Here is a 220,690-nt window from a genome sequence, read left to right as displayed (position 1 = left end):
TCTTCTTTCTCCGGCGCAGGGTGCGTGCCGGTGTTCAGGGCGGGGTTCATCACCCACAATCACGCCCCGGGAAAGCCGGGACGTCCCGGCCACCGAGCACCACACCCAACAAGAGGAGATAGAAGAATGTTCAACTGGACTGAACGGCCTGCGTCCGCACTGGCCAACGGCGCGGTCATCGCGCCCGACGAGCGGCTGCCCTGGCTGCAGACCGGCGCCATGGGCGTGCAGCACGTCATCGCCATGTTCGGCGCCACGGTGCTGGCGCCGATCCTGATGGGCTTCAGCCCCAACATCGCGATCCTGATGAGCGGCATCGGCACGCTCATCTTCTATTTCGTGACCGGCGGCAAGGTGCCCAGCTACCTGGGGTCGAGCTTCGCCTTCATCGGCGTGGTGATCGCGGCCAGCGGCTACGCGGGCAAGGGACCCAACGCCAACATCGCGGTGGCGCTGGGGGGCATCGTGGCCTGCGGGGTGGTTTACATCCTGATCGGGGCCATCGTGCAGGCCGTGGGCACGGGCTGGATCGAGCGCTTCATGCCGCCGGTGGTCACTGGCGCGGTGGTGGCGGTGATCGGGCTCAACCTGGCGGGCGTGCCGATCAAGAACATGGCGGCCAGCAACTTCGATTCGTGGATGCAGGCCGTGACCTTCCTGTGCGTCGGGCTGGTGGCGGTGTTCACGCGCGGCATGCTGCAGCGCCTGCTGATCCTGGTCGGGCTGATCCTGGCCACGCTGGTCTACGCGGTGCTGACCAACGGCATGGGGCTGGGCAAGCCTGTCGACCTGAGCGGCATCGCCAACGCGGCCTGGGTCGGCCTGCCGACCTTCACCGCGCCGGTGTTCACGGCCAACGCGATGCTGCTGATCGCCCCGGTGGCGATCATCCTGGTGGCGGAGAACCTCGGCCACCTGAAGGCGGTGACGGCCATGACCGGGCGCAACCTGGACGCCTACATGGGCCGCGCCTTCATCGGCGACGGCATCGCCACCGTGGTGAGCGGCAGCGCCGGCGGCACGGGCGTGACCACCTACGCCGAGAACATCGGCGTGATGGCCGCCACGCGCATCTACTCCACCGCAGTGTTCGTGGTGGCGGCGCTCATTGCGCTGGTGCTGGGCTTCAGCCCGAAGTTCGGCGCGCTGATCCAGGCGATTCCGCTGCCGGTGATGGGCGGCGTGAGCATCGTGGTGTTCGGCTTGATCGCCATTGCCGGCGCCAAGATCTGGGTCGACAACAAGGTGGACTTCTCGCAGAACAAGAACCTGATCGTGGCGGCCATCACGCTGATCATCGGCACCGGCGACTTCACGCTGAAGTTCGGCGACTTCGCCCTGGGCGGCATCGGGACCGCCACCTTCGGCGCGATCATCCTGTACGCGCTGCTGGGCCGCACGAAGAACTGAGCGCACGAAGCGTGGACCGGGGGGCCTGGTGTAACGCCCGGTCACCCGGGTTTGGCTGGCGCCCGTTAGACTCCAACGCTTTTCGCACCGACGTTTTCCAATGGCCGATGTCTCCGCCGCGCGCACCAAGGCGGTTTTCGAATTCAAGAGCGCCACGCTGCCGCTGATCGCAGTGATCCTCAAGACGTCCGACCTGGACGTGCTGGCCGAGGCGCTCGACGCCCAGCTGGCGGATTCGCCCGATTTCTTCGAGCAGGAGCCGGTGGTGATCGACCTCTCGCTGCTGCAGGAAGCACAGGGCGAGAGCGGCGAGGCCGCCGGCGACATCGACTTCGCCGCCCTGCGCAGCCTGCTGGCGCGCCACCAGACCCAGCCCATCGCGGTGCGCGGCGGCAATGCCGCCCAGCACGCCGCGGCGCGCGCCGCCGGCCTGTCGGTGGCGGCCATGCCTGCCGCGCCGGCGCCGCGCGCCCCCGCCCCGCCGGCCGAACCGCCCGCGTCCGAAGCCCCGCAGATCGTGCGCGAAGTGCCGGTGCCGGCCAACGGCACGCTGCTGATCGACAAGCCGCTGCGCTCGGGCCAGCAGGTCTACGCCCGCGGCGGCGACGTGGTGGTGACGGCGGTGGTGAGCTTCGGTGCCGAGGTCATCGCCGACGGCAACGTGCACGTGTACGCGCCGCTGCGCGGCAAGGCCATTGCCGGCGCGCGCGGCAACACCGAGGCCCGGATCTTCTCGACCTGCATGGAAGCCCAGCTGGTGGCCATCGCCGGCATCTACCGGACCAACGAAGTGGCGCTGCCCGACTCGGTGCTGGGAAAATCGGCCCAGGTGCGCCTGGACGGCAAAAAAATAGCGATCGACCCCATTCCCTGAGCCCCTGCTGGCTCACGGAACGCGGCGACCCTGACAACCAACAACTGAATCGAAACAAGAAGGAATGGCCATGGCCAAAATTGTGGTGGTGACTTCGGGCAAGGGCGGCGTCGGCAAGACGACCACCAGCGCCAGCTTCGCATCCGGACTCGCGCTCGCGGGCAAGAAGACGGCGGTGATCGACTTCGACGTGGGCCTGCGCAACCTGGACCTGATCATGGGCTGCGAACGCCGCGTGGTGTACGACCTGATCAACGTCATCCAGGGCGAAGCCAACCTGAGCCAGGCCCTCATCAAGGACAAGCAGTGCGACAACCTGTTCGTGCTGGCCGCCTCGCAGACGCGCGACAAGGAAGCGCTCACGCAGGAAGGCGTCGAGAAGGTGCTCGCCGACCTCGCCGCGATGGACTTCGAGTACATCGTCTGCGACTCGCCCGCCGGCATCGAGACCGGCGCCATGATGGCGATGCACTTCGCCGACGAGGCGCTGGTGGTCACCAACCCCGAGGTGTCCTCGGTGCGCGACTCGGACCGCATCCTGGGCATGCTCAGCAGCAAGACCAAGCGCGCCAAGGACGGCGGCGACCCCATCAAGGAGCACCTGCTCATCACCCGCTACAACCCGAACCGCGTGGCGGGCGGGCAGATGCTGTCGCTGGAAGACATCCAGGACATCCTGCGCATCAAGCTGATCGGCGTGATTCCCGAGTCGGAGAGCGTGCTGCACGCTTCCAACCAGGGCGTGCCGGCGATCCACGACAAGGAAACCGACGTGGCGCAGGCCTACAGCGACGTGGTGGCGCGCTTCCTGGGCGAAGAGAAGCCGATGCGCTTCGTCGACGCCGAGAAGCCCGGCTTCTTCAAGCGGATTTTCGGAGGCAAGTAGGCCATGTCCTTTCTCTCGTTCCTGCTGGGCGAAAAGAAGAAGACTGCCAGCGTCGCGAAGGAGCGGCTGCAGATCATCCTCGCCCACGAGCGGTCCAGCCTCAGCGGCAAGAAGCGGCCCGACTACCTGCCCGAACTCCAGCGCGAGCTGGTGGCGGTGATTTCCAAGTACGTGTCGATCAACGCGGAAGACATCAAGGTGCACCTGGAGACCCAGGACAACCTCGAAGTGCTCGACATCAAGATCGAGCTGCCCGACCCTGCGCCGGCGCCCGCGCGCTGAGCGCAAAGAAGCGAAAGCGCACGGACGGGTCCTGCAGGACCCGTTCGGCCAGCGCGCGTTCCCACGCCAGGTAGTCGGCCCAGGCCGCATCGCGGCGCGGGCCGAAGACGCGCATCACCGAGCCCCAGTCGTCGTCGAAGGGGGTGAGCAGCCGGGACGGCACCAAATCGGTCGAAAGCGGCCGTCCTGAAGCCTCCCAGCCCTGCGTTCCACCCTGGAGCCAGCTGAACACCGCCCCTGAATCCTGCTGCCAGCGCTGGTGCGCGTCGCGCGCCACGCGGGCCGCGGCCATGCCGTCGGGCGAGGTGAAGACCAGCGTGCGCCCGGGAACGGCATGGGCGGCAAGCGGCGCGAGCGAGGCCGGCAGCATGTAGAGCGCGCCGGGCAGATGGCCGCGTTCGTAATCGAGGCTCGGGCCCACGTCGACCACGGTGACAGCGCCGTTGCTGCGCAGACGGGCCAATGCCTCGGGGGTGAGCGGAGCCGGGGCATCCTTGAGCGACATGGCGGGCGCGGGCGGCGCCTGATCGGGTGCCAGCTCGCCATCGAAGACGTAGACCTCGGCCTGGTTGAGCTGGGTGAGCCAGAAGCTCGTGACGGCGGCGCGCAACCGGTGGGCCTGGTCGTCGAGCAGCACGATGCGCGCGCCGCGCGTAGCGACGAGGTTCTCGAAGTGCATCAGCAGTTGCCCGCCTGGCACCTGCCGCACGCCGGTGCCTGAGAAGGCCGGATCGGCGGCGGGACGCACGTCGAATACGTAGAGGGTGCGTGCATCGTCGTCGCGCCAGCGGGCGAGCCGCGCGGCATCGGCCAGGGGCAGCCCGAAACGCTCGATCAGGTCGTCGGCGATCCGGCGCAGCACGTCGGGAGATTCGGGCGGCAGTTCGTCGTCGGGGGCGGCGTTCTGCACGGTCGGTGCGCCTTGCAGGCCCCAGGCCATGACGCCGTCTTCGACGAACACCGCGTCGGGCGCACGGCCCAGCAGCCGCAGCGTGGTGGCGCCGACGATGCCGCGCGTGCGGCTGAAGCAGTTGATGGCCCAGAGGTGGTCGGCCCCGCTCGGCTCGAAGCGCCGCAGGGCCAGTTCGGTGCCCGCATGGTTGCGCGCGCCGGGCAGCGAGAGAAACCTGAACTCGGCCTGCGGCCGCGCGTCGACGAGCGTGGTCGGCCGGCCTTCGCGCTGGCGTTCCCGCAGCGCCTCGACGGGCAGGCCCGGCGTGCCGTAGTGCAGCCGGGCGCGGTCGCCGAAGGCCTTGACCAGCGTGCCGTAGCCGTCGATGGCGGGCAGGCCCTCGGACAGCCAGCGCTGCAGGCCGCCTTCGAGGTTTCGCACGTCGGTGTAGCCCAGCCGGGCGAGCACGGCTGCGGCGGCCTGGCCCACGCCGTCGGTTGCGCCGTGGTCGTCGTAGAGCACGACGGGGGTGGTGCGGCGCGGCACCAGCACCTCGATCTGCAGCTCGAAGCCGCTGAAGGGCACGTTGCGCGCGAGGTTGGGGTGCCGCTCGACGAAGAAGCGGGTTTCGCGCACGTCGAGCAGTGCGAGTTCTGCGGCTGGCTCTGCCAGGAGCAGGGCTTGCAGTTCTGTCGGGACGATGGTCTTTGTGATGCTGCTCATTGAGGCTCTGGTTTTTTCGGGGCGCGTGCACAGGCCACCGGGTACTCCCCTCCGCGAATGTCCCCCGGGCTTCGCCCTCCTCCTTTATTTCGCTGCGGGGAGCACCCGGCGCCCTGTGCACATGGACGCAGCGCTCATGCGAGCCGATCGACAAGTGCTCTGAACGATCACGACGGCGGGGTGCTCTGCGCAGCGAAATAAAGGAGGAGGCCGCAGGCCGGGGGACATTCGCGGAGCAAGGTACCCCGTCGGCGTGAGCGCACCCCGAACAATAGATTTCAGTTCGGCTGATTACCAGCCCGCTTCACGAGTGACGCCAACGCACGCGGGAGCGCGGAGAAAGCGCTCTAGCTTAGGCCTCGCCCCTGGCCGCGCGGAACGAAGTTTCGCGACCATGCTTATGCGAAAAGCGCGCATGCAAGACGCCGCTTGCTACCTAGCATCGCAGTCCTTCCCATCATGACTTCGACCGCCGTACCGAACCCCGCCAGGACCACACCCGTGCGCCGCCACTGGTGGTGGCACTACGAAGTGCCCACCCTGCTGCTGGCCGCCGCGCTGTACGTTGCCTGGGCCGCGCTGCTGTGGTGGCACGCGGCGCTGCCGGGCTGGGCCCTGTTCGTGGCCGGGGGCTTTCTCGCGCAGCTGCATTCCTCGCTGCAGCACGAGAGCATCCACGCGATGCGCCACCTGCCCCGGTGGCTGCGCCATGCGGTGGTGTGGCCGCCGCTGAACCTGTGGCTGCCCTACCCGTTCTACAACCGCGGGCACAGCTCGCACCACGTCAACTACCACCTCACGCACCCCGAGCGCGACAACGAAAGCGCCTACCACTCGGCACCCGCGTGGGCGGCCTACGGGCCGGCGTGGCGGTGCATCTACATGGCGAACCAGACGATCGCCTTCCGCGTGGTGCTGGGGCCGTTTCTCCGGCTCTGGAAGCTGGTCGGCTTCGAAACGGGCCAGGTGCTGTCGGGCAATTTCTCGAGGCTGCCGACATGGGGCTGGCATGCACTGAGCGTGGCGCCGGTGCTGTACTGCGTGACCGCGGTCTGCGGCATGGGCCTGGGCGAGTACCTGCTGTACTTCGTGTATCCCGGCATGATGCTGGGCTCGCTGCGCACCTTCACCGAACACCGCTGGGCCGACACGCCGCACGAGCGCGTGGCCATCGTGGAGTCGAACCTCGTGTTCGGGCTGCTGTACCTCTTCAACAACCTGCACCACGTGCACCACCGCGCGCCGACCATGCCCTGGTACGAGATCCCGGTGTACTTCCGCAAGCACCGCGCGGCGGTGCTGGAGGCGAACGGCAACTTCTACTACCGGGGCTACGGGGAGATCGTGCGGCGGCACCTGTTCAGGCCGGTGTTCACGCCGGTTCACCCGGCCTGGTAGCACGCCGCCTTCAATCGGGCGCCGTCACGAAGCGAGCGACCCGCGCCAGCACCTCGGCCTCCTTGAGGATGCGGCGATGGCCCCAGCCCTGCGTTTCCATCAACTGCGCGCGGCCGATCGCATCGCGGTAGGCCTCGGCGTCGGCAAAGCGGTTCACGCGGTCGTCCCTGTCGTGCACGATCAACGTGCGCTGCGAGATGCGCGGCCCCACGGCGGCGGGCTCCAGCTGGGGCATCAGGACGCCTTCGCGCGCCTCGAACAGCCGCTGCATCGCCAGGCGCGTGGTTTCGCTGAGCCCGAAGGTGTGCGCGAAATAGCGCGTGTATTCGCGTGGCGATGCGGGCGGCGCGAGCAGCACGAGCCGCTCTGCCGGCAAGCCCCGCGACGCCGCGAGCGCAAGGCCGTTGGCACCCAGCGAATGCGCGACGGCCGCGCGCAGCGCATGGCCGTCGGCCGCGAGCCGCGCCGCGACATACGCAATGGCCCGCGCGAACTGCGGCGAGTTGCTCATCGTGCCGGCGCTGCGGCCGTGCGCCGGCAGCTCGAGCAGCACGGGCCGCAGGCCGGCATCGGCCACGGCCTGCGCGAGCGGCAGCATCTGCCCCGCATGGCCGCCCCAGCCGTGCACCAGCAGCACCACGGGCGCCGACTCGGCCCCCGAGTCCTGCGCGGCCAGGTGATAAATGCCGACGCTCGCGTCCTCGAAAGCCCAGCCCTCGCGCCGCCACTCGGCACCCGGCCCCTGCGCCCGGTACAGCCACTTGGGCGGCAGCGGCGTGCCGAACAGGCGGTAAGCGGCACGCACGCCCAGCGCGGGCCACAGCCGTTGCGACGTGGTCAGGCCGAAGCGCAGCGTGCGCATCACGCGTCCCGGCCGATAGTAGTTCGACTGCGCGGCATGGCCGGCGGCGGAGGTTGTGGAAGTGCCTGTCATGGCGGGAGCTCCTTCGGCTGCGGGGGTCAGTACCAGACCCAGTCACGGTTGCTGCGGGGCAGGCTGCACAGGGTGTCGCGCACGCAACGGGCACCGGTGACGAGCGCATAGGCGGCGAGGACGAGGGCAATGATCAGCATGATGCTTCTCCTTTTTATCGCACGGCTGTGCGAAATATTGGCAAATGAGGACATCGGGAATCCGCCTGCGTCTCGAGCAGCTCAGGCGCGATAGCTGGAAAGAATGCGCCGCCAGGAGTGCGTGGCGCGGTCGGCGGCCTGCGGGTCGCGCAGGAAGCGCGCGTCGTGCAGCTGGGTCATCATCACGCCGTTGAGCTCGCTCACGAGCTGCGCAGGGTCGGTGTCGGCCTTGAGTTCGCCGGTCTCGACAGCCTGCAGCACGGTGCGGCGCAGCGCGGCGCGCCAGCGCGTGATCTCGTCGAACAGCAGGTCGCGCAGCTCGCCTTCGCGGTCGTCGAACTCGAAGGCGCCGGCCATGTAGAGGCAGCCAGTGTGCATTTCGACGTCGCGGGTGCGGGCGATCCAGCGCGCGACGATCTCTTCGAGCCGGGGCAGGCCCTTGGGCTTCTGCATGGCGGGCACGAACACGTCGGCCAGGAAGCCGCGGCCGTATTCCTCGATGACGGCCTTCTGCAGCGCCTCGCGCGAACCCACGCGCGAGAACACGCCGCTCTTCGACAGGCCCAGCCGGCTGGCCACGGCCTGCAGCGTGATCGCTTCCAGGCCTTCGGCCAGCGCAAGGTTCATCGCAGCGCCGACGATGGCGGCGCGGGTGAGTTCGCTTTTCTGGGTCTTGGCGTCCATGCGGCAAACTTTAGCACAGCCGTGCGAAAACTCAAGCCGGGGCTCTCGAAGCAGCTCTGGGAGCCTTAAAGATGTTTTGCTCATGTGAAACCAACAAACGCATCGTTCCCCGAATAAGCAGTTCTGCCGAGAATCTCCGGTCGGCTCCAACCGGGGCCCCCGACACTCTTGCGCGCCAGATGAACTTCCAACAACTGCGCTCGGTACGCGAGGCCGTTCGTTGCGGCTTCAACCTGACCGAAGTCGCCCACACCCTTCACACTTCGCAGCCCGGCGTGAGCCGGCAGATCCGCGAGCTCGAGGAAGAGCTCGGCATCGAGCTGTTCGTGCGCGCCGGCAAGCGGCTTACCGGCCTCACCGAGCCCGGCGGGCATGTGCTGCCGATCATCGAGCGCATGCTGATGGAGAGCAGCAACCTCAAGCACGCGGGCCAGGAATTCATCGCGCAGCAAAGCGGGCTGCTGTCGGTGGCGGCCACGCACTCGCAGGCGCGCTATGCGATGCCGGTGGCGGTGCAGGAATTCCGCGCGCAGTTCCCGAACGTGAAGCTGCACCTGCACCAGGGCTCGCCCAAGCAGATCGCGCAGATGCTGCTCGACGGCGAGGCCGACGTGGGCATCGCCACCGAGGCGCTGGGCGACTATCCGCAACTGGTCGCCCTGCCCTGCTACCGCTGGACGCACTCGGTGATCGTCCCGCCGGGGCATCCGCTGCTCGACGCGCCGCTCACGCTCGATGCGCTCACGCGCTATCCGCTCATCACCTACGACACCGGCTTCACCGGCCGTTCGCGCATCGACGAGGCCTTCGAGCAGCGCGGGCTGGAGCCCAACATCGTGCTGGCCGCGATGGATGCCGACGTCATCAAGACCTACGTGCAACTGGGCCTGGGCGTGGGCATCGTGGCCGGCGTGGCCTACGAAGCCGAGCGCGACACCCAGTTGCGCGCGCTCGACGCGGGGCGGCTCTTCGGCATCAACCTCACCAAGCTCGCTGTAAGGCGGGGCACCTACCTGCGCAAGTACGTGTATGCCTTCATCGAATCGTTCGCGCCCACGCTGACGCGGGCGGTGGTCGAAAAGGCCCTGGGAGACGAGGCCAAAGCCTCGCACTACGAAATCTAGAGCCTGTCCAGTGGCGTTTGGGGGGTGTGTACCGGGGACGACAGAAAGGTTAAAAAAGAAGAATGCAGCTTCACACAGGCGGCGTACATTCGGGTTAATTCCCTGGCTTCCTGGAAACGGATCAGCAATGGCATCGACCCCGCAGCAGCAGCAACAGCAAACAAGGGCCGCCCTCAAGGCCGCCGATGCCGCGGAGCGGCGCGAACGGCTCAGACGGGCCCTGCCCGCCACGGTCGAATTGCTGCAGAGCCGCCAGGCCGACCGCATCGACGACGCCGACATCGATGCGTACGTGAGCCTCAACTGGCTCGAATGGCACGGCGGCGGGCTGCGCCTGACCATCACGGGCCGCAACGTCTGCGCCCAATCGGCACCTACCGCGCTGGTCTGAAAAAAACGCCGCAAGCCTTGCGGCCTGCGGCGTGGTTTCTGCAGTGCTGTTTCGCCCAATGGCCGAAACAGCGTCTGTTTACTGGCCTGCGATGATGTTCGCGATCACGCCGGTGGCAATGGCAGCGAGCACGAAGTCTCCGCCCACGCCCACCCACTGGTATCCACGGGGCGGCTGCTGCAGCCGGTAGGCACGCCAGTCCTGCACCACGTAGTTGCGGCCACGGTACTCGGGCGGCACGCGGCCACCACGGCGCCATTCGGCGTGCGGTTGCGGGAAGCCGCGGCGATCGAACTGGCGGCCGTCACGGAAGTCCTGGTTGCCGCGGTAGCCCGGCGGGCCGCCACGGTGATCGAAATTGGGGCCACGGTGATCGAAGTTGGGACCACGCTGTTCGAAGCGTCCGTCGCCAGGGCCGGGACGGCCGTCGAAGCGTCGATCCTGCGCGACGGCGCTGCCGGCGGCCATGCACATTGCCAGTGCCGCTGCGGCAACGGCCATGCTCTTTGACTTGATGTTCATCTGGAATCCTCCATGCGTTGATGAGACGAGTCCATTGTGTGCCCCGCATGTGTCCGCAACGACCGCTTCAGGTCGCAGTCAGGTGAAATCAGGTAAGCGCTGGTATCCGCGCGGGGCCTTGTCCTTCACGCGGTCCAGCGGCGGCAGGTCGAGTTCGATCAACGCGCCATGGGTGCGGGCAAGATCGAAGGCGCCGGTCGATTGCGGCCGGTCTGTGTGCAGCACCAGCGCATAGGGCCCTTCTCCGCGCGCGGCGATGCGCTGCGTGAGCGTGTCGCTGCCTTCACCCGCGTGTGCCGCGTTCTCGCGTGGGGACGACAGCACCAGCACGCTGCCGCCCAGCACGATGACCGCCACGCGCACGTTGCTGCCCGGCAGCGCCACGGGGTTGCCGATGTGCGTGCCAGCATCTTCAGCGTCAGTGCCCAGCAAGGCGCGGTAGCGCGCCAGCGTCGCATCGAGGTCGCGCACCGCAACGGCCAGGCTCGCCACGCCGAGCGCGCCGTTCGCATGCACGCGCACCTTGCCCTCGGGCACGCGCAACGCGCGCGGCGTGAGGTCGCCGCACAGGAAAGGCAGGTCGGCCGAGGGCGCACGCGCCGTCTGCCAGCGCAGGCGTTCGCCGTCGGGCCGCACGCGGCCGCCGTCGAGAGGACCTTCCAGCACCAGGCCGCGCTCCTTCGCGCCAGCGACCGTGGCCGCGGTGTCGCGCGGCAGCAGCGCGAAGTCGACGATGCCCTCGCCGTGCTTCTGCAGCAGCTGCCACCAGCGTTCGCCGGGAGAAGCTTCGCGCCATGCGATCAGCTCGAAGTAGCTGCCGTCGCCGAAAACCACCAGCGCGTTGTGGGTGGCGCGGCCCGGATGGTCACCGCCGCGCAGCACGTGGAAGCCGAGTGCGCCGTAGTCGGCGATGGTGCGTTCGAGGTCGTGCACCGCAATGACGATGTGGTCGAGTTTCAATGGCATGTGTGGGTTCTCTTTGGGAGCTTTCGCTGGATCAGGAGGCGGTGCGCGCCGCGCCGTCGCCGCCAAGGTAGGCATCGCGTATGCGCGCGTCGGCCAGCAGCTCTTTCGCCGGGCCCGAGAGCACGATGCGCCCGGTCTGCAGCACGTAGCCGTGGTGCGCGATCTGCAGCGCGAGGCTCGCGTTCTGTTCGACCATGAACACCGACACGCCCTGTGCGTTGATGCGCGCGATGAGCTCCAGCACCTTGTCGACGTACAGCGGCGACAGGCCCATGGTCGGCTCGTCCATGCAGATGAGCCGTGGCCGGCCCATGAGCGCGCGCGCCATCGCCACCATCTGCTGTTCGCCGCCCGACAATGTGCCGGCCTGGAACTCGATACGCTCGGCCACGCGCGGGAACAACTCGAGCATGCGTTCGAGGTCTTCGGCCACGGCCTTGCGGTCGCTGCGCGCATAGGCGCCCATCAGCAGGTTCTCGCGCACGGTCATCGCGGGGAACAGCCTGCGCGCCTCCGGCACCGAGCCGATGCCCTTGCGGATGATCTGCGGCGTGCTCAGCCCGAGCGTGGAGGCGCCGTTGAAATTGACTTCGCCCGAGCGCGGCTTGAGCAGCCCCAGCACGATCTTCATGGTGGTCGACTTGCCGCTGGCGTTGCCGCCGAGCAGGCTGACGATCTGGCCCTTGCGCACTTCGATGTCGAGGTCGAAGTGGGCCTGCACCGGGCCGTAGAAGCTGTTGATCTTCTTCAGCTGCAGCAGCGGCTTGTTCGATTCGCCTGGAGCCGGCGCGGCGGAGCGCTCCGGCAGCCCCTCGTCACCCCGGCCATCTCCCCAGAGAGGCGAAGGCGAAAGGCCCGTGCGTGCGACGGTGGCGATCATGCGGGCACCGCCTCTGCAGCACCCACATGGCGATGGCCGAGATACGCCTCGATCACCGCCGGGTCGTTGCGTACTTCATCGGGCAACCCTTCGGCGATCTTGCGGCCGTCGTCGAGCACGGCGACACGGTCGGAGAGCTGCATCACGAGGTCGAGCTTGTGCTCGATCAGCAGGATGGCCTGGCCCCGCGCCTTGAGGCTGCGAATGATCTCCAGCATCTCGGCGGTCTCGCTCTCGTTCATGCCGGCGGTGGGCTCGTCGAGCAGCAGCAGGCGCGGCCGAAGCGCGAGCGCGCGCGCAATCTCCACACGGCGGCGGTTGGCATAAGAGAGGCTGTAGGCCGGATGGTCGATGCGCGGCGCCAGCCGTTCGCCGAACAGCGCGATGATTTCGCGCGCTTCTTCGCGCAGCGCGTCTTCCTCGCGGCGCACGGCGGCGGGCTGCACCAGCGCCAGCGCAAGCTCGGCCAATGCGCCCAGGCCCGGCACGCCGCCCGCGCGCGGTTTCACGGCACGCAGCCGTGTGTGCGCACCGACCAGCACGTTGTCGAGCACAGAGAGGTTCGCGAACACACGCCCATGCTGGAAGGTGCGCGCCAGGCCGCGCTGCGCGAGCTGCTGCGCGGGCAGGCCGGTGATGTCTTCACCGTCGAACAGCACCCGGCCTTCATCGGGCCTGTCGAGGCCGGTCACCAGGTTGAACAGCGTGGTCTTGCCCGCGCCGTTGGGGCCGATCACGCTCAGCAGTTCGCCTTCGCCCACATGCAGGTCGACGGTATCGACGGCGGTGAGGCCGCCGAAGCGGCGCACCAGGCCGCGTATCTCAAGCAGCGACGGCATCGGCGGCCTTCGCCTTCGAGTTCACGAGCTTCACCTCGGCGCGGATGGCCTGCGGGTTGCGCAGCAGGTTCAGGATCGGGCAGTTGCGTTCGACCGCCTCGAACAGCGCGTCGATGTCTTCGCGGCTCGCGGGCGAATCGATGTGCACCGTGCAGCCGATCTCGTGCGGCCAGATGGGCGTCTTTTCATGGCCCGGCTTGCCGCCGCGCGGATCGATGATGCCGGTCACCTCCACCTCGAGGCTTTCGAGCGGCACCTGGCGTTCGGCCGCCTGGATCAGGAAGATGTGCGTGACGCAGGTGCCCAGCACGCCCAGCTGCAGCTCGGGCGAACTGGGGCCGAGGTTGTAGCCCGCGAAGTCGGGCGGGCTGTCGCTGATGACCTGGTGGTCGCGGATGCGCAGGCGGCGCACGCCGCTGCGGCCTTCGGCCTTCACGCTGGCCTTGAGTTGCACGGGCTGCGCCGTGCCGGCCTCGACAGCGGCATTGCGTGCGAGCACGGCGGCGCGTTTCTCGGCGAGGTAGTCGTTCAGGTGGCTCATGGTGTGGTGTTCTTTCAGACAGTGCCCAGCAGGCCTTGCGGGCGAAAACGAATCAGCAGGAGCAGCGCGACGCCGTAGATCAGCATGCGGTACTCGGCCGTCACGCGGAACAGCTCCGGCAGGCTCACGAGCGCGACCGCGCCCAGCAGCGCGCCGCTGATGTTCCCGAGGCCGCCGAGGATCACCATCGTCAGCGCGAGGATCGAGATCTGCGAGCCGAAGGTCTCGTGGTTGATGTACGAATACATGTGCGCGGTGAAGGCGCCGCTCACGCCGGCCGCGAAGCCGCCGAAGCCGAAGGCCAGCGCCTTGTAGCGGTCGGGGCTCACGCCGTAGGCGCGCGCCGCCACTTCGTCTTCGCGCACGGCGCGGAAGGTGCGGCCCAGGTGCGAACGCAACAGGCGCCACTGCAGCAGCGCAAGAAGCACCATCGCACCGAAGGAAGCCCAGTAGATGGCCTGGTTCGACGAAGCGTCGCGCCCGAACAGCGACAGCGGCGGAATGCCCGACACGCCGATGGGCCCGTGCGTGAGGCTCTCCCAGTTGAGGATGGTGAGCGCCACGATCTCGCCGATGCCCAGCGTGGCGATCGACACGTAGTGGCCGCGCAGCCTGAAGGCCGGGAAGATGAGCGCGGTGCCGATCAGCGAAGTGAGGATGCCCGCCGCCACGATGCCCGTGCCTACCGGCAGGTGCAGGTCGAGCACCAGCAGCGACGACGCATACGCGCCGATGGCCAGCAGCCCCGCATGGCCGAGCGAGATCTGCCCGATGGTGCCGGCCACCAAGGTGAGGCTCAGCGCCAGCGCACCGTAGAGCCATGCGTTGGTGAGCGTCTGCAGCAGGTACGGCGAAGGATCGAAGAGCGGCAATGCCACGGCCGCCGCGAACACCGCGGCGAGCACGCGGCGCGGTATGTGCCACGGCTTGCTCGGCGCGATGAAGGTGCCGGTCAGCGGCTCGGGCGGCAGCGCGCGCTTGCGCCCGAACAGGCCGTTCGGCTTCCACACCAGGATGACCAGCAGCAGCGCGAAGGCGAAGAGGTTGCGGTACGGCGTGCCGAGGATGGCCACGCCATAGCTTTCGATCAACCCCAGCAGCAGGCTGCCGACGATGGCCCCCGGCACGTTGCCCACGCCGCCGACCACGGTGGCGACCACGCCCTTGAGCGTGGCCTGGAAGCTCATCGCCGGGCTGATGTTGTTGTAGTACATGCCCACCAGCAGGCCCGAGAGCCCGCCCAGCGCCGCGGCGATGGCGAACACGGTCTGGTTCACGCGGTCGACGTCCACGCCCATTTGTTGCGCCGCGTCGCGGTCTTGCGCGGTGGCGCGCACGGCCCAGCCGAGTTTCGTGAAACGCAGGAAGACGAACAGCACGGCCGCGCTCGCGAGGCCGATGCCCGCAATGAGGATGTCGAGCGCGCCGATGGTGCCGGTGCCGATCTGCAGCCGCCAGTCGGGCAGCTGCGTGGGCAGCGAGCGCGGGTCGGGGCTGAACACCAGCTGCACGAGGATGTCGAGCACGAAGCTGATGCCGATGGTGGCCAGCAGCGGCGCAATGCGAGCCGCACCCTGCAGCGGCCGCAGGCCCACGCGCTCGATCAGCATGCCGAGCGCGCCGGAGCCCAGCACCACCAGCACGATGGTCACGGGCAGCGGCGTGTGCAGGTAGGTGATCGACGCCCAGCCGATGTACGCGCCCACCGTGTACACCGAGCCGTGCGCGAAGTTGATGAGGTGCGATACACCGAAGATCAACGCGAGCCCGACCGCCAGCAACGCGTAGATGTTGCCGATGATCAGGCCGTTGACCGTGTAGTCGAAGAAGGAGGTGAAGCTCATCGACTACCTGGCCGCGGCAAGCGCTGCCTTCTCGTCCAGCTGCGCCCACCTGCCGTCCTTCACGACAAGATTCACGCTCTTCACGCCGATGATCCGCCGCGTCTGCGCATCGAAGCTGGCCTTGCCGAAGATCACGCTCGGCACGTCCTTGATCTTGTAGAACGCGTCGCGCACGGCCTTGCGATCGGCATTCGCGCCGGCCTGGCGCAGCGCGGCGGCGGCGTACACCACGGCGTCGTAGGCGTAGGCATTGAACGCGTCGGGCTCCTTGCCGTACCTGGCGCGGAAGCTCTTCACGAAGTCCTGCACCTCGGTGCGCGGCTCGTCCGGATAGAAAGCGGTGTTGGTGAAGATGCCGTTCACCGCCGCGCCGCCCAGCTCGATGAACTTCGGCGAATACACCGAGCCCACCGCGGCGATGGGCTGCCTGAGCCCCACGCTGCGTACCTGGCCCGCGATGAGCGCGCCGTCGGGGTAGTAGGAGATGAGCACCAGCCCGTCGGGGTTGGCGTCGCGCACGCGCACCAGCGTCGAGCGGAAGTCCTTCTCGTCGGGCTGGTAGCCCTCGGCGATGGCGACCTGCGCGCCGCGCTCCTGGGCGGCCTTCACGAGCACGTCCTTGCTGGTGCGGCCCCAGTCGGTGTTGAGGTAGAGCACCGCGATGCGCTTGAAGCCCAGCGTCTTCACCGCGAGTTCGGCCAGCAGCGGCTGCGCGTCGGCCTGGCTGATGGAAGGACTCCAGATGTAGTCGCCGCCCTTGGTGAAGTCGGGGTGCGAGTTGGTGAAGCCCAGCTGCACCAGGCCCGCGCGCTGGTAGATGGGTGATGCCGCCATCGAGGCCGGGCTGGAGAAGTCGCCGAGCTCGATGAGCACGCGCTTGTCGTTCACCAGCTTCTGCGCGATGGCCACCGACTGGCGCGGGTCGCTCTGGCTGTCCTCGAAGTTGTAGGCCAGCGGACGTCCATGGATGCCGCCCTGCGCATTGATGTGCTCCAGCGCAAGATCGAAGCCGGCCTTCCACTGCGCGCCGTACTGCGCGTTCTGCCCGGTGAGCGGACCGCTCACGCCGAACCACACGGGATCGCCCGTGGCGGGCGCGGCCAGGGCGGCGAGCGGCGCGGCCAGCAAGGCAGCGGAAAGAACGGCCACATGGCGCAGGAAGCGGTGGCGGGAAAGCAGCGGCATGGTGTCGGGCCCCGGTCGGTGATGAAGAATGAAGATGCAGGGCCGCGATTCTTCGCCTGCCCCCTTCGCCGGGGAACGAACAAAAACGGGGAGGCTTATGCGCTTTCCGAGAAAAGGGGCAAGCGCCACGGCAGCTCGCGGCGGCGATTAAGCTGCGCGCAGCATGAAGCGAAGACACCTCCTCCACCTGCTGGCCGGCGTGCCCGCCGTGGCAGCACTGGCTGCCTGCGGCAAGCGCAAGGCATCCTCCAACGCATTGAAGCCAGGCGCCCGGGTGCTGGCGCTGGGCGACAGCCTGACCTTCGGCTACGGCGCGCCGACCGACGCGTCATGGCCCGTGAAGCTGGGCGAGATCACGGGCTGGCAGATCGACAACGAGGGCGTCAACGGGGACACCTCGGCGGGCGCGCTGCAGCGGCTGCCAGGGCTGCTGAATGGCTCGAGCTACGACGCGATCCTGATCGGCATCGGCGGCAACGACATGCTGCGCGGTGTGTCAGCTGCGGCCACGCGCGACAACCTGGCGGCGCTGATCGACTTGGCACGCGCGCACACGCCGCATGTCGCGGTGCTGGCCACGCCGGCACCCGACGCGGTGCGCGCGTTCGTCGGCTCGCTCAGCGATGCGCCGTTCTATGAAGAGGTGGCGAAGTCGGGGCAGGCGCTGCTGCTTGCCAATGTGTATTCGAGCGTGCTGTCGGATGCATCGCTGCGCTCCGACCGCATCCATGCCAATGCACGAGGCTATGAAAAGGTCGCGCAGCTGCTGGCGGACCAGTTGAAGGCCGCGGGCTGGCGCTGATCAGGCGGCGTCGTTCAGAAGATCGACGTAGGCGCCCTGCACCAGCTGGTCGGTGCCCACGCCCAGTCGCGCCATGAGCGCATGCGCCTGCGCGATGCCGGCTTCGGCGGACTCGCCCTCTTCCAGCACCACTTCGAGCTCGAGGAATTCGCCGAGGCCTTCGACGCGGTCGAGGTGCACGCGTGTGCGGCCCACGATGAACAGCCGGCGCTGCTTGCGCACGCGGCCCGCCTGCCCCCATGCGAGCGTGAGCGATTCGCGCAGCACGTCGGGCGTGGTGCAGGGCGTGATCAGGTAGAACGATTCCTTGGGGCCCGCGCTGTTGGCGCGGCGGTAGAAGATCAGCTCGGCGCGGTCGGGCTCGAAGGTGCGCAGCTTGAGGCGGTCGGCGCTGTCGTTGCAGCGGAAGAAGGTGTCGTCCTGTGCGATCTCTGTGGGGCCCTTGTCGGCCAGTGTTTCGGCGATGGCTGCCACGCGTTCGATGCTTTCGATGCGGGCCTTGTTCTCGATGTTTCTTGCCATTGGTTTTGTGCCTTCGGGTTTTGGTCCGGTGGTGCGTGCGAATGGCACCGGGTGCTCCCCTCCGCGAATGTCCCCCGGGGCTGCGCCCCTCCTCCTTTATTTCGCTGCGGGGAGCACCCGGTGCCACTCGCACTTGGGCGCGGCGTTGGTGTTGGCCGCACGAGCGCTGCGTCCATCGATCACGACGGCGGGGTGCCTTGCGCAGCGAAATAAAGGAGGAGGCCGCAGGCCGGGGGACATTCGCGGAGCAAGGTACCCCGTCGGCGTGATCGCTCCCCGAACTGGATCAGTGCTCAGCGATCAAGGCGCGCTGCCCTGAGGCCCCACAGGCGGTGGCGCGGCACGGCCACTGGAACCCGGCGAAAGCTTGCGTCCAAAGGCCTCGCCGACGTTGCGCACCGGACGGCTGGCTTTTTCAGATACGTTGTTGACGCCGCGCCTGGTGGCTGCGTCTGCACGGTCGATGCCCCGGCCCGCCGCGTTGGTGCCGCGCTGCACGCTGCCCACCACCTTGCCGCCGCGCGACGGCTGCTTGAGCGTGTGGGCGCGCTGTGCCTTGGGCGGGTTGTCGGCGCTCTGGGCCTGCGCGGCGACAGGCAGCCAGAGCGCGGCGGCCATCGCCACGGCGAACGATGCACTGACGGTGTTCGGGAATTTCATGGGGCCTCCTTGTTGTCTGCGTCTTCCGATGCTTGCGCTGCAGCAGCACGCGCCATGCGCTCGCTCTTCCAGTAGACGTCGTCGCCGCCGTTCATGCGGTTGAGCACGCGCGCGAGCACGAAGAGCAGGTCGCTGAGCCGGTTGAGGTACTGGCGCAGCGCATCGTTGAGCTCGGCCGTGGCGCCCAGCGCCACCACCGCGCGTTCGGCTCTTCGCGCCACCGTGCGGCACACATGCGCGAGCGAGGCCGCGCGGGTGCCGGCCGGCAGGATGAATTCGGCCAGCCGCGGCAGCGCGGCGTTGTGCTCCGCCAGGGCGTTGTCCAGCTGCAGCAGCGCATCGGCCTTCAGCAACGTGAAACCCGGCATCGAGAGCTCGCCGCCAAGGTTGAAGAGCTGGTGCTGCACATCGACCAGCAGCTCGCGCACGGGCTCCGGCATGGGCTCGCACAGCAGCACGCCGATGTGCGAGTTGAGTTCGTCCACGTCGCCCATCGCGTGCACGCGCAGGTGATCCTTGGGCACGCGCGTGTTGTCGCCGAGGCCGGTGGTGCCGTCGTCACCGGTGCGGGTGGCGATCTGGGAAAGTCGGTTGCCCATGGGCGCTCCTGCTGTTGTTACGCGACGCTCGATGCGTCGATCTTGCCGGTCGTGCCTGCAGAGGTAGTGAATGAGGCTGCGCATGGTGCGCATGCGCTGAGGGTTGTGGGGTTCATGTTTTTTCCGAAGCGCATTATGGTGCTCGCTCCGTAAAATGACCGATCCCCCTCACCCCTCGCAGGAGACGCCCCGATGAACGCCCCGACCCAAACCTCGCACCTGCTGCCGGAGCTTCATCTGCGCGACGTTCCCGCCAGCCTGATCGACGGGCTGAAGGCCCGCTTCGGCACCAACTGTTCCACGGCGCTGGCGGTTCGCACGCAGCACGGTCGCGACGAGTCTTCGTTCGACGCCCCGCCGCCCTCGGCCGTGGTGTTCGCCGAAAGCACGCAGGACGTGGCCGACGCGGTGAAGCTGGCCAGCGAGCACAGCGTGCCGGTCATTCCCTTCGGCGTGGGCTCCTCGCTCGAAGGCCACCTGCTCGCGGTGCAGGGCGGCATCAGCATCGACGTGTCGCGCATGAACCGCGTGCTGTCGGTCAACGCCGACGACCTCACGGTGACGGTGCAGCCGGGCGTCACGCGTAAGCAGCTCAACGAAGAGATCAAGAGCACGGGCCTGTTCTTCCCCATCGACCCCGGCGCCGACGCCTCCATCGGCGGCATGACGGCCACGCGCGCCAGCGGCACGAACGCGGTGCGCTACGGCACCATGCGCGAGAACGTGCTGGCGCTCGAAGTGGTCACCGCCGCCGGCGAAGTCATCCGCACCGGCACGCGCGCGAAGAAGTCTTCCGCCGGCTACGACCTCACGCGCCTCATGGTGGGCAGCGAAGGCACGCTGGGCGTGGTCACCGAGATCACGCTGCGCATCTATCCGCTGCCCGAGGCGGTGTCCGCCGCGATCTGCTCCTTCCCGAGCATCGAGGCCGCGGTGCGCACGACCATCGAGACCATCCAACTGGGCGTGCCGATCGCTCGCGTGGAGCTGATCGACGTCAACACCGTGCGCATGGTGAATGCCTACGCCAAGCTGAACCTGCGCGAAGAGCCGATGCTGCTGATGGAGTTCCACGGCTCGCCCGCCGGCGTGAAGGAGCAGGCCGAGACGGTGCAGGAGCTGGCCAGCGGCCACGGCGGCAATGCCTTCGAATGGGCCAGCACGCCGGAAGAACGCACGCGCCTGTGGACCGCGCGGCACAACAGCTATTTCGCGGCGGTGCAGTCGCGCCCGGGCTGCCGCGTGATCTCGACCGACACCTGCGTGCCGATCTCGCGGCTGGCCGACTGCCTGCTCGACTCGGTGGCCGAGGCCGATGCCAGCGGCATCCCCTACTTCCTGGTCGGCCACGTCGGCGACGGCAACTTCCACTTCGGCTACCTGCTCGACCCGAACATCCCCGAAGAGCGCGTGAAGGCCGAGGAGCTGAACCATGCGCTGGTGAGCCGCGCGCTGGCGCTGGAAGGCACCTGCACCGGCGAGCACGGCGTGGGGCTGCACAAGATGGACTTCCTGGTCACCGAAGCGGGCGCGGGCGCGATCGACATGATGCGCACCATCAAGCGCGCGCTCGACCCGAAGAACATCATGAATCCCGGGAAGATCTTCAGCCTCTGACACAGCCCGCGCGCCGGTTTGCGGCGTTCCACGAAAAAGCCCGGTGGCTCGCGAGAGCCCCGGGCTTTTTTTCGAATCGCGCGAGGCGAGCGAGCAAGCGATCAGTTGCTGCTGTTGCTGCGGCGGCGCGTGGGCGCCGGCTTCTCGGCCGGCACGTAGGTCTGCGACGGCGCGGCGCCGCCGTCCACGCCCAAGCGGCCACCGCCGCCGAGGCCCTGGCCGCGTACCGTCTGCGCCTTGTAGTTGCGCAGCGAGCGGACCATCTGGTTGAAGGCGTCCATGAAGGCGGCGGCAATCACCTTGCCCTGCGCCGTGTTGGTGTAGCCGCCGAGGTTGCCGCCCGCGCTGCGGCCGGCGAGCGCGCCGAAGGCGCCGAAATCGGTCTTGGAGGCGCTGCCTTCCGCAGCCGCGACCTGCACGCCGGAGCGGTTGTCGATGAGCGTCAGCAGCGCGCTGGCTTCCTTGGTCTGCATGCTGCCGCCGAGCTGCGCGAGCGCGCGGCCACGGCCGCCACCCACCAGGCCGCCAAGCGCGCCACCGATGCCGCCGGCGTCGCTGTTGCTGAACACGATCTCGGGCGACAGGCCGTAGTCGGAGGCCACCATCTGGCCGCGGCCGAAGTTGCTGCCGCCGCGCATTTCGCCCGACTGCTGCAGCGCGCGTTCACGCGTCATGGCGTTCATGCCGGCCGCGCCGCGCTCGACCACGATGAAGCAGTTCGACTGTTGCACCAGCAGGCGCAGCAGGTTGGCGGTGGGCGGCAGGCGGTACTCGCCGGTAAGGATGGTGTACCAGCCCGCGCTCTGGTTCTCGATCAGCGAGACGGTGCCCAGCGGCGATTCGCAACGCTCGAGCTGGCTGCTTTCGCCGGAGGTCGCGCCGCCGGCCGCGCTGCCGGTGGCCATGGTCTTGGCCGACTGGCTGCCCATCTGCATGTCGGTGGCTGCGCAGCCGGTCAGAAGAAGTGCGCCGACGGCCACGGCCGCGAGCGGGAACCTGGTGAACTTCATGGGGAACTCCCTCGGTTGTCAGAGATTTGGGGTTGAAAAACCAGCGATCGAGGATACGCGCAAAGGATTGCAGGAATCAATCAACCGAATGCAATCAAACGAATGCCCGACGCCAGATTCGCAATCTAGGCTGTTCGGCGGATGCGCTCGATCAGTCCGTTGAGTGCCTCGATGGACCCGAAGTGGATGGCGAGCTCGCCGCTCTCCTCGATCCGGCCGCCGCGCTTGCTGCGCTTCTTGATGCGCACCTCGACTTCGGCGGTCAGCAGGTCGGCCAGTTCTTCTTCCACGCGCTGCAGGTCGCGCGATTTCTCGCCGTCGTTGCTGCGGCGCGAAGGCGTGAGCGTGAACTCGGCAGCCAGCTTCTTCACCAGCGCCTCGGCTTCGCGCACCGACATCTTCTTGGCGGCGATCTGGTTGGCGGCGGTGATCTGCGTGCCGCGGTCGAGCGACAGCAGCGCGCGGGCATGGCCCATGTCGATGTCGCCGGCCATCAGCATCTGCTGCGCGGGCTCGGCCAGGTTCAGCAGGCGCAGCAGATTGCTGGCGGCGCTGCGCGAACGGCCCACGGCCTGCGCGGCCTGCTCGTGCGTAAGCCCGAATTCTGTAACAAGACGTTGCAGACCTTGGGCTTCTTCCAGCGGATTGAGGTCTTCGCGCTGGATGTTCTCGATGAGGGACATCGCCGCCGCGGCCTCGTTGGGCACGTCGCGCACCAGCACCGGCACGCTGTCGAGGCCCGCCAGCTTGGCGGCGCGGAAGCGGCGCTCGCCCGCGATGATTTCGTACTCGGCATTCTTGGCCGCGGCCGATTCGGGGTCGAGCCGGCGCACCAGGATCGGCTGCATGATGCCCTGCACCTTGATGCTCTCGGCCAGCTCGTACAGCGCGCCCTCGTCCATGCGCGTGCGCGGCTGGTAGACGCCTGCGACCATCTGGTCGAGCATGAGCGTGTTCGGATTCTGCGGCGCACGCCGCTCTTCCTGGCCATTGCTGCCGACGCCGTTGTCGGCGGAAGGCGCGGCCGTCGGGCCGAGCAGCGCTTCGAGGCCGCGGCCGAGGCCCTTGGGTTTCTTGGTCGCCATCAGTTTTTTTCTTTCGAGATTTCGTTCAGGAGGTCCCGGCCTTCGGGCCAGTCGCCCAGGCCGGATTCGGCGTTCAGGTGGCCGCGCGCGCCGGCGTCGACGAAGCGCGCGCCCCAGTCGCTCGCCAGTTGGCGCGAGCGCGCGGCTTCGCAGTACGGGTCGTCATTGGCGGCGATCAGCACCGCCGGAAACGGCAGCGGCTGCCGCACGATCGGCGCCCAGCCCGGAATCTGCTGGCGCAGGTCGTCGCGCTCCAGGTCGCCGGGCGCCACCAGCAGCGCGCCGCGCACCTTGTGGGTGTTGCGCGAGTGCGAGGCCCAGGCGGCGACGAGGATGCAGCCGAGGCTGTGCGCGGCAAGGACCACGGGGCCGGGCGATGCCAGCACTTCTTCCTCGAGCCGGATCGACCAGTCACCGCGCAGCGGACGCATCCATTCGTGCTGCTCGACACGATGGTCGCCGTAGACGGATTCCCATCGCGTCTGCCAATGGCCGGGGCCGCTGTTCTGCCATCCGGGCAGCAGCAGGATGCGGGGTGCAGCAGTCATGTGCCGTGCCCTTGCCTCAGGCGTTGTTTTCGCTGGTGGAACCGGACTCCGGCGCGGTGGCCGGTGCCAGCACGTCGGCCGGGATCGGCAGGTCCGGTGCGATGCGCTCCACCGGCGCGATCGGCGGCGCCACCGCGCCCGAGGCGAACGCGCTGGCGGGCGGCATCTTCTCGACCAATTCCTGGGCAAAAGCGATGAACGCCTGGCTGCCGCGCGCGGCGGGGTCGAACACCACGCCGGGCAGACCGTAGCTCGGCGCCTCGGCCAACCGTACGTTGCGGGGAATGACCGTGTCGAACACCTTGTCGCCGAAGTGGGACTTGAGCTGCTCGCTCACCTGCTGCTGCAGCGTGATGCGCGGATCGAACATCACGCGCAGCAGGCCGATGATCTGCAGGTTCTTGTTGAGGTTGGCGTGCACCTGCTTGATGGTGTTGACCAGGTCGGTCAGTCCTTCGAGCGCGAAGTACTCGCACTGCATCGGCACGATCACGCCGTGGGCCGCGCACAGGCCGTTCAGCGTCAGCAGGCTGAGGCTCGGCGGGCAGTCGATCAGCACGAAGTCGTACTCCGCGCCGACCGCGGCCAAGGCGGTACGCAGGCGCTTTTCGCGGCGGTCGAGCGCGACCATCTCGACTTCGGCACCCGCCAGCTCGCGGTTGGCGCCCAGTACGTCGTAGCTGCAACCGCCCTCCACCAGCTTGTCGGACTTGACCCGTGCTTCGGCCACCGAGGCGGATTCGAGCAGCACGTCGTACACCGTCAGCTCCAGCTGGCGCTTGTCGATGCCCGAACCCATGGTCGCATTGCCCTGCGGGTCGAGGTCGATCATCAGCACCCGCTGCCCGACCTTGGCCAAGCCGGCGGCGAGATTGACGGTGGTGGTGGTCTTGCCGACGCCGCCCTTTTGGTTGGCAATGCAGAAAATCTTGGCCATGTCTGTACGAAGGGGTCGATCAGCGGGAAATCGCGAGCTTGATGCCGAAGGCGATCAGGAAGGTGCCGGCCAGCTTCTCGAGCGTGGTGGAGATGCGTGGATTGGCGCGGATGCGCTCGGCCAGGAAGTGCGTAAGCAGCGTGGAAGTCAGGCCGTAGAGGAACGTGAGCACGGCGATGGTGATGGCCATTGCGCCGAAGGTGACCAGGCCCTGGTGACGGGCCGGATCCACGAACAGCGGAAAGAAGGCCATGTAGAACACGATCGCCTTGGGATTCAGCAAGGTGATGGTGAAGGCTTGGCGCAGGAAGTGGCGGGGCTTGATGTTGAGGATGGGTGCGGAGCCCGGCTTGGCCAGCAGCATCTTGATGCCCAGCCAGCCAAGATAGCCGGCGCCCAGCCACTGCACCGCCTTGAACGCGGCAGGATACGCGGCCAGCACCGCCGATACACCGGCGACGGCGGCCCACATCAGGCACTGGTCGCCCAGGATCACCCCGGCCGTTGCTCCCAGGCCGCCCCGGATTCCGCCCTTGCTGGTCGAAGTGATAAGCGCCAGGTTGCCCGGGCCGGGAATCAGGAGGAAAAGGATGATGGCGACGACGAATGCGCCGTAGTCAGCAATGCCGAACATGGGTTTTGCCTCGAAAAAGCGAGCCGGGGAGAGACCAGAGGGGAGGCATCGAGTCTAAGCGAGCACGATGCCGTGAAGGCCGTTCGAGCACCGGCTTTTGCCGGTGTCGGCGTTTCTTTTCGTGAACCGAAGCGCCCGCTCAGGCGGATTCTTTGCGTGCCCAGACAATGCAGCGCTCGGCATCCAGGCCGGGAACCGTCAGTTGTTCCACGTGAAACACTGCAACGCCCTTCGGCAATGCCGCGAGCTCGTCACTCGGCACCTTGCCCTTCATGGCAAGCCATACGGCGCCGGGCGCCATCAGATGCATCGAGCCATTGAAGAAATCAGGCAGCGACGCGAACGCGCGCGAGCTGATGACGTCATAGCTTCCCGCGAGCGACTCGACCCGTGCGTGCAGCCCGCGCAGGTTCGGCAGCTCGAGCTCCGCTGCCACCTGCTGGACGAAAGCGGCCTTCTTGGCCACTGCATCGAGGCAGCTGACGTCGATGTCGGGGCGCATGATCGCGATCACGACACCCGGCAACCCACCGCCCGAACCCACGTCCAGCAACTTGCCCTTCCCTGCCCACTCGCGCTGCAGCGGTGAGATGGCAGCCAGGCTGTCGAGCAGATGGTGCGTGAGTACGCTCGCCGGATCGCGCAGCGCGGTCAGGTTGTAGACCTTGTTCCACTTGAGCATCAAGCTGCCGTAGGCCAGCAGCTGCTCGCCCTGCCGCTCGGACAAGGTCACGCCCATGGCAGCCGCGCCCTTGCGCAGCGTATCGATCGGCGCCGTCATTCGGCGGCAGCTTCCGTGGTGGCTGTATCACGGGCAAAGGCTTTATGGCCGCCCTTGCGCAGATGGATCATCAAGAGCGAGATCGCAGCGGGCGTCACGCCGGAGATGCGCGAGGCCAGTCCCAGCGTCTCCGGGCGGTGCTTGTCGAGCTTCTGCCGCACTTCGAAGCTCAGCGCCTTGACCTGCCCATAGTCGAAGTCGGCCGGCAACTTGAGATTTTCGAAATGCGCGGCACGCTCCACTTCGTCGTGCTGGCGCTCGATGTAGCCGGAGTACTTGGCCGAAATTTCGATCTGCTCGATCTCGGTTTCGCTCAGCGCCACCGGGGCGGCGTACTTGCTACCGTCCAGCGACATCAGCGTCTCGTAGTTCACATCAGGGCGGCGCAGCAGATCGGCCAGGTTGTATTCATGGTCGATGGCCTTGCCCAGCACGCGCTCCGACTCGGAGGCAGGCAGGTTTCGCGGATTCACCCAGATCGACTTGAGCCGCTCTGTTTCACGTGAAACAGCATCGCGCTTGCGGCTGAAAGCATCCCAGCGTGCATCGTCCACCAAGCCCAACTTGCGGCCGGTTTCGGTCAGGCGCATGTCGGCGTTGTCTTCGCGAAGCTGCAGCCGGAACTCGGCACGGCTGGTGAACATGCGGTAGGGCTCGGTCACGCCCTTCGTGATCAGGTCATCGACCAGCACGCCCAAATAGGCTTCATCACGGCGCGGCAGCCAGGCATCTTCGCCCCGGCATTGCAGCGCAGCGTTGATGCCGGCAAACAGGCCCTGGGCCGCCGCCTCTTCGTAGCCGGTCGTGCCGTTGATCTGCCCTGCAAAGAACAGGCCCTTGACCGAACGGGTCTCGAAGCTGCTCTTGAGCTCGCGCGGATCGAAGTAGTCGTACTCGATGGCGTAGCCCGGCCGCAGGATGTGCGCGTTTTCCAGGCCGGGCATCGAGCGCACCAGCTGGTACTGGATGTCGAAAGGCAGGCTGGTCGAGATCCCGTTCGGGTAGTACTCGTTGGTCGTCAGGCCTTCGGGCTCCAGGAAGATCTGGTGGCTTTCCTTGTCGGCGAAGCGATTGATCTTGTCTTCCACGCTCGGGCAATAGCGCGGGCCCACGCCGTCGATCTTGCCGGTGAACATCGGGCTGCGGTCGAAGCCAGAGCGGATGATGTCGTGCGTGCGCGCGTTGGTATGGGTGATCCAGCAAGGCATCTGCCGCGGATGCATGTCCGTACGGCCCATGAAGCTGAACACCGGCATCGGCCCTGCCCCACCCGGCATGCCGTCGCCCGGCTGCTCGGTGCACTTCGAGAAATCGATGCTGCGGCCGTCGAGCCGCGGCGGCGTGCCCGTCTTGAGGCGGCCCTGCGGCAGCTTCAGTTCCTTGAGCCGCGCCGACAAGCTCACCGCCGGCGGATCGCCCGCGCGACCGGCCTGATAGTTGTCGAGGCCGACGTGAATGCGGCCGTCGAGGAAAGTCCCAGCAGTGAGCACCACCGTGCGCGCACGGAAAGCAATGCCCACCTGGGTGACGGCGCCCACCACGCGATCGCCCTCCACCATCAGGTCGTCGACCGCCTGCTGGAACAGGCTCAGGTTTGGCTGGTTCTCCAGGCGATGGCGAATGGCCGCCTTGTAGAGCACGCGGTCGGCCTGCGCACGCGTCGCACGCACGGCCGGGCCCTTGCTCGAATTGAGAATGCGGAACTGGATGCCGGCTTCGTCGGTGGCAATCGCCATCGCGCCGCCGAGCGCATCGACCTCTTTCACCAGGTGGCCCTTCCCGATGCCGCCGATCGACGGGTTGCAGCTCATCTGCCCAAGCGTCTCGATGTTGTGGGAGAGCAGCAGCGTCTTGGCGCCCATGCGCGCGGCGGCGAGCGCGGCTTCGGTGCCGGCGTGGCCACCGCCGACGACGATCACGTCGAATTCTTCGGGGTACAGCATTTGGAATGGGGGCGCACAACTGACGCGTGCGCGGCGCAAAAGGGGCACCGATTTTAATCGCCGGTGCCGTCTCGCGCCCGCTGTGTGGACAAGCTAGAGGGCCATGCCAAATCGGCCCAGATTACCCGCAATAGCTAGATAGTTTGCTATATATTTTATAGCAAACAAGCCCCGTCAGCCGGTGACTTCTTCCACCTGGACCACCGGCACGGGCTTCTCTATGCCCACCAGCTCACCCGAGGGCGGCGGCGGCTTCGGCGGCTCGAGGCTTTCGTCCTGCAGTTCGCGGATCACAAGCTTCTTGTCGGTCATGCGCACGTTGCCGAAGATCGTGCAGAACGCCACGTCCTTCGCGTCGCGTCCCGTGCCCACGCGCACCAGCCGGTCGACAGGTGCCATGCGGGTGGGGTCGAACAGCACCCACTGCCCGCCCAGCCAGGCCTCGAACACGGCGTGGAAATCCTGGGGCGGCTCGTCGAACCACACATAGCCCACCACCAGCCGCGCCGGAATGTTGAGCGCCCGGCAGAAGGTGATGCCCAGGTGCGCGAAGTCGCGGCACACGCCGGCGCGTTCCACGAACACCTCGCGCGCGGTGGTGGTCGAGTCGCTGCTGCCCGGCTCGTAGGCGATGCTTTCGTGGATCCAGTCGACGATCGCCTGCACCCGGCCGATGCCAGGGGGCAGGTCGCCGAAGAGCTGCTGCGCGCAGCGCGACATCAGGTCCGATTCGCAGTAGCGCGTGGGCATCATGTAGTGCAGGACTTCGTCCGGCACCTCGTTCACCGGCACTTCGCGAAGATCGGGCGGCACCACCACATGTGCGCGCTGCACCGTGGCCTTGTAGCTGATCTTCAGCGGGCCGGGCTTCGCATCGAATCGGATGAAGCGATTGCCGCTGCCTTCGTCGCAGAACACCTGCATCTCGGTCGGCGGCTCGATGGTCAGTTCCTCGCTGACCAACGCCTGCGCGCCCGCACGGGCCGCCTCGATGTTGAGGAGCATGTGCGCCGGCGCGACGACCTCGTAGTCGAGCTGCGCGTCGATGTGGGAGATGTGCATGGGTTTCTCTTCAGGTGCGTCGTCGACGCGAACGGTGTTCGGGCAATTGCCAATGAGCCTGCGTCACGAGCAGCACACGCAGCACGCGATGCGCCGGACTCTGCAGAAGCCAGCCCAGCGACCGCGCCTGCGGCCACCGGGGTTTGTTGCGCAGCATGGGTCAGTCCAGCGCTTTCTTCACGGCACCCACCCCCAGGGCGGCAAGCACCACGAACAGCACCGCCAGCACCAGGAACAGGCCGAACAGCAGCTTGGCAATGCCGGCAGCGCCAGCGGCCACGCCACCGAAGCCCAACAGGCCGGCCACCAGGGAGATGACGGCAAAAATGATCGCGTACTTCAACATTCAAGACTCCTTCAGCGGTGCCTTGCCCGCCGTGCGCAGGAGCTTAGAAACCGCCGTGGCGGCGCCCGATAGTCGCCTCGCGCAAGCCGCCGTAGGACAAAAACGCGACGCCGCCAAACCCGCTAGCATCCGCCGTGGTCTCCCAGAACAATCACACCTCGCCAATCCATTGGAGTTATTTCGAATGAAGCTGTATTACTCGCCGGGCGCCTGCTCGCTGTCTCCCCACATCGCCATGCACGAAGCCGGTCTCGCCTTCGAGCCCGTGCTGGCAAGCACCAAGAGCCACAAGCTGCAAGACGGCACCGACTACTACGGCATCAACCCGCTGGGCTACGTGCCGATGCTCGAACTCGACGACGGCACGCGCCTGCGCGAAGGCCCGGCCATCCTGCAGTACATCGCCGACCTGGCCCCCACCAAGAACCTCGCGCCGGCCGCCGGCACCATGCAGCGCTACCGCCTGCAGGAATGGCTGACCTTCATCGGCACCGAGATCCACAAGGGCTTCAGCCCGCTGTTCAACCCGGCCATGCCGGAAGAAGCCAAGAACATCGCCAAGGAAAAGCTGGCCTCGCGCTTCAAGTGGCTCGAAAGCGAGCTGGCCGGCAAGCAATACCTGATGGGCGATACCTTCAGCGTGGCCGACGGCTACCTGTTCACCGTCACCAACTGGTCCAAGCCCACCGGCGTGGATATCTCCGGCTACCCCAACCTGCAGGCCTGGCACGCGCGTGTCGGCGCCCGCCCCGCGGTGCAGGAAGCAATGAAGGCTGAAGGCCTTCTGAAGTAAGCCGAAGAACGCAGAAGAAGCAACACGGCCGGGCGACTCCCAGGGAAAACCCGGCCTGCTTTCAGCCACAAGCCGCATGCCGCGGCTTTTTTTTCGGGCCACTCTCGGGGCATCGCTTCAGAAGAAGACAGAAGCCCCGAAGAAGGAACCGCGCCATGCCCGAAGCCCCTCCCCCCGTCGAACTGCGCGAAGAGATGCGCGGGCCCGTCATGTGGCTCACCATCGAGCGCGAAGAGCGCCGCAACGCCATCAGCGGCGCCGTGCTCGCCGGTCTGGGCGATGCGCTTCGCCGCGCCAACGACGACAGCGCGGTGCGCGCCGTGGTCATCACCGGTGCCGGCACGCGCGCCTTCTGCGCGGGCGCCGACCTGCAGAGCGGCTCTTCCTTCAAGTTCGACTACGCCGCGCCCTACCAGGGCTTCGCCAACCTGTTCCGCCAGGCCCGCCAATCCACCGTGCCGCTGATCGCGCGCGTCAACGGCGCCTGCATGGCCGGCGGCATGGGGCTCATGGCGATGTGCGACATGGCCGTGGCCGGCAGCCATGCCGTATTCGGCCTGCCAGAGGTGAAGGTCGGCCTCTTCCCCGCGCAGGTGCTCAGCGTGCTCGGCGGCCTGCTGCCGCGCCGCGTGCTGGCCGAGATGTGCATCACCGGCGAGCCCATCACCGCCGCGCAGGCGCTCGACCTCGGGCTCGTCAACCGCGTGAGCGACGACGTCGACGAGAGCGTCGACTGGCTGCTCGGCCGCATGCTCGACAAATCGCCCGCCGCCATCCGGCGCGGCCTCTACACCATGAAGAAGATCGAGACCATGGCCTTCGAGGAATCGATGGCCTTCACCGAAAGCCAGATCGGCCTGTTCGCCCTGACCGAGGACGCGGCCGAAGGGCAACTCGCCTTCCGCGAGAAACGCAAGCCACGGTGGAGCGGCCGATGAACGACAACCAACGCATCGTCCGCATCGGCGGCGCCTCGGGCTTCTGGGGCGACAGCAGCGTCGGCGCGCCGCAGCTCGTGCGCAGCGGGCAGATCGACTACCTCGTGTTCGACTACCTGGCCGAACTCACGATGTCGATCCTCGCGGGCGCGCGGCTCAAGAAACCCGAGCTGGGCTACGCGACCGACTTCGTCTCGGTGGCAATGAAAGCGGTGCTGAAGGACGTCGTGAAACAGGGCATCCGCGTGGTGAGCAACGCAGGCGGCGTGAACCCCCAAGGCTGCGCCGACGCATTGGCGGCACTCGCCGCCGAACAAGGCATTGCGCTGAAGATCGCGGTGGTGCGCGGCGACGACGTGTCGCCCCTGCTGCCGCAGCTGCGCCAGCAGCAACCGCCTGTGAGTGAACTGCAGAGCGGCGCCGCGCTGCCGGAACGCGTGCTCACCGCCAACGCCTACCTGGGCGCACGGCCGATACAGGCCGCGCTCGATGCCGGCGCGCAGGTGGTCATCACCGGCCGCTGCGTCGATTCGGCCGTCACGCTGGGCGTGCTCATGCATGAATTCAAATGGCAGCCGGGCGACTTCGACCTGCTCGCCGCCGGCAGCCTCGCCGGCCACATCATCGAATGCGGCTGCCAGGCCACCGGCGGCCTGCACACCGACTGGGACACCGTGCCCGACTGGCCGAACATCGGCTATCCCATCGTGGAATGCAGCGCCGACGGCAGCTTCGTCGTGACCAAGCCCGCGGGCACCGGCGGCAAGCTCACGCCCGCGGTGGTGGGCGAGCAGATGCTCTACGAAATCGGCGACCCCGCCGCCTACCTGCTGCCCGACGTGGTGGCCGATTTCACGCAGGTGCGCATCGCGCAGGCCGGCGAGCACCGGGTGCGCGTGCACGGCGCGCGCGGCCATGCGCCGACCGCGAGCTACAAGGTCAGCGCCACCTACGTCGACGGCTTCAAGACGTCGGCGCAACTCACCATCGTGGGCTTCGACGCGGTGGCCAAGGCCCGGCGCACCGGCGAGGCGATCCTCGCGCGCACGGGCGCGCTGTTCGCGCAGAGCGGCTTCGGTCCCTACAGCGCGACGCATCTCGAGGTGCTGGGCGCGGAGTCGTGCTACGGCCCGCATGCCCAGGCCCTGCAGACACGCGAGGCGGTGCTGCGGCTCGCGGTGACGCATCCGCGCAAGGACGCGCTGGAGCTGTTCGCGCGCGAAGTGGCGCCCGCCGGCACCTCGTGGGCACCGGGCACCACGGGCGCGGGCGGCGGGCGAGCGTCGGTGTCGCCGTCGATACGGCAGTACGCGTTCCTGCTCGACAAATCGATGGTCGAGGCAGGCGTGACCATCGACGGCGAACGCATCGACCTGCCCCGCACCGAAACACCCCCGTCGCCCGCCGCACCCGTCCGACAGCCTGCCAGAGCCGCACAAACGCCGACGACGCGAGCGGAAGACACCGTCGAAGTCCCCCTGATCCGCCTGGCCTGGGCCCGCAGCGGCGACAAGGGCGACACCTCGAACATCGGCGTCATCGCGCGCCACCCCGCACTGCTCGAACTGCTGCGCGAACAGCTGAGCGAGGCGCGCGTCGCCGAGTGGCTTTCCCACCTCGTCAAGGGCCGCGTCACGCGCTACGACGTGCCGGGCATCGGCGCCTTCAACTTCGTCTGCGAACAGGCGCTGGGCGGCGGCGGCATGGCCTCGCTGCGCAACGACCCGCTCGGCAAGGGCATGGGGCAGATCCTGCTCGCCATGCCCCTGCGCGCGAGCCCGGCGTTGCTGGCGCTGCTTGCATAGCATCAATCCGGACAACCGTACGGCAGCAGGGTTGAGGCCGGGCGCTTAGCCTTGCGCCTGTTTCAACTTTGCCTCCAACTACACGATGTCCACCCTCTTCGACCCCGTCCAGGCCGGCGACCTCAAGCTCGCCAACCGTATCGTGATGGCGCCGCTGACGCGCAATCGCTCGCCCAACGCCATTCCGCCCGACATCGCCGCCACCTACTACGCCCAGCGCGCCACCGCCGGCCTGCTCATCACCGAGGCGACCGCCATCAGCCACCAGGGCCAGGGCTACTCCGACGTGCCCGGCCTCTACGGCACCGAGCAGCTCGACGCCTGGAAGCGCGTGACCGACGCCGTGCACGCCAAGGGCGGCAAGATCGTCGTGCAGCTGTGGCACGTGGGCCGCGTCTCGCACACCGAACTGCAACCCGGTGGCGGCAAGCCCGTGGCGCCCTCGGCCATCACCGCCAAGACCAAGACCGTGCTCATCAAGGACGGCGTGCCGACCTTCGTCGAGACCTCCGAGCCGCGCGCGCTCGACGCCGGCGAACTGCCGGGCATCGTGCACGCCTATGCGGTGGCCGCACGCAGCGCGGTCGAGACGGCCGGTTTCGACGGCGTCGAAATCCACGGCGCCAACGGCTACCTGCTCGACCAGTTCCTGAAGGACGGCAGCAACAAGCGCACCGACGACTACGGCGGCAGCATCGAGAACCGCGCCCGCCTGCTGCTGGAGACCACCCGCGCCGTGGTCGACGCGGTCGGCGGCGGCAAGACCGGCATCCGCCTGTCGCCCGTCACGCCCGCCAACGACGCGCACGACAGCGACCCGCAGCCGCTGTTCACCTATGTGGTGAAGCAACTCGCGCAGCTGAACCTGGCCTACATCCACATCATCGAAGGCGCCACCGGCGGCCCGCGCGAAATCGAAGACCGCCCCTTCGACTACGAAGCCCTCAAGGCCGCCTACCGCGAAGCCGGCGGCAAGGGCGCGTGGATGGTCAACAACGGCTACGACCGCCCGCTGGCCGAAGAAGCGGTGAAGGAAGGCGACGACCTCGTGGCCTTCGGCAAGCCCTTCATCTCGAACCCCGACCTGGTGCGCCGCCTGCGCGAGAACGCACCGCTGAACGAACTCGACAAGGCCACCATGTACGGCGGCGGCGCCAAGGGCTACACGGACTACCCGGCGCTGGCCTGAGTCCCGCGGGTCGGTCCTTCCACGGCCCGTGCACTCCGTTGGCGTGCACGGGCCGATTTGCATGTGCGCCCGCCAGCCCGTACGCTTGGCGCTCGCGCCGCGGGCCTTTCGCCTTCTCTCTCTCCCCGCGGCGCGCACATCCATGGCCCACATCGAACACAAACTCGCCGCGCTCGGCCTCGTGCTGCCGCCCACCATCACGCCGCCACCGGGTGTGGTGCTGCCCTTTGCCTTCGTGCGCGTGCTGGGCCGGCGCGCCTTCATCTCGGGCCACGGGCCGCTCAATGCCGACGGCACCATCGCCACGCCGCTCGGCAAGCTGGGCCGCGAGCTCACGGTCGAACAGGGCTATGCGGCCGCGCGGCTCACCGCGCTTGCGATGCTCGGCAGCCTGCAGCGTGCCATCGGCGATCTCGACCGCATCACCGCATGGACGCGGGTGTTCGGCATGGTGGCCTCGGCACCTGGCTTCGACAGGCAGCCGGCCGTGATCAACGGCTTCTCCGACCTGATCCTCGAACTCTTCGGCCCCGAGATCGGCATGCATGCGCGCAGCGCCGTGGGCATGGCGGAACTGCCGTTCAACATCCCTGTGGAGATCGAGGGCGAGGTGGAGTTCGAGCCGTGAATGACGCAAGCTGGACCCTTCGGCGCGCCGATGCGGCCGATGCCGCTTCCATCACCGAATGCGCTGTGGAAGCCTTTCGCCACTACATTCCGCGCCTTGGCCTCACGCCGTTGCCCATGACCAGGGACTACGGACCTGCCATCGAAAATGCGCAGGTCTGGGTCGCGACACAAGACGCACGGACCGTCGCCGCGCTGGTGCTAGACGTCACCGAAGAGGGCTTCCTGATCGACGTGATCGCGGTGCGCCCGCGGCACCAGGGCACGGGCGTCGGCCGCGCGCTGCTGGAGCTGGCGGAACGCGAAGCGCTGCGGCAGGGCCATGATTCGATCCACCTCTTCACCAACGAGAAGATGACCGAGAACCGCGCGCTCTACGAGCGCATCGGGTACGTCGAGTACAAGCGCCTCGCGCTCGAACAACGCACCCGCGTGTTCCTGCGCAAGCCGTTGAGATGAGCATTGCCATGCAGCTCGAACGCATCCATCACGCCGCCATCATCTGCGCCGACTACGCGGTGTCCAGGCACTTCTACACCGAGGTGCTGGGCCTGCGCGTGGTCGCCGAAAACCATCGCGCCGCACGCGATTCATACAAGCTCGACCTGGCCCTGCCCGATGGCTCGCAGATCGAACTCTTCTCCTTTCCCGGCGCGCCGGCGCGCCTCACGCGGCCAGAGGCGCAGGGCCTGCGGCATCTGTCTTTCGAAGTGCACGACGTGCAGGCCGCCGCCGATGAACTCTCGGCGCAGGGCATTGCCGTGGAACCGCTGCGCACCGACGAGTACACCGGCCGTCGCTTCACCTTCTTCGCCGATCCCGACGGCCTGCCGCTGGAGCTCTACGAAGCCGCACCCGCCGAAGCGCTCGATGCGCTGCTGCTGAAACTCGAAGGCGCATTGCACCTGCGCGAGGTGCGCGCAAACGCCGCGCAGCTGGAGGAACTGCTCGACGACGGCTTCCATGAACTCGGCGTGTCTGGCGAAACATGGACGCGGCCCGCCATCATCGAAGCGCTGCGCGACGAGACTTTTTCGCGGCGCACGATGACGGACTTTCGCGTGCTGCGCATGGCGCCCGACGTGGCGCTGGTCACCTACCGCGTGCACCGCGAAGCCATTCCCGAAAGGCCCGCCGCGGATTCACTGCGCAGCTCGCTGTGGCGACGGCGGCATGGCCGCTGGCGCATGGCGTTCCACCAGGGCACGCCGCTCTCGCGCTGAGCGAACGCGCGGCGGAGCGGGTCGGTTCAGGCCACTTCGCCGAACGCCACGCTCACGCGCAGGCCGGTCGGCTCGGCGACTTCGAGCCGCAGCTCGGCGCCCAGCAGCTCCGCGTAGCGCGACACGATCGACAGCCCCAGCCCCGAGCCCTGCCCCAGCTTCTCGCCGGCCGGGCCCTGCGCCCACCGCTGCATCAGGTCGCGCTGCGCTTCGATCGGAATGCCCGGTCCGTCGTCGATCACGCTCAGCGTGCGGCCCGCCAGCTCGACCGTGATGGTGCTCCCGCCATAGCGCAGCGCGTTGTCGATCAGGTTGTCGAGGATGCCCTCCACCAGCGCCTCGTTGGCATACACCACCACGCCGTCGTCGAGGCCGCGCGCGCCGAGGTCCACGCCGCGCGCATCGGCGCGCGCGAGGTGGCGCAGCACCGTCTGCTCGGCCAGCACATCGAGCCGCACCGGTACGCGCTTGAGTTCGGTGCGCGCTTCTTCGGCCAGCGCCAGCGCGAGCAGCTGGTCGATCAGGTGGCTCGCCCGCGCCTGCCGCTCGGACACACGCTCGAGCTGCTCGCGCCACACGTTGGTGTCGTGCTGCGCAAGGCCGTATTCGGCCAGCGCGCGAATGCCCGCCAGCGGCGTGCGCAGCTCGTGCGCCACGTTGCCCACGAACTCGCGCTGCGCCTGCACGCTCTGGCCCAGGCGTTCGAACAGCGAGTTGACCGCATTGCCCAGGCGCTGGAGCTCGCGCGAGGTCTGCGCCACCTGCACCGGCGACAGGTCGTGCACGTCGCGACGGTCGAGCGCGCGCTGCAGGTCGCCCAAAGGCCGCAGGTCACTGCGGATGCCGTACCAGAGCCAGATCGCGAGCAGCACCAGCAGCAGGATCTGCGGTGCCAGCGCATAGCCGAGCAGCTGCCGCACCAGCGCGGTCCGGCTCAGCGTGGTCTGCGCAATGATCACGCGGTAGGGCATGCTGAGGTCGGGCTCGGCGTCATGCTCGAGTACCACCGCGCGCAACGCGCTGCCTTCGTAGTCGATGTCGGAGAAGCGGTAGCGCGAGCCGTCCATAGGCAGCGGCGCGCTCAGGCCGGACTGGCCCGAGATCAGCGTGCCGTCGAGCCGCTGCACCGCGAAGTACACCTTGTCGACCTGGTCGAACAGCACCGTGGCCACTTCGCGCGGGGTCAGCAGCAGCTCGATGCCGCGTTCGCCGGCTTGCACGTTGGCCGACAGCGCATATGCGTCGTCGAGCATGCCGCGGTCGAAGGCCTGCTCCGAAAAATAGTTGGCGATGACCAGCGCGATGACGGCACCCACCATCCACGTGAGCGCCAGCGGCACCAGCACGTTGCGCAGCACGCGCCGCGTGAGCGAAGGCGCGCGCTGCGTGGCCTGCTGCTGTTCTGCGGTCTCGCCGGTCACGCTCGGATCACGCCTCGGCTTCGAGCAGGTAGCCGATGCCGCGCAGCGTGCGGATGCTCGCGCCGGTGCCCTGCAGCTTCTTGCGCAGGCGCGAGATGAAGGCCTCGAGCGCGTTGTCGCCGAGCGATTCGTCGAAGCTCGAGAGCTTGTCGGACAGCGCACGCTTGCTCACGGTGCGGCCGGGCGGGCTCATGAGCTCCCACAGCACTTCGAACTCGCGCGCCGGCAGGTCGAGCGGACCGCTGTTGGTGGAGAAGCGGCGTGCCTTGCGGTCGAGCTTGAGCTGGCCCAGCAGCACGATGTCTTCGGTGCCCTTGGCGCGGCGCACCAGCGCGCGCAGGCGGGCTTCGACTTCGGCCAGGTCGAAGGGCTTGCCGAGGTAGTCGTCGGCGCCGGCGTCGAGGCCGGCAATGCGCTCTTCGGTCCGGCCGCGCGCGGTCAGCACCAGCACCGGCGTGCGGTCGCCGCGCGCGCGTGCCTGGCGCAGCGCGGTGAGGCCGCTGGCCAGCCCGCTGGTGGGGCTGGCAGTGGCCGGCAGGTTGAGGTCGAGCAGCACCGCATCGAAGGGCTGCACGCGCCAGAGATGGTCGGCATCTTCGACGTTGGTCGAAACGTCGACCCGGTGGCCCGCGTCCGCAAGGCTGCGGACCATGACATCGCGCAGAACGGCGTCATCTTCGACAAGCAGAATTCGCATGGTGTTTGAATGGTTGGGGGTAATCTGCCCTTGCGAATGACGGGTCAGCAGCCGGTCAGTCGCTCCAGCGATAAACGCAACATGAGCATACGACAGCAATATGAACCACGGGCCATTTTCATGGCCGGCGCAACACGATGAGTGCGCGCGAACCCTCCGATCAGCTGAGCGTGGTGCCTCCCGAGGTGCAACGCACCGCCGTGGTCCTGCTGCATGGCCTGTGCAGCACGCCTGACGAGTTGCTGACCGTGCAATCGGCACTGCGCAGCCGCGGCTACCCGGTGCATCCGCTGTCGATAGAGGGTTACTCGTTCGATGCCGCCGCGCCGCTGCAGCATGCCGCGCCGTTCGAACGCTGGATCGATGCCATACAGGCCGAGGTCAAGGCGCTGCGCGCGCAGCACGACCGCGTGATGCTCATCGGCATTTCCGCCGGCTCATCACTCGCGCTGGGCGCGGCCATCCGCTGCGGCGCGGACGTCGACGCGCTGGTGCTCATGTCGACCACGCTGCGCTTCGACGGCTGGGCCATTCCGCGCACGCAGTTCCTGCTGCCGCTGGCCTTCTACACGCCGCTGGGTCGGCTGTGGCAATACCGCGAGCGCCCGCCCTACGGCGTGAAGAACGAACGCGTGCGCGCCTGGATCGAGCGCGAGCTGCGCCACCGCAAGGTCTCGCGCGCGGGCAGCTCGGTCATCGGCGTGGGCCACCTGCGCGAGCACGACCGGCTCATCCGCCACGTGCGCCGCAACCTCAACAGCGTGCAATGCGACAACGTGCTCGCACTGCATGCCCAGCAGGACGAAGTGGCCAGCGTGGCCAACCTCGACATCCTCGCGCGCGGCCTGCGGTGCCGCGCATTCCGCACGGTGGTGGTCGCGAACAGCTACCACATGATCACAATCGACAACGACCGTCAACAGGTGGTACGTGAAACAGTGTCGTTTGCCGACGCCGTGGCCCATGGCACGATGCCCGAGCATCCCCTGTACGCCTGATCTGCCTGCCCACGCCTGAAAGGAAAGCATCCCCATGTCTTATTCCGACGCCTCTTCGCCCACCTTCAACAGCATCGCGACGATCCTCGAGACCGACTTCAAGGTCGAGCGCTCGGCCATCTCGCCCGCCACCGCGCTGTCCGACCTCGGCCTCGATTCGCTCGCGCTGATGGAGTTCGTCTTCGCGGTCGAAGACGCCTTCCACCTGCGCATTCCCGAAGACCGCCTCGACCCGCGCGAAGCCGGCATCACGCTGCAGCGCCTGTGCGAAGTGATCGACACGGAAAGCAGCGGCACCGCCACCGCCAGGCCCGCGCAACCGGCCGAAGTCCCGGCATGAGCAGCGGAGCCGCCCACGCCGTGCTCGCCGCTTCGGCAGCGCGCGCCGCATCCGCGCCCGTGCGCGTGAGCGGCCTCGGTTTCATCACGCCCATCGGCCGCACCGTCGAGGACTTCGACGACGCCCTGTTCGCCGGCCGCTCGGCGGTGCGCGCGCAGAAGCTCGAGATCAAGGGCATGGACACGATGGAGCTTGCCGTCGCCGCCTGCGATTTCGAATCGAACGGCGTGCGCAGCACCTCGCGCCTGCCGCTGGACCGCGGCACGGCCATGGCCCTGGCCGCCGCGCAGGACGCCGCCGCCGAAGCCAGGCTCGACCTGGAGACCATCGACCGCGACCGCCTCGGCATCTTCTGGGGCAGCGGCCTGGCCGGCGCCGGCACATTCGACAGCACCACCAGCGCGCTCTACGGCGAACAGCGCCGCATGCGCCCGACGACCGTGCTCACCGTGATGCCCAACGCCGCCGTGGCGGAGCTTGCGCTGCACTTCGGCGCTCGCGGATCGGCCATCGCCTACGCCTGTGCCTGCGCCTCGTCGGCCGTGGCCATCGGCGAAGCCATGCGCGCCATCCGCGGCGGCTGGATCGACGTCGCCATCGTCGGCGGCCATGACGCCATGCTCACGCCCGGCGTGATGGCCAGCTGGCACGCGATGCGCGTGATGGCGCCGCCGCCGGCCGACGCGCCCTCCTCCGCCTGCCGCCCGTTCTCCGGCGACCGCGCGGGCTTTGCCATCGGCGAAGGCGCGGCCGCGCTGGTGCTCGAATCCGAAGCGCACGCCGCCGCCCGCGGCGCCGGTGCCTCGCCCTTCGTGCTCGCCGGCTACGCCACCAACTGCGACGGCACGCACATCACCAACCCCGACACCGCCGGCCAGGTGCGCGCCATGCGCGCCGCGCTGCGCGACGCCGGCATCGAAGCCTGCGACGTGGGCCACATCAACGCCCACGGCACCGCCACATCGGCCGGCGACGCCGCCGAGGCGGCATCGATCCGCGAAGTGTTCGGCAAGGCCACGCCGGTGAGCGCCACCAAGGCCATCCACGGCCACGTGCTCGGCGGCGGCGGCGCCATCGAACTCATCGCGGCGCTGCGCGCGCTGGCCCGGGAGGCACTGCCGCCCATCGCCAACCTGCAGACACCGGACGCCGCCTTCGACCTGGATTTCGTCCAGGGCGAGGCGCGCGAGGCCAAGGGAATCCGCTACGCGCTGTCCAATTCCTTCGCTTTCGGCGGCACGAATGCGGTCATCGTGGCCGGCCGCGCGTCCGAACGCTGAAGATTCGCTGAGCACTTCCTGAAAAATCGAACGCGGTGCATCGGCTGGTCGTCTTCGTCGTGCCCGTGTTCGCGCTGCTCATGGCGTGCGAGTTCGCCTGGGGCTGGCTCAAGCGGCGCAACACCTACCGTTTCAGCGACACGCTCGGCAGCCTGAGCCAGGGCCTGCTTAGCCAGGCGCTCGCGGTCTGCACCCAGCTTTTCCAGATCGGCCTGTACGCGATGGTCTATCCGTTCGTCGCGATCTGGACCCGGCCGGACTTCTGGGACAGCGCCATCGGCTGGATCCTGGCCGTGGTGCTGTTCGACTTCTTCGACTACTGGCTGCACCGCGCGGGCCATGAGTCGGCCGTGTTCTGGGCCGCGCACTCGGTGCACCACCAGAGCCAGCAGTTCAACTTCTCCACCGCGCTGCGGCAGGAAAGCACCGTGGCCTTCCTGGGCTGGGCCTTCTACCTGCCGATGGCGGTGGTCGGCGTGCCGCCCGAGCAGTTCGGCCTTGCGGGGCTGATCGTGCTGGTCTACCAGTTCTGGATCCACACCGAGCACATCGGCAAGCTCGGCTGGTTCGACCGGGTGTTCTCGTCGCCGTCCAACCACCGCGTGCACCACGCGGTGAACGACGGCTACGTCGACCGCAACTACGGCGGCATGCTGGTGATATGGGACCGCATGTTCGGCACCTTCGCCGAAGAAACCGAACGCTGCGTGTACGGCACGCGCAAGGCGCTCGCGAGCTTCGATCCGCTGCGCGCCATCGTCGGCCCCTATGCGCCGCTGCTGCGCGACGCCTGGCACACGCGGCGCTGGCAGGACAAGATCGCCGTGTGGTTCAAGCCGCCGGGCTGGCGGCCGGCCGACGTGGCGGCACGCTTTCCGGAGGCACCGTTTTCCCTGGAAGAAGCCATGCGCATCCACGACCCCCGACTGACGCGTGCGCAGGTCGCTTCGGCCGCGCTCCACTTCTCATGCTGGGTCGGCGTGACGCTGGCATTCCTGTGGCGCGCCGACGACCTGGCCTTCCAGACCGCACTGGCGCTGCTCGCGCTGGCAGTCGGCGGCTTCTGGTCCATCGGCGCGGTGCTCGATTCGAAACTGCGCCTGCGCTGGGCCTGGTGCGCGCAGGCCGCGTTGCTGGCGGTCTCGGCGGTACTGCTCGCCAGCTGAAGGGCGCACCGCGCCCACTGGCTATGCTCGGCGCTTCCATCGCTCCGAAGCAGGCAAGAAAACACCATGCGCAGGCTCGCCACTCCTGAAGACATCGACACCGTCTTCGCCCTCTACATGCACGAGAAGGTCGTGCCCTACCTGGGCTACGACCCGATGCCGCTGGAAGACTTCCGCGACATCTACCGGCAACTGCTCGATGGCCGCGACTTCTTCGTCTACGAGCGCGGCGGACGCATCGCGGGCTTCTATCGCGCCGCGCGCTACCCCGGTCGAGTGCGGCACGTCGCCAGCCTCGGCACGCTCGCGGTCGATCCCGCGTTGCACGGCCAGGGCATTGCGCTGGCCATGGTGACCGACGCCATCGACCGGCTGAAGTCGGCCGGCGTCAAGCGCATCGAGCTCATCGTCGAAAGCGACAACGCGCCGGCGCTGCGCTTCTACGAAAAGCTCGGCTTCGAGCGCGAAGGCACGCTGCGCAAGTTCTACAAGCGCGCCGGCGACGCGCAGGCCATCGACGACCACGTCATGGCGCTGCTCATCGATTGAAAAGGCTGCGTCAGGGCTTCCAGCGCCGCAGCAGCAGCGCATTGGCCATCACGCTCACGCTCGACAGCGCCATCGCCGCGCCGGCCACCACCGGGCTCAGCAGGCCGAAGGCCGCGAGCGGAATGCCGGCCACGTTGTAGGCGAAGGCCCAGAACAGGTTCTGCCGGATCTTCGAGACCGTGCGGCCCGAGAGTTCGAAGGCCTGCGCCACCAGCGCAAGGTCGCCGCGCATCAGCGTGATGCCGGCGGCTTCCATGGCCACGTCGGTGCCGCCACCCGAAGGCGCCATCGCGATGCCGACATCGGCCGCCGCCAGCGCGGGCGCGTCGTTGGCGCCGTCGCCGACCATGGCCACCACGTGTCCGTTCTTTCTCAGGGCGGCGACCTGCGCGGCCTTGTCGGCCGGCAGCACGTCGGCGCGGACATCTCCCGCGGCAATACCCAGCCGCGCCGCCATCGCTTGCGCGGCGCGCAGGTTGTCGCCCGAGATCATCACCACGCGCAGGCCGCGCGCACGCAGGGTGCGAATGGCTTCGGCGGCCTGCGGCTTGGGTTCGTCGGCAAATGCCAGCAGCGCCTGCACATGCGCCGCGCCGGCCTCGTCGAAACGCAGCAGCGCGGAGACCGTTGCGCCCTTGGCCTGCAGGCGATCGACATCCGCCGCTTCGGGCATGGCGTCGAGTTCGCGGCACCAGCGCAGGCTGGCAATGGCCCAGGTGGCGCCGTCCACATCGCCACGCACGCCGCGGCCCGGCATGGCTTGCATCGCGCTCAACGCCGGAGCCTGCAGATTGCGCTGCGCGGCAGCGGCCAGCACCGCCTTCGCGAGCGGATGCTCGCTGCCGCCTTGCAGGCTGGCAGCGACCGCCAGCAACTCGTCTTCTGCCTCGATGGCACCGGCCACCGGCAGCAATTCAGTCAATACGGGACGGCCCAGCGTCAGCGTGCCTGTCTTGTCGAAGGCGACCGTGTCGACGCGGTGGGCGATTTCAAGCGCACGCGCATCCTTGATGAGGATGCCGTGCTTTGCCGCCACCCCGGTGCCGGCCATCACCGCCACCGGCGTCGCGAGACCGAGGGCACACGGGCAAGCGATGACCAGCACCGCCACCGCATGGATGAGTGCCGTCTCGATGCCCGCGCCCGCGAGCAGCCAGCCGGCCAGCGTGACGAGCGCGATCACCAGCACCACCGGCACGAACACGGCCGCGACCTTGTCCACCAGCCGCTGGATCGGCGCCTTCGCGGCCTGCGCGTCTTCGACCAGCCGGATGATGCGCGCGAGCACGCTCTCGGCACCCACCGCGCTCACCTCGATCACCATGCGGCCGTCGCCGTTCACGGCGCCGCCCGTCAATGCATCGCCGGGGCCCTTCGGCACGGGCAGCGGCTCGCCGGTGAGCATCGACTCGTCGACTTCGGACTGCCCCTCGATCACGCGCGCATCGGCCGGCACGCGTTCGCCGGGACGCACCACCAGGTGGTCGCCGACCATCACCTCGGCCAGCGGCACATCGCTTTCCTTTCCACGCGCGCCGACCAGGTGGGCGACCTCGGGGCGCAGCTGCTGCAGCGCACGGATGGCCGACGTGGCCTGGCGCTTGGCGCGCGCCTCGAGCCACTTGCCGAGCAGCACCAGCGTGATCACCACGGCCGAGGCCTCGAAATACAGATGCGGCATTTCTCCGTGGCCGGCATGCTCGCCGGCGGCCGCGCGCCACCACAGCCACAGCGACAACCCGAAGGCCGCGCTGGTGCCCAGCGCCACCAGAAGATCCATGTTGCCGGTGCGCGCCTTCGCGGCATGCCAGCCCGCGCGGTAGAAGCGCGCGCCGAGCCAGAACTGCACCGGCGCAGCAAGCAGCAGCTGCACCCAGGGCGGCAGCATCCAGTCTTGCCCGAACGGGCTGCCGACCATCGGCGCCATCAGCGGAATCGACAGCAGCAGGCCGACTGCAACCGGGCCGAAGCCGTGCCAGGGCGACAGCGCCGCGGCTTCGTCGGCAGCGCTTGCCGCCGCGCGCGGTTCGTAGCCCGCGGCACGCACCGCGCGGCGCACGCGCAGGTCGATGTCGTCGCCCGGCGCCGCCACGATCCGCGCCGATTCGGTCGCGAGGTTCACGCTCACGTCCTGCACGCCGGGTACGTTCTTGAGCGCGCGCTCGACACGCATCACGCATGAAGCGCAGGTCATGCCGCCGACCGAGAGGTCCAGCGTGGTCCGGGGTTGCTGCAGTGAATTTTCCATGTGCCAAGGCTAAAGCCTCACACCGTGGCAAGGTCAAGCGGATATTTTCAGAACCCCTTCGCTGGACATTGACATCGTGAGAGGGTTCAGACTTGCATCCTCTTCCCGATCATTTCAACAGGAGCAAAGACGATGAGCCAGAAATTCCAGGTCACGGGCATGAGCTGCGGCCACTGCGTGAACGCGGTGCAGAACGCCGTGCAGACAGTCGACCCCGAAGCGCAGGTGACGGTGGATCTCCCCACCGGCCACGTCGACGTGCTGAGCGACCAGCCGCGCAAGGACATCGTGGCCGCGATCGAGAACGCGGGCTACGCCGTCCAGCAATGACAGGCCACGTCGCCATCGGCGAAGCGGCGCAGCGCTCCGGCGTGTCAGCCCGCATGGTCCGGCACTACGAAGGCCTGGGCCTGCTGCCGGCGGTGGCACGCACCGAGAGCGGCTACCGCCAGTACGACGACGCCGACATCCACACGCTGCGCTTCATCAAGCGCTCGCGCGACCTCGGCTTCTCGATGGAGGAAATCTCGGAGCTGGTGGGGCTGTGGCACAACCGCCGGCGCGCCAGCGCGAGCGTGAAGCGCATCGCCGAAAGGCACCTCGGCGAACTCGAACAGCGCATTGCCGACATGCAGTCGATGCGAAACACGCTGGCCCACCTGGTCCATTGCTGCCACGGGGACGCGAGGCCCGACTGCCCGATCCTAGACGACCTGGGCAAGGTCTAGAAATCGCTCTCTTCCAGAAACACCGCGGAACCGGCTTTGCCGGGCCGCCGGTGTTGCCCCCGGCGAGGGGGTAGGAGAAGCGACACGAAGTGCGCGAAGCCTGGGGGAGCGCCCCAGTCAAGCGCCCCGCACCAGCGACAGCACCTTGCCCGCATCCAGCGTGCGGGCCTTCTCCTGGATGGCCGGCAGGTACTGCGTCTGCAGGCTCTGCCCTTCCTTCACCACGCCGGAGAACGCGTCCTTCAGCATCTGGGCCGACAGCGTGCGGCCGCCGGCGTAGTAGCGCTTGGCCACATGCCCCAGCGCATAGGTCGAGGCGAAGCTCATCCCCGAACTCACGGCCTGGTTGCCCAGCCCGCGCAACAGCCCGCCGCCCACCTTGCCGAGCAAGCCGCCGAGCAGCTTGCGCCCGGCCTGTTCCAGGTACTGCGAAGTCAGGCCCACGCCGACCGTGGCCAGGAAATCCTTGACGTGGCCGCTGTCCAGCTGGTAGCCGTGCGCCTGGCCGATGCGGTAGACCAGCTTCATCTGCAGCGGAATGATCGCCATCGTCGACAGCGTCTCGGGCAGCAACTCGAGCGCGCCGTTGAGGATGGCGGCGTTCAGGATGGTCTTGTCGAGTTCGGCGCCGTCGGGTGAATTCGCGGCGGTGGCCACCGCCGTTGCCGTCACCGGCACCGCCGCGATTTCTTCCGCCTGCTGCGAGAAACCGGCGGCCGAGGCACCCAGCCCCAGCGAGGTGCGCACGTCCGCCAGGAACATGCGCTCGGAGTCCGACTGCGCGCCGTCGGCATCGCACACGCACACCGCCATCTCGTAGGCGAGCTGCCGCGACTCGGTGCTCTTCAGCTCACCCGCCACCGATGCCAGCGACACCCGCTTCATCAGCACGTCCTGGTAGAGCGTCGGCAGGTTCACGCCGTCGGCCTGGGACAGGCCCTCCGCGATCCGCTTGATCTCGGCGCGTTCGCGTTCGTGCTTTTCGCCGTCGACGAAGGCCGCCAGCAGGCTGAGGGTCACGATGGCCTTTGTTTCAGAAGGTGTCATTTTTGATATTTCGTAATTTGCAATGTGAAGAAGGGCTGTGTTTTTCTTGCCGGCAACGGCGCGGCCTGCTCGGGCACGTTCTCCCCACAAAACTTGAGCAACTCTGTGGATAACGTTGGAGCTTCTGTGTAGGGACGTTGCAAGTTGTTGATTTTCAAAAGGAATCTACAGACTGCCTTATTTTTGCGCAATGGATTACCCTGCCCGAAAAACGTCTTTCGCAGATTTCCGAAGGGGTGTCAAAGGACAACTCTGGGGACAGTTCTGGCACAAGCCATCGGTTATCCACAGCGCTGCCGGGTTACCCAAAGTTGTTCATTTGCCGGGTACAGCCCAAAAGCGCGGCTGCGCACAGTGACACGGGCATGACAAGTCGTTGTCGCATAAAGAGAAAAGCGGCATGTCCACAGAGGTGGGCAACCCTTATCTACTACTACTAATTTGAATAAGAAGAATAAGAAGATGGGAAAGGGACAGGCCTCGCCCGAAAAAAAGGCCGCGAAAGGCCGCGCCGGCCCCGGCGCCTCGGTCGAAAACCGGTCCTCCCGGCGCGCTCCCCCGTCGGTAACATCCGCGGGATGAGCTTCAAACCCCGGATCCTGATCGCCGAAGACGAATCGGGCATCGCCGACACGCTGCAGTACGTCCTGAAAAGCGACGGTTTCACGCCCATCTGGTGCGCCACGGCCGAGGAAGCGATCGCGCAGTTCGCCCGGGAACCACCGGCGCTGGCCATCCTGGACATCGGATTGCCCGATCTCAACGGCTTCGAACTCTTCAAGCGCCTCCAGGCGCTGAATCAGTCGATGGGCGGACCGGAGGTGCCGATGGTCTTCCTGACCGCCCGCAGCGACGAAATAGACCGCGTGGTGGGCCTCGAACTGGGTGCCGACGACTACATCGCCAAGCCGTTCTCCCCGCGTGAACTGGTCGCTCGCGTACGGACGATCCTGCGGCGCAGCGCGCGAAACGCGCCAGGAAGCCCGGGAACGGCTCCGGTGCCGAACCATGGGGTACCCCATCAAATCGGCGCCCACGCGCCTCATGCGGCCGCTCAACCCCCTTCCATGCCGTTTTCGCTGGATGTCGAGCGGATGCAGATCCGGTACTACGGGCGCCTGCTCGAACTCTCGCGCTACGAATACGGCCTGCTGAAATTGCTGGTGCAGCGCCCGGGGCGCGTCTTCACGCGAGACGAACTGCTCGAACTGGTCTGGGACGACTCGAGCGACAGCTTCGACCGCACGGTCGACGCGCACATCAAGACCCTGCGCGCCAAGCTCAAGGCGATTGCGCCGGACGTCGAGCCGATCCGCACCTTGCGCGGCACCGGCTACGCACTGAACGAAGAATTGCCCTCGAAGGCATGAATCCGAGCTTGGGATGCCTTTTCGCGGAATACCGCGGAACCGGCTTTGCCGGGCCGCTGGTATTGCCCCCGGCGAGGGGGTTGGCGGCCACACGAAGTGGGCAAGCCAGGGGGAGTGCCAAGTCGTGACAAGGCGCACGCGGATATTCATCGGCATCCTGCTGATCTACACGGCGGGCATCGCCTTCCTGCTGTACCGCGTGGTCTCGGACATCGACCCGCGCTACCGCGAGTCGGCCGAGGAATCGCTGGTCGAGACCTCGCAGCTGCTGGCCAGCCTGGTCGAGCAGGACGTGATCGCCGGCGCCATCAACACCGCGCGCCTCGAGCCGTTGTTCCGCACCGCCTATGCGCGCGAGTTCTCGGCGCAGATCTACAACCTGCACAAGAGCCAGGTCGAGCTGCGCGTGTACGTGACCGACCGCAACGGCCGCGTGATGTTCGATTCGCTCGGCAGGCATCTCGGCGCCGACTATTCGCAATGGATGGACGTGAGCCGCACGCTGGCCGGCCTGTACGGCGCGCGCACTTCGCGCGACGTCGACGGCGATCCGCGCACCTCGGTCATGTACGTGGGCGCGCCGATCCGCTGGAACAACGAGATCGTCGGCATGGTGAGCGTCGGCAAGCCGGTGCAGAGCTTCGGCCAGTTCGTGGAAGACGCGCGGGCGCGCACGCTGTGGGTGGGCGTGGGCTCGGGGCTCGCGCTGCTGCTGCTGGCGCTGATCGTGTCGGTATGGCTGGTGCGGCCCTTCGGGCTGATCCGCGACTACTGGACCTGGGTGCGCGCGCAGCGCACCCTGAGCCTGTCGCGCATGGTGCGCCGCGCCATCGACGGCGTGCGCAGCGGCTTCAGCGAAATGCGCGACGCATTGACGGGACGCAGCTACGTGGCCGACTACGTGCAGACATTCACGCATGAAGTGAAGAGCCCGCTCTCGGCCATTCGCGGTGCGGCCGAGCTGCTGCAGGAACCGTCGATGCCGCATGCCGAGCGCGAACGCTTCCTGGTGAACATCGAGCGCGAGACACAACGCATCCAGGAAATCGTCGACCGCATGATGGAGCTCACCGCCCTCGAGACACGGCGCGTGCTGGACCGCACCGAGCCGGTCGCGCTGGCTTCGCTGATCGACGACATCGCCATCAGCGCGCAGCCCGCGGCGGCCAAGCGGAACATCAGGCTGCTGGTGAACATCCGCAACGAAGCCAGCACGGAAGGCGACCCGTTCTTGCTGCGCCGCGCGATCAGCAACCTGCTGGACAACGCAATCGATTTTTCACCGCGCGACAGCGAGGTGCTGCTCACGCTGGAGACCACCTCCAGGCTCGCGCGCGTGAGCGTGCGCGACCACGGACCGGGCATTCCGGAGTACGCGCAGGAAAAAGTCTTCCAGAAGTTCTATTCGCTGGCCAGGCCGCACAGCAAGAAGAAAAGCACCGGGCTCGGGCTGGCGTTCGTGAAGGAAATCGCGACCTTGCACCGCGGGCGCATCGAGCTGGGCAACGCGTCGCGCGGCGGTGCGGTGGCGACGCTCACGCTGCCGTTGCTGTCACATCCGGGGCGGAGTCATTGAGCGGTCATAGGCCGGTCAATGCGCGGTAGGCACTGCGCGTCTCCGGACTCACCGCATCGAGCAGTTGCTCATACGAGGTCTGGTGCCGCGCCAGCATGCGCGCCGAAGCCACGGTCTTCGACTTGCAGTACCAGTGGCAGGTGTGCTGCATCAGGAACAGCTCGGCCGACATGGTGAAGGCCTTGGACTTGGGCGTGCGGTTCGACTCGTTGCGCATCACGCCGGCAATGCCGCGCGCGTGGATCAGCAGGGCCTGGCGGAAGTCGAAGCTCGCGGCCGGGAAGATGGTGGTGGCCATCGGGATTCCCACTGGCAGCTTGCTCATGCGCGTGAGTGGTTCGGGCAGGCGCGAAAACTCGGCGGCGAAGCTGTCGAACTGGCCCGCGAGCTTTTCCTCGGTGGAGTCGAGCAGGCTCCAGATCTGCTGGCGGCGTTCGGCGTCGTCCTCGCCGAGGCAGCGCAGGTAGCCCGACGTGAGGCTCTCCATCAGCTTTTCGATCTGGTAGCGGCCGAGGTGGCTGCCCAGCAGTGCGATGCGCTGTCGCTGGTCTCTGGACTTGAGGATGTAGAAGCCGGCGGCAATGAGTGCCACCAGAGTAAGAATTTCCATGGATGCGGGGGAATAAGGGAAAAAGGCGGGAAGCAGCACCGAGTGTAGGCACCGCCATCCCGCCTTTGTTTCTTGCGGCAACGCGCTAGCGGAAGAAATCGAGGATCTTGTTGCGTTCTTCTGGCGGCGGCGGTGCGCCGATGGGCGCGCTCGTGAGTTCCTCCACCGGCGGCGGCGCCTCGGTGCTGTCCAGGCCCAGGCTGGCGACGTTGTGGCCCGGCGTGAAGTCGTCGAAATACAGCTCGCCGTCGATGCGCACCACGCCCGGCGGTTCGGCCGGCTGCGTCACTGGCACGCCCTGCAGCGCCGTCTGCATGTAGCCGGTCCAGATCGGCAGGCTCAGGCTGCCGCCGGTTTCGCCGCGCACGCCGAGCTGCCGCGGCGTGTCGTAGCCGACCCAGGCCACGCCGACCATGGTCGGCTGGAAGCCCGCGAACCAGGTGTCGAAGGAGTCGTTGGTGGTGCCGGTCTTGCCGTAGAGGTCGTCGCGCTTGAGCGTCTGGTAGGCCTTGAAGCCGGTGCCGTTGCGCACCACGCTCTGCAGCAGCGAACTCATGATGAAGGCGTTGCGCTGCGGAATGGCACGGCGCGATTCGTCGAGCACCGGCGGCTCGGTCTCCATCAGGACCTTGCCCTTCATGTCGGTCACCTTGGTCACGAGGTACGGGTTGACGCGGTAGCCGCCGTTGGCGAACACCGAGTAGCCCACCGCCATCTGCATCGGCGTGACCGAGCCTGCGCCCAGGCCCATGGGCAGGTTGGCGGGCTGCTTGTCCTTGTCGAAGCCGAACTTGGTGACCCAGTCTTGCGCGTAGGGTGCGCCGATGGACTGCAGCACGCGCAGCGTCACCAGGTTCTTCGACTTCATGAGCGCGGTGCGCAGCGGCATCGGGCCGTCGTAGGTGCCTTCGAAGTTCTTCGGCTCCCACGGCTGGCCGCCGTTGGCGCTGGCGTCGAAGTACAGCGGCGCGTCGTTCACCACGGTGGCGGGCGTGAAGCCTTTCTCGAGCGCGGCCGAATAGATGAAGGGCTTGAAGCTCGAGCCCGGCTGGCGCCAGGCCTGGGTCACGTGGTTGAACTTGTTCTTGCCGAAATCGAAGCCGCCGACCAGTGCCTTGATGGCGCCCGAGCGCGGGTCCATGCCGATGAAGGCCGCCTCGACCTCGGGCAGCTGCGTGATCTCCCAGGTGTTCTTCGGCGTCTTCGCGACGCGGATCACCGCGCCGCGGCGGATCTTGATGTTCGGCGGCGCCTTGGCCGCGAGGCCCGACTGCGCGGGCTTCAGGCCCTCACCGGTGATCTGGATGGTTTCGCCGTTGGCGCGCACGGCGCTGATTTCCTTCGGACTGGCATCGAGCACCACGGCCGCGATCACGTCGCCGTTGTCGGGGTGTTCGGCCAGCGCGTCGTCCACGGCCTCGTCGATTTCCTTCTGATCGGTTGGCAGATCGACGAACTTCTCGGGACCGCGATAGGCCTGGCGGCGCTCGTAGTCCATGACGCCCTTGCGCAGCGACTTGTAGGCTGCGGCCTGGTCGGCCGCGACCAGCGAGGTGTAGACCTTCAGGCCGCTGGTGTAGATGCTGTCGCCGTACTGCGCGTACATCATCTGCCGCACGGTCTCGGCCACGTACTCCGCATGCAGCCGGTTCGGGTCGGCGGCATCGCGCAGGTGCAGTTCTTCCTTCTTCGCGGCGGCCGCCTGCTCGGCGGTGATGAAGCCGGTTTCCTGCATGCGGTCGATCACATACAGCTGGCGCGCCCGCGCGCGGCGCGGGTTGGCCACGGGGTTGTTGGCGCCGGGCGCCTTCGGCAGGCCGGCCAGCATGGCGGCCTCGGCGATGGTCACGTCCTGCAGCGGCTTGCCGAAGTAGGTCTCGGCGGCGGCGGCGAAACCGTAGGCGCGGTTGCCCAGGTAAATCTGGTTCAGGTAGATCTCGAGGATCTGGTCCTTGGTGAGCTGCTGCTCGAGCCGCAGCGCCAGCAATATCTCGTAGGTCTTGCGGCTCATGGTCCGCTCGGAGCTCAGGTACACGTTGCGCGCGACCTGCATCGTGATGGTGGAGGCGCCCTGCTTGCGCCCGCCCTTCAGGCTGGCGACCGCCGCGCGCACGAAGCCCTTGTAGTCGACGCCGCCGTGGTCGTAGAAGCGCGCGTCTTCCACGGCGAGCACCGCGTCTTTCATGACCTTGGGAATGTCGGCGAACGGCGTGAGGTTGCGGCGCTCTTCACCGAACTCGCCGATCAGCTGGCCTTCGGTCGAGTACACGCGCAGCGGCAGCTTGGGGCGGTAGTCGGACAGTTCGGAGACATCTGGCAGCTTCGGATAGATGGCCACCACGGCCACGATGGCGGCGACCAGCACCACCAGCGCGCCGGAACCCACCACCACCGCGCCCCACTTGGCGATGCGTTTCCAGCGGCGGTTCGGATCGGCCGGCGCGGAACCGTCGTCGGGAGGGGTGGAGCTTGAGCGTTTGGACATAGAAAGGAATTACTGGCTGGCTAGCGAGAAGGTTGGAGCCGCCGCGCGTCGGCGCGTTCCGGCAAAAGGAGATCGGGTGCGCCGCGCTGCGCGGCCTGCAGCGCGCAGTGCATGGCGTCGAAGTACTTGTCGTGGTCGTAGGCGATCAGCAGCAGATCCACCCCGGCGCCGAGGGCGCGGACGGTGGCGTCGCACAGACCGCGGTTGTAGGCCGCGCCCATCGTGAGGTCGTCTGTGACGAGCAGGCCCTGGTAGCCCCACTCGCCCCGAATCACCTGCCGCACGATTCTGCGCGAGAAAGAGACCGGATGTTCCGCGTCGAGTTCCGGAAGGATCACATGGCCCAGCATGATCGCTGCGTCAGATTGTTTCGATACTTCTTGAAATGGTTTCCAGTCATGTGTTGCAAGCCGGGCCGCCGGCGTGTGCAGCACCGCGGCGAAATGGTGCGTGTCCTCGGTCACTCCGGCCAGGCCGGGGAAGTGCTTGAGCGTGCCGCGAATGCCAGCAGATTCAAGGCCTTGCTCGTAAGCGAGCGCCACCTGCGCGGTGATGGCAGGGTCGGCCGAAATGGCACGTTCGTCGATGCGGGTGTGAAGGTCCCATCGGCCCGGCGCGCGGCCCGGGCGCAGGTCGACCACCGGGCTGAAATTGAGTGTGATGCCTAAAGCAGCGAGCGCCCTGCCCTGCCGTGCGCCGTAAGCATGGGCGCGCTGCTTGAGTTCTTCATCGGACACGTCGGCGTCGAGCAGCGTGGCCAGCGCGGGTTGCGGTTCGACCAGCGGGGAGAGCCGAGAGACGGCGCCGCCCTCCTGGTCGGTCGCGACCACCAGCGGCGGCAGCCCGGCTTCGCGGCGCAGCGCCTGCAGGCCGGCGATTTCGTCGCGCAGGTCGGCGGCGTTGCGGCCCTTCACATTACGGCCGGTCACGAAAATGCCGCCGATCAGGCCCTTGCGGACGCGTTCGCGCAACTGCGCCGCATCGTCATAGCCGACGATGAAGCGCGCACCGAGCGCCTGCGCCACGGGGCCCGATGCGGCTTCGACCTCGGCCCGGTGCCGGCGCGACGCGGCTTCGTTGCCCAGGGCAGTGAGCAAGGCCGCGAAGGCCAGGCCCAGCGCCACGGGACGCAGCCTGCCCCGCGCGAACCGCCAAGCGACGGCGATACCCAAGGCGAGCGCGCCCAGCAGCAAACCCAGCTCCCACGCACGCATGAAACGCAGATGCGGATCCTTCAGGTGCCAAGCCCAGAACCACAGCACGGCCAGGAAAACCCAGCCCAGCGCGCCGGCGATGACCCGCAGCGCTCTCATGGCGTGTCGTCGGCACGGCGCGAAAGCGCATACCAGTCGACCTTGCGCGTGACCAGCATCAGCGCGGCCAGCATGCCGAAGATCAGCAATGCGCCGAGCAGCAGTGCATTGCTTTCCGATGCGAGCAGACCGTAGAGCGCACCGTACAGCAGCGCCACGAAAGCGCCGAACGACAACCCGCGCCGCCAGCCCGCCAGCACAGCGCTGAAATACACCGCCAGCAGCACGACGCTGGCTGCGGCGGCACCGGCGTAGGCCATCCAGAACGCGAACTTCTCCGACAGCGCGAGCAGCAGCAGGAAGAACAGCGCGATCGACAGGCCCACCAGGCCGTACTGGACCGGGTGCAGCCGCAGCTTGCGGAACAGCTCGAACATGAAAGCCGCCATCAGCACCATGCCGATGAAGAGCGCGCCGTACTTGCCCGCGCGCGTGCTCATCGAATAGACGTTGATCGGCTGCGCGAGCGAGACGTCGAAGGTCTGCAGCGGACTGATATTGCGGCGCGGCATGTTCATGCCGGCGACCGTGGCGTTCGCGCCGGCCACGTCCGCCGTGTTGCCGTCGGCGGGGCCGCCACGGCCCGAAAGACCGGAACGCACCTGCTCGCGCGCCGAGGTGACGAGCGACGACACACGCCAGTGCGCGTCGAAGCCTTGCGGCGTCACGCTGCGCTCGGCCGCGAGAAAGCGGCCTCCGAAGCTCGGATGGGCCCAGGGCGAGGTGAGATGCGCGGTCGTTTCCTCGGCAATGGGCGCAATGGCCAGGGTGTCCTGCCCGACGAGGCCGATCTTCATTTCGAAGGCGACCGGCGTGCCGGCCTGCCATGCGGCAAGCGCGGCACCGGTGACGGGTGCGTGGATGCCGTCGGCAAACCAGGCGTCGTCGGCCAGGCCGGGCACGCGCTGCCTGAAGCGAAGCGCCTCGCCGGCCATCACCACCGTGGGCGAGCCGTCGAGGCCGCGCAGGTCGCTCACGTTGAAGGCGATGAACGGGGCCTTGAACTCGATCTTCGAATCGGCTTCGCTGTGCGAGATGGCCTTCGGGTCGAAGGCCGCGAAGCCGCCGCCGAGCGTGGCGTTCAGCGTGTAGAACGGGATTTTGAAGATGCCGCGGTAGCGCTCCTGCGGCGCCATCGTGCCTTCGATGTGCAGCTTGTCGGGGAACACCACGTGGGCCATTTCCTTGCTGCGTGGCTCCTGGCCGATCACCTTGCCCTGCGCGTTGCGCAGCGGCTCCATCCAGCGCTCGACATAGGGCACCAGCAGCAGGGGGCCGACCACCGTCTGGCGGCCGGCGTAGGTGGCGGCAAGCTCGCGGCCCGCTTCGCGCTGGCTCTCGCCGCGCTCGCGGTTGATCGAGTCGATCTCCGCGAGCGGAATGCACAGCAGTAACAGCAGGAAGAACAGGCCGGCCACCTTGACCAGCATCGAACTCTGCAGGGCCTTCAACAACTGAAGCATTTTTTTCTCTCCTCGTCGGTATCGGTGAAGCGGCGATGCTCTCCGCGCGACCCGAAGGCCGTGTGAAGCACCTTGCGCGCTTGCCTTCACACAGACTTCACACAGCGGGAAACCGGCTTTTTCGACTTCAAAGAGCCTTCCAACTGGCTTCTCGCGCGGTGTCGACATTCAGTCCCGTGCAAGTTCGCACGGACAAGGACACCGCCATGAACGCCCCCACCACCCCACGCCCCGGCCGCTGGCTCTGGCTCGCCACCGTGAGCCTGGCGACCGTGGGCTTCGTCGCATTGAGCGCGCGCCCGGTGTATGCGCAGGAAGCGCCCGCCGGCCCGCGCCTGAAGACAGAGAGCCCGTATTTCTTCGTCAAGAGCGACGACCCCTCGGTCGACCGCCTGCCCCTGAAGGGCACCGAGGTGGCCGTGAAGATCTCGGGCGTGATCGCCGACGTGACGGTCACGCAGACCTATCGCAACGAAGGCACGCGCGCCATCGAGGCCAAGTATGTTTTCCCCGGTTCGACCAAGGCGGCAGTGAGCGGCCTCAACGTGCGGCTGGCCGACCGGCTCGTCACCGCGCAGATCCGCGAGAAGCAGCAGGCGCAGATCGAATACGACACCGCCAAGAAAGAAGGCAAGACCGCCGCGCTGCTGGAGCAGCACCTGCCCAACGTGTTCCAGATGAACGTCGCCAACATCATGCCGGGCGACGACGTGAAGGTGGAGCTGCGCTACACCGAACTGCTGGTGCCGCAGTCGGGCAACTACGAGTTCGTGTTCCCGACCGTGGTGGGTCCGCGCTACAACAGTCCGCAGTCGGCCAGCGCGCAGGCCAAGTGGGTGGCGCAGCCCACGCTCGCGCAAGGCGCGGCGAGCGGCACCAGCTTCAAGCTCAAGGCCAGCATCGACACGCCGATGGGCCTGAAGGAAATCCGCTCGACCACGCACACCGTCGACGTGAAGAAGAGCGACGAAGACAGGCACGCCGACGTGGTGCTCACCGCCGACGGCCGCCCCGCGGACAACCGCGACTTCGTGCTCGACTACCGCCTGGCCGGCGAAAAGATCGAATCGGGCCTGATGCTCTACAAGGGCCAGGGAGAGAACGCCGAGAACTTCTTCCTCGCGATGGTGGAGCCGCCCAAGGCCGTGGCCGCCAGCGCCATTTCGCCGCGCGACTACATCTTCGTGGTCGACATCTCGGGCTCCATGCACGGCTTTCCGCTCGACACCGCGAAGACGGTGCTCGAGCGCCTGATCGGCGGCCTGCGCCCGAGCGACACCTTCAACGTGCTGCTGTTCTCGGGCAGCAACAAGATGCTCTCGCCCAAGTCGGTGCCGGCCACGCGCGCCAACATCGAGCAGGCGCTGGCCACCATCCAGAACTACGGCGGCAGCGGCAGCACCGAGCTGATTCCGGCGCTCAAGCGCGTGTATGCCGAGCCGAAGGAAGACAAGGTGTCGCGCACCGTGGTGGTCGTGACCGACGGCTACGTGACGGTCGAGCGCGAAGCCTTCGAGCTGGTGCGCAAGAACCTGTCGAAGGCCAACGTGTTCGCCTTCGGCATCGGATCGTCGGTGAACCGCAGCCTGATGGAAGGCATTGCGCGCGCCGGCATGGGCGAGCCTTTCATCATCACCGACCCGATCCAGGCACCCGAGCAGGCGGCGCGTTTTCGCCGCATGGTCGAGTCGCCGGTGCTCACGAACGTGAAGGCGACCTTCGGCGGACTCGACGTGTACGACGTGGAGCCGCAGGCCCTGCCCGACGTGCTCGGCGAACGCCCGGTGATCGTGTTCGGCAAGTGGCGCGCGGATTCGAGCGGGCAGGCAAAAGGCCGCGTGATCATCGAAGGCCAGGGCGCCAGCGGCCCCTATCGGCAGGAAGTGCGCATCGACGAGCGCACCCGCCAGGACACGGCGGCGCTGCGCACGCTGTGGGCGCGCCACCGCATCCAGAGCCTGAGCGACCAGGAAACGCTGGAAGGCGGCACGGCCTTCAAGGACCGCATCACCGAACTGGGCCTGAAGTACAGCCTGCTCACCCAGTACACGAGCTTCATTGCCGTCGACAAGGTGGTGCGCAATGTGGCGCCGCAGAACAGCGTGGACGTGAACCAGCCCTTGCCCCTTCCGCAAGGCGTGAGCGAACTGGCGCTCGGCGCCGAGGTGCCGAGCACGCCCGAACCCGAGACGCTGGGCGCCATCGCGGTCGTGCTGTCGATGCTCGCCATGCTGCGCCGCCGGGCCCGCCGCAACGACGCGCGCCGCTTCACCGCCTGAACGCGCTGGACGCCTGAACCACCAAGAAAGAAAAGAATGTCTCTGGCAGCACTTGCCCATCGCCACCCGCGCATCGTCGACTGGGGCATCCTCATCGACCGCGCACCGGCCGCCGGCTGGCTCGGCCTTCAATGTCTGGCGCTGATGCCGACGTGGGCCTGGATGGTCCAGCGGATGCGCGACGGCTCCGACGATCCGCTGGGCCTGCTGGCGCTGGTCGCACTGGCCGCGCTGACCTGGAACAGCCGGCGCGAGCTGCGCGCCTCGCCGCGGCTGGGCTGGCTCGTGCTTGCCGGCGCGGGCACGGTGCTCGCGACCCTGCTGCGCACCGGGATAGGTGCGCTGCCCGCGCTGCCGCCGCTGGCGGCGGGTCTCGTAGCCGTGCTGGCGCTGGCCTGCGGGCTGCTGGCGTTCCTGCCGCGCAACGTGGGCAGGTTGCCGGTGGCGGGGCTCGCGGTGCTGGCGCTGCCGCTGCTGTCGTCGCTCCAGTTCTATGCGGGCTATCCGCTGCGGGTGGTCACGGCCGAGGCGAGCCGCTGGCTGCTCGCGCCCGGCTTCGAGGTGATGCGCGAAGGCACCAGCCTGATGGTCGACGGCCGCCTCGTGATCGTCGATGCGCCCTGCTCGGGCGTTCAGATGGTCTGGCTCGGCTACTTCACGGCCTGTGCCGTCGCACTTTGGGCGCGCCGCGGCGACCAGGCCTTCCTGCGCCGCCTGCCGATGGTCGGGCTGCTGGTGCTGGCCGGGAACATCGCGCGCAACAGCGTGCTGATCGCCTTCGAAGGCGCCGGCCATCCGCTGGCGGGCTGGGCGCACAACGCGCTGGGCCTGGCGGTGCTCGCCGTCGTGTGCGCCGCCATCGCCCGCCTGATGGTGCCGGAGCGCCACGTGGCCGAACCTGCCGGACAACCCATCCCGGGCCTGATCACCACCCAAGGAGGCCGCCGTGTCGACACCGTTCTTTGAGCGCTGGCTCGCCAACCATTTCATCAACCGCATCGGCCACAAGTCGGCCTTCGCGCTGGCGATGCTGCTGTGCATGCTGTGGTCGGCCGGCGCGGCATTGCGTGCGCCGGCCGAGCCGGCGGCCCTGGCCGCGTCGCACGAATGGCCCCGCCAGTGGGACGGCGTGCCGCTGCGCCCGCTGGCGCTGAGCGACGTGGAGCAGCGCTTCGCGGACAGCTTTCCGGGCGCCATCGGCCGCATGACCGACGGCACGCAGACCCTGGTGATGCGCGAGGTGAAGCAGCCCACGCGCATGCTGCATCCGGCGGCCGACTGTTACCGCGCGCTGGGCTACCGCATCGAGCAGGCCCGGCTGGAACGCGATGCGCAGGAGCGCCTGTGGCGCTGTTTTGTTGCGCAACGGCACGGCGCGCAAAAAATCCGTGTTTGCGAGCGCATCGTCGACGCCCGGGGCACGGCTTTCACAGACACTTCAAGCTGGTACTGGGCAGCGGCCAGCGGCCAATCGCATGGACCGTGGCAAGCTGTCACCGTGACCAGACCGATCTGAGAAACGAGCCTGTGAAGAAGACCCTGCGAATTGTGCTTTTCAGCCTGATGGCCCTTGTCATCACGGCGTGTGTTGCTATCTTTTTGATAGTCAAGCTGGCGCTTGCGCCGGCTGCCGGCGAATGGAGCACCACGGTGAAGGCCGGTCCGCTGAATTTCGAGATCGGCGTGCCCACCGCATTGCGCGTGGCCACCTCGCCGTGGTTTGCGCCCTACCTGGACGGGCGTTCGTTCGACACCCGCGCCGGCGCCGTGCGCTTTGCCTGGAAGCCGGCCGGGGAACTGCTCGAGATGCAATGCACGCCCTGCAGCGCCGAGGTGCCGGCGCTCGGCACCCAGCCGATCAGGGTCGAGCGGCTGGTGGCCACCGTCAAGCGCGACGGCAACACCCTCAGCGGCACCTTCGAAGCCACGCCCGAGAGCACCGACACGACCCGGTTGCACGGCCGCTGGGAAGGCAAGCTCTCGCCAAGGAATCTGCAGCTCAGCGCCAAAGTCGAAGACGCGCCCATCGCCCGCTGGTATGCGGTGCTGGTGCCCACGCTGCCCGAATTGCGCAGCGCGCGCATCGGCGGCACGCTGGCGCTGCACGGGCAACTGCAGCTGCCCGAGGCCACGTTCGCGGTGCAGCCGACCATCAGCCAGTTCACCGTCGAGGGACTCGGCACCGAGGCCATGCTCAATGCGCGCACCAGCTGCGGCCCGTCGGCCAGGCTGACCAACGACAGCTGGCTGGCGCGCGCGGTGGTAGCCGCCGAAGACCAGCGCTTCTTCACCCATGCCGGCTACGACCTGACCGAGATCCTCGCGTCGATCGACAACAACCAGAAGCCGGGCCAGACCAAGCGCGGCGGCAGCACCCTCACGCAGCAGCTGGCCAAGCTGCTGGTGACGGGCAGCGACCGCACCGCCGAACGCAAGCTGCGCGAGATGCTCTACGCGGTCGAGATGGAGCAGACGCTGGGCAAGGCCCGCATCCTGCAGCTCTACCTCGACAACGCGCCCTGGGGCGGCAGCATCTGCGGCGCCGAAGCCGCGGCGCGGCGCTACTTCAAGCGCAGCGCGCGCACGCTGGAGCCGGCGCAGGCCGTGTGGCTCGCGGCCATGCTGCACAAGCCGCAGGCCGTGCTCGAGCAGTGGCGGCGCGACGGCCACATCGACGCCGACCGCACCAAGTGGGTTGCCGAAAGCATCCGCGGCATCAGCCGGAACCAGCGCGAGGCACTGCTCAAGAGCGTGGCCGCGGCGAAGTTCACGGCGCCCGAGGCCGTCACGCAATGAACCTCATGAACCCGATTCCAGACACCGACATCGAAGCCATCGAACGCGCCACCGTATCGGCGGTGGCGCCCGACCTGACCGAAGAGCTCGACGGCTGGCTGCTGCCCTTTGCCGAGGGCACGGTCAATCGCGCCAGGTCCGCCGTGCCGCTGCACCGGGGCGCGGTCGATGCGGCCACCCTCGACCGCATAGAAGACCGCTACGAAAGCCGTCAGGCCGTGCCGCTGCTGCGCCTGGCCGACGCGGATTGCTTCGACGGCCTGCGCGCCGAGCTGGAGCGGCGCCACTACGCCAGCGACAACCCGACGCTGGTGCAGCTCGGCTCGACGCCGCGAATGCTGCAGGTGGCCGAGGGCCGCGGCGCGCCGGCCGATGTCGACACGGCGCCCGACGACGCCTGGGCGGCGCTGTTCCTCGGCGAGGGCTTCGATCCGGTGGACGGCGCGCATCGCGTGCGCACCCTCTCGCGCGCCAAGGGCACGCTGTATGCCAGCGTGCGTGAAGGCGGCCGCACCCTGGCCGCCGGCGCGATGGCGTTCGGCCACGGCTGGTGCAGCGTGCACGGCATGCGCACCGACCAGGCGCAGCGCGGCCGGGGACTGGCAGGGCGCGTGCTGGCCGGCCTGGCGCAGGCGGCCATGTCGCGCGGTTTCGAGCGGGTGTTCCTGCAGGTCGATGCGGCGAACCCGCCGGCACTGGCCCTGTACAGGCGCGCGGGGTTCGAAACCCGCTGGCAGTACCGCTACTGGCGGCCGCGGCAATGGGATCGGGCTCCGGGGGGCTGACAGCGCCCCGGGTGGCGCCGGGCGCGCGTTAGTGCCAACATGGGCGCATGACCAACGCCAACCACCACGCCAACCACCCCACCGATCCCGTCGCCACGCCGCGCGGCATCGACCACATCGTGGCCGGTGTTTCCACCAGCGATGGCGACGGCGTGAAGCTCACCCGCGTGCTGCAGCAGCCGCTGCAGAAGCGGCTCGACCCCTACCTCATGCTCGACGCCTTCGGCAGCGACAACCCGGGCGACTACATCGGCGGCTTTCCCAACCATCCGCACCGCGGCTTCGAGACCGTGACCTACATGATCGCGGGCCGCATGCGCCACCGCGACAGCGCCGGCCATGAAGGCCTGCTCGAGAACGGCGGCGTGCAATGGATGACCGCCGGCCGCGGCCTCGTGCACAGCGAACTGCCCGAGCAGGAAGAAGGCCTGATGGAAGGCTTCCAGTTGTGGCTCAACCTGCCCGCCAAGGACAAGATGCGCGAGCCCTGGTATCGCGACATCCAGAGCGAAGAGATCCCCGAATTCACAACCACCGGCGGCGCGCACGTGCGGGTGATCGCGGGTGCGAGCCACGGCATCGAGGGCGCGGTGCGCCGCGAGCACACAGAGCCGCTGTACCTGGACATCACCCTGCCGCCCGGCGCCGAGTTCGCGCAGCCGCTGCCTGACGACCACAACGCGCTGGTCTACGTCTTCCGCGAATCGCTGTGGATCGCCGGCAGCGAGATACCGACGCGCCGCATGGCCATCCTGGCGAACGACGCGGGCAGCGACGGCGTGGTGCTGCGCGCGGGCGCGACCAACCACAGCCCCGCGCGCGCACTGCTGATCGCAGGGAAGCCGCTGCACGAGCCCATCGCGCAGTACGGCCCCTTCGTGATGAACACGCAGGAGCAGGTCAAGCAGGCGGTGCACGACTTCCAGAACGGCAAGCTCGGCTGACGGGCGCCGGGCTGTAGTCGCCCACCTACCGAAAAACGGCATCAGGCGCGGATGCGGCTTGCCGCGCTCGCCGCCTAGATTGCGCCCATGCCCACCAAGACACCCACGATCAGGAAGGGACAGGCGCCCGACAAGCTGCAGCGCGCCCAGTTCCACGACCGCTTCATGCAGCCGTTCCAGGACCCGGCCTTCCAGGCCGAGGCCGCCTCGCTCCAGCGCATCGAGCTGATCGCCTGGGAAGCTTACGAGGAAGGCCGCAAGGCGCCGGTCACGCGCAAGGCCGGGCCCGGCTACGCAGACCCCGACTACGACCTGTCCGTCGACTGGCTCGAAGCCAAGGCCCGCATCGACGCTGCGCAGGCCGCATGGAGCTCGCCGCAGACGCGATCGCGCGTGCTGCTCATCAACGGCTCGCCGCGCAACGACGGCACCTGCCCCGGCGAGGTGTCGAAGACATGGCGCCTCGCGCAGCTCGCACAGGAGGTGCTCGAAGGCAGCGGCATCGAGACCGACATGCTCGACCTGAGCCTCGTCACTTCCGAATACGGGCGGCAGATCCACCCGTGCAAGGCCTGCGCGTCGACCGCCATGCCGCTGTGCCACTGGCCCTGCAGCTGCTACCCCAACCACTCGCTGCGCCAGACCGGCGACTGGATGAACGAGATCTACGAACGCTGGGTGGCCGCGCATGGCGTGGTGCTGCTCACGCCCACGCACTGGTACCAGGCCAGCAGCCCGCTGAAGCTCATGATCGACCGCCTGGTGTGCGCCGACGGCGGCAACCCCGACCCCACCAGCACCCACGGCAAGAAGCCGGAGGAAGCCAAGGCGCTGGAACTCGAGGGCTGGGGCTTTCCCAAGCACCTGGACGGCCGGGCGTATGGCGTAGTGGTGCACGGCGACGTGGCCGGCATCGAAAGCCTGCGCCGCAACCTCTGCGACTGGCTCGACTGGATGGGCCTGATCGACGCCGGCGCGCAGGCGCGGCTGGACCGCTACATCGGCTACTACGAGCCCTACGCCACCAGCCACGACACGCTCGACGCCGACGCCGACATGCAGGAAGAAGTGCGCAACGTGGCGCGTGCCGTCGCACGGGCGGTGGGCGAACTGCGCGCGGGCAAGCTGGAGGCGCCGGACCGGGGCCTGAAGCGTCCGAGGCCCAAGTAGGCCGCGTGCCCCTGGGCGCCACTGGGGCCGGTTCACCATTCTTTACGCAAGCTCACGCCGGACTAACGGTCGCGATACAGAGGTCTTCCACACTTCATCTCACCTGCTGCCCATCGGCGGCGGGCTTCTTGAAAGGAAGCACTTCTCATGATTTCTCTTCGCCAACGCATCGTCTGGGCCAGCCTGCTGGGTTCGGCAGCCCTCGCCTCTTCGGGCGCCTTCGCTCAAGCGCCGGCCGCCCCCACCGCACCCAGCGCCGCGGTGGCCCAGGCCGACACCGCCGCAGCGCCCAAGGCGCAGCACAAGCGCATGGATCCCGCACAGCGCATGGAGCGCATGAAGGAGCACCGTGCCAAGCGCCTCGCTGCCCTGAAGGAAAAGCTCAAGCTGAGCTCGGCCCAGGAAGGCGCATGGAGCGCGTACACCACCGCGACGCAGCCGCCCGCCGGCCCGCGTCCGCACATGGACCGCGCCGAGTTCGCCAAGCTGACCACGCCGCAGCGCCTGGAGCGCATGCAGGCCCGCCAGGCCGAACGCAGCGCCATGTTCGCCAAGCGCGCCGACGCCACGAAGACCTTCTACGCCACGCTCTCGCCTGAGCAGCAGAAGACCTTCGACACCGAGACCGCGCACATGGGCGGCCATCGCTGGCACCGTGGCGGCCCGGACGGCCATCACGGCCAGGCGCCCGCCAAGAGCTGATCGCCGTCGACAAAAAAAAGCCCGCAGCGTGAAAGCGCTGCGGGCTTTTTTTCGTTCTTGAAGCCGCGAGGCTGCGGCCAGGAGGAAATTACTTCGGCGTGCCGGTCTTGTCCGTCGGGTTGGTCACGACGTCCGGGCGCTCGCCCTTCTGGCCGAACTGCGGCTTGACCTTGCGGCCGGTCTGGCTGACTTCGGCGCGCGACATCTCGCCGGTCGGCTGCGGCATGGCGTTGGGCTGGTGGTTGACCGTGGTGGTCGCCTCGCCCTTGGGCACCATGCTGTTGGCGTTGTTGCGGTTCTGCACGCGGGCTTCGGCCTTCACCGATTCGCGCGACGCAGGCATCGTGTTGTCCGGCCGCTGGGGCGGATTGGCGACGCCCGCGGGCGTCATCGTGCTGGCCTGGCCGCCGACCGATGGGTCCGGCTGCGCGGGGATGGACGTGGCCTGGGCCTGGGCGATGCCCGCGGCGCCCAGCAGGGCGGCGAGAACGGTGGCGTGGAAGATGGCTTGCTTCATGGTGTTTGCTCCTTGTGGCTTGTCTGTCTCTGTATCGGTGGATGAAAACGAAGGGCCGTTGCCTCAAGCCCTGGAACCCACCGTAGGAGCCACCAGATTGGTGCGTTGTGGGGGTGTGGCAGGCGTGGCTGTAGGAGCCCGCCGCCCGCGCGCGAAGGGTTCGGAAGAAGGTGGCGCGTTCCTACAGTCGGCGCGCGCCGGGCAACGTACAACCCGGTCAACGATGTCTTCCTCTTCCCCCGGCTCCGCGCCCGTCTCGCTGAAGGTCATGACCGTGAACACCCACAAGGGCTTCACGGCGCTCAACCGCAAGTTCATCCTGCCCGAGCTGCGCGACGCGGTCCGCACCGTGGGCGCGGACGTGGTGTTCCTGCAGGAAGTGCTGGGCACGCATTCGCGCCACTCGCGCAAGGTGAGCAACTGGCCCGAGGCGCCGCACTACGAATTCCTGGCCGACAGCATGTGGCCGCAGTTCGCCTACGGGCGCAACGCGGTGTACCCCAAGGGGCACCACGGCAACGCGGTGCTCTCCAAGTTTCCCATCGTGCATTTCCGCAACCACGACGTATCGGTGAGCGGGCCCGAGAAGCGCGGCCTGCTGCATTGCGTGCTGCGCCTGCCGGCACGGGTGGTCGACGTGCACGTGATCTGCGCGCACCTCGGCCTGGCCGAGGCGCACCGCCAGCAGCAGCTCGAGCTGCTTTGCCACATCGTGCGCGACGAAGTGCCCGCCGACGCGCCGCTGATCGTGGCCGGCGACTTCAACGACTGGCGCGGCCGCGCGCACGCCGTGCTCGAAAAAGGCGCGTCGCTGCGCGAGGTGTTCGTGCATGCCCACGGCCGCGCGGCGCGTACCTTTCCGGCACGTTTTCCGATGCTGCCGCTGGACCGCATCTACGTGCGCAACGCGGGCGTGCATGCGCCCGTGGTGCTGCCGCGCCGGCCCTGGTCGCACCTGTCGGACCACGCCCCGCTGGTGGCGGACATCGATCTTTGAGCACTACTGCCATGAACAACAACAACCATTGGACCGGCGGCAACCGCGTGGAGCTGCTCGAGAACGGCGAGGAGTTCTTCCCGCGCGTGTTCGAGGCCATCCGGCAGGCGAAGCGCGAAGCCATCGTCGAGACCTTCATCCTGTTCGAGGACAAGGTCGGCCTGCAGCTGCACGCCGCCATGCGCGAGGCCGCGCTGCGCGGCGTGAAGGTCGACCTGATGATCGACGGCTTCGGTTCGCCCGACCTGTCGCGCGAGTTCATCGAAGGCCTCACGTCGGCCGGCGTGAAGGTGCGCGTGTTCGACCCCGGCCAGCGGTTTCTGGGCAAGCGGCTCAACGTGTTCCGCCGCATGCACCGCAAGATCGTGGTGATCGACGGGGAGCGCGCCTTCGTCGGCGGCATCAACTATTCGGCGGACCACCTGCTCGACTTCGGCCCCAAGGCCAAGCAGGACTACGCGGTCGAGCTGCACGGGCCGATCGTGGCCGAGATCCACCAGTTCGTGCTGCGCGCCATCGCGCTCGGCGGCAAGGGCGCGGGCTGGTTCCGCCGCCGGCTGCGGCAGGCACCGGCTGTCGAGCACGCGGCGGCCGGCCAGGCCGACGCGATGTTCGTCACGCGCGACAACCGCCGCCACACCAACGACATCGAGCGGCAGTACCGCGCCGCCATCCGTGCGGCGCGCGAGCGCATCGTGATCGCCAACGCATACTTCTTTCCGGGCTACCGGCTCATCAAGGAGCTGCGGCGCGCGGCGCGGCGCGGCGTGGATGTGCGGCTGATACTGCAGGGCGAGCCCGACATGCCGATCGTCAAGACGGCGGCGAGCATGCTCTACCACCACCTGCTGCACGCGGGCGTGCGCATCTACGAGTACTGCGACCGCCCGCTGCACGGCAAGGTCGCGCTCATGGACGACAAGTGGAGCACCGTGGGTTCGAGCAACCTCGATCCGCTGAGCCTTTCGCTCAACCTCGAGTCGAACGTGATCGTGCGCGACCGGGCCTTCAACGGCGTGCTGTGGGAACGGCTGGACCATCTCATGCAGCACAGCTGCAAGAAGATCGACGCGGCCGACCTGGCGAGCGAATGGAGCGGCTGGCGGTTGGTGCGCAGCTTCTTCGTCTTCCACATCCTGCGCTGGTATCCGGCGCTGCTGGGCCGGCTGCCGCGCCACGTGCCGCGCCTGACGCCGGCCGAAGCCATCGAGCTGGCCAGCCGCCGGGACACCGGCACCAGCCAGCCGACCGGCGGCGCAACGCAGACGGAAGCCGCCTGAGCCGCGGCCGGATGCACGCATGAGCACGATGGCCCTGTCCCGGCAGTCCTGGTGGCCCTGGGTACGCCGTGCCGCGGCGTGGGGCTTCTTCGCGCTGATCGCGTGGCTGCTGGTGCGGCAGGCGCGCACCATCGACTGGGACGACGTCCTCGACGCGATCCGCGCGCTGCCCGCCACCACGCTGCTCGCGGCCGGCGCAATCGCGGCCTGCAGCTTCGTGCTCTACAGCACATACGACCTGCTGGGGCGGCACCTCACGCGGCACCGGCTGGGCACCGGCACGGTGATGGGCGTGACCTTCATCAGCTACGCCTTCAATCTCAACCTGGGTTCGCTGGTGGGCGGCGTGGCGTTCCGCTACCGGCTCTATTCGAGGCTGGGGCTGGGCAACGAGACCATCACGCGCGTGCTGGGCTTCAGCATGCTGACCAACTGGATCGGCTACCTGCTCGTGGCGGGCGTCGCCTTCTGCTTCTGGCCGCTGTCATTGCCGCCCGGCTGGAAGATCGGCAACGACGGCCTGCGCATCCTGGGCGCGGCGCTTCTGGTGCTGGCCGCGGCCTATGTGCTGGTGTGCGCCTTTGCAAGGGGCCGCGTGTGGCGCATACGCGGCCATGCGTTCAGGACGCCGGGGCTCGCCATGGCGCTGCTGCAGCTGGCGATGTCGTGCGCCAACTGGTCGCTGATCGGTGGCGTTATCTGGTTCCTGCTGCAGGGCGCGGTCGGCTATCCGCACGTGCTGGCGGTGCTGCTGGTGGCGGCGGTGGCGGGCGTGGTCACGCACGTGCCGGCGGGGCTCGGTGTGCTCGAGGCGGTGTTCGTGGCGCTGCTGGCCCACCAGGTGCCGGAGGCCACGTTGCTCGGCGCCTTGCTGGCCTATCGGGGCCTCTATTACCTGCTGCCGCTGACGGTGGCGACGCTCGGCTATCTCGTGACGGAAGTGCGCGCGCGGCGGCGGCTTCAGAAGCGGTAGGCGTAGCGCAGGCGCAGGAAGGTCTCGCCGGGGTTTGGTTTCTTGATGCCCGCGTTGGAGAAGTGCTGCACGCGCAGCGACACCTCGTGCGCACCTTTCTCGCCGAAGCTGCGGCCGATGCCCAGCACTTCGGTGAACTGGAAAGCGGTGCTGAAGCTGCGGTCGGGCGTGCGGTAGATCCGGTCCATCAGCGTCGCGCCGACGCCGCCTTCGGCGAACCAGGGCGATCCGCCGTCGCCGAAGCGGTAGCGCAGCGTGTAGATGGCGCCGATCTGCGTGTAGCTGCGGCGCCCGTCGTTGTTCAGCCCCGGCGCGCTCCACTGGCTCAGGAAAACATCCCAGTAGCGCGTGAGCGGCCCCTGCTGCACCGCCTGGCCCGGTGCCCACGGCAGCACCATGCCCACCGTGGCCGCGTCGGCATCGCCTTTCTGGCCATGCGCGGCATGGCCGAGGTCGAAGTAGATGCCGCGCGTGTTGTCGTCGAATGCATGGGCCGCCGAGCCCAGCAGCCCGAATGAAGCTGCGAACACGGCGGCCCGGAGGGGCGTGGATGCGTGCAATCTCATGATGTGGTTTTCTTGCGCGGAGAGTGGGATATGACAGCCGGATGATCAATTTCCCGGCGCCTCTGCATCCGTCCAGCGCGTAATTTCCACGTCCGAAAGTAGGACTTGGTCAACAAAACGGACTTCGTCATGTTGCACTGCAGCAATTTCGGCTCGCGAGGCCTATAGTGGTTCGACTTCCTCCAAGCGTTCGCGCGCACAACCCCACCATGTCGTCGTCTCTCACAACCACTCCCGGCCTGGTCCATCCGCTCATGCAGTGGTTCGACCTGGCACTCAAGACCAACGAGATGCTGCTGTCCTCCGGCTCCGTGATCCGCATGCGCACTGAACGCATCGCCAAGGCGGGGCTCGCGCCCAGCCCGGCCGACCTGGCGGAATTCCAGCTCATGGGCCGCGAAAAGCTCGCCGCCGCGAGCGAGTCGGGCATCGCGATGGCGAAGCAGTGGCACAGCAGCCACCTCTCGCTGGCCAGCCGCGTGCTGCAGCAGTGGGTGCAGAGCACCACGGCGTTCTTCTCGCTGGCAGGCAGCGTCACGCCGGCACAGGCGGCGGTGCACGGAGATGCGCTGGTGCAGTCGGCCGCCGGCACGGTGAGCGCGGCGAGCGAACTGTCCGACATGGCGGTGCACATCGCTCGCGAAGGCCTGGAGCCGATTCGCGCGGCCGCCACGTCGAACGCGCGACGCCTGGCAGAGCTCGAATCCAGCCCCGACTGATCGATCGAAGCCGCTCAGGCGGCCGCGGGCACCAGCGTCAGCAGCGTGATCTCGGAGGGCGCGCCAAAGCGCTTCGGCGGGCCCCAGTAGCCGGTGCCCCGGCTCACGTAGACCCACATGTCGTGCAGGCGATGCAGGCCCGCCGTGAAAGGCTGTTGCATCGGCACGAAGAGATTCCACGGAAAGAACTGGCCGCCGTGCGTGTGGCCCGACAGCTGGAGCTGGTAGCCGGCCGCGGCCGCCAGCGGCGCGCTGCGCGGCTGGTGCGCCAGCAGCACGCGGGTGTGCACCAACGGGGGCGCATCGTGCAACGCCAGGTGCGGGTCGCTGGCATGGGCCGCGTCGAAATGCCCGGCGGTGAAGTCGGTCACGCCCGCCAGCACCAGCGCGCTTTCGAACAGCTCTTCATCGGTCTGGGCACCGCGCACATTGCGCGTCTGCAGCACCACATGCTCGTTGAGCAGCACCTTCAGGCCCAGGCGGCGCAACTCGTCGATCCAGGCATGCGCGCCCGCGTAGTACTCGTGGTTGCCGGTGACCACGAAGGTGCCGTGCCGCGCACGGAGCCCGGCCAGCGGCGCGATGTGCTCGCGCAGTTCCGGCACGCTGCCGTCCACCAGGTCGCCGGTGATGGCGATGGTGTCGGCGCCCAGCCGGTTGACCGCCTCCACGATGCGCTGGATGTACCCGCTCCTGATCGTCGGCCCGACATGGATGTCGCTGAGCTGCGCGATCGTGAAGCCCTCGAGCGCCTGCGGCAGGCCGCGGATCGGCACGTCGACACGCTTCACGCTGGCCGTGCGCCGCGCATTCAGAAAACCGATCGCCGACGTGGCCGTGGCCACGGCCAGCACCGCCAGCGCGGTCCATGGGCGCAGCGTGTTCCATTGCACCTGCACGCCGCCCAATGCGCCGGCCAGCCAGGTGAGCAGCAGGCCCGCGTCGCGCACCAGCGTCAGCACGAACATGGAGGAGAACCAGCCCATGCTGATCAGCCCGATCCACTTGACCGCCTCGCCCATCGACGCGTTGCGCTCGATGCGGCGCGACAGGAAAGGCAGCGGAATCGTCACCGCCGAGACCACCAGCGCAAGCAGCGCCAGCGGCCATGCGGGCGTGAGCACGGCGAGCGCGGGCAGCAGGCGCAGCGCAATGTAGACATGGAGCAACGCGGTCAGCGCGCTCAGGGGACGGATCGGCATCGGGGCAATGGGGTCGGGCATCGCCCGGGATACACCATCTGCAAGGCGCATGCCGCGCATTCAAGACGCCCAAGGGCGCCACCACCGCTATTTTTTCTATAGCGAGAGGCGCCCGGATAGCGGGCGTTGTGGCTCACATGGAGCTTGCCAACGCGCGCCGGCGGCATGCGCTGCCGGCGCCCGTTTTCACGCCTTACTGCACCGTGCGCGTGCCGGCCAAAGCCATGTCGGTGCCCGCCGGCCAGACGAAGGTGGCCTTGGCGGAGGCACCCTGCGGCACGCGCAGCTGCTGCTTCAGCACCTGGTTGCCGAGGCGGGCCTCGACCTCGTAGTTGCCCGGGTCGAGCCGGGCCACCATGAACGGGCCGCCCGACACCACGTTGTCGAGCAGCGCCACGCCGCTGCTGTCGCGCACGGTAACGTGCACATTGGCGGCGAAATCGGCGCCCTTGTGGTCCTTGATCGCGAACTCGAAGCTGGCGGGCCAGCGCGGCAGCACAGTTTCCATCAGCTGCGCTTCGTCACTGCCGATGCCGCCGCTCATGTACTCGACGCCGTGCGTCATGTAGATCGGCGGGTTCATCGCGGCCTGCGCCGGCGAGAACGCGCCGAGCAGAACGGCGCCGCAAAGCATCGCGGCCGCCACGGGCCGCATGCGCGATGAAAAGCGGGAGGTCATGGTCTGGGTCCTTTCCTGTTCGTAGTGGCGAGAAACCACAGCGCCACTGTGCGGCGCGCGACTTAGGAAAGGCTGACCGAGGACGCAACGGCCACAGCCGTGCGCCGGTTTTTCAACGGGTGGCCGAGGCGGTCTGCGCCAGCGCCTGCGGCAGCGGCGGCGCGACCGAGGCCATGTCGAAGTTCGACGGCCACACGAACGAAGCGCGCGCCGGCACGCCGGCAATCACCACCAGCGACTGCGTCAGCGTCAGCCCGCCCAGCGTCACGTTCACGTCATAGGCGCCGGGATTCAGGCGCGCGAGCATGTACGGCGCCTGGGAGTCCACGGTCATCACGGCCTGGCCGGTGTACTTCTGGCGCACTTCGACGTGTGCCTTGGCGGGAAAGCCGGGTTGCTGCGCACCCTTGCCGTCGCTCACACCCAGCGCGATGGTCGCGGCCCAGCGGGGCGACACCATTTCCATGAACGCGGCTTCGTCCCGTGTGGTGCCGCCGCTCATGAATTCGATGCCCTGCGCCACCTGGATGGGTGGGTTCGAGAACGCATGGGCCGAAGTGAAGGCCCCGAGGAATGCTGCTGTGCCGCCCAAAACCAGCGCGGCCAGCGGCCGGCGGAGACGCGAAGGGTTCATTGCTGTGTGGTCCTCGATCTTGCGTGACGTGAAATCCGACGAGGATTTTGCTTAGCAAGAGTCGGGCTAGATATAGCGTTTACGAGGAACGATCCTCGGATTGAATGTGAATGCTATTGTTTTCATAGCTGGTGACGCCCGTGTGACGGCCGTGCAAGCCACATTTGCTGACAGACCTCACGCAAACCCTGATGCGACTGTTTCCGGGAGGCCTTGCCGCCGAAGTCCGCCGGGGTGCACGGCAGGTCTATGGCGGTGCATCGCGGCCGGAGATACTGCGGTCCCATGAAGCCCGACGACGACTACGACCCGATGCGCGAACGCCGCGAGGCGATGACCGCGTGGGAGCAGGGCCTGCGGCCGAAGCCGGATCGCCATTGGGCGCTGTGGCTGGCGTTGGCCGTGCTGGCCGTGTACCTGTTCTATATGGGTGCGGAGTGGCTGCTGGCGCAGCAAAGGGCGCAGAAGCAATCCGCCGGGCCGACGATGGCGGTACCACCCGGCATCGCGCCGCCCCCTCAGGATGCCCGCCCCGCGCCCTCCCCGCCCGTGGCCTCCCCTGGCGCGACCGGCCCCGACACCTTCGAGGTGACCAAGTGCCTGACCCCGTCAGGCAAGGCCGCCTACTCCGACGGCCCGTGCCCCGAAGGCTCGCGCGCCACGACGGTCCGGCTGCGGCGCGACGTGAACATCGCCGACGGCATGAGCCCGCAAGCGCGCGAAGCCTCGATCCGCGACAACGCGGCCGTCGCCGCGCAACAGCACCAGTACGAAAGGCAGGTCGCGCAGAACGTGGCGAACGAAATGGGCGAATGCAGCGGCCTTGCCGAACACATCAACTGGATCGACGCGATCGGGCGGCAGCCGCAAGGCGCGTATTCGCAGGATTGGCTGCGGGACGAGCGCAAGCGCACGCGGGACCGGCAGTTCAGGCTGGGGTGTCCTCAGCAGCGGTGAGGTTCAGTTGAATGCGGCGCGATAGCTCACCGGATCGAGCTGGCAGTGTTGTGCCAGATTGCCGACCAAATCGAACATCTTCGGCGCCTTGCGGAACTCGAAGAGCCGATAGAGGTGGAACTGGGTGCTCTCGTGCCTGGAGAGCGCCAACTCGCGCTGGGACACGAAAAACGGCGTATCGCTGCCGAAGCTCGTTGTCTTGACCTCGATATACCGTTCGCGGCCGTCGGTGTCGAAAGACAGCACGTCGTACCCCAGGCCGTCGCCCTTGGAGCTGGAGACGCGATCGATACGTTCCGCAAGTTGCTTTTGTCCGAATTGCGAAAGACGCCAGTGCTCGAAATGCATGACGAACTCTTCGCCGGCGGCACCCAGGGATCGATTGCGCGCCTCGCGCTCCAGGTAGTCGCGCTTGACGCCGACAAAGGCGCTCGGATGCAGCGGCTCGGCTACGCCGTGCTCGCGCCGCGGCGCCTCGGATTTCACCTTGGCGAAGTCGATCGTCGGGGGCTCGATCGCGGGCCGTTCGACGGCCGCCAATGCTGCTTCGTCCAACACCGATTGCCGATCGAGTTGACTCACGACCACGTCGAACAAGAGCGCCTGGTAGTTGGCGCGGCGCTTGTACCCTGACAAAGGCGGCATGCCGAGATCCTGCAACACCGCAGTGATGTTGCAGTGCTTGAACTCGATGGAAGCTTCGCTGCGCTCACTGAGCCTGGACTGCAAAGCGCGGCGATGCTCGGACTTGTTGAAGCGCTGGTCGGCCAACTCCAGCGTCAGCATCTGGAGATGGTCGGCGACGATCGCTTCGACCTCTTCCCTCGACCACTCCATGCTTCAACTATTGGCGGCGACCGGCGTTCTCAGCCGGCTTACACGTCGATATTCGCCGCCCTCAGCGCGTTCTGCTCGATGAACTCCCGGCGCGGCTCCACTTCGTCGCCCATCAGCATCGTGAACACGCGGTCGGCTTCGATCGCGTCGTCGATCTGCACGCGCAGCAGGCGGCGCACGGCGGGGTCCATGGTGGTTTCCCACAGCTGCTCGGGGTTCATCTCGCCCAGGCCCTTGTAGCGCTGGCGCGAGGTGGCGCGTTCGGCTTCGCTGATCAGCCACTTCATGGCCTGGCGGAAGTCGTCGACCTTTTCTTCCTTGGCGCGCTCGCCCTCGCCGCGCTTCACCAGCGCGCCTTCCGGGCTCAGCAGGCCGCGGAAGGTGTTGGCGGCTTCGGCCAGCGCGGCGTAGTCGGCGCCGTGCACGAAGTCCTGCGTGATCACGCTGCTCTTGATGTTGCCGTGATGGCGGCGGCTGATGCGCAGCAGCGGCTTGTCGGTGCGGGCGTCGAACTCGTTGCTCACCTCGGCCGGCACGCCGGTCGTGTTGAGTTCGCGCAGCTTGGCCTGCAGCGCCACGGCCGAAGCCTCGGCGGCGGGCGTGGTGTCGAGGTCGAGCGCCACGCCGTCGGCGATGGCGCGCAGCGCCTCGGCGTCCATGAAGTTGCGCAGGCGTGCGATGACGGCCTCGGCCACCTGGTGCTTGCGCGCCAGTTCGCCCAGGGTGTCGCCGCTGAGCGTGGTCGAGCTGGCACCGCCGGTCTCGATGCGCGCGTCTTTCAGCGCCACCTTGAGCAGGAAGGCGTCGAGCGCGGGGCCGTCCTTCAGGTACTGCTCTTCCTTGCCGACCTTGACCTTGTACAGCGGCGGCTGCGCGATGTAGATGTGGCCGCGCTCCACCAATTCGGGCATCTGGCGGTAGAAGAAGGTGAGCAGCAGCGTGCGGATGTGGGCGCCGTCGACGTCGGCGTCGGTCATGATGATGATGCGGTGGTAGCGCAGCTTGGCGACGTTGAAGTCGTCCGCGCCGCCGCCCGCCGTGGTCGCGCCGGCGCGGCCGATGCCGGTGCCCAGCGCGGTGATCATCGTGAGGATTTCGTTGCTGGTGAGCAGCTTCTCGTAGCGTGCCTTCTCGACGTTCAGGATCTTGCCGCGCAGCGGCAGGATGGCCTGGAACTTCCGGTCGCGGCCCTGCTTGGCGGAACCGCCGGCGGAGTCACCCTCCACCAGGTAGACCTCGCACAGCGCCGGATCCTTTTCCTGGCAGTCGGCCAGCTTGCCGGGCAGGCCCATGCCGTCGAGCACGCCCTTGCGGCGCGTCATTTCGCGGGCCTTGCGGGCGGCTTCGCGGGCACGCGCGGCCTCTACGATCTTGCCGCAGATGATCTTGGCGTCGTTCGGGCGTTCCTGCAGGTAGTCGGTCAGCAGCTTGCCGACGATGTCTTCCACTGGCGCGCGCACTTCGCTGGACACCAGCTTGTCCTTGGTCTGGCTCGAGAACTTGGGCTCGGGCACCTTCACGCTCAGCACGCAGCACAGGCCTTCGCGCATGTCGTCGCCGGTGACTTCGACCTTCGCCTTCTTGGCGAACTCGTTCTCTTCGATGTACTTGTTGATGACGCGGGTCATCGCGGCGCGCAGGCCCGTGAGGTGGGTGCCGCCGTCACGCTGCGGGATGTTGTTGGTGAAGCAGAGGACCTGCTCGTTGTAGCCGCTGTTCCACTGCATCGCCACTTCGACGCCGATGTGCGTGCCGGGAATGCCGCCGTAGGTGTCGGCCGGGCGCTCGCCTTCGGCGTAGAACGAGTTCGGGTGCAGGACGGTCTTGCCCTTGTTGATGAACTCCACGAAGCCGCGCACGCCGCCGGCGCCGGAGAAGTCGTCTTCCTTGCCGGTGCGCTCGTCCTTCAGGCGGATGCGCACGCCGTTGTTCAGGAAGCTCAGCTCGCGCAGGCGCTTGGAGAGGATTTCATAGTGGAAATCGTTGTTCTCCTTGAAGATCTGCGTGTCGGGCAGGAAGTGCACCTCGGTGCCGCGCTTGTCGGTGTCGCCGATGATCTTCATGGGCGAGACTTCGACGCCGTTCACCGTCTCCAGCAGGCGGTTCTGCACGAAGCCGCGGCTGAACTCGAGCTCGTGGATCTTGCCTTCGCGGCGCACCACCAGCCGCAGCATCACGCTGAGCGCGTTCACGCAGCTCACGCCCACGCCGTGCAGGCCGCCCGACACCTTGTAGCTGTTCTGGTTAAATTTGCCGCCGGCGTGCAGTTCGGTCAGCGCGATTTCTGCGGCCGAGCGCTTGGGCTCGTGCTTGTCGTCCATCTTCACGCCGGTCGGGATGCCGCGGCCGTTGTCGGTGACGGAGATCGAGTTGTCGGAGTGGATGGTCACGACGATGTCGTCGCAGTGGCCCGCCAGCGCTTCGTCGATGGAGTTGTCCACCACTTCGAACACCAGGTGGTGCAGGCCGGTGCCGTCGGAGGTGTCGCCGATGTACATGCCGGGGCGCTTGCGCACGGCCTCGAGCCCTTCGAGGATCGTGATCGAGCCTTCGCCGTAGCTGGTGTCGGCTGGGATGTCCTCCGGCGGCACGACCTGGACTTCAGGGGTGTAGACGGGCTCGGTGTGCGGCACTTCGGGCTTGTTTTCTTCAGCACTCATTCGGATATTCCTCTGTCTCTCACGGCATTCACGTGATTTTTCGGGCTCTCAAAAGCTCAATTCGCCGCCTCTTGAAAGCGCAAACCCGCGGGGGGCCGCGGGCTGTGTGCGCAAGGCGCTTCGGTGTCTGTCTGCTAGATACGCATCGGCATCACGACGTACTTGAAGGATGCGTTCTCGGGGATGGTCAACAGCGCCGAACTGTTCGAGTCGGCCAGGTCCAGCTTGACCATGTCCTGGTCCATGTTCGACAGCGCGTCGATCAGGTAGGTCACGTTGAAGCCGATCTCGATGGTGTCGCCACCGTAGTCGATGTCGAGTTCGTCCTGTGCTTCTTCCTGCTCGGCATTGTTCGATGCGATGCGCAGCGTGCCGGGCTCGATGTTCAGGCGCACGCCCTTGAACTTCTCGCTGGTCAGGATGGCGGTGCGCTGCAGGCTGGCCAGGAGCGGCGCGCGGCCCAGGGTGACGGTGTTCTTGTGGTTCTTGGGAATCACGCGGTTGTAGTCGGGGAACTTGCCCTCGACCAGCTTGGTGACGAACTCCATGCCGCCGAAGCTGAACTTGGCCTGGTTGTTCGCGAACTGCATCTCGATGGCGCCTTCGGCGTCGGACAGCAGGCGCTGCATTTCCAGCACGGTCTTGCGCGGAAGAATGACTTCCTGGCGCGGCACTTCGACGTCGAGCGTGGCCGACGAGAACGCCAGGCGGTGGCCGTCGGTGGCCACCAGGCTCAGCTGCTTGCCTTCGGCGACGAACAGGATGCCGTTCAGGTAGTAGCGGATGTCGTGCACGGCCATCGCGAACGAGACCTGCGAGAGCAGGTCCTTCAGCGTCTTCTGCGGCACGCTGAACACGGGGCCGAAATTGGCGGCTTCCTGCACCAGCGGGAAGTCTTCGGCCGGCAAGGATTGCAGCGTGAAACGGCTCTTGCCGCCCTTGAGCACCAGCTTGCTCGCGCTCGATTCGAGGCTCACGGTCTGGTCGGCCGGCATGGTGCGCAGGATGTCGATCAGCTTGCGCGCGCCGATGGTGGTGGTGAAGTTGCCTTCGTCGCCGCCGAGCTCGGCGGTGGTGCGGATCTGGATTTCGAGGTCGCTGGTGGTCAGCTGCAGCTGGCCGCCGGTCTTGCGGATCAGCACGTTCGCCAGGATCGGCAAGGTGTGACGCCGTTCGACGATGCCCGCCACCGACTGCAGCGCGGCGAGGACTTTGTCTTGGTTTGCCTTCAAAACGATCATGTCTTCTTCCTCTTCTCTATCTCTTTGAATCAGCTTGTAAGACGCCATTCTCCGCTGTCGCGATGGGCATCCTGGGTGACATCCGGCTTCAGCCCTTGAGCGTCTGCTCGAGCACGTGGAGCTGCTGGTTGAGTTCGGTGAGCTGCTGGCGCTCGCCCGAAATCTTGCGCACCGCGTGCAGCACCGTCGTGTGATCGCGCCCGCCGAACAGCTCGCCGATTTCCGGCAGGCTCTTCTGCGTGAGCTCCTTGGCCAGGTACATCGCGATCTGCCGTGGCCGCGCGATGCTGGCCGGGCGCTTCTTGCTGTACATGTCGGCGACCTTGATCTTGTAGTAGTCGGCCACCGTCTTCTGGATATTCTCGACGGAGATCTGCCGATTCTGGATCGACAGCAAGTCACGCAGCGCCTCGCGCGCCAGGGCGATCGAGATCTCCTTCTGGTTGAAGCGCGAATAGGCCAGGATCTTGCGCAGCGCGCCTTCGAGCTCGCGCACGTTGGAGCGCACGTTCTTGGCGACGAAGAAGGCCACTTCTTCCGGCATTTCGGCCGATTCGGCGCGCGCCTTGTTGATCAGGATGGCCACGCGCATTTCGAGCTCGGGCGGCTCGATGGCCACCGTGAGGCCCGAATCGAAGCGCGAAACCAGGCGCTCGTGGATGTCGGCCAGCCCCTTCGGGTAGGTGTCGCTGGTCATCACGATGTGCGACTTCTTGGCGAGCAGGGCTTCGAACGCGTTGAAGAATTCTTCCTGCGTGCGGTCCTTGTTGGCGAAGAACTGCACATCGTCGATCAGCAGCAGGTCGAGCGAGTGGTAGCGCTCCTTGAACTCATCGAAAGTCTTGCGCTGATAGGCTTTGACCACATCCGAGACGAATTGCTCGGCGTGGATGTAGAGAACTTTGGAATCCGGCCGGTCTGCCAGCAGCCGGTTACCCACAGCGTGCATCAGGTGGGTCTTGCCCAGGCCGACGCCGCCGTAGATGAAGAGCGGGTTATAGAGATGGCCAGGCATGCCCGCCACGTGCATGGCCGCGGCGCGCGCCATGCGGTTGGCCGTGCCTTCAACGAGGGTGTCGAAAGTGAGGCCCGAATTGAGGCGGTTCTTGAAGCCGGCTGCGGCGGGCTCCTCGCCCGGGCCGGCCACGTCGCGCGGCACGTCGGTTTCGGTCATGACAGCCACGGGCGCCGAGCGCACGGGCGTTTCGCGAGGAGCAAGCGCTAACTCGATGGCAACCGGCTGGCCGTACATCTTCTCGGCCATGGCCGCGATCTTGCCGGCGTACTGGGCCCGGATCCAGTCGAGCTTGAACCGGTTGGCGACGAACACGGTCATGCGCGACAGGTCGTCGGCGACCTGTGCCGTCAGGGGCTTGATCCAGGTGTTGAACTGCTGCTCGGACAGCTCCTGCGCGAGCTGGTCGACGCAGGCCTGCCAGAGGCTTTCGCCGATGCCGTCAGTCGACATGGGCGGGGGAAAAAGTGATGGAACCCTCGGGCATTTCTTGGTATAGGTATTGTGGATATTCTCTGCTGGAAGGCGCCTGGCATTCTAACTTGTCAAAACCTTATCCACACGCTGACCCGGATGCCGAAAGGCCCGCAAATCCAGTCGAAGATTGTTCGGGCGGCCAATGTTTGCGATAATTGCGGGTTTCCCTGAAAACCTCTTTGCGTTCTTCACCGGCGCCAGGAGTAGGAGTTCAGGGGTATCCCTGGGTCATCCCAATACGCTCCCCCGGCGCCCCGCTGGCTTCTCGTGCTTTTTCAGGCAGAGAGTCCGCGCGAACAGGGAATTAGGAAATCATCATGAAACGCACTTATCAAGCTTCCAAAGTCCGCCGCGCCCGTACCCACGGCTTCCTGGTCCGCATGAAGACCCGCGGCGGCCGTGCCGTCATCAACGCACGCCGCGCCAAGGGCCGCAAGCGCCTGGCCGTCTGACGGCAGCACACCTGCCGTTGCCAGCAGCCGACACGTCAGCGCCAGCTCCCGCGGCCGGTGCGTCCGGCCAGACCGGTAACGACGTGCGCGGCCAGGCTTCCATGCAGCGGCTCAAGACCCGCGCGCAATTCCAGGCCGTCCTCGCAGGTGCCACCGTGGCGCGCACTGCTCATTTCGCATTGCATCGCTGTGCGCTCGATTCCGCATCGGGCGCACAGCCGTTGTTCGCGTCCGACGACGTCTGGCTGGGCGCCATGGTGCCCAAGCGCTGGGCGCGCCGCGCGGTCACGCGCAACGCCATCAAGCGCCAGATCTACGCCGTGAGCACCGCTCAGGGCGTCGCCTTGCCACGTGCCGCGCACGTGGTGCGGCTGCGCGCGGGCTTCGACCGCAAGGAATTCGTGAGCGCCACTTCGGACAAGCTCAAGGCCGCCGTTCGCGCCGAGCTCCAGCAGCTGCTGGCGCGCGCCGCGCGCGCGCCTTCGCCTTCATCGCCAGCCCCATCCGCATCATGAAACGCCTGCTGATCGGCTTCGTGAAGGCCTACCGACTGCTGCTGAGCCCCTGGCTCGGCCAGTCGTGCCGCTTCACGCCGAGCTGCTCGGTGTATTCGATCGAGGCGCTCGAGGTGCACGGCGCGCTCAAGGGCAGCTACCTGACTCTGCACCGCATCGCGCGATGCCAGCCCTGGTGCCAGGGCGGGCACGATCCGGTTCCACCGAAATCACAGCGTCGCACTGACAAGTCAGGATCGCTGTTTTCGTCTCTTCTCTCCTCCGACAAGAAGTCTTCGTCATGAACGATATCCGCCGCACGATACTGTGGGTGATTTTTGGGTTCTCGCTGGTGCTGCTGTGGGACCAATGGCAGGTCTTCAACGGCAACAAGCCGACCTTCCTGCCGTCCAGCAAGCCGGCCGCCACCGCCCCGGCCGCCGGCACGACGCCCGCCGCCACCAATGGCGTGCCCTCCGCGTCCGCCGCCCCTGGCAGCGCAGGTGCCGTGCCGACGTCGGCCACGCCGGCCGCGCCGCGCGAGAAGGTCAACGTCACCACCGACCTGTTCAAGGCCACGATCGACAGCGAAGGCGCCACGGTCAACTACCTCGAGCTGCTGAAGTACGACGAGGCCGACCGCACCAAGCATGTCGTGCTGTTCGAAGACGGCTCGCCCGCCACGCGCTACGTCGCGCAGACCGGCCTGGTGAACCCAGTGGCCGGCGACGCCTTCCCCAACCACCTGACGCAGATGACGCCGAAGGCCGGCCCGCGCGAGATGGCCGACGGCCAGAACACGCTCGAGGTGAGCTTCGAAAGCGCCCCCGTCGGCGGCCTGAAGTACGTCAAGACCTACGTGTTCCACCGCGGCGACTACGCCATCGGCGTGCGCCACGAAGTGGTCAACGTGAGCGACCAGCCGCGCGACGCACTGCTCTACATGCAGCTGCTGCGCCACGGCACCGTGGCCGCCGGCACCATGTTCGGCACCAACACCTTCACCGGTCCGGCCGCGTACACCAACGAGAAGAAGTTCCACAAGCTCGACTTCAAGGACATCGCCAAGGGCAAGATCGAACCGCCGCCGCCGGCCAACGACGGCTGGATCGCGATGGTGCAGCACTACTTCGCGTCGGCCTGGCTGCTCAAGGGCGACCCGGCCAGCGAACAACTGCGCCGCGAATTCCGCGTGAGGGACCTGGGCGACAACCTGTTCACCGTGTCGATGGTGGCCACGCTGCCGAAGATCGCCCCGGGCGCCACGCAGCTCGTGAACAGCGTGCTGTTCGCCGGCCCCGAAGAAGAAAAGAAGCTCGAAAGCATCGCCCCCGGCCTGGACCTGGTGAAGGACTACGGCATCTTCGCGATCATCTCGAAGCCCCTGTACTGGCTGCTCACCCAGCTGCACGGCATCCTGGGCAACTGGGGCTGGTCGATCGTGGCGCTGGTGGTGCTGCTGAAGGCGGCCTTCTACTGGCTCAACGCCAAGGCCTACGCCAGCATGGCCAAGATGAAGGCCATCAACCCCAAGATCATGGAAATGCGCGAGCGGCTGAAGGACAAGCCGCAAGAGATGCAGCAGGAGATGATGCGGATCTACAAGACCGAGAAGGTCAATCCGATGGGCGGCTGCTTCCCCATCGTGATCCAGATCCCGGTGTTCATCGCGCTCTACTGGGTGCTGCTGTCGTCGGTCGAAATGCGCCATGCGCCCTGGATCGGCTGGATCACCGACCTGTCGGCACCGGACCCTTGGTACATCCTGCCGATCGTCATGACGGCCACCTCGCTGTTCCAGACCTGGCTCAACCCGACGCCGCCCGATCCGATGCAGGCCAAGCTGATGTGGATCATGCCGCTCGCGTTCAGCGTGATGTTCATCTTCTTCCCGGCCGGCCTGGTGCTGTACTGGATCACGAACAACGTGCTGTCGATCGCGCAGCAGTGGTTCATCAACAAGCGCCTGGGCGTGCTCGGCACCAAGTAACGGCAGCCGCACGGCAACCAAGCCATCCCACGAAGGGCCGCGTAAGCGGCCCTTTTTGCTGAAAGAATCCGCACCATGCTCGCCCGTACCACCGATCCCATCGTCGCCATCGCCACCGCCTCGGGGCGCGGGGCGGTCGGCATCGTGCGGGTGTCGGGCGCCAGGCTGGCGCCGCTGATCGATGCCATCTGCGGGCGTGCGCTCAAGCCGCGCGAGGCCACCTACCTGCCGTTTCGCGATGCCGACGGCGAGCCGGTCGACCACGGCCTGGCCATCCACTTTCCCTCGCCGAATTCCTTCACCGGCGAAGACGTGCTCGAGCTGCAGGCGCACGGCGGCGCAGTCGTGCTGCAGCTGCTGCTGGCGCGCTGCCTGGAAGCGGCGGCCGAGCCCGACCCGGTCACCGGCCGCCCGCGCCTGCCCGGCCTGCGCGTGGCCGAGCCGGGCGAGTTCAGCCAGCGAGCCTTCCTCAACGGCAAGATCGACCTGGCGCAGGCCGAGGCCATTGCCGACCTGATCGACGCCAGCACCGAAGCGGCCGCGCGCAGTGCCGGGCGTTCGCTGTCGGGTGAGTTCTCGCGCGAGATCCACACGCTGCGCGATGCGCTGATCCACCTGCGCATGCTGGTCGAGGCCACGCTCGACTTTCCGGAGGAAGAGATCGATTTCCTGCAGAAGGCGGATGCGGCCGGGCAGCTGGCGAAGCTGCAGTCGCAACTGGCCGCCGTGCAGCAGCGCGCGCGCCAAGGCGCCTTGCTGCGCGAAGGCATCAAGGTCGTGATCGCGGGGCAGCCCAACGCGGGCAAGAGCTCATTGCTCAACGCACTGGCCGGCGCCGAGCTGGCCATCGTGAGCGCGGTGGCGGGCACCACGCGCGACGTGGTCTCGCAGACCATCCAGATCCACGGCGTGCCGCTGCACGTGGCGGATACGGCCGGCCTGCGCGAGAGCAGCGACGAGGTCGAGCAGATCGGCGTCGCGCGTGCCTGGGGCCAGATCGAAAGCGCGGATGCCGTGCTGTTCCTGCACGACCTGACCCGGGCCGCGTTGCCGGACTACGCGGCCGCCGACGCCGAGATCCTGGCGGGCCTGCGGCGCAAGCTGCCGGCGAGCGTGCCGGTGCTGGATGTCTGGAACAAGCAGGACGCGGCGCCTTCGGCACGGCCCGCAGAAGGCATCGCGCTGTCCGCCAAGACCGGCCTGGGCATCGAGGCCCTGCGCGAACAGCTGCTGGCCATGGCCGGCTGGCAGGCCGTGCCCGAGGGCGTGTACCTGGCGCGCGCACGCCACGTGCAGGCGCTGGCGCAGGTCGAGGCGCACCTGGCACTGGCAGCCAGCCACCTGGCTGCGCAGGCCCAGCTGCTCGATCTGCTGGCCGAGGAACTGCGGCTGGCGCAGAACGCGCTGAACGAGATCACGGGGGAGTTCGGTGCCGATGACCTGCTGGGGGTCATCTTTTCGCGCTTCTGCATTGGCAAATAGCGACAGGCGCCGCAAAAACGTAATCACTTGTAGCCGAATCTGGCGGCCATCGCGGATACTTCGGGACCGATGCGGGGGTTGAGAAAAGCATGTCCATCCAGAATCTGAGCCGCGCCATCGCGGAGAACATGAGCACCGACGCTTTTGCGTTGACGTTCAGCGTCCAGCAATGGGAAACGCTGGCCGGCTACCTGCAGCCCATCGAGACCGCCGTCGGCGACGTGCTGATCGAGCAGGGAACGCCGGACCGCTCGGTGTTCTTCATCGAGAGCGGCGCCATCAGCGTGCACCGCGTCAGCAGCAAGGAGCAGATGCGGCTCGCCGTGCTCACGCCGGGGTCCGTGGTGGGCGAAGGCTCGTTCTTCTCGCGCCTGCCGCACTCCGCCAACGTGGTGGTCACCGGCGCGGGCCGCGTTTGGCGGCTCAACGCGATCCGCTTCGCCGAGATGTCGAACCGCCAGCCCAACCTGGCGCTGGAAATCGCGATGGCGCTGGGCGCGGTGATCGCCAAGCGCATGGCGCACCGCTCCAAGCGCGTCGCCGTGACCTGAGGCCCCGGCGGCCTCTTCGCCAGACTTCCCTTCCAGATGCGGGCGTGCCCGCCAACAGCCCTTTTCGTTCCGGTTCCCGAGAGTAGTCAGTAGTACGCCATGGCCTTGATCTGTCCGGTCTGCAGCACGGAAAACCGTGACGGCGCGAATTTCTGCCGGAGCTGCGGTGCCACGCTGTCCGGCAAGGCCGCGAGGATTCCCCCGCCGCCGAGCCCGGAGCGCGAGTGGGCGACCACCGCTCCGGCCCAGCTGCGCGCACCGACCATACCCGCGCCGCTCTCCGATCCGCGCGAGGCCGAGCCCGGGCGTTCGTTCTTCGGAGGATCGCCCACCCCGCCACCGTCGGACGACCAGGAGACGGTGGTCATGGTCTACGACGACCCCCCACCGCCGCCGCCCGCGCCATCGTCGGGCTTCGAGACGGCGCGGCCGGAAAAGGCCGAGCGCAAGCGCACCCGGGTCAAGGTCCGGCGGCCGGTCGAGCGGCCGCCCCGCAAGCGGGTCATCCTGCTGTGGCTCGGGCTGCTGGCGGTGGCGGTACTGATGATGGTCGCGGGCTGGTACGGCTACGGAACCAGCAAGGCGCCCGCGGCGGTCACCGATCCCGGACCGGCGGCATCGGCACCGCCCGTCGAGCCCGCGACGCCTCCAGCCGAGCCGGCACCACCCACGGCGCAGGCGCCGGCCGCGCCGCAGCCTTCGGCGGCCGAGGCACCTCCCGTCGCCGAAGCCGCACCGCCTGCGGCAAGCACCAGGCCCGCCGCCCGGCCACGAAAGCAGGCGACCGTTGCGGCGCCCGCGCCCGGCGCCGCCGAGACTCCGGCGCCGGCCGTCGCGGCAGCCCCGCCGCCACCGGCACCCGCCCCTCCCGCCCCCGAGCCCCTGGCCCAGTGCGGCGACCGCAACTTCATCGCGCGGGCGCAGTGCATGGCCGCGCAGTGCCTCAAGGCCGAGTACAAGGCCCATTCGCAATGCGAGGCGGTGCGCCGCCAGCAGCGCATCGACGAAGAAAAACGCAACCCGACGCTGATCAATTGAGCTGAGCGGCCCCGGCCGCCTCAGCCCTTCTGCAGCCGCTCGATCGCCACGGCCAGCGCGGTCGGCTTGCCGGACAGCACCAGCGTGTCGCCGTCGGTCAGCACCGTGTCGCCGGCCGGCGTGCGCGGCTGGCCGTCATGGCGGCGAACGCTCGCGACGCGCACGCCCAGCGTCGGCAGCGCCAGCTGCTCCAGCGTCTGGCCGACGGCGCGGGCGCCGGCGTTCAGGGTGAAGCTGTTGAGCCGTTCGTGGTCGACCTCGTCGGCCTTGTCGTCGTCGGCGCCGTGGAAGTAGCCGCGCAGCAGGTTGTAGCGCGCGTCGCGCTGGTCCTGCACCACGCGGATCACGCGCCGCATCGGCACGCCGACCAGCGCCAGCGCATGGCTCGCGAGCATCAGCGAACCCTCGATGGCTTCGGGCACCACCTCGGTGGCGCCGGCGGCCTGCAGCTTCTCGAGGTCGTGGTCGTCCTGCGTGCGCACGATCACCGGCACGTGGGCGGCGTGGGCGCGCGTGTTGGCCAGCACCTTCATGGCGCCCGGCACGTCGAGGTAGGTGACCACCACCGCGCTGGCGCGTGCCAGGCCGGCGGCCATCAGCGCCTGCAGCCGCGCCGCGTCGCCGAACACCACCGAGTCGCCGGCGGCGGCGGCCTGGCGCACGCGGTCGGGGTCGAGGTCGAGCGCCATGTACGGGATGCCTTCGCGCTCCAGGATGCGCGCCAGGTTCTGGCCGCAGCGCCCGTAGCCGCAGATGATCACGTGCTGCGCCGTGTTGATGGTCTTGCGCGCGATGCTCGTCATCTGCAGCGACTGCTGCAGCCAGTCGCTGGCCACCAGCTTCCGCACGATGGCGTTGCTGTACATGATGATGAAAGGCGTCGCCAGCATCGACAGCACCATCGACGCCAGCACCGGATTGGCCAGCCACGACGGCAGCAGGCTGCGCTCCTGCGCCAGCGTCAGCAGCACGAAGCCGAATTCGCCGGCCTGCGCGAGGTAAAGGCCGGTGCGCAGCGACACGCCCGAGGTGGCCCCGAGCACCCTTGCCAGCACCGTCACCAGCCCGAGCTTGAACCCCAGCGGCACAAGCAGCAGCACACCCACCAGCATCCAGCGCTCGACCACGATGTGCCAGTCGAGCGACATGCCCACGGTGATGAAGAACAGCCCCAGCAGCACGTCGTGGAAGGGGCGGATGTCGGTCTCGACCTGGTGCTTGTATTCGGTTTCCGACACCAGCATGCCCGCGATGAACGCGCCCAGCGCCAGGCTCAGGCCGGCCAGCTCGGTGAGCCAGGCGAGCCCCAGCGTCACCAGCAGCACGTTCAGGATGAACAGCTCCTCGCTGCGCCGCCGCGCCACCAGCGTGAGCCACCAGCGCATGACGCGCGGGCCGCCGTAGAGCAGCACGCCGATCAGGAAGGTGGCCTTCAGCAGCGCGAGGCCGAGCGCCTTGGCCAGGGCCTCGGGCGGCGCGCCCAGCGCGGGGATCAGCACCAGCAGCGGCACCACCGCCAGGTCCTGGAACAGCAGCACGCCCATCACGCGCTTGCCGTGTTCGCTCTCGAGCTCCAGCCGCTCGGCCATCAGCTTGACGACGATGGCGGTGCTGCTCATGGTGAGCGCGCCCGACAGCGCCAGCGCGGTCTGCCAGCCGAGCTGCCATGACGGCGGCAGCAGCCGCGCGATCAGCAGCGCGCCGGCCGTGGCGATGGCCATCGTCAGCAGCACCTGCAGCAGGCCGAGCCCGAACACGTGCTTTCGCATCGCGCGCAGCTTGGGCAGGCTGAATTCCAGCCCGATCACGAACATCAGGAACACGACGCCGAATTCGCCCAGGTGCCGGATGCCTTCGGAGTTCTGCGCCAGCGCGAACGCATGCGGGCCGATCAGCACGCCGGCAGACAGGTAGCCCAGCATCGGGGGCAGCTTCAGGGAGCGGCAGGCCACCACGCCGATCACCGCGGCAAGCAGGTACAACAGCGTGAGATCGAACGAAGACATAGGCGCCGATGCTAGAGCAATGTCCGTGCCCCGGGCTTCGCCGGGGCGTGCACGTATATCCCCGGATTGGCCGCCCCGTAAAATCTGCCGATGAGCTCCCGTCCCGTCCCGGCCCCCGTGGTCGACCCCGAAGCGATCCTCTCCCGGGCACGCATCACTTTCGACATCGAAGCCGAAGCCGTCTCCGGCCTGAAGGCCCGCGTCGGGCCGAGCTTCGTCGACGCCGTGCGCAAGATCCTCGAAGTGCGCGGCCGCGTGGTCGTCATGGGCATGGGCAAGAGCGGCCACGTCGGCCGCAAGATCGCCGCCACCCTCGCCTCCACCGGCACGCCCGCGATGTTCGTGCACCCGGCCGAGGCCAGCCACGGCGACCTCGGCATGATCAAGTCGGTCGACTTGGTGCTGGCCATCTCCAACAGCGGCGAAGTCGACGAGCTCACCGTCATCCTGCCGGTCGTCAAGCGCCAGGGCGTGCCCCTGATCGCCATGACCGGCCGCCCCGAGTCCACGCTTGCGCGCCATGCCGACATCGTGATCGACGCCGGCGTCTCCAAGGAAGCCTGCCCGCTCAACCTCGCCCCCACCGCGAGCACCACCGCCCAGATGGCGATGGGCGACGCGCTGGCCGTGGCGCTGCTCGACGCGCGCGGCTTCGGCTCCGAAGACTTCGCGCGCTCGCATCCGGGCGGCGCGCTCGGGCGCAAACTGCTCACCCACGTGAGCGACGTCATGCGCTCCGGCGACGAGGTGCCGCGCGTGCCGCCGTCGGCCACCATCAGCGAGCTGATGCGCGCGATGAGCATCAAGGGCTTCGGCGCCGCCGCGGTGGTCGAGCCCGACGGCCGGGCCTCGGGCATCTTCACCGACGGCGACCTGCGCCGCCTGATCGAAGCCGGCGCCGACCTGCGCAGCCCCAAGGCGGCCGAGGTGATGCACCACAACCCGCGCACCATCCGCGTCGACGCGCTGGCCGTCGAAGCCGCCGAGCTCATGGAGCAATGCGGCATCACCCGGCTGTTCGTGATCGACGGCGCGGGCGTGGTCGTGGGTGCGATCAACACCAACGACCTGATGCGCGCGAAGGTCATCTGATGGCGCTCGAGTTCCAGGCCGAGACCCTGCTCGCCGCGCAGGACGTGCGCATCGTTTTCTTCGACATCGACGGCGTCCTGACCGACGGCGGCGTGTACTTCACCGAGCACGGCGAAACGCTCAAGCGCTTCAGCATCCTCGACGGCTACGGCCTCAAGCTGCTGCGCAAGGCGGGCATCGTGCCCGCGGTGATCACCGGGCGCGATTCCAAGCCGCTGCGCGTGCGGCTCGAGGCGCTGGGCATCGAGCATGTGCGCTACGGCACCGAAGACAAGCTGCCCGCCGCGCAAGCCATGCTCGGCCAGCTGGGCTTCACGTGGGCACAGGCCGCGGCCATCGGCGACGACTGGCCCGACCTGCCGGTGCTCACGCGCGTGGGTTTCGCGGCGGCGCCGGCCAATGCGCATGCCGAGGTGCGCGGCGTTGCCCGCTACGTCACCAAGGCGCGCGGCGGCGAAGGCGCGGCGCGCGAGTTCTGCGACCTGCTTCTCACGGCCTGCGGCCAGTACCGCGCCATGCTCGACGCTGCCCGGGGCCCGAACACATGAACAACGTGAAAAGCGCATGGGGCCTGGTGCGCGGTGTCCTCGACCGCGCCACCATCTACCTGCCGATCATCCTGACGGCGGCCGTCGCGCTCGGCACCTACTGGCTGGTGCGCAATGCGCCCAAGCTGCTCGAGCCCACCGCCAAGGCCGCGCCCACGCATGAACCCGACTACTTCATGCGCGACTTCGTCATCAAGAACTTCCTGCCGAACGGCGACCTGCGCAGCGAGCTGTACGGCGCCGAAGGCCGGCACTACCCCGACACCGACACCATCGAGGTCGACAAGGTGCGCATGCGCTCCATCTCGCCCGAGGGGCTGGTGACGCGCTCCACCGCCAACCGCGGGCTGTCGAATTCGGACGGCAGCGAGCTGCAGCTGTTCGGCAACGCCATCGTCATCCGCGACCCGTCGGTGGGTCCCGACGGCAAGCCCACGCCGCGCCTGGAGTTCCGCGGCGAGTTCCTGCACGCCTTCGTCGACACCGAGCGTGTCACGTCGAACCAGCCGGTCACGCTGATCCGCGACAAGGACCAGTTCACGGGCGACACGCTCGACTACGACAACTTGAGCGGCGTCGCCAACCTCAAGGGCCGGGTGCGCGGCGTGCTGATTCCGTCGGCGGCCGCTGCCGCTCCCGCGCCTGCCAAGAAGCGCTGACAACAAGAAGACCGCGAAAGAAGATCACGCATGACCACCTCGGCCCCGCTCGTCTTCATCACCGGCGCGTCGAGCGGTATCGGCCAGGCCTTGGCCGCGAGCTTCCACGACGCGGGCTACAGGCTGGCGCTGGTGGCCCGGCGCACGGCGGAGATCGAGGCCTGGGCAAAGTCGCGCGGTCTGGGCGCGGACGGCTACCGGGTCTACAAGGCCGACGTGGCGCAGACCGACAGCATCGTGGCCGCCGGCAATGACTGCATCGCGCAGCAGGGGTTGCCCGACGTGGTGATCGCCAACGCGGGCATCAGCATCGGCATCGACACCGCGGAGCGCGCCGACCTCGACGTGCTTTCGCAGACCTTCGCCACCAACAACGTCGGGCTGGCGGCGACCTTCCATCCGTTCGTGCGGGCGATGGTGCAGCGCGGCAGCGGCCGGCTGGTCGGCATCGGCAGCGTTGCATCCATCCGCGGCCTGCCCGGCCACGGGGCCTACTGCGCAAGCAAGGCCGGCGTGGTCGCGTACTGCGAGAGCCTGCGCGGAGAGCTGCACAACAGCGGCGTGAAGGTGGTCACCCTCTGCCCCGGCTATATCGACACGCCGCTGACGCAGGGCAACCGCTACGGCATGCCCTTCCTCATGAAGGCCGAAGACTTTGCCGCCCAGGCGCTGCGTGCCATCGAGTCGGGCACGAGCTACCGCGTCATTCCGTGGCAGATGGGCGTGGTCGCCAAGATCATGCGCATGCTGCCGAATGCCGTGCTCGACCGCGCGGTACAGGGGCGCGGCCGCAAGAAGCGAAGCGGCGAGGCCTGAACCGGCGCGAGGAAAAGCGAGCGGCCAAAGAAAAAGGCTCCGGAAGGAGCCTTTTGTCTTTTCTGTGCGTCGAGGTGCAGGACTCAGTAGCCGCTGTTGCCGCCGCCGTAGCCACCGCCACCACCGCTGCGACCACCGCCGCCACCGCCACGGGGGCCGGCGCCGTAGGGGCTGCGGAAACCGCCGTCGCCACCACCGCCGCCGCCGCCGCCACTGCGGCCACCGCCGCCGTAGCCGCCGCCACCGCCGGAGCGGCCACCGCCGCCACCACCGTAGCCGCCACCACCGCCGCCGCCGTAGCCACCGCCACCACCGCCGCCATAACCACCACCGCCGCCGCCGTAGCCGCCGCCACCGCTACGGGGGGGGCGTGCTTCCATGGGACGTGCTTCGTTGACGACGACGCTGCGGCCGCCCAGGGGCTGGCCGTTCATGCCGTTGATGGCGGCCTGTGCTTCCGCGTCACTGCCCATCTCGACGAAGCCGAAGCCCTTCGAGCGGCCGGTGTCGCGCTCCATCATGACCTTGGCGCTGGTCACTGCGCCGAACTGGCCGAAGGCCTGTTCGAGATCACCGTCGCGCACCGAGTAAGGCAGGTTGCCGACGTACAGTTTGTTGCCCATCAAGGGACTCCTATAAACACATCAAGAAAAGCGATGGAGTCCCGAAAGCATCACTCAAACGAGAGCGTCGAGTCGCGCGAAACTGACCGATCACCGAACTGCCTCCCCACCAAAATGAAGTGGGAGGCTCGTGCATTATGGGTGAAATATCCGAAAAGCAAGCAGGAATTTGCTTCTTGAGGTAGCGCCTGTGAAAACAATCAAAAGCTAGCGCCCGCTTACAAGATCGGGTTAGGCCCTTGGCGCTACAGGTAGAATCTCGCCCGTCATTGGGGAGTAGCCGCCTTCCGATCTGCGAGAGGGGCCCGCGTCAACAGACTTGTCCTGCCCCACAGGACATGGCGCGTGCAGTGAGAAAACACCTGGCGAGACCTTTGACCGTGCAACTTCGGGAATATGGCCGAAGGTGTTGCACGGTCAATTGCGTCCTTCGGCCAAGAAACCCCACGTTCAAAAATGGAAGCTTTTCTCGTTGCAACCGGCGTCGTCGCGCTCGCCGAAATGGGCGACAAGACCCAACTATTGGCCCTGCTGCTCGCAGCCCGTTTCAGGAAACCCTGGCCGATCGTCCTCGGCATCTTCGCCGCCACCATCATCAATCACGCCCTGGCGGGTGCCGTGGGGAACTACATCACGCGCTGGCTCGGACCCGAGGTGCTGCGCTGGATTCTTGGTGGCTCGTTCATCGCGATGGCGGTGTGGATGCTGATTCCCGACAAGCTCGACGAAGACGATGCCCCGGGCGTGTCCAAGTTCGGCGTCTTCGGCACCACCGTGATCGCGTTCTTCCTCGCCGAGATGGGCGACAAGACCCAGATCGCCACCGTCATGCTGGCCGCCCGCTTCACGCAGGACTACTTCTGGGTGGTCGCCGGTACCACGCTGGGCATGATGCTGGCCAACGCGCCGGTGGTGTGGCTGGGCGACAAGATCGTTCGCCGCGTGCCGATCAAGCTCGTGCACGGCATCTCGGCCGCGATCTTCCTGGTGCTGGGCGTGATCATGATCATCGGCTGGTAAGAAAAAAAGAAAAAGGCGGGAGCCCTTCCAGAAACACCGCAGAACCGGCTTCGCCGGGCCGCAGGTGTTGCCCCCGAAGGGGGTTGGCGAAGCGACACGCAGTGCGCGCAGCCTGGGGGATATACTCGCGCTGCGCCGATTTGCTTCAGCTTGCGGGCGCTTTATAAATCCAGCTAAAGACAGGCGCGGCAGACCCGGCTCGTTTTTGGCGAGGCCGGGTTTTTCATTCATGTCGTCGTCACCTCCCTTGGTCGTCACTTCGCAGTCGATGCAGTTCGCGGGCCCGCTGGCCCTGCGCAGCGGCGCATCGATCAGCGACTACACGCTCGCCTACGAAACCTACGGCACCCTGAACGCCGATCGCAGCAACGCGGTGCTGGTGTGCCATGCGCTCAATGCCTCGCACCATGTGGCGGGCGTCTACCAGGGCCAGGCCCGTTCCGAAGGCTGGTGGGACAACATGGTGGGCCCGGGCAAGCCGGTGGACACCGACCGCTTCTTCGTGATCGGCGTCAACAACCTCGGCTCCTGCTTCGGCTCGACCGGCCCGATGCACGTCAACCCCGCCACCGGCCGCGTCTACGGCGCCGACTTCCCGGTGGTCACGGTCGAGGACTGGGTCGACGCGCAGGCCGCGCTGCTCGACGCGCTCGGCATCGAGACGCTCGCCGCCGTCATGGGCGGCAGCCTCGGCGGCATGCAGGCGCTGTCGTGGACCTTGCAGTACCCCGGTCGCGTGCGCCACGCCGTGGTGGTGGCCAGCGCGCCCAACCTCACGGCCGAGAACATCGCCTTCAACGAGGTTGCGCGCCGCGCCATCGTCACCGACCCCGACTTCCACGGCGGCCACTTCTACGAGCACGGCGTGGTGCCCAAGCGCGGCCTGCGCATCGCTCGGATGATCGGCCACATCACCTACCTCAGCGACGACGTGATGAACGCGAAGTTCGGCCGCATCCTGCGCAGCGCCGTCGAAGGCGAGGCCGCGGGGCTCGACTACCGCTACTCCACGCAGGACGTCGAGTTCCAGATCGAAAGCTACCTGCGCTACCAGGGCGACAAGTTCAGCGAGTACTTCGACGCCAACACCTACCTGCTCATCACCCGCGCGCTCGACTACTTCGACCCCGCGCGCAGCCACGGCGGCAAGCTCAGCACCGCGTTCGCCGACGCCACGGCCAAGTTCCTGCTCGTGAGCTTCAAGACCGACTGGCGCTTCTCGCCCGCGCGCAGCCGCGAACTCGTGAAGGCGCTGCTCGACAACCGCCGCAACGTGAGCTATGCCGAGATCGACGCGCCGCACGGCCACGACGCCTTCCTGCTCGACGACGTGCGCTACATGGGCGTGGTGCGCTCGTACTTCGAGCGCGTCGCCAAGGAGACGAGCGCCGCCGGGCCGCCCCAAGGCGCGGGCCCCCTGAAGGGGGTTGGCGCAGCACGCGAAGCGGCAAGCCTGGGGGGGAGTACCACTGCATGAGCGACCTCGAACATCAACGACTGATCGCGCAATTGGTGCCCCAGGGCTCGCGCGTGCTCGACCTCGGCTGCGGCGACGGCGCCCTGCTCGACCTGTTGCAGCGCGAGCGCGGCTGCACCGGCTACGGCGTGGAAATTGCCGACGGCAACGTGCTGCAGTGCGTGCGCCGCGGCGTCGACGTGATCCAGCTCAACCTCGACGAAGGCCTGTCGATGTTCGACGACGCCTCCTTCGACGTGGTGCTGCAGATCGACACGCTGCAGCACCTGCGCAATGCCGAGGTGATGCTGCGCGAGACCGCGCGCGTGGGGCGCATCGGCATCGTCGCCTTTCCCAACTTCGCGCACTGGCCCAACCGCCTGAGCGTGGCGCGCGGCCGCATGCCGGTGACGCGCCGCCTGCCCTACCAGTGGTACGACACGCCCAACATCCGCGTCGGCACCTTCAAGGACTTCGAGGTGCTGGCCGGCAAGAACAACCTGCGCGTGCTCGACGCCTTCGGCCTGCAGGACGGCCGCGACGTGCGCTGGCTGCCCAATGCGCGCGCCGGCACGGCGGTCTTCAAGTTCGAGCGCGGCGGCGGCTGAGCCCCTGATGCCCCTGATGCCCGTAATGGACGTGGACCGCAACGCATGAGCTTCACGCTGGCGCAGCCGGTTCACAGCGAACTGCTCATCAAGAAAAGCCGCTTCATCGGCTGCGTGCAGCCGGTGGCCGACCGCGCGGCCGCGCTGGCCGTGGTGGCGTCATTGCGCGCGGAGCATCCCGCTGCAGCGCACGTGTGCTGGGCCTTGATGGCCGGCGGCCAGTCGGCCGCGAACGACGACGGCGAGCCCGGCGGCACCGCGGGACGGCCGATGCTGGAGGTGCTGCGCCACCAGCAGGTCGAAGGCGCGCTGGCAACCGTGGTGCGCTATTTCGGCGGCGTGAAGCTCGGTGCCGGCGGCCTCGTGCGGGCCTATACCGATGCGGTGGCGCAGGCCCTGCTCGGCGCCACGCTCGTGCCGCTGCTGCGCCAGCGCAGCCTGCGGTGCATCGTGCCCTATGCGCTCGAAGGGCTGGTGCGGCGCGAACTCGCCTCGGCCGGCGCGGTGCTCGAGAGCGTGCAGCACGGCGACGACGTGCGCTTCGCCTTCGCGCTACCCGAACCCGACGCCGATGCGTTCATCGCCCGCCTCGGCGATGCTGCGCAAGGGCGCGTCGCCTGGCCGACGGAGTAACCCGCTTCGCCGGCACCGCGGGCACGGATTCCGGCGCCGTCATCGCAAGAACACCGCGCTGCGCCACGGGCACGGGCACGGCTTCGTCGTTCGGCCCGCGCCGCGCCATCTCGGCCGTCACGATGCCCGTGGGCACCGCCAGCACGCCCCAGCCCAGCAGCATCATCACCGAGGCGATCGCGCGGCCCAGGTCGGTCTTGGGCACGAGGTCGCCGAAGCCCACGGTGGCCATCGTCGAGATGGCCCAGTAGATGGCCACCGGGATGCTCGTGAACCCGTGCTGGGGCCCTTCGACCACGTACATCAGCGTGCCCATCACCAGCACCACCAGCATCACGAAGCCCACGAACACCGTGATCTTGCGCCGGCTCGACGCCACGGCCATCACCAGCGCGCGGTACTCCACCGAGTAGCGCGACAGCTTGAAGATGCGGAACACGCGCAGTAGGCGCAGGATGCGCACGTCGATCAGGTAGGCCAGCTCGGGCGCCAGGGCCACCAGGAAGGTCGGCAGCAGCGCCAGCAGGTCGATCACGCCGTAGAAGCTCAGCGCATAGCGCAGCGGCTTGTTCACGCAGCACAGCCGCGCGATGTACTCCAGCGTGAACAGGATGGTGAACACCCATTCGAGCGCGTTGAACAGCGGGCGCCAGTGCTCGCGGATCGACTGCACGCTGTCCAGGATGACCACCAGCACGCTGGTGACGATGACAGCGATCAGCGCAAGGTCGAACCACAGCCCCGCGCGCGTGTCGGCCTCGAAGATCACCGTGAACAGCGTGCGCCGCCAGCCGTGAGACGGCTTGTCGAACCGCAAGTCGGTGGCGGCGGGTGTGGAGAGGGCTTCGAGAGTCGGGCGGGTCATGAGGGCATTGTCGTGTCGCGGACGACTTATTCAGTTACGCTTCTTGCGCAATGAAGTGCCGCATGCCGTGAGTGCGTTCTTACGATAGTCCCCTTTCTTGAGGAGCTCCCCATTGGCTACACAGTCCCCCTTCTTCGGCAAGCGTGACCGAGACAACGATTCGCTGACTTCCCGCCCCGCTCCGCTCGTCGGCGCAGCCACCAACCTCTCCGGTTCCCCTGTGAATCCCTCGTCGCTGACCGCGCAGCAAGGCGGCCTCAATGCAGCGGCGGCCCCCGTCGCCAAGGAAGGCGGAAGCAAGCTCACCGTCGGCCCCAACATCAAGCTCAAGGGCGTCGAGATCACCGATTGCGACACGCTCGTGGTCGAAGGCCTGGTGGAAGCCACCATGGATTCGCGCCTGATGCAGATCGCCGAACAGGGCGAGTTCAAGGGCTCGGCCGAAATAGACATCGCCGAAATCCGCGGCGTGTTCGACGGCAACCTCACCGTGCGCGAGAAGCTCGTCATCCACTCCACCGGCAAGGTCACCGGCAAGATCCGCTACGGCAAGATCGTGATCGAAGAAGGCGGCCAGCTGTCGGGCGAGATCAGCTTCGGCGCCAAGGGCTGACGCAGTCTCTGGTTCATCCCGCGCCGCCCGGCTTCATTCAGGCCGCCGGCGGCTCCCATCCCAGGCGCTCCAGCAGGGCACCGGCCGCGGCCGGTGCCTTTTCCTTCGCGCCGTTGATGAAGTAGACGAACACGTCGCGCTTCTTCGGTGACACGGCCCAGCCCTGCGCGCGCTCGGCCCAGGTGTCCAGCGCCTTCGGCGCATAGCCGGCCTTGAGCTTGGCGTTGGCCATCATGAGCCGCGCATAGGCGAAGTCGCCCTCGGGCTCCTCGAACGACGGAAACTTCTCGGCGTCGGTGAACACCGTCGACACCTTGTGCTTCTTCGCGAGCGCCTTGTACGCGGGCACCATGAAGCTCTCGTGGCGCACGTCCATCACGTGGCGCAGCACGCGGCTGCCTTCCTTCTTCGGCAGCAGCGAGAGGAAGGCCTCGAAGTCTTCCGCGTCGAACTGCTTGGTCGGCATGAACTGCCACACGATCGGCCCGAGCTTGTCGCCCAGCTCGGCCACGCCGCTGTCGATGAAGCGCTTGATCGAGTCGCCCGCGCCGGACAGCAGCTTGCGGTTGGTCGCGAAGCGCGAGGCCTTGAGCGAGAACATGAAGTCGGCCGGCGTGTCGTCGTGCCACTTGCGGAAGGTCTCGGGCTTGAAGGTGCTGTAGTAGGTGCCGTTGATCTCGATGGAGCTGACCTTGCGGCTCGCGTAGTTCAACTCTTTCGCGTGCGCGAGCCCCTTGGGGTAGAAGTTGTCGCGCCAGGGTTCGTAGGTCCAGCCGCCAATACCCACCTTGATATCTACCTTGATCCGAGTCGATGCTGACTTGCTCACATGGCCTCCGGTTTTGAGATCGCCCGCACTCTACGCGCGCTCGCCTCAAGGCGCAAAATGCATCTTTTCGTCCACCCGCGGAGAACCCACCGATGAACGCCCCCCTGCACCGCGAAATGCCCGCCGGCACGCTCGACGCCGAACGTGCCCTGTCCGACGTCACCGCCCGATGGGACGGCGACATCGTCCGCCAACTCACCGACTACATCGCCATCCCCGCCAAGTCGCCCGGCTTCGACAAGGACTGGTCGGCCAACGGCTACCTCGAAACCGTGCTGCGCAACGCGGCCGCCTGGGTCGAGGCGCAGAAGGTCGAGGGCCTGAAGCTGGAGATCGTGCGGCTCGAGGGCCGCACCCCGGTGCTGTTCTTCGAAGTCCCTGCCACGGGCACCGACATGGACGAGACCGTGCTCATGTACGGCCACCTCGACAAGCAGCCCGAGTTCACCGGCTGGCGCAACGACCTCGGCCCCTGGACGCCCAAGTACGAGAACGGCCTGCTCTACGGCCGCGGCGGCGCCGACGACGGCTATGCGGTGTACGCCAGCATCGCCGCGCTGCAGGCGCTCAAGGCCCAGGGCGCGGCGCATCCGCGCATCGTCGGCCTGATCGAGACCTGCGAGGAAAGCGGCTCCTACGACCTGCTGCCCTACGTCGACGCGCTGCGTCCGCGCCTGGGCAACGTCGAACTGGTGATCTGCCTCGATTCGGGCGCCGGCAACTACGACCAGCTCTGGCTCACCACCTCGCTGCGCGGCATGGCCAGCGGCACGCTCAAGGTCGAGGTGCTGACCGAAGGCATCCACTCGGGCGATGCCTCGGGCCTCGTGCCCTCGAGCTTCCGCATCATGCGGCAGGTGCTCGACCGCCTCGAGGACAGCGCCACCGGCCGCCTGCTGCCCGCGAGCTTCCACTGCGAAGTGCCGCCCGACCGGCTGGCGCAGGCCAAGGCCACCGCCGCCATCCTGGGCGACGAGGTCTACAAGCGCTTCCCGTGGGCGCACTACGACTGCGGCGGCTCGACCATGTTCGCGCTGCCCACCACCACCGACCCGGTCGAGGCCCTGCTCAACCGCACCTGGAAGCCCACGCTGTCGGTCACCGGCGCCGAAGGCTTTCCGGCGCTGAAGGACGCGGGCAACGTGCTGCGCCCCTACACCGCCTTCAAGCTCTCGCTGCGCCTGCCGCCGCTGGTGGATGCGGCCGAGACGGTGCAGACGCTCAAGGCGCTGCTCGAGGACAACGCGCCCTACCAGGCCCGCGTGACCTTCGAGAGCGGCGGCGGCGCCACCGGCTGGAACGCACCGACCATCACGCCGTGGTTCGAGGATGCGCTCAACAAGGCCTCGCGCGCGCACTTCGGCGCGTCGTGCGGCTACATCGGCCAGGGCGGCACCATTCCGCTGATGAACATGCTCAGCGCCGGCTTCCCGAAGGCGCAGATGATGGTCTGCGGCGTGCTCGGCCCCAAGAGCAACGCGCACGGCCCGAACGAGTTCCTGCACGTGCCGTACGCGAAGAAGCTCACGGCCGCCGTGGCCGAGGTGATCGCGGCGCTGCCGGCTGCGCACCGCGCCGCCGCATCGGAGCCGGTGGCGGCTTGAACGACCCCGCGCTGCCTCTGCCGCAGCGCGTGTCGCTGTCCACGCCGGACGGCGAGACGCTCGCCCTGCGCCGCCTGCCGGCGCCCGGGCCGGCGCGCGCCGTGATCGTCGTGGTCCACGGGCTCGGCGAGCATGCGGGCCGCTACCACGCGCTGGCGGAATGCCTGCACGAATGGGGCTTCGCGGTGTGGGCGCACGACCACCACGGGCACGGCGAATCGACCGGTGCGCGCGGCGGCCTGCCGAGCGAACTGCGGCTGGTCGACGACCTCGCGCTGGTGGTCGACGATGCGCGCCGACTGAACCCCGGGCTGCCGCTGGTGCTGCTGGGGCACAGCCTGGGCGGGCTGGTCACGGCGAGCCTGGTGGCGCGCGGGGTGCGGCCGGTCGACGGGCTGGTGCTGTCATCGCCGGGGCTCGACCCCGGCCTGAGCGGCTTCCAGAAGGCACTGCTCGCGGTGCTGCCGCGCATTGCGCCGAACCTGCGCGTGGGCAACGGCCTGGACGACAACTATCTCTCGCACGACACGGCTGTGGTGCAGGCCTACCGCGACGATCCGCTCACGCACGACCGCATCGGCAGCCGGCTCGCGCGCTTCCTGGTGTACGAGGGCGCGACGGTGCAGCAGCGCGCCGCCAACTGGCCCGTGCCCACGTTGCTGCTCTACGCGGGCGACGACCGCCTCGTGAGGCCGTCGGCCAGCCGGGCCTTCGCCGCGGCCGCGGCGGGCGGCAAGGTCGAGGCGCATTGCTTCGACACGCTGTACCACGAGATCTTCAACGAGATCGAAGCCGAGCCGGTCTTCGCTGCCCTGCAGCGCTGGCTCAACCAGCGCTTTCCGCCGCGGGCCTGACGGCACGCTGCAGGTCGCGCTCGACCTCGCTGAAATCGACCGGCGACAAGTCGCCCAGCATGCTGCCGTCGGCGCCGTCGAGCGCCACGGACTGCACGGTCTGCAGCTCGGCGCCGTCGGGGCTGTCCTGCACGAACCAGCCGACGGCCAGCCGCAGTCGGATGCGGCGCCCGCCGGGCACGGGCTTGCCGAAGCTGCCGACCATGCCGCCTTCGCCCACCTCGCGCATCCAGCCGCGCTGTTCCAGGCCCAGCAGCGCACCGTTCGACACCTGGCGGCCGGCCCAGTGCGGGATGTCGCGGCGCGCGCGCAGCGATTCGTCGCGCGCGAAGGTCTGGCGCGCCAGTTGCTCGAAGGGCTGCGCAATGCCGTGGCCGGCCAGCACGCCGGCCCAGGCGGCGGCCAGCGCCGGGTCGAGCCCCGCGATCTCCAGCGGATGCGGGATGCCGATGCGTGCGTTGTCGGCGAGCATGACCGGAGCGCCGTGCAGATCGCTCAGCTCGCCCTCGGCGCCGACGCGGAAGGTGCCGGCCAGCCGGTTCGACGCATCGAACAGGCCCCACACCAGCGACCGGCTGAAGACGCGCAGCACCGGGTGGTTGGCGAAGAAGGGCAGGAATTCGGCGGGCGCCCATCGGCGCCGCGCGCACATGGCGGCTTCGAGGCGCCGCAGCTGCGCGGCGGCCACCGCCTTGGCGAGCTTGCGCAGGTCTTTCAGCTGATTGGCCGCGGCCTGGGCCTTGCCCGCGTCGTCGTTCGCGCCGGGCTTGGGCAGGGTCTTGAGCATCTTGCCGGCGCGGTTGTGCACCACCGGCTCGAAGTCGTGGTCCATGCGTATCTCGAAGCTGCGCGGGCCGAAGTCGAGCGTGAGCCGCGCGCGGCTGTCCAGGCCCAGGTCGGGCACGGTGCGGTCGGCCAGCTGGTCGAGGCTCAGGCCGCGCTGCTCGGCCACCTCGCCCAGCATGCGGTCGGCGCGGGTGCGCAGGTCGTCATGGCGGGTCTGGCGCGAGAGTTCGGCCAGGTGCATCAGGGCGGCGTCGCTGCCGATCTCGCCGAGCATCGCCATCGCGTCGTAGGCGCGCACGCGGTCGAGCGCGGCACGCCATTGGCGCAGCAGGCCGTAGAGCTGGCGCGCGGTCTCGCCGTCGCCCAGGCGGCCCTGCAGCGCGAACATCCAGCGCTCCTTGGCGGGCCGGCCGTTGCCGATCCACCAGGCCAGCAGCGCACGGCCGAAGCGTGCGAGCGAGTCGGGCGTGAGCGCCTCCAGCAGGCTGGCCAGCCCCGGATAGGGCATGTCGGGCTTGCCGAGCATCATCGCCATCAGCACGTCGGGGACGGCGGCCTGCGGCAGCGCCTGGCCGCCCTGTCGGAGGATCAGCCGGGGCAGCGCGGCCAGCGGCAGGGTCTTCGGCAGCACGGGCAGGCTGTCGGGCAGCAGGTCTTCGGGGGCGATGGCCAGCAGCTGCGCCACGGCGTCGGCGGCCTCGGGGCCGTAGGCGGCGGCCTGGTCGCGCACTGCGTCGGCGTGGCCGGCACCGTGCAGCCAGCGCAGCGCGGCCTGCGCGGCTTCATGCGCGGCGCCGGGCTCGCCCAGCGCGATGGGCACGAGGCCGCGAGCGGCCGCATCCGGGTAGCGGGCCAGCCACTCGCCCGCCTCCTGGCGGACCCAGCGGTTGGTGTGGAAGCCCCTGGCGATCCAGCCCGCGAGCGGGTCCCACTCGACGACGGCGGCCAGCTCGAACATCGCGCGCGAGCCCTGCTTGAGCACGCGCTGCAGCCCCGGCAGCGCGGCGGCGCCGAACGCATGCAGGATGGGGCGCACGCGCGAGACGTCGTCCATGTAGTGGGTGGGCGCCGGCCCGTGCGTGAACACCGCGACGGCCAGCGGCTGCGGCAGCAGCCAGAGGTATTCGGCGGCGCCCCAGCGCGCGTCGGGCAGCGGGCCGAAGTCTTCCGGCCCGACCGCCCTGCCGTTCACCAGGACGTCGTCGATCAGCTCCGGGCGCAGGCCCAGCATCCACAGGGCCTTGTGCGCGTTGCCGCCTTCGCGCACATGCGCCGGCGCGTCGGGCTGGTGGCGGGTGAACTCGCCTGCCCATTCGTCGGCGCGCTCGCGCGAGACGCGGACCTCGCGCGCCAGCCAGCCGGACACGTCGCCCGTGGCCTGCAGGTACTGCGGCGGCTGCAGGTTCTGCCAGTGCAGCGACGCGGCCGGCGGCAGGGGCTGCAGCGCCAGGACGGGAATGACGGGCAGCGCCTGCCGGTTCTTCCAGGGCGGGCGCTTGAGCAGCGCGGGCCAGGCGGCCGACGGCGCTTCGGCCACGCCGCCGGAGCCGTCTTCCTGCAGGCGCGCGAGCGTGTCGCGCTGGCTTTCGTCGCAGGCGGCTTCGAGCGGGGCTTGCCAGTCGGGGTTGGCTGCCAGCAGTTCCAGGATCAGCGCGGCACCGGCCTGGTGGCGCGCGGGGTTCGCCGACAGCAGCTCGCGCAGCACGAACAGCGCCCAGCGCGCCGCCTGCTTGACGAGCGCGTTCTTGCAGTCGATCTGCTTGACCTGCGCCACGAAGAAGCGGACCACGGCCTCGTCCTGGATGGCCAGCAGGTCGGCCACTTCTTCCTTGTGCGGAGACGGCTCGAAGAACAGCTCGGCCGCGCCTGCGCCGTGCATCTCCAGCATGCGCAGCCGGGCCGCGCGCGGCGGGTAGAAGCTGGAACGGTGGCGGCGGAAGAAGTCGAGGCTGTCGGCCAGGCTGCGCTCATCGGACAGCAGGCCGCCGCAATGGCCGCATGGCCGGTCGTTGAACTGCGCAAGCGCCTCGCGCATGCTCTTGGACCACCGGACGGTGCCATCGGGCCGCGCTTGCCAACCCTCTACCTTCGATTTGCCACCGCCCGCCATGCCGTCTTACCTCGAATTGATGCGAGCGGCATTGTCGGCCAAGGCCGCTGGGGCGGAAAAAGGGCGAAAAAAAGCGCCCTTGCGGGCGCCGAGTCCGGAGACGGCAGTCTCTCTTTCAGGACTGCTTGCCTTGCAACAGGCCGCTGAGCGAGCCCAGCAGGTCTTCATGGTTGCCGAGCCCTTGCTCCGGCACCTTGCCGTGCGGCGTGAGCTGGTCGATCAGGGCCGGCAGCATGGTGGCGAGCATCGGCAGCAGCGTTTGCGCATTGATGCCCAGCCTGGAAGCGATGTTCGCGATGGTGTCGCTGCCCAGCGCGTTCTGCAGCTGGTCGCCCGTCACCGGCTGGTTCTCTCCCTTGCCGATCCAGGAGCCGATGACGTTGCCGAGGCCAGCCTGCTCGAATTTCGAGACCAGCCCGCCAATGCCGCCCTGCGCTCCGTTGTTGGCGAGCAGGCCGCCCAGTGCACCGGCAAGTCCGCCGAGATCGCCCAGCCCTCCGAGGCCGCCGCCTTGTTGCGGCTGCTGCTGCGCAGCGCCCCCCAGCACTTGACCGAGTACCGAATCGAGCAATCCCATGGCCGTTTCCTTGTTGTGTGACAGAACCGGTGAGCATTGTTAAATGCCGCGGACCCTGAGCTGGAAGCTGCACTTTCACTTTCGAACTGGCAGCGTGACAAATTACTTGGTACGCACCGCCCGTTTGGGCAGCAGCGCGGGGCTGACCCCCTGAACGCCCACCAGCCCCAGCACGGTGGCGAGCGAATTCTGCGCCCCTTTCCATGCATCCGTCATGTCAATGGACTCGCTCAGCGAATGGAATCCCGACGCCTTGCCGCCCCCGCCGATGATGATGGCCGGGATGCCCAGCGAGATCGGCACGTTGGCGTCGGTGCTGCCGCCGCGCAGCGGCGTCCTGTGGCCGAAGGCCGCGTTCGAGCGCACCGCGGCCTCGACGATGACCGAGTCGGGCGGCGTGCGGCCGCCGGGGCGATCGCCGATGAGCTTGACGCTCGCGCTCAGCGTGCTCACGTTCCAGCGCTTGTTTTCCTCCGCCACGGCTTCGTCGACGGCCGCGAGGATCTTCTTCTCGGTCTCCAGCAGCGAGGCCATGTCGTCGGAGCGGATGTCGATGGCCATGCGCGCATCGGGCGCGATGGTGTTCACCGAGGTGCCGCCGCCCACCGTGCCGACCGTGAACGTGGTCTTGGGAAAGCTCGGCGTGCGCACGTCGGCGATCTTTGCGATGGCGCGGCCCATGCCGTGGATGGCGCTCGGCACCTGGCCGAACGCGCCGAAGCTGTGGCCGCCCGGGCCCTGGAACGTGACCTCCCAGCGGTGGCTCGCGGTGCCCAATATCAGCACGCTGCCCGGCGCAGAGGGCTCCAGCCCCACCATGCCGTCGATGTCGAGGTGGTCGCGGAAGATCGCCTTCATGCCGCGCAGGTTGCCCAGTTCTTCCTCGCCGACGTTGGCGACGAACATCAGGTCGCCAACGGTCTGGATCCTGTTGTCGTTCAGCACCTTGAGCCACGACAGCAGCACGGCCAGGCCGCGCGTGTCGTCCGCGATGCCGGGGGCGTGGAGCCGGCCTTCGTGCTCCTTCACCTTCACGTCGGTGCCGGCGGGGAACACGGTGTCGAGGTGGGCCGAGACCAGCAGCACCGGCCCGTTGCCCGTGCCCTTGCGCAGGCCGACCACGTTGCCCTCGGCATCGATCTTCGCGTGCGGCAGGCCCAGCGCCTTCATGCGGGCGAGGAAGGCTTCGGCGCGCTTGTGCTCCTTGAAGGGCGGGGCCTCGATTTCGGTGAGCGCCTTCAGGTCATCGATCGAGCGCTCGTGGTCGGCCTTCACCGCATCCATCAGCTTCTGGATGCGGGGCGAGGCCATCAGCTGGGCATAGGCTTTGTCGACCTCGGGGCCGACCACCACCTGCGCCTGCACGGCGGGCGGATTTTGGGCCAGGGCGCCCTGCGCCGCACAGAGGGCGGCAAGCGCTAGAAAAACGGGACGCAGCGCGCGGGACGGGCGGGGCATGGAAGCAAAAATCCTTCTTTTGTCTTAAAGAAGTAACGATTGTTCCCAAAGTGCTCGGCGTTCGCCTCGCGGAAAACACCGCCTCAATCGGATGAAAGTCCGGCGAGCGACACCAATGCGGCGAGCGCCGCCGTCTCGGCGCGCAGCACGCGCGAACCGAGGGTGATGGGCGCGAAGCCCCGGGCGATGGCTTCCTGTTCCTCGGCGCCGCTCAGGCCGCCTTCGGGGCCGCTGAGCACCAGGACGCCCCGGCCGCCGCCGGCCGGAACCGAGGCGATCCCGCGAGTGCCGTCGGCGAGGCTCAGCACGAGGCGCTCGGCGGCATCGGCGTCCGGCTGCCGTTGCGCGCCGATCCAGGCTGAGAACGCCTGCACCGGATGGATCACAGGCACCCGGTTGCGGCCGCACTGCTCGCAGGCGGCGACGGCGATCGCCTCCCAGTGCGCGCGCTTCTTCTCGGCGCGCTCGCCCGACAGGCGCAGCACGCCGTGGGCGGTGGCCAGCGGCTGGATGCTCGACACGCCCAGTTCGGTGGCCTTCTCGACCAGCCAGTCCATGCGCTCGTTGGCCGGCATGCCGACCGCGAGGTGCACAGCGCGCGATGCTTCCCGCTCCACCGGCTGGTGGGCGCCGACCGTCACCGCGACGTCGCTGCGGCCCATGCGCTCGACGGTGGCCGCGTATTCGCCGCCCGCACCGTCGAACAGCGTGAGCGCGTCGCCGGGCTGCATCCGCAGCACCTGCACATGGCGCGCGGCGCCCGGCGGCAGCGCCAGGCTGGTGCCGGCGCTCAGCGGCACGGAACAGTAAAAACGCGGCATGCTATGGAATCGATAGCTGCGAACGGCCGTTGCGCGGGCGTCACAGGATGGTGCTTTTTCAGTTTTCCTTCAGACACGGCCGTAGGCGAAGCCGGTGATGGCCGAAGTGCCCTCGATTTCGTCGATCACCCGCACCAGCGGCGTCAGTTCCATGTAGCGGCCGGCGGTGGCGCGGATGTAGGCGATGAAGCGCGGCGTGTCCGCCAGGTAGCGGGGCTTGCCGTCGCGCAGCGTGATGCGCGCGAAGATGCCGGCCACCTTCAAATGGCGCTGCAGCCCCATCCATTCGACGGCCCGATAGAAGGCGCCGAAGTCTTCGTCGACCGGCAGGCCGGCCTTGCGCGCGGCGACCCAGTAGCGGATGGTGATGTCGAGCACGAACTCCTCGTCCCAGCTGAGGAAGGCGTCGCGCATCAGGCTGGCGATGTCGTAGGTGATGGGGCCGTAGACCGCATCCTGGAAGTCGAGCACGCCGAGCCTGGGTCCCGAGCCGCCGCCGGGCCGCCCCAAGGCGGCGAGCGCCCCCTCGGGGGGCAGCGAGGACACGCCAGTGCCGAGCGTGGGGGCCACATTCACCATGAGGTTGCGCGGCATGAAGTCGCGGTGCACATAGACGCTGGGCGACGCGAGGTTGCTGTCGACGATCAGCTTGAAGCTGCGCTCCAGGCGCTCCTTGAGCTTGCCCTCGACGGCGATGCCGCGGTGGCGGCCGATGTACCACTCGGGGAACAGGGCGAGTTCGCGCTCCAGCAGCGCCCGGTCATAGGGCGGCAGCACGCCGGGTTTCGAGGCCAGCTGCCAGCGGATGAGCGCGTCGATCGCCTCGTCGTAGAGCGGGCGGCTTGCGTCGGGGCGGGCGGGGTCGAGCACGTCCAGCATGGTCTGGCGGCCCAGGTCGTCGAGCAGCAGGAAGCCGTGGGGCCGGTCCCATTCGAGCACCGTGGGGGCGAGCACGCCGGCCTCGGCCATCAGCTTCGCCACCTGCACGAAGGGGTCGCTGTTTTCCTTGTCCGGCGGTGCGTCCATCACGATGCGCGTGGGCGCGGCCGGATCGGTGGTGTCGATGCGGAAGTAGCGCCGGAAACTCGCGTCCACCGAGGCCAGCCGGACCGTGTCCGGCAACAGGCGCTGGGCGGAGGCGATGCCGTGCAGCCAGCCCTGGAACACTTCGGCCCGTTTCGGATCCGTCCAGGGAATGGGCTCGGCGGGACTTGGGGCCAATGGGGCCGGGGTCGGGGGTGCTGTCATGGATAATCGATTCTACAAATCCGCCTGGCGCGGCAACCACGCTTGGCCGGCTTCCGGCCGAAGCGGGTTGCCGCCGGCACCTGCAACCCGCCGGCCTGCCGCGCCGTCTCCCCCGACGATCCTTCGTTCCGAACCGATGCCTACGACCCAACGCCCTCACGCTTGGCACCTTGTGCGCTCGCTGCCCTCCGCCGGAGAGTCGCGGGCTTTCCTCGGAACGGCCGGGCGGGAGGCGTGATGCGCCGACGCACCACGCTGCCTCGCCCGCGGCGCGCCAGCCCGCCGCTGCCGCTGGCCGTGCTGTCCCTGGCGCTGTTCCAGGCGCAGGGCGCTTCCGCCCAGCAGGCCCCCAGCCTGGACGGGCCGCTCACGCTCAAGCGCACGCCGCTGCTGACGGAAACCATTCCCCCCAACGAGCGCGGCCAGCTGCCCAGCCTGGTCACCGGCGACCGCATTTCCGGCCGCCCCGACCTGGAAACCGTGGTCGAGGGCAACGCCACGCTGCGCCGCGGCGCGCTCGGCATCACCGCCGACCGCCTCGAGTACTACCAGCCCAACGACCTGGCCAAGGCCACCGGCAACGTGCGGGTCAACCAGGGCGGCAACGTCTACGAAGGGCCCGAGCTGCAGCTCAAGCTCGAGACCTTCGAGGGCTTCTTCAACAACGTGCGCTACCAGTTCCTCGCGAACGAGGCGCACGGCGAGGCGCAGCGCATCGACTTCGTCGACGCCAACGTGTCGGTGGCCCGCCAGGCCACCTACACCACCTGCCGCCGCGAAGACTTCCCCGGCTGGATGCCGGCCTGGCTGCTGACCGCGACCACGCTGACCACCGACACCGAGGAGAACGAGGGCGTCGCCAAGAACGCGCGCCTGAGCTTCATGGGCATCACCACGCCGCCCATTCCCAGCGTGAGCTTTCCGCTGTCCAGCGAGCGCAAGAGCGGCCTGCTGCCGCCAACCGTCGGCATCGACAACACCAACGGCATCGAGATCTCGCAGCCGTACTACTGGAACATCGCGCCCAACCGCGACGCGACGATCACGTCGACGATCATGAGCAAGCGCGGCGTCGATTTCAGCAACGAATTCCGCTACCTCGAGAAGGACTACAAGGGCACCGTCCGCCTCGACTTCATGGGCAGCGACCGGCTGGTGGGCCAGCGCTACAACGAACTGCGCAGCAGCCAGCTGCAGCAGCTCATCAGCGGGCAGATCCAGCCGCAGAACCTGGCGCTCGGCAACGGTCCGGGCAGCACCCGGCGCTGGGGCCTCTGGGCCACCCACCACCAGGACTTCGACGCCAAGGCGCTCGGCCTGGATTCGCTGTCGGCCAACATCAGCATCAACCGCGTGAGCGACAACGACTACTGGCGCGACTTCACGCGCACGCCGTCGCTTGCGCAGCGCCAGTTGCCCAACGACGCCTCGCTCAACTGGGCCAAGGGCGACTGGAGCGGCGGCATCCGCGCGCTGCAGTACCAGAACCTGCAGTACAACCTGTCGCCGATCACGCCGGCCTACGACCGGATGCCGCAGATCACCGCCAACTACAACAAGTACGACTGGCACGGCTTCGACGTATCGCTCAACCTCGACTACACGCACTTCCGGGTCAACACGATCCTGAACGGCCAGCCGGGCTACGACGCCAACCAGCAGTCGCAGCCCGATGGCGACCGTGCCATGGCCGTCGCCTCGATCAGCCGGCCCTTCATCACGCCGAGCTCCTTCGTCATTCCGAAGCTGATGCTGAACGCGGCCACCTACAACTACTACCTGCCGCAGACGGACATTCCCAAGCTCACCGTCAACGGCACGCAGTACGTGGGCGGCATCCCCTACAACCCGAACTCGCTGTATTTCTACCCGACCTCCAGCACCCGGACGGTGCCGACCTTCAGCCTCGACAGCGGCCTGATCTTCGAGCGCGACGCCAGCTACTTCGGCCGCGCCTTCCGCCAGACGCTGGAGCCGCGCGCCTACTACGTCTACACGCCGTACCGCAACCAGAACATGCTGCCGAACTACGATTCGGCAGCCAACGACTTCAGCTTCGCGACCATCTACACCGAGAACGCGTTCTCCGGCGGCGACCGGGTCTCGGACACGAATGCGCTCACGCTCGGCGTGACCTCGCGCCTGATCGATCCGTCCACCGGCGTCGAGGCGGCGCGCTTCGGCATCGCGCAGCGCCTGCGCTTCAGCAACCAGAACGTCGTGCTGCCCGGCGGCACGCCGGTGACCGACCGCGCGAGCGACCTGCTGGTCGGCGGCCAGATCAACTGGACGCCGAAGTGGAGCGTGGACACCCTCGTCCAGTACAACCCCGACACGCGCAAGTCCGAGCGCTCCGCCATCAGCGCCCGCTACAACCCCGAGCCGTATCACAACCTCAGTGCCGCCTTCCGCTACCAGGCGCCGAGCACGCCCACCGCAACCGACGGCAGCAAGTCGTTCGACGTGGGCTGGCAGTGGCCGATCAACGACCTGTGGGGCGACAAGGGCAAGAACCTGGGCCCCGGCAAGGGCCAGGGCGGCGGACGCTGGTATGCGGTCGGCCGCCTCAACTACGACCTGGACGGCAAGAAGATCACCGACGGCGTGCTCGGCTTCGAGTACGACGGCTGCTGCTGGATCGGCCGCGTGGTGCTCCAGCGCACCACGACAGGCCTGGTGACGGCGAACACCCGCATCATGTTCCAGCTCGAATTCATCGGCTTCTCCAGCATCGGCTCCAGCCCGATGCAGGCGCTGCGGCAGAACATCCAGCGCTATGAACCCTTGCGCCAACCTGGCGAAGCGCCCAGCCGCTTCACCAACTACGACTGAGACGACTGACTGAGCACGCCATGAAACACTTCCGTTCCATCATCACACTTGGCTGCCTTGCAGCGATGGCCGCAGCGGCGGGCGCGCAAGGCTTCCACTCCGGCATCACGGACATCATGCGCGCCGGCCCGCGCCTGGGCCCGCCGGCGGCCCGCCCCGCGGCGCCCGCCAACACCGCGCCGGTGCAGCGCTCCGCCGAATTCATCGTCGCGCTGGTCAACTCGGAGCCGATCACCAACACCGAGGTGCTGACGCGGGTGGACCGGCTCATCAAGGAAAACCCGGACGCCGAGCGCGTGCCGCGCAACGAACTCACGCGGCTCGTGCTCGAGCGCCTGATTTCCGAGCGCGCCCAGCTGCAGCTGGCCAAGGAAAACGGCATCAAGGTCGACGACGTGGCGATCGACCAGGCCGAGCAGACGGTCGCGCGCCAGAACGAAATCAGCCTGACCGAGCTGCGCCGCCGCGTGATCGCCGAAGGCCTCACGCAAGCGGAGTTCCGCCGCGACCTGCGCGACCAGCTGCTGCTCACGCGGCTGCGCGACCGCGAGGTCGAGTCGAAGGTCAAGATCAGCGATGCCGAGGCCGACGAATACCTGATCGACCAGCGCAACCAGGCCGTCAAGAACGCGGCGCTGCAGAACCTGAACCTGGCGCAGGTGCTCGTCGCCGTGCCCGAGAACGCCACCGACTCCCAGGTGGCCGCGGCCCAGAAGAAGGCGCAGGACATCGCCCAGCGCGCCCGCGCCGGCGAAGACTTCGCCAAACTGGTGCGCGAGAACTCCGATGCACCCGACCGCGCCAACGGCGGCGCCATCGGCATGCGCAGCGCCGACCGCTATCCGCCGCTGTTCGTCGACGCCACGCAATCGACGGCGGTGAACGGCATTGCCGGGCCGGTGCGTTCGAGCGCCGGCTTCCATGTGCTCAAGGTGCTCGCCAAGGCCCAGATCGGCTCGGGCGACGCGACCGTGACCCAGACGCAGGTGCGCCACATCCTGCTGCTCAACGATCCCAAGCGCACCACGGCGCAGGCGGTCGCGCAGCTGGCCGAATTCAAGCGCCGGGTGCAGGCCGGCACGGCCGACTTCGCCGGGCTGGCCCGCGACAACTCGCAGGACGCCAGCGCCAAGGACGGCGGCGAGCTCGGCTGGTCGCGCCCCGGGCAGTTCGTGCCCGAGTTCGAGGAAGCCATGGACCGCCTCGCGCCGGGCGAGATCAGCGATCCGGTGGTGTCGCGCTTCGGCGTGCACCTGATCCAGGTGGAAGGCCGCCGCGACGCCAAGCTCAGTCAGTCCGAGCAGCGCGAAGCCGCGCGCGCCGCGCTGCGCGAAAAGCGTGTCGAGGAAGCATTCTCCACCTGGGTGCAGGAAGTGCGCGCCCGCGCCTACGTCGAATACCGCGATCCGCCGCAGTCCTGATCTGATGGCACATATCGCCAGGAAGCGGTTCGGACAGCATTTCCTGTCCGACGGGGGAATCATCGATGCGATCGTGCGCGAGATCGCGCCGCAGCCCGGCGATGCCATGGTCGAGATCGGACCGGGGCTTGCCGCGCTGACGCAGCCGCTGGTCGAGCGGCTGGGCCGCCTGACGGTGATCGAGCTCGACCGCGACCTCGCCAAGCGGCTGCGCGAGCACGCCCAGCTCGAGGTGATCGAGTCCGATGTGCTGAAGGTCGACTTCGCGGCGCTGGCCGAACGGTTTCCCGGCAAGCCGCTGCGCGTGGTGGGCAACCTGCCCTACAACATCTCCACACCCATCCTTTTCCACCTTCTGGGCTATGCCCACCTGGTGGCCGACCAGCATTTCATGCTGCAGAAGGAAGTGATCGACCGCATGGTGGCGAAGCCCGCCACATCGGACTACAGCCGCCTGAGCGTGATGCTGCAGTGGCGCTACAAGATGGAAGACGTGCTGTTCGTGCCGCCCGAGAGCTTCGATCCGCCGCCGCGCGTGGACAGCGCCGTGGTGCGGATGGTGCCGCTGGCCACGCCGCCGGCGGTCGATGCCGCGCGGCTGGGCGAGATCGTGCAGGTGGCTTTCAGCCAGCGCCGCAAGCTGCTGCGCCATACGCTGGGCAAGTGGCTGCAGGAACACGGCTTCGAGGGCGAGTTCGATGTCCAGCGGCGGGCCGAGGAAGTGCCCGTCGACGAATACGTCGCCCTGGCCCAGGCCGTCGCCCCATGAAAAAAGCCCGCTGAGCGGGCTTTTTCAATTGGGCTGATGCGCTGCCCGTCGCTCGTATTTAAGCGGCGGCGAGCCAGTAACCCGCATTGAAGGGGCTGCTCATGCGCAGGGCAAGCGGCGAAACGTCGACCAGTTTGTCGGTCGGCATTTTTTCGCCGGCCGGCTCGGTGCTGGCGGCGGCCGCTGCGGTTGCGGAGGTGTTGTTCACGTCGATGCCATCGAGGGTTTCAGCGTTCGGCTGAGCCTCGTTCGCCCGTTCTGCTTGGCTGGTGGATGCAGAACGGGCTACAGAAAAGAATAGAAGCAGCGGAACGGGACCTTGCGGTCGCCCCAGTAGTCCGAGGCGTCGCGGAAGATGTCGAGCAGTTGCTCGCGCGCTTCCTTGTCGAACTTGGCGTTGGCCGGGATCTGCTCCAGCACAATGACGAAACCTGGCTGCGGGCCCGATTTATGCAACGGGTCGGTCATGCAGTCGTACAGCGCGTCGAAGTTCTTCCCGAAGTGGGCCGGGAACGTGAACTGCTGTGCGATCAGGTCGAGCACGTCCTGCTTGGTCTGGGCGTTGCCCAGGTTCGCATACAAGAAGTGCTGGCCGGCTGCGTTGGCAGCGTCCTGCAGGTCGTTCACGCGGAACGCGCGGATCGATTGCACGATGTTCGGGCGTACGGCACGAAGGGATAAGGTCATCTCCGCTGGTCTTTCCATAGTCATCATCATTTCTTCGGGGCGCTTTGGTGCGCCGCTCAGGTCGTTTTCATCGCTCATGGTGCAATCCGTCTGAAACTCGCATAGTGGTCCGCCGTGTACCAGCAGGCTTCGGGCGCCGTGCGCTGCTCACCGCCACAGACGATCCGCCGTGCACCACGGTTGCGCGCGCCGGGCGTCTGCACCGTGTACTCGCGGTAGTGGCCGCGGCGTGCCGCTGGCAGGAGGCGTTCGCGGTTGCCAAATACAACGCCGTCCTTCTCATAACGAAACGGGCCGCCGCTGAGGATTGCCTGATAGGTCTGCTGTCCTTGCACCGGCAATTCGGACAGTGCAATCGTTTCCTCGGCGGGCGTTTTTCCTGCGCCGAACCAACCTCGGGCCTCGGCCCCCGTCGTCAACGCCGCCAGCAACAGGCTGGTGAGCGCAAACTTTGTGACAGAGGACGTGATCGAGGCGTAAGCCGCCATGGGGCACCACAAGAAAAGAGCGGGGGGTTCGAATTGGCGATCAACCTCGGGGTTAACCCGCAAATTCAAGCCCGCGAGTGTGCACCACGCTGGCGAAAATAGCAAGCGACTGCCCAAAGTTTGAGCAGTCGCGGGGGCATCGAATGGCGTTTTAAGTTGGCGGCCACTCTCGCCAAACAGCCTATCTTTCGGCGTTTGCGTCAGCCACTGTCAAGGCTGTCATGTTCACGATGCGGCGAACGGTCGCGCTGGCCGTGAGAATGTGCACAGGTTTGGCCGCGCCGAGCAGAACCGGCCCGATCGCGATGTTGCCGCCCGCCGCCGTCTTGAGCAGGTTGTACGAAATATTCGCTGCGTCGATGTTTGGGAAAACCAACAGGTTGGCGTCTCCCGCCAGCGCGCTGTGCGGCATGACGACCGCGCGCTGCTTGCTGTCCAGCGCCACGTCGCCGTGCATTTCGCCGTCCACCTCGAGCCAGGGGGCCTGCACGCGCAGCAGTTCGAGCGTCTTGCGCATCTTGATGGCGCTGGGCTCGTTGCTGGTGCCGAAATTGGAGTGCGACAGCAGCGCCGCCTTCGGCTTCAGGCCGAAGCGCATCATTTCCTCGGCCGCCATCGTCGTGATCTCGGCCAGTTCCTCGGGCGAGGGGTCGTAGTTGACGTGCGTGTCGACCAGGAACACCTGGCGGTCGGGCAGCAGCAGGCCGTTCATGCAGGCGTACACCGGCACGTCCTGCGGGGTGCTCTGGCAGCCGCCGGGGCGCTTGCCGATCACCTGGTCGATGTAGTGCAGGTGGATCAGCGTGGTGCCCCAGGTGCCGCAGATCATGCCGTCGACCTCGTCCTTGTGCAGCAGCATCGCGCCGATCAGCGTGAGGCGGCGGCGCATCTCGATCTTGGCGGTCTGCACCGTCTGGCCCTTGCGCTCGGTCATGCGGTGGTAGGTCTGCCAGAAGTCGCGGTAGCGGTGGTCCTGCTCGACGTTGACGATGTCGTAGTCCAGCTCTTCCTTCAGCCGCAGGCCGAATTTCTCGATGCGCTGGGCGATGATGGCCGGGCGGCCGATCAGCGTCGGGCGGGCGATGCCTTCGTCGACCACGATCTGCGCGGCGCGCAGCACGCGCTCTTCCTCGCCTTCGCAGTAGGCCACGCGCTTCTTGGCGGCACGGCGGGCCGTTTCGAAGATCGGCTTCATCGTGGTGCCCGAGGCATAGACGAAGCTCTGCAGCTTGTCGCGGTAGGCGTCCATGTCCTTGATGGGACGCGTGGCCACGCCGCTTTCCTCCGCCGCCTTGGCCACGGCCGGCGCGATCTTCATCATCAGGCGCGGGTCGAAGGGCTTCGGAATCAGGTATTCGGGGCCGAACGACAGCTTTTCACCGACGTAGGCGGCAGCAACGCGCTCGCTCTGCTCGGCCTGCGCCAGGTCCGCAATGGCGTGCACCGCGGCGATTTCCATCTCGTCGGTGATCGTGGTCGCGCCCGAGTCGAGCGCGCCGCGGAAGATGTACGGGAAGCACAGGACGTTGTTGACCTGGTTCGGGTAGTCGGTGCGGCCGGTGGCCATGATCACGTCGTCGCGCACCGCATGGGCGTCTTCGGGCGAGATCTCGGGGTTCGGGTTCGCCAGCGCGAAGATCACCGGCTTGGCGGCCATCTTGGCCACCATTTCGGGCTTCAGCACGCCGCCGGCCGACAGGCCCAGGAACACGTCGGCGCCGGCAATGACCTCCGACAGCTTGCGCGCGTCGGTCTTCTGCATGTATTGGCGCTTGTCGTCGTCCATCAGCTCGGTACGGCCTTCATAGACCACGCCGGCCAGGTCGGTCACGAACACGTTCTCGCGCTTCAGGCCGACCTTGAGCAGCAGGTTCAGGCAGGCCAGCGCCGCGGCGCCCGCGCCCGAGGTCACCAGCTTCACGTCGGCGATGTTCTTGCCCGCCACTTTCAGGCCGTTGACCATGGCCGCCGCCACCGTGATGGCCGTGCCGTGCTGGTCGTCGTGGAAGACCGGGATCTTCATGCGCTTGCGCAGCTCGCGCTCCACGTAGAAGCAGTCCGGTGCCTTGATGTCTTCCAGGTTGATGGCGCCGAAGGTCGGCTCCAGCGACGCGATGATGTCCACCAGCTTGGCCGGGTCCTTCTCGTCGATTTCGATGTCGAACACGTCGACGCCCGCGAATTTCTTGAAGAGAACGCCCTTGCCTTCCATCACCGGCTTGGACGCCAGCGGGCCGATGTCGCCCAGGCCCAGCACGGCGGTGCCGTTGCTGATGACGGCCACGAGGTTGCCGCGGGAGGTGTACTTGAAGGCGTTGGCCGGGTCCTTGACGATTTCCTCGCAGGGGGCGGCCACGCCGGGCGAGTAGGCCAGCGACAGGTCGCGCTGGTTGACCATCTGCTTGGTCGCCGCGATGGCGATCTTGCCGGGGACGGGAAACTCGTGGTACTCGAGGGCGGCACGGCGCAACTCGGCGCGTTTGTCTTCGGGCGTGGGAGTCGATGAGGTCGAAGGGGTCGAATCGGACATGTGCCTGTAGCTCCTGGTGGCGCTTCTTCTGGGGGCGCCGATTGTAGACCTCGCGTCATTGGCGCCCTACGCCGGATGGCCTGTGCGGCCCATGACCAAAGACACGGCTGCGCGGTCAAATCGGTGTGGCAATATGCACAGTTCGGACAAAAACCTGAAAACACCTGAAGAGGAGCGACCATGGCCCTGATGGATTTCATCAAGAAACAGTTCATCGACATCATCCAGTGGACCGAGACCGGCGACGGCACGCTGGCCTGGCGCTTCCCGATGGCGGAGATGGAAATCCAGAACGGGGCATCGCTCACCGTTCGCGAATCCCAGGTGGCGGTTTTCGTCAACGAAGGCAAGGTGGCCGACGTGTTCGGCCCCGGCATGTACAAGCTCACGACGCAGACGCTGCCCGTGCTCACGTACCTGAAGAACTGGGACAAGCTCTTCGAATCCCCCTTCAAGAGCGACGTCTACTTTTTCAGCACCCGCCAGCAGGTCGACCAGAAGTGGGGCACGCCCCAGCCGATCACCATCCGCGACAAGGACTTCGGCGCCGTGCGCCTGCGGGCCTTCGGCAACTACAGCTTCCGCATCGGCGACGCCAAGCTGTTCCACACCGAGATCTCCGGCACGCGCGACATCTACAGCGTGGCCGACCTCGACGGCCAGCTGCGCGGGCTGGTGCTGCAGAACATCAGCAACGCCATCGCTTCCAGCGGCGTGCCCTTCCTCGACCTGGCGGCCAACCAGATCCAGTTCGCGCAGGCGCTGGCCGCGCAGCTGGTGCCCGAATTCGAGAAGATCGGCATCAAGCTCGAGAACATCACGGTCCAGAACGTCTCGCTGCCCGAAGAGCTGCAGAAGATCCTCGACCAGAAGATCGGCATGGGCATGGTCGGCAACGACATGGGCAAGTTCATGCAGTACCAGACGGCGCAGGCCATCCCCAAGTTCGCCGAGGGCGCGGCCAACGGCGGCGGCATTGCCGGCGACGCGATGGGCCTGGGCGCCGGCGTGGCGCTCGGCCAGGTGCTGGCGCAGAACCTCGCGCAGGGCCTGAGCCCCAACGCGGCCGCCCAGGCCGCGGCGACCCAGCAGCAGCCTGCCGTGGCCGTGGTGAGCCCCACCGACGTGATGACCACGCTCGAGAAGCTCGGCGAACTCAAGACCAAGGGCATCCTCACGCAGGAAGAGTTCGACGCCAAGAAGGCCGAGTTGCTCAAGAAGCTGGTCTAACCCGCAGGCTTCGCGCACTTCGTGTCGCTACTCCTTCCCCCTTGCAGGGGGCGATACCTGCGGCCCGGCATAGCCGGTTCCGCGGTATCTCCCGCCTCGTTCGCCGTGTCTTCAGCATCGCTTCATGGCTGAGGAAACCGGCAACCAACGCTACTACCGCGCGCCCTGCCCCGGCTGCGGCGCGCCGGTCGAATTCCGCTCGGCGCAATCGACGCATGCGGTCTGCCCGTACTGCCAGAGCACGGTCGTGCGCCAGGGCGACACGCTCGCGCGCACCGGCAAGATGGCCGAGCTGTTCGACGACTTCAGCCCGCTGCAGCTGTTTGCCGCCGGCCGCATCCAGGACAAGCCGTTCACGCTGATCGGCCGGCTGCAATACACCTACCCGGGCGGGCGCTGGACCGAATGGATCGCCGCGCTCGACGGCGACCGCACCGGCGTGCTCAGCGAGGACAACGGCGCCTACGTCTTCGCGCTGCCCTTCGACCTGCAGCGCGCCGCGCCGCCCTGGAACGAGCTGCGCGTGGGCGCGACCACCGCCTTCGCCGGCCAGAGCTACACCGTCACCTCGAACGAGCAGGTGGCGCTGACTTCCGCGCAGGGCGAGCTGCCGCACCTGCCCGAACTCGGCCGCTCCTTCGCGATGGTCGAGCTGCGCAACGACAAGGGGCTGGTGCTCAGCATCGACTACGGCACCGCCACGCCCACCGCCTACCTCGGCCGCTCGGTTCAGCTCGACGACCTGCAGCTCACCGGCCTGCGCGAGGAATCAGCCAAGGACGAGAAGGGCCGCAGCTTCAACTGTCCCAACTGTGGTTCGCCCGTCACCGTCAACCTGGCGGACAGCAAAAGCATCACCTGCCGTTCGTGCAACAGCATCATCGACCTGACGCAGGGCATCGGCGGTGAGCTCAAGCATGCGACGCAGGACGAGCCCGTGCGCCCGCTCATCGCGCTCGGCAGCATGGGCCAGCTGCAGGGTGCGCAGTGGCAGGTGGTCGGCTTCCAGCACCGCATGGGCACCGAGCCCGGCGACGACGAACAGTTCGGCTGGGACGAGTACCTGCTCTACAACAAGAAGCGCGGCTTCAGCTTCCTGGTCGACGCGGAAGACGGCTGGAGCATGGTCAAGCCGACCACCGGCGCCCCGGTGATGGCCGAGAACGGCAGCACCGCCACCTACCTCAACAAGCGCTACCAGCAGCAGTACGCCTACAACGCCGAGACCACCTATGTGGCGGGCGAGTTCTACTGGCAGGTCGAGCGCGGGCAGAAGACCTTCAACCGCGACTTCGCCAGCGGCCCCGCGCTGCTCTCGATGGAGCGCTCGGCCAACGAGCTCACCTGGTCTTCGGGCATCAAGCTCGACAGCGGCGTGGTGGCCACCGCCTTCAAGCTCGACGCCAAGAAGGACATGTTCAAGCGCGCCGACGCGCTGCCCGTGAGCGCGGCGGCGTCGAAGATGGGCTGCGGCACGATCATCATCATCATCGTCGTGATCATCATCCTGCTGATCATCCTGAGCACCTGCAGCAGCAGTGGCGGTTCGTCGAGCGGCTACCGCAGCTCGGGCGGCTCCTACGGCGGCTACTCGAGTGGCGGCGGGCACAAATGACGAGGAAGATGCGCATGACGCACCCGATGTATCTCATTACTACGACTGGAGGTCCCCATGGGATTTGAATGGCTGAAACCGGGCGTGGTCCTCGGATCGCTCGTGTACGCGCTGATCGGCGTCGTGATCTTCTGGCTCTGCTTCCTGATCATCGACAAGATCACGCCCTATGACCTGTGGGGCGAGATCGTCGAGAAGCAGAACGTGGCGCTGGGCCTCGTCGTGGCGGCAATGAGCCTGGGCATCAGCATCATCGTGGCTGCTGCAATCCATTGAGCGACGCGGCCTTGCCCGCGCGCACCCCGGATGCGCGGGGGCCGCAACCTGTCGAAGTCGCGCTGCTCGCCAGCGTGTTCGTGGTCGCCGCCTGCGGGCTGGTCTACGAACTGAGCGCGGCCGCGCTGAGCTCCTACCTGCTCGGCGACTCGGTGCTGCAGTTCAGCACCATCATCGGCACCTACCTGTTCGCGATGGGCGTGGGCTCCTGGCTCTCGCGCTACTTCGACCGCCAGCTGCCGGCGCACTTCCTTCGCATCGAACTGATGGTCGCGCTGATCGGCGGCGCGCTGCCGGCGATCCTGTTCCTGGCCAACGCCTACGTGCCGGGCGCCTTCCGGCTGCTGCTCTACGGCCTGGTGATGGTGGTCGGCACGCTGGTGGGCCTCGAGATCCCGCTGGTGATGCGCATCCTGAAGCGCAACATCGTGCTCAAGAACCTGGTGTCGCAGGTGCTGACCTTCGACTACCTCGGCGCGCTCGCGGTGTCGGTGGCGTTCCCGCTCATCCTGGTGCCGCAGCTCGGCATGATCCGCACCGGCCTGCTGTTCGGCTTCATGAACGCGGCGGTGGCGGTGTGGGCGCTGTGGCTGTTCCGCCATGAGCTGCGCCGCATCGGCGCGCACGCGCTCGCCTGCTTCCTGTCGCTGGCGGCGCTGCTGGCGGCCTTCGTGTGGGCCGACCACATCACCACGCTGGCGGAAGACAAGTTCTACCAGGACCGCATCGTGTTCAGCGCGACCTCGCCGTACCAGCGCATCGTCGTGACGCGCGGGCTGCTCGGGCACCGCCTGTTCCTGAACGGCAACCTGCAGTTCGCCGAGCGCGACGAGTACCGCTACCACGAGGCGCTGGTGCACCCGGTGATGGCCGCGCAGGGCGCGCCGAAGAAGGTCGCGGTGCTCGGCGGCGGCGACGGCATGGCGGTGCGCGAGATCCTCAAGTACCCCTCGGTCGAGTCGGTCACGCTGGTGGAGCTGGACCCGAACATGACCAGGCTCTTCACCGAGCACGAGACGCTGGCCGCGCTCAACGGCCACTCGCTCTCGTCGCCCAAGGTGAAGATCGTCAACACCGACGCCTTCCAGTGGCTGCAGCAGCCGGGCGGGTCGAGCGCCGCCGGGCCGTCCCAAGGCGCGAGCGCCCCCTCGGGGGGCAGCGAACCACGCGAAGCGGGGAGCGTGGGGGTCGACGACCTTTACGACGTGATCGTGGTCGACTTTCCCGATCCGACCAACTTCGCGATCGGCAAGCTCTACACCAACAGCTTCTACGCGCTGCTCGAAAAGCGCCTGTCGGCCAGCGGCTATGCGGTGATCCAGACCACCTCGCCGCTGGTGGCGCGCAAGAGCTACTGGACCGTGGCGACCACCATCGAGTCGGTCGGCCTGCGCGCCACGCCGTACCACGCGCACGTGCCCAGCTTCGGCGAGTGGGGCTACATCATCGCGAGCCGCCGGCCTTATCGCATGCCCGATGCCTTGCCTGCCGGCCTGCGCTTCCTGTCGCCGTCCACGCTGCCCCTGATGTTCGACTTTCCGCTCGACATGGCGCGCGTGCCGACCGAAGTGAACCGGCTGTCGAACCAGATCCTCGTCACCACCTATGAGCAGGAGTGGGGCAAGGTCATGGCGCACTGAATGATGAACTCCCCCAGGCTTCGCGCACTTCGTGTCGCTTCGCCTTCCCCCTCGCCGGGGGCAACACCTGCGGCCCGGCAGAGCCGGTTCCGCGGTGTTCCTGGAAGGGAGCGGTGCGAATGAAGCGCCGTGGCTTCCTGGGGGCGGCGGGTGCGGCGGGCGCCCTCGCGCTGGCCGGCTGCGAGGCGCCGCCACCGCCCATCGAAGGCGGCTTCACCGGCATCGACGTCGCGCGCGGGCATGCGATGCGCGACGGCGCGCTCAAGAGCGCCGCACCCGCTGTCGTGAAGCGCACGCGCGTAGTGATAGCCGGCGGTGGCGTGGCGGGGCTCGCGGCGGCGCGCGCGCTGCGGCTCGCGGGCGTCGAAGACTTCGCGCTGCTCGAGCTCGAGGACACCGCCGGCGGCAACGCGCGCGGCGGCTTGGTCAACGGCATTGCCTGCCCGCTCGGCGCGCACTACCTGCCGGTGCCGGGAGACGATGCGCGCGAGGTGCAGGACCTGCTCGAGGAACTCGGCCTGCGCCGCCGCGTGGCGGGCCGCTGGGAATACGACGAGCTCAACCTCTGCCACGCCCCGCAGGAGCGGCTGTTCCTGCACGGCGAATGGCAGGATGGCCTGCTGCCCGTGCACGGCGTTGGCGAGAGCACGATGGCGCAGTACCGCAAGTTCGCGCAGCGCATCGACACGCTGCAGCACGCGGCGCATTTCGCCATTCCCACGCTCAAGTTCGCCGTCACGCCCGAGCTGCTGGCGCTCGACGCCATCCCCTTTTCCAATTGGCTCGACAGCGAGGGCTTCAGCGACGCGCAGCTGCGCTGGTACCTCGACTACTGCTGCCGCGACGACTACGGCGCCGGCATCGCGCATGTTTCCGCCTGGGCCGGCATCCACTATTTCGCGAGCCGCCACGGCTTCCACGCGCCCGGCGATCCGAGCGGCAGCGTCAACGATTCGAGGCCCGAGCGCGACGGCATCCTCACCTGGCCCGAAGGCAACGGCTGGCTCACGCGGCAGCTGGCCAGGCCGCTCGGCGAGCGGCTGCACACCGGCCAGGTCGTCACGCGCATCGCCGAGTCGCGCGGCGGCGTCGAGGTCGATGCATGGGACGCGAAGACGAAGTCGCTCGTGCGCTGGCAGGCCGAGCGCTGCATCGTCGCGCTGCCGGTGTTCATTGCCGCCCGCGTGGTCGAGAACCCGCCGCCCGTGCTGGCCAACGCCGCCGCGCATGTGCGCTACGCGCCGTGGCTGGTGGCCAACGTGCACCTGCGCGGCCCGCTGGCCGACAGGCCCGGCGCCGCGCCGAGCTGGGACAACGTGATCTACGGCACGCGCGGCCTCGGCTATGTCGATGCGCGCCACCAGGCGCTCGACCCGACGCCGCGCGGCACCGTGCTCAGCTGGTATCGCCCGCTGGGCCCGAGCAGCCACGACACCGCCGACGGCCGCCGCCTGCTGCTCGACCGCCCATGGACCGGCTGGCGCGACGACCTGCTCGCGGAGCTGTCGCTGCCGCATCCAGACTTGCCCGCGCTTGCCACGCGCATCGAGATCACGCGCTACGGGCATGCCATGTCGATCCCCGGGCCAGGCCTGCTGGCGCAGATCGGGTCGCAGCGCAGCGCACCGGACGAGGCGCATCGCGGCAGCGTCGTCGCGGGGCGGTTGTCGTTCGCGCATGCGGACTGGTCGGGCTACTCCATCTTCGAAGAGGCATTCACGCGTGGCCATGTCGCGGGCACCGGCGCGGCGTCCGCATGATGAGGACGCTGGTGCTCGGCGGGTACGGCAATTTCGGCGCGCGCATCTGCCGGGCGCTGGCCGCAGACGCCGGCATCGAGCTGCTGGTGGCCGGGCGCGATGCGCGGCGCGCCACGGCGTTCGCCGAATCGCTGGGCGGTGGCGCGCGCGGGGTTCGCATCGACGTGCAGGCGCCGGACCTCGCGGACACGCTGCGCCGACTCGGCGTGGCGCTGGCGATCCACACCGCCGGGCCGTTCCAGAACCAGGGCTACGGCGTGCCGCAGGCCGTTGCGGCGGCGGGCGCGCACTACATCGACCTGGCCGACGGCCGCCGCTTCGTGTGCGACTTTCCCGGCGCGCTCGACACCGCGTTCCGCAATGCCGGCCGCACGGGCATCAGCGGCGCCAGCACGGTGCCTGCGCTGTCGTCCGCCGTGGTCGACCATCTGGCGGCGGGCTGGCAAGGCATCCACGGCATCGACATCTGCATCGCGCCCGCGCAAGGCGCGCCGCGCGGCGAAGCCACGCTGGCCGGCGTGCTCGCGTACTGCGGCGAGCCGATCCGCGTCTGGCATGGCGGGCGCTGGACCGAGCAGCCCGGCTGGGCGCACCCGACGAAAGTCGCGTTCGCGCGCATGAAGCCGCGCCGCGGCGCGCTGTGCGACATCCCCGATCTCGAACTCTTTCCCGCGCGCCATGCCGGCGTGCAGTCGGTCATGTTCCGCGCCGCGCTCGAAGTCGGGCGGGCGCAGCAGGCCTTTGCGTTCCTGGCCTTCCTGCGCCGCGTGGGCGTGCTGCCCGCGCCGCAAAAGCTGGCGCCGCTGCTACATTCGGCGGGCCGCGTGTTCGATGCGCTCGGCACTGCGCTGGGCGGCATGGTGGTGCGCGTCGAAGGCACCGACGCATCGGGCCGCACCGCGCGCCGCGCCTGGCACATTGCCGCCGACGACAACCACGGCCCGGAGATCCCCTGCATGGCGGCCATCCTGCTGGCCCGGCGCCTGGCGCGCGGCGACGCACTGCCCGCCGGTGCGCACGCCTGCGCGGGTTTGCTCACGCTGGAGGAATTCGAGCCCGAGTTCGCGCGCTGGGGCATGGTGACGGAAACGGTCGACGAAGCCGCATGACGCGCGCCGAAGCTGACGATCGCCTGCTGCGCCTGAGCCTCGTCGCCGTGTGGCTCTTCACGGCCGTCGCCAGCATCGTCGAGCTGAACGGCCAGAGCCGCGAGGTGCTGGCCGCCGCGGGCATCACTTCGCCGCCGTGGCTGGTGCAACTGCTGATCGGCGGCGGCGCCGCTGCGGACCTCGTCGTCGGCATCGCGTTGTGGCGCTGGCCAGGCCGCGCCAGCTACGGCGCCGCACTCGCCCTGATGCTTGCCATGACGCTAGTGGCGACCGTGCTACAGCCGAGCCTGTGGCTGCACCCGCTCGGCCCGTTGCTCAAGAACCTGCCCATCGCCGCCCTGCTCTGGCATCTTTACCGACGCGCGACGCCATGAACACCTATCTCGTCCTCAAGTGGCTGCATATCGTCTCCAGCGTGCTGATGGTGGGCACCGGACTGGGGTCGGCGTTCTACATGTTCTTCACCAACCGCAGCGGCAGCGTGCCCGCGCAGGCGGTGGTGAGCCGGCTGGTGGTGCGTGCCGACTGGTGGTTCACCACGCCCACCGTCATCATCCAGCCGGCCACGGGTTTCGCGCTCGCGCACATGGCCGGCTGGCCGTTGTCCACGCCGTGGCTCGCGCTCTCGCTGGGGCTGTTCGTGTTCGCGGGCATCTGCTGGCTGCCGGTGGTGTGGCTGCAGATCCGCATGGCGGCCATCGCGGCGCAGGCGCATCGCGAATCGACGCCGCTGCCTCAGATGTATGCGCGCTACCAGCGCTATTGGGAGCTGCTGGGCTATCCGGCCTTCGTGGCGATGGTCATCGTGTTCTACCTGATGGTGAACAAGCCGCAGCTTTCGATCTGAAATGAAAACCCGCTTTTCGCTTCGTCGAATTGCGCGCCCCGAACAAGAGCGCCCCTGACACCGCACCATGAGCCACTGACATGGCCGCGGCGCGGCCCCTGTGCGGTTTTCACGAAGACTTCACACACAGCGCCATTGCTTCACAGATGGTCCGCACACTCGCGGACGCCAACAAAAACACAGTGGGAGCGTCCATGCTGCAAGTCGCCAATCGAAAACTCGCGTCGTTCAGCGACGCGCTCTTCACCGGGCTGGGCCGTGCGCTCGGCCTTCTGCGTCCGGTGGCCCGTGGGCTCGTCGGTTCCTGGCGACCTCCGGGCTGGCTGCGCATCGCGGGCGCATTCCTGCTCTTCGGCCTGCAGTGGCTGCAGCAGCGGCTGGCCTGGGTCGTGTTGCTTCTGCTGCTCGTGCTGGCAGGCTGGATGGCCAGCCCCCATGTGATCAGGTGGTGGCATGGCCTCACGCCCGATCGCGTCGAACCCGTCGTCGCCACCGCGAAGACCGAGCCGCCGCAGCGCACGCAGATCGAACTCGACAGGGGCCCGAACCCCTTCGCCATTGATTTCTCGGCCTCGGTGGCGCCCATTTCGCGCATCGGCCAGGAGGCCACCGGCGTCACCATCGAGCCCGCCATCGCCGGCCGCTGGACGTGGACCAAGCAGAACCGGCTCGAATTCCTGCCCGCGCAAGATTGGCCCGTCGGCCAGCCGTACAAGGTGCAGATCACCAACAGCGCACTCGCGCCGCACATCGAGATGGCCGTGCGCAAGTACGAGTTCACCTCGCCAGAATTCACCGCGCAGATCAACGCCGCCGAGTTCTATCAAGACCCGGTGCAGGCCAACGTGCGCCGCGCGCTCTTTCAGGTGCACTTCTCGCACCCCGTGAACACGGCCGAGTTCGAGAAGCGCTTGGTGCTGACCTACGACCAGCCCTGCAGCTCCTCTTTCTTCAGCGTGGGCAAGTGCGCGAGCGAGAAGTTCACGGTCAGCTATGACAAGCTGCGCCTCAACGCCACCCTGCAATCAGAGCCGCTGCCGATCCCCGAGAAGACTCGCCCGGCGATCCTCAGCCTCACCTCCGGCACCGTCGCGCAGAAGGGCGGCCCGGCGCTGCGTGCCGACATGTCCCGCGCGGTCGACATCCCCGGCCTCTTCAGCCTGAGCATCGCCAGCATCGAACCCACCATCGTCACCGGCGAGAACGGCGAGCCCGAGCACGTGATGCACGTCACCGCCTCCATGCCCGTGCACGAGCGCGAAATGGCGCGCGTGGTGCAAGCCTGGCTGCTGCCCGCGACCGAAGACGCCAAGGGCGAATCCGAAGAAAAGTTCGACTGGTCCGCCGATCCGTCGAAGCTCACCGACGCCGTGCTGCGCCGCGCCAGGAAGATCAACCTGCAGCCCATCGCCAGCGAGCGCGAAGTGACCGAGATGGTCAGCTTCCGCATGCCGCAGGCCGAGGGCGGCCGCTATCTGCTGGTGCGCGTGGCCAAGGGCCTGAAGACGCCCGGCGGCTACCAGCTCGGCGCCGCGCGGCAAGACGTGCGCCTGCTCAAGACCTTCGCGCCCGAGCTCACCATCATGAGCCAGGGCTCGCTGCTCGCACTCTCGGGCGAGCGCAAGCTGCCGATCCTGGTGCGCGACCTGCCGGGCATCCGCCTCGAAATCGGCCGCCTGCTGCCACAGCAGTTGCAGCACCTGGTGACGCAGACCAGCGGCGACTTCGCGCATCCGCAGTTCTACGGCGGCCTGCAGTCGGACAACCTCGTCGACCGCTTCCAGAAGGAGATCCCGCTCACCATTCCCGCCGGCAAGGCGCACTACGAAACCGTCGACTTCGCCGAGTACCTGCGCAACGACGTGGCCGACCGGCGAGGCGTGTTCCTGCTCAAGGTGCAGGGCTACGACCCCAAGGCCAAGAAGAAGCCCGAGGGCGACGAGCAGCAGGCCCAGCCTGAAGACGAACAGCAACAGGAGGGACAGTCGTCGGACGAAGAAAGCAATGGCGAAGGCGGCAGTCCCGAGCAGCAGCTCGACCAGCGCCTCGTGCTCGTCACAGACCTGGGCATCGTCGCCAAGAAGTCGCTCGACGGCACGCGCGACGTGTTCGTGCAGAGCATCGCCAACGGCCAGCCGGTGGCCGGCGCACTGGTCGAGGTGTGGGGCCGCAACGGCATGATCGTCGCGTCGCAGGCCACGGATGCGACGGGCGCCGCCAAGCTGCCCAACCTCGCCGGCTACCAGCGCGAGAAAGCGCCTGTGGTGCTGGTCGTGCGCAAGGACGGCGACCTGAGCTTCCTGCCCTTCAACCGCAACGACCGCACGCTCGACATCTCCCGCTTCGACGTCGGCGGCCTGCGCGCGGCCGGCGTGCCGAACCAGATGACGGCCTACGTTTTCAGCGACCGCGGCATCTACCGCCCTGGCGACACCATGCACATCGCGATGATGGTCAAGGCCGGCAACTGGGGCACCTCGCTGCGCGACCTGCCGCTCGAAGCCGAGATCATCGATGCGCGCGGCCTCGGCGTGCGCCGCGAAAAGCTCAAGCTCGGCCCGGGCGGCGCGGCGGAAATCGCCCACACCACGCAAGACACATCGCCCACCGGCAACTACACCGTCAACCTCTACCTGCCGCGCGAATCGTCGCCCGGCACGCCCGAGGTCGAAGGCCTGCTGATCGGCAGCACCACGGTGAAGGTGCAGGAGTTTCTGCCGGACCGCACCAAGGTCACGGCCAAGCTCAGCAGCGAAGTCGCCGAGGGCTGGGTCAGGCCCAAAGACCTGAAGGCGCTCATCGACGTGCAGAACCTCTTCGGCACGCCCGCGCCTGATCGCAAAGTGGAAGGCACGCTCACGCTGAGCCCGGGCTTCCCGGTGTTCCGCGCCTTCACCGACTACGCGTTCTTCGATCCGCAGCGTGCGGCCGACAGGCAGGTCGACGATCTGGGCAGCGTGCAGACCAGCGCCGACGGCAAGGCCGAATTCGACCTGCGGCTGTCGCGCTTCGACGCCGCCACCTACCAGGTGCACGTGCTCGCCAAGGCCTTCGGGCCCGAGGGCGGGCGCAGCGTGTCGGCCGAGGCGCAGACGCTGGTGAGCGACATGCCTTACCTCGTCGGCGTGAAGGTCGACGGCGACGTCGGCTACGTGAGCAAGGGCGCCGCGCGCAACGCCACCGTGATCGCCATCGACCCGCAGGCGAAGAAGACGGCCGTGGCCGACCTGAAGATCGAGCGCGTGGAGCGCAAGGTGCTGTCGGTGCTCATCAAGCAGGACAACGGCCTGTACCGCTACGAGTCGCGCCGCAAGGAAGTGGTGCTCGACGAGAAGCCCTTCGCCATCGCCGCGGCCGGCAACAACGTGGCGCTGGACACCGGCGCGCCCGGCAACTTCGCCTACGTGGTGCGCAATGCCCAGGGGCTGGAGCTCAACCGGGTGGAGTACAGCGTGGCGGGCAATGCCAACGTGTCGCGCTCTCTGGACCGCAACGCCGAGCTGCAGCTCACGCTCGACCGCAAGGACTACGAGCCGGGCCAGGAAATCGCGGTGAGCATCCGCGCGCCGTACGTGGGAGCGGGCCTCATCACCATCGAGCGCGACAAGGTCTACGCCCACGCATGGTTCAAGACCGACAAGACCGCGTCGGTGCAGAAGATCGTGCTGCCCAAGGATTTCGAGGGCACCGGCTACATCAACGTGCACTTCGTGCGCGACCCGGCCTCGGACGAGGTCTACATGAGCCCGCTGTCGTACGGCGTCGTGCCCTTCGCCACCGCGCTGACCAAGCGCACCGCCAACCTGCAGCTCACCAGCAGCGAACTGGTGAAGCCGGGGCAGACCGTGAAGATGAAGCTCACCAGCGACAAGCCCACGCGCGCCGTGGTGTTCGCGGTGGACGAAGGCATCCTGCAGGTGGCGCGCTACAAGACGCCCGACCCGCTGAAGCACTTCTTCCAGAAGCGCGCGCTCGAAGTCGGCACGCTGCAGACGCTCGACCTGATCCTGCCGGAGTTCAAGAAGCTCATGCAGGGCGCCGCACCCGGCGGCGACGGCGAGGGCGAACTCGGCAAGCACCTGAACCCGTTCAAGCGCAAGCGCGACAAACCGGTGGCCTACTGGTCGGGCCTGGTCGACGTGAACGGCAGCCGCGAGTTCAGCTACACCGTGCCCGAAAGCTTCAACGGCAGCCTGCGCGTGATGGCCGTGGCCGTGAACGACGAGACCACCGCCGCCAAGAGCACCCGCACCGTGGTGCGCGGCGACATGGTGATACTGCCGAACGCGCCGCTCGCGATGGCGCCCGGCGATACGGTCGAAGTGGGTGTGGGCCTGGCCAACAACATCCCGGGTTCGGGCAAGGAAGCGCCCATCGCGCTCACGCTCACCGCCTCCGGCGGACTCGAAGTGGTGGGCGACGCCACGCAGACGCTCAAGGTCAACGAACGCGGCGAAGCCAGCACCAAGTTCAACGTGCGCGCCAAGCCGGGCGAACAGGCGGTGCTGGGTTCTTCGGCGCTGGTGTTCACATCGACGCACAAGAACTACAGCGCGCGCCTGTCGACCGAAGTGAGCGTGCGGCCGGCGTCGCCCTTCGTCACGCTGGTGCAGGCCGGCAGCTTCCAGCGCGCGGGCGAGCTGTCGAGCCAGGCCGACCTGTACCCGAACTTCCGCCAGAGCGACGTGGCCGTGTCCGCCGCGCCGTGGGCCTTCGCGACCGGCCTCATGCAGTACCTGGAGGCGTACCCGCACGGCTGCACCGAGCAGATCACGAGCCAGACCTTCCCGGCCGTGCTGCTCGCGGGCCGCCCCGAGCTGGTGAAGGAGATGGCGCGTGGCCGCACGGCCGAGCAGGGGCCGATGCCCGAGGCGCGCAAGACCTTCGAGCGTTACCTCGTGCAGCTGCGCGCACGGCAGACGGCCGACGGCGGCTTCTCGCTGTGGCCCGGTGCCGGCACCGATGCCTTCGCCACGCTGTATGCGGTGCACCTGCTGGTCGAGGCCAGGGACCACAAGCTGCCCGTGCCGCAAGACCTGCTGCAGAAGGCCAACGCCTACCTTCAGGGCTGGCTCGGCAGCAGCGACGCATCGCTCGACGGCTGGCGCCAGCGCACGCAGGCGGCGTACCTGCTGACGCGCCAGGGCATCATCGCGCCGGCCGCGCTGGCCAACCTGCGCGAAGCATGGCGCGGCAAGCAGACGCAGGGCTGGAGCGACGACCTCGGCGCTGTCTACCTTGCCGCGAGCTACCAGCTCGTGAAGCAGGAGCAGGTGGCCAACGAGCTGCTGAACCCTGTGTGGGCCGACCTGCTCGCGCGCACGGAGAAGAAACAGCGCCGCAACGTATGGGGCGCCTACTACGACCCGCTGGTGCACGACAGCATGACGCTGCACCTGGTGGGCCGCCACTTCCCGTCGCGCCTGAAGACGCTGAAGCCCGCTGTGTGGGAAGGCATGGCCGCGATGGTGCGCGACGGCTGGTACAACAGCCTGTCGTCGGCCTCGATGCTGCTCGCGGTCGATTCGTACTTCGAGGCCGTGGGGCAGAACGCCGAAGGCAAGCTCACGGCGAGCGCCGTCAACGCGCAGGGCCAGGCCGCCGCGCTCGCGCTGGGCGCGGTGAACCCGATCACGCGCGCAGCGGTGCCGGCCGGCACGGCCAGGCTGAAGCTGTCGAACGACAGCGACTTCAACCTCTACTACAGCTGGGCCGAACAGGGCTTCGAGCGCAACGTGCCCGCCACGGCGGTGAACAAGGGCCTCGAAATCTTCCACGAAGTGCTCGATGGCAAGGGCAATCCGATCACCAAGGCCAGGCTCGGTGAAGAGGTCACGGTACGGGTGCGCGTGCGCAGCCTGGAGCGCGCGCAGCTCAACGACGTGGCGCTGGTCGACGTGCTGCCCGGCGGCCTCGAGCCGGTGCTGCAGGCCGTGGGCGACGACGACGATGCCAACGCCGACGCGCCCATCTGGAAGAAGCGCCTGGGCGGCGGCGGCTCGTGGAAGGTGCAGTACGCCGACATCCGCGAAGACCGTGTCGTGTTCTACGGCAACGTCAACAAGGACCTGCTCGAAGTGACCTACAAGGCGCGCGCCACCAACGTGGGCGACTACGTGGTGCCGGCGGCGTACGGCGAGGCGATGTACGACCGGCGCGTGTTCTCGCGCTCGGCCGGTGCGCGCTTCCAGGTGGTCGGCAACTGAGGCAAGGCAGGTCCGCCATGCGCATCGGCATCGCGTCTGCAGGAAGAAGGCTGCGCAAGCCCGCGCTGTGGGCGCTGGCGCTTGTCCTCGTGCTCGCGCTGCTGCGCCTGTGGCCGCACGCGGCGTTGAGCGAGACCGTCGGCAGTTCGCGCGCTGTGTATGCGCAGGGCGGGGAGCTGCTGCGGCTCACGCTCGCGGGGGACGAGCAGTACCGGCTCTGGGTGCCGCTCGATCGCATCTCGCCCACGCTGGTCGACGCGGTGCTGCTGTACGAAGACCGGCGCTTCCATGCGCACCCCGGCGTCAACCCCGCCGCGCTGGCGCGCAGTGCGTGGCGCATTGCCAGCGGCGAACGCAGGCAGGGCGGCTCGACGCTCACGATGCAGCTCGCGCGCCGCGTCTACGGCATCGACAGCCGCACGCCCACAGGCAAGGTCGCGCAGATCTTCGCGGCGCTGTGGCTGGAGGCGCGCTTCAGCAAGCACGACATCCTGGAGGCGTACCTCAACACCGCGCCCTATGGCGGCAACATCGAAGGCGTGCAGGCCGCGAGCCTCATCTACTTCCGCAAGGACGCCGCCAAGCTGAGCCTGCCCGAGGCGCTGACGCTTGCCGTGATTCCGCAGAACCCCGTCAAGCGCATCGCCGAGCGCGGGCGCAATGCCGAGCTGCAGTCGGCGCGCGAACGGCTGTGGGCGCTGTGGGCCGAGCGCGACCCGGCCGCGAAGCAGCATGCGCCCGATGCGCAGCTCGCGCTGTCGGCGCAGTCGCGCGGCAGCCTGCCTTTTCTTGCGCCGCACGCCACCGACATGCTGCTCGCGCAGGAGCGTGGCGTGCAGGAGGTGCGCACCACCATCGACCTGCGCATGCAGGCCACGCTCGAACGCGTGATGGGCCAGTACCTGCGCACGCATGCCGACGTGGGCATGACGAACGCGAGCGCGTTGCTGCTCGACGCCTCGACCATGCAGGTGCGCGCGATGATCGGCTCGGCCGACTTCCGCAACGACGCCATCGCGGGGCAGGTCAACGGCGTGCTGGCCAAGCGCTCGCCGGGCTCCACGCTCAAGCCCTTCATCTACGCGCTGGCGCTCGACCAGGGGCTGCTGCATCCGAAGACGATGCTGAAGGACGCGCCGACCTCCTTCGGCCCCTACACGCCTGAGAACTTCGACCACCGCTTCGCCGGCCCGCTGCCGGCGCAGGAGGCGCTGATCCGCAGCCGCAACGTGCCCGCGGTCGCCGTGGCGGCCAGGCTCTCGAAGCCGGGGCTGTATGACTTCATGCGGCTCGCGGGCGTGCAGAAGCTGCAGAGCGAATCGCACTACGGCCTCGCGCTGGTGCTGGGCGGTGGCGAGGTCACGCCCGAGGAACTGGCGGGCATGTACGCGACGCTGGCCAACGGCGGCATCTCGCAGCCCATTCGCTACACGCAGCCCGCGCCCGACGAGCGGCCCGTGCAGCCGCTGCGCCTGCTGAGCGAGGAGGCTTCCTTCATCACGCTCGACATGCTGCGCCACACGCCGCGCCCCGACACCACGCTGCCCGCGCGCCCCGCCATCGCATGGAAGACGGGCACGTCCTGGGGCTTTCGCGATGCGTGGACGGCCGGCGTGTTCGGCCGGCATGTGCTGGTGGTGTGGGTGGGCAACTTCGACGGCACCAGCAACCCCGCGCTGGTGGGCGTCGATGCGGCCGCGCCGCTGTTCCTGCGCATGGTCGATGCGCTGCGCGCCCAGCGGCTCGACCCCGGCGAGGTCGCGTCGCGCCAGCCGCCCGACTTGCGCCAGGTCGAAGTCTGCGCGGCGACGGGTGGCCTGCCCGACGCGCTGTGCCCGGTGCGCACCATGACGTGGTTCATCGCCGGCAAGTCGCCCATCCAGGTCAGCAACCTGCACCGCGCGGTATGGGTCGACGAGACGACCGGCAAGGTGGTCTGCGGCCCGCAGCCCAATGCCCGCCAGCAGGTGGTGGAGCAATGGGGAAGCGACATGCGCCGACTGTTCCGCCAGGCCGGCCTGCCGCGCGCGAGCGCACCGGCCGATGGCTGCGAGAAAGACGGCGGCGCACCGGAAAGCGCACCGCTCATCACCTCGCCCCTGCGCGGCGTGCGCCACACGCTGCGCGCGAACAAGCCCGAACCGCTGGTGCTGCGCGCCGAAGCCGCGGCGGGCACGCAGGCGATCTACTGGTTTGCCGACGACGCGCTCATCGGCCGCGCCGCGCCCGGCGAAGGCATCACGTGGATGCCCGACCTCGCGGCCTCGGGCCGGCGCTACGTGCTGCGCGCGGTCGACGACCAGGGGCGTGCCGAGTCGCGCGAGGTGACGGTCGACATCGCACCTTGAAGGGATGTCATGGCGGCGTCATGCCCCCTCGGCATGGTCACGCGTTTTCGACTTGAACACTCTCCTGCTCATGACACGTCTTGCCTCCCTGTCCTTCGTTGCCCTGGCCGCCGCACTCGCATGCGGCGCCGCGGCTGCGCAGACCGCCTTCCCCGCCACGCTCGCCGGCCACGCCGTGCTGCCCGCGCAGAGCTTCGTTGCCACGCCCAAGGACGCACCGGCCGACCTGCAGGTCAGCGGCAAGTTCACGACGGCCAGGCGCGTCGAGGCCGTGGGCAGCGTCGAAGGCCTGTCGGCCGGACGCCCCACCGGCGTGTCGCTGCCCTTCAAGGGCCAGCCGCTGCAAGGCCACTCGGGCATCAAGAAGATGGACGACGGCACCTTCTGGATCCTTACCGACAACGGCGCCGGCGCCAAGGCCAACTCGCCCGACTTCATGCTCTACCTGAACCACTACAAGGTGGACTTCAAGAGCGGCAAGTTCAATCGCCTGGACACCATCTTCCTGCACGACCCCGACAAGAAGGTGCCTTTCCGCATCGTGCAGGAAGGCACCAGGCAGCGCTACCTGACGGGCTCCGACTTCGACCCCGAGAGCTTCCAGTTCGCCGGCGGCGCGCTGTGGATCGGCGAGGAGTTCGGCCCCTTCCTCATCAAGGCCGACCTGAAGGGCAAGGTGCTCGCGGTGTACGACACGCTGGTCGACGGCAAGGCCGTTCGCTCGCCCGACCATCCGGCCGTGACCACGCCGGGCGCGCCGGGTGGCGCGGTCGAGTTCCAGGTCAAGCGCTCCAAGGGCTTCGAGGGCATGGCCTCGTCGAAGGACGGCAGCAAGCTCTACGCGCTGCTCGAAGGCCCGGTGTGGAACGCCGAGGCCAAGGACTACGAGAAGGTCGAAGGCAAGGAGGCGCTGCGCGTGCTCGAGTTCGACGTGGCCACCGAGAAGTGGACCGGCCGCCACTGGCAATACGTGCTCGAAGCCAACGGCAACGCCATCGGCGACTTCAACATGATCGACGGCAAGGCAGGAGATGGCACGAGTGCCATGGGCCTCATCATCGAACGCGACAACGGCGAAGGCACCAGCGACAAGGCCTGCCCCGAAGGCCAGAAGCGCACCGACTGCTTCCACGACATCGCCAAGTTCAAGCGCGTCTACAAGGTCGAGCTGAACGATGCGAACGTGGGCGGCCCGGTGCGCAAGATCGGCTACATCGACCTGCTGAACATTGCCGACCCGAACAAGCTCGCACGCAAGCCGCTGAACGACGGCGTGCTGAAGTTCCCGTTCTTCACGATCGAGAACGTCGACGTGGTCGATGCCACGCACATCGTGGTCGGCAACGACAACAACCTGCCCTTCTCCAGCAGCCGCGAGCCCAACAAGGCCGACGACAACGAGCTGGTGCTGCTCGAAGCCGGCGCGCTGCTGCAGGCGAAGTAACGACGCGGTACGCAGAAGCCGACGCTCAATCTCGATTGACGCCGGGCAAGGCCCCGCGCGGTGCAGCCGCATCGCTCCGGGGCTTTTGCCGTGGCGCTCCATTGCTGCTGCGTCACCAGGGCAAGAAGAGATTCGCGCCGAAGATGAGTATGATTCTCATTATCTGTCATCTCTTTTTTCCCATGAATCTCCGAACGTCCTCGCCCGCCGTCCGGCCCGCGTCGTGAGCTCCAGCCTTCGTTACCGCCTCGGCGTGGCCGTGCGCGCCATCGCCGCCATCCTGGGCGGCTACGGCGTAGCCGCCCTGTTTGCCGCCGTTCTCGCCCTGTGCCTGCCCTTCGCCTTCGGCATGGCCCGCAGCGAAGCCACGATGACCGGCACGCTGGCTTCCTTCCTCGTCTTCGCGCTCGCCGTGATGTGGGTCTTTGCGGCGCGCACCGCGCTGCGTGCCTGGTCCGGCCTGGCCGTCGCCGCGGGGTCGCTCGGCGTACTGCTGCTTGTCCTCCTGCGGCTCACCGGAGGCGCAGCAGCATGAAGGAGGGATTCCGCCAGTCGATGGCGTGGCTGCATACCTGGTCGGGCCTGCTGGTCGGCTGGGTGCTGTTCATGGTCTTCGCGGCCGGCACGGCGTCGTATTTCAAGGACGAGATCACGCTCTGGATGAAGCCCGAGCTGCACGCCGCCGCGCAGCCCGCCGTGCCGCAGGTGCGCGCCGTCGAAAGCGCCGTGGCCTATCTGCAGCAACGCGGCGCGGACAGCCCGCGCTGGTTCATCAACCTGCCGAATGAGCGCCAGAGGTCGACCGACGTGCTCTGGCTCGCGCCGCCCGCGCCGCCGGGCGCCGCCACGCCCGACGACAAGAAACCGCCGCGCCGCCGCTTCGACCGCGCATCGCTCGACCCGGCCACCGGCGAGCCGGTTACCGCGCCGCGCGTCACACGCGGCGGCGAGTTCTTCTACCGCCTGCACTTCGACCTGCACTACATGCCCGCGCTGTGGGCGCGCTGGATCGTGGGCTTCTGCGCGATGTTCATGCTGGTGGCCATCTTCAGCGGCATCGTCACGCACAAGCGCATCTTCAAGGACTTCTTCACCTTCCGGCCGAAGAAGGGCCAGCGTTCGTGGCTCGATGCGCACAATGTGACGGCGGTGCTCGCGCTGCCCTATCACCTGATGATCACGTACACGGGCCTCGTCACGCTGATGTTCCTGTACATGCCGTGGGCTCCCCAGGTGGCCTACAAGGACCGCGGCGGCGAGCAGGTGTTCTTCTCCGAAGCTTTCCCCGGCAGCGGCCGTGACCAGTTCAAGGCCTCGGGCAACAGGGTGCCGCTTGCGCCCATCGCGCCGATGATCGCGCAGGCCTCCGCGCACTGGCACGGCGCGGCCGTGGGCCGTGTCACCGTGCACCAGCCGAACGATGCCAAGGCGGTGGTCTCGCTCACGCGCGCCGAGGGGCCGCAGCTTTCCTACGACCAGCCGACGATGCAGTTCAACGGCGCGACCGGCGCGCTGATCGGCACGTTCGGCGACGTGCCCAAGCCCGCCGCCGAGACGCGCGGCGTGCTCTACGGCCTGCACATCGGGCGCTTCGCGAATCCGCTGCTGCGCGCGCTGTTCTTCCTCTCGGGCATCGCGGGCTGCCTGATGGTGGCCACGGGGCTGCTGCTGTGGGCGGTGAAGGAGCGGCAGAAGTTCGCGAAGACGCTCAAGCAGGGCGGGCGTGTCGGCTTCGGCCTGCGGCTGGTCGACGGGCTCAACCTCGGCGCCATCGCCGGGCTGCCGCTCGCGATGGCGGCGTTCTTCTGGGCCAACCGCCTGCTGCCGGTCGAGATGGCCGAGCGCGGCGAGGCGGAGATCCGCTGGTTCTTCATTGTCTGGGGCGCGTCCGCGGTGCTGGGCCTGCTGCGGCCGACACTGCGCATGTGGCAGGCGCAACTGGCGCTCGGCGCGCTGCTGTTCGTGCTGCTGCCGGTGCTCAATGCGTTCACCGGCCCCGCGCCGCTGACGGTGAGCCTGCGCTCCGGACCGAGCGCGGTGGCGGGTTTCGATCTCGTCGCCATCGCGCTGGGCCTGGGGCTCGCGAGCGCGGTCTGGCTCGTCGAGCGAAAGCGCCGCAAGGCCATCGCACAGAAGCCGGCCCCGAAGACACCGCCGCAGCAAGGGCTCGCCACCTCGGGAGGCGGCTCCTGATGCACGCCCTGCTCCTGGCGCTGGTGTTCGCCGCTTCGCTCGCGGGCTTCTGCGCGTTGAGCCTCGCGATGGACCGCCACAGCGAAGACGTTTTCGGCCGCGGCAGCACGCCGGGCCCGTGGCGGCGCTGGCTGCAGCTGGGCGGCACCGCCCTGCTGTGCCTGTCGCTGGGCGCGAGCCTGCAGGCTGCCGGCAGCGCCATCGGCTGGGTGCTCTGGCTGGGCGCGCTCACCGCGGCCGCGCTGACGACGGTGGGCCTGCTGAGCGCGGTGCCGGGCCGCTTCCACTGGATCGCTTCCGCTGCCGCGGTGCTGGCGCTCGGCGCCGCGCTGCTCCATCTGGTGCTGGCGGCCCTGGCCGCCAGCTGACGACCAGCAGCGAGCGCAGCGGGCCGTCAGGCTCGCATCAGCGCCTCGATCTCGTCCGCCTTCACCGGCACGCCGCGCGAGATGAGCTCGCAGCCGGTGGCGGTGACGATCGCGTCGTCCTCGATGCGGATGCCGATGTTGTGGAACTGCTCCGGCACGCCGTCGGCCGGCCGCACGTAGATGCCGGGCTCCAGCGTCAGCACCATGCCCGGATGCAGGATGCGGCTCGGGCGGTTCTTGATGACCTCGTTCGACAGCGGATCTTTCCGCTCGCTCACTTCGCCGACCTGCGTGGGCTCGACGTAGCTGCCGCAGTCGTGCACGTCCATGCCCAGCCAGTGGCCGGTGCGGTGCATGTAGAACTGGAAATAGGCGCGCGAGTCGATCACGTCCTGCACGTTGCCGACCTTGTCGGCGTCGAGCAGGCCCAGGTCGAGCATGCCTTGAGACAGCACCTTCACGGCCGCGTCGTGCGGGTCGTTGAAGCGGTTGCCGGCCTTGGTGGCGGCGGCCGCGGCGTCCTGGCTGGCCAGCACGAGGTCGTACAGCGCGCGCTGCGGGCCGGTGAACCTGCCGTCGGCCGGGAAGGTGCGCGTGATGTCGCTGGCGTAGCCGTCCAGCTCGCAGCCCGCGTCGATCAGCACCAGCTCGCCCTTGCGCACGGGCGCCGCGTCGGCGCGGTAGTGCAGCACGCAGGCGTTGGCACCGGCCGCGACGATGGAGTAGTAGGCCGGGTACTGCGAGCCGCCAAGGCGGAATTCATGCAGCAGCTCGGCATCGAGGTGGTACTCGCGAGCGTCCTTGCCCTCGCGCAGCATGCGGGCCGACAGCTGCATGGCGCGGATGTGCGCGCGGGCGCTGATCTGCGCGGCGCGGCGCATGATGTCCTGTTCGTGCGCGTCCTTCACGAGGCGCATCTCGTCGAGCGGGCCGCACAGGTCGCGCTGCTCCTCGGGGCACAGCGCGCCGTAGCGCACGCGGGCGCGCACCGACTGCAGCCAGCCGTCGATGCGGGTCTCCAGGCCCTTGTGGATCGCGAACGGGAACCACACGGTCGAGCGGTTCTCGAGCAGCTTCGGCAGTTTCGTGTCGAGGTCGGTCACCGAGAAGGCTTCGTCGACACCGAGCGCCGCCGGCGCCGCGTCGGGACCGAGGCGGTAGCCGTCCCAGATCTCGCGCTCCAGGTCTTTCGGCGCGCAGAACAGCGTGGCGCGGCCGTCGCCCGCCAGCACCAGCCAGGCGTTGGGCTCGGTGAAGCCGGTCAGGTAATAGAAGTAGCTGTCGTGGCGGTAGAGGAAATCGGTGTCGCGGTTGCGCGGGCGCTCGGGCGCGGTCGGAATGATGGCGATGCCGTCCTTGCCCAGTTGCGAAGCGAGGCGCGCGCGGCGCTCGGCGTAGATCGTGGTGGTGTCTGCAGAGGTCATCTTGGCGTGTTCAGTTGGGCAAGCCGTTCGGGGGTTCCCACATCGGTCCAGGGGCCGGTGTAGAGCTCGGCGCTCACCAGCTCATTGTCCATCGCGGCACGCAGGATCGGCGCCAACGGGGCTTTGCGGCCGGCCGGGTTGCCGGGGGGGATGTCGCAGTACGGCGGCGCGAACAGCGCTGCGCGGTAGAGGCCGATGGTCGAGAAGGTGAATTTCTCGGGCGCCGTGTTCAGCGCAAGCCCGTCCGGCGACAGGCCGAAGTCGCCCTTGGGGTTGTGCGCCGGGTTCGGCACCAGCCACAGGTGCGCGAGCTTGCCGCTGGCCAGGAAGCGCTCGACCGAAGCCTGCGTGAAGGCGAAGCCGGGCGCGAACACATCGCCGGCCGCGACCCAGAACACATCGCCCAGCAGCGGCAGCGCGCGCACGATGCCGCCGGCGGTCTCGAGCGCGCCGCCGAAGTCGCGGCCCTCGTCGGAGTATGAAATCGATAGCGCTGCGTGCCCGTCCAGCAAGGGCTTTGCGCCGAAGCGCTGCGAAATCTGCGCGCCCAGCCAGTCGGTATTGATCACCAGTTCAGTGAAGCCGCCGGCGGCCAGCGCCTCCATCGGCCACTGCATCAGCGGCTTGCCGCGCACTTCGAGCAGTGGCTTGGGGCAGGTGTCGGTCAGCGGCCGCATGCGCTCGCCGCGCCCTGCGGCGAGGATCATGGCCCGCGCCGCGCTCACGCCGGGACCCGTCCGCGCTGGAGCTCGTTGCGCTCGCTGTGGCGGGGCTGGAACAGCGCCACCAGGCATTCCATCAGCGCATGCGCCTTGGCCGAGTGGTCGCCGCTGAAATTGCAGACGTACACGTCCAGCGTCACGCCGCGCTGCTCGGGCCAGGTGTGGATGCACAGGTGCGATTCGGCCAGCAGCACCGCGGCGGTGACGCCGCCCGGCCCCTGCGGCGTGGCCGGAAAACCGTGGACCAGCCTGCCCACTGCCTGCAGCCCGGCGGCCGATACCGCCTTGAGGCAAACCGCTCCCAGCGCCTCCCGGTCGGTGAGCCATTGAAGGCCGCATTGGCAGTCGTGGAGGTCGGCGGTGAGGTGCAGCCCATGCATGGGTGGCAACTCTAGCAGTCCGGCCGCCGCACAAGAACATCCGCGGGGTGTTCGGGCCGTATCGGCAGCCGTTCGGGCTCGCCCGGTAAAATCGCGGGTTCCCCCCTATCCCACCCACCCTTTTCCCCCGAAAGTCCCATGCCCATGGCAAACCAAGCCCTGATGGCCAACGCGATCCGCGCGCTGGCTATGGATGCCGTTCAACAAGCGAATTCCGGACATCCGGGTGCACCGATGGGCATGGCCGACATGGCTGTCGCACTCTGGGGCGAACACCTGCGCTACAACCCCGCGAACCCGCACTGGTTCGACCGCGACCGCTTCGTGCTCTCGAACGGCCACGCCTCGATGCTGCTGTACTCGGTGCTGCACCTCACCGGCTACGACCTGCCCATCGGCGAGCTCAAGAACTTCCGCCAGCTGCACAGCAAGACCGCCGGCCACCCAGAAGTCGACGTGACCCCCGGCGTGGAAACCACCACCGGCCCGCTGGGCCAGGGCATCACCAACGCCGTGGGCTTCGCGCTGGCCGAGAAGCTCCTGTCGGCCGAGTTCAACCGCAAGGACCACGCCATCGTCGACCACCACACCTACGCCTTCCTGGGCGACGGTTGCATGATGGAAGGCATCAGCCATGAAGCGTGCGCACTCGCCGGCGCCTGGCACCTGAACAAGCTGATCGCGCTGTACGACGACAACGGCATCAGCATCGACGGCCAGGTCAAGCCCTGGTACATCGACAACGTGGCCGAGCGCTTCCACGCCTATGGCTGGCACGTGATCGGCCCGATCGACGGCAACGACGCCGCCGAAGTGTCGAAGGCCATTGCCAAGGCCAAGCAGTCGACCGACAAGCCCACGCTCATCAACTGCAAGACCGTCATCGGCAAGGGCAGCCCGAACCGCGCCGGCACCGCCAAGGCCCACGGCGAAGCACTGGGCGCCGAAGAAATCAAGCTCACGCGCGACGCCATCGACTGGCACTACCCGCCCTTCGAGATTCCGGCCGAGGTGTATGCCGACTGGGACCACAAGGAAGCAGGCGCCAACATCGAAGCCGAGTGGAACGCCAGGTTCGCCGCCTACGCCGCCGCCTACCCCGAGCTGGCCGCCGACTTCACCCGCCGCATGAAGGGCGAGCTGCCCAAGGACTTCCACCAGGTCGCGTTCGACACCGTGGTCGCCGCCCACACCAAGGCCGAGACCGTGGCCAGCCGCAAGGCCAGCCAGCTCGCGCTGGAAGCCTTCACCGCCGCGCTGCCTGAAATGCTCGGCGGCAGCGCCGACCTGACCGGCTCCAACCTCACCAACACCAAGAGCACCGCCGCGCTGCGCTTCGATGCCAAGACCGGCGCGGTGGTCATGAACGTGCCGGCCGTCGAAGCCAAGCAGGGCGCCGAAGACGAAACCAAGTCCGCGGCCCCGGCAGAAACGCCCCACGGCACCATCGGCCGCCACATCAACTACGGCGTGCGCGAGTTCGGCATGGCGGCCATCATGAACGGCGTGGCGCTGCATGGCGGCTACATCCCCTACGGCGGCACCTTCCTCACCTTCAGCGACTACAGCCGCAACGCCATCCGCATGGCCGCGCTGATGAAGCGCCGCGTGATCCACGTGTTCACCCACGACTCCATCGGCCTGGGCGAAGACGGCCCCACCCACCAGTCGATCGAGCACGCCGCCTCGCTGCGCCTGATTCCGAACCTGGACGTCTGGCGCCCGGGCGACACGGCCGAAACCGCCGTGGCCTGGGCCGTGGCGCTGCAGAACCAGTCGCGCCCGACCGCGCTGCTGCTGAGCCGCCAGAACATCGCCTACGCGCCCAAGAGCGAACTCGGCGACATCAGCCGCGGTGCCTACGTGCTGTCCGAGCCGGAAGCCGTCGGCCTGAAGAGCAAGAAGACGGCCGCCGTCATCATCGCCACGGGTTCCGAAGTGCAGCTCGCACTGGCCGCGCAGAAGCTGCTGGCCGAGAAGAAGATCGCCGTGCGCGTGGTGTCGATGCCCTCGACCACCACCTTCGACCGCCAGGACCTGGCCTACAAGAAGGCCGTGCTGCCCAAGAAGCTGCCGCGCATCGCCGTTGAAATGGGCTGCACCGGCGGCTGGTGGAAGTACGGCTGCGCTGCCGTCGTGGGCATCGACACGTACGGCGAATCGGCGCCCGCGCCGGTGCTGTTCAAGCACTTCGGATTCACGGCGGAGAACGTGGCCGCCACGGTGGAAGCAGCGCTGCGCGACTGAGTCCCTTCGCACGGTTCACGACAGACAACAAGTTTTTCAACCTTAGGAGCAAGTCAGATGGCTATCAAACTCGGTATCAACGGCTTCGGCCGCATCGGTCGCAACGTGCTGCGCGCAGCAGTGCAGAACTTCAAGAACGACATCGAAATCGTTGCCATCAACGACTTGCTCGAGCCCGACTACCTCGCCTACATGCTCCAGTACGACTCGGTGCATGGCCGCTTCAAGGGTGAGGTCACGGTTGACGGCAACACGCTGATCGTGAACGGCAAGAGGATCCGCCTGACCCAGGAGCGCGACCCCGCGCAACTGAAGTGGAACGAAGTCGGCGCCGACGTCGTGCTCGAATCGACCGGCCTGTTCCTCACCAAGGAAACCGCGCAGAAGCACATCGACGCGGGCGCCAAGAAGGTCATCCTGTCGGCACCGTCGAAGGACGACACCCCCATGTTCGTCTACGGCGTGAACGACAAGAAGTACGCCGGCGAAGCCATCGTCAGCAACGCCAGCTGCACCACCAACTGCCTGGCCCCGCTCGCCAAGGTGCTGAACGACAAGTGGGGCATCAAGCGCGGCCTGATGACCACCGTGCACGCCGCCACCGCCACGCAGAAGACCGTGGACGGCCCGAGCAACAAGGACTGGCGCGGCGGCCGCGGCATCCTGGAAAACATCATTCCCTCGAGCACCGGCGCCGCCAAGGCCGTGGGCGTGGTGATCCCCGAGCTCAACAAGAAGCTCACCGGCATGAGCTTCCGCGTGCCGACCTCCGACGTGTCGGTGGTCGACCTGACGGTCGAGCTGGTGAAGGAAGCCACGTACAAGGAAATCTGCGCCGAGATGAAGGCACAGAGCGAAGGCGCGCTCAAGGGCGTGCTGGGCTACACCGAAGACAAGGTCGTCGCCACCGACTTCCGCGGCGACCCGCGCACCTCGATCTTCGACGCCGAAGCCGGCATTGCGCTGGACGGCACCTTCGTCAAGCTCGTGAGCTGGTACGACAACGAGTGGGGCTACTCGAACAAGTGCCTGGAGATGGTGAAGGTCGTGTCGAAGTAAGGCTTCGACGCTTCCATGAAAAAACGCGCCCGAGGGCGCGTTTTTTCATGGCGAGGCGGCAGGCAGCAGCCGCCGGGTTCAGCGCAGCTTCTCGTTCCTGCGGATTTCGCTGCGCGTGCGAAAACTCAAACCGGCTCGAGCACGTGAATCAGCTTGCCCGCCGTCAGCTCCTTGGTCTTCTCGCTGTGCGCCTTCATGTGCGGCGCGACGGCGTGGGCCTGCAGGTGGGCCAGCGTTTCCCATTTCTCGATCACGACGAAGGTGTCGTTGCCGAAGCTGGCCTTCGACGTCGGGATGCCTTGCGCGTCGATCGTCGCGCCGTATTCGATGCAGCCTTCTTCGGCCAGCACGGCCGCGCGGTTGGCGGCGAAGGCTTCGAGCAGCGCGGCGCGCTGGCCCGGCTTGGCGGTGATGACTGCGACGACGTGGATCATTGGAAAGGTCTCCGAGGATTGATGTGAGGGATGACGCACCGGGGTGCGAACGCCGAATCTAAGAGATGCGGCATCGCCGCGCCGGTCAGGTCCGCGACAACGCCGCGTCCTTGTCCCTATCATCGCCCGGATGTTCTTTCCGCTGCCCCGCACGGCCACCGCGCCTTTCTGTCCCTCCGAAGTGAAGGGCAGCGTGGCCGTTCCCCAGGACCTGCCTTTCTTCAGGAAGCTGATGCGCTACGCGGGCCCGGGCCTGCTGGTGTCGGTCGGCTACATGGACCCGGGCAACTGGGCCACCGACATCGAGGCCGGCTCGCGCTTCGGCTACGGCCTGCTGTTCGTGGTGCTGCTGGCGAGCCTGGCGGCGATGCTGCTGCAGACGCTGTGCGTGCGCCTGGGGCTGGTGGCGCAGAAAGACCTGGCGCGCGCCTGCCGCGAGCACTACTCGCCGCGCGTCAACCGCTTGCTGTGGCTGGGCGCCGAGCTGGCCATCGTGGCCTGCGACCTCGCCGAGGTGCTGGGCAGCGCGCTCGCGCTGCACCTGCTGTTCGGCGTGTCGATTCCGGTGGGCATCGCCATCACGGCCTTCGACACGCTGCTGGTGCTGGGCCTGCAGGGCGCGGGCTTTCGCCGGGTGGAGGCCATCGTGCTCGGGCTGGTCGGCACCATCGCGGGCTGCTTCGCGGTCGAGCTGATGATGGCGCCGCCCAACTGGTTCGGCGTGGCGATGGGCTTCGCGCCGAGCCTGGAGCGGCTGCACCAGCCGGGCGCGCTGTACCTGGCCATCGGCATCGTCGGCGCCACGGTGATGCCGCACAACCTGTACCTGCATTCGTCCATCGTGCAGACCCGCCTCGTGGCCGACACCGAACCGGCGCGGCGCGAGGCGGTGCGCTTCTGCACGCTCGACGCGGTGGTGTCGCTGTCGCTCGCGCTGCTGGTCAACGCGGCCATCATGGTGCTGGCGGCCAGCGCCTTCCATGCCACCGGCCACCGCGAAGTGGCGGAGATCGACGACGCCTACCGCCTGCTCGAGCCCGTCGTCGGCAGCGCTTTCGCGGCCACGCTGTTCGGCATCGCGCTGCTGGCCTCGGGGCAGAGCTCGACCTTCACCGGCACCATCGCGGGCCAGATCATCATGGAGGGCTTTCTCGACATGAAGATCCCGTGCTGGCAGCGCCGGCTGATCACGCGCGCGCTCGCGCTCGGCCCGGCCTTCCTCGGCGTCTGGTGGTTCGGCGACGGCGGCGTGGGCAAGATGCTTGTGCTCAGCCAGGTGGTGCTGAGCTTCCAGCTTCCGTTCGCGATGTGGCCCTTGATTCGCTTCACCAGCAGCCGCGCCATGATGGGCGGGTTTGCCAACGGGCCGGTGCTCAAGTCGCTGGCGTGGGGCCTGTTCGGCGTGATCAGCGCCGCCAACGTGTGGCTGGTGGCCTCGGTGCTCAGCGGCGGTTGAGCGCAGGCTCGGCCGCGTCCTTGCCGAGCGCGGCCGCGATGAAGTCGACGAAGGTCCGCACGCGCGCCGACAGCTGGTGGCGCTGCGGGTACACGGCGTAGATGTCGGCGTCGGGCGTTCGGTAGTTCGCGAGCACCTGCACCAGCCGGCCGCTGCGCAGGTAGCGCGCGATGTCCCACTCGGCGCGCATCAGGATGCCGTGGCCGTCGAGCGCCCAGTTGACCGCGATCTCGCCGTCGTTGGTGCTCAGCGCGCCGCGCGTCTTCACCGCCTCTGTGCGCTGCGCCGCGCCCCGGCCGGTGCTCAGGCGCCACATGCCGTAGGCCTCGTCGCCCTGGCGGATGCCGATGCAGCGGTGGTGCGCAAGGTCGTTGGGCACCCTGGGCTGCCCGGCGCGCGCCAGGTAGGCCGGCGAGGCGCACAGCAGCCGCCGGTTCGACGCGATGCGCCGCGCGATCACGCGGGCCTCGGGCGGCGCGCCGAAGCGGATGCAGACGTCGAAGGCGTCGTCGGTCAGCGGCGGCGGGTTGACCGAAAGCTGCAGCTGCACCTCGACCTGCGGATGCTTGCGCACGAACTTCGATATCAGCGGCGCCACGTGGCTGCGCCCGAAGCCCAGCGTGGCATTCACGCGCAGCAGGCCCTGCGCCTCGCCCTTGGCGCCGCCCAGCAACTGCGCCATGTCGTCGATCTCGCCGAGGATGCGGCGCGCATGCGCCACGTAGAGCTCGCCTTCGGGCGTGAGGCTCATGCGCCGCGTGGTGCGGTTCACCAGCGTCACCCCCAGGCGCGTTTCCATCTGCGAGAGCCGCTTGCTCACGGCCGGCGTGCTGATGCCCAGCTCGCGCGCCGCGGCGCTGAGGCTGCCGCAGGCCGCGAGCGCGGAGAAGAAGCCGAGGTCGGCGGGCTGTACAGGCGACGTCATGGCAGCCTCACTGTTGAATTGAAGTTAAGGATGGATTCACTTCGGGCATGAATTGTTCAGCGCGCCGGATCCTACAGTGCGCCTTCCAAAGAGCACACACGCAAAAGGACATCGATGACCCGCTACAGCATTGCCACCATTCCCGGCGACGGCATCGGCAAGGAAGTGATTCCGGCGGGGCGCCGGGTGATGGAGGCGCTGGCCGAGGCCTCCGGCGGCGCGCTGCAATTCAGCTTCGAGGACTTCGGCTGGGGCGGCGACTGGTACCGCGCGCACGGCGAGATGATGCCGGCCGACGGCCTCGACGCGCTGCGCGGCAAGGACGCCATTCTTTTCGGCTCCGCGGGCGATCCGCACATTCCCGACCATGTCACGCTCTGGGGCCTGCGCCTGAAGATCTGCCAGGGCTTCGACCAGTACGCCAACGTGCGGCCCACGCGCATCCTGCCGGGCATCGACGGCCCGCTCAAGCGCTGCGCGCCCGGCCAGCTCGACTGGGTGATCGTGCGCGAGAACTCCGAGGGCGAGTACGCCGGCGTCGGCGGCCGCGTGCACCAGGGCCACCCCATCGAGGCCGCGACCGACGTGAGCATGATGACCCGCGCGGGCGTGGAGCGCATCATGCGTTTCGCCTTCAAGCTGGCCGGTTCGCGGCCGCGCAAGCTGCTCACCGTGGTGACCAAGAGCAACGCGCAACGCCATGCGATGGTGATGTGGGACGAGATCGCGCTGCAGATCTCCAAGGAGTTCCCCGACGTGACGTGGGACAAGGAACTGGTCGACGCCTGCACCGCGCGCATGGTCAACCGCCCGGCCACGCTCGACACCATCGTCGCCACCAACCTGCACGCCGACATCCTCAGCGACCTGGCCGCCGCGCTGGCGGGCAGCCTGGGCATCGCGCCCACCGGCAACATCGATCCGGAGCGGCGCTATCCGTCGATGTTCGAGCCCATCCACGGATCGGCCTTCGACATCATGGGCAAGGGGCTGGCCAACCCGGTCGGCACCTTCTGGTCGGTGGTGATGCTGCTCGAGCACCTGGGCGAGGCCGAGGCGGCGCGGCGCGTGATGCAGGCGGTGGAGCACGTCACGGCCAACCCGGCGCTGCACACACGCGACCTGGGCGGCAGCGCGACCACCGAGCAGGTGACGCAGGCGGTGTGCGCGCACATCGCGGGCGAGCCGATGCGGCTTGCGGCGTGACACACGCAATGGCCTGAACGGCCGCCAGCGACAGACACGACGGTATCCGCGCGCCTCGATGCGCGCACCACGACAACGAGCCGGAGACAAACCATGAACGCTTCTTCCAACGCGCGCCGCCGCAGCAGCGGCAGGCGCAGCCTGCTTCGGGCCGCGACGCTCGCACTGGGCCTTGGCACCGCTGCGCTGGCCTTCGCGCAGTCACCGGCCGGCTGGCCGGCGAAGCCCATCAGCCTCATCGTGCCCTTCCCCGCCGGCGGCACCACCGACGTGCTGGCGCGCGCGCTGGCCGACAAGCTCTCGCAGTCGCTCGGCCAGCCCGTGGTGGTGGAAAGCAGGCCAGGTGCCGGCGCCACGCTCGGCGCCGACTACGTGGCCAAGGCCAAACCCGACGGCTACACGCTGCTGATGGGCGCGGTGCACCACACCATCGCCACCAGCGTCTACAAGAAGCTGCCTTACGACTTCCAGAAAGACCTGGCGCCTGTCACCCTGGTGGCCATGGTGCCGAACGTGCTGGTCGTCAACGCCGCCAGCACGCCCGCGAAGAACGTCGCCGAACTGGTCGCGCTGGCCAAGGCCGCGCCCGAGAAGCTGGCCTACGGCTCCAACGGGAACGGCACGGCGCAGCACCTGATCGGCACGCAGTTCCAGGCCAGCACCGGCACCACGCTGCTGCACGTGCCCTACAAGGGCAGCGGCCCGCTCACCACCGACCTGCTCGGCGGCCAGGTGGCGATGTCCTTCGACACCATCACGCCGGTGCTGCAGCACATCAAGAGCGGCAAGCTGCGCGCGCTGGCCGTGACTACGGCGCGCCGCTCGACGGTGCTGCCCGACGTGCCGACGATGGAAGAGGCGGGCCTCAAGGGCTTCGACATCGGCACCTGGTTCGGCGTGCTGGCGCCGGCGGCCACGCCGAAGGAGATCGTCGCGCGCCTGAACGCCGAGATGGTGAAGATCATCCATTCGCCCGACTTCGCGCAACGCATGCAGGCCATCGGTGCCGAGCCGCTGGGCGGCACGCAGGAAGAAATGGCGCGGCGCATCCGCGAGGAGACGGCCAAGTTCGCGAAGCTGGTGAAGGAAGGCGGCGTGGCAATCGAGTGAGGAGGCGGCCGAACCACCGAACTCATAGGATGGTGGCTTCCTCGTTCACTCTCTGCCCTCATCCATGTTCATCGTCACTCTCACCTACATCCGCCCGCTCGAAGAACTCGATGCGCTGATGGACGCGCATGTCAGCTGGCTCAAGACGCACTACGAAAGCGGCCTGTTCGTGGCCTCGGGCCGGCAGGTGCCGCGCAAGGGCGGCGTGATCCTGGCGCGCTCGGGCGACCGCGCGGCGCTGGAAGCCTTGCTGGCGCGCGATCCGTTCGTGCAGAACGGCGTCGCGCGCACCGACGTGATCGAGTTCGTGCCCAGCATGACGGCGCCGGGCGCCGAAGTCCTGAAGACGCTCTGAGCCGGGGCTCGCTCAGGCTTCGGGCACTTCCTCTCGCCCGCCCGGGTGCCTTGCGAAGCGCGCGGCCTCTTGGCCGTGCACCGGTGCCGAGTCGTCCCAGGGCCAGCCGCCGAACTGGGTGCGGCGGTAGTCGGCCATGGTCTGGCTGATCTCAGCCTGCGTGTTCATCACGAAGGGGCCGTACTGCACCACCGGCTCGGCGATCGGGCGGCCCTGCAGCACCAGGAACTCGCTCTCGCTGTCGCCGTTGGCAATCTCCACCGCGGCATCGCCGCGCAGTTCGATGGCCGCCGGGCATTCCACGCGCCGGCCCGCGACGAAAGCCGCCGCGCCCTTGAAGAAATACAGCATGCGCCGCGTGCCCTCGCCGCTGGCGGCCGGCAGCGTCCATTGCGCGCCGGGCGTCATCTTGAGCGTCCAGATCGCCACGTCGGCGTCGGCCTGCGAGGCCCACGAGTCGGGCGGCGGCGCCAGCGGCTGGATCGGGTCCTGTCCGTTGACGGTGTCGCCCAGCCGGCCGGCGATCACGGCGACCTCGGTGCGGCCGCCCTTCGCGTCGTCGGAAGCGAAACGCGGAATGGCGTCGGACCAGAACATCGTGAAATGCGGCTCGGCCATCTTGCTGCGCGCCGGCAGGTTCAGCCAGATCTGGAACAGCTCCAGCGGGTTGGGCGCGCCGGCGTCGAGCAGCGGGAACATCTCGGAGTGCACGATGCCCTTGCCGGCCGTGAGCCACTGCACGTCGCCGCCGCCGAAGCGCGCGGTGGCGCCCAGCGAGTCGGAGTGATCGACCAGGCCCTTGCGCACGATGGTCACGGTCTCGAAGCCGCGGTGCGGGTGCGAGGGAAAGCCCGGCACCTTGTCGCCGTGGTACATGCTCCAGCCGTCCTTGCGGCTGAAGTCCTGGCCGATGTCGCGCCCGGCCAGCGAGGCGGCCGGCCCCATGCGCCCGTTGCCCTGCGGATACGCATCGTCGTGGTAGACGCAGAACAGGAACGGGTCGATCGTCTGCCACGGGAAACCGAGGGGCGCGACCCGCACGACGGGGCTGTTGTCTTGTTCGGGCATGGGGCTATTCCTTTTCATGGGGGGCTCGGCCGATGATGCCGTGCCGGTGAAAGGAATATCGGGGCGCCGCCCCCGTCCGGTAGGGGCCTTCCGTGCAACAGTGAAGAGCGCGTATGGAACGATCGGCATCGTTCTGCTTCTTCAACGGTGTGGCGTGGCGTGGCGTCAGGTCACTGGTTCTGGTGCGTGACGACGGCGTTCGGGTCCATGTACATCAGCTCCCAGAGGTGGCCGTCGATGTCCTGGAAGCCGTGGCCGTACATGAAGCCGTAGTCCTTCGGTTCGCCCGGGATGGTGCCGCCCGCGGCCTTGGCCTTGGCCACCAGCTCGTCGACCTCGGCGCGGCTTTCGCACGAGAGGCACAGCAGCACCTCGGTGCTCTTGCTGGTGTCGGTGATGCTCTTGCTAGTGAAGGTCTTGAAGAAATCTTCCACCAGCAGCATGGCGTGGATGCTGCCTTCCTGGATGACCATGCATGCGGCATTGGCGTCGGTGAACTGCGCATTGAAGGTGTAGCCCAGCGCGGCGAAGAATGCCTTGCTCTTGTCGAGGTCCTTGACGGGGAGGTTCACGAAGATCTGCTTGGTGGCCATGGTGTCGTCCTGTGTCGGTGAAGGGTGATGTGGATGTTCAACGGCGTCTTGTGTACGCCGTCCACAAAAGATACCAAAGAAAATGGACGGCGTCCACATGATTTTCCAGACAGGGGATTTGGCGGCCCTGCGTGACGGGGCGGGCATCATGGCGCCCTATGGAAATCGAGTTCAAGTTCTGCATTCCCGCCGGCCGCCTGAAGGCCGTCGAAGCCGCCCTGAAACGCGGCACCGTCGTGCGCACCCGCCTGCAGGCCCGCTATTTCGACACCGCCGACCAGCGGCTGGCCGCCGACGGCATGGTGCTTCGGCTGCGCAAGGAAGGCCGGCGCTGGGTGCAGACCGTGAAGGCCACCGGCGACAACGCCCTGCACCGGCTGGAGCACAACGTCGACCTGGGCACGGCCGGTGCCGCGCCGGCCATCCACCCGCAGCGCCACCAGGGCACGCCGGTGGGCGACAGGCTCGCGAAGCTGCTGGCGGACGGCAGCGACGGCGGCGTGCCGCTAGTCGAGCGGCAATCGACCGACATCGTGCGGCTCACGCGCGACGTGCGCGTCACCGGGGCCGGCGGCGCGGTGGTCGAGATGGCGCTCGACGTCGGCAAGGTCGTCGCCCACGCCGGCACGCCAGAGCAACGCGCATCGCCGGTGTGCGAACTGGAACTGGAACTCAAGCACGGCGACGTGCAAGGCCTGGTGTCGCTCGCGCGGCGCTGGTCGCAGCAGCACGGCCTGTGGTTCAGCACCGTGTCGAAGGCCGAGCGCGGCGCGCGCCTGCTGGCGGCGCAGGAAACGGTGGAAGCCGTGAAGGCCGAGGCCCCGCACTTCGGCAGCCCGCACCCGGACGGCCGTGCCATCCAGCAGGCGGTGGTCGCCTCATGCCTGGCGCAGATGCTGCCGAACGCGAGCGAGATCGCCGCGGGCAGCGAAGACGACGAGCAGGTGCACCAGTTGCGCATCGGCATCCGGCGGTTGCGCACCGCGCTGCGAGAGCTGGCCGAACTCGACACCGCCTCGGGCCTGTTCGATGCCGCTGCATGGGAGCCGCCCCTGGTCGAAGCCTTCCGCGCGCTTGGCGAGTTGCGTGACCGCGAGCAGGTGGTGAAGCTGGCGCAGCCCCGGCTGCGCGAGGCAGGCGCGCCGGAGTTCGATCCGCTGGCCGGCGATGCGGCGGCCAAAAGCGCGCCTTCGGCCGGAGACGCCGTGCGCGCTTCGGCGTTCCAGAACGTGCTGGTGTCGCTGATCGGCTTTACCGCGGCCGGCCCCGCGAAGGCTGCGTCGGAAAGCGAAGAAGGAGGAGAGATGCCACCGGCCAGCCCGGCGCCCCTGGATGCCGACGCCGCCCGGCGCGTGCTGCGCAAGCGGCTGCAACGCCTGCACAAGCAGGTGATGCGCGAAGGTGAACGCTTCGAATCGCTGGACACCGAAAGCCAGCACCGCGTGCGCAAGCGACTCAAGCGCTTGCGCTACCTCGCCGAATTCGTCGCGCCGCTGTTCGATGCGGCGGACATGGGCGGCGCCGAGCGCTACCTCAAGGCCTTGCGTCCCGCACAGGATGCGCTGGGCGAGTTCAACGACGAGGCCGTCGCGCTCGCGCTCTACCGCGAAGCGACCGAACGCGATTCCCGCGCGTGGTTCGCCGTGGGCTGGTTCAGCGCGCGCCATGCGGCGGGCGCAAGGGCCTGCGCCAAGGCGCTGGGCAAGATAGACAAGGCCGCCAGGTTCTGGAAGAAGAAATAGGAAACCGGATGGATGAGCCACTGCAACTGCGATTCAGGCTGGCGCCGGAAGACGCGGAACTGCTCGGAGAAGCGGCCCTGGAACGCCGCCTCGCGGAACATGACCGGCAGTCGGAACGCCTTCATGCGGCTGTCCAGCGGCTGGTGCCACGGGCGCTGTCGGCGCTGATGGTGGCCGCGCCCGTGCTCGCCATCGGGCTTCTGTACGCGCTCGAACCCCGGCCCGTGCGTGCCGAGTTCTGGATCAGCTCGGCCGTGGCAGTCGTGCTGTCGGGGCTGCTGTGGCTCTTTCGCGCACGTCTCGTCGAGCGAATAGCCGCCCTGGGCTCGCGCCGCAGGGCGAGGACCCAGCCCGCCAGGCGGGACCGCGTGGCCCGCGCACTGCATCGATCGGTCACGCGCTCCGCGACCCGTGCAGTCGGCATCCACGAGGTGACGATTAGTGCGCAAGGCCTGAGCCTCATGGCCCCCCAAAGCAGCAAGGCCGCCGTCGTACCGTGGCAAAAGCTGACGCGCATCGAAGAAGGCGAGCGCTTCTACCGGCTCTACACCCAGGCCACCGAGCGCTTCGGACTCAGCTACCTGGTGGCGAGGCACAGCAGCGAAATGGACGCTGCGGCCTACGAGGCCGGCCTGCAGCGGCTGCTGGCACTGAGCCCCGTCACGCCGGTGCCGCGCAGCAGCGGCTAGAAGAAGCAGATCAGTGATGGTGCCCGTGGGCGCCATGCACATGCCGGTGCTCGATTTCCACCGGCAGCGCCGCGCGCACGTCCGTCACCTGCAGGCTGAACTTCAGCGCCTTGCCAGCCCACGGATGGTTGCCGTCGAGCAGCACGACCGGGCCCTTGATCTTCATCACGGTGAAGACGTGCTCGCGGCCGTCGTCCAGGCGACCCTGCAGTTGGCCGCCCACCTTCACGCCCGGTGGAAAGTCGGTCTTGGGAATGCTGCGCACCAGCGTCTCGTCGCGTTGGCCGAAGGCGTCTTCGGGCGAGAGGTTCAGCACGGTCTGGTAGCCCTTTTCCTTGCCGTCGAGCGCTTCCTCGATCTTCGGCAGCGTGTTCTCGTAGCCGCCATGCAGATAGGCCATCGGCTCGGGGCTCGCCTCGATGAGCTTGCCCTGAGCGTCGGAGACCTTGTACTTGATGGTGACGACGGTGTCTTTTTCGATTTTCATGGGGAGGCATTTTCAGTGGAAAATAAAAGGAACCCGTCGCCTAGGCTTTCCCCTGCGACGCGGGCTCGTGCAGCACGTCCATCTGGTCGAGCTTGGCCATCACCAGCTCGATGAACGCCGACACCGCCAGCGGCAGGTGCTTGCGGCTCGGGTAGACCACGCTGAGCCCCCGGCCGGTGTACTCGTACTGCGGCAGCACCCGCACCAGCCGTCCTTCCTGCTCGTCGCGCGTCGCCATTGCCGGCGGCAGCTGGGCGATGCCCAGTCCGGCCAGTGCGGCCCTGCGCAGCGCCTGCGCGGTGTTGCCGGTGAACCGGCCGCTGACCTGCACTTCTTCTTCAGCGCCGCCAGGGCCCGCGAGGCGCCAGATGGTGTGGCCGGTGGGGTGCGGCGGCGTCACGCAGTCGTGGTCCGCCAGCTCCTGCAGGGTGGTGGGCTGGCCGCGCCGCGCGATGTAGCCGGGGCTCGCCAGCAGGCCGCCGCTTCGCGTCATCAGCCGGCGCCCGATGTAGCCCGAATCGCGCAGCACGCCGCCGCGGAATGCCACGTCGATCTGCTCGGCGATGAGGTCGGCGGCCGCGTCGCTGAGCACGAAGTCGAGCCGTACCAGCGGATGCCCGGCCAGGAAATCGGCGACCCATTCCATCGGGAAGAAATCGAAGAAATCCGCCGGCGCCGCCACGCGCACGAGGCCGCTGGGCTCCTGGCCTCCGGCCGCCAGCGCCTGCCCGGCGGCGGCCAGCCCGTCGACCAGCCCCGCGCATTGGTCATGAAAAGCCTGCCCGGCGCTCGTCAGCGTCAGCTTGCGCGTCGAGCGCTGCATTAGCCGCGTGCCCAGCTGCGACTCGAGCTGCTGGATGCGCCGGCTCACGGTGTTGGGCGGCAGGCCCAGCCTGCGGGCCGCTTCGGCAAAGCTGCCGTGGCGCACCACCTGCACAAACATGGCAACGTCGTTGAGGTCGAGCATGGTGGGTAGATTCCTTCGTTTGATGGACGAGTGCAATCCGACTCTACCGTCTAGTCGATCAATGGGTGCGTACCTAAGCTTCTGTCCATGGCCTCGCGGCCTTCATCCAACCGTCCAGGAGCACCCCATGACCTCACAGCAGCAACCCCGTATCGGCATCGTCATCGCCTCGACCCGCGAGGGCCGCTTCGGCGAAAAGCCCGCGCAATGGATCCACGAGATCGCGCAGCAGCGCACCGACCTCGCCTTCGAGCTGGTCGACCTGCGCGACCATCCGCTGCCCTTCTTCAACGAGGCGTCCGCGCCCGCCTGGGGGCCGGTGAAGAACGAGGCCGCGCAGCGCTGGCAAGCCAGGCTGGGCACCTTCGACGGCCTGATCGTCGTCACGCCCGAATACAACCACGGCCCCAGCGCGGTGCTGAAGAACGCGATCGACTGGGCGTACAAGGAGTTCATCCGCAAGCCGATCGGCTTCGTGGGCTACGGCGGCGTGGGCGCGGCGCGCGCGGTCGAGCAGCTGCGGCTGGTGGCGGTCGAGATGCAGATGGCGCCGGTGCGCCATGCGGTGCACATCGGCATGGTCGAGTTCATGGGCATATGGCAGCAGGGCAAGAGCTTCGGCGACTTCCCGCATCTCGCGCAGTCCGCAAACGGCATGCTCGACGACATCGCCTGGTGGGCCAAGGCGCTGAAGACCGCAAGGGAGGCCGCATGACCGCCGCCGTCGATACGCAGGCCCGCGCCGTGGTCTACCGCACGCGCGGCAGTTCGCACGGCTCGATCACGCGGCTGGTGAGCCCCGGGGACCTGGGCGAATTCCTGAAGCCCTTCGTTTTCCTCGACCTCTTCGGCTTCAGCACCGAAGGCGGCCACAAGGGCTTCGGCCTGCATCCGCACTCGGGCATCGCCACGCTGACCTACCTGATCGAAGGCGACACGCTGTACGAAGACACGACCGGCGAACAAGGCACGCTGCGCGGCGGCGGTGTGGAGTGGATGCGCGCCGGCAACGGCGTGTGGCACACCGGCGCGCCCGTGCCGGGCGTGAAGCGCGTGCGCGGCTTCCAGCTGTGGGTGGCCCTGCCGCCTTCGGAAGAAAACGCGCCTGCGCAAAGCATGTACCTCGCACCCGCGCAGGTGCCGCGCGAAGGTCCGGCGCGCGTGCTGCTCGGGCGCCACGGCGCGGCGCGCAGCGCCATTGCCGCGCCCGCGTCGATGAACTACCTGGCCGTGGAGCTGAAAGACGGCGAGCGCTGGCGCTACACGCCGCCTGCCGGCCACACGGTGGGCTGGGTGGCGGTCAACGAGGGCGGGCTCGGCACCGGCGACGCGCGCGGCGGGCCGATCGGCGCCGGCGAGCTGGCGGTGTTCGAGGAGTCGAACGACGCCATCGATTTCATCGCGCATGGCGACACGGCCTTCGTGCTGGGCTCGGCGGTGAAGCATCCGCACGAGCTGGTGATGGGCCACTACTCGGTGCACACCAGCCGGGCGGCGCTCGACCAGGGCGAGGCCGAGATCCGCCGCATCGGCGCGGCGCTGAGGCAGCAGGGCCGACTCTCGTAAGCCTGCATGCGCGTGGCGCGCGGCTGCGCCAGAATCGTTCGCTTCCGGTCGAACGACCGACTCGCAGCCCACGCCCCGCCATGAACATTGCCGATTCCTTTGCCGACATCTCGCGCTTCGTCGAGATCCGGCGCGACATCCACGCCCACCCCGAACTCGGTTTCGAGGAACACCGCACCTCCGAGAAGGTCGCGAAGCTGCTCGCCGAATGGGGCATCGAGGTGCACCGCGGCATTGCCGGCACCGGCCTCGTCGGCGTGCTGCGCAAGGGCAACGGCAGCCGCACCATCGGCCTGCGCGCCGACATGGACGCGCTGCCGCTGCACGAGGCCAACGAGTTCGCCCACAAGTCGACCAACCCCGGGCGCATGCACGCCTGCGGCCACGACGGCCACACCACCATGCTGCTGGCCGCCGCGTGGCACCTGTCGCAGCAGGGGCCGGACGACTTCGACGGCACCGTGCATTTCATCTTCCAGCCGGCCGAGGAGATGGGCAAGGCCGGCGCCAAGAAGATGATCGACGAGGGCCTGTTCGAGCGCTTCCCGTGCGACGCGGTCTTCGGGCTGCACAACTTTCCGGTCGGCGACGTGGGCCGCTTCGCGCTCAACGAAGGCGCGCTCATGGCCTCGAGCAACACGTACAAGATCACCGTGCGCGGACGCGGCACGCACGCCTCGATGCCGCACACGGGCATCGACCCCGTGGCGGCGGTGGTCAACCTTGCGCAGCAGCTGCAGACCATCGTGGCGCGCACCATTCCCAGCACCGAGCGCGCGTTGCTCGCGGTCACGCAGCTGCAGGGCTCCGACGCGCCCAACGTGATTCCCGACGAGGCCACGGTGGGCGGCACCATCCGCACTTTCTCCATCGAGGCCATCGACAAGATCGAGGCGCGCCTGCGCGAAGTGGCCGCGGGCGTGGCGGCGGCGCACGGCTGCACGGCCGAGGTGTATTTCAACCGCTCGTCGCCGCCGACGGTGAACCATGCGGCAGAGGCGCGCTTCGCCGCCGGCGTGATGCGCGAGGTGGTAGGCGACGACATGGTCACCGACAACTTCCCCGCCGTGATGGGCGCCGAAGACTTCGCGCACATGCTGCTCGCGCGGCCCGGCTGCTACGCCTTCCTGGGCAACGGAGACGGCGACCACCGGCTCGACGGCCACGGGCCCGGCCCTTGCATCATCCACAACACCTCGTTCGACTTCAACGACGAGATCATCCCGATCGGTGCCAGCTACTTCGTGAAGCTGGTGCAGCGCTGGTTGCCGTCGGGCGCCTGAGATTCCTCCCCTGTGTTGATGACGATGAAAAAGAAAGCGGCCCCCACGATGCCTTCGACCCTGTTCTCCCGGCGTGCCTTGGGCGCGCTTGCCGCGGCTGCCGCGCTCTGTGCCTTCGCACCGGTACATGCGCAGCAGCGCGTGATCCACATCGTCGTGCCCTTCGGCACCGGCGCGGTGCAGGACACGGTGGCGCGCGCCTTCAACAACGAGCTGGGCGCGGCGCTGGGCGCCAGCGCCATCGTCGAGAACCGCGCGGGCGCGGGCGGCACCGTGGGCGCGGCCCTGGTGGCGCGCGCACCGGCCGACGGCAACACGCTGATCCTGGCGGCCGCGAGCCACAACATCGCGGGCTTCCTCTACAACAAGCTGAGCTACGACCCGCTGAAGGACTTCGTCGGCGTGGCCAACGTCGGCAACGCGGGCTACGTGCTGGCGGTGGCGGGCGGCATGGGCGTGTCGAACACGGCCGACTTCATCAAGGAGGTCAAGGCGCATCCGGGCAAGTACAACTACGCCTCGGCCGGCAACGGCAGCGCCACGCACCTCGCGATGGCTTCTTTCCTGGCGAAGGCGGGGCTGCAGATGACGCACATCCCGACCAAGTCGACCGGCGAGGCCGTCAACGAAGTGCTGGCGGGCCGGGTGCAGGCGGTGATCTCGTCGAGCATCGGCGTGATCGGCTTCCAGGACGACGCGCGCATCAAGTTGCTGGCCTCCACCGGCCAGTCGCGCAGCCCCTTCCTGCCCAAGCTGCCGACCGTGGCCGAAAGCGGCCTGCCCGGCTATGCCTTCGACTCGTGGATCGGCCTGCTCGCGCCGGCCGCCACGCCCAAGGCGGAGGTCGAGCGCATCAACGCCGCGGCCAACAAGGTGCTGGCCGACCCGGCGATCCAGGAGCGCTTCAAGCGCCTGGGCGTGGAGCCGCGCAGCCAGAGCGCGGAAGAATTCCAGAAGCTGCTGCGCTCGGACTGGGATGCGATGGGCGCGGTGGTGAAGGCGTCGGGCGCGAAGATCGATTGAATGGCTGGAGGAATACAGGCTCAGCCTGATAATCCGTAAAAATACGCCAAAGCCGATATTTTGACAAAACAAGCCATGGCCGATATTCTGCGTCCGCCATGGACTATCCCCTGCGCTTCGTCGACCAGCTCCGGCCGCACCTCAAGGCCCTGCGGAAGCAGCGCGGGCTGACGCAAGCGCAGGCCGGCGCCCTCATCGGCGTCAGCCAGGCCCGCGTCGCGGAAATCGAGGCCAACCCCGGCGCGGTCAGCTTCGAGCAGTTGATGAAACTGCTGTCGGCGCTGGGGGCCTCCTTTTGCCTGCGCGACGAGGCTGCGCAAAGCCGCGTGCTCGTGGCCGCTGAAGAGCCGGCGCAGTACGACGCGGTGAAGCTCCCGCCCGGCCCATGGACCGCCACGCAGATGAGCGATCAGTCGGTGCTGGTGCGCCTGGAAGCCGAATCGCCGGGCGCACCGGGCGAATCGCTTCGGGCGCTCCAGGCGCTGAATCCCGGCAAGGAGGTCAAGCCCACGTCGCGCCGGAGCTTCGTCGTGCGGCCGAAGAGGGAATCCTGGTGACGCAGGCCCTGGATGCCTGGATGAACGGAGAGCGCGTAGGCACCTGGTTCGTCGACCGTGGCGCCCACGCTTTCCGCTACGACCCGGCCTGGCTGGAATCGCCCCGGCGGCGTTCGCTGTCGCTGTCGATTCCGCTCAACAGCACGCTCGAGGTTCGCGGCGATGTGGTCCGCAACTACTTCGACAACCTGCTGCCCGACAACGACCGCATTCGCGCGCGGCTGCGCAACCGCTTCAGGCTCAAGGATGCCACCACCTTCGGCCTGCTCGAAGCCATCGGCCGCGACTGCGTCGGTGCCGTGCAGCTGCTGCCCGAAGGGGCTGTGCCGGAAGGCTGGAACGCCATCAACTGCGAGCCGCTGGACGACGCGCAGATCGCCGAACTGCTGCAGGCGGTTCCGTCCGAAGACGCTCCGCAAGGCATGCGCGACGAAGACCTGTTTCGCATCTCGCTGGCCGGCGCGCAGGAAAAGACGGCGCTGACCCGATGGAATGGCGCGTGGTGCCGGCCGCACGGCGCCACGCCCACCACGCACATCGTGAAGCTGCCGCTCGGGCTGATCGGCGGCTCCAGGCGCGTGGACGCCTCCGACTCGGTGCAGAACGAATGGCTGTGCGCGCAGATCGTCGAGGCCCTGGGCCTGCCGGTGGCGCCCACCTCCATGGCCACCTTCGGCGGGCAGACGGTGCTGATGGTGGAGCGCTTCGACCGCGAATGGATGGACGGCGGCACCTGGATCGCGCGGCTGCCGCAGGAAGACTTCTGCCAGGCCCTGGGCCTGCCGTCAGACAAGAAGTACGAGCAGCACGGCGGCCCCGGCATGCCGAAGTGCCTGCAGCTTCTGCAAGGCAGCCGGAGCGCGGACGACGGCATGCGCTTCCTGCTCGCGCAGTTGGCTTTCTTTCTGCTCGCGGCCACGGACGGGCACGCCAAGAACTTCTCGATCCATCTCCAGCGCGGCGACGCCTACGAGATGACGCCGCTGTACGACGTCATCTCGATGTGGCCGTACTTCGGCGATGGCGCCAATCAGTTCCAGCCGCGCAAGGCGGGGCTGGCGATGGCCGTGCGCTCGCGGAACACGCACTACGTGTTCCAGACCATCCAGGCGCGCCACTGGCATGGCCTGGCCATGAAGAACGGCGGCATCGACGTATGGAACGCCATGCTCGGCCTGGTGGCGTCGGTGGACGCCGCGCTGGACGAGGTCGAGGCGCTGCTGCCGCCTGGCTTTCCCGCGCGGACCTGGCAGACCATTTCGCAGGGCATGCGGGGCGAGGCGAAGCGATTCCTCGCAGGCCTCGAAGGCCTCGCTGCGTAGAAGCCGCTCAGGACTCGGAGGTGAAGCCGATCTGCTTCACCAGCGGCCCCCAGCGTTCGTACTCGGCTTTCTGGTCGGCGGCCATGTCCTGCGGCGTGCTGGCGTTCGCGACCAGGCCGACCAGGGCCAGCGCGTCAACCACGGCCTTGTCTTTCAGCGCCTGGGTGATGGCGGCATTGGCGGCGGCGATGGTGGCGGCGGGCGTCCTGGCGGGCGCGTAGAAGCCGAACCATTCCTCGGAGGTCACGTCGGGGTAGCCCAACTCGGTGAATGTCGGCACGTCGGGCAGGAAGGGCGAGCGCTTCTTGCCGGATGTCGCCAGCACGCGGATGCGGCCGGTCTTCATGTACTGCAGATAGTCGCCGCTGGGGTTCATGGCGGCGGCGATCTGCCCGCCCACGAGGTCGGTGATGCTGGGCACGGTGCCGCGGTAGGGAACGTGCTTGATCTCCACGCCCGCGCGCATGCCCAGCAGCGCGCCCAGCAGGTGCGGCATGGAGCCGGCGCCGGGCGAGCCGTAGCTGGCCTTCTCGGGGTGGGCCTTGGCCCAGGCCAGGAAGTCCTTGAGCGTCTTGACCTCGGCCGGTACGGCGGGCCCCACGGCCAGGCCATGGAACATGATCGCGCCGATGGACACGGCCGTCACGTCTTCCGGCTTGTACGCGAGCTTCAGATAGATGTACGGGTAGACCGACAACGCCGACACGGGCGCCAGTGCCAGCACGGAGCCATCGGCCGGCGCGGCCTTGAGCGTCTCCAGCGCGATGCGCCCGCCCGCGCCGGGCTTGTTCTCCACATAGCCCGGGTTCTTGCTGTAGGCCGTGCCGCCCAGCTTTTCGGACACGCGGCGCGCCACGCTGTCGCCGGCGCTGCCGGCGGGAAAGCCGTAGATGACCTTCACCTGGTCCAGTGCCTGCGCGATGGCCGGGAAGGGCATCAGCGCCCCCGCGGTGGCGGCGCCGGCCATGGTGTTCAGGAAGTGACGTCGTTGCATGGTTCTGTCTCCTTGAGTGTGTGTGTATGCGTGCGGGGAAAAACTGGGGGGCGCCGGCGTCAGGCGGCCGTGCGCTGTCGGGCGTAGTCGATGAAGAAGGCGAGGCTGCGAGGGTTCTGCATGCTGTCGGGGCTGGCCACCTTGTCGGCCGGGGCGCCCAGCAACAGCCTGCGCACCGGCACTTCCATCTTCTTGCCGCTGAGCGTGCGCGGAATCTCGTCGACCTGGACGACGTCGTCGGGCACATGGCGCGCCGAGGCCTTGGCCCGGATGTCGGCGCAGATGCGCTCCTTGAGCGATGCGTCGAGCGTCGCGCCCGGCTGCAGCACGACGAACAGGGGCATGAACGACGGCCGGCCCAGGTACTCCAGGTCGACCACCAGGCTGTCGCGCACCTCGGGCAGTTGCTCCACCACCCGGTAGATCTCGGCCGTGCCCATGCGGATGCCGAACCGGTTGATGGTGCTGTCGGAGCGGCCGTAGATCACCGCGCTGCGCCGCGGCGTGAAGCGAATCCAGTCGCCGTGCCGCCAGACGTGGGGAAAGGTCGTGAAGTAGCTCTCGCGGTAGCGCTGGTCATCGGGATCGTTCCAGAAGTAGAGCGGCATCGAGGGCATCGGCTTGGTGATGACCAGTTCGCCCACTTCATCGACCACAGGCCGGCCGGCGTCGTCGAAGGCGTAGGCCGCCACGCCCAGCTCGGGGCACTGGATCTCGCCGGCATGCACCGGCAGGCTGGGAGCGCAAGCCACGAAGCCCGAGGCGATGTCGGTGCCGCCGCTGATGGAAGCCAGCCAGAGGTCCGGCTTGACGGCCTCGTAGACCCACAGGTAGGCGTCGACGGGCAGCGGCGAGCCGGTCGCGTTGATGGCCCGCAGGCGGTCCAGCTTCGCGATGTCGCGCGGGCGCAAGCCTTCCTTCATGCAATTGACCAAGTAAGCCGCGCCGCAGCCGAACAGCGTGACGCCCTGCTCGTCGATGAAGCGCCACAACGCCTCGGCATCCGGCCAGCTGGGGTTGCCGTCGAACATCACGATGCTCGCGCCGGTCAACAGCGCGCCCACCTGCAGGTTCCACACGATCCATCCGGTGCTGCCCAGGAACAGCAGCCGGTCGCCCTCGCGCAGGTCGTGCTGCAGCGCCATGGTCTTCAGGTGCGTGAGCACGATGCCGCCGTGGCCGTGCACCATCGCCTTGGGCAGGCCGGTGGTGCCGGAGGAATAGACGATCCACAGCGGGTGGTCGAAAGGCAGGCGCTCGTAGTGCGGCGGCGCGTCGTTGCGCAGCGCCTCGGCCCAGTCGACGCGGTCGCGCCAGTCGGGCACAGGCGCTTCGTCCGCGGCGCCCGGCACGTGGACTACGCGCTTCACGCTGGGCAGCTCGGCCAGCAGCTCCCTGACCTGGGCGATGCGATCGTGGCGCTTGCCGTTGTAGCGGTAGCTGTCGGTGGCCAGCAGCAGGCAGGGCTCGATCTGGCGCAACCGGTCCAGGACCACGCCCGGGCCCATGTCCGGCGCGCAGCTGGACCATATGGCGCCGATGCTGGCGCAAGCCAGGAAAGCGACGACGGTCTCCGGCCAGTTGGGCAGGTAGCCGGCCACCCGGTCGCCGGGGCCGATGCCCCATGCGCGCATCTGCCCGGCCAGCGCGGCGACGTCGCGTTCGAGCCCGGCCCACGACACGGTGCGCAGCGGCGCGCCTTCCTTGCGCGCGATGATCGCCGGACTTGCGGGGTCCATGGGCGCCCGGCGAAACAGGTTCTCGGCGTAGTTCAGCCGCATGCCCGGAAACCACTGCGCGCCGGGCATCTCGCGGCGGCCCAGTGCCGGTTGCGGATCGCCGTGGCCGACCACGCCGAAGTATTCCCGCACCGATTGCCAGAAGGCGTCCAGTTCCTCCACCGACCACTGCCAGAGCGCTTCGTAGCCGCCCGCGGGCACGCCGTGGCGGTCGGCCAGCCATTGCTGGTAGTCGTGCAGGCGGCTGGCGCGAATCTGTTCGGCCGAAGGCGACCACAGCAGCGGGGCTTGAGCTTCGGAGGGGGTCGAGGTGTGCATGTCGTGGCCGATGAATCCAGGGTGCGGGCGGGTTGGGCCGGATTGTTCGGTCTGCGTCGAAGCGTTACTGTTGAAACGGGGACATTTGGGGGAAGGGTTTACCCGTTGAAAACGAAGCCGGACGATCTGCCGATTCCGCCTGGCTCGGTGCCGCACGCGGCACCGGCCACCCGCCTGCCGCCTCGGCGCCTGAACGTGGGCGAACCTGCCGGCTACCGGCTGGACGAGCTGTTGCGCCTTTCGCCCTGGTACGCGGTGCTTCCGGCCCCGGCACAGGGCTGGATCCTGAAACGCGCCCGCGAACACCGGGTCTCGCAGGGCCAGCTGCTGGCCCGGCGGGGTGAGATACCGACAGCCTGGTTCGGGCTCGCGCAGGGTCTGCTCAAGACCTCCGTGCTCGCCGCGGACGGACGCAGTTCCACGCTCGGCGGCATCCTGCCGGGTTGCTGGTTCGGTGAAGGCGCGCTGCTGCGCGGCAAGCCGCGCCATGCCGACTACGTGGCGCTGCGCGACAGCCGCGTCGTACTGCTGCCGCTGGACGATTTCGCCCGTCTGCTGCAGGAGCAGCCGGTGTTCAAGGACTTCGTGTACTCGCAGATCAACGAGCGCCTGCACTACTTCATGGACCATGTGGGCGACGTGCGGCTGATGCGCGGCCCCGCGCGAGTGGCGAATGCGCTGTGCGGACTGGCGCATGTGCTGAACAACCCGCTCGGCCTCGTCCACCTGCCCATCGCGCAGGACGAACTGGCCGCCATCGCTGCTGTTTCGCGCCAGCGCTGCAACCTGGCACTGCAGCACATGCAGGCTCAGGGCTGGCTGCACGTCGGCTATGGGCACCTGACCTTGCTCGCGCTCGACCCCATCGCCGAGATGGCGCGCTCCGGCTGACGCCCTTCTTCCGCAGCGGCGTGGCAAACGCCGCGTGTAGGACGCCGCTGGATTGACAACGCGGCGTCGGCGCCCATGCTCCGGGGTGGGTTCCCCGCATGCTGCGAGGGAAAGAGAAAAGGATTCCCCATGGACTCGACATCGCCCCTTGACCAACCCTCCGGCGCGCCGGGCGCCACCAGGTCGCCAAAGGCACTGTGGGCAGTGATCGGCACCCTGGCCGTGGCCGTGGTGGCGCTGGGTGGCGTGCTGTTGCACAAGCAGTCGCAGGACACGACGGCGGCCGCCGCAGCCTCGCCGCCCGTGGCCGCCGCAGCCTCGCCGCCCGTGACCGCCGCGATGGCGCCCAAGGCGCCGGACGACTTCAAGCCCGAGCTCATGCCGCCCGCCGCCGCCGTGCCACCTACCGGCGCGGGCCCGGCACCGCAGGCCATGGCCGCAGCGCCCATGTCCACGCCTGTCCCGGCCCCGCTGCCGGCGCAAGCCGCCCAGCCCGGCCCCGCTCCCGGCTCAAATGCGCCGATTGTGGCCGCCGCCCAGCCCGCACCGCCGCCTTGCGCAGTCTGCGGCCGGGTCGAATCGGTCCGGCCGGTGCAGCGTGCCCAGCGCACCACCGGTGTCGGCGCGGTCGCGGGCGGCGTGGTGGGTGGCCTTGTGGGCAACCAGTTCGGCCACGGCAACGGCCGTGCCGCGACCACCGTGCTCGGCGCGGTCGGCGGCGGCTTCGCGGGCAATGCCATCGAGAAGCACGTGCGCACCGTCACGGTCTACGAGGTCGGCGTGCGCATGGACAACGGCTCGCTGCGTACGGTGGAGACCAAGAGCGCGCCGCCCATCGGCAAGCCGGTCACGCTCAGGCGCGGCGTGCTGCGCCCGGCCGACGGCCGCAAGTAGCGCACGGCGGCGGCCCGCCTCCGGGCCGCGATATCACACAAGCTCCGTGCCCGGAAGAGCGCTTGCCCCACGAATATCTTGACGGTATATCGTTAATATATTTAAAGTGCGACGCTTCCACACCGCACATCCACAAGGAGCGACCAAGTGAGCAATCCCCGCTGGCAAGGCATCTTTCCCGCCGTCACCACCAAGTTCCACGCCGACGAGAGCATCGATGCCGAAGGCACCGCCCGGCATATCGACTTCCAGATCCGCAACGGCATCCACGGCCTCGTCACCTGCGGCTCGCTCGGCGAAGCCAGCACGCTCACGCTGGAAGAAAAGCTGCAGGTTGCGAAGATCGCGCTGGAGGCCGCCGACGGCCGCATCCCGGTGCTTGCCAACGTGTCGGAAACCAGCACCCGGGAGGCGCTGCGCTACGTGGACGGCGCCAACAAGCTCGGCGTGGCCGGCTTCATGGTGATGCCCTCGGTGATCTACGTGGCCGACGCGCGCGAGGCCATGCTCAACGTGCGCACCATCGCCAACGCGGCGCAGAAACCCATCATGGTCTACAACAACCCGGTGGCCTACCGCGTCGACCTGAAGCCGCAGCACATGGTCGAGCTGGCCGACTGCGAATGGATCGCGGCGATCAAGGAAAGCACCGACGACATCCGCCGCATCACCGACCTGCGCAACACCGTGGGCGACCGCTACCAGCTGTTCCTGGGCGTGGACGACCTCGCCTACGAAGGCCTCGCACTCGGCTGCGACGGGCTGCTGGCCGGCGTCGGCTGCGCCTTCCCGCGCGAGACCGTGGCGCTGTACGACCTGATGAAGGCAGGCAAGTTCGCCGAAGCGCTCAAGCTCTACCAGTGGATGACGCCGATGCTGCACCTGGATGTGTCGACCAAGCTGGTGCAGAACCTCAAGCTCATCGACGTGCTGGTGGGCGTGGGCACCGAGCACATGCGCCGTCCGCGCCTGCCGCTCATCGGCGCAGAGCGCGAGTTCATCGAAGGCATTGTGAAGAAGGCGCTCGCGAGCAGGCCTGTTCAATACCAGTCGGTCATGTAATAACCGCACGGCCTCGCGTTTTTCATCGTCCCCAACCCAGCAGGAAGAAGCATGAAGACAAAAGCAAGCATGGTTTCGTTTCTCGGACTCGCGGCCCTCGCCCTTGCAGGCCAGGCGCATGCGCAGGAGCAGGTGGTCAAGATCGGCCACAGCGGCCCGCTTTCGGGCCCCAACGCCTTCGCGGGCAAGGACAATGAAAACGGCGTGCGCCTGGCCGTGGAGGAGCTCAACGCGAAGAAGCTCGTGGTCGGCGGCAAGACGCTCAAGTTCGAGCTGGTCTCCGAAGACGACCAGTGCGACGCCAAGACCGGCGTGAGCGTGGCGCAGAAGTTCGTGGACGACGGCGTGAAGTTCGTCATGGGCCCGTACTGCTCCGGCGTGGCCATTCCGGCCTCGCGCATCTACAGCGACGGCGGCGTGCTGCTCTCCACCGTGGGCACCAACCCCAAGGTCACGCAGGGCGGCTACAAGAACCTCTACCGCATCATCGCCAGCGACAACCAGATCGGCGGCGCGATGGCGGTCTATGCGGCCAAGGTGCTCAAGGTCAAGAAGGTCGGCGTGATCGACGACCGCACCGCCTTCGGCCAGGGCCTGGCGGAAGAGTTCACCAAGGAAGCCAAGGCGCAGGGCCTGAGCGTGGTCGGCCAGGAGTTCACCACCGACAAGGCCGTCGACTTCACCGCCATCCTCACCAACATGAAGGCCAAGGCGCCCGAGGCCATCTTCTTCGGCGGCTATGCGCCGCAGGCCGCGCCCATGGCCCGCCAGATGAAGCAGCTGGCCGTGGCCGGCAAGCTGCTGGGCGGCGACACCGTCTGCAGCCCCGCCACCGGCAAGCTCGGCGGCGACGCGGTCAACGACGTGGTGTTCTGCGCGCAGGGCGGCTCCATCCTCGAGAAGGCGCAGAGCGGCCCGGCGTTCAAGGAGAAGTTCAAGAAGCGCTTCAACATCGACGCCGACGCCTACGCCGCCTCGTACTACGACCAGGTGATGTTCATCGGCGAGTCGATGAAGAAGGCCAACTCCATCGACCCCGACAAGGTCGGCGCCGAGCTCTACAAGACCACCTACAAGGGCGTGGCCGCTACCTACGCCTACGACGACAAGGGCAACATGAAGCAGGCGCCGATCACGGTGTTCACCTTCAAGAACGCCGCGCCCGTTCCCCTGGCCAGCTACTGATGGGGCCCGGCCGCATGCAACGCATCCAGGTCATCGACTCGCACACGGGCGGCGAGCCCACGCGCCTTGTGATCGGCGGGTTCCCCGATCTGGGCGGCGGCAGCATGGCCGAGCGCCGCGCGCTGCTGGCCGAGCGGCACGACAAATGGCGCGCCGCCGCCGTGCTGGAGCCGCGCGGCAGCGACGTGGTGGTGGGCGCGCTGCTGTGCGAGCCCGTGTCGCCCGACGCCGCCGCCGGCGTGATCTTCTTCAACAACGCCGGCTACCTCGGCATGTGCGGCCACGGCACCATCGGGCTGGTCGCGAGCCTGGCGCACATGGGGCGCATCGGCGTGGGCGAGCACCGCATCGAGACGCCCGTGGGCACGGTCACGACCACGCTGCACGAAGACGGCTCGGTGAGCGTGCGCAACGTGCCGGCCTACCGGCACCTGCGGCAGGTGCCGGTCGAGCTGCCGGGCCACGGCGTCGTGCGTGGCGACGTGGCCTGGGGCGGCAACTGGTTCTTCCTGGTGAGCGAACACGGCCAGCGCGTGGCCAGCGACAACCTCGCGGCGCTGACCGACTACACCGCCGCATTGCGCCGCGCACTGGCGGCGCAGGGCATCACCGGCGCGGACGGCGCGGAGATCGATCACATCGAACTCTTCGCCGACGACAGCGACGGTGCCGACAGCCGCAACTTCGTGCTGTGCCCCGGCAACGCCTACGACCGCTCGCCCTGCGGCACCGGCACCAGCGCCAAGATCGCCTGCCTCGCGGCCGACGGCAAGCTCGCGCCGGGCGCGGTGTGGACGCAGGCCAGCGTGATCGGCAGCCGCTTCGTGGCCAGCTACGCGATGGACGGCGACAAGGTCATTCCCACGCTGCGCGGCCGTGCGCACATCAGCGCGGAGGCCACGCTGCTGATCGACGACGACGATCCCTTCGGCTGGGGCATCCGGCTCTGACGCCGGGCGGCATGGACGCGGACGTCATCGTCATCGGCGCCGGCATCGTCGGCGCGGCGTGCGCGCATGCCCTCGCGCAGGCGGGGCTGCAGGTGCTGGTGCTCGATGCGCGCACCGGCGGCGCCACCGGCGCGGGCATGGGCCACCTCGTGGTGATGGACGACAACGCGGCCGAGCTGGAACTGAGCCGCCGTTCGGTCGCGCAATGGCGCGCGCTGGCGCTTCGCATGAGCGAGGACTGCGCCTACAGCCCCTGCGGCACGCTCTGGATCGCGGCCAGCGACGAAGAAATGGCCGAGGCCGAACGCAAGCACCAGCGTCTGCATGCGCACGGCATCGACAGCCGCCTGCTGACGGCGGGCGAACTGGCGAGCGCGGAGCCCGCCTTGCGCAAGGGCCTGGCCGGTGCGCTCGAAGTGCCTGGCGACGGCATCCTCTATGCGCCCAACGCGGCGCGCTGGCTGCTCGCGCAGGCCGCGGATTCGGTGCGCGTCGAACATGCAAAGGTCGCCGCCATCCAGGATGACGGCACCCTGCGGCTCGCCGACGGCAGCAGTCGCCGCGCGCCGCAGATCGTGCTCGCCAACGGCATCCAGGCCACGACGCTGTGCCCCGAACTCCCGATCCGCCCGAAGAAGGGCCACCTGCTGATCACCGACCGCTATCCGGGCACCGTGCACCACCAGCTCGTCGAGCTCGGCTACGTGACCAGCGCGCACCACAGCGACGGCGATTCGGTCGCCTTCAACGTGCAGCCGCGCCCCACCGGGCAACTGCTGGTGGGCTCGTCGCGACAGTTCGACACCACCGACCCGGCGGTCGAGGCGCCGATGCTGGCGCGCATGCTCCAGCGCACGCTCGACTACCTCCCGGGGCTCGCCAACCTCAACGCCGTGCGTTCATGGACCGGCATGCGCGCCGCGTCGCCCGACGGCCTGCCGTTGCTGGGCAGGCATCCGTGGCGCGAGAAGCTCTGGCTCGCGGTCGGCCACGAAGGCCTCGGCGTGACGACCGCGCCGGGCAGCGCGCAAGTGCTCGCCGCGCTGATGACCGGCGCCAGGCCCGATTTCGACCCGGCGCCCTATGCGCCGCGCGGCCTGCGAGGCATGGCATGAGCGCCCACACCCTGCTGCACATCGACGGGCATCTGGTCCGCGTGAAGACGGGCAGCTCGGTGGCCGCGGCATTGCGCGTGGCCGATGGCGGCGGCATGGGCGCCGCGCGCACCTCGGTCACGAGGCAGCCGCGCGCGCCGTTCTGCGGCATGGGCGTGTGCCAGGAATGCCGCGTGCTGGTCGACGGCCGCCGCAGGCTCGCCTGCCAGACCGTGTGCGCCGAGGGCATGCGCGTGGAGACGACGGAATGACCGGCATCGCGACGGACAGCTGCGACCTGCTGGTCGTCGGCGCCGGGCCGGCCGGCATGGCGGCGGCCGTGGCGGCCGCGCCGAGCGGCGCATCCATCGTCGTGATCGACGACAACCCCGCGCCCGGCGGGCAGATCTGGCGCGACGGCCCCGGCGCCGCCCTGCCGCCAGCGGCGCGCAAGTGGCGCGACGCGCTCGCCGCGCACGCGAACATCCGCGTGCGCAGCGGCACGCGCATCGTCGCCATCGCCGCACCCGACGAACTGCTGCTCGAAGACGCTGGCGGCGCGACGCGCATGGCGTGGCGCAAGCTCATTCTCTGCACCGGCGCGCGCGAACTGCTGCTGCCCTTCCCCGGCTGGACGCTGCCCGGCGTGACGGGCGCGGGCGGCCTGCAGGCGCTCGTCAAGGCGGGCATGCCTGTCGAGGGTGAACGCATCGTCATCGCGGGCAGCGGGCCGCTGCTTCTTGCCGCCGCAGCAACCGCACGCGCGGCAGGCGCGAAGGTGCTGCGCATCGCCGAGCAGGCGTCGTTCGCAGCGGTCGCGCGCTTCGGCGCCAGCCTGGCGCGCTGGCCGGGCAAGGCCGCGCAGGCCGTGACGCTGGCCGACGCCGGCTATCGAACCTCGTCGCGCATCGTCTCCGTGCATGGCGCGGCGCAGGTCGAATCGGTCCGGCTGCTGCAAGGCGGCAAGGAAGCCGACATCGCCTGCGACCGCGTGGCCTGCGGCTTCGGCCTCACGCCCAACACGCAGCTCGGGCAGCTGCTCGGCTGCGCACTCGCGCCCGTCGGCGGCGGCACGCAGGCCCTGTCGGTCGATGCAAGGCAGGCCACCAGCGTCCACGGCATCTACGCCGCCGGCGAATGCACCGGCTTCGGCGGCAGCGAGCGCGCGCTGGTGCAAGGCGCCATTGCCGGCCACGCCGCCGTGGGCAACGAGCGCGCGGCGAAAGCCCTCGAAAGCGAGCGCACCCGCTGGAACGCCTTCGCGGCGCAGCTGCACCGCGCTTTCGCGCTGGCCGACGCCATCAGGCGCATGCCGCAGGCCGACACGCTCGTCTGCCGCTGCGAGGACGTTCCGTTCTCCGCACTGGTCGGCTGCACCGGCTGGACCGACGCCAAGCTGCACCGCCGCTGCGGCATGGGCGCCTGCCAGGGCCGCGTCTGCGGCGATGCGGCGCAGTTCCTCTTCGGCTGGACGCCGCCCGCGCCCAGGCCGCCGCTGTCGCCGGTCCGCATCGCGACGCTGGCGGGCCTGGTGGACACAGCGGACCCGGTGGACGCCCGACAATGACGCCGCAGCATCCGCACAAGAACACCATGGCCGCCCCGAAGACCGATTCCCGCCCCCCGCCCAAGCGCCGCGCCGCCGACCTCGCCTACGACGCCATTGAAACGCTGCTGTCCACCGTGCAGCTCGAGCCGGGCAGCCAGATCGCCGAGGCCGACCTGGCCGAACGCACCGGGCTCGGCCGCACGCCGGTGCGCGAGGCGCTGATGCGCATGGTGTCGATCGGCCTCATCGTGCAGCAGCCGCGCCGGGGCCTGCTGGTGTCGACCATCGACCTGGCCGACCACCTCGACGTGATCCTCACGCGGCGCGTGCTCGAACGGCTGATTGCCGCGTGCTCCGCGCGCCGCGCCACCGCGCAGCAGCGCACGGCCATCGTGCATTGCGCCGAGATGATGGTCGAGGCCGCGGGCCGCGGCGACCTCAACGACTACATGAAGGCCGACCGCGCGCTCGACCTCGTCAACCACCAGGCGAGCCACAACGATTCGGCGGTGAAGGCCGTGGTGCCGCTGATCGTGCAGTGCCGGCGCTTCTGGTACGCCTACCAGCACGAGGGCGAGATCGTCGAGGGCGCGAACGCGCACCTCGAACTGGCGCAGGGCATCGCCACCGGCGACGAGGCCGCCGCCATTGCCGGCGCCGACCGGCTGATGGACTACCTCGAAGTGTTCGCGCGCAAGATCATCGACAGGTAGGCCCCGCCGGTCAGCTGCCCGCCGCGCGCCGCCGCTGCCGCAGCACCGTCGCGCTCTCGCCGCCCTGGCCCCAGTTGTCGGGGTCGATCTCGTCGATCAGCACCGTCACGTCTTCGGGCCGCTTGCCCAGCACCTCCTGCAGCAGCCTGGTGGCGCCGGCGATCAGCGCGGCCTTCTGCTCGCGGGTGGCGGGTTGCTCGCGGCGAGCGAGGCGGATGGTGACGAGGGGCATGAGCGGATTCCTCCAGAGGGCGTGGCTGCGTGATTCTGCCAACGCTGCCCGCCGCGCTGCGCACGCTGGCTGAGCCAGATGCTCGCGATCACGATGCCGATGCCCAGCATCTGCCATGCAGAGAGGCTCTGCCCCAGCAGCGCCCAGCCCAATATCACGGCCGTCACCGGGCTCAGGAAGGCCAGCGGCGCGATCGCCGAGGGCTCCAGCCGGGCCACGCCGCGGAACCACACGATGTAGGTCAGCGCGGCGCCCACCAGGCCGAGCCAGCCGAAGCCGATCCAGTTGTGCAGCGTGAGCGAGGGCAGCGGCGGCTCCAGCAGCAGCGCCACCGGCAACAGCAGCAGGCCGCCCGCCGTGAGCTGCCACGCCGTGAAGGTGAGGGCCGACACCGGCGGCTGCCAGCGCCGGCTCAGCACCGTGCCAAAGGCCATCGACACCGCGGCTGCAATCGCTGCGGCGATGCCGACGGCGTCGAGTGCCGCGTTCGGCGTGAGCACCAGCAGCGCGACCCCGCCGATGCCCACCACCGCCGCCGCCACCGACAGCGCGCGCACCGGCGCGCCCAAAAAGGCGCCGGCCAGGAACACCACCAGCAGCGGCTGCACTGACGTGATGGTGGCCGCCACGCCGCCCGGCAGCCGGTACGCCGCCAGGAACAGCATCGCCCACAGCACCGAGAAATTCAGCGCGCCGAGCACGAAGATGCGGCCCCACCATGCGCGCTCCGGCAGCTTGCGCACGATCAGCATCAACAGCAGCCCGGCTGGCAGCGCGCGCAGCAGCGCCACCGTCAGCGGGTAGCCGGGCGGCAGCAGCTCGGTCGTGACGATGTAGGTGCTGCCCCAGATCGCGGGTGCTGACGCGGTGAGGAGGACGTCGGTGGTGCGGCTTGTCATGGGTCGAATCTATGGAATTGACCGCCGGTTGTGAATGTTCGAATAATGAATTGATTCTTTACCGCCAGTCGTCAATTCGCAGCGTTTCCAGCATGGACCATCTCACGGCCCTCAAGGTGTTCCGCACCACCGCCGCCACGGGCAGCTTCGCCGGTGCCGCGCGGCAACTGGGGCTCTCGGCCGCGGCCGTCAGCAAGAACATCGCGCAGCTGGAGGCGCACCTGAAGGTGCGGCTCATCAACCGCACCACGCGGCAGATGAGCCTGACCGAAGCCGGCGCCGCGTACCACGAGCGCCTGTCGCGCATCCTCGACGAGCTTTCCGAGGCCGACGCCGCCCTCGCGCCCATGGGCAGCAGCCCCGGCGGCGTGCTGCGCGTGAGCGCGCCGCTCACTTTTGCGCTCACCTCGCTGTCGCCCGCCATTCCCGAGTTCATGGCCCGCTACCCAAAGCTGCGGCTGGAGCTGAACCTGCAGGACAGCCGCTCGGACATCATCGGCGAGGGCTACGACCTGGCCATCCGCGGCAGCGACCGGCTCGAGGATTCCAGCCTCGTCGCGCGCCGCCTCATGACCATGGACCACGTGCTGTGCGGCGCCCCCGGCTACTTCGCCGCGTTCGGCCGCCCCGCGCAGCCCGAAGACCTGAAGGCCCACGAGTGCGTGCAGTTCACGCTCTCCGGGCATGCGAACAAATGGACCTTCAACCGCGCCGGCCGCAGCGTGGCGGTGCCCGTCGACGGGCGCTACAAGGTCAGCTCCAGCATCGCCGTGCGCGACGCGCTGCTCGCGGGCTTCGGCCTGAGCCTGATCCCGCGCATCTACGTCGAGAACGAGCTGGCCTCAGGCCGCCTGCAGGCGGTGCTCGAAGACTGGGAGGCCGACAAGACACCGGTGTACGCGGTCTACCCCTCGCGTCACCTCGCGGCGAAGACGCGCGCTTTCGTCGACTTCCTGGCCGAGCGGTTTTCAGCGCGCTGATCGCTCGGGAGCGGCGCGCTCAGTCGGCGTCTGGCGCCGGTTCCGGGCCCTGCCAGCCCAGCAGCTCGGCCAGCCGCTGGACGATCCAGGCGGCTTCCGCCGCCGACACGCCCGCCTCGGGCGTCGCCAGCCCGGCGTGGATGCGCCGCAGGATCTCGCTCTCGACCGGTACTTCGGTGTGGTGCTGGATCTGCGCGTGGCCCACGAGATGGTTCGCCAGGTCTTCGCAGATCTCGTAGCGCGCGCGCACCACGCCGATCGGCTCGCTCAGGCGCTGGCGCGCGTCGCTGTAGACCGCGAAGAACGAGGGCGGGATGTAGATCTGGTTGTCGTCGGACATCGCGAATCGCTCAGGAAGGCCGTCGTCCCAACGACAAAACGCGCCCGGGGGCGCGTTCGTCGTCGTGGCTCCGTGGAGCCGGCGAAGGCTGGATCAGCCGCCCTTCTTGGCGCGCTTGCCAGGGTTCTTCTTGCTGCGCGTTGCGGTGCCGCGCTCGAGGCTGACCTTCTGGCCGCCACCGGAGCGAGGCACGGTGTAGCCGGGCAGCGGCGTCGGCTTCGGGGTGGCAACGCGTTCGGCTTCGGTACGGAATGTCTTGGGCATGAAAAGCTCGGGTAAAAGTAATGTTCGAACCCGCAATTAGGCCACATCGAGGATTTCATATGCCAATAACCGAAACAACCGCCGGCGCCGGGCGTCCGCGCTTCGTTTCGGGCTCGCTGATGCGCCATGTCTGCGTCATGGCGGGCACGGGCGCCATCGGGCTGATCGCGGTGTTCGCGGTCGACCTGATCAACCTGTTCTACATCTCGCTGCTCGGCGAAAAGGAGACTGCGGCGGCGGTCGGTTTCGCGGGCGTGGTGGGCTTCTTCCACGCGTCGCTGTGCATCGGGCTGACCATCGGCATCGCGGCAGTGGTGTCGCGCACGGTGGGCGCGGGACGCATGGAAGACGCGCGCCGCATCGGCACCTCGAGCCTCGTGCTGATGGTGGCGCTGTCGGTGCTCGCGGGCTCGGGCACCGCCTTCTTCCTGCACCCGGCGCTGCAGGCGCTGGGCGCGCAGGGCGAGACGGCGCGGCTCGCGCATCGCTACCTCTCGGTGACGGTGCACACGCTGCCGCTGCTGGGCATCGGCATGGCGACGTCGGCGCTGCTGCGCTCGGTGGGCGATGCGCGCCGCTCGATGACGGTCACGCTGGCGGGCGCCTTCGTGACGGCGGTGCTCGACCCGATATTGATCTTCGGCCTGGGCCTGGGGCTCGACGGCGCGGCCATCAGCGCGGTGGTCTCGCGCACGGTGCTGGCGGCCATCGGCCTGCACGGCGTGATGGTGAAGCACCGCATGCTCGGTCCCTTCCAGGCTTCGCGGCTCGGCGCTGATGCGCGCGCGCTGGGCTCGGTGGCCGGGCCGGCGGTGCTGACGAACCTGGCCACGCCCGTGGGCGCGGCCTTCGTCACGCATGCGGTGGCGCAGTTCGGTCCCTCGGCGGTGGCGGGCGCGGCCACCATCGACCGGCTCACGCCGGTGGCCTTCGGGCTGGTCTACGCGCTCAGCGGCGCGGTGGGGCCGATCCTGGCGCAGAACCTGGGCGCGGGGCAGTACCGAAGGGTGCAGGAAGGCCTGCGCGACAGCCTGCTGTTCATGGTGGCGTCGGTGGCCGCGGCGTGGCTGCTGCTGGCGCTGGGGCAAGGCGTGCTCATTCGCGCGTTCTCGGCCGAAGGGCAGGCGGCGGAGCTGATCTCGCTGTTCTGCAGCTGGCTGGCCGCGAGCTTCTTCTTCGCGGGCGGGCTGTTCGTGGCGAACGCGTCGTTCAACAACCTCGGGCATCCGCTGCTGTCGACCGCGTTCAACTGGGGGCGCGCCACGCTGGGCACGATTCCGTTCGCCTGGTGGGGCTCGCACCACGGGGCGGCCGGCGTGCTGATCGGGCAGGCCGTGGGCTCGTCGATCTTCGGGCTGCTCGCGGTGGTGGTGGCGTTCAGGCTGGCCGCGAAGCTGGCGCGGCAGGAGGCGCCCGACGGGGCACCGGCCCCGGTGCTCGACGCACCGGTGGCGCCTGCATCGGCGCTGGCCACGCCGCAGGCGGGCGTTACTGCTCCAGCAGCCGCACCTTGACCGACTTGCCCTTGACGCGGCCGGCGGACAGCTTGCGCGCCGCCTCGGCCGCGATGGCGCGGTCCACCGCCACGTAGGTCGAAAATTCGTTCACGTTGATCTTGCCGACCTGCTCCTTCGTGTAGCCGCAGTCCCCGGTGAGCGCGCCCAGCACGTCGCCGGCGCGGATCTTTTCCTTGCGCCCGCCCACGATCTGCAGCGTGGCCATCGGCGGCTTCAGCGGCGTGCCCTTGGCGGGCGTGAGTTCGGACAGCTCGTGCCATTCCGATTCGCGGCCCTGCAGCAGCTCGATCTTCCCGACGCTGCCCATCTCGTTCATGCTGGCGAGGTTCAGCGCCAAGCCTTCCGAGCCGCCCTGCTGGCCGACCCGGCCGGTGCGGCCGACGCGGTGGATGTGGATTTCAGAATCGGGCGTCACGTCGACGTTGATCACCGCCTCGAGATGCGAGATGTCGAGCCCGCGCGCCGCCACGTCGGTGGCCACCAGCACCGAGCAGCTGCGGTTGGCGAACTGCACCAGCACCTGGTCGCGCTCGCGCTGCTCCAGCTCGCCGAACAGCGCCAGCGCGCTGAAGCCCTGGGCCTGCAGCACGTCGACGAGGTCGCGGCACTGCTGCTTGGTGTTGCAGAAGGCCAGCGTGCTCACGGGGCGGAAATGGTCGAGCAGCAGGCTCACGGCGTGCAGCCGCTCGCTGTCCTTGACCTGGTACCAGCGCTGGCGGATCTTGCTGCCTTCATGCTGCGCCTGCACCGTGATCTGCTCGGGGTTCTTCATGAACTGCTGCGCGAGCTTGGCGATGCCTTCGGGGTACGTGGCCGAGAACAGCAGCGTCTGACGCTCCTTCGGGCACTGCCGCGCCACCGTCACGATGTCGTCGAAGAAGCCCATGTCCAGCATGCGGTCGGCTTCGTCGAGCACCAGCGTGTTGAGCGCCGACAGGTCGAGGTTCCCGCGTTCCAGGTGGTCCATGATGCGCCCCGGCGTGCCCACCACGATGTGGGCGCCGTGCTCCAGGCTGGCAATCTGCCCGCGCAGCGCGACACCGCCGCAGAGCGTGACGACCTTGATGTTTTCCTCGGCGCGCGCCAGGCGGCGGATTTCGGTCGTGACCTGGTCGGCCAGTTCGCGCGTCGGGCACAGCACCATCGCCTGGATGGCGAAGCGTCGTGCGTTGAGGTTGGCGAGCAGCGCCAGTGCGAAGGCGGCGGTCTTGCCGCTGCCGGTCTTGGCTTGCGCGATCAGGTCCTTGCCGAGCAGCGCGGGCGGCAGCGCGGCCGCCTGGATCGGCGTCATCTGCGTGTAGCCGAGCTGGGTGAGGTTGGCCAGCGTCTGGGGCGTGAGCGCCAGCGTGGCAAAGCCGTTGTCGGCTGGGGTGCCGCCGGCTGTGGGATTGGTTGTGGTCATCGTTCAGCAGCCGGGGAGCGCAAAAAACAAAAGCCTTGCCGGCACCCTTGGCGGGGCGCCGCAAGGCCTTGCGTCAGTCGCGGATCAGCGGCGGGGTGCGTTGTTGTTGCCGGAGTTGGTCGGCGGCGGGCCGCGACGTTCCAGGTGACGGAAGGTGATACGGCCCTTGGTCAGGTCGTAGGGCGAGAGTTCGAGCGACACCTTGTCACCCGCCAGGATGCGGATGTGGTGCTTGCGCATCTTGCCGCCGCTGTAAGCGATCAGCTGATGGCCGTTGTCGAGCGTGACGCGGTAGCGCGAGTCGGGCAGGACTTCGGTCACCGCGCCGTTCATTTCGATCAGTTCTTCCTTGGGCATGTGTGATTACCTCTGAATCGTTCGATGTGTGTTGGAGATGGAATCGGGCGTAATTGTTTCAGGCCGCGCACGGGAGTGCGAGGGGGGCGCGTTCGCGCACCCAGCCAAGGCCCTCGTCGACGGCATAGCGGACCGCCGCGGCGTGGCTGGCGAAGCGCGGCGTGAAACGCATCACGCGGTCGTGCATGCCGCTGCCGCTGCCGGAGCGGATGGAGACGGAGGCGGCGAAATTGCCGTCGTCCTGGTGTCGGATGAGCGGCGAAACAAGGTACTTGCCCACCGCGATACTGTGTTGAATGATGTCCATGAAGCCTTGGCTCGGCGCGCGGATACGAAGCGCGATGAGCCTGAAAAATAATTGAAAACGGGCGTGGGCCGGCCGGAATGGCGCGGCGGACGCGCTATTCGCTTCAACAGGAACGAAGGCAGTGGTGGCAATCATGGGCGCCCGGTCTGGCGCTCCAACACACTGTATGAGCCGGCTTGGGAATGAGGGGCCTGAAGAATCCAAGGACAGTGCAGGTCAGCCGGCGGTATTGACGAAATTCTTCGTCGTGGTATCGAAACGAACCCGACATTATAGCCCGCAGGGCATGACGAACGCTTGTCTTAATTACAACGCCTCCATGAAAAAGGCCCCGAGGGGCCAGCGATCAGGGGTTTTCAGCTACTAAAAACATAGCGATGCCGGGGCGGAGCAGGCCCTCCGTGCCCTGCGAGCCGCCCGAAGCAGCAGCGCCAGCCCCGCGAGCTGCATCGCCGCGCCCGCCCATCCCACCGCGCTCACGCCAAACAGCTCGATGGCCGCACCGCCCAGCGCCGAGCCTGCCGCGATGCCGAGGTACGTCGCCGAGGCATTGAGCGACAGCGTCATCGGCGCGCGCTCCGGCGCCAGCCGGATCAGCCGCACCGCCTGCGCCGGCCCGAAGCCCCAGCCGGCGAAGCCCCACAGCGCCGACAGCCCCACGATCAGCGGCAACGCCAGCCCGCGCGGCAGCATCTGCGCCGCGAACGACAGCCCGCCCAGAATCAGCACCAGCAACAGTGCAAAACCCCGCGCCACGCGGTCGGCGCCGAAGCGGTCGGTGGCCCAGCCGCCGGCCGCGGTGCCAAGGGCCGCGGCCACGCCGATGGCGCAGAACACCGCGCTCGCGCCTTCGGCCCCGAAGCCCAGCGTGCCCGACAGGAACAGCGCGATGTAGGTGTAGAAGCTGAAGCCCCCGGTGGCCCACACCAGGGTGACGAGCAGCGCCGGCAGCACGCCGGGTGCGCGCGCCGCCTCGAAGGCCGGTGCCTGCTTCGCGGCGGTGGGGGCTTGCGCCAGGGCGCGCGGCAATCCCAGGGCCAGGCCCCAGGCGGCCAGCGCCGCCACCGCCGCGATCAGCAGGTAGGCCGTGCGCCAGCCGCCCCAGCTCGCGATCCACGCGCCCAGCGGCACGCCGAGCGCCACCGCCACGGTGCCGCCGCCGCTCACGATGGCCAGCGCCCGGCCGCGCAGCGCGGGCGACACCATCGCCGCCGCCACCGCGCTCGCGGTCGGCAGGAACACGCCGGCCGCCAGTCCCAGCGCGATGCGCGCCAGCGCCAGTTGCGCGAAGCCGTGCGCCAGTCCCGCCGCCAGCGCAAGGCCCGAGAACGCGGCGAGGCTGGCGATCAGCAGCGGCCGCCGCCTGAAACGCGAGAACAACGCCGCCATCAGCGGGGAGCCGACGGCGTAGCTCAGCGCGAACAGCAGCACCAGCTGTCCGGCCCGCGCGGCGCTGACCTGCAGGTCGGCCGCCAGCACCGGCAGCAGTCCCGCGACCATGAAGCTTTCGGTGCCGATGGCGAAGGCGCCCAGCGCGAGCCAGCCGAGGCTCATGGGCAACCGTTCGGGCAAGGGCGCGGCAGTGGGGTTGGTTGGCATGGAAAGCTCCGTTCAAAGGTGTTCCGAGGCCTTCAGAATAGGATTGCGATTGGCTCCTTGAAAGAACCACAATCGGCGAAGTTCATGGAACCACTTTTCGAACTCGCCATCCGCCTGCCAGGCGCCGGCTCGCGCGAACTGCTGCGCGAAGTGCACCGGCAGTTGCGCGGCGCCATCCTCGACGGCCGGCTGCAGCCCGGCGCGCGCCTGCCGGCCACGCGCGCGCTGGCCGAGCGGCTCGGCGTGTCGCGCAACACCGTGCTCGCGGCCTACGACCTGCTGCTGAGCGAGGGCTACCTGCTGGCGCGTCCCGGCGCCGGCACCTACGTGGCCGACATCCTGCCGGCCTCGCGGCGCGGCCGTCCAGCCCGGCCCGCCCGGGGCATGGCGGCCGGGCGCGACCCCCGGCTGGTGCCGCTGCACGTGCCCGGCGCCGATCTCGCGCCGACACTGCAGCCGCAAGCCGCGCGCGACGACTTCCGCGTCGGCCTGCCCGACGTGAGCGCCTTTCCCTTCGACATCTGGCGCCGCCTGTCCGACCGAGCGCTGCGCCGCGTCGCGCGGCAGACCGCCGACTATGCCGACCCGCAGGGCCAGCAGGCACTGCGCGAGGCGATCGCGCGGCATGTGTCGTTCACCCGCGCGGTGGGCTGCACCGCCGGCGACATCGTCGTCACGGCCGGCGCGCAGCAGGCCTTCGGGCTGCTTGCGCGCATCCTGGTCGTGCCGGGGCGCACCGTGGTCGCGGTCGAGCAGTTGTTCTATCCCTCGCTGCGCGAAGCGATGCTGGCCGCGGGCGCGAAAGTGGTCACCGTGCCGACCGACACCGAGGGCCTGTGCGTCGAGCGCATTCCGCCAGAAGCGCGCGTGATCTGCGTGACGCCGTCGCACCAGTTCCCCACCGGCGTGGCGATGTCGCCGCAGCGGCGCGCCGCCCTGCTGGCCTTCGCGCGGGCACGCAATGCGGTCGTGGTGGAAGACGACTACGACAGCGAATTCCGCTTCGCCGGCCGGCCGCTCGATGCACTGCAGACGCTGGACCGCGCCGAGTCGGTGTTCTACGTCGGCACTTTTTCCAAGAGCCTGTTCCCCGCGCTGCGCCTGGGCTTCGTGGTCGCGCCGCCATGGGCCCGCGCGGCGCTGGTGCGGGCGCGCGAACTCGCCGACTGGCACGGCCCGGTGCTGGGGCAGGAAGCACTCGCGGCCTTCATTGCCGAGGGGCACCTGGCCCGGCACATCCGCAAGATGCGCAAGCTGTACGGCGCTCGGCGCACCGCGCTGCTCGACGCGCTGGCGCGGCACGGCGGCGGGCGGCTCGAGGCGATTCCATCCAACGCCGGGCTGCACCTGTCGGCCTGGCTGCACGGCCCGACGCGGGCCGACGTGGTGGTCGAGCGCGCCGCGGCGGCCGGCATCGTGCTGCCGCCGCTCTCGCGCTTCGCGCTCGATCCGCACGCGCCCGACGTGCCCAACGGGCTGTCGTTCGGCTACGGGCTGATCGGCGAAGCGCAGATCGACGGCGCCATCCAGCGCTTGGTACAACTGCTGTAAGCCCGCCCACGCAGGCATTCGAGCGCACGCGATGGCGTCGCGCTCCTACAGCCGTTGCGCGGGCCACTGCGCTCAATCGAGGCATGAACACGACCGCACTCTCTTCAGCAACCCCCGTGCGCTACGACCCCGCCGTGGAAACCTTCCGCGACGACGAGGCGCAGACGCAGACCGACCTGGTGGCCACGCTCGTCGACATGGAGAAAACCATGGCCGACCACACCGGCCATGCCATGCGCGCGGTGCACGCCAAGAGCCACGGCCTGCTGCGCGGCGAACTGAGCGTGCTCGACGGCCTGCCCGAGACGCTGGCGCAGGGCCTCTTCGCGTCGGCGCGCCGCTACCCCGTCGTCATGCGGCTGTCGACGCCGCCCGCCGAGGTGCTCGACGACCGAGTCTCGCTGCCGCGCGGCATGGCCCTGAAGGTGCTCGGCGTGGAAGGTCCGCGCGTCGACGGTGCCGAAGGCGGCTCCACGCAGGACTTCCTGTTCGTCGACGGACCGGTGTTCTCCGCGCCCGACGCCAAGGGCTTCCTGCGCACCCTGAAGCTGCTCGCGGGCACCACCGACAAGGCGCCGAACGCCAAGCGCGTGCTGTCTGGCGTGCTGCAGGGCGTGGAGAAGGCGGTCGAGACTTTCGGCGGCCAGAGCGGCACGCTGATCGCACTCGGCGGCCATGCGGAGACACACCCGCTCGGCGCCACCTTCTTCACGCAGGTGCCGATCCGCTATGGCGCCTACATCGCCAAGCTGCAGCTGGCGCCTGTTTCCCCGGCGCTGCTGGCGCTGGAGAACGCGCCGCTCGACCTCGCGGGCAAGCCCGACGGCACGCGCGAGGCGGTGGCCGACTTCATCCGCGCGAACCCCGCCGTGTGGGAACTGCGCGTGCAGCTGTGCGTGGACCTGGAACGCATGCCGGTCGAAGACGCATCGGTCGAATGGCCGCAGGCGCTCAGCCCGTTCATTGCCGTCGCGCGCATCACGGCCGATCCGCAGGAAGGCTGGAGCGAGGCGCTGGCGCGCGAGATCGACGACGGCATGGCCTTCAACCCCTGGCATGCGCTGGCCGCGCACCGGCCGCTGGGCAACGTGATGCGCGCGCGCAAGGCGGCGTATGCGGCTTCGTCGGACTACCGCAGCGAGCGCAACGGTTGCCCGCTGCACCGCTGAAGATTTCAGCCCAGCCCGAGCATCCGCCGATTGGCCGCCACGTCCACGCCGCCCGCGGCGAAGTCGTCGAAGGCCCGGTCGGCCACGCGGATGATGTGGTCGGCAATGAACTTCGCACCCTCGCGTGCGCCGTCTTCGGGGTGCTTGATGCAGCACTCCCATTCCAGTACCGCCCAGCCCGGGAAGTCGTACTGCGCCATCTTCGAGAAGATGGCCTTGAAGTTGACCTGCCCGTCGCCCAGCGAGCGGAAGCGCCCGGCGCGGTTGATCCAGCTCTGGAAGCCGCCGTACACGCCCTGCTTGCCGGTCGGGTTGAACTCGGCGTCCTTCACGTGAAAGATCTTGATGCGCTCGTGGTAGTGGTCGATGTAGGCCAGGTAGTCGAGCTGCTGCAGCATGAAGTGGCTCGGGTCGTACAGCAGGCAGGCGCGCGGATGGTTGTTCACGCGCTCCAGGAACATCTCGTAGCTCACGCCGTCGTGCAGGTCTTCGCCGGGGTGGATCTCGTAGCCCACGTCCACGCCCGCCGCGTCGAAGGCATCGAGGATCGGCCGCCAGCGGCGCGCGAGCTCGTCGAAGGCTTCCTCGATGAGTCCCGGCGGGCGCGGCGGCCAAGAATAGAGGTACGGCCAGGCCAGCGCGCCCGAGAAGGTCGCATGCGCCGTGAGGCCCAGGTTGGCCGATGCCTTGGCCGCCAAGTGCAGCTGCTGCACCGCCCATTGCTGGCGACTGGCCGGATCGCCGCGCACCTCGGGCGCCGCGAAGCCGTCGAAGCCCGCGTCGTAGGCCGGGTGCACCGCCACCAGCTGGCCTTGCAGGTGGGTCGAGAGCTCGGTGATCTCCAGGCCGTGCTTCGCCAGCGTGCCTTTCACTTCGTCGCAGTAGGTCCTGCTTTCGGCCGCCTTCTTCAGGTCGAACAGGCGGGCGTCCCAGCTGGGAATCTGCACGCCCTTGTAGCCGAGCCCGGCGGCCCAGCCCGCAATGCCGTCGAGCGTGTTGAACGGTGCCGTGTCGCCCGCAAACTGGGCGAGAAAAATGGCCGGACCCTTGATTGTCTTCATCGGTTTGTCTTCCTTGTTCGTGGGCGTCGCGTTGAAAGCATACTTGGCGTGTCGTCCGACCCCGTGCGAGAGGCCAACGAGCCACAATGGATTTTCCTTTTCGCATCACCCGTCCGGTTCGCTCCGTCGACAGTCCCGCGATGACACAACCTGTTTCCGCCCGGCTCAAGATCGGCCTGTCCGCCTGCTTCTCGCATGCCGACCCCGCCCGATCGCTCTTCACCAACAAGACGCTGCAGTACGTCGAGCAATCGATCGCGCACTGGCTCATGTCCGCCGGCGCCATGGTGGTGATGGTGCCCTGCCCCACCGGCGAGACCGCGCGCGGCGACACCAAGCTGTCGCATTACGCCGAATGGCTCGACGGGGTGGTGATGCACGGCGGCGCCGACGTCTGGCCCGGCAGCTACGGCGAGGTGCCGCTGAAGGACGCATGGATCGGCGACCGCATCCGCGACCTCTACGACCTGGCGCTGGTCGAAGCCTTCGAGCAGGCCGGCAAGCCCATCTTCGGCGTGTGCCGCGGGCTGCAGCTCATCAACGTGGCCTTCGGCGGCACGCTCTACCAGGACATCGAGGCGCAGCACGGGCACCCCGAGACGCTCAAGCACCGCGACCCTGTCACCTACGACCAGAACTTCCACCAGATCGAGCTGGTGCAGGGCACCCGGCTGTCGAAGCTCTACCCCGACCTGAAGACCGCGCGGGTGAACAGCATCCACCACCAGGGCGTGAAGGACATCGCGCCCGGCTTCGACATCGAGGCCTGGAGCCTGCCCGACCGCGTGCCCGAGGCCATCCGCCGCCGGGCCGACCGCGGCCGCAGCTACATCGCCGCGACCCAGTGGCACCCTGAATTCCACAAGTACGGCAGCACCGAGACGGTCGACGACACGCCCATCCTGCACGACTTCCTCTGGGCCTGCGCCACCGCGCGCGTGGCGCCGCGCACGAGCAGCATGCGCGGCATGCCGGGGCGCATCCGCAACCGCGCCGCGCGCCTGCTGAAGCAGGCACTGCTGCGGCGCTGAGGCCGCGCTCCCATCACCATCCGCGAGACCGCGGCCGCTGCGGGAGATCGTCGATGCGGTGATCGACGCGCAGGTCGAGGCGCACCGCGAGATGTACGACCGTTTCGTGGCCGAGTGGGTGGGCGTGCTCGAGGCCGCCTCGGACGTGGCGGCCGACGGCCCGAAGAAGGGGCGTGGCGCGCTGAATCAGCGCGAGCTGTTCTTCGTGCCGGAGACGCCGGCGTCGATGGTGCCGAACACGGTGACGCCGCTGCCGCCCGTGGGTGCGGCGGCGCTCGATGCATTGGCGCTGCCGGCTGAGCCGGTGCCCGCGCAACCCGCGACGAGCGCGCCCATCGCGACGGCAAGAACGGCTGCAATGAATGGCTTCACTGGAAACTCCAAGAGGTGTGGTGGGTCATGACCGTTTCCACTATAGGCCGCCGGCCTGGCCCCTCGTGTAACAACACACCGGGGCCGGCAGGGTTGTTGTTGCCCCGCGGCGGGCCGCTCAGCGCGGGTCCGTCGCCAGCAGCATCTCGACCAGCGAACGCAGGTGCCCCTGCAGCCGCTCGGCGCCGGCCTCGTCCAGCGCCAGCGTGGTCTCGTCCATGTAGAGCTTGCGGTTGATCTCCACCTGGATGCTGTGCCGCTGGCCGGCCGGGTCGCCGTTGCGGCGCACCAGTTCCACGCCCTTGTAGGGGTGGTTGTAGTCCACGCTGTAGCCGAAGCCGCGAAGGTGCTCGCAGATCTTGCGCGACAGCGCCGGGTCGGCGGTGCTGCCGTCGCGGTCGCCGATCACGAAGTCGGCATGCGCCAGGCCCGGGAAGTCGGTGGCATGGCTGGCCGCGATGGCCGGCATCGAGTGGCAGTTGATGTGGATGCTGTAGCCGTGGCGCGCATGCGCCTCGTCGATGGCCTGCGCCACCGCCGCGTGATACGGCCGCCAGCAGGTGTCGATGCGCTGGCGCACCTCTTCCACCGGCAATTGCCGGTCGTAGATGGGCAGGCCTTCGTCGGTGAGCTTCCAGATCAACCCCTTGCCCAGGCGCACCTTCGACAGCACGCGCGGGTCGGTGGAGACCGGGTCGGTCCACTCGCCCTGCAGCATCGTGGTATCGATCTCGGTGGTGTCGCGGTTGGCGTCCAGGTAGCTGCGCGGAAAGTGCGCCTCCACCCAGGCCACGCCCATCGCCGGGGCGAAGGCGTAGAGCTTTTCCACGTGCGTGTCCTCGGCGCGGCGCAGCGTCGCGAGGTCGCGCACCGTGCCGAAGTCCTCGGGGTAGACGGTGCCGCTGTGCGGGGAGTCCAGCACCAGCGGCGTGTGCCCGGCAACGCTCGTCACCTGGGCGCGGGTTTGAATCAGTTTCAGGACTGGATGCATAGGCAGGCCGGGCTCAGTCCAATCGCACGCGTGCGAATTCGGCCACCTTCTTCATCTTGTCGATCTCGCTGGCGATCTGCTTGGTGAACTGCGCCGGCGTGGTGCCCGATGCGTACAGGCCCTGCAGCGCCAGGCGCTCGCGCACCGAGGGGTCCTTCAGCGCGGTGGCCACGGCCTGCTGCATGCGCAGCACCAGCTCGGCGGGCGTGCCGGCGGGCGCGATCATGCCGAACCACGAAGGATCGTTGTTGGCCGGATAGCCCAGCTCGCCGTAGGTGGGCACGTCGGGCAGCACGTCGAGGCGGCCGTTCCACGACACGGCCAGCGCCTTCAGCTTGCCCGCCTTCACGTGCGGCAGCGAGGAAGCCACCTGGTCGAAGTACACCGGCACTTCGCCCGCGAGCACGTCGTTGATGGCCGGGCCCGCACCGCGGTAGGGGATGTGCACCATCGAGGTTCCGGTGCTGCTCTTGAACAGCTCGCCCCACATGTGGCCGATAGTGCCGTTGCCCGGCGAGGCGTAAGACACCTTGCCCGGGTTGGCCTTGAGGTACTTCACCAGCTCGGCGAAGCTGGCCACCGGCAGCTTCGCCGGGTTGATGACGATCACGCCCGGCGCCTTGACGATCTCGGTCACGGCGGCAAAGCCCTTGATCGGGTCGTACGGCAGCTTCTGGTACACGGCAGGGTTCACGCCGTGCGTGGACAGGGTGGCGATGCCGAAGGTCAGGCCGTCCGGCGTGGCGCGGGCCAGCTCGGCCATGCCGATGGAGCCGCCGGCACCGGCGCGGTTGTCGATGACCACCGGCTGCTGAAGGATCTTGGCCACGGGCTCGCCGAGCACGCGCGCCGTGATGTCGGTGGCGCCGCCGGGCGGGAACGGAACGACCAGGCGAATGGGCTTGCCCTGGGCAAAGGATATTCCTGGAAGGATGGAAGCAGCGGCCAGCGTGGAGATGAAATGACGACGTTGCATGGGGTGGATTCCAATGTGCATTGAGTGAGAAGGAGCGATTTCGCCTCACTTCAGAAGCAAAGGATAGACCAGCTAACATTCTGATCTGGAATGTTTTAATGGGCATCCTGCCATGTCGCTGCGCCGTCTCAATCCTCCGCTGAACCTGCTGCGGGCCTTTTCCACCGTGGTGCGCTTCGGCGGCGTCTCGCGCGCGGCCGAGGCGCTGCACCTCACGCAGGGCGCGGTCAGCAAGCAGGTGCAGGAGCTCGAGCGCTGGATCGGCGCGCCGCTGTTCGAGCGCAACCGCAAGCGACTGGCGCTCACGCCGGCCGGCGAGCGCTACGAGAAGACGGTGCGCTCGCTGCTCGCGCAGCTGGAGGCGGCCACGCTGGAGCTCATCACCAGCGGCGACGGCGGCGGCGCGCTGCACCTGTCCACCCTGCCCACCTTCGGCGCCAAGTGGCTGATTCCGCGGCTGCCCGACTTCCAGCGCGCCCATCCGCAGATCACGCTGCATTTCGTGCCCTTCGTGCACGGCTACGACTTCGAGCGGCCCGAGCTCGACTGCGCCATTCTTTTCGGCGACGGCCACTGGCCCGGCGCGCAATCGCACTACCTCGCGGGCCGTGACGTGGCGCTGATCGCGCCGCGCGCCGCGCAGGCCGAGGTCGCCATCCGCACGCCGCAGGACGTGGCGCGCTGCACGCTGCTGCGCCACGTCACGGTGCCGCAGTCGTGGCTGCACTGGAGCGAGACGCACGGCGTGCGCGGCCTCGACCCGCTGGCCGGCCCGCAGTTCGACCAGTTCCAGACCATGATCCGCGCGGTGATGGTCGGCATGGGCGTGGCGCTGGTGCCGCGCTGCCTGGTGCAGGACGAGATTTCCGCGGGGCTGGTGGACGAGCCGCTGCCGGGCGGCGGCTACCGGGGCAACGAGGGCTACTGGTTCTGCTATCCGGAAGGGCGCGGCCAGCTGGCCACGCTCGATCATTTCCGCAGCTGGCTGCTGGCGGAGGTCGACCGCGCCAAAGAGGCGCAGGCGCCCGCCTGAGCCCTGCTAGGTCGAACGGCTCATTCGGGCTTGGCGCCCGAAGCCTTCACCGCGGCGCCCCACAGGCGGATCTCGCTCGCCACGAAGCGGTCGAACTCCGCCGGCGTGGTGGGCGCCGGTTCGGAGCCGCGCTCGCGGATGAAGCGCGCCATCTGCTCGCTCTTGAGGATGTCCGTCACCTCGTGGTTGAGCCGCTCGACGATCTCGGGCGGCGTGCCGCGCGGCGCCATCAGGCCGAGCCAGCCCACCGCCTCGAAGTTCTTCGTGCCGGCCACGCCGCTTTCGGCCACGGTGGGCACCTCGGGCAGCTGCGACGAGCGCGTGGCCGACGTGACCGCCAGCGCCACCGCCTTGCCCGACTTGATGTGCGGCAGCGCGGCCGTCACCGAGTCGATCATCAGCGGCACCTGGTTGCCCAGGAAGTCCGACTGCGCCGGGCCGCTGCCGCGGTACGGAATGTGCGTGATGAACACATGCGCGGCCGACTTGTACATCTCGCCCGACAGATGCTGCGTGCCGCCGATGCCGGCGCTCGCGTAGCTCAGCCGGCCGGGTTCCGCCTTGGCGCGCGCGGTGAGCTCGGCCAGCGTACGGATGCCGCTCTCCGGCGTGGCCAGGAACACCAGCGGCACCTTCGCGATGAGCGAGATGCCGGCCAGGTCCTTGCGCGGGTCGAAGCCCGGCTTGGCGTAGAGCGTCTGGTTCACCGCCATCGCGCTGCCCGCCACCACCAGCGTGTAGCCGTCTGGCTGCGAGCGCACCACGAACTCGGTGCCGATGTTGCTGCCGGCGCCGGCCTTGTTGTCGACGATCACCGGCTGGCCCAGCCGCCTGCCGAGCTGCTCGGCCACCGCGCGGGCGAAGATGTCGGTGGCCTGTCCCGGCGGGAACGGCACCACCAGCTTGACCGGCCTGTCGGGCCACGCGGCGGCATGCGCCATGCCGGCGCCGCCCAGCGCCGCGACGGCCGCCAGGGCCGCGCTCGCTGCGAAGTGTCTGCGCCGCATGGCTCAGGTCGCCGAGAGGTGCTTGCCCACGATGCCCGCGAGTTCGAACATCGTCACCTGGTCCTTGCCGAACACCGGCTTGAGCTTGGCGTCGGCATTGATCGCGCGCTTGTTGGTCGCGTCCTGCAGGCCGTTGGCCTTGATGTAGTCCCACAGCTTCTTGATGACCTCGGTGCGCGCCACCGGTTCGGCGCCGATCACCGCGGCTAGCGAGTCGCTGGGCTTCAGGCCCGCGCCAGGCTTGCGCGGCGCGGCGGCCTTCTTCGCGGCCGGTGCCTTCTTGGCAGCGGGCGTCTTCTTCGCCGCCACCTTCTTGGCGGCCGCCGTCTTGCCCGCGGGCGCGGCCTTGCCGAAGGTCTTGCGCGGCGGGAACTTGCTGCCGCCCTCGCGCGGTGCAAATTCGAAGGTCACCTTGCCCTCTTCGGCGTTCCAGGTCAGGAAGGCCTTGAAGGCGCGGCGCGTGCGCATGCTCACGAACTTGTCGAGCAGGTCCGTCTTGCCGGTGGCCAGCAGCTTTTCCATCTGCGCGCGCTCCACCGGCTGCTGCAGGATGATCTTGCCGGTCTTGAAGGTGCAGGTTGGCGTGGGCTGTGCATTGGTCGGCACCGACTTCTCGCAGACGTAGTTGCTGCCGTGCTCGAACACCGGCGCGCCGCACACCGGGCACGGGCCCACGGTGTCTTGGTCGCTGAAGTCGACGATCTCGCCGGTGTCGGCGTTCTTGTCGTCGCCGAAGTCGAACTCCAGCTTCCAGTTCTTCGCCTCGTCGTCGAACTTGATGACGATCTCGGAAGTGAAGGGCCAGCCGGCCTTGGAGCGGAAGCCCTCCAGCGGGCCGATGTGCTTGTCGCGCAGCAGCGCCTCGGCCTCGGCCACCTCGAAGGTGCGCCCGGCCGGCGACTTGCCGAACGAGAAGCCGCAGGCGTCCTCGCCGGTGCCGCTTTTGCCGGTGCAGGCGTAGCGGCGGTAGTTCTCGCGCACGATGCCGCCGCAGTTGGGGCACGGCGTCTGCAGGGTGGCGTAGTCGCCCGGCACGGTGTCGCGGTCGTATTCCTTCGCCTTCTTGACGATGTGCTCCGTCATCTCGGCGATCTCGCGCATGAAGGCGTCGCGGCTGAGCGCGCCCTTCTCCATCTGCGCGAGCTTGTATTCCCACTCGCCGGTGAGCTCGGCCTTGGAGAGTTCTTCCACGCCCAGGCCGCGCAGCAGCGTCATGAGCTGGAAGGCCTTGGCCGTGGGAATCAGCTCGCGGCCTTCGCGCAGCATGTATTTCTCGGTGATCAGGCCTTCGATGGTGGCCGCGCGCGTGGCTGGCGTGCCCAGGCCCTTCTCCTGCATGGCTTCGCGCAGCTCGTCGTCGTCGATGGTCTTGCCCGCGCCTTCCATCGCGCCGAGCAGCGTGGCTTCGGAGTAGCGCGCCGGCGGGCGCGTCTTCAGGCCCTTGATGTCGGCGGACTCGGTCTTCACGATCTCGCCCGGCTTCACCGGCACGAGCCGCTTGCCGTCCTTGTCGTCTTCCTTCTCGTCGTCCTGGGCTTCCTTGCCGTAGATGGCGAGCCAGCCCGGCTTCACCAGCACCTTGCCGTCGGTGCGGAAGGGGTACTTCCTGCCGCCCTGCTCCACCGTGCTGATGCGCGTGGTGACCTGGTATTCGGCGCTCGGGAAGAACACCGACAGGAAGCGGCGCACCACGAAGTCGTACAGCTTCTGCTCGGCCTCGCTCAGGCCGCTGGGGGCCTGCAGCGTCGGGATGATGGCGAAGTGATCCGACACCTTGGCGTTGTCGAAGATGCGCTTGTTGGGCTTCACGTAGTTGCCGTCGACCGCCTGCTTGGCGAACGGCGCCAGGTGCTTCATGCCGCTGTTGGCGAGCATGCCCATGGTCTGCTTGACGACGGGAAGATAGTCTTCCGGCAGCGCGCGCGAATCGGTACGCGGGTAGGTCAGCGCCTTGTGGCGCTCGTACAGGCTCTGCGCCAGCGCCAGCGTGGTCTTGGCGCTGAAGCCGAAGCGGCCGTTGGCCTCGCGCTGCAGCGAGGTCAGGTCGAACAGCATCGGCGAAGCCTGCGTGGTGGGCTTGCTTTCTTCGGTGACGGTGGCGGGCTTGCCGCGCGAGGCGTCGGCGATGGCGCGGGCTTCCTGCTCGTTCCACACGCGGTCGGCGCGCTGCTCGGGGTCGGGTTCGCCGTTGGCCAGCAGCGGCGCGTTGGCTTTCTTCCAGTCGGGGTTGAACCACTTGCCGGGGTACTCGCCGGCCTCGGCCGCGAAGCTGCCGTGGACTTCCCAGTAGTCGCGCGAGACGAACTTGCGGATCTGCTCCTCGCGCTCCACCACGACGGAGAGCGTCGGCGTCTGCACGCGGCCCACGGTCGTGAGGAAGAAGCCGCCGTCGCGCGAATTGAATGCGGTCATGGCGCGCGTGCCGTTGATGCCCACCAGCCAGTCGGCCTCGGAGCGCGAGCGCGCGGCGTCGGCCAGGCCCTGCATCTGCTTTTCGGTGCGCAGCGCGTCGAAGCCGTCGCGGATGGCCTGCGGCGTCATCGACTGCAGCCACAGCCGCTTGACCGGCTTGTTCAGCCCCGACTTGCCGCCGGCGTACTGCTCGATCAGGCGGAAGATCAGCTCGCCCTCGCGGCCCGCGTCGCATGCGTTGATGAGCTGCGTCACGTCCTTGCGCTTGGCCTGCTTGACCACCGCGTTCAGGCGCGTCTTGGTCTTGTCGACCGGCTTCAGGTCGAAGTGCGGCGGAATCACGGGCAGGTTGGCAAAACTCCACTTGCCGCGCTTGACGTCGAATTCCTCGGGCGCCTGGATTTCGACCAGGTGACCGACAGCGCTGGTCACGACATAGCTGTCGTTCTCGAAATGCTCGTCATGTTTGTCGAATTTGCCGGCCACCGGCGTGAGGGCGCGGACGATGTCCTGCGCCACCGACGGCTTTTCTGCGATTACCAAGGTCTTCATCAACAATTCCTAAAAAGTTCTCAGGCCGCCGCCGAGCCGCCTCAAGGCGGCCTGCGGCCCCCTCGGGGGCAGCGACGACACGCAGTGCGGGAGCGTGGGGGCCACATACAATCTGCGGCTTCCCGCGTGCGCACGCGCACACGCGCATGTGTGCATATTCAAACTAACAGACTTCGGCGATGCCTTCCAAAACCCCACTTTCCGCCGGTCGCCGAATCCAGATGCGGCGCTCCGATGTCCACGGCAACGGCGTGTTCGCGGTGCAGGACCTGGCCGAAGGCGAAACGCTGATCGAATACAAGGGCGAGATCATCAGCTGGAAGGAAGCGCTGCGCCGCCATCCGCACGACCCGGCCCAGCCCAACCACACCTTCTACTTCCACATCGACGACGGGCGTGTGATCGACGGCAACGTCAAGGGCAACGACGCGCGCTGGATCAACCACTCGTGCGAACCGAACTGCGAGGCGGACGAGGTCGATGGGCGCGTTTATATCAAGGCGCTGCGCAACATCGCCGCAGGCGAAGAGCTCAACTACGACTACGGCCTGATCATCGACGAGCCGTACACGCCGAAGCTTCTGTCCGAATTCCCTTGCTGGTGCGGCTCCGAGCAGTGCCGCGGCACGCTGCTGACGCCCAAGGATGAGGACGAAGAAAAGAAAAAGAAGAAGAAAGACAAAAAGAAAGCCGAGAAGAAGAAGGCCGAGAAAAAAGAGGCCGAAAAGAAAGAAGCCAAGAAGGCCGAAAAGAAGGCTGAAAAGAAAAAATCCGCCAGGAAGGACAAGTCCGGGAAGGACTGAACATGGGCAGCACCACCGCCGACTGGTTCGAAGACCGGATCGCCGCGGCGGTCGCCCCGCTGCTGCCCGGTTTCACCGTCGAGGCCGTGGCCGAGATCGATTCCACCAACACCGAACTGATGCGCCGTGCGCGCGCCGGACGTGTCGAGCCCGTGCTGCTCGTGGCCGAGCACCAGACGGCAGGGCGCGGCCGGCTGGGCCGGCCCTGGCAGAGCGCGCCGCGGCAGGAAGCCCCGGCCTCCCTGCTGTTCTCGCTGGGCCTGCCGCTGGCGCCCGCCGACTGGTCCGGCCTGTCGCTGGCCGTGGGTGTCAGCGTGGCCGAGAGCCTCGACCCCTCCGGCGCACACAAGGTCGGCCTCAAGTGGCCCAACGACGTGTGGGTCAACGACAGCAAGCTGGTCGGCATCCTCATCGAGACCGCACTGCCGTCCAGCGGCCGGCCCGATGCGTCGCGCTACCTTGTGATCGGCATCGGCGTGAACATCGGCGCGCGCGATGCCGACGGCATGCGCACCCCGCCGGCCTGGCTGCGCCAGTGGCGCCCCGATGCCAGCGCGCCCGAGGTGCTGGGCGAGCTGGCCCCGCCCCTCGTGCAGGCCGTGCTGGATTTCGAGGCGCGCGGCTTCGCGCCTTTCGCCGAACGCTTTGCCGCGCGCGACGTGCTGCGCGGCCGTGAAGTGGCGCTCAGCGACGGCACCACCGGCCTGTGCGAAGGCGTGGCCTGGGGCGGCGAACTGCAGGTGCGCACCGACGCCGGGCTGCAGCTCATATCGAGCGACGAAGTGAGCGTGCGCCCTCGCGGCATGGCGTTCTGACCGGCCGATCCGCATGAAGCTGCGTCTCCTGCTCGTCGTATTGCTGCTGGCCAACGCCGGCTACTTCCTGTGGGCGCGCGGCGATCTCGCCGGCTTCGGCCTGGCGCCGGCGGGGCTCAACGAGCGCGAGCCGCAGCGTCTCGCGCGGCAGATCCGGCCGGAGTGGCTGCAGATCCGCAACGACGCGAAGCCTGCCGGGCCGGCTCCGGCTCCGGCTCCGACCCCGGCCCCCGCAGCTGCCGCGCCCGCGCCCTCCCCCTGACCATCAGGCTCAAACGGGCGCCTCGGCCTCGAAGCGCACCGTGAAGAGCGCCCCCGGCGGATGCTTGCCGGGATGCGCATCCTCCAGCCTTACCTGCGCGCGGTGCTGGTTCGCGATCTCGCGCACGATCGGCAGCCCCAGCCCCGAGCCGTCGGCCTCGTTGCCGAGCACGCGGTAGAAAGGCTCGAACACCAGCTCGCGGTCGGCCTCGGCGATGCCGGGGCCGTTGTCCTCCACCTGCAGCAGCAGCACGTGGCCGAAGGGGTCTGCCAGCACGCGCACGGTGATCAGGCCCGGGCGCTCCGGCGTCGATGGCGTGTAGTTCAGCGCGTTGTCGACGAGGTTGCGCACCAGCTCCTTCAGCAGCGTCTGGTTGCCGTCGAACATCACGCCGGGCGCGCCCGCCTCGGCGCCGTCGTAGCCCAGGTCGATGCGCTTCTCGATGGCCCGCGGCACCGCCTCGCGCACCACCTCGATGGTGAGCCGCGCCAGGTCGCAGGGCTGGTGGTGCACGTTGGCGCTGTTGCCTTCGGCGCGCGCCAGCGACAGCAGCTGGTTCACCGTGTGCGTGGCGCGCTTGCTGGCGCGGCCGATCTGCTTGAGCGACTGCTTCAGCTCGTCGGCGTTGGCGCCTTCGCGCTGCGCCAGGTCGGCCTGCATGCGCAGGCCCGCCAGCGGCGTCTTGAGCTGGTGCGCCGCGTCGGCCAGGAAGCGCTTCTGCGTGCCGATGGAATCGTTGAGCTTGTCCAGCAGCTCGTTCACCGAAGACACCAGCGGCACCACTTCGAGCGGCACCGACGATTCGTCCAGCGGGCTCAGGTCTCCGGGGCGCCGTTCGCGGATGCGCGCCTCCACCACCGACAGCGGCTTGATGCCGCGCACCAGCGCCAGCCAGATCAGCAGCACCGCCAGCGGCAGGATCGCGAACTGCGGCAGCAGCACGCCCTTGATGATCTCGGCCGCCAGCACCGACTGCTTCTCGCGCGTCTCGGCCAGCTGCAGCAGCGAGGGCGGCACGTCGTCGCTGCCGCTGGCCAGCCACATCGAGGCCACGCGAACCGGCTGGCCGTGCACGTCGCTGTTGTGCAGGAACACCTGGTTGGGCGGCAGCGGCTCGTCGAGGCCGGGCTGGGGAATGTCGCGCTCGCCGCTCAGCAGCGTGCCGTGGCCGTCGAGCAGCTGGTAGTAGACGTGGCCTGCATCGTCGGCCCGCAGGATCTCGCGCGCCGACTGCGAGAGCACGAACTGCGTGTGCCCTTCCTTCACCGTCACCAGCTCGGCCAGCGCCTTCACGTTGTGCTCGAGCGCGCGGTCGAAGGGCGCGTTGGCGATGCCCTGCGCCACCAGCCAGGTGACGCCGATGCTCACCGGCACCAGCAGCAGCAGCGGCGTGAGCATCCAGTCGAGGATCTCGCCGAACAGCGAGCGCTGCGCGCGCTGGAACAGCTTCACCGGGCTCGCTCCCAGGCTTCGCGCATGAAAAGGGGCATCAGTTCTGGATCTTCTCGAGGCAGTAGCCCAGCCCGCGCACCGTGGCGATGCGCACCGGGCCCTTCTCGATCTTCTTGCGCAGCCGGTGGATGTACACCTCGATCGCGTTGAGGCTCACCTCCTCGCCCCATTCGCAGAGGCGGTCGACCAGCTGGTCCTTGCTCACCAGCCGGCCGGCGCGCTGCAGCAGCACTTCGAGCAGGCCGAGTTCGCGCGCCGACAGCTCGATCATCTTGCCGTCGATGGTGGCCACGCGGCCGGCCTGGTCGTACACCAGCGGGCCGTGGCGGATCGCGTTGCTGGTGGTGCCCATGCCGCGGCGCGTGAGGGCGCGCACGCGGGCCTCGAGTTCCTGCAGGCTGAAGGGCTTGGCCATGTAGTCGTCGGCGCCGTTGTCCAGGCCCTTGACGCGCTCTTCCACGCTGTCGGCCGCCGTGAGCACGAGCACCGGCAGCTGCGAGCCGCGCGCGCGCAGGCGCTTCAGGATCTCGATGCCGTGCAGGCTGGGCAGCCCGAGGTCGAGGATCAGCAGGTCGAATTCGTCATGGGTCATGAGCGCGGTGTCGGCCTGCGAGCCGTTGGCCACGTGGTCGACCGCCGCGCCCGAGGTGCGCAGGCTGCGCAGCAGGGCATCGGCCAGCACTTGGTCGTCTTCGGCAATCAGAATCCGCATATGCGCCACCTCCGGCCTGTTTGGGTGTCGGGCGCCCGGCGGCGCCGTCGACGTTTGTCTCTGCCTCGAAGTCTAGCCCGCTGTATAGGCTTCCAGTCCGATGGTTACCACGGTGGCGATGTCGTCGCCCACGCTGCTGCGGAACTCGCGCTCGGCCTGCGTCACCGCGCCGTGGAAGGCGTCGAGCCAGGCCAGCCCGTCGGCCGTGAACAGCACGCGCCGGGCCCGCGCGTCGAGCGGATCGGGGCCGCGCGTGACCAGGCCCCAGGCCTCGCATTGGTCCACCAGGGCGCCCATCGCCTGCTTGGTCATGCCGGCGCGCTCGGCCAGCTCGGTGAGGCGCGAGCCCTCGCGCGCCAGGTGCCGGGTGATGTGGATGTGCGCCGCGCTCACCTGCGCGCGCGCCGCGAGGTTCGACAACGCCAGCGGCACGTCGACGTCGTGCGCCATCAGCTCCAGCACGCGCTCGTCGAAACGGCGCATGGCGTGGCCCAGCAGACGGCCCAGGTGGGTCTGCCGCCAGGCGTCGGGATCGGTCGGAAAGGCGGTTTCGCTCATGCGCCAAATGGTAAAGCAAACTGACCAAAAAACAGGTTTACGCAGCGGCATCAGCCCCTACACTACTGTTCAAGCATCCAGCCTGTGGTTAAAAGCAGATGGGTGAAACCAGACACAAACCGTTGATATTCAAGGAGTTTCCACATGGACGCAGTCGTCAAGGGCGCAAGCATCTCGGTCGCCAACAGTGAAAAAGCCAAGGCGCTGCAAGCCGCGCTGGCCCAGATCGAAAAGCAGTTCGGCAAGGGCACGATCATGCGGCTCGGCGAAGGCGAGGCGCTGGAAGACATCCAGGTGGTCTCCACCGGTTCGCTGGGCCTGGACATCGCGCTGGGCGTCGGCGGCCTGCCGCGCGGCCGCGTCATCGAAATCTACGGCCCTGAATCCTCGGGCAAGACCACGCTCACGCTGCAGGTCATCGCCGCCATGCAGAAGCAGGCCGGCACCTGCGCCTTCGTCGACGCAGAACACGCCCTCGACGTGCAATACGCCCAGAAGCTCGGCGTCAACCTGTCCGACCTGCTGATCAGCCAGCCCGACACCGGCGAGCAGGCCCTCGAAATCGTCGATTCGCTGGTGCGCTCGGGCGCCGTCGACCTGATCGTGGTCGACTCGGTCGCCGCGCTCACGCCCAAGGCCGAAATCGAAGGCGAAATGGGCGACTCGCTGCCCGGCCTGCAGGCCCGCCTGATGAGCCAGGCGCTGCGCAAGCTCACCGCCACCATCAAGAAGACCAACTGCATGGTCATCTTCATCAACCAGATCCGCATGAAGATCGGCGTGATGTTCGGTTCGCCCGAAACCACCACCGGCGGCAATGCGCTGAAGTTCTACGCCTCGGTGCGCCTGGACATCCGCCGCATCGGCACCATCAAGAAGGGCGACGAGGCCATCGGCAACGAAACCAAGGTGAAGGTGGTGAAGAACAAGGTCTCGCCCCCGTTCAAGACGGCGGAGTTCGACATCCTGTTCGGCGAAGGCATCAGCCGCGAAGGCGAGATCATCGACATGGGCGTGACCGCCAAGATCGTCGACAAGTCGGGCGCCTGGTATGCCTACAACGGCGAGAAGATCGGCCAGGGCCGCGACAACGCGCGCGAGTTCCTGCGCGAGAACCCCGAGCTGTCGCGCGAGATCGAGAACAAGGTGCGCGAGTCGCTGGGCATTCCGCTGCTGGCCGCCGATGCCGGCTCCACGCCCGAGAAGCCGCAGAAGGCCGCCAAGGCCGAGAAGGCGGACAAGGGCGAGTAACAAGCCCCCGAGCGCGGTCCCCTGCCGGGCCGCGCGAGCGGTTCCCGCATGGCATTCGACGCCCCGTCCCTCAAAGGCCGCGCACTGCGCCTGCTGAGCCAGCGCGAGCATTCGCGCCTGGAGCTGGAGCGCAAGCTCGCCAAGCATGAAGAAGAGCCCGGCACGCTGGCCAAGGCGCTCGACGAGCTGGCCGCCAAGGACTTCATCAGCGAGCCGCGCGTGGTGGCCTCGGTGCTCAACCAGCGCGCGGCCCGCTCCGGCGCGCTGCGGGTGAAGCAGGAACTGCAGGCCAAGGGCATTGCGCCCGAGGCCATCGCCGAAGCGGTGGCCGGCCTGCAGGAAACCGAGGTGGAGCGCGCCACCGCCCTCTGGCGCCGCCGCTTCGACGCCGCGCCCGCCGACGCGAAGGAACGGGCCAAGCAGATGCGATTCCTGATGGCGCGCGGTTTCTCGGGCGCCGTCGTGTCCAAGGTACTCAGGAGCGACTTCGATGAAATCGACGACGAATGAAGGCAGTGCTGCCGTCCAGTCCCGCGTCATCACGCAGCGCGTGGCCTGCGAATGGCGCCGCGCCTATGTGCTGGCGGCCGATCCGAAGCGCCTGCCCGACTGGGCCAGCGGCCTTTCGAAGAGCGCGCTGGTGCCGCACGGCGACCACTGGATCGTGCGCACGCCCGAGCGCGGCGACGCCCGCATGCGCTTCGCGCCGTGCAACGACTTCGGCGTGCTCGACCACTGGGTCGCGCCCGAAGGCGTGCCCGAGGTCTACCTGCCTTTTCGCGTGATCGGCGTCGGGTCCGACGCCTGCGAGCTGCAGTTCACGCTGTTGCGACAGCCGCACATGGACGACGCGGCCTTCGAGCGCGACGCCGGCTGGATCGCGCGCGACCTGCAGTCGCTGCGCAGCCTTATCGAAGCCGACTGACCGGCCGGCTCAGCCGCGCAGCACCAGCGGCGTGAACTTGCGCCGCGCCTTCAGCTGGTCGGCATCCCACTCGATGCCCAGCCCGGGCGTTTCCGGCGCCACCGCATGCCCGTCCTCGATGCGCAGGCGGCTTGTCGTCAGGTCGTCGAGCTGCGGGATGTATTCGACCCAGCGCGCATTCGGCACGGCGGCGCACAGGCTCACGTGCAGCTCCATCAGGAAGTGCGGGCACATCGCGATGTTGTGCGCCTCCGCGAGGTGCGCGATCTTCAGCCACGGCGTGATGCCGCCCACCCGCGCCACGTCGGCCTGAACGATGGAGCAGGCGCCCTGCTGGATGTATTCGGCGAACTGCGACGGGTGGTACATCGACTCGCCCACCGCGATCGGCACCGATGTGCTGGCCAGCAGCTGCGCATGCGCGCGCACATGCTCGGCCGGCATCGGCTCCTCGAACCACGCGAGGTCGAGCGGCGCGTACTGGCGCGCACGGCGGATGGCCTCGGCCACGGTGAAGCTCTGGTTGGCATCCACCATCAGCTCGAAATCCGCGCCGACCGCTTCGCGCACGGCCGACAGGCGCGCGATGTCCTGCGCCACGTGCGGCTTGCCGACCTTGATCTTCGCGCCCAGGAAGCCGTCGGCCCTGGCGGCCAGTGTCTGCTCCACCAGCTGCGAGGGCTCGATGTGAAGCCAGCCGCCTTCGGTGGTGTAGACCGGCACGCGCTGCTGCGCGCCGCCGGCCAGCTTCCACAGCGGCAAGCCTGCCGCCCGCGCGTTGCGGTCCCACAGCGCGGTGTCGATCGCCGCCAGCGACAGGCTGGTGATCGCGCCCACGGCGGTGGCGTGCGTGTGGAAGAACAGGTCGCGCCAGATGGCCTCGTACTGCTGCGGGTCGCGCCCGATCAGCCGCGGCGCCAGGTGGTCGTTCAGCAGCGCCACGATGGACGAGCCGCCCGTGCCGATGGTGTACGTGTAGCCGGTGCCCGACGAGCCGTCGTCGCAGCGCACCGTGACCATCACGGTTTCCTGCGTCACGAAGGACTGGATGGCGTCGGTGCGCCTGACCTTCGGCGCGATGTCGATCTGCGCGATCTCGACCTGGTCGATCTTCGCCATCGCGATCAGCCTGCGTTGCGCGTCACGTCGGCCGGCAGGTCGGCGCCGTGGAACTTCTTGTAGATGGTGTTGAGCTCGCCGCTCTTGAGCTGCGCCTTCACGAACTCGTCGAGCCTGGCCTTCAGGCGCGGTTCGTTCTTGCGCATGCCGATGGCCATCATGTTGACCTTCATGGTGAACTTGGGCTCCATCTGCTTGGCCGGGTTCTTGTCGTTGATGGTCTTCAGCAGCGGCGGCGCGGTGGCGAAGATGTCGGCCTGACCGCTCACCACGGCGGTGATGGAGGTGGCGTCGTCGTCGAAGCGAACGATCTGCGCGCCGGCCGGCAGGATCTTCGTCACTTCCTGGTCGTTGGTGGTGCCGCGCGTGGCGATCACTTTCTTGCCCGCGAGGTCCGCCGGGCCCGTGATGTTCATGCTCTTGGGCGCGCCCACCACGGCCAGGATGGCGGCGTAGGGCACCGAGAAGTCGACCACCTTCTCGCGCTCGGGCGTGACCGACATGCTGGAGATCACGATGTCCGCCTTGTCGGTCTGCAGGAAGGGAATGCGGTTGGCGCCGGTGGTCGGCACGATCTCCAGTTCGAGGCCCAGGCTCTTGGCCAGCAGGCGCGCGGTTTCGACGTCGGAGCCGGTGGCGTTGAGCTTCTCGTCCTTCAGGCCGTAGGGCGGCACGGCCAGGTCGATGGCCACGCGGATCTTCTTGGCGGCCATGATGGTGTCGAGCTGGTCGGCATGCGCCGCGCCGCCGGCGAAGGCGAGCGGCAGTGCCAGTGCGAGCGCGGAAAGCAGTGCGCCGCGGCGCCGGGCGAGGAAAGAGCGGGTCATCGATGGTCTCCTGGAGTTGTTGATGAAAGCGGGTTTCGGTGGCGCGCGGCTCAAAGTCCGGTGCCGATGAACTGGCGCAGCTCCGGCGTCTGCGGATTGCCGAGGATGCTGGCGTCGCCCTCCTCCCACACCAGCCCCTGGTGCATGTAGATGACCTTGTCGGCCACGCCGCGCGCGAAGGCCATCTCGTGCGTGACGAGGATCATGGTCATGCCTTCGGAGGCGAGCTTCTCCATCACCTTGAGCACTTCGCCGGTGAGCTGCGGGTCGAGCGCGGAAGTGACTTCGTCGAACAGCATGAGCTGCGGCTTCATCGCGAGCGAGCGCGCGATGGCCACGCGCTGCTGCTGGCCGCCGGAGAGCTGCTCGGGGTAGGCATCGGCCTTCTCGGCCAGGCCCACGCGCTCGAGCACTTCCATGGCGATGGCGCCGGCTTCCGAGCCGCTCATCTTCTTCACCGACTGCGGCGCGAGCGTGATGTTCTGCTTCACCGTGAGGTGCGGGAACAGGTTGTAGCTCTGGAACACGATCCCCACGTCCTTGCGCAGCGCGCGCAGGTTCAGGGCGGGGTCGTGCACCGCGTGGCCGCAGCACCGGATGGTGCCGCTGTCGATGGTCTCCAGCCGGTCGATGCAGCGCAGCGCCGTGCTCTTGCCCGAGCCGCTCTGGCCGATGATCGCCACCACCTGCCCGCGCTGGACCGAGAACGACACGCCCTTGAGCACATGCAGCTTGCCGAAGTGCTTGTGGACGTCGTTGAGTTCAACCACGGGCTGCATTGAGCTTCCTTTCAAGGGCGCGACTCCATCGCGAGAGCGGGTAGCAAAGAATGAAATACAGAACCACCGCGCACCCGAAGTACAGGAAGGGCTGGAAGGTCGAGTTGTTCAGCACCTTGGCGTTGTAGGAAAGCTCGGCATAGCCGACCACCAGCGACGCGATCGACGTGTTCTTGATGATCTGCACCAGGAAGCCCACCGTGGGCGGCGTCGCGATGCGCAGCGCCTGCGGCAGGATCACGCGTCGCATGCGCTCGATGCGCGTGAGCGCCAGGCATTCGGCTGCTTCCCACTGGCTGCGCGGCACGGCCTGGATGCAGCCGCGCCAGATTTCGCCGAGGAAGGCGCTGGCGTACACGGTGATGGCCAGCGCTGCCGCCGCCAGCGCGGGCACGGAGCCGATGCCCGCGATGTTGGGCCCGAAGAAGCACACGCCCATCAGCACCAGCAACGGCGTGCCCTGGATCACCTGGATGTAGCCCGCGGCCGCCACGCGCACCGCCTTCACCGGCGACACGCGCGCCAGCGCCACCGCGAGCCCGATGAGCCCGCCGCCGATGAATGCGAGCGCCGAGAGCTGCAGCGTGCCCCACGCGCCCATCAGGAGAAAGCCGAAGTGCTCGGCCGGCATGAATGTCATGGCGCGGGCCTCTTCTTCACAGCGGCGTGCCGAGCTTGCGCCGGCGCGGGAACACGATCATGCCGAGCAGCCAGAAACCCAGGCGCATGGCGTACGACAGCGCCAGGTACACCACCCACAGCACGATGAAGATCTCGAAGTTGCGGAAGGTGTCCGACTGGATGCGGTTGGCCACTCCGAAGAGCTCTTCCGCGCCGATCGACGACATGATGCTGGAGGCCAGCATCAGCAGCACGAACTGGCTGGCGAGCGCCGGGTACACGCGCTCCACCGCCGGGCGCAGGATCACGTGCCAGAACACCTGCGGCTTCGAAAGCCCCAGGCACTCGGCCGCCTCGAGCTGGCCCTTGTGGATCGACTCGATGCCCGCGCGGATGATCTCGCAGCTGTACGCGCCGATGTTCACCACCAGCGCCAGCACCGCGCCCACCATGATCGGCATCGTCACGCCCGCGCTCGACAGGCCGAAGATCAAGAAATAGCTCTGGATCAGCAGCGGCGTGTTGCGGATCGCCTCCACGTAGCCGCCGGTCAGCCCGCGCAGCCAGCCGTGCCGGCTGTTGCGGCCCAGCGCGCAGACGGTGCCCAGCGCGAAGCCCAGCACGGTGGCCAGGAAGGACAGCTGCACGGTCGTCCACGCGCCTTCGAGCAGCAGCGGCCACTGCTCGAGCACGGGCATGAAGTCGAACTGGTAGTTCAATGCGTCGGGCTCCGTAAGTCCATTGAAGAAAAAGACAGGAAGGAAAAGGCGCGGCTACGCGGCGCGCGCAAGCGGCAGGCACGAAGGCCCGAGCGGCTCGAAGGCCTTGTAGGTCAGGATGAATTCGCGGTGCCCCAGCGCTTCGGACTTGGTGGCGGCGCCATCGGCCACGCGGCGCACCGCGTCGAAGATCTCCTCGCCCACTTCCTGCAGCGTGCCGCGCCCTTCGAGGATGCGGCCGGCATCGACGTCCATGTCCTCGTGCAGCCGGCGGTAGGTGTCGGGGTTCGCGCAGACCTTGATGACCGGCGACACCGCCGAACCCACCACCGAGCCGCGCCCCGTGGTGAAAAGAATGACGTGTGCGCCGCAGGCGATGAGCTCGACGATCTCGGCGTTGTCGCTGATGTTCGGAAAGCCGAAGCGCGGCTCGCCGTCGGGCACCACGTCCAGCAGGTAGAGGCCGCCCTGCGGTGGTACATCGCCGGGCTTGACGATGCCGTTGATCGGCGAGGCGCCGCTCTTGGCGTACGCACCCAGCGATTTCTCCTCGATGGTCGAGAGCCCGCCGTCGGCGTTGCCCGGCGCGAAGCTGCCGTGGCCCATGGTGCTGTAGTAGCGCGCGGCCTTGTTCACGCATTCGACGATGGCCTGGCCGAGTTCCGGCGTGGCGGCGCGCCGCTGCATGTGGAACTCGCAGCCGATCAGCTCGCCGGTTTCCTCGAAGATGCAGCGCGCGTCCCGCGCGATCAGCAGGTCGAAGGCGCGGCCCACGGCCGGGTTGGCGGTAATGCCGCTGGTGCCGTCGGAGCCGCCGCAGATGGTGCCCACCACGAGCTCGCTCAGGTCCATGGGCACGCGTTGCTGCTGCGCCAGTTCGGCCAGCGCCCACTGCACCCACTGCGTGCCTTCGCGGATGGTGCTGCGCGTGCCGCCCTCCTGCTGGATCGTGAGCGTGTGCACCGGCCGGCCCGAGGCGGCGACCGCTTCTTCCAGCTTGCGCTTGTTCATGCTCTCGCAGCCCAGCGATATCAGCAGCGCCGCACCCACGTTGGGGTGCGTGGCAATCGCCTGCATCATGCGTTCGGCGTACTCGTTCGGATAGCAGCCGGGGAAGCCGACGAGATGCACTTCGGACTCGCCGTCCTGCTGGCGGAAGTCGAGCGTGATCTCGCGCGCCACGTGATGCGCGCATTCGACCAGGTAGGCCACGACCACGACGTTGCGGATGCCCTTGCGGCCGTCGGCGCGCGGGAAGCCGCGGATCTGGAATTCGGGAGCGTTCATGCGGGGAGGGCGCCTCAGGCGTGGCCGACGAAGGTCTTGCCCTCGTCCAGCGTGTAGGTCGGCGTGTAGTCGCTGTCGAGGTTGTGCGTGTGGATGTGCTCGCCCGCCGCGACCGGCGCGTGCAGGCTGCCGATGACGGCGCCGTACTTCAGCACCTTCTCTCCGGCGGCGATGGCATGGCGCGCGAGCTTGTGGCCCAGGCCGATGTCCCTGGCCAGCACGGCGGTGCCGCCCTCGAGCTGCACGGCGGTGCCGGCGGCGAGATGGGTGCAGGCGATCAGGCAGTTGTCGCCGGGCGAGAGCAGCACCAGCCGGGCGTCGATGGATTGCGGGGTCGGCATCCGTCGCTCAGAACTTGCGGTACTTGAGGTAGGCCTCTTGCGGGTCGGTGCCCGCGAGGATGGCGGTGCGCACGAGGTTCTCGCGGCCCATCATGTGCTCGGCCTCGGTGATGACGGCGTCGGCCTGCGCGAGCGGCAGGCAGATCACGCCGTCGGTGTCGGCCAGCAGCAGGTCGCCGGGGTTCACCGTGACGTCACCGATGCGCACCGGCACGTCCATCGCGTCGGGCAGCCAGTAGCCGACGATGTCGCGCGGCGTGAAGTAGCGGTGCCACACCTGGAAGCCCTGCTGCAGGATGAATTCGGCGTCGCGCACGCCGCCGTCGGCGATCACGCCCAGCACGCCCTTGCGGCCCAGCGTCTCGGCCGAGAGCTCGCCCATGTGAGAGACGGTCGAGTCGTTGGGCTGGATCACGGCAATGTGGCCCGGCTTGGCGCGCGAGAGAAACCCGGTCCAGGCCATCAGCGTCTCGTGGGGATCGGCCGTGGGGTCGACGCGGCCGTTCACCGTGAAGGCCGGGCCGCAGAGCTTCTGGCCGGCGATCAGCGGGCGCAGCGTGGGCGGCAGCGTGAAGTCGCGCAGGCCCGCGGCGCGCATCACGTCGTGGAGGATGCCCGTGTAGCAGGCCTGCAGGCGCGGAAGCAGCGAAGTAGCCGGGGCATCGGAAGCGTGGGCCATGAATATGTCTCGTTTTCTTAGGTAAAACTAAATTTCATTAATGAGGTTAGCAGCGGGGTACTCGCCTGACGCTGGGGTTTGCGCCTATTCGAGGGTATTTACCAATGAATCGGCGAGCCGGCTCGGGTTTTTGAGGAGGCTTGAAGGCTTGCCTGTCGCGTATATTTGATTTCATCAGTGAAATTTGTATTTCACTTGTGCCGCAACCATCACTCAAAGGACACCGCCAATGACTTCTCGCGTTCAGGGAAAGAACATCCTCGTCACCGCCGCCGGCAAGGGCATAGGCCGGGCCAGCGCGTTGGCGCTGGCGCGCGAGGGCGGCACGGTGTGGGCCACCGACGTGGACGAAGCCGCGCTGGCCGAACTCGCCGCGCTGGCCCGCGAAGAAGGGCTGGCGGGGCTGAAGACCGCCACGCTCAACGTGCGCGACAACGCCGCGGTGCAGGCCTTCGCGCAGGCCACGGGGCGGCTGGACGTGCTCTTCAACTGCGCCGGCTTCGTGCACAGCGGCAACATCCTGGCCTGCGAGGAGGCCGACTGGGACTTCAGCATGGACCTCAACGCGAAGTCCATGTACCGCACCATCCGCGCCTTCCTGCCGGCGATGCTGGAGCGCGGCGGCTCGATCATCAACATGGCCTCGGCCGCGTCGAGCGTGAAGGGCGTGCCCAACCGGTTCGTGTACGGCGCCTCGAAGGCCGCTGTCATCGGGCTGACCAAGGCGGTGGCGGCTGATTTCATCCAGCAGGGCGTGCGCTGCAACGCGATCTGCCCGGGCACGGTGGAGTCGCCCTCGCTGCGCGACCGGATCTCGGCGCAGGCCCAGCAGGCCGGCACCGACGAGGCCGCGGTGCGCGCCGCCTTCGTGGCGCGCCAGCCGCTGGGGCGCGTCGGCAAGCCCGAGGAAATCGCCGCGCTGGTGGTGTACCTGGCTTCCGACGAGTCGGGCTTCACGACCGGCGCCATCCATATGATCGACGGTGGATGGTCGAACTGAACGGGGAACGATGAAGCAAGCAGCACCAGCGCCGCAAGAGCAACAGGGCCGGGAAGGCCACGAAGAGGCCGCGCCGGAAGGCGAGGGCGCGCTGCGCTACGCCGCGCCGGCCCTGGAGAAGGGGCTGGACATCCTGGAGGCGCTGGCCGACAGCGTCTCCGGCTACACGCTCAACGAGCTGGCGCAGAAGGTCGGGCGCAAGGTCAGCGAGATCTTCCGCATGGCGGTGACCCTGCAGCGGCGCGGCTTCGTGCAGGTCGACGAGAACGACCGCTACACGCTCACGCTGCGCATGTTCGAGCTGGCGCATCGCCAGCAGCCGCTCAAGAGCCTGGTGAGCGTGGCGCTGCCGCTGCTGCGCGAACTGGCCAACCGCTCGCGCCAGTCGTGCCACCTGGCCATGTACCAGGGCGGGCGCGTGGTGGTCATCGCGCAGGTCGAGAGCCCGGAGCGCTGGTCCTTCGGGCTCAAGGTGGGCGTGGTGATGGGGCTCACGGACACCTCCTCGGGCCACGTGCTGCTGGCGTTCCGCGACGAGATCGACCGCGCCCGCATGCTGCGCGCCCACATCGGCGTGGAAGGCGAGCTGGAGATGGACCCGGGGGAGCTCTTCGCCATCCTGCAGGACGTGCGAGAGCGCGGCTACTCGGCCATGCCGAGCAAGCAGACCCGCGGCATCACCAACATCGCGTTCCCGGTGATGGGGGCGGCCGACCATGTCATCGCGTCGATCAACGTGCCGTACATCGAGCGCATCGACCAGAAGTCCGCACCTGACGCGGTGCAGGTGCGCGGCATCGTGGGCAACATCGCCGGGCGGCTGTCGGCGCTGATGGGGGCCAGCGGCTACAACGACAACGAGTAGCGCGAGGGCAAGGCAGGGTGGGGCGGTGGCATCATCCGTGGCAAAACTACGGAGGAGCCTTCCATGTCATCTGATCCCGTCGGCCAGCAGTCTCTGGTGCGCACCGGCGCCAAGGCCGGCCTGTCCTTTGCCGGGTCCGTCATCAAGGGCGGCCTGCTCGGCGTCGTGCTGGGCGGCGGCGTTTTCTTCTTCTATCTGAGCCAGCTGCAGGGGCCGGGCAACGTGGCCGCGCGTGCGGGCGGCGTCGGCGCGCTGGTGGCGCTCGTCACCTCGCCGCCGCTGCTGGTGGCGCTGTTGCTGCTGCTGTTCGTGGTCGTCTACGTGATGCTGGGCGTGCACCAGGGGCGCGCGCGTGCGATGCAGCATCTGGTCGCGGCGCGCGGGGAGGCCGTGTCGCAGCGGCTGGCCGGCGGCATCGCCGGCCGCATCGAGGCGATGCCGCGCACGCAGGGCGTCCTGCATCGCGCGGCCGACTGGCTGTCGGTCGATGCCTTGAGCAAGCAGCTCGCGCCGGTGCTGGGCGAGGGCAGGGCGGTGCGCTCGGTGGTGGCCTTCGTGCTGAACCGCCTGCCGATGAGCGAGATGCTGGCCGAATGGCAGCAGAGCCGCGCCGAGCATGGCGCCCCTGCCGCGGGCGAAGACCCCGCGCTGCGCGCTCTGCTCACGCGCCGCATCAACGAGACGCTGCAGGACATGGCGACGCCCTCGCGCAAGCCGCTTTACATCGCGCTGGGCGCGCACGCGGCGCTGTTGGGCGTGGGGCTATGGCTGGTGAACTGACGAGCGCGCGGCTGGCGCTCAGAGCGCCAGCATCAGCTTCAGGTTCTGCACCGCGGCGCCGCTGGCGCCCTTGCCGAGGTTGTCCAGGCGCGCGATCACCACGGCGTGGCGGTGATCTTCATTCGGGAACACGCGGATCTCGAGGTTGTTGGTGTCGTTGAGCGCCAGCGCTTCGAGCTTGCCGTCTTCCGTGGGCGGCAGCACCTTCACGAACTGCTCGGGCGTGTTGCTCCGGGCATAGTGCGCAGCCAGGGCGTCCTGCAGGTCGCCGGCCTTCGGCTTGCCGGGCAGCAGGTCGAGGTGCAGCGGCAGCTGCACCAGCATGCCCTGCTTGAAATTGCCCACCGACGGGATGAACACCGGCCTGCGGGTGAGGCCGGTGTAGGTCATGATTTCGGGGATGTGCTTGTGCTTCAGGCCCAGCGCGTAGATCTCGAACAGCGGGGCCTCGCCCTTTTCGTAGGCCTCGATCATGGTCCGGCCGCCGCCCGAGTAGCCGCTCACGGAGGGCAGCGAAATCGGGAAATCGGCGGGCAGCAGGCCAGCGTCCACCAGGGGGCGCACCATCGCGATGGCGCCGGTGGCGTAGCAGCCGGGGTTGCCGACGCGATCGGCCTTCGCCACGGCCTGCCAGTGGCCTTCGGTGAGTTCGGGAAAGCCGAACACCCAGCCGGGAGCGATGCGGTGCGCCGTGGAGGCGTCGATGATCTTGGGCTTCCTGCCCGGCAGCTGGTCGATCAGCGCAACCGATTCGCGCGCCGCGTCGTCGTGCAGGCACAGCACCACCAGGTCGACAGCCGCCATCAGGTCCCGCTTGGCATTGGCGTCTTTTCGCAGTTCCGGAGCGATGCTCACGAGTTCGACCTGCGGCATCGTCTGGAGCCGTTCGCGGATTTGCAGGCCGGTGGTACCGGCTTCGCCGTCGATGAAAACCTTGGCCATGATGGAGTTTGCCCGGGGTAGCTAGAAGAAAGTACGTATTGACCGCAACCCCACGTACAGTATTGGTGCGGCGCACCATGATACAGTCCGCGGTTGTTCGCCGCCCCCAGCCGTCAGGCTGCCGTCGCCCGCGAGCAACAGAGCAGAAACACTCTCACCCCAGATCTCCCGTTCTCAACCTCCTCCTTCCGAGAGACATCCCTCATGAAGATTCACGAGTACCAAGGCAAGGAAATCCTTGCCAAGTTCGGCGTGCCGGTGCCGCGCGGCATCCCGGCCTATACGGTCCAGGAGGCGGTGGAAGCCGCCCAGAAACTTGGAGGCCCGGTGTGGGTCGTCAAGGCCCAGATCCACGCGGGTGGCCGCGGCAAGGGCGGTGGCGTCAAGGTCGCCAAGACCATCGAAGACGTCAAGAAGCTCGCCGGCGAGATCCTCGGCATGCAGCTCAAGACGCACCAGACCGGCCCCGAAGGCCAGAAGGTCCGCCGCCTCTACATCGAAGACGGCGCCGACATCCAGAAGGAATACTACGTCTCGGCAGTGACCGACCGCGCCACCCAGAAGGTGGCGTTCATCGCTTCGAGCGAAGGCGGCATGGACATCGAGGAAGTGGCCCACTCCTCGCCCGAGAAGATCATCACCGTGTTCGCGGACCCGGCCCTGGGCCTGACCGACGAACAGGCCAAGCAGATCGCCGACGGCATCGGCATTCCGGCCGACTCCACCGCGCAAGCCGTGGACATCTTCAAGAAGCTCTACACCTGCTACATGGAGACGGACGCCTCGCTGGTCGAGATCAACCCGCTCAACCGTGACAGCAAGGGCAACATCGTCGCCCTGGACGCCAAGTTCAACTTCGACAGCAACGCGCTGTTCCGCCACCCCGAAATCGTGGCCCTGCGCGACCTCGACGAAGAAGACGCGGCCGAAGTCGAAGCCTCGAAGTTCGACCTCGCCTACATCTCGCTGGACGGCAACATCGGCTGCCTGGTGAACGGTGCCGGCCTGGCCATGGCCACCATGGACACCATCAAGCTGTTCGGCGGCGAGCCGGCCAACTTCCTGGACGTGGGCGGCGGCGCCACCCCCGAGAAGGTCACCGAAGCCTTCAAGATCATGCTGAAGAACAAGAACGTGGAAGCCATCCTCGTGAACATCTTCGGCGGCATCATGAAGTGCGACACCATCGCCACCGGCGTGATCGCGGCCTGCAAGGCCGTGAACCTGCAAGTGCCGCTGGTCGTGCGCATGAAGGGCACCAACGAAGTCGAAGGCAAGAAGCTGCTGGCCGATTCGGGCCTGCCGATCATCAGCGCCGACACCATGGCGGAAGCGGCCCAGAAGGTCGTGGCAGCAGTCAAGAAGGCCTAAGGAACAAGTCATGTCGATCTACATCAACAAAGACACCAAAGTCATCACGCAAGGCATCACCGGCAAGACCGGTCAGTTCCACACTGAAAAGTGCCAGGAATACGCGAACGGCAAGAACGCCTTCGTGGCCGGCGTGAACCCGAAGAAGGCCGGCGAGTCGATCTTCAACATCCCGATCTTCGGCTCGGTCAAGGAAGCCGCCACGCAGACCGGCGCCACCGTGTCGGTGATCTACGTGCCGCCGGCAGGCGCCGCGGCCGCCATCTGGGAGGCCGTCGAAGCCGACCTGGACCTGGCGATCTGCATCACCGAAGGCATTCCGGTCCGCGACATGCTCGAAGTGCGCAACAAGATGAAGGCCAAGGAAGCGGCTGGCGGCAAGAAGACGCTGCTGCTGGGCCCGAACTGCCCCGGCCTGATCACGCCCGACGAAATCAAGATCGGCATCATGCCCGGCCACATCCACCGCAAGGGCCGCATCGGCGTGGTCTCGCGCTCGGGCACGCTGACGTACGAAGCCGTGGCTCAACTGACGGAAATCGGCCTGGGCCAATCGTCGGCAGTCGGCATCGGCGGCGACCCGATCAACGGCCTGAAGCACATCGACGTGATGAAGGCTTTCAACGACGATCCGGACACCGACGCGGTCATCATGATCGGCGAAATCGGCGGCCCGGACGAGGCTGACGCAGCCCGCTGGTGCAAGGACAACATGAAGAAGCCGGTCGTCGGCTTCATCGCCGGTGTCACCGCCCCTCCCGGCAAGCGCATGGGCCACGCCGGCGCGCTGATCTCCGGCGGCGCCGACACGGCCGATGCCAAGCTCTCCATCATGGAAGAATGCGGCTTCACCGTGACGCGCAACTTCTCGGAACTGGCCAAGCTGCTCAAGGCCAAGCTGTAAGAAACGGCCCCTAGACACCGGCCGCAGAGCCGGGTCATGCGAGGACCACGCAGAAATTAAAAAGCGCCCGCACTGGATTGCGGGCGCTTTTTTCAATAAAACACAGTGGGATCAGAGACATGGAAATTCTTCAAAGCACGGACTTCTGGTTAGGTCTGCTCAAGATCGTCTGGATCAACATCATCTTGTCGGGCGACAACGCGGTGGTGATTGCGATGGCGGCGCGCTCGTTGCCGCCCGCGCAGCAGAAAAAGGCCGTCCTGTTCGGTTCGGGAGCGGCCGTTGTGCTGCGCATCGTGCTGACGGTGGTGGCGGCCAAGCTGCTGGCGCTGCCTTACCTGCAGATCATCGGCGGCATGCTGCTGCTGTGGATCGGCATGCAGCTGCTCAGCGAGGACGACGAGGACGACGGCGAGTCCAAGGAATACGGCAGCATGATGGCGGCCGTGCGCACCATCCTCCTGGCCGACCTGGTGATGAGCCTGGACAACGTGATTGCCGTCGCGGCCGCCGCTCAGGGCAGCATGGTCCTGCTGATCCTGGGCCTGGCCATCAGCATTCCGTTGGTGATTTTCGGCAGTACCCTCATGATCAAGCTCATGGAACGCTTCCCGATCATCGTCATGCTGGGCGCCGCGCTGATCGGCTGGGTCGGCGGCGAGACCATCGTGAGCGACGTCGCGCTGCGCGACGTGCTGGCGGCCAATCCCTGGTTGCACTATGCAGCGGCTGCGGCCGGTGCGGTGTTTGTCGTGGCCGCGGGCCGCTTGATGCAACGGCGCGCGCACGCCGCTGCTCACTGATTTCGCGAAGTCTGCGCTGACAAACCATGGCGAGTGTCGGCGTCTCCCTGTTCTCCACCCGTCCACCGCTGACTTGGGAGTTCGCAGCACTGACCGATGTCGGCAGGCTGCGCGCCCACAACGAAGACGCCGTACATGTGGACTCCGCGCTGGGGCTGGCCCTGCTGGCCGATGGCATGGGCGGTTACAAGGGCGGCGAGGTGGCGAGCGCCATGGCTGTCTCGCTGCTGCACGCCAGCTTCGGCCGCTGGTTCGCCCAGGCCGGCATGCAGGCGCCGGCCCGGGTGGTGCGGCGTGCGCTGCAGGCCGCCACCGACGAGGCCAACAGCGCCATCCTGCAAGCCGGCACCACCAACCCCGAACTGCAGGGCATGGGAACGACGCTCGTGCTGGCGGCCTTCCGGCCGCAGCGCGTGGTGGTCGGGCACATCGGAGATTCGCGCTGCTACCGGGTGCGCAACAACAAGCTCGAACTGCTCACGCGTGACCATTCGCTGCGCCAGCAGCAGCTCGACGCGGGTGCCATCACCCCCGAGGAGGCGCTCAATTCGCCAACCCGCAATCTCGTGACCCGGGCGGTCGGCGTGGAGGCCCAGGTCCTGCTGGAAATGCATGAGCACAGCGCAAGGCCGGGCGATCTCTATATGCTTTGCTCCGACGGACTGAGCGAGATGATTTCCGATGAGCAGCTTTTCACGCTTCTAGAACACGATGTCGGGCTTCAGAAAAAAGCTTCGCTTTTGGTTGCAATTGCCAACGAGAATGGCGGCAGGGACAATATTTCGGTTGTTCTGGCAAGAGCAGGCGTTGCGCAAGCGCCTCGCGCAGCCAAGTAGCAGGCCCCAGCGGTACCCCACCGCTGCGCTTGCAGTCATTCAAGCTTTGCAATCGGGGAGTCGGCAATGCCGAAGATGATCATTTCGGTCGATGGCGTTGTCATCGGGCAAGTGGCGCTCGCCAAGGAACGCACGACGCTGGGACGTCGCGCCTACAACGACATCGTGATCGACAACCTGGCAGTCAGCGGCGAGCACGCCGTGCTGCACATGAGCGATGGTGACGTCGAAATTGAAGATCTCAACAGCACCAACGGCACCTACGTCAATGCGCTCGCCATCCAGAAGCAGGCGCTCAAGGACAACGACGTCATCGAGGTCGGAGGTTGCCGCATCCATTTCCGTGCCCGCAGCAACCTGGCCGTCGGCCCCGGTTCCGTGCGCAATCCCGTGGGCGAATATTCGCCGGCCACGCCGCTGTCTTCGGCGCCCACGGAATCGGGCGCGCTCGTCGAGCTTGGCATTCCCGTGCTGCGGGTGCTGGCCGGCCCCAACGAAGGCCAGGACGTCGCGCTGCAAAAGGTCGTCACCACCATCGGCAAGCCCGGTGTGGCCGTGGCCGTCGTCACGCGCCGGCGGCAAGGCTACGTGGCGGCGGGCGTCGAAGGCAACGTCACGCTCAACGGCCTGCAACTGGGCACCGAGGCAGTCGCCCTGCAGGAGCGCGACGTGCTCGAGCTTGGCGGCACCGCGCGCATGCAGTTCGTGCGGGTCTGATTCCTTTCCCCCCAGGTTTCGTGGCGGCGTGAACCGCACGGACGGCGCGCCGTGAGCGTGCTGCGGCGGCACTGGCCGCGCATCGTGATCAGCCTGCTGCCGGTGCTGCTGGCGCTGGCGCACGCCACCGGCGCCTGGCCGCTCAGCGCGCTCGAGCGCCTCGACCGCCTGATCTACGACATCCGCCTGCGCGCGACCATGCCGCGCACGCTCGACCCGCGCGTGGTGATCGTCGATGTCGACGACGCCAGCCTCGCGCGCCAGGGGCAGTGGCCCTGGGCGCGCGACAAGATCGCCGGCCTCACCACCGAGCTGCTGGACCGCCAGCAGGCGGCTGTGCTGGGTTTCGACGTCATGTTCCTCGAGCCCGACCGGAGTTCCGGCCTCGAGAGGTTGCGGGCAATGGCAGCCGGCCCCCTTCGCGGCATGCAGGGGCTCGCTGCCGAGATCGAGCGGCTCGCCCCCGCGCTGGACCACGACGCCACCCTCGCCAAGTCGCTGGAAGGCCGGCCGGTGGCGCTCGGCTACTACTTCACGCGGACCGGCAAGCCGAGCACCAAGGGGCAATTGCCCGACGCGCCCCTGCTGCCGGTCGACGCGTTTCCCGCAGGCGGCATCTACGCTTCCAGCTGGAACGGCTTCGGCGCCAGCCTGCCGGCGCTCGCCAAGGCCGCACCCACCGCGGGCTTCCTGAACACACTGGTCGGCGCACAGGGCGACGGCGTGATCCGCAGCGTGCCCCTCATTGCCCGCTATCAAGGCGACCAGGCCCAGCCCGGCTACTACGAGTCGCTCGCGCTCGCGGTCTACCGGCTGGCGAACGGCTTGCCGCCCGTGCGTCCGGCCTTTGCCTCCGGCGGCGCCGTGCCGCGGCTCGAATCGCTGCGGATCGGCCAGTTGCGCGTGCCGGTCGACCAGACCGCCAGCATGGAGGTGCCGTTTCGTGGCCCGGGCGGCGCTGGCGGCGGATCGTTCCGCTACATCCCGGCCGCCGACGTGCTCGAAGGACGCCTCGGCCCCGGCGAGCTGAAAGGAAAGATCGTGCTCGTCGGCGCCACCGCGCCGGGCCTGCAGGACCTGCGCGCCACCCCCGTCGAAGCCGCGTTCCCGGGCGTGGAAGTGCACGCCAACGTCGTCTCCGGCCTGCTCGACCAGCGGCTGTTCAGCGTGCCGGACTATGCGCCGGGCTACGAAGTGCTGAGCGTGCTGGTGACGGGGCTGCTGCTGGCCTTCGGCCTGTCGCTGCTGTCGGCGCCGCGCGCGGTGCTGCTGGTCGCGGCAACCATCGCCGGGCTGGTCGGGCTCAATTCCTGGCTCTTCGTGGGGTACGGCCTCGTGCTGCCGCTGGCATCGGCCCTTGCCATGACCATGCTGGCTTTCGTGCTCAGCATGAGCTGGGGCTACTTCGTCGAATCTCGCGCGCGGCGCGGGCTCGTTCGGCTCTTCGGCACCTATGTTCCGCCGCAGCTGGTCGACGAAATGCTGGTCCAGCCGGACCGCTACAGCATGCGCGCCGAAAGCAAGCAGATGACCGTGATGTTCTGCGACATGCGCGACTTCACCCGCCTGTCGGAGCAAATGACCCCGGCGCAGCTCCAGGCCTTCCTCAACACCGTGTTCAGCCGGCTCACCGACGTGATCAGCGCGCACCGCGGCACCGTCGACAAATACATGGGCGACTGCGTCATGGCCTTCTGGGGCGCGCCCATCGACGCGCCCGACCACGCCGCATTGGCCGTGCGCGCCGCGCTCGGCATGGCCGACGCCGTGCGCGACATCAACAGCGCCAACCGCGCCGGCGGCCGCCCGGAGATCAGCGTGGGCATCGGCATCAACAGCGGCGTCATGAGCGTGGGCGACATGGGCTCGGCCGCGCGGCGCAGCTACACCGTCGTCGGCGACGCGGTCAATCTCGCGTCGCGCCTCGAAGGCCTGAGCGGCCACTACGGGGTGGAGATCGTCGCCAGCGGCGCCACCCAGGAACTGGCGCCCGGCTACGTCTGGCAGGAGCTCGACAGCGTGCGCGTCAAGGGCAAGGCGCAGGCCGTGGCCGTGTTCACCCCCCTGGCCGAGCGCACGCCCGAAGCCGAAAAACAGGCCCAGCCGATGCTCGAGCGCTGGGGCGCCGTGCTCGCCGCCTACCGCCGCCAGGACTGGGCCATGGGCCGGAACTTGCTGGCCCCCTTGCTCGCCGCGGATGCCAAAAAAGTCCTTTACCAGCTCTACGCCCAGCGTTTAGCCTCCATGGCGTTGCGACCCCAGGATCCGAACTGGGACGGCGCAACCCGGTTCGAAACCAAATGACGACAGACACACACAAGGGGTCTTTCACAATGCAGGTTCGTGTGCTGGGTTGCTCAGGCGCCATTGCCAAAGACTGCCGCACCACCTCGTTCCTGGTCGACACCGACCTGCTCGTCGATGCGGGCACCGGCGTGGGCGACCTCTCGCTCGAAGAAATGGCCGCCATCGACGACGTGGTTCTGACGCACTGCCACCTCGACCACATCGCCGCCCTGCCCCTGATGCTCGACGCCATCGGCAGCCGCCGCTCCAGACCGCTGCGCGTGCATGCGCTGCGCGCCACCATCGAAGCGCTGCGCGCTCACGTATTCAACAACGTCATCTGGCCCGACTTCGAGAGCATTCCCAGCCCTGAAGCGCCGTTCGTGAGCTTTCACGACATCGAGGTGGGGCAGATGCTGCAGCTGGGCAGCTGTGCGCCCAAGTCGATCGAGGTGCTGCCGGCCGTGCACACCGTGCCGGCCTGCGGCTTTGCCGTGCGGCGGGCTTCCGGCGGGGCGAACTGGGTCTTCAGCGGTGACACCGAACGCAACCCGCCGTTCTGGGACCGGGTGAACGCGCTGGATGTGGCGATGCTGGTGATAGAGACGGCCTTCAGCAACAGGGAGCAGGCGCTGGCCGAGCGCAGCTTGCATTTGTCACCGGTGATGCTGGCAGGCGAACTGGCGCGGATCGACCCGGCGAAGCAGTTTCCGATCTACATCACGCATACCAAGCCGGCGGAAACCGACGAGATCATGAGCCAGATCGAGGCGCTGGGAGAGCATCAGGTGGCGGGGGTGGCGCACCGGGATATCCGGTGGTTGAAGGCAGATGGAGTGTTGACTTTCTGATGCATCGGCAGACCTTGCCGGTTGACATATTTGTCATGCAAGAAGCATCTGGACACAAAATGTGTCGCATCGTGTTACACGTTGGTAAACAAAGGTGACGCGTTCGGTCGACAGAAGGCTGGTTTGGAGGGTGGCACAGATGCTGCGGAAGTTCTCTCGCTCCGGGCAGGTTCCCGGGCGTAACAACCAACCAACCTGGAGTTAGTTCAATGAATCGTCGTACTCTCGCCCGCCGCGCACAGGCCGGCTTTACCCTTATCGAATTGATGATCGTTGTGGCGATCATTGGTATCTTGGCTGCTGTGGCGCTGCCGGCTTATCAGGACTACGTGGTTCGTTCACGAGTAACTGAAGGTCTGGCGCTCGCCAGTGGTGCAAAAACGGCAATTTCCGAGAATGCCGCTCAAGGCGCCGGGTTTGCAAATGGCTACGTTCTCCCTGCCGCAACGCCTAACGTCGCGAGCGTTGCTGTGGCAGATCTGACCGGTGTGATCACCATTACCTATACCGCAGCTGCTGGCGGCGGCACCGTTTCGCTCACGCCAACCTCGGGTGGCACCGCTCTTGTTGGAACCGCACTGACTACCGCGCCGACCACCACGGTCGCTGGTGCAGGTGGCAGTTCTACAGTCCCGACGGGCGGTTCGATCGAGTGGCTGTGCCGTCCGGGCGCAACGACGCCGATGCCCGTCAAGTTCTTGCCCGCTTCGTGCCGCCCCTAAATGGCGCTGCCGATGTAAAAAAGCCGCCCTCGGGCGGCTTTTTTTTACGTTGGACGGATTTATCTGGTGAGCAAAGCTAAATAAATCGAGGATTTACGGCCAGCGCCGAGACGATTTGAGAACCGCAGGCTTGGAGCTTTGAAAAAACGAGGTCAGACTCCAATTGATACTCTGTCACTCAGCGCAATACGCAGCGATCGAACCGTGATTTCGGCTGCCTCGATTCGGCGCCCCAACTCATCGTTGACCAGCCAGACCAAGGCGCTGAATTCAGAACGCGTCGGAAACACCTCTTCCGTGTCGTTCACGTGGTGCGGAGCGATGAGTTTTTCGAGACACGTGTAGGCGCGCCGCACAATTTGCAGGCTGTCGATGTCATCGCATGCCTGTAGAGCAAGCGATTCCGCGCTGAAGGATTCAGAAGACTCAGGGGGGAGCGGAGGAGCGTGCGCAGACGCGCATGCGGATGTAGCCATGAAAGGCCTCCAAGTGATTGCAGCTTTCAAAAACTGCCGTCACGAGACCAATCGGGGCGGCAGCTCGACGGGTTGGTCTACCGGGCAACCACTTGCGTGAAACCGGCCGGGCTTGCGCCCGCCCGCCGAGCCGCCAAAACTGGAGGCACGAACAACGAAGCCGCAGACCTGCGGGGGAAACTGGGGCTTGTATCGCAGTGATTGCACGGGAGACCAATCCCGATCACGCCGTCTTCCGGCATGACTGGCGCAGTATAGCTACGCAGTTACACCGAAAGACCTGTACTCCGATTCCGATTGCCGTGGACTTGAAGCTGCTTCGTGCTTCCTCGGTTCGCGGGCGCGATTCGGTAGCGCGGACGCGGCTACTCTGTCGCCGAAGTCGTACAGGTTGCGTCCGTAGCAGGCTGGCAGGCGCGGACGCGCCCGGTCTTTGCGATCACCACGATCCGCGTCTGGTTTGTCTTTTCCGCACCCGAAATGTCGTTGCGTTCGATCTTCAGCGTGGCTGACTGGAAGGTCGAATCGCTGGTCTGTGTATAACCCGAGGGATTGAACATGACGTACGCAGGGCTGCCCTGAGCCGTCCCCTGACCCGTCGCCGAAAAGTAGCTCTGCAGCGCGCCCTGCTGCACGATGAGGATGTCCGATCCGTTGAATTGCTGGTTGTTGTCTGTGTCGACAAACACGGTCCAGCCAGTTGCCCAGTTGTTATTCTCGCGAGGCACAACCACGGCCTGTCGACCTCGCTTCATCGCCTCACCCCTCGCGGCGCTGAGTGCGGCCACGAAAGAATTGGCCGCCGACGTCAGCTCCGAATTGCGCTGGAAAGCAACAAAATTTGGCGCAGCAATCACCAGCAAGACTGCTGCGACGGCAATCGTCACCATCAGTTCGATCAGCGTGAAGCCGATGTTCTGGCGCTGGCTAGATCGTTTCATGGCCAGCACAGCCTGAACTTGGCATCCGTCGAGGCGATGTTGCAGGTCTTTGCGCCCGTGCTGCTGAGGGTCAGCGGGCCGACGACGGAATCCGTTCCCGTGGGCGTTGCGGTCAGAAGCACACACTCGGTGAGTGCCTGGCTACCGCATTTGGCTGCAGAGAGCCAATAGGCCGGGTTGGATGAGCTATCGCCCGAGAAATTCTTGAAGGGAAGCGGCGTCGGCAAGGTCGTGGTTGCCTGGGTGACCGCGCCCGTATTGCTGGTCGTGAAATCGAGGTAAGCATTGCGCTGCGTCATGTACCGCTCCTGCTGCTGCATGAGTTCGAGCAACGCCGTGCGCGCCTGTGCACGCCGGCCTTTCAGCACCGAATCTGTATACGCCGGATACGCAATAGCCGCGAGGATCCCGATCACAGCCACGACGATCATCAATTCGATGAGCGTGAAGCCGCCCATGGAGGCACGTTTCTTTATGTGGTTCATGTTCAAGATCCGCGCTTCAGGTCCAGGTAGTTGTTGATCTGCCGCCAGCTCAACCGGCCCGCGGTGATGACGACGCTGCTCTGTCCGGTGTTGCCCGTGCCGCCAGCGGCATTGCCGACGCCGCCGGAACCCTGTGCAATCACTTGGCTGGTGATCCTCTTCTTGCGCCGGCCGGTGCTGTCGCTGATTGATTCGACCGTGGACGCCACCTCGATCACCAAGGGCTGCCCCATGATGCCGACCGTCGATACCCGTCGTGTCCCCATGCCGGTGTCCACGTCGACGATGTACGAATTACCGCCGCCCCCGCTGACGCCGCAGTTGGTCGAGTTGCCTGCCGTGCCCGGGATCAGGCTGCCGAATATCAGTGTGCTGCCGTTCAACAGCGCCCCGCTCACCTGGCGCTCGGTGCTGGCGTAGTCCATGTACCAGCCCGAGCTCACGGTCGATGAGTTGGTGAGGTCGCTGGTGGCGCGGCCCCAGGTGAAGCTGGGCACGGTGAGCGCGCCGGTGGAGTCGATCGAGGCGGCTCTCAATCTTGCACGCCCGCTGATGGCGCCGGATCCGTTCGGCGTCGCATCGGCAACGCTCGTGCCGTCGTCGTACACCACGTAGAACGAGTTCTGCGCGGTTGACGAGCGGTCGTCCACTTCCAGGTATTTGCCGGTGCCGAAGGCCACCTGGATCGCGTTGATGTTGTTCGTCGCGGCCACCAGCGTGGGGGCCATGCTGATGGGCTGCACGTTGCCCGCGCTGTCCTTGGCGACGTAGAGCGGGTAGGGGGCGTTGCTGCTGGCGTTCTTGAAGGCCGACAGGTTCGCCATGTTCCACTCGGAGGTGCCGTGGTTGCGGAAGTCGAGCTTCCACATGTTGCCGTGCAGGTCACCCGCGAAGATCTGGGCCACTTCGCGGTTGCCGCCGGTGGCAATGGCCGCCTTGAAATTGAGCATCCCGGTGGCCTTGGTGACCGCGAGCGTCGCATCGAATGGAAATTCCACCTTGTAGTAGTTGGTGCCAAGCGTCCAGGCCGTCTCGGGCGCCTTCGAAAGGTCGAGCAGGAACAGGGCGGGGTTGCCGGTGCTGTAGTTGTTGGCCGCGTTCACCTTGGTGTAGTTGTTGACGCCGCTGGCCACCACCGCAAACCACTTGTAGGTGGGGGTCGTGGCTGTCGGCGCGCTGGTGCGCATCTTCAAAATCTGCGGCTGGCCGACGACGAAGCCCATGTCGACGTCGTCGTCCTGCGTGAACTCCCACAGCACGTTCGACGCGGAGAACGACGTGGGGTCGGTCACATCGAGCGCGAACACGCCGCGTCCGCCTGCACCGGTGCCCGACACGAGCACTGTCTTCCAGTCGGCCGCTGTACCGGCGGAGCCCAACTGCGCTTCCGCCACCACGGGCGGACCGTCGACATAGCTCTGGTGGTTGGACACATAGCTCGCATCGGTCAACGCGGCAAGCTTGGGTGTCATCCAGCTGGGGATGTAGCCGAACAACTCGTCGCCGGTGCCGGCGTTGAAGGCGTGCAGCATGCCGTCGTTGGCGCCCACGAACACGGCGGCCGTACGGTTGAGGTTGGCCGTCCTGAAGGCGGCATAGCTGGTGGAGTTGATGTTGTTGGACGGCGCGCCGGAATACACGACGCCCGAATTGATGATGTCGCCCAGCAGCTTGTTGTTGCGGCGGCGGAACGGCGAGCCTTCGCGGGCATTGCTGCCACGCAAATAGGTCACGCGATCGGAGCCCAGCGAGTCGGCGGTGGAGGAAGGGGTGATCTTGTTCAGGTCGGCTTGCTGCGCGCTGGTCAGGGAATCCCACAGGAATGCGCTGGCCTTGGGTACGGCATTGCCCGGACGCCCGATGACGATGTTGCGCGAGGTTGCGGGCGCGGACAGCAACGACAGCCGGTTGGTGGCCGACCAGGTGGGCGTGGGCGTGATGCTGGCGGTACCGTTGCTGACGCTGATCGACTGCGCGAGCAGGTCGCCGCTCCAGTCGCTGGTGTCGAAGGCGCCCTGGTAGACCGAGTTGCTCGTTTGCAGCGACTTCGACTGCACCGCACTGCCGGCAATGCTGCGCGCGGAGGTGGAAGCCCGGCTGAAGATGCTGTCGAACGCGCTCAGCACGCTGCGCGCGCTGCTCTGCAGGTAGTAGGTGCTGGCCTCGCCGGGGCGCGCGCTGTCCTGCCAGACGTTGTCATCGACCGTGCCGTCCTGGCGCTTGAAGGGGTTGCCGAAGGTGTTGTAGGGCTTGCTGCCGGTATTGGACGGGTCCGACTCGAACCCGCCGTACTTTGCCGAGGTGAAGAACTGGTTTCTGGTGCGGCGGGTGGTTGCGTTGTTCTGGTCGCCGTATTCGTTCACGTCGAAGAAGAAGCTCTTCACGCGCAGGCCGGGGCGCTGCATGGCCGGTTGGTCTGTCCAACCGGTGCCGCGGATGTCGTGCGTATGGGCCCAGTATGAGTAGCCGATGATCGCCTCGCCGCGCGGGTTGCCGTTGGCATTGGCATTTCCGGTCGTGTGCTGCTGGACGCCCTGGCCGTCGATGTAGGTGGTGTCTCTGGCCTTTTCGAAGTTCTGGGCCACGGTCGTCCAGGCCGTGAGGTCCGGAATGTTCCCTGCCACGTTGGTGCTGGGGTAGCGGTTGCCGTCGTGGGTGTTGATGTCGCCGATCACGACGATGTTGCTCTTCAGGCACGAATAGTTGCTCGAGCTGGACCGGCTGTCTCCGTAGGGGTCGTTCCAGTTGGTGAACACCGGATAGCCGTCGTACATGCTCGTCGTCATGTTGCTGATCGCGATGTCGCTGGGCTGCAGGCCTTGCAGATAGCGCAGGGATTCGTAGTAAAGCTCGCTGACGGGGTCGAACTGCTTGTAGCGGCCCGCCACCGGACCCGTGCGGCCGAACTTGTTGAGGTAGTTGATGACGCCGCTCACGCCGAAGGTGGCGTTGGTGCCCGAGAGTGAGCTGCTGTCCGGATTGGTTGCGAACACGCCCGTGGTGGCGTTCCATTCGGCCGCTGCATTGCCGCCGGTCGGTGTGTTCTCTATGCCGTTGATGTCGAAAGTCTTGGCGCCGACGTACTTCATGGGCGCGCGCAGCACGCCGCCGTAGCGGCCTGGCGGGCTGGCTCCGCTGTTCGTCTGGTCCATCAGGTAGCCGAAGGCGGACAGGCGCAGTTGGTCGCTGTACTTCTGCACGGTGCCCGTCGGCTTGTAGTTGCCGCTCGGGTATTTGGTGCAGAAGGTGTAGTCCCGTGCGTCGGCCAGGTTGCCGGAGGCATCCTTGTCGCAAACCTTGACGCGGGAATAGAAGAAGCCGTCGCTGTTGAGGCCGTTCGCGGAACTGGGCGGCGTCCAGGTTCCGTTGTAGGTGCGCAGATAGCACGCTTTCACGGTGCCGCTGATCGGGTCGCCGAACACGCCGTTGGAGCAGGTCACGCCGTTGGACGCAGGTGCCACGGCCCACTTGGTGCCGGCGCCGTACCAGACCTCTCGCGTCCCGGTGAAGGTGCAGCTGCCGTTCTCGGCCGCGCAACTGCTGCTCGCCACGTCGGAGGGCTTCGCACCCGAGAAATTCGTCACCGGGCCCACCGCGGACGTGGATGGCTTCACGCTGAGGCTGTAGCTGCTGGGAGAGCCGCAACTGCCACCCTTGGCCGTGCCGAAGTAGATTTTGTTCAGCGTGTTCGCCACCCAGATGTCACTGGTGCCGGCCGCGTTGATCATCTTCCTGGGCACCGCGCCCCAATATGCGCCGGTGCTGCCGCCGTTGCGCTGCAGTTGCTTGGCTGGAAAGTTGGTCGAATTCCACATGCAGATCGGGTCGCCGTTCGGGATCACGGCGCGCTGCAGGATGGTCAGGTCGGTCGTATCGATGTAGCGGTCGCCGCCCGACAGCGCAAGCCGCAGCATGTCGATGGCCGAACTGCTGGCCCAGTTCAGGAAGTTGCCGCTGAAGCCGTCATCGCACATGCGGTCCGTTCGCGCGCTGGACAGGATGCGGTCGAAGCGCTTGTAGTCGGAGGCCGTGAGACCTGAGGCAGGCGATTCGGTCGGCGTGTCGTTGTACGAATAGCAGGCATTGGCGTCGTAGTAGCCGATGTATTCGTTGAGATTGCTGTAGGTGCTGTCCGTGTCGCCGCTGGGGGTG

Annotated in this window: 213 protein-coding genes, 1 pseudogene and 1 riboswitch (1 of these 215 only partly in view); of the genes and pseudogenes, 121 read left to right on the top strand and 93 right to left on the bottom strand. The window is 68.0% G+C overall.

What is annotated here, in order from left to right; genetic code table 11:
* Positions 1 to 126 precede the first annotated feature (126 nt).
* The 4 genes from WIX39_RS04640 to minE all read left to right on the top strand — a co-directional run bounded on the left by WIX39_RS04640 (position 127) and on the right by minE (position 3,452).
* The gene (locus WIX39_RS04640; RefSeq protein WP_081267294.1) at positions 127 to 1,410 is read left to right on the top strand and encodes a solute carrier family 23 protein; all 1,284 of its coding nucleotides are present in this window, start codon (positions 127 to 129) and stop codon (positions 1,408 to 1,410) included.
* A 100-nt stretch (positions 1,411 to 1,510) separates the two neighbouring features.
* Positions 1,511 to 2,284 carry a septum site-determining protein MinC gene (minC, locus tag WIX39_RS04635; RefSeq protein ID WP_106936244.1) on the top strand — a complete coding sequence of 258 codons (774 nt, stop codon included), beginning with the start codon at positions 1,511 to 1,513 and terminating at the stop codon, positions 2,282 to 2,284.
* 70 nt (positions 2,285 to 2,354) lie between these two features.
* Positions 2,355 to 3,170 carry a septum site-determining protein MinD gene (minD, locus tag WIX39_RS04630; protein ID WP_081269792.1) on the top strand — a complete coding sequence of 272 codons (816 nt, stop codon included), beginning with the start codon at positions 2,355 to 2,357 and terminating at the stop codon, positions 3,168 to 3,170.
* A gap of 3 nt (positions 3,171 to 3,173) precedes the next feature.
* Entirely contained in the window at positions 3,174 to 3,452 is a 279-nt protein-coding gene (gene minE / locus WIX39_RS04625) for a cell division topological specificity factor MinE (protein WP_081269713.1), read from the top strand.
* On the opposite strand, the gene WIX39_RS04620 is transcribed toward minE, so the two are convergent.
* Positions 3,409 to 5,067, bottom strand: a complete 1,659-nt coding sequence (locus WIX39_RS04620; protein WP_106936245.1) for a rhodanese-like domain-containing protein — start codon at positions 5,065 to 5,067, stop codon at positions 3,409 to 3,411. The two genes, minE and WIX39_RS04620, sit on opposite strands and share 44 nt — an antisense overlap.
* Before the next feature lie 459 nt (positions 5,068 to 5,526).
* On the opposite strand from WIX39_RS04620, the gene WIX39_RS04615 reads away from it, so the two are divergent.
* Positions 5,527 to 6,465 carry a fatty acid desaturase gene (locus WIX39_RS04615; protein ID WP_106936246.1) on the top strand — a complete coding sequence of 313 codons (939 nt, stop codon included), beginning with the start codon at positions 5,527 to 5,529 and terminating at the stop codon, positions 6,463 to 6,465.
* A gap of 10 nt (positions 6,466 to 6,475) precedes the next feature.
* Here the strand turns inward: WIX39_RS04615 and WIX39_RS04610 are convergent, their stop codons facing one another.
* Positions 6,476 to 7,399: an alpha/beta hydrolase gene (locus tag WIX39_RS04610; protein WP_106936247.1), complete on the bottom strand. Its 924-nt coding sequence runs from the start codon at positions 7,397 to 7,399 to the stop codon at positions 6,476 to 6,478.
* Positions 7,400 to 7,620: 221 nt separating this feature from the next.
* The gene (locus WIX39_RS04605; protein WP_106936248.1) at positions 7,621 to 8,223 is read right to left on the bottom strand and encodes a TetR/AcrR family transcriptional regulator; all 603 of its coding nucleotides are present in this window, start codon (positions 8,221 to 8,223) and stop codon (positions 7,621 to 7,623) included.
* Positions 8,224 to 8,402: 179 nt separating this feature from the next.
* On the opposite strand from WIX39_RS04605, the gene WIX39_RS04600 reads away from it, so the two are divergent.
* On the top strand, positions 8,403 to 9,347 hold the full coding sequence (locus WIX39_RS04600; RefSeq protein WP_081269718.1) for a CysB family HTH-type transcriptional regulator: 945 nt from the start codon (positions 8,403 to 8,405) through the stop codon (positions 9,345 to 9,347).
* Between the two features lie 127 nt (positions 9,348 to 9,474).
* The gene (locus WIX39_RS04595) at positions 9,475 to 9,738 is read left to right on the top strand and encodes a hypothetical protein (RefSeq protein WP_081269719.1); all 264 of its coding nucleotides are present in this window, start codon (positions 9,475 to 9,477) and stop codon (positions 9,736 to 9,738) included.
* A gap of 78 nt (positions 9,739 to 9,816) precedes the next feature.
* On the opposite strand, the gene WIX39_RS04590 is transcribed toward WIX39_RS04595, so the two are convergent.
* The 7 genes from WIX39_RS04590 to WIX39_RS04560 all read right to left on the bottom strand — a co-directional run bounded on the left by WIX39_RS04590 (position 9,817) and on the right by WIX39_RS04560 (position 16,515).
* On the bottom strand, positions 9,817 to 10,260 hold the full coding sequence (locus tag WIX39_RS04590) for an RcnB family protein (RefSeq protein ID WP_081269720.1): 444 nt from the start codon (positions 10,258 to 10,260) through the stop codon (positions 9,817 to 9,819).
* Positions 10,261 to 10,338: 78 nt separating this feature from the next.
* Entirely contained in the window at positions 10,339 to 11,226 is an 888-nt protein-coding gene (locus WIX39_RS04585; protein ID WP_409194593.1) for a VOC family protein, read from the bottom strand.
* Positions 11,227 to 11,257: 31 nt separating this feature from the next.
* On the bottom strand, positions 11,258 to 12,106 hold the full coding sequence (locus WIX39_RS04580; protein ID WP_409194592.1) for an ABC transporter ATP-binding protein: 849 nt from the start codon (positions 12,104 to 12,106) through the stop codon (positions 11,258 to 11,260).
* On the bottom strand, positions 12,103 to 12,945 hold the full coding sequence (locus WIX39_RS04575; protein ID WP_409194591.1) for an ABC transporter ATP-binding protein: 843 nt from the start codon (positions 12,943 to 12,945) through the stop codon (positions 12,103 to 12,105). The genes WIX39_RS04580 and WIX39_RS04575 overlap by 4 nt, the downstream gene beginning before the upstream one ends.
* On the bottom strand, positions 12,929 to 13,486 hold the full coding sequence (locus WIX39_RS04570; protein WP_409194590.1) for an OsmC family protein: 558 nt from the start codon (positions 13,484 to 13,486) through the stop codon (positions 12,929 to 12,931). Before WIX39_RS04570 ends, WIX39_RS04575 begins: the two co-directional genes overlap by 17 nt.
* A 14-nt stretch (positions 13,487 to 13,500) precedes the next feature.
* Positions 13,501 to 15,330, bottom strand: a complete 1,830-nt coding sequence (locus tag WIX39_RS04565; RefSeq protein ID WP_409194589.1) for an ABC transporter permease — start codon at positions 15,328 to 15,330, stop codon at positions 13,501 to 13,503.
* A 3-nt stretch (positions 15,331 to 15,333) separates the two neighbouring features.
* Positions 15,334 to 16,515, bottom strand: coding sequence for an ABC transporter substrate-binding protein (locus WIX39_RS04560; protein WP_409194588.1), 1,182 nt, complete (start codon positions 16,513 to 16,515; stop codon positions 15,334 to 15,336).
* Positions 16,516 to 16,678: 163 nt separating this feature from the next.
* Here WIX39_RS04560 and WIX39_RS04555 point away from each other — a divergent pair, with 163 nt between their 5' ends.
* Positions 16,679 to 17,317: a GDSL-type esterase/lipase family protein gene (locus WIX39_RS04555; RefSeq protein ID WP_409194587.1), complete on the top strand. Its 639-nt coding sequence runs from the start codon at positions 16,679 to 16,681 to the stop codon at positions 17,315 to 17,317.
* On the opposite strand, the gene WIX39_RS04550 is transcribed toward WIX39_RS04555, so the two are convergent.
* The 3 genes from WIX39_RS04550 to WIX39_RS04540 all read right to left on the bottom strand — a co-directional run bounded on the left by WIX39_RS04550 (position 17,318) and on the right by WIX39_RS04540 (position 19,098).
* Positions 17,318 to 17,839: a class IV adenylate cyclase gene (locus WIX39_RS04550; RefSeq protein ID WP_106936254.1), complete on the bottom strand. Its 522-nt coding sequence runs from the start codon at positions 17,837 to 17,839 to the stop codon at positions 17,318 to 17,320.
* Positions 17,840 to 18,139: 300 nt separating this feature from the next.
* Positions 18,140 to 18,499, bottom strand: coding sequence for a hypothetical protein (locus tag WIX39_RS04545; RefSeq protein ID WP_106936255.1), 360 nt, complete (start codon positions 18,497 to 18,499; stop codon positions 18,140 to 18,142).
* Positions 18,496 to 19,098: a cob(I)yrinic acid a,c-diamide adenosyltransferase gene (locus tag WIX39_RS04540; protein WP_081269728.1), complete on the bottom strand. Its 603-nt coding sequence runs from the start codon at positions 19,096 to 19,098 to the stop codon at positions 18,496 to 18,498. The genes WIX39_RS04545 and WIX39_RS04540 overlap by 4 nt, the downstream gene beginning before the upstream one ends.
* Before the next feature lie 192 nt (positions 19,099 to 19,290).
* On the opposite strand from WIX39_RS04540, the gene WIX39_RS04535 reads away from it, so the two are divergent.
* Positions 19,291 to 20,715 (top strand): FAD-binding oxidoreductase, encoded by a 1,425-nt coding sequence (locus WIX39_RS04535; protein ID WP_106936256.1) that lies wholly within the window; start codon positions 19,291 to 19,293, stop codon positions 20,713 to 20,715.
* A gap of 101 nt (positions 20,716 to 20,816) precedes the next feature.
* Here WIX39_RS04535 and WIX39_RS04530 read toward each other — a convergent pair whose 3' ends face one another.
* The 10 genes from WIX39_RS04530 to WIX39_RS04485 all read right to left on the bottom strand — a co-directional run bounded on the left by WIX39_RS04530 (position 20,817) and on the right by WIX39_RS04485 (position 29,061).
* Positions 20,817 to 21,725 carry a CsgG/HfaB family protein gene (locus WIX39_RS04530; protein ID WP_081269730.1) on the bottom strand — a complete coding sequence of 303 codons (909 nt, stop codon included), beginning with the start codon at positions 21,723 to 21,725 and terminating at the stop codon, positions 20,817 to 20,819.
* A gap of 125 nt (positions 21,726 to 21,850) precedes the next feature.
* Positions 21,851 to 22,810, bottom strand: a complete 960-nt coding sequence (locus tag WIX39_RS04525) for a ParB/RepB/Spo0J family partition protein (protein WP_106936257.1) — start codon at positions 22,808 to 22,810, stop codon at positions 21,851 to 21,853.
* Positions 22,810 to 23,358 (bottom strand): RBBP9/YdeN family alpha/beta hydrolase, encoded by a 549-nt coding sequence (locus tag WIX39_RS04520; protein ID WP_081269732.1) that lies wholly within the window; start codon positions 23,356 to 23,358, stop codon positions 22,810 to 22,812. The genes WIX39_RS04525 and WIX39_RS04520 overlap by 1 nt, the downstream gene beginning before the upstream one ends.
* A gap of 16 nt (positions 23,359 to 23,374) precedes the next feature.
* The gene (locus WIX39_RS04515) at positions 23,375 to 24,295 is read right to left on the bottom strand and encodes a ParA family protein (RefSeq protein ID WP_081269733.1); all 921 of its coding nucleotides are present in this window, start codon (positions 24,293 to 24,295) and stop codon (positions 23,375 to 23,377) included.
* 19 nt (positions 24,296 to 24,314) lie between these two features.
* Positions 24,315 to 24,929 carry a LysE family transporter gene (locus WIX39_RS04510; protein WP_106936259.1) on the bottom strand — a complete coding sequence of 205 codons (615 nt, stop codon included), beginning with the start codon at positions 24,927 to 24,929 and terminating at the stop codon, positions 24,315 to 24,317.
* A gap of 139 nt (positions 24,930 to 25,068) precedes the next feature.
* The gene (gene rsmG / locus WIX39_RS04505; RefSeq protein WP_106936260.1) at positions 25,069 to 25,710 is read right to left on the bottom strand and encodes a 16S rRNA (guanine(527)-N(7))-methyltransferase RsmG; all 642 of its coding nucleotides are present in this window, start codon (positions 25,708 to 25,710) and stop codon (positions 25,069 to 25,071) included.
* Positions 25,707 to 27,653: a tRNA uridine-5-carboxymethylaminomethyl(34) synthesis enzyme MnmG gene (mnmG, locus tag WIX39_RS04500; RefSeq protein ID WP_106936261.1), complete on the bottom strand. Its 1,947-nt coding sequence runs from the start codon at positions 27,651 to 27,653 to the stop codon at positions 25,707 to 25,709. The genes rsmG and mnmG overlap by 4 nt, the downstream gene beginning before the upstream one ends.
* A 174-nt stretch (positions 27,654 to 27,827) precedes the next feature.
* On the bottom strand, positions 27,828 to 28,715 hold the full coding sequence (locus WIX39_RS04495; RefSeq protein ID WP_081269737.1) for a transglutaminase-like domain-containing protein: 888 nt from the start codon (positions 28,713 to 28,715) through the stop codon (positions 27,828 to 27,830).
* Between the two features lie 10 nt (positions 28,716 to 28,725).
* Positions 28,726 to 28,872 (bottom strand): hypothetical protein, encoded by a 147-nt coding sequence (locus WIX39_RS04490; RefSeq protein ID WP_172839905.1) that lies wholly within the window; start codon positions 28,870 to 28,872, stop codon positions 28,726 to 28,728.
* Between the two features lie 3 nt (positions 28,873 to 28,875).
* Positions 28,876 to 29,061, bottom strand: coding sequence for a DUF1328 family protein (locus WIX39_RS04485; protein ID WP_013538518.1), 186 nt, complete (start codon positions 29,059 to 29,061; stop codon positions 28,876 to 28,878).
* Between the two features lie 184 nt (positions 29,062 to 29,245).
* On the opposite strand from WIX39_RS04485, the gene gstA reads away from it, so the two are divergent.
* The 7 genes from gstA to gloA2 all read left to right on the top strand — a co-directional run bounded on the left by gstA (position 29,246) and on the right by gloA2 (position 35,636).
* Positions 29,246 to 29,854 carry a glutathione transferase GstA gene (gene gstA, locus WIX39_RS04480; protein ID WP_081269738.1) on the top strand — a complete coding sequence of 203 codons (609 nt, stop codon included), beginning with the start codon at positions 29,246 to 29,248 and terminating at the stop codon, positions 29,852 to 29,854.
* Between the two features lie 155 nt (positions 29,855 to 30,009).
* Positions 30,010 to 30,792 (top strand): enoyl-CoA hydratase/isomerase family protein, encoded by a 783-nt coding sequence (locus WIX39_RS04475; protein ID WP_409194586.1) that lies wholly within the window; start codon positions 30,010 to 30,012, stop codon positions 30,790 to 30,792.
* Positions 30,789 to 32,597: an acyclic terpene utilization AtuA family protein gene (locus WIX39_RS04470; protein WP_106936263.1), complete on the top strand. Its 1,809-nt coding sequence runs from the start codon at positions 30,789 to 30,791 to the stop codon at positions 32,595 to 32,597. Before WIX39_RS04475 ends, WIX39_RS04470 begins: the two co-directional genes overlap by 4 nt.
* Positions 32,598 to 32,682: 85 nt before the next feature.
* Positions 32,683 to 33,786 carry an alkene reductase gene (locus tag WIX39_RS04465; RefSeq protein ID WP_081269741.1) on the top strand — a complete coding sequence of 368 codons (1,104 nt, stop codon included), beginning with the start codon at positions 32,683 to 32,685 and terminating at the stop codon, positions 33,784 to 33,786.
* A gap of 142 nt (positions 33,787 to 33,928) precedes the next feature.
* Complete coding sequence (locus WIX39_RS04460) at positions 33,929 to 34,414, top strand: RidA family protein (RefSeq protein WP_106936264.1); 486 nt, start codon at positions 33,929 to 33,931, stop codon at positions 34,412 to 34,414.
* Positions 34,411 to 34,872 carry a GNAT family N-acetyltransferase gene (locus WIX39_RS04455; RefSeq protein WP_106936265.1) on the top strand — a complete coding sequence of 154 codons (462 nt, stop codon included), beginning with the start codon at positions 34,411 to 34,413 and terminating at the stop codon, positions 34,870 to 34,872. The genes WIX39_RS04460 and WIX39_RS04455 overlap by 4 nt, the downstream gene beginning before the upstream one ends.
* Positions 34,869 to 35,636: an SMU1112c/YaeR family gloxylase I-like metalloprotein gene (gene gloA2, locus WIX39_RS04450; protein ID WP_234382193.1), complete on the top strand. Its 768-nt coding sequence runs from the start codon at positions 34,869 to 34,871 to the stop codon at positions 35,634 to 35,636. Before WIX39_RS04455 ends, gloA2 begins: the two co-directional genes overlap by 4 nt.
* A gap of 26 nt (positions 35,637 to 35,662) precedes the next feature.
* Here gloA2 and WIX39_RS04445 read toward each other — a convergent pair whose 3' ends face one another.
* Together WIX39_RS04445 and WIX39_RS04440 are read right to left on the bottom strand one after the other, a co-directional pair.
* Positions 35,663 to 37,057 (bottom strand): sensor histidine kinase, encoded by a 1,395-nt coding sequence (locus WIX39_RS04445; protein WP_081269745.1) that lies wholly within the window; start codon positions 37,055 to 37,057, stop codon positions 35,663 to 35,665.
* Between the two features lie 7 nt (positions 37,058 to 37,064).
* Positions 37,065 to 37,754, bottom strand: coding sequence for a response regulator transcription factor (locus WIX39_RS04440; protein ID WP_081269746.1), 690 nt, complete (start codon positions 37,752 to 37,754; stop codon positions 37,065 to 37,067).
* Positions 37,755 to 37,891: 137 nt separating this feature from the next.
* Here WIX39_RS04440 and WIX39_RS04435 point away from each other — a divergent pair, with 137 nt between their 5' ends.
* The 5 genes from WIX39_RS04435 to WIX39_RS04415 all read left to right on the top strand — a co-directional run bounded on the left by WIX39_RS04435 (position 37,892) and on the right by WIX39_RS04415 (position 42,087).
* The gene (locus tag WIX39_RS04435; protein WP_081269747.1) at positions 37,892 to 38,752 is read left to right on the top strand and encodes an alpha/beta hydrolase; all 861 of its coding nucleotides are present in this window, start codon (positions 37,892 to 37,894) and stop codon (positions 38,750 to 38,752) included.
* Between the two features lie 34 nt (positions 38,753 to 38,786).
* Entirely contained in the window at positions 38,787 to 39,092 is a 306-nt protein-coding gene (locus WIX39_RS04430; protein ID WP_409194585.1) for a phosphopantetheine-binding protein, read from the top strand.
* Positions 39,089 to 40,372: a beta-ketoacyl-[acyl-carrier-protein] synthase family protein gene (locus tag WIX39_RS04425; protein ID WP_409194584.1), complete on the top strand. Its 1,284-nt coding sequence runs from the start codon at positions 39,089 to 39,091 to the stop codon at positions 40,370 to 40,372. The genes WIX39_RS04430 and WIX39_RS04425 overlap by 4 nt, the downstream gene beginning before the upstream one ends.
* A 35-nt stretch (positions 40,373 to 40,407) precedes the next feature.
* Entirely contained in the window at positions 40,408 to 41,538 is a 1,131-nt protein-coding gene (locus WIX39_RS04420) for a sterol desaturase family protein (protein WP_409194583.1), read from the top strand.
* A 66-nt stretch (positions 41,539 to 41,604) separates the two neighbouring features.
* Complete coding sequence (locus WIX39_RS04415; RefSeq protein WP_285413803.1) at positions 41,605 to 42,087, top strand: GNAT family N-acetyltransferase; 483 nt, start codon at positions 41,605 to 41,607, stop codon at positions 42,085 to 42,087.
* A 10-nt stretch (positions 42,088 to 42,097) separates the two neighbouring features.
* On the opposite strand, the gene WIX39_RS04410 is transcribed toward WIX39_RS04415, so the two are convergent.
* Positions 42,098 to 44,335 (bottom strand): heavy metal translocating P-type ATPase, encoded by a 2,238-nt coding sequence (locus WIX39_RS04410; protein ID WP_285413804.1) that lies wholly within the window; start codon positions 44,333 to 44,335, stop codon positions 42,098 to 42,100.
* Positions 44,336 to 44,467: 132 nt separating this feature from the next.
* On the opposite strand from WIX39_RS04410, the gene WIX39_RS04405 reads away from it, so the two are divergent.
* Together WIX39_RS04405 and cueR are read left to right on the top strand one after the other, a co-directional pair.
* Positions 44,468 to 44,665, top strand: coding sequence for a heavy-metal-associated domain-containing protein (locus tag WIX39_RS04405; RefSeq protein ID WP_081269753.1), 198 nt, complete (start codon positions 44,468 to 44,470; stop codon positions 44,663 to 44,665).
* Positions 44,662 to 45,063: a Cu(I)-responsive transcriptional regulator gene (gene cueR, locus WIX39_RS04400; RefSeq protein ID WP_409194582.1), complete on the top strand. Its 402-nt coding sequence runs from the start codon at positions 44,662 to 44,664 to the stop codon at positions 45,061 to 45,063. The genes WIX39_RS04405 and cueR overlap by 4 nt, the downstream gene beginning before the upstream one ends.
* 117 nt (positions 45,064 to 45,180) lie before the next feature.
* Here the strand turns inward: cueR and WIX39_RS04395 are convergent, their stop codons facing one another.
* Entirely contained in the window at positions 45,181 to 46,110 is a 930-nt protein-coding gene (locus tag WIX39_RS04395; RefSeq protein WP_106936272.1) for a YcjF family protein, read from the bottom strand.
* Positions 46,111 to 46,688: 578 nt separating this feature from the next.
* Between WIX39_RS04395 and creB the strand changes: the two genes are divergently transcribed.
* Together creB and creC are read left to right on the top strand one after the other, a co-directional pair.
* Positions 46,689 to 47,480 (top strand): two-component system response regulator CreB, encoded by a 792-nt coding sequence (creB, locus tag WIX39_RS04390; protein WP_409194581.1) that lies wholly within the window; start codon positions 46,689 to 46,691, stop codon positions 47,478 to 47,480.
* 124 nt (positions 47,481 to 47,604) lie between these two features.
* Positions 47,605 to 49,056, top strand: a complete 1,452-nt coding sequence (creC, locus tag WIX39_RS04385; RefSeq protein ID WP_081269757.1) for a two-component system sensor histidine kinase CreC — start codon at positions 47,605 to 47,607, stop codon at positions 49,054 to 49,056.
* Positions 49,057 to 49,060: 4 nt separating this feature from the next.
* On the opposite strand, the gene WIX39_RS04380 is transcribed toward creC, so the two are convergent.
* The 4 genes from WIX39_RS04380 to creD all read right to left on the bottom strand — a co-directional run bounded on the left by WIX39_RS04380 (position 49,061) and on the right by creD (position 54,927).
* Complete coding sequence (locus WIX39_RS04380; RefSeq protein WP_106936275.1) at positions 49,061 to 49,666, bottom strand: hypothetical protein; 606 nt, start codon at positions 49,664 to 49,666, stop codon at positions 49,061 to 49,063.
* 85 nt (positions 49,667 to 49,751) lie between these two features.
* Positions 49,752 to 52,151 carry a penicillin-binding protein 1A gene (locus tag WIX39_RS04375; protein WP_106936276.1) on the bottom strand — a complete coding sequence of 800 codons (2,400 nt, stop codon included), beginning with the start codon at positions 52,149 to 52,151 and terminating at the stop codon, positions 49,752 to 49,754.
* Between the two features lie 20 nt (positions 52,152 to 52,171).
* Entirely contained in the window at positions 52,172 to 53,464 is a 1,293-nt protein-coding gene (locus WIX39_RS04370; RefSeq protein ID WP_106936277.1) for a glycoside hydrolase family 3 N-terminal domain-containing protein, read from the bottom strand.
* The gene (gene creD / locus WIX39_RS04365; RefSeq protein ID WP_106936278.1) at positions 53,461 to 54,927 is read right to left on the bottom strand and encodes a cell envelope integrity protein CreD; all 1,467 of its coding nucleotides are present in this window, start codon (positions 54,925 to 54,927) and stop codon (positions 53,461 to 53,463) included. Before creD ends, WIX39_RS04370 begins: the two co-directional genes overlap by 4 nt.
* 206 nt (positions 54,928 to 55,133) lie before the next feature.
* Here creD and WIX39_RS04360 point away from each other — a divergent pair, with 206 nt between their 5' ends.
* The 8 genes from WIX39_RS04360 (at position 55,134) to WIX39_RS04325 (ending at position 63,603) form a co-directional block, all read left to right on the top strand.
* Entirely contained in the window at positions 55,134 to 57,206 is a 2,073-nt protein-coding gene (locus WIX39_RS04360; RefSeq protein WP_106937611.1) for a VIT and vWA domain-containing protein, read from the top strand.
* Between the two features lie 36 nt (positions 57,207 to 57,242).
* A complete protein-coding gene (gene xrtQ / locus WIX39_RS04355; protein WP_106936279.1) occupies positions 57,243 to 58,172 on the top strand; it encodes an exosortase Q in 930 nt (309 codons plus the stop codon).
* Entirely contained in the window at positions 58,153 to 58,722 is a 570-nt protein-coding gene (locus WIX39_RS04350) for a hypothetical protein (protein WP_106936280.1), read from the top strand. The genes xrtQ and WIX39_RS04350 overlap by 20 nt, the downstream gene beginning before the upstream one ends.
* An 83-nt stretch (positions 58,723 to 58,805) precedes the next feature.
* Positions 58,806 to 60,002: a biosynthetic peptidoglycan transglycosylase gene (locus tag WIX39_RS04345; protein ID WP_409194580.1), complete on the top strand. Its 1,197-nt coding sequence runs from the start codon at positions 58,806 to 58,808 to the stop codon at positions 60,000 to 60,002.
* A gap of 5 nt (positions 60,003 to 60,007) precedes the next feature.
* Positions 60,008 to 60,787, top strand: coding sequence for a GNAT family N-acetyltransferase (locus tag WIX39_RS04340; protein WP_106937612.1), 780 nt, complete (start codon positions 60,008 to 60,010; stop codon positions 60,785 to 60,787).
* 47 nt (positions 60,788 to 60,834) lie between these two features.
* The gene (locus WIX39_RS04335; RefSeq protein ID WP_106936282.1) at positions 60,835 to 61,731 is read left to right on the top strand and encodes a pirin family protein; all 897 of its coding nucleotides are present in this window, start codon (positions 60,835 to 60,837) and stop codon (positions 61,729 to 61,731) included.
* Between the two features lie 87 nt (positions 61,732 to 61,818).
* Positions 61,819 to 62,901, top strand: coding sequence for a flavodoxin family protein (locus tag WIX39_RS04330; protein WP_106936283.1), 1,083 nt, complete (start codon positions 61,819 to 61,821; stop codon positions 62,899 to 62,901).
* Positions 62,902 to 63,048: 147 nt separating this feature from the next.
* Entirely contained in the window at positions 63,049 to 63,603 is a 555-nt protein-coding gene (locus WIX39_RS04325) for a Spy/CpxP family protein refolding chaperone (protein WP_081269769.1), read from the top strand.
* Positions 63,604 to 63,691: 88 nt separating this feature from the next.
* Here the strand turns inward: WIX39_RS04325 and WIX39_RS04320 are convergent, their stop codons facing one another.
* The gene (locus WIX39_RS04320) at positions 63,692 to 64,120 is read right to left on the bottom strand and encodes a serine/threonine protein kinase (RefSeq protein WP_081269770.1); all 429 of its coding nucleotides are present in this window, start codon (positions 64,118 to 64,120) and stop codon (positions 63,692 to 63,694) included.
* Positions 64,121 to 64,343: 223 nt separating this feature from the next.
* Between WIX39_RS04320 and WIX39_RS04315 the strand changes: the two genes are divergently transcribed.
* From WIX39_RS04315 to WIX39_RS04305, 3 genes are read left to right on the top strand one after another with little or no spacing between them, the layout of a single operon-like run.
* Positions 64,344 to 65,117, top strand: a complete 774-nt coding sequence (locus WIX39_RS04315; RefSeq protein ID WP_106936284.1) for an endonuclease/exonuclease/phosphatase family protein — start codon at positions 64,344 to 64,346, stop codon at positions 65,115 to 65,117.
* 11 nt (positions 65,118 to 65,128) lie between these two features.
* Positions 65,129 to 66,397, top strand: a complete 1,269-nt coding sequence (gene clsB, locus WIX39_RS04310; protein WP_106936285.1) for a cardiolipin synthase ClsB — start codon at positions 65,129 to 65,131, stop codon at positions 66,395 to 66,397.
* Positions 66,398 to 66,416: 19 nt separating this feature from the next.
* Positions 66,417 to 67,370 (top strand): lysylphosphatidylglycerol synthase domain-containing protein, encoded by a 954-nt coding sequence (locus tag WIX39_RS04305; protein WP_409194579.1) that lies wholly within the window; start codon positions 66,417 to 66,419, stop codon positions 67,368 to 67,370.
* On the opposite strand, the gene WIX39_RS04300 is transcribed toward WIX39_RS04305, so the two are convergent.
* Complete coding sequence (locus tag WIX39_RS04300; protein WP_409194578.1) at positions 67,358 to 67,936, bottom strand: acyloxyacyl hydrolase; 579 nt, start codon at positions 67,934 to 67,936, stop codon at positions 67,358 to 67,360. The genes WIX39_RS04305 and WIX39_RS04300 overlap by 13 nt on opposite strands.
* A gap of 209 nt (positions 67,937 to 68,145) precedes the next feature.
* Between WIX39_RS04300 and WIX39_RS04295 the strand changes: the two genes are divergently transcribed.
* The gene (locus tag WIX39_RS04295) at positions 68,146 to 68,655 is read left to right on the top strand and encodes a polyhydroxyalkanoate granule-associated phasin (protein WP_409194577.1); all 510 of its coding nucleotides are present in this window, start codon (positions 68,146 to 68,148) and stop codon (positions 68,653 to 68,655) included.
* 14 nt (positions 68,656 to 68,669) lie between these two features.
* Here WIX39_RS04295 and WIX39_RS04290 read toward each other — a convergent pair whose 3' ends face one another.
* The 3 genes from WIX39_RS04290 to WIX39_RS04280 form a co-directional block, all read right to left on the bottom strand.
* The gene (locus WIX39_RS04290; RefSeq protein WP_409194576.1) at positions 68,670 to 69,917 is read right to left on the bottom strand and encodes a metallophosphoesterase; all 1,248 of its coding nucleotides are present in this window, start codon (positions 69,915 to 69,917) and stop codon (positions 68,670 to 68,672) included.
* A gap of 133 nt (positions 69,918 to 70,050) precedes the next feature.
* Positions 70,051 to 70,536 carry a hypothetical protein gene (locus tag WIX39_RS04285; protein ID WP_106936287.1) on the bottom strand — a complete coding sequence of 162 codons (486 nt, stop codon included), beginning with the start codon at positions 70,534 to 70,536 and terminating at the stop codon, positions 70,051 to 70,053.
* 112 nt (positions 70,537 to 70,648) lie between these two features.
* The gene (locus WIX39_RS04280; RefSeq protein ID WP_081269778.1) at positions 70,649 to 71,170 is read right to left on the bottom strand and encodes a hypothetical protein; all 522 of its coding nucleotides are present in this window, start codon (positions 71,168 to 71,170) and stop codon (positions 70,649 to 70,651) included.
* Positions 71,171 to 71,455: 285 nt separating this feature from the next.
* Between WIX39_RS04280 and WIX39_RS04275 the strand changes: the two genes are divergently transcribed.
* The gene (locus tag WIX39_RS04275) at positions 71,456 to 72,127 is read left to right on the top strand and encodes a hypothetical protein (protein ID WP_409194575.1); all 672 of its coding nucleotides are present in this window, start codon (positions 71,456 to 71,458) and stop codon (positions 72,125 to 72,127) included.
* 3 nt (positions 72,128 to 72,130) lie between these two features.
* Here the strand turns inward: WIX39_RS04275 and WIX39_RS04270 are convergent, their stop codons facing one another.
* The 4 genes from WIX39_RS04270 to dnaA form a co-directional block, all read right to left on the bottom strand.
* Positions 72,131 to 72,964 carry a DUF3883 domain-containing protein gene (locus WIX39_RS04270; protein WP_234382197.1) on the bottom strand — a complete coding sequence of 278 codons (834 nt, stop codon included), beginning with the start codon at positions 72,962 to 72,964 and terminating at the stop codon, positions 72,131 to 72,133.
* A gap of 38 nt (positions 72,965 to 73,002) precedes the next feature.
* Positions 73,003 to 75,624: a DNA topoisomerase (ATP-hydrolyzing) subunit B gene (gene gyrB / locus WIX39_RS04265; RefSeq protein WP_081269780.1), complete on the bottom strand. Its 2,622-nt coding sequence runs from the start codon at positions 75,622 to 75,624 to the stop codon at positions 73,003 to 73,005.
* A 134-nt stretch (positions 75,625 to 75,758) separates the two neighbouring features.
* Complete coding sequence (gene dnaN, locus WIX39_RS04260; protein ID WP_081269781.1) at positions 75,759 to 76,865, bottom strand: DNA polymerase III subunit beta; 1,107 nt, start codon at positions 76,863 to 76,865, stop codon at positions 75,759 to 75,761.
* An 88-nt stretch (positions 76,866 to 76,953) separates the two neighbouring features.
* A complete protein-coding gene (gene dnaA, locus WIX39_RS04255) occupies positions 76,954 to 78,333 on the bottom strand; it encodes a chromosomal replication initiator protein DnaA (RefSeq protein WP_081269782.1) in 1,380 nt (459 codons plus the stop codon).
* A gap of 341 nt (positions 78,334 to 78,674) precedes the next feature.
* Here dnaA and rpmH point away from each other — a divergent pair, with 341 nt between their 5' ends.
* The 8 genes and pseudogenes from rpmH to WIX39_RS04215 all read left to right on the top strand — a co-directional run bounded on the left by rpmH (position 78,675) and on the right by WIX39_RS04215 (position 84,364).
* Entirely contained in the window at positions 78,675 to 78,809 is a 135-nt protein-coding gene (gene rpmH, locus WIX39_RS04250) for a 50S ribosomal protein L34 (RefSeq protein WP_007834827.1), read from the top strand.
* Between the two features lie 101 nt (positions 78,810 to 78,910).
* Positions 78,911 to 79,324 carry a ribonuclease P protein component gene (locus WIX39_RS04245; protein ID WP_409196318.1) on the top strand — a complete coding sequence of 138 codons (414 nt, stop codon included), beginning with the start codon at positions 78,911 to 78,913 and terminating at the stop codon, positions 79,322 to 79,324.
* On the top strand, positions 79,321 to 79,608 hold the full coding sequence (yidD, locus tag WIX39_RS04240; RefSeq protein ID WP_409194574.1) for a membrane protein insertion efficiency factor YidD: 288 nt from the start codon (positions 79,321 to 79,323) through the stop codon (positions 79,606 to 79,608). The genes WIX39_RS04245 and yidD overlap by 4 nt, the downstream gene beginning before the upstream one ends.
* Positions 79,605 to 81,293 carry a membrane protein insertase YidC gene (gene yidC / locus WIX39_RS04235; RefSeq protein ID WP_409194573.1) on the top strand — a complete coding sequence of 563 codons (1,689 nt, stop codon included), beginning with the start codon at positions 79,605 to 79,607 and terminating at the stop codon, positions 81,291 to 81,293. Before yidD ends, yidC begins: the two co-directional genes overlap by 4 nt.
* Positions 81,294 to 81,368: 75 nt before the next feature.
* Complete coding sequence (mnmE, locus tag WIX39_RS04230) at positions 81,369 to 82,775, top strand: tRNA uridine-5-carboxymethylaminomethyl(34) synthesis GTPase MnmE (RefSeq protein WP_081269785.1); 1,407 nt, start codon at positions 81,369 to 81,371, stop codon at positions 82,773 to 82,775.
* An 89-nt stretch (positions 82,776 to 82,864) separates the two neighbouring features.
* Positions 82,865 to 83,326 (top strand): Crp/Fnr family transcriptional regulator, encoded by a 462-nt coding sequence (locus tag WIX39_RS04225; protein WP_081269786.1) that lies wholly within the window; start codon positions 82,865 to 82,867, stop codon positions 83,324 to 83,326.
* 99 nt (positions 83,327 to 83,425) lie between these two features.
* A pseudogene (locus tag WIX39_RS04220) lies at positions 83,426 to 83,473 on the top strand (hypothetical protein); the annotation flags it as partial.
* A 219-nt stretch (positions 83,474 to 83,692) separates the two neighbouring features.
* The gene (locus tag WIX39_RS04215) at positions 83,693 to 84,364 is read left to right on the top strand and encodes a hypothetical protein (protein ID WP_409196373.1); all 672 of its coding nucleotides are present in this window, start codon (positions 83,693 to 83,695) and stop codon (positions 84,362 to 84,364) included.
* Between the two features lie 20 nt (positions 84,365 to 84,384).
* Here the strand turns inward: WIX39_RS04215 and WIX39_RS04210 are convergent, their stop codons facing one another.
* Positions 84,385 to 86,370 (bottom strand): monovalent cation:proton antiporter family protein, encoded by a 1,986-nt coding sequence (locus WIX39_RS04210; RefSeq protein ID WP_106936293.1) that lies wholly within the window; start codon positions 86,368 to 86,370, stop codon positions 84,385 to 84,387.
* A gap of 90 nt (positions 86,371 to 86,460) precedes the next feature.
* Here WIX39_RS04210 and WIX39_RS04205 point away from each other — a divergent pair, with 90 nt between their 5' ends.
* From WIX39_RS04205 to WIX39_RS04190, 4 genes are read left to right on the top strand one after another with little or no spacing between them, the layout of a single operon-like run.
* Entirely contained in the window at positions 86,461 to 87,462 is a 1,002-nt protein-coding gene (locus WIX39_RS04205) for a KpsF/GutQ family sugar-phosphate isomerase (protein ID WP_081269789.1), read from the top strand.
* A complete protein-coding gene (locus tag WIX39_RS04200) occupies positions 87,462 to 88,010 on the top strand; it encodes a KdsC family phosphatase (RefSeq protein WP_106936294.1) in 549 nt (182 codons plus the stop codon). The genes WIX39_RS04205 and WIX39_RS04200 overlap by 1 nt, the downstream gene beginning before the upstream one ends.
* Positions 88,007 to 88,669 (top strand): LPS export ABC transporter periplasmic protein LptC, encoded by a 663-nt coding sequence (lptC, locus tag WIX39_RS04195; RefSeq protein ID WP_172839906.1) that lies wholly within the window; start codon positions 88,007 to 88,009, stop codon positions 88,667 to 88,669. The genes WIX39_RS04200 and lptC overlap by 4 nt, the downstream gene beginning before the upstream one ends.
* A gap of 30 nt (positions 88,670 to 88,699) precedes the next feature.
* Complete coding sequence (locus WIX39_RS04190; RefSeq protein WP_106936295.1) at positions 88,700 to 89,485, top strand: SDR family oxidoreductase; 786 nt, start codon at positions 88,700 to 88,702, stop codon at positions 89,483 to 89,485.
* An 83-nt stretch (positions 89,486 to 89,568) separates the two neighbouring features.
* On the opposite strand, the gene WIX39_RS04185 is transcribed toward WIX39_RS04190, so the two are convergent.
* Complete coding sequence (locus WIX39_RS04185) at positions 89,569 to 90,108, bottom strand: RNA recognition motif domain-containing protein (RefSeq protein ID WP_106936296.1); 540 nt, start codon at positions 90,106 to 90,108, stop codon at positions 89,569 to 89,571.
* 259 nt (positions 90,109 to 90,367) lie between these two features.
* A riboswitch (yybP-ykoY riboswitch) is annotated at positions 90,368 to 90,546 on the top strand.
* Positions 90,547 to 90,564: 18 nt separating this feature from the next.
* Between WIX39_RS04185 and WIX39_RS04180 the strand changes: the two genes are divergently transcribed.
* From WIX39_RS04180 to WIX39_RS04165, 4 genes are all read left to right on the top strand, one after another.
* Entirely contained in the window at positions 90,565 to 91,128 is a 564-nt protein-coding gene (locus WIX39_RS04180; protein ID WP_081267861.1) for a TMEM165/GDT1 family protein, read from the top strand.
* A 229-nt stretch (positions 91,129 to 91,357) separates the two neighbouring features.
* A complete protein-coding gene (gene metX, locus WIX39_RS04175; protein WP_409194572.1) occupies positions 91,358 to 92,605 on the top strand; it encodes a homoserine O-succinyltransferase MetX in 1,248 nt (415 codons plus the stop codon).
* Positions 92,602 to 93,192, top strand: a complete 591-nt coding sequence (gene metW, locus WIX39_RS04170) for a methionine biosynthesis protein MetW (protein ID WP_081267859.1) — start codon at positions 92,602 to 92,604, stop codon at positions 93,190 to 93,192. Before metX ends, metW begins: the two co-directional genes overlap by 4 nt.
* Positions 93,193 to 93,237: 45 nt before the next feature.
* Complete coding sequence (locus WIX39_RS04165; protein ID WP_081267858.1) at positions 93,238 to 93,825, top strand: IMPACT family protein; 588 nt, start codon at positions 93,238 to 93,240, stop codon at positions 93,823 to 93,825.
* Here WIX39_RS04165 and WIX39_RS04160 read toward each other — a convergent pair.
* Complete coding sequence (locus tag WIX39_RS04160; protein ID WP_081267857.1) at positions 93,770 to 94,690, bottom strand: ion transporter; 921 nt, start codon at positions 94,688 to 94,690, stop codon at positions 93,770 to 93,772. The genes WIX39_RS04165 and WIX39_RS04160 overlap by 56 nt on opposite strands.
* A gap of 112 nt (positions 94,691 to 94,802) precedes the next feature.
* Here WIX39_RS04160 and WIX39_RS04155 point away from each other — a divergent pair, with 112 nt between their 5' ends.
* Positions 94,803 to 95,303: a bactofilin family protein gene (locus tag WIX39_RS04155; RefSeq protein ID WP_106936297.1), complete on the top strand. Its 501-nt coding sequence runs from the start codon at positions 94,803 to 94,805 to the stop codon at positions 95,301 to 95,303.
* A 37-nt stretch (positions 95,304 to 95,340) separates the two neighbouring features.
* On the opposite strand, the gene WIX39_RS04150 is transcribed toward WIX39_RS04155, so the two are convergent.
* Positions 95,341 to 96,132, bottom strand: coding sequence for a DUF72 domain-containing protein (locus WIX39_RS04150; protein ID WP_106936298.1), 792 nt, complete (start codon positions 96,130 to 96,132; stop codon positions 95,341 to 95,343).
* Between the two features lie 92 nt (positions 96,133 to 96,224).
* Between WIX39_RS04150 and WIX39_RS04145 the strand changes: the two genes are divergently transcribed.
* Entirely contained in the window at positions 96,225 to 97,736 is a 1,512-nt protein-coding gene (locus WIX39_RS04145) for a M20 family metallopeptidase (RefSeq protein ID WP_106936299.1), read from the top strand.
* Positions 97,733 to 98,590 carry an alpha/beta hydrolase gene (locus WIX39_RS04140; protein ID WP_106936300.1) on the top strand — a complete coding sequence of 286 codons (858 nt, stop codon included), beginning with the start codon at positions 97,733 to 97,735 and terminating at the stop codon, positions 98,588 to 98,590. Before WIX39_RS04145 ends, WIX39_RS04140 begins: the two co-directional genes overlap by 4 nt.
* On the opposite strand, the gene WIX39_RS04135 is transcribed toward WIX39_RS04140, so the two are convergent.
* The 5 genes from WIX39_RS04135 to WIX39_RS04115 form a co-directional block, all read right to left on the bottom strand.
* A complete protein-coding gene (locus tag WIX39_RS04135; protein ID WP_409194571.1) occupies positions 98,562 to 101,411 on the bottom strand; it encodes a DUF4132 domain-containing protein in 2,850 nt (949 codons plus the stop codon). The genes WIX39_RS04140 and WIX39_RS04135 overlap by 29 nt on opposite strands.
* A 190-nt stretch (positions 101,412 to 101,601) precedes the next feature.
* Positions 101,602 to 102,063: a YidB family protein gene (locus WIX39_RS04130; RefSeq protein WP_081268219.1), complete on the bottom strand. Its 462-nt coding sequence runs from the start codon at positions 102,061 to 102,063 to the stop codon at positions 101,602 to 101,604.
* Positions 102,064 to 102,165: 102 nt separating this feature from the next.
* Positions 102,166 to 103,521 (bottom strand): M20/M25/M40 family metallo-hydrolase, encoded by a 1,356-nt coding sequence (locus WIX39_RS04125; RefSeq protein ID WP_106936302.1) that lies wholly within the window; start codon positions 103,519 to 103,521, stop codon positions 102,166 to 102,168.
* An 83-nt stretch (positions 103,522 to 103,604) separates the two neighbouring features.
* On the bottom strand, positions 103,605 to 104,342 hold the full coding sequence (locus tag WIX39_RS04120) for a 16S rRNA (uracil(1498)-N(3))-methyltransferase (RefSeq protein WP_106936303.1): 738 nt from the start codon (positions 104,340 to 104,342) through the stop codon (positions 103,605 to 103,607).
* A gap of 69 nt (positions 104,343 to 104,411) precedes the next feature.
* Positions 104,412 to 105,590: an aminoglycoside phosphotransferase family protein gene (locus WIX39_RS04115; RefSeq protein ID WP_106936304.1), complete on the bottom strand. Its 1,179-nt coding sequence runs from the start codon at positions 105,588 to 105,590 to the stop codon at positions 104,412 to 104,414.
* Positions 105,591 to 105,827: 237 nt separating this feature from the next.
* On the opposite strand from WIX39_RS04115, the gene WIX39_RS04110 reads away from it, so the two are divergent.
* From WIX39_RS04110 to rsmA, 3 genes are read left to right on the top strand one after another with little or no spacing between them, the layout of a single operon-like run.
* Complete coding sequence (locus WIX39_RS04110) at positions 105,828 to 108,422, top strand: LPS-assembly protein LptD (RefSeq protein WP_106936305.1); 2,595 nt, start codon at positions 105,828 to 105,830, stop codon at positions 108,420 to 108,422.
* Positions 108,423 to 108,442: 20 nt separating this feature from the next.
* Positions 108,443 to 109,843: a peptidylprolyl isomerase gene (locus WIX39_RS04105; protein ID WP_409194570.1), complete on the top strand. Its 1,401-nt coding sequence runs from the start codon at positions 108,443 to 108,445 to the stop codon at positions 109,841 to 109,843.
* Positions 109,844 to 109,847: 4 nt separating this feature from the next.
* Positions 109,848 to 110,612 (top strand): 16S rRNA (adenine(1518)-N(6)/adenine(1519)-N(6))-dimethyltransferase RsmA, encoded by a 765-nt coding sequence (gene rsmA / locus WIX39_RS04100; RefSeq protein WP_081268224.1) that lies wholly within the window; start codon positions 109,848 to 109,850, stop codon positions 110,610 to 110,612.
* Between the two features lie 58 nt (positions 110,613 to 110,670).
* Here the strand turns inward: rsmA and WIX39_RS04095 are convergent, their stop codons facing one another.
* The 4 genes from WIX39_RS04095 to WIX39_RS04080 all read right to left on the bottom strand — a co-directional run bounded on the left by WIX39_RS04095 (position 110,671) and on the right by WIX39_RS04080 (position 114,317).
* Complete coding sequence (locus WIX39_RS04095) at positions 110,671 to 110,820, bottom strand: hypothetical protein (RefSeq protein WP_155742519.1); 150 nt, start codon at positions 110,818 to 110,820, stop codon at positions 110,671 to 110,673.
* 77 nt (positions 110,821 to 110,897) lie between these two features.
* The gene (locus tag WIX39_RS04090) at positions 110,898 to 111,323 is read right to left on the bottom strand and encodes a barstar family protein (protein WP_086011111.1); all 426 of its coding nucleotides are present in this window, start codon (positions 111,321 to 111,323) and stop codon (positions 110,898 to 110,900) included.
* Positions 111,324 to 111,373: 50 nt separating this feature from the next.
* Entirely contained in the window at positions 111,374 to 111,787 is a 414-nt protein-coding gene (locus WIX39_RS04085; RefSeq protein WP_081268225.1) for a ribonuclease domain-containing protein, read from the bottom strand.
* A gap of 181 nt (positions 111,788 to 111,968) precedes the next feature.
* Complete coding sequence (locus WIX39_RS04080) at positions 111,969 to 114,317, bottom strand: NADP-dependent malic enzyme (protein ID WP_106936308.1); 2,349 nt, start codon at positions 114,315 to 114,317, stop codon at positions 111,969 to 111,971.
* A 180-nt stretch (positions 114,318 to 114,497) separates the two neighbouring features.
* On the opposite strand from WIX39_RS04080, the gene WIX39_RS04075 reads away from it, so the two are divergent.
* From WIX39_RS04075 to WIX39_RS04010, 14 genes are all read left to right on the top strand, one after another.
* Complete coding sequence (locus tag WIX39_RS04075) at positions 114,498 to 115,547, top strand: SPFH domain-containing protein (protein ID WP_081268227.1); 1,050 nt, start codon at positions 114,498 to 114,500, stop codon at positions 115,545 to 115,547.
* A gap of 124 nt (positions 115,548 to 115,671) precedes the next feature.
* A complete protein-coding gene (locus tag WIX39_RS04070) occupies positions 115,672 to 117,162 on the top strand; it encodes a DUF4178 domain-containing protein (protein WP_409194569.1) in 1,491 nt (496 codons plus the stop codon).
* Positions 117,163 to 117,219: 57 nt separating this feature from the next.
* Positions 117,220 to 117,438, top strand: a complete 219-nt coding sequence (locus WIX39_RS04065; protein WP_019653703.1) for a DUF350 domain-containing protein — start codon at positions 117,220 to 117,222, stop codon at positions 117,436 to 117,438.
* The gene (locus tag WIX39_RS04060) at positions 117,435 to 119,078 is read left to right on the top strand and encodes a polyamine aminopropyltransferase (protein WP_409194568.1); all 1,644 of its coding nucleotides are present in this window, start codon (positions 117,435 to 117,437) and stop codon (positions 119,076 to 119,078) included. The genes WIX39_RS04065 and WIX39_RS04060 overlap by 4 nt, the downstream gene beginning before the upstream one ends.
* Positions 119,079 to 119,197: 119 nt before the next feature.
* Entirely contained in the window at positions 119,198 to 120,838 is a 1,641-nt protein-coding gene (locus tag WIX39_RS04055; protein WP_409194567.1) for an FAD-dependent oxidoreductase, read from the top strand.
* Positions 120,835 to 121,947 carry a saccharopine dehydrogenase family protein gene (locus WIX39_RS04050; protein WP_409194566.1) on the top strand — a complete coding sequence of 371 codons (1,113 nt, stop codon included), beginning with the start codon at positions 120,835 to 120,837 and terminating at the stop codon, positions 121,945 to 121,947. Before WIX39_RS04055 ends, WIX39_RS04050 begins: the two co-directional genes overlap by 4 nt.
* Positions 121,944 to 122,321 carry a DoxX-like family protein gene (locus WIX39_RS04045; protein WP_409194565.1) on the top strand — a complete coding sequence of 126 codons (378 nt, stop codon included), beginning with the start codon at positions 121,944 to 121,946 and terminating at the stop codon, positions 122,319 to 122,321. The genes WIX39_RS04050 and WIX39_RS04045 overlap by 4 nt, the downstream gene beginning before the upstream one ends.
* The gene (locus tag WIX39_RS04040) at positions 122,318 to 122,794 is read left to right on the top strand and encodes a DUF2269 family protein (RefSeq protein ID WP_409194564.1); all 477 of its coding nucleotides are present in this window, start codon (positions 122,318 to 122,320) and stop codon (positions 122,792 to 122,794) included. Before WIX39_RS04045 ends, WIX39_RS04040 begins: the two co-directional genes overlap by 4 nt.
* 194 nt (positions 122,795 to 122,988) lie before the next feature.
* The gene (locus WIX39_RS04035) at positions 122,989 to 129,000 is read left to right on the top strand and encodes an alpha-2-macroglobulin family protein (RefSeq protein ID WP_409194563.1); all 6,012 of its coding nucleotides are present in this window, start codon (positions 122,989 to 122,991) and stop codon (positions 128,998 to 129,000) included.
* Between the two features lie 17 nt (positions 129,001 to 129,017).
* On the top strand, positions 129,018 to 131,348 hold the full coding sequence (pbpC, locus tag WIX39_RS04030) for a penicillin-binding protein 1C (protein WP_234382208.1): 2,331 nt from the start codon (positions 129,018 to 129,020) through the stop codon (positions 131,346 to 131,348).
* Between the two features lie 70 nt (positions 131,349 to 131,418).
* The gene (locus WIX39_RS04025) at positions 131,419 to 132,792 is read left to right on the top strand and encodes an esterase-like activity of phytase family protein (protein WP_106936311.1); all 1,374 of its coding nucleotides are present in this window, start codon (positions 131,419 to 131,421) and stop codon (positions 132,790 to 132,792) included.
* 223 nt (positions 132,793 to 133,015) lie between these two features.
* Positions 133,016 to 133,327: an iron transporter gene (locus WIX39_RS04020; protein ID WP_409194562.1), complete on the top strand. Its 312-nt coding sequence runs from the start codon at positions 133,016 to 133,018 to the stop codon at positions 133,325 to 133,327.
* Positions 133,324 to 134,985 carry a PepSY-associated TM helix domain-containing protein gene (locus WIX39_RS04015; RefSeq protein ID WP_409194561.1) on the top strand — a complete coding sequence of 554 codons (1,662 nt, stop codon included), beginning with the start codon at positions 133,324 to 133,326 and terminating at the stop codon, positions 134,983 to 134,985. The genes WIX39_RS04020 and WIX39_RS04015 overlap by 4 nt, the downstream gene beginning before the upstream one ends.
* Entirely contained in the window at positions 134,985 to 135,353 is a 369-nt protein-coding gene (locus WIX39_RS04010; RefSeq protein ID WP_081268235.1) for a DUF3325 domain-containing protein, read from the top strand. The genes WIX39_RS04015 and WIX39_RS04010 overlap by 1 nt, the downstream gene beginning before the upstream one ends.
* Positions 135,354 to 135,379: 26 nt before the next feature.
* Here WIX39_RS04010 and WIX39_RS04005 read toward each other — a convergent pair whose 3' ends face one another.
* From WIX39_RS04005 to speD, 3 genes are read right to left on the bottom strand one after another with little or no spacing between them, the layout of a single operon-like run.
* On the bottom strand, positions 135,380 to 136,777 hold the full coding sequence (locus tag WIX39_RS04005) for an aminopeptidase P N-terminal domain-containing protein (protein ID WP_409194560.1): 1,398 nt from the start codon (positions 136,775 to 136,777) through the stop codon (positions 135,380 to 135,382).
* Positions 136,774 to 137,484 carry a nucleotidyltransferase family protein gene (locus WIX39_RS04000; protein WP_409194559.1) on the bottom strand — a complete coding sequence of 237 codons (711 nt, stop codon included), beginning with the start codon at positions 137,482 to 137,484 and terminating at the stop codon, positions 136,774 to 136,776. Before WIX39_RS04000 ends, WIX39_RS04005 begins: the two co-directional genes overlap by 4 nt.
* A gap of 14 nt (positions 137,485 to 137,498) precedes the next feature.
* Positions 137,499 to 137,879, bottom strand: a complete 381-nt coding sequence (gene speD / locus WIX39_RS03995) for an adenosylmethionine decarboxylase (protein ID WP_081268238.1) — start codon at positions 137,877 to 137,879, stop codon at positions 137,499 to 137,501.
* A 144-nt stretch (positions 137,880 to 138,023) separates the two neighbouring features.
* On the opposite strand from speD, the gene tkt reads away from it, so the two are divergent.
* Both tkt and gap read left to right on the top strand, forming a co-directional pair.
* Complete coding sequence (gene tkt / locus WIX39_RS03990; protein WP_081268268.1) at positions 138,024 to 140,126, top strand: transketolase; 2,103 nt, start codon at positions 138,024 to 138,026, stop codon at positions 140,124 to 140,126.
* Between the two features lie 57 nt (positions 140,127 to 140,183).
* Positions 140,184 to 141,185, top strand: a complete 1,002-nt coding sequence (gap, locus tag WIX39_RS03985; RefSeq protein ID WP_081268239.1) for a type I glyceraldehyde-3-phosphate dehydrogenase — start codon at positions 140,184 to 140,186, stop codon at positions 141,183 to 141,185.
* A 125-nt stretch (positions 141,186 to 141,310) separates the two neighbouring features.
* On the opposite strand, the gene WIX39_RS03980 is transcribed toward gap, so the two are convergent.
* Positions 141,311 to 141,619, bottom strand: a complete 309-nt coding sequence (locus WIX39_RS03980; RefSeq protein WP_106936316.1) for a putative quinol monooxygenase — start codon at positions 141,617 to 141,619, stop codon at positions 141,311 to 141,313.
* A 130-nt stretch (positions 141,620 to 141,749) separates the two neighbouring features.
* Between WIX39_RS03980 and WIX39_RS03975 the strand changes: the two genes are divergently transcribed.
* Positions 141,750 to 143,075 (top strand): Nramp family divalent metal transporter, encoded by a 1,326-nt coding sequence (locus tag WIX39_RS03975; protein WP_106936317.1) that lies wholly within the window; start codon positions 141,750 to 141,752, stop codon positions 143,073 to 143,075.
* Here the strand turns inward: WIX39_RS03975 and WIX39_RS03970 are convergent.
* Positions 143,062 to 144,000: a LysR family transcriptional regulator gene (locus tag WIX39_RS03970; RefSeq protein ID WP_106936318.1), complete on the bottom strand. Its 939-nt coding sequence runs from the start codon at positions 143,998 to 144,000 to the stop codon at positions 143,062 to 143,064. The two genes, WIX39_RS03975 and WIX39_RS03970, sit on opposite strands and share 14 nt — an antisense overlap.
* A 114-nt stretch (positions 144,001 to 144,114) precedes the next feature.
* On the opposite strand from WIX39_RS03970, the gene WIX39_RS03965 reads away from it, so the two are divergent.
* From WIX39_RS03965 to WIX39_RS03955, 3 genes are all read left to right on the top strand, one after another.
* Positions 144,115 to 145,206, top strand: coding sequence for a tartrate dehydrogenase (locus WIX39_RS03965; RefSeq protein WP_106936319.1), 1,092 nt, complete (start codon positions 144,115 to 144,117; stop codon positions 145,204 to 145,206).
* A 93-nt stretch (positions 145,207 to 145,299) separates the two neighbouring features.
* Entirely contained in the window at positions 145,300 to 146,316 is a 1,017-nt protein-coding gene (locus WIX39_RS03960) for a Bug family tripartite tricarboxylate transporter substrate binding protein (RefSeq protein ID WP_106936320.1), read from the top strand.
* 64 nt (positions 146,317 to 146,380) lie between these two features.
* Positions 146,381 to 146,671, top strand: a complete 291-nt coding sequence (locus WIX39_RS03955) for a YciI family protein (RefSeq protein WP_106936321.1) — start codon at positions 146,381 to 146,383, stop codon at positions 146,669 to 146,671.
* A gap of 12 nt (positions 146,672 to 146,683) precedes the next feature.
* On the opposite strand, the gene WIX39_RS03950 is transcribed toward WIX39_RS03955, so the two are convergent.
* Positions 146,684 to 147,757, bottom strand: a complete 1,074-nt coding sequence (locus WIX39_RS03950) for a pirin family protein (RefSeq protein WP_106936322.1) — start codon at positions 147,755 to 147,757, stop codon at positions 146,684 to 146,686.
* Positions 147,758 to 147,909: 152 nt separating this feature from the next.
* Positions 147,910 to 148,332 (bottom strand): VOC family protein, encoded by a 423-nt coding sequence (locus WIX39_RS03945; RefSeq protein WP_106936323.1) that lies wholly within the window; start codon positions 148,330 to 148,332, stop codon positions 147,910 to 147,912.
* A 158-nt stretch (positions 148,333 to 148,490) separates the two neighbouring features.
* Between WIX39_RS03945 and WIX39_RS03940 the strand changes: the two genes are divergently transcribed.
* Together WIX39_RS03940 and WIX39_RS03935 are read left to right on the top strand one after the other, a co-directional pair.
* Positions 148,491 to 150,074: a CHAD domain-containing protein gene (locus tag WIX39_RS03940; RefSeq protein WP_409194558.1), complete on the top strand. Its 1,584-nt coding sequence runs from the start codon at positions 148,491 to 148,493 to the stop codon at positions 150,072 to 150,074.
* A gap of 8 nt (positions 150,075 to 150,082) precedes the next feature.
* A complete protein-coding gene (locus tag WIX39_RS03935) occupies positions 150,083 to 150,763 on the top strand; it encodes a hypothetical protein (RefSeq protein WP_106936325.1) in 681 nt (226 codons plus the stop codon).
* Between the two features lie 10 nt (positions 150,764 to 150,773).
* On the opposite strand, the gene WIX39_RS03930 is transcribed toward WIX39_RS03935, so the two are convergent.
* Positions 150,774 to 151,250, bottom strand: coding sequence for an FKBP-type peptidyl-prolyl cis-trans isomerase (locus tag WIX39_RS03930; protein ID WP_106936326.1), 477 nt, complete (start codon positions 151,248 to 151,250; stop codon positions 150,774 to 150,776).
* A 40-nt stretch (positions 151,251 to 151,290) separates the two neighbouring features.
* Entirely contained in the window at positions 151,291 to 152,217 is a 927-nt protein-coding gene (locus WIX39_RS03925) for a LysR family transcriptional regulator (RefSeq protein WP_106936327.1), read from the bottom strand.
* 127 nt (positions 152,218 to 152,344) lie between these two features.
* Here WIX39_RS03925 and WIX39_RS03920 point away from each other — a divergent pair, with 127 nt between their 5' ends.
* The 6 genes from WIX39_RS03920 (at position 152,345) to WIX39_RS03895 (ending at position 157,968) form a co-directional block, all read left to right on the top strand.
* Positions 152,345 to 152,932 carry an NADPH-dependent FMN reductase gene (locus WIX39_RS03920; RefSeq protein ID WP_106936328.1) on the top strand — a complete coding sequence of 196 codons (588 nt, stop codon included), beginning with the start codon at positions 152,345 to 152,347 and terminating at the stop codon, positions 152,930 to 152,932.
* Positions 152,929 to 153,783: a pirin family protein gene (locus tag WIX39_RS03915; RefSeq protein ID WP_106936329.1), complete on the top strand. Its 855-nt coding sequence runs from the start codon at positions 152,929 to 152,931 to the stop codon at positions 153,781 to 153,783. Before WIX39_RS03920 ends, WIX39_RS03915 begins: the two co-directional genes overlap by 4 nt.
* Before the next feature lie 80 nt (positions 153,784 to 153,863).
* Entirely contained in the window at positions 153,864 to 155,066 is a 1,203-nt protein-coding gene (locus tag WIX39_RS03910) for a M20 aminoacylase family protein (RefSeq protein WP_409194557.1), read from the top strand.
* A gap of 48 nt (positions 155,067 to 155,114) precedes the next feature.
* Complete coding sequence (locus WIX39_RS03905) at positions 155,115 to 156,089, top strand: tripartite tricarboxylate transporter substrate-binding protein (RefSeq protein ID WP_172839853.1); 975 nt, start codon at positions 155,115 to 155,117, stop codon at positions 156,087 to 156,089.
* A gap of 98 nt (positions 156,090 to 156,187) precedes the next feature.
* Positions 156,188 to 156,646 (top strand): helix-turn-helix domain-containing protein, encoded by a 459-nt coding sequence (locus WIX39_RS03900; RefSeq protein WP_106936332.1) that lies wholly within the window; start codon positions 156,188 to 156,190, stop codon positions 156,644 to 156,646.
* 20 nt (positions 156,647 to 156,666) lie between these two features.
* Positions 156,667 to 157,968 carry a HipA domain-containing protein gene (locus tag WIX39_RS03895; protein WP_409196317.1) on the top strand — a complete coding sequence of 434 codons (1,302 nt, stop codon included), beginning with the start codon at positions 156,667 to 156,669 and terminating at the stop codon, positions 157,966 to 157,968.
* Positions 157,969 to 157,975: 7 nt separating this feature from the next.
* Here the strand turns inward: WIX39_RS03895 and WIX39_RS03890 are convergent, their stop codons facing one another.
* Together WIX39_RS03890 and WIX39_RS03885 are read right to left on the bottom strand one after the other, a co-directional pair.
* Positions 157,976 to 158,962 (bottom strand): tripartite tricarboxylate transporter substrate-binding protein, encoded by a 987-nt coding sequence (locus tag WIX39_RS03890; RefSeq protein ID WP_409194556.1) that lies wholly within the window; start codon positions 158,960 to 158,962, stop codon positions 157,976 to 157,978.
* A gap of 59 nt (positions 158,963 to 159,021) precedes the next feature.
* Positions 159,022 to 161,019, bottom strand: a complete 1,998-nt coding sequence (locus WIX39_RS03885; protein WP_409194555.1) for an acetoacetate--CoA ligase — start codon at positions 161,017 to 161,019, stop codon at positions 159,022 to 159,024.
* Between the two features lie 105 nt (positions 161,020 to 161,124).
* On the opposite strand from WIX39_RS03885, the gene WIX39_RS03880 reads away from it, so the two are divergent.
* From WIX39_RS03880 to WIX39_RS03840, 9 genes are all read left to right on the top strand, one after another.
* Complete coding sequence (locus WIX39_RS03880; protein WP_409194554.1) at positions 161,125 to 161,910, top strand: Crp/Fnr family transcriptional regulator; 786 nt, start codon at positions 161,125 to 161,127, stop codon at positions 161,908 to 161,910.
* A 129-nt stretch (positions 161,911 to 162,039) separates the two neighbouring features.
* Positions 162,040 to 162,804, top strand: a complete 765-nt coding sequence (locus WIX39_RS03875; protein WP_409194553.1) for a glycine zipper 2TM domain-containing protein — start codon at positions 162,040 to 162,042, stop codon at positions 162,802 to 162,804.
* Positions 162,805 to 162,951: 147 nt separating this feature from the next.
* Positions 162,952 to 163,866 carry a dihydrodipicolinate synthase family protein gene (locus WIX39_RS03870; RefSeq protein WP_106936336.1) on the top strand — a complete coding sequence of 305 codons (915 nt, stop codon included), beginning with the start codon at positions 162,952 to 162,954 and terminating at the stop codon, positions 163,864 to 163,866.
* 51 nt (positions 163,867 to 163,917) lie between these two features.
* The gene (locus tag WIX39_RS03865) at positions 163,918 to 165,051 is read left to right on the top strand and encodes a branched-chain amino acid ABC transporter substrate-binding protein (protein ID WP_106936337.1); all 1,134 of its coding nucleotides are present in this window, start codon (positions 163,918 to 163,920) and stop codon (positions 165,049 to 165,051) included.
* A gap of 14 nt (positions 165,052 to 165,065) precedes the next feature.
* Complete coding sequence (locus tag WIX39_RS03860) at positions 165,066 to 166,001, top strand: 4-hydroxyproline epimerase (protein ID WP_409194552.1); 936 nt, start codon at positions 165,066 to 165,068, stop codon at positions 165,999 to 166,001.
* Between the two features lie 11 nt (positions 166,002 to 166,012).
* Positions 166,013 to 167,116: an NAD(P)/FAD-dependent oxidoreductase gene (locus WIX39_RS03855; protein ID WP_409194551.1), complete on the top strand. Its 1,104-nt coding sequence runs from the start codon at positions 166,013 to 166,015 to the stop codon at positions 167,114 to 167,116.
* Positions 167,113 to 167,367, top strand: coding sequence for a (2Fe-2S)-binding protein (locus tag WIX39_RS03850; protein ID WP_106936339.1), 255 nt, complete (start codon positions 167,113 to 167,115; stop codon positions 167,365 to 167,367). Before WIX39_RS03855 ends, WIX39_RS03850 begins: the two co-directional genes overlap by 4 nt.
* Positions 167,364 to 168,662 carry an NAD(P)/FAD-dependent oxidoreductase gene (locus WIX39_RS03845; RefSeq protein ID WP_106936340.1) on the top strand — a complete coding sequence of 433 codons (1,299 nt, stop codon included), beginning with the start codon at positions 167,364 to 167,366 and terminating at the stop codon, positions 168,660 to 168,662. Before WIX39_RS03850 ends, WIX39_RS03845 begins: the two co-directional genes overlap by 4 nt.
* A gap of 26 nt (positions 168,663 to 168,688) precedes the next feature.
* Positions 168,689 to 169,357: a GntR family transcriptional regulator gene (locus WIX39_RS03840; protein ID WP_234382226.1), complete on the top strand. Its 669-nt coding sequence runs from the start codon at positions 168,689 to 168,691 to the stop codon at positions 169,355 to 169,357.
* A gap of 10 nt (positions 169,358 to 169,367) precedes the next feature.
* On the opposite strand, the gene WIX39_RS03835 is transcribed toward WIX39_RS03840, so the two are convergent.
* Both WIX39_RS03835 and WIX39_RS03830 read right to left on the bottom strand, forming a co-directional pair.
* Positions 169,368 to 169,589, bottom strand: coding sequence for a tautomerase family protein (locus WIX39_RS03835; RefSeq protein ID WP_106936341.1), 222 nt, complete (start codon positions 169,587 to 169,589; stop codon positions 169,368 to 169,370).
* Complete coding sequence (locus tag WIX39_RS03830; protein WP_106936342.1) at positions 169,520 to 170,488, bottom strand: EamA family transporter; 969 nt, start codon at positions 170,486 to 170,488, stop codon at positions 169,520 to 169,522. Before WIX39_RS03830 ends, WIX39_RS03835 begins: the two co-directional genes overlap by 70 nt.
* 92 nt (positions 170,489 to 170,580) lie before the next feature.
* On the opposite strand from WIX39_RS03830, the gene WIX39_RS03825 reads away from it, so the two are divergent.
* Positions 170,581 to 171,468, top strand: coding sequence for a LysR family transcriptional regulator (locus WIX39_RS03825; RefSeq protein ID WP_409194550.1), 888 nt, complete (start codon positions 170,581 to 170,583; stop codon positions 171,466 to 171,468).
* 19 nt (positions 171,469 to 171,487) lie between these two features.
* Here the strand turns inward: WIX39_RS03825 and WIX39_RS03820 are convergent, their stop codons facing one another.
* Both WIX39_RS03820 and WIX39_RS03815 read right to left on the bottom strand, forming a co-directional pair.
* Positions 171,488 to 171,808, bottom strand: a complete 321-nt coding sequence (locus WIX39_RS03820) for a hypothetical protein (protein WP_409194549.1) — start codon at positions 171,806 to 171,808, stop codon at positions 171,488 to 171,490.
* 93 nt (positions 171,809 to 171,901) lie between these two features.
* Positions 171,902 to 172,072, bottom strand: coding sequence for a hypothetical protein (locus WIX39_RS03815; RefSeq protein WP_164546861.1), 171 nt, complete (start codon positions 172,070 to 172,072; stop codon positions 171,902 to 171,904).
* A 59-nt stretch (positions 172,073 to 172,131) separates the two neighbouring features.
* On the opposite strand from WIX39_RS03815, the gene WIX39_RS03810 reads away from it, so the two are divergent.
* A complete protein-coding gene (locus tag WIX39_RS03810) occupies positions 172,132 to 173,586 on the top strand; it encodes an MATE family efflux transporter (RefSeq protein ID WP_409194548.1) in 1,455 nt (484 codons plus the stop codon).
* Here WIX39_RS03810 and dbpA read toward each other — a convergent pair.
* From dbpA to WIX39_RS03790, 4 genes are all read right to left on the bottom strand, one after another.
* Positions 173,561 to 174,991: an ATP-dependent RNA helicase DbpA gene (gene dbpA / locus WIX39_RS03805; protein ID WP_409194547.1), complete on the bottom strand. Its 1,431-nt coding sequence runs from the start codon at positions 174,989 to 174,991 to the stop codon at positions 173,561 to 173,563. The two genes, WIX39_RS03810 and dbpA, sit on opposite strands and share 26 nt — an antisense overlap.
* A gap of 84 nt (positions 174,992 to 175,075) precedes the next feature.
* Positions 175,076 to 175,348 carry a translation initiation factor IF-1 gene (gene infA / locus WIX39_RS03800; RefSeq protein WP_015867950.1) on the bottom strand — a complete coding sequence of 91 codons (273 nt, stop codon included), beginning with the start codon at positions 175,346 to 175,348 and terminating at the stop codon, positions 175,076 to 175,078.
* Between the two features lie 58 nt (positions 175,349 to 175,406).
* Positions 175,407 to 175,655 carry a hypothetical protein gene (locus WIX39_RS03795; RefSeq protein ID WP_081271150.1) on the bottom strand — a complete coding sequence of 83 codons (249 nt, stop codon included), beginning with the start codon at positions 175,653 to 175,655 and terminating at the stop codon, positions 175,407 to 175,409.
* Positions 175,656 to 176,018: 363 nt separating this feature from the next.
* On the bottom strand, positions 176,019 to 177,254 hold the full coding sequence (locus WIX39_RS03790; RefSeq protein ID WP_409194546.1) for an MFS transporter: 1,236 nt from the start codon (positions 177,252 to 177,254) through the stop codon (positions 176,019 to 176,021).
* Between the two features lie 84 nt (positions 177,255 to 177,338).
* On the opposite strand from WIX39_RS03790, the gene WIX39_RS03785 reads away from it, so the two are divergent.
* Complete coding sequence (locus WIX39_RS03785; RefSeq protein WP_409194545.1) at positions 177,339 to 178,805, top strand: PLP-dependent aminotransferase family protein; 1,467 nt, start codon at positions 177,339 to 177,341, stop codon at positions 178,803 to 178,805.
* Positions 178,806 to 178,888: 83 nt separating this feature from the next.
* Entirely contained in the window at positions 178,889 to 179,974 is a 1,086-nt protein-coding gene (locus tag WIX39_RS03780) for a catalase family protein (protein WP_409194544.1), read from the top strand.
* Positions 179,975 to 179,979: 5 nt separating this feature from the next.
* Here the strand turns inward: WIX39_RS03780 and WIX39_RS03775 are convergent, their stop codons facing one another.
* Positions 179,980 to 181,035: a sugar phosphate isomerase/epimerase family protein gene (locus tag WIX39_RS03775; RefSeq protein ID WP_409194543.1), complete on the bottom strand. Its 1,056-nt coding sequence runs from the start codon at positions 181,033 to 181,035 to the stop codon at positions 179,980 to 179,982.
* A gap of 140 nt (positions 181,036 to 181,175) precedes the next feature.
* Between WIX39_RS03775 and WIX39_RS03770 the strand changes: the two genes are divergently transcribed.
* Entirely contained in the window at positions 181,176 to 182,066 is an 891-nt protein-coding gene (locus tag WIX39_RS03770; RefSeq protein ID WP_081268691.1) for a gamma-glutamyl-gamma-aminobutyrate hydrolase family protein, read from the top strand.
* A gap of 58 nt (positions 182,067 to 182,124) precedes the next feature.
* Positions 182,125 to 182,469 carry a hypothetical protein gene (locus WIX39_RS03765; RefSeq protein WP_409194542.1) on the top strand — a complete coding sequence of 115 codons (345 nt, stop codon included), beginning with the start codon at positions 182,125 to 182,127 and terminating at the stop codon, positions 182,467 to 182,469.
* 87 nt (positions 182,470 to 182,556) lie between these two features.
* On the opposite strand, the gene WIX39_RS03760 is transcribed toward WIX39_RS03765, so the two are convergent.
* Positions 182,557 to 183,429: an N-formylglutamate amidohydrolase gene (locus WIX39_RS03760; RefSeq protein WP_106936352.1), complete on the bottom strand. Its 873-nt coding sequence runs from the start codon at positions 183,427 to 183,429 to the stop codon at positions 182,557 to 182,559.
* 13 nt (positions 183,430 to 183,442) lie between these two features.
* The gene (locus tag WIX39_RS03755) at positions 183,443 to 184,405 is read right to left on the bottom strand and encodes a tripartite tricarboxylate transporter substrate binding protein BugE (protein WP_409194541.1); all 963 of its coding nucleotides are present in this window, start codon (positions 184,403 to 184,405) and stop codon (positions 183,443 to 183,445) included.
* A 112-nt stretch (positions 184,406 to 184,517) separates the two neighbouring features.
* On the opposite strand from WIX39_RS03755, the gene WIX39_RS03750 reads away from it, so the two are divergent.
* Positions 184,518 to 185,438 carry a LysR substrate-binding domain-containing protein gene (locus WIX39_RS03750; protein WP_409194540.1) on the top strand — a complete coding sequence of 307 codons (921 nt, stop codon included), beginning with the start codon at positions 184,518 to 184,520 and terminating at the stop codon, positions 185,436 to 185,438.
* A gap of 20 nt (positions 185,439 to 185,458) precedes the next feature.
* Here the strand turns inward: WIX39_RS03750 and WIX39_RS03745 are convergent, their stop codons facing one another.
* The gene (locus WIX39_RS03745) at positions 185,459 to 186,445 is read right to left on the bottom strand and encodes a tripartite tricarboxylate transporter substrate binding protein (RefSeq protein WP_409194539.1); all 987 of its coding nucleotides are present in this window, start codon (positions 186,443 to 186,445) and stop codon (positions 185,459 to 185,461) included.
* Positions 186,446 to 186,448: 3 nt separating this feature from the next.
* Positions 186,449 to 189,409 carry a DNA topoisomerase III gene (locus WIX39_RS03740; protein WP_081268696.1) on the bottom strand — a complete coding sequence of 987 codons (2,961 nt, stop codon included), beginning with the start codon at positions 189,407 to 189,409 and terminating at the stop codon, positions 186,449 to 186,451.
* A 179-nt stretch (positions 189,410 to 189,588) separates the two neighbouring features.
* Here WIX39_RS03740 and WIX39_RS03735 point away from each other — a divergent pair, with 179 nt between their 5' ends.
* The 3 genes from WIX39_RS03735 to WIX39_RS03725 are packed head-to-tail and all read left to right on the top strand — an operon-like array spanning position 189,589 to position 191,289.
* Entirely contained in the window at positions 189,589 to 190,212 is a 624-nt protein-coding gene (locus WIX39_RS03735; protein ID WP_409194538.1) for an SET domain-containing protein, read from the top strand.
* A 2-nt stretch (positions 190,213 to 190,214) separates the two neighbouring features.
* On the top strand, positions 190,215 to 191,027 hold the full coding sequence (locus WIX39_RS03730) for a biotin--[acetyl-CoA-carboxylase] ligase (RefSeq protein WP_409194537.1): 813 nt from the start codon (positions 190,215 to 190,217) through the stop codon (positions 191,025 to 191,027).
* 13 nt (positions 191,028 to 191,040) lie between these two features.
* On the top strand, positions 191,041 to 191,289 hold the full coding sequence (locus WIX39_RS03725; protein ID WP_409194536.1) for a sporulation protein: 249 nt from the start codon (positions 191,041 to 191,043) through the stop codon (positions 191,287 to 191,289).
* 9 nt (positions 191,290 to 191,298) lie between these two features.
* Here the strand turns inward: WIX39_RS03725 and WIX39_RS03720 are convergent, their stop codons facing one another.
* The 3 genes from WIX39_RS03720 to WIX39_RS03710 form a co-directional block, all read right to left on the bottom strand.
* Complete coding sequence (locus WIX39_RS03720; protein ID WP_081268700.1) at positions 191,299 to 192,741, bottom strand: sensor histidine kinase; 1,443 nt, start codon at positions 192,739 to 192,741, stop codon at positions 191,299 to 191,301.
* A gap of 37 nt (positions 192,742 to 192,778) precedes the next feature.
* Positions 192,779 to 193,453 carry a response regulator transcription factor gene (locus WIX39_RS03715; protein WP_081268702.1) on the bottom strand — a complete coding sequence of 225 codons (675 nt, stop codon included), beginning with the start codon at positions 193,451 to 193,453 and terminating at the stop codon, positions 192,779 to 192,781.
* Between the two features lie 72 nt (positions 193,454 to 193,525).
* Positions 193,526 to 194,011, bottom strand: coding sequence for a MarR family winged helix-turn-helix transcriptional regulator (locus WIX39_RS03710; protein ID WP_106936359.1), 486 nt, complete (start codon positions 194,009 to 194,011; stop codon positions 193,526 to 193,528).
* A 144-nt stretch (positions 194,012 to 194,155) separates the two neighbouring features.
* Between WIX39_RS03710 and recA the strand changes: the two genes are divergently transcribed.
* The 3 genes from recA to WIX39_RS03695 are packed head-to-tail and all read left to right on the top strand — an operon-like array spanning position 194,156 to position 196,187.
* Complete coding sequence (recA, locus tag WIX39_RS03705; protein WP_081268704.1) at positions 194,156 to 195,262, top strand: recombinase RecA; 1,107 nt, start codon at positions 194,156 to 194,158, stop codon at positions 195,260 to 195,262.
* Between the two features lie 48 nt (positions 195,263 to 195,310).
* Entirely contained in the window at positions 195,311 to 195,772 is a 462-nt protein-coding gene (recX, locus tag WIX39_RS03700; RefSeq protein ID WP_081268705.1) for a recombination regulator RecX, read from the top strand.
* On the top strand, positions 195,753 to 196,187 hold the full coding sequence (locus tag WIX39_RS03695) for an SRPBCC family protein (protein WP_409194535.1): 435 nt from the start codon (positions 195,753 to 195,755) through the stop codon (positions 196,185 to 196,187). The genes recX and WIX39_RS03695 overlap by 20 nt, the downstream gene beginning before the upstream one ends.
* A 9-nt stretch (positions 196,188 to 196,196) precedes the next feature.
* Here the strand turns inward: WIX39_RS03695 and WIX39_RS03690 are convergent, their stop codons facing one another.
* The 8 genes from WIX39_RS03690 to WIX39_RS03655 are packed head-to-tail and all read right to left on the bottom strand — an operon-like array spanning position 196,197 to position 202,559.
* The gene (locus tag WIX39_RS03690) at positions 196,197 to 197,306 is read right to left on the bottom strand and encodes a mandelate racemase/muconate lactonizing enzyme family protein (RefSeq protein WP_409194534.1); all 1,110 of its coding nucleotides are present in this window, start codon (positions 197,304 to 197,306) and stop codon (positions 196,197 to 196,199) included.
* Between the two features lie 5 nt (positions 197,307 to 197,311).
* Positions 197,312 to 198,133 (bottom strand): transporter substrate-binding domain-containing protein, encoded by an 822-nt coding sequence (locus tag WIX39_RS03685; RefSeq protein ID WP_081268708.1) that lies wholly within the window; start codon positions 198,131 to 198,133, stop codon positions 197,312 to 197,314.
* 50 nt (positions 198,134 to 198,183) lie between these two features.
* Positions 198,184 to 198,912, bottom strand: coding sequence for an amino acid ABC transporter ATP-binding protein (locus tag WIX39_RS03680; protein WP_081268709.1), 729 nt, complete (start codon positions 198,910 to 198,912; stop codon positions 198,184 to 198,186).
* Positions 198,896 to 199,543 (bottom strand): amino acid ABC transporter permease, encoded by a 648-nt coding sequence (locus WIX39_RS03675; RefSeq protein ID WP_081268815.1) that lies wholly within the window; start codon positions 199,541 to 199,543, stop codon positions 198,896 to 198,898. The genes WIX39_RS03680 and WIX39_RS03675 overlap by 17 nt, the downstream gene beginning before the upstream one ends.
* A 25-nt stretch (positions 199,544 to 199,568) precedes the next feature.
* A complete protein-coding gene (locus WIX39_RS03670; RefSeq protein ID WP_409194533.1) occupies positions 199,569 to 200,252 on the bottom strand; it encodes an amino acid ABC transporter permease in 684 nt (227 codons plus the stop codon).
* Between the two features lie 54 nt (positions 200,253 to 200,306).
* On the bottom strand, positions 200,307 to 201,539 hold the full coding sequence (locus tag WIX39_RS03665; RefSeq protein ID WP_409194532.1) for a UxaA family hydrolase: 1,233 nt from the start codon (positions 201,537 to 201,539) through the stop codon (positions 200,307 to 200,309).
* A gap of 14 nt (positions 201,540 to 201,553) precedes the next feature.
* Positions 201,554 to 201,880 (bottom strand): UxaA family hydrolase, encoded by a 327-nt coding sequence (locus tag WIX39_RS03660; RefSeq protein ID WP_081268712.1) that lies wholly within the window; start codon positions 201,878 to 201,880, stop codon positions 201,554 to 201,556.
* 7 nt (positions 201,881 to 201,887) lie between these two features.
* Entirely contained in the window at positions 201,888 to 202,559 is a 672-nt protein-coding gene (locus WIX39_RS03655) for an RraA family protein (protein WP_409194531.1), read from the bottom strand.
* Between the two features lie 229 nt (positions 202,560 to 202,788).
* Here WIX39_RS03655 and WIX39_RS03650 point away from each other — a divergent pair, with 229 nt between their 5' ends.
* From WIX39_RS03650 to WIX39_RS03640, 3 genes are all read left to right on the top strand, one after another.
* Positions 202,789 to 203,559 (top strand): SDR family oxidoreductase, encoded by a 771-nt coding sequence (locus WIX39_RS03650; protein ID WP_409194530.1) that lies wholly within the window; start codon positions 202,789 to 202,791, stop codon positions 203,557 to 203,559.
* A 10-nt stretch (positions 203,560 to 203,569) separates the two neighbouring features.
* Positions 203,570 to 204,424 carry an IclR family transcriptional regulator gene (locus tag WIX39_RS03645; protein ID WP_081268715.1) on the top strand — a complete coding sequence of 285 codons (855 nt, stop codon included), beginning with the start codon at positions 203,570 to 203,572 and terminating at the stop codon, positions 204,422 to 204,424.
* A 63-nt stretch (positions 204,425 to 204,487) separates the two neighbouring features.
* Positions 204,488 to 205,204, top strand: a complete 717-nt coding sequence (locus WIX39_RS03640) for a hypothetical protein (protein ID WP_285413910.1) — start codon at positions 204,488 to 204,490, stop codon at positions 205,202 to 205,204.
* 18 nt (positions 205,205 to 205,222) lie between these two features.
* On the opposite strand, the gene argC is transcribed toward WIX39_RS03640, so the two are convergent.
* Complete coding sequence (gene argC, locus WIX39_RS03635; RefSeq protein ID WP_081268717.1) at positions 205,223 to 206,146, bottom strand: N-acetyl-gamma-glutamyl-phosphate reductase; 924 nt, start codon at positions 206,144 to 206,146, stop codon at positions 205,223 to 205,225.
* Positions 206,147 to 206,350: 204 nt separating this feature from the next.
* Between argC and sucC the strand changes: the two genes are divergently transcribed.
* From sucC to WIX39_RS03595, 8 genes are all read left to right on the top strand, one after another.
* A complete protein-coding gene (gene sucC, locus WIX39_RS03630; RefSeq protein ID WP_081268718.1) occupies positions 206,351 to 207,517 on the top strand; it encodes an ADP-forming succinate--CoA ligase subunit beta in 1,167 nt (388 codons plus the stop codon).
* 10 nt (positions 207,518 to 207,527) lie between these two features.
* Positions 207,528 to 208,421: a succinate--CoA ligase subunit alpha gene (gene sucD, locus WIX39_RS03625; RefSeq protein ID WP_081268719.1), complete on the top strand. Its 894-nt coding sequence runs from the start codon at positions 207,528 to 207,530 to the stop codon at positions 208,419 to 208,421.
* A 119-nt stretch (positions 208,422 to 208,540) separates the two neighbouring features.
* Complete coding sequence (locus WIX39_RS03620) at positions 208,541 to 209,224, top strand: TerC family protein (protein ID WP_081268720.1); 684 nt, start codon at positions 208,541 to 208,543, stop codon at positions 209,222 to 209,224.
* Between the two features lie 26 nt (positions 209,225 to 209,250).
* Positions 209,251 to 210,060, top strand: coding sequence for a Stp1/IreP family PP2C-type Ser/Thr phosphatase (locus WIX39_RS03615; protein ID WP_081268721.1), 810 nt, complete (start codon positions 209,251 to 209,253; stop codon positions 210,058 to 210,060).
* 66 nt (positions 210,061 to 210,126) lie between these two features.
* The gene (locus WIX39_RS03610) at positions 210,127 to 210,777 is read left to right on the top strand and encodes an FHA domain-containing protein (RefSeq protein WP_081268722.1); all 651 of its coding nucleotides are present in this window, start codon (positions 210,127 to 210,129) and stop codon (positions 210,775 to 210,777) included.
* 51 nt (positions 210,778 to 210,828) lie between these two features.
* Positions 210,829 to 213,081, top strand: a complete 2,253-nt coding sequence (locus tag WIX39_RS03605; RefSeq protein WP_409194529.1) for a CHASE2 domain-containing protein — start codon at positions 210,829 to 210,831, stop codon at positions 213,079 to 213,081.
* A 29-nt stretch (positions 213,082 to 213,110) separates the two neighbouring features.
* Positions 213,111 to 213,914 carry a 3',5'-cyclic-nucleotide phosphodiesterase gene (locus WIX39_RS03600; protein WP_409194528.1) on the top strand — a complete coding sequence of 268 codons (804 nt, stop codon included), beginning with the start codon at positions 213,111 to 213,113 and terminating at the stop codon, positions 213,912 to 213,914.
* Between the two features lie 209 nt (positions 213,915 to 214,123).
* Positions 214,124 to 214,636 carry a pilin gene (locus WIX39_RS03595; RefSeq protein ID WP_409194527.1) on the top strand — a complete coding sequence of 171 codons (513 nt, stop codon included), beginning with the start codon at positions 214,124 to 214,126 and terminating at the stop codon, positions 214,634 to 214,636.
* A gap of 152 nt (positions 214,637 to 214,788) precedes the next feature.
* On the opposite strand, the gene WIX39_RS03590 is transcribed toward WIX39_RS03595, so the two are convergent.
* The 4 genes from WIX39_RS03590 to WIX39_RS03575 form a co-directional block, all read right to left on the bottom strand.
* Entirely contained in the window at positions 214,789 to 215,112 is a 324-nt protein-coding gene (locus tag WIX39_RS03590; RefSeq protein ID WP_409194526.1) for a hypothetical protein, read from the bottom strand.
* Between the two features lie 365 nt (positions 215,113 to 215,477).
* Complete coding sequence (locus tag WIX39_RS03585; RefSeq protein ID WP_409194525.1) at positions 215,478 to 216,053, bottom strand: GspH/FimT family pseudopilin; 576 nt, start codon at positions 216,051 to 216,053, stop codon at positions 215,478 to 215,480.
* Complete coding sequence (locus tag WIX39_RS03580; RefSeq protein ID WP_409196316.1) at positions 216,050 to 216,511, bottom strand: type IV pilin protein; 462 nt, start codon at positions 216,509 to 216,511, stop codon at positions 216,050 to 216,052. Before WIX39_RS03580 ends, WIX39_RS03585 begins: the two co-directional genes overlap by 4 nt.
* Positions 216,512 to 216,540: 29 nt before the next feature.
* Positions 216,541 to 220,690: the 3' portion of a pilus assembly protein gene (locus WIX39_RS03575; RefSeq protein ID WP_409194524.1), read on the bottom strand. It continues 239 nt past the right edge of the window; only the last 4,150 of its 4,389 coding nucleotides appear in the window; the start codon falls outside the window, past its right edge — the gene reads right to left on this strand; the stop codon is at positions 216,541 to 216,543.

This window comes from Variovorax sp. AB1(2024) (genome assembly GCF_037482385.2).
GTDB lineage: Bacteria > Pseudomonadota > Gammaproteobacteria > Burkholderiales > Burkholderiaceae_C > Variovorax.
This window is presented reverse-complemented; position numbering and strand designations above follow the sequence as displayed.

What these genes read in the sequence shown, in the direction of transcription:
- WIX39_RS04640 (WP_081267294.1), top strand. Translation starts at nt 127, where the DNA reads ATGTTCAACTGGACTGAACGGCCTGCGTCCGCACTGGCCAACGGCGCG.
- minC (WP_106936244.1), top strand. Translation starts at nt 1,511, where the DNA reads ATGGCCGATGTCTCCGCCGCGCGCACCAAGGCGGTTTTCGAATTCAAG.
- minD (WP_081269792.1), top strand. Translation starts at nt 2,355, where the DNA reads ATGGCCAAAATTGTGGTGGTGACTTCGGGCAAGGGCGGCGTCGGCAAG.
- minE (WP_081269713.1), top strand. Translation starts at nt 3,174, where the DNA reads ATGTCCTTTCTCTCGTTCCTGCTGGGCGAAAAGAAGAAGACTGCCAGC.
- WIX39_RS04620 (WP_106936245.1), bottom strand. Translation starts at nt 5,067, where the DNA reads ATGAGCAGCATCACAAAGACCATCGTCCCGACAGAACTGCAAGCCCTG.
- WIX39_RS04615 (WP_106936246.1), top strand. Translation starts at nt 5,527, where the DNA reads ATGACTTCGACCGCCGTACCGAACCCCGCCAGGACCACACCCGTGCGC.
- WIX39_RS04610 (WP_106936247.1), bottom strand. Translation starts at nt 7,399, where the DNA reads ATGACAGGCACTTCCACAACCTCCGCCGCCGGCCATGCCGCGCAGTCG.
- WIX39_RS04605 (WP_106936248.1), bottom strand. Translation starts at nt 8,223, where the DNA reads ATGGACGCCAAGACCCAGAAAAGCGAACTCACCCGCGCCGCCATCGTC.
- WIX39_RS04600 (WP_081269718.1), top strand. Translation starts at nt 8,403, where the DNA reads ATGAACTTCCAACAACTGCGCTCGGTACGCGAGGCCGTTCGTTGCGGC.
- WIX39_RS04595 (WP_081269719.1), top strand. Translation starts at nt 9,475, where the DNA reads ATGGCATCGACCCCGCAGCAGCAGCAACAGCAAACAAGGGCCGCCCTC.
- WIX39_RS04590 (WP_081269720.1), bottom strand. Translation starts at nt 10,260, where the DNA reads ATGAACATCAAGTCAAAGAGCATGGCCGTTGCCGCAGCGGCACTGGCA.
- WIX39_RS04585 (WP_409194593.1), bottom strand. Translation starts at nt 11,226, where the DNA reads ATGCCATTGAAACTCGACCACATCGTCATTGCGGTGCACGACCTCGAA.
- WIX39_RS04580 (WP_409194592.1), bottom strand. Translation starts at nt 12,106, where the DNA reads ATGATCGCCACCGTCGCACGCACGGGCCTTTCGCCTTCGCCTCTCTGG.
- WIX39_RS04575 (WP_409194591.1), bottom strand. Translation starts at nt 12,945, where the DNA reads ATGCCGTCGCTGCTTGAGATACGCGGCCTGGTGCGCCGCTTCGGCGGC.
- WIX39_RS04570 (WP_409194590.1), bottom strand. Translation starts at nt 13,486, where the DNA reads ATGAGCCACCTGAACGACTACCTCGCCGAGAAACGCGCCGCCGTGCTC.
- WIX39_RS04565 (WP_409194589.1), bottom strand. Translation starts at nt 15,330, where the DNA reads ATGAGCTTCACCTCCTTCTTCGACTACACGGTCAACGGCCTGATCATC.
- WIX39_RS04560 (WP_409194588.1), bottom strand. Translation starts at nt 16,515, where the DNA reads ATGCCGCTGCTTTCCCGCCACCGCTTCCTGCGCCATGTGGCCGTTCTT.
- WIX39_RS04555 (WP_409194587.1), top strand. Translation starts at nt 16,679, where the DNA reads ATGAAGCGAAGACACCTCCTCCACCTGCTGGCCGGCGTGCCCGCCGTG.
- WIX39_RS04550 (WP_106936254.1), bottom strand. Translation starts at nt 17,839, where the DNA reads ATGGCAAGAAACATCGAGAACAAGGCCCGCATCGAAAGCATCGAACGC.
- WIX39_RS04545 (WP_106936255.1), bottom strand. Translation starts at nt 18,499, where the DNA reads ATGAAATTCCCGAACACCGTCAGTGCATCGTTCGCCGTGGCGATGGCC.
- WIX39_RS04540 (WP_081269728.1), bottom strand. Translation starts at nt 19,098, where the DNA reads ATGGGCAACCGACTTTCCCAGATCGCCACCCGCACCGGTGACGACGGC.
- WIX39_RS04535 (WP_106936256.1), top strand. Translation starts at nt 19,291, where the DNA reads ATGAACGCCCCGACCCAAACCTCGCACCTGCTGCCGGAGCTTCATCTG.
- WIX39_RS04530 (WP_081269730.1), bottom strand. Translation starts at nt 21,725, where the DNA reads ATGAAGTTCACCAGGTTCCCGCTCGCGGCCGTGGCCGTCGGCGCACTT.
- WIX39_RS04525 (WP_106936257.1), bottom strand. Translation starts at nt 22,810, where the DNA reads ATGGCGACCAAGAAACCCAAGGGCCTCGGCCGCGGCCTCGAAGCGCTG.
- WIX39_RS04520 (WP_081269732.1), bottom strand. Translation starts at nt 23,358, where the DNA reads ATGACTGCTGCACCCCGCATCCTGCTGCTGCCCGGATGGCAGAACAGC.
- WIX39_RS04515 (WP_081269733.1), bottom strand. Translation starts at nt 24,295, where the DNA reads ATGGCCAAGATTTTCTGCATTGCCAACCAAAAGGGCGGCGTCGGCAAG.
- WIX39_RS04510 (WP_106936259.1), bottom strand. Translation starts at nt 24,929, where the DNA reads ATGTTCGGCATTGCTGACTACGGCGCATTCGTCGTCGCCATCATCCTT.
- rsmG (WP_106936260.1), bottom strand. Translation starts at nt 25,710, where the DNA reads ATGACGGCGCCGATCGATACGCTGCGCAAGGGCGCGGCTGCCATGGGC.
- mnmG (WP_106936261.1), bottom strand. Translation starts at nt 27,653, where the DNA reads ATGCTGTACCCCGAAGAATTCGACGTGATCGTCGTCGGCGGTGGCCAC.
- WIX39_RS04495 (WP_081269737.1), bottom strand. Translation starts at nt 28,715, where the DNA reads ATGCACATCTCCCACATCGACGCGCAGCTCGACTACGAGGTCGTCGCG.
- WIX39_RS04490 (WP_172839905.1), bottom strand. Translation starts at nt 28,872, where the DNA reads ATGCTGCGCAACAAACCCCGGTGGCCGCAGGCGCGGTCGCTGGGCTGG.
- WIX39_RS04485 (WP_013538518.1), bottom strand. Translation starts at nt 29,061, where the DNA reads ATGTTGAAGTACGCGATCATTTTTGCCGTCATCTCCCTGGTGGCCGGC.
- gstA (WP_081269738.1), top strand. Translation starts at nt 29,246, where the DNA reads ATGAAGCTGTATTACTCGCCGGGCGCCTGCTCGCTGTCTCCCCACATC.
- WIX39_RS04475 (WP_409194586.1), top strand. Translation starts at nt 30,010, where the DNA reads ATGCCCGAAGCCCCTCCCCCCGTCGAACTGCGCGAAGAGATGCGCGGG.
- WIX39_RS04470 (WP_106936263.1), top strand. Translation starts at nt 30,789, where the DNA reads ATGAACGACAACCAACGCATCGTCCGCATCGGCGGCGCCTCGGGCTTC.
- WIX39_RS04465 (WP_081269741.1), top strand. Translation starts at nt 32,683, where the DNA reads ATGTCCACCCTCTTCGACCCCGTCCAGGCCGGCGACCTCAAGCTCGCC.
- WIX39_RS04460 (WP_106936264.1), top strand. Translation starts at nt 33,929, where the DNA reads ATGGCCCACATCGAACACAAACTCGCCGCGCTCGGCCTCGTGCTGCCG.
- gloA2 (WP_234382193.1), top strand. Translation starts at nt 34,869, where the DNA reads ATGAGCATTGCCATGCAGCTCGAACGCATCCATCACGCCGCCATCATC.
- WIX39_RS04440 (WP_081269746.1), bottom strand. Translation starts at nt 37,754, where the DNA reads ATGCGAATTCTGCTTGTCGAAGATGACGCCGTTCTGCGCGATGTCATG.
- WIX39_RS04435 (WP_081269747.1), top strand. Translation starts at nt 37,892, where the DNA reads ATGAGTGCGCGCGAACCCTCCGATCAGCTGAGCGTGGTGCCTCCCGAG.
- WIX39_RS04430 (WP_409194585.1), top strand. Translation starts at nt 38,787, where the DNA reads ATGTCTTATTCCGACGCCTCTTCGCCCACCTTCAACAGCATCGCGACG.
- WIX39_RS04425 (WP_409194584.1), top strand. Translation starts at nt 39,089, where the DNA reads ATGAGCAGCGGAGCCGCCCACGCCGTGCTCGCCGCTTCGGCAGCGCGC.
- WIX39_RS04415 (WP_285413803.1), top strand. Translation starts at nt 41,605, where the DNA reads ATGCGCAGGCTCGCCACTCCTGAAGACATCGACACCGTCTTCGCCCTC.
- WIX39_RS04410 (WP_285413804.1), bottom strand. Translation starts at nt 44,335, where the DNA reads ATGGAAAATTCACTGCAGCAACCCCGGACCACGCTGGACCTCTCGGTC.
- WIX39_RS04405 (WP_081269753.1), top strand. Translation starts at nt 44,468, where the DNA reads ATGAGCCAGAAATTCCAGGTCACGGGCATGAGCTGCGGCCACTGCGTG.
- cueR (WP_409194582.1), top strand. Translation starts at nt 44,662, where the DNA reads ATGACAGGCCACGTCGCCATCGGCGAAGCGGCGCAGCGCTCCGGCGTG.
- WIX39_RS04395 (WP_106936272.1), bottom strand. Translation starts at nt 46,110, where the DNA reads ATGACACCTTCTGAAACAAAGGCCATCGTGACCCTCAGCCTGCTGGCG.
- creB (WP_409194581.1), top strand. Translation starts at nt 46,689, where the DNA reads ATGAGCTTCAAACCCCGGATCCTGATCGCCGAAGACGAATCGGGCATC.
- WIX39_RS04380 (WP_106936275.1), bottom strand. Translation starts at nt 49,666, where the DNA reads ATGGAAATTCTTACTCTGGTGGCACTCATTGCCGCCGGCTTCTACATC.
- WIX39_RS04375 (WP_106936276.1), bottom strand. Translation starts at nt 52,151, where the DNA reads ATGTCCAAACGCTCAAGCTCCACCCCTCCCGACGACGGTTCCGCGCCG.
- WIX39_RS04370 (WP_106936277.1), bottom strand. Translation starts at nt 53,464, where the DNA reads ATGAGAGCGCTGCGGGTCATCGCCGGCGCGCTGGGCTGGGTTTTCCTG.
- creD (WP_106936278.1), bottom strand. Translation starts at nt 54,927, where the DNA reads ATGCTTCAGTTGTTGAAGGCCCTGCAGAGTTCGATGCTGGTCAAGGTG.
- WIX39_RS04360 (WP_106937611.1), top strand. Translation starts at nt 55,134, where the DNA reads ATGAACGCCCCCACCACCCCACGCCCCGGCCGCTGGCTCTGGCTCGCC.
- xrtQ (WP_106936279.1), top strand. Translation starts at nt 57,243, where the DNA reads ATGTCTCTGGCAGCACTTGCCCATCGCCACCCGCGCATCGTCGACTGG.
- WIX39_RS04340 (WP_106937612.1), top strand. Translation starts at nt 60,008, where the DNA reads ATGAACCCGATTCCAGACACCGACATCGAAGCCATCGAACGCGCCACC.
- WIX39_RS04335 (WP_106936282.1), top strand. Translation starts at nt 60,835, where the DNA reads ATGACCAACGCCAACCACCACGCCAACCACCCCACCGATCCCGTCGCC.
- WIX39_RS04330 (WP_106936283.1), top strand. Translation starts at nt 61,819, where the DNA reads ATGCCCACCAAGACACCCACGATCAGGAAGGGACAGGCGCCCGACAAG.
- WIX39_RS04325 (WP_081269769.1), top strand. Translation starts at nt 63,049, where the DNA reads ATGATTTCTCTTCGCCAACGCATCGTCTGGGCCAGCCTGCTGGGTTCG.
- WIX39_RS04320 (WP_081269770.1), bottom strand. Translation starts at nt 64,120, where the DNA reads ATGAAGCAAGCCATCTTCCACGCCACCGTTCTCGCCGCCCTGCTGGGC.
- WIX39_RS04315 (WP_106936284.1), top strand. Translation starts at nt 64,344, where the DNA reads ATGTCTTCCTCTTCCCCCGGCTCCGCGCCCGTCTCGCTGAAGGTCATG.
- clsB (WP_106936285.1), top strand. Translation starts at nt 65,129, where the DNA reads ATGAACAACAACAACCATTGGACCGGCGGCAACCGCGTGGAGCTGCTC.
- WIX39_RS04305 (WP_409194579.1), top strand. Translation starts at nt 66,417, where the DNA reads ATGAGCACGATGGCCCTGTCCCGGCAGTCCTGGTGGCCCTGGGTACGC.
- WIX39_RS04300 (WP_409194578.1), bottom strand. Translation starts at nt 67,936, where the DNA reads ATGAGATTGCACGCATCCACGCCCCTCCGGGCCGCCGTGTTCGCAGCT.
- WIX39_RS04295 (WP_409194577.1), top strand. Translation starts at nt 68,146, where the DNA reads ATGTCGTCGTCTCTCACAACCACTCCCGGCCTGGTCCATCCGCTCATG.
- WIX39_RS04290 (WP_409194576.1), bottom strand. Translation starts at nt 69,917, where the DNA reads ATGCGCGGCATGCGCCTTGCAGATGGTGTATCCCGGGCGATGCCCGAC.
- WIX39_RS04285 (WP_106936287.1), bottom strand. Translation starts at nt 70,536, where the DNA reads ATGACCTCCCGCTTTTCATCGCGCATGCGGCCCGTGGCGGCCGCGATG.
- WIX39_RS04280 (WP_081269778.1), bottom strand. Translation starts at nt 71,170, where the DNA reads ATGAACCCTTCGCGTCTCCGCCGGCCGCTGGCCGCGCTGGTTTTGGGC.
- WIX39_RS04275 (WP_409194575.1), top strand. Translation starts at nt 71,456, where the DNA reads ATGAAGCCCGACGACGACTACGACCCGATGCGCGAACGCCGCGAGGCG.
- WIX39_RS04270 (WP_234382197.1), bottom strand. Translation starts at nt 72,964, where the DNA reads ATGGAGTGGTCGAGGGAAGAGGTCGAAGCGATCGTCGCCGACCATCTC.
- gyrB (WP_081269780.1), bottom strand. Translation starts at nt 75,624, where the DNA reads ATGAGTGCTGAAGAAAACAAGCCCGAAGTGCCGCACACCGAGCCCGTC.
- dnaN (WP_081269781.1), bottom strand. Translation starts at nt 76,865, where the DNA reads ATGATCGTTTTGAAGGCAAACCAAGACAAAGTCCTCGCCGCGCTGCAG.
- dnaA (WP_081269782.1), bottom strand. Translation starts at nt 78,333, where the DNA reads ATGTCGACTGACGGCATCGGCGAAAGCCTCTGGCAGGCCTGCGTCGAC.
- rpmH (WP_007834827.1), top strand. Translation starts at nt 78,675, where the DNA reads ATGAAACGCACTTATCAAGCTTCCAAAGTCCGCCGCGCCCGTACCCAC.
- WIX39_RS04245 (WP_409196318.1), top strand. Translation starts at nt 78,911, where the DNA reads ATGCAGCGGCTCAAGACCCGCGCGCAATTCCAGGCCGTCCTCGCAGGT.
- yidD (WP_409194574.1), top strand. Translation starts at nt 79,321, where the DNA reads ATGAAACGCCTGCTGATCGGCTTCGTGAAGGCCTACCGACTGCTGCTG.
- yidC (WP_409194573.1), top strand. Translation starts at nt 79,605, where the DNA reads ATGAACGATATCCGCCGCACGATACTGTGGGTGATTTTTGGGTTCTCG.
- mnmE (WP_081269785.1), top strand. Translation starts at nt 81,369, where the DNA reads ATGCTCGCCCGTACCACCGATCCCATCGTCGCCATCGCCACCGCCTCG.
- WIX39_RS04225 (WP_081269786.1), top strand. Translation starts at nt 82,865, where the DNA reads ATGTCCATCCAGAATCTGAGCCGCGCCATCGCGGAGAACATGAGCACC.
- WIX39_RS04215 (WP_409196373.1), top strand. Translation starts at nt 83,693, where the DNA reads ATGGTCTACGACGACCCCCCACCGCCGCCGCCCGCGCCATCGTCGGGC.
- WIX39_RS04210 (WP_106936293.1), bottom strand. Translation starts at nt 86,370, where the DNA reads ATGTCTTCGTTCGATCTCACGCTGTTGTACCTGCTTGCCGCGGTGATC.
- WIX39_RS04205 (WP_081269789.1), top strand. Translation starts at nt 86,461, where the DNA reads ATGAGCTCCCGTCCCGTCCCGGCCCCCGTGGTCGACCCCGAAGCGATC.
- WIX39_RS04200 (WP_106936294.1), top strand. Translation starts at nt 87,462, where the DNA reads ATGGCGCTCGAGTTCCAGGCCGAGACCCTGCTCGCCGCGCAGGACGTG.
- lptC (WP_172839906.1), top strand. Translation starts at nt 88,007, where the DNA reads ATGAACAACGTGAAAAGCGCATGGGGCCTGGTGCGCGGTGTCCTCGAC.
- WIX39_RS04190 (WP_106936295.1), top strand. Translation starts at nt 88,700, where the DNA reads ATGACCACCTCGGCCCCGCTCGTCTTCATCACCGGCGCGTCGAGCGGT.
- WIX39_RS04185 (WP_106936296.1), bottom strand. Translation starts at nt 90,108, where the DNA reads ATGGGCAACAAACTGTACGTCGGCAACCTGCCTTACTCGGTGCGCGAC.
- WIX39_RS04180 (WP_081267861.1), top strand. Translation starts at nt 90,565, where the DNA reads ATGGAAGCTTTTCTCGTTGCAACCGGCGTCGTCGCGCTCGCCGAAATG.
- metX (WP_409194572.1), top strand. Translation starts at nt 91,358, where the DNA reads ATGTCGTCGTCACCTCCCTTGGTCGTCACTTCGCAGTCGATGCAGTTC.
- metW (WP_081267859.1), top strand. Translation starts at nt 92,602, where the DNA reads ATGAGCGACCTCGAACATCAACGACTGATCGCGCAATTGGTGCCCCAG.
- WIX39_RS04165 (WP_081267858.1), top strand. Translation starts at nt 93,238, where the DNA reads ATGAGCTTCACGCTGGCGCAGCCGGTTCACAGCGAACTGCTCATCAAG.
- WIX39_RS04160 (WP_081267857.1), bottom strand. Translation starts at nt 94,690, where the DNA reads ATGACCCGCCCGACTCTCGAAGCCCTCTCCACACCCGCCGCCACCGAC.
- WIX39_RS04145 (WP_106936299.1), top strand. Translation starts at nt 96,225, where the DNA reads ATGAACGCCCCCCTGCACCGCGAAATGCCCGCCGGCACGCTCGACGCC.
- WIX39_RS04135 (WP_409194571.1), bottom strand. Translation starts at nt 101,411, where the DNA reads ATGCGCGAGGCGCTTGCGCAGTTCAACGACCGGCCATGCGGCCATTGC.
- WIX39_RS04130 (WP_081268219.1), bottom strand. Translation starts at nt 102,063, where the DNA reads ATGGGATTGCTCGATTCGGTACTCGGTCAAGTGCTGGGGGGCGCTGCG.
- WIX39_RS04125 (WP_106936302.1), bottom strand. Translation starts at nt 103,521, where the DNA reads ATGCCCCGCCCGTCCCGCGCGCTGCGTCCCGTTTTTCTAGCGCTTGCC.
- WIX39_RS04120 (WP_106936303.1), bottom strand. Translation starts at nt 104,342, where the DNA reads ATGCCGCGTTTTTACTGTTCCGTGCCGCTGAGCGCCGGCACCAGCCTG.
- WIX39_RS04115 (WP_106936304.1), bottom strand. Translation starts at nt 105,590, where the DNA reads ATGACAGCACCCCCGACCCCGGCCCCATTGGCCCCAAGTCCCGCCGAG.
- WIX39_RS04110 (WP_106936305.1), top strand. Translation starts at nt 105,828, where the DNA reads ATGCGCCGACGCACCACGCTGCCTCGCCCGCGGCGCGCCAGCCCGCCG.
- WIX39_RS04105 (WP_409194570.1), top strand. Translation starts at nt 108,443, where the DNA reads ATGAAACACTTCCGTTCCATCATCACACTTGGCTGCCTTGCAGCGATG.
- rsmA (WP_081268224.1), top strand. Translation starts at nt 109,848, where the DNA reads ATGGCACATATCGCCAGGAAGCGGTTCGGACAGCATTTCCTGTCCGAC.
- WIX39_RS04090 (WP_086011111.1), bottom strand. Translation starts at nt 111,323, where the DNA reads ATGACTATGGAAAGACCAGCGGAGATGACCTTATCCCTTCGTGCCGTA.
- WIX39_RS04085 (WP_081268225.1), bottom strand. Translation starts at nt 111,787, where the DNA reads ATGGCGGCTTACGCCTCGATCACGTCCTCTGTCACAAAGTTTGCGCTC.
- WIX39_RS04080 (WP_106936308.1), bottom strand. Translation starts at nt 114,317, where the DNA reads ATGTCCGATTCGACCCCTTCGACCTCATCGACTCCCACGCCCGAAGAC.
- WIX39_RS04075 (WP_081268227.1), top strand. Translation starts at nt 114,498, where the DNA reads ATGGCCCTGATGGATTTCATCAAGAAACAGTTCATCGACATCATCCAG.
- WIX39_RS04070 (WP_409194569.1), top strand. Translation starts at nt 115,672, where the DNA reads ATGGCTGAGGAAACCGGCAACCAACGCTACTACCGCGCGCCCTGCCCC.
- WIX39_RS04065 (WP_019653703.1), top strand. Translation starts at nt 117,220, where the DNA reads ATGGGATTTGAATGGCTGAAACCGGGCGTGGTCCTCGGATCGCTCGTG.
- WIX39_RS04055 (WP_409194567.1), top strand. Translation starts at nt 119,198, where the DNA reads ATGAAGCGCCGTGGCTTCCTGGGGGCGGCGGGTGCGGCGGGCGCCCTC.
- WIX39_RS04050 (WP_409194566.1), top strand. Translation starts at nt 120,835, where the DNA reads ATGATGAGGACGCTGGTGCTCGGCGGGTACGGCAATTTCGGCGCGCGC.
- WIX39_RS04045 (WP_409194565.1), top strand. Translation starts at nt 121,944, where the DNA reads ATGACGCGCGCCGAAGCTGACGATCGCCTGCTGCGCCTGAGCCTCGTC.
- WIX39_RS04040 (WP_409194564.1), top strand. Translation starts at nt 122,318, where the DNA reads ATGAACACCTATCTCGTCCTCAAGTGGCTGCATATCGTCTCCAGCGTG.
- WIX39_RS04035 (WP_409194563.1), top strand. Translation starts at nt 122,989, where the DNA reads ATGCTGCAAGTCGCCAATCGAAAACTCGCGTCGTTCAGCGACGCGCTC.
- pbpC (WP_234382208.1), top strand. Translation starts at nt 129,018, where the DNA reads ATGCGCATCGGCATCGCGTCTGCAGGAAGAAGGCTGCGCAAGCCCGCG.
- WIX39_RS04025 (WP_106936311.1), top strand. Translation starts at nt 131,419, where the DNA reads ATGACACGTCTTGCCTCCCTGTCCTTCGTTGCCCTGGCCGCCGCACTC.
- WIX39_RS04015 (WP_409194561.1), top strand. Translation starts at nt 133,324, where the DNA reads ATGAAGGAGGGATTCCGCCAGTCGATGGCGTGGCTGCATACCTGGTCG.
- WIX39_RS04010 (WP_081268235.1), top strand. Translation starts at nt 134,985, where the DNA reads ATGCACGCCCTGCTCCTGGCGCTGGTGTTCGCCGCTTCGCTCGCGGGC.
- WIX39_RS04005 (WP_409194560.1), bottom strand. Translation starts at nt 136,777, where the DNA reads ATGACCTCTGCAGACACCACCACGATCTACGCCGAGCGCCGCGCGCGC.
- WIX39_RS04000 (WP_409194559.1), bottom strand. Translation starts at nt 137,484, where the DNA reads ATGATCCTCGCCGCAGGGCGCGGCGAGCGCATGCGGCCGCTGACCGAC.
- speD (WP_081268238.1), bottom strand. Translation starts at nt 137,879, where the DNA reads ATGCATGGGCTGCACCTCACCGCCGACCTCCACGACTGCCAATGCGGC.
- tkt (WP_081268268.1), top strand. Translation starts at nt 138,024, where the DNA reads ATGGCAAACCAAGCCCTGATGGCCAACGCGATCCGCGCGCTGGCTATG.
- gap (WP_081268239.1), top strand. Translation starts at nt 140,184, where the DNA reads ATGGCTATCAAACTCGGTATCAACGGCTTCGGCCGCATCGGTCGCAAC.
- WIX39_RS03980 (WP_106936316.1), bottom strand. Translation starts at nt 141,619, where the DNA reads ATGATCCACGTCGTCGCAGTCATCACCGCCAAGCCGGGCCAGCGCGCC.
- WIX39_RS03975 (WP_106936317.1), top strand. Translation starts at nt 141,750, where the DNA reads ATGTTCTTTCCGCTGCCCCGCACGGCCACCGCGCCTTTCTGTCCCTCC.
- WIX39_RS03970 (WP_106936318.1), bottom strand. Translation starts at nt 144,000, where the DNA reads ATGACGTCGCCTGTACAGCCCGCCGACCTCGGCTTCTTCTCCGCGCTC.
- WIX39_RS03965 (WP_106936319.1), top strand. Translation starts at nt 144,115, where the DNA reads ATGACCCGCTACAGCATTGCCACCATTCCCGGCGACGGCATCGGCAAG.
- WIX39_RS03960 (WP_106936320.1), top strand. Translation starts at nt 145,300, where the DNA reads ATGAACGCTTCTTCCAACGCGCGCCGCCGCAGCAGCGGCAGGCGCAGC.
- WIX39_RS03955 (WP_106936321.1), top strand. Translation starts at nt 146,381, where the DNA reads ATGTTCATCGTCACTCTCACCTACATCCGCCCGCTCGAAGAACTCGAT.
- WIX39_RS03950 (WP_106936322.1), bottom strand. Translation starts at nt 147,757, where the DNA reads ATGAAAAGGAATAGCCCCATGCCCGAACAAGACAACAGCCCCGTCGTG.
- WIX39_RS03945 (WP_106936323.1), bottom strand. Translation starts at nt 148,332, where the DNA reads ATGGCCACCAAGCAGATCTTCGTGAACCTCCCCGTCAAGGACCTCGAC.
- WIX39_RS03940 (WP_409194558.1), top strand. Translation starts at nt 148,491, where the DNA reads ATGGAAATCGAGTTCAAGTTCTGCATTCCCGCCGGCCGCCTGAAGGCC.
- WIX39_RS03935 (WP_106936325.1), top strand. Translation starts at nt 150,083, where the DNA reads ATGGATGAGCCACTGCAACTGCGATTCAGGCTGGCGCCGGAAGACGCG.
- WIX39_RS03930 (WP_106936326.1), bottom strand. Translation starts at nt 151,250, where the DNA reads ATGAAAATCGAAAAAGACACCGTCGTCACCATCAAGTACAAGGTCTCC.
- WIX39_RS03925 (WP_106936327.1), bottom strand. Translation starts at nt 152,217, where the DNA reads ATGCTCGACCTCAACGACGTTGCCATGTTTGTGCAGGTGGTGCGCCAC.
- WIX39_RS03920 (WP_106936328.1), top strand. Translation starts at nt 152,345, where the DNA reads ATGACCTCACAGCAGCAACCCCGTATCGGCATCGTCATCGCCTCGACC.
- WIX39_RS03915 (WP_106936329.1), top strand. Translation starts at nt 152,929, where the DNA reads ATGACCGCCGCCGTCGATACGCAGGCCCGCGCCGTGGTCTACCGCACG.
- WIX39_RS03910 (WP_409194557.1), top strand. Translation starts at nt 153,864, where the DNA reads ATGAACATTGCCGATTCCTTTGCCGACATCTCGCGCTTCGTCGAGATC.
- WIX39_RS03905 (WP_172839853.1), top strand. Translation starts at nt 155,115, where the DNA reads ATGCCTTCGACCCTGTTCTCCCGGCGTGCCTTGGGCGCGCTTGCCGCG.
- WIX39_RS03900 (WP_106936332.1), top strand. Translation starts at nt 156,188, where the DNA reads ATGGACTATCCCCTGCGCTTCGTCGACCAGCTCCGGCCGCACCTCAAG.
- WIX39_RS03895 (WP_409196317.1), top strand. Translation starts at nt 156,667, where the DNA reads ATGAACGGAGAGCGCGTAGGCACCTGGTTCGTCGACCGTGGCGCCCAC.
- WIX39_RS03890 (WP_409194556.1), bottom strand. Translation starts at nt 158,962, where the DNA reads ATGCAACGACGTCACTTCCTGAACACCATGGCCGGCGCCGCCACCGCG.
- WIX39_RS03885 (WP_409194555.1), bottom strand. Translation starts at nt 161,019, where the DNA reads ATGCACACCTCGACCCCCTCCGAAGCTCAAGCCCCGCTGCTGTGGTCG.
- WIX39_RS03875 (WP_409194553.1), top strand. Translation starts at nt 162,040, where the DNA reads ATGGACTCGACATCGCCCCTTGACCAACCCTCCGGCGCGCCGGGCGCC.
- WIX39_RS03865 (WP_106936337.1), top strand. Translation starts at nt 163,918, where the DNA reads ATGAAGACAAAAGCAAGCATGGTTTCGTTTCTCGGACTCGCGGCCCTC.
- WIX39_RS03860 (WP_409194552.1), top strand. Translation starts at nt 165,066, where the DNA reads ATGCAACGCATCCAGGTCATCGACTCGCACACGGGCGGCGAGCCCACG.
- WIX39_RS03855 (WP_409194551.1), top strand. Translation starts at nt 166,013, where the DNA reads ATGGACGCGGACGTCATCGTCATCGGCGCCGGCATCGTCGGCGCGGCG.
- WIX39_RS03850 (WP_106936339.1), top strand. Translation starts at nt 167,113, where the DNA reads ATGAGCGCCCACACCCTGCTGCACATCGACGGGCATCTGGTCCGCGTG.
- WIX39_RS03845 (WP_106936340.1), top strand. Translation starts at nt 167,364, where the DNA reads ATGACCGGCATCGCGACGGACAGCTGCGACCTGCTGGTCGTCGGCGCC.
- WIX39_RS03840 (WP_234382226.1), top strand. Translation starts at nt 168,689, where the DNA reads ATGGCCGCCCCGAAGACCGATTCCCGCCCCCCGCCCAAGCGCCGCGCC.
- WIX39_RS03835 (WP_106936341.1), bottom strand. Translation starts at nt 169,589, where the DNA reads ATGCCCCTCGTCACCATCCGCCTCGCTCGCCGCGAGCAACCCGCCACC.
- WIX39_RS03830 (WP_106936342.1), bottom strand. Translation starts at nt 170,488, where the DNA reads ATGACAAGCCGCACCACCGACGTCCTCCTCACCGCGTCAGCACCCGCG.
- WIX39_RS03825 (WP_409194550.1), top strand. Translation starts at nt 170,581, where the DNA reads ATGGACCATCTCACGGCCCTCAAGGTGTTCCGCACCACCGCCGCCACG.
- WIX39_RS03820 (WP_409194549.1), bottom strand. Translation starts at nt 171,808, where the DNA reads ATGTCCGACGACAACCAGATCTACATCCCGCCCTCGTTCTTCGCGGTC.
- WIX39_RS03815 (WP_164546861.1), bottom strand. Translation starts at nt 172,072, where the DNA reads ATGCCCAAGACATTCCGTACCGAAGCCGAACGCGTTGCCACCCCGAAG.
- WIX39_RS03810 (WP_409194548.1), top strand. Translation starts at nt 172,132, where the DNA reads ATGCCAATAACCGAAACAACCGCCGGCGCCGGGCGTCCGCGCTTCGTT.
- dbpA (WP_409194547.1), bottom strand. Translation starts at nt 174,991, where the DNA reads ATGACCACAACCAATCCCACAGCCGGCGGCACCCCAGCCGACAACGGC.
- infA (WP_015867950.1), bottom strand. Translation starts at nt 175,348, where the DNA reads ATGCCCAAGGAAGAACTGATCGAAATGAACGGCGCGGTGACCGAAGTC.
- WIX39_RS03795 (WP_081271150.1), bottom strand. Translation starts at nt 175,655, where the DNA reads ATGGACATCATTCAACACAGTATCGCGGTGGGCAAGTACCTTGTTTCG.
- WIX39_RS03790 (WP_409194546.1), bottom strand. Translation starts at nt 177,254, where the DNA reads ATGCCAACCAACCCCACTGCCGCGCCCTTGCCCGAACGGTTGCCCATG.
- WIX39_RS03785 (WP_409194545.1), top strand. Translation starts at nt 177,339, where the DNA reads ATGGAACCACTTTTCGAACTCGCCATCCGCCTGCCAGGCGCCGGCTCG.
- WIX39_RS03780 (WP_409194544.1), top strand. Translation starts at nt 178,889, where the DNA reads ATGAACACGACCGCACTCTCTTCAGCAACCCCCGTGCGCTACGACCCC.
- WIX39_RS03775 (WP_409194543.1), bottom strand. Translation starts at nt 181,035, where the DNA reads ATGAAGACAATCAAGGGTCCGGCCATTTTTCTCGCCCAGTTTGCGGGC.
- WIX39_RS03770 (WP_081268691.1), top strand. Translation starts at nt 181,176, where the DNA reads ATGACACAACCTGTTTCCGCCCGGCTCAAGATCGGCCTGTCCGCCTGC.
- WIX39_RS03760 (WP_106936352.1), bottom strand. Translation starts at nt 183,429, where the DNA reads ATGCATCCAGTCCTGAAACTGATTCAAACCCGCGCCCAGGTGACGAGC.
- WIX39_RS03755 (WP_409194541.1), bottom strand. Translation starts at nt 184,405, where the DNA reads ATGCAACGTCGTCATTTCATCTCCACGCTGGCCGCTGCTTCCATCCTT.
- WIX39_RS03750 (WP_409194540.1), top strand. Translation starts at nt 184,518, where the DNA reads ATGTCGCTGCGCCGTCTCAATCCTCCGCTGAACCTGCTGCGGGCCTTT.
- WIX39_RS03745 (WP_409194539.1), bottom strand. Translation starts at nt 186,445, where the DNA reads ATGCGGCGCAGACACTTCGCAGCGAGCGCGGCCCTGGCGGCCGTCGCG.
- WIX39_RS03740 (WP_081268696.1), bottom strand. Translation starts at nt 189,409, where the DNA reads ATGAAGACCTTGGTAATCGCAGAAAAGCCGTCGGTGGCGCAGGACATC.
- WIX39_RS03735 (WP_409194538.1), top strand. Translation starts at nt 189,589, where the DNA reads ATGCCTTCCAAAACCCCACTTTCCGCCGGTCGCCGAATCCAGATGCGG.
- WIX39_RS03730 (WP_409194537.1), top strand. Translation starts at nt 190,215, where the DNA reads ATGGGCAGCACCACCGCCGACTGGTTCGAAGACCGGATCGCCGCGGCG.
- WIX39_RS03725 (WP_409194536.1), top strand. Translation starts at nt 191,041, where the DNA reads ATGAAGCTGCGTCTCCTGCTCGTCGTATTGCTGCTGGCCAACGCCGGC.
- WIX39_RS03715 (WP_081268702.1), bottom strand. Translation starts at nt 193,453, where the DNA reads ATGCGGATTCTGATTGCCGAAGACGACCAAGTGCTGGCCGATGCCCTG.
- WIX39_RS03710 (WP_106936359.1), bottom strand. Translation starts at nt 194,011, where the DNA reads ATGAGCGAAACCGCCTTTCCGACCGATCCCGACGCCTGGCGGCAGACC.
- recA (WP_081268704.1), top strand. Translation starts at nt 194,156, where the DNA reads ATGGACGCAGTCGTCAAGGGCGCAAGCATCTCGGTCGCCAACAGTGAA.
- recX (WP_081268705.1), top strand. Translation starts at nt 195,311, where the DNA reads ATGGCATTCGACGCCCCGTCCCTCAAAGGCCGCGCACTGCGCCTGCTG.
- WIX39_RS03695 (WP_409194535.1), top strand. Translation starts at nt 195,753, where the DNA reads ATGAAATCGACGACGAATGAAGGCAGTGCTGCCGTCCAGTCCCGCGTC.
- WIX39_RS03690 (WP_409194534.1), bottom strand. Translation starts at nt 197,306, where the DNA reads ATGGCGAAGATCGACCAGGTCGAGATCGCGCAGATCGACATCGCGCCG.
- WIX39_RS03685 (WP_081268708.1), bottom strand. Translation starts at nt 198,133, where the DNA reads ATGACCCGCTCTTTCCTCGCCCGGCGCCGCGGCGCACTGCTTTCCGCG.
- WIX39_RS03680 (WP_081268709.1), bottom strand. Translation starts at nt 198,912, where the DNA reads ATGCAGCCCGTGGTTGAACTCAACGACGTCCACAAGCACTTCGGCAAG.
- WIX39_RS03675 (WP_081268815.1), bottom strand. Translation starts at nt 199,543, where the DNA reads ATGCCGGCCGAGCACTTCGGCTTTCTCCTGATGGGCGCGTGGGGCACG.
- WIX39_RS03665 (WP_409194532.1), bottom strand. Translation starts at nt 201,539, where the DNA reads ATGAACGCTCCCGAATTCCAGATCCGCGGCTTCCCGCGCGCCGACGGC.
- WIX39_RS03660 (WP_081268712.1), bottom strand. Translation starts at nt 201,880, where the DNA reads ATGCCGACCCCGCAATCCATCGACGCCCGGCTGGTGCTGCTCTCGCCC.
- WIX39_RS03655 (WP_409194531.1), bottom strand. Translation starts at nt 202,559, where the DNA reads ATGGCCCACGCTTCCGATGCCCCGGCTACTTCGCTGCTTCCGCGCCTG.
- WIX39_RS03650 (WP_409194530.1), top strand. Translation starts at nt 202,789, where the DNA reads ATGACTTCTCGCGTTCAGGGAAAGAACATCCTCGTCACCGCCGCCGGC.
- WIX39_RS03645 (WP_081268715.1), top strand. Translation starts at nt 203,570, where the DNA reads ATGAAGCAAGCAGCACCAGCGCCGCAAGAGCAACAGGGCCGGGAAGGC.
- WIX39_RS03640 (WP_285413910.1), top strand. Translation starts at nt 204,488, where the DNA reads ATGTCATCTGATCCCGTCGGCCAGCAGTCTCTGGTGCGCACCGGCGCC.
- argC (WP_081268717.1), bottom strand. Translation starts at nt 206,146, where the DNA reads ATGGCCAAGGTTTTCATCGACGGCGAAGCCGGTACCACCGGCCTGCAA.
- sucC (WP_081268718.1), top strand. Translation starts at nt 206,351, where the DNA reads ATGAAGATTCACGAGTACCAAGGCAAGGAAATCCTTGCCAAGTTCGGC.
- sucD (WP_081268719.1), top strand. Translation starts at nt 207,528, where the DNA reads ATGTCGATCTACATCAACAAAGACACCAAAGTCATCACGCAAGGCATC.
- WIX39_RS03620 (WP_081268720.1), top strand. Translation starts at nt 208,541, where the DNA reads ATGGAAATTCTTCAAAGCACGGACTTCTGGTTAGGTCTGCTCAAGATC.
- WIX39_RS03615 (WP_081268721.1), top strand. Translation starts at nt 209,251, where the DNA reads ATGGCGAGTGTCGGCGTCTCCCTGTTCTCCACCCGTCCACCGCTGACT.
- WIX39_RS03610 (WP_081268722.1), top strand. Translation starts at nt 210,127, where the DNA reads ATGCCGAAGATGATCATTTCGGTCGATGGCGTTGTCATCGGGCAAGTG.
- WIX39_RS03600 (WP_409194528.1), top strand. Translation starts at nt 213,111, where the DNA reads ATGCAGGTTCGTGTGCTGGGTTGCTCAGGCGCCATTGCCAAAGACTGC.
- WIX39_RS03595 (WP_409194527.1), top strand. Translation starts at nt 214,124, where the DNA reads ATGAATCGTCGTACTCTCGCCCGCCGCGCACAGGCCGGCTTTACCCTT.
- WIX39_RS03590 (WP_409194526.1), bottom strand. Translation starts at nt 215,112, where the DNA reads ATGGCTACATCCGCATGCGCGTCTGCGCACGCTCCTCCGCTCCCCCCT.
- WIX39_RS03585 (WP_409194525.1), bottom strand. Translation starts at nt 216,053, where the DNA reads ATGAAACGATCTAGCCAGCGCCAGAACATCGGCTTCACGCTGATCGAA.
- WIX39_RS03580 (WP_409196316.1), bottom strand. Translation starts at nt 216,511, where the DNA reads ATGGGCGGCTTCACGCTCATCGAATTGATGATCGTCGTGGCTGTGATC.